The sequence below is a fragment of the Mycobacterium sp. NPDC051804 genome, from assembly GCF_044452905.1.
Lineage (GTDB): Bacteria > Actinomycetota > Actinomycetes > Mycobacteriales > Mycobacteriaceae > Mycobacterium.
In genome coordinates this window covers 1-228,991 of sequence record NZ_JBITCD010000001.1, presented here as the reverse complement: position 1 = coordinate 228,991, position 228,991 = coordinate 1, and the positions used below count along the sequence as shown (strand labels likewise).

General features: G+C 66.2%; 218 protein-coding genes, 4 tRNA genes and 2 pseudogenes (1 of these 224 cut by a window edge). 115 read left to right on the top strand and 109 right to left on the bottom strand.

Annotation, left to right across the window (positions count from 1 at the left end; translation table 11 throughout):
- Together ACIA48_RS01120 and ACIA48_RS01115 are read left to right on the top strand one after the other, a co-directional pair.
- Positions 1–665, top strand: partial view of a hypothetical protein gene (locus tag ACIA48_RS01120; RefSeq protein ID WP_396726819.1) — the 3' portion only. 328 nt of this gene lie to the left of the window's left edge; the window shows 665 of its 993 coding nt (coding positions 329–993); the start codon falls outside the window, past its left edge; its stop codon occupies positions 663–665.
- Positions 666–754: 89 nt separating this feature from the next.
- Positions 755–2,725 (top strand): serine/threonine-protein kinase, encoded by a 1,971-nt coding sequence (locus tag ACIA48_RS01115; RefSeq protein WP_396726816.1) that lies wholly within the window; start codon positions 755–757, stop codon positions 2,723–2,725.
- Positions 2,726–2,733: 8 nt separating this feature from the next.
- On the opposite strand, the gene ACIA48_RS01110 is transcribed toward ACIA48_RS01115, so the two are convergent.
- Positions 2,734–3,708, bottom strand: a complete 975-nt coding sequence (locus ACIA48_RS01110; protein WP_396726813.1) for a sensor domain-containing protein — start codon at positions 3,706–3,708, stop codon at positions 2,734–2,736.
- Positions 3,709–3,909: 201 nt separating this feature from the next.
- On the opposite strand from ACIA48_RS01110, the gene ACIA48_RS01105 reads away from it, so the two are divergent.
- Positions 3,910–4,257 (top strand): hypothetical protein, encoded by a 348-nt coding sequence (locus tag ACIA48_RS01105; protein WP_396726810.1) that lies wholly within the window; start codon positions 3,910–3,912, stop codon positions 4,255–4,257.
- On the opposite strand, the gene glgX is transcribed toward ACIA48_RS01105, so the two are convergent.
- The gene (glgX, locus tag ACIA48_RS01100; RefSeq protein WP_396726807.1) at positions 4,258–6,411 is read right to left on the bottom strand and encodes a glycogen debranching protein GlgX; all 2,154 of its coding nucleotides are present in this window, start codon (positions 6,409–6,411) and stop codon (positions 4,258–4,260) included. It abuts the gene before it with no gap.
- Between the two features lie 49 nt (positions 6,412–6,460).
- Between glgX and ACIA48_RS01095 the strand changes: the two genes are divergently transcribed.
- Positions 6,461–7,297: an enoyl-CoA hydratase/isomerase family protein gene (locus tag ACIA48_RS01095; RefSeq protein ID WP_396726805.1), complete on the top strand. Its 837-nt coding sequence runs from the start codon at positions 6,461–6,463 to the stop codon at positions 7,295–7,297.
- Positions 7,298–7,330: 33 nt separating this feature from the next.
- On the opposite strand, the gene ACIA48_RS01090 is transcribed toward ACIA48_RS01095, so the two are convergent.
- The 8 genes from ACIA48_RS01090 to ACIA48_RS01055 all read right to left on the bottom strand — a co-directional run bounded on the left by ACIA48_RS01090 (position 7,331) and on the right by ACIA48_RS01055 (position 14,791).
- Positions 7,331–7,882 (bottom strand): isochorismatase family protein, encoded by a 552-nt coding sequence (locus ACIA48_RS01090; RefSeq protein WP_396726802.1) that lies wholly within the window; start codon positions 7,880–7,882, stop codon positions 7,331–7,333.
- 9 nt (positions 7,883–7,891) lie between these two features.
- Positions 7,892–9,184: a hypothetical protein gene (locus ACIA48_RS01085; RefSeq protein WP_396726800.1), complete on the bottom strand. Its 1,293-nt coding sequence runs from the start codon at positions 9,182–9,184 to the stop codon at positions 7,892–7,894.
- Complete coding sequence (locus ACIA48_RS01080; protein WP_396726797.1) at positions 9,181–9,597, bottom strand: hypothetical protein; 417 nt, start codon at positions 9,595–9,597, stop codon at positions 9,181–9,183. The genes ACIA48_RS01085 and ACIA48_RS01080 overlap by 4 nt, the downstream gene beginning before the upstream one ends.
- A complete protein-coding gene (locus tag ACIA48_RS01075; protein ID WP_396726794.1) occupies positions 9,594–9,779 on the bottom strand; it encodes a hypothetical protein in 186 nt (61 codons plus the stop codon). Before ACIA48_RS01075 ends, ACIA48_RS01080 begins: the two co-directional genes overlap by 4 nt.
- Positions 9,776–11,608, bottom strand: coding sequence for a hypothetical protein (locus ACIA48_RS01070; RefSeq protein ID WP_396726792.1), 1,833 nt, complete (start codon positions 11,606–11,608; stop codon positions 9,776–9,778). Before ACIA48_RS01070 ends, ACIA48_RS01075 begins: the two co-directional genes overlap by 4 nt.
- Positions 11,609–11,698: 90 nt before the next feature.
- Positions 11,699–12,877: a zinc-dependent alcohol dehydrogenase gene (locus ACIA48_RS01065; protein ID WP_396726789.1), complete on the bottom strand. Its 1,179-nt coding sequence runs from the start codon at positions 12,875–12,877 to the stop codon at positions 11,699–11,701.
- A gap of 97 nt (positions 12,878–12,974) precedes the next feature.
- Positions 12,975–14,369 (bottom strand): acyl-CoA dehydrogenase family protein, encoded by a 1,395-nt coding sequence (locus ACIA48_RS01060; RefSeq protein WP_396726787.1) that lies wholly within the window; start codon positions 14,367–14,369, stop codon positions 12,975–12,977.
- Positions 14,370–14,491: 122 nt separating this feature from the next.
- Complete coding sequence (locus tag ACIA48_RS01055) at positions 14,492–14,791, bottom strand: hypothetical protein (protein WP_396726784.1); 300 nt, start codon at positions 14,789–14,791, stop codon at positions 14,492–14,494.
- 223 nt (positions 14,792–15,014) lie between these two features.
- Here ACIA48_RS01055 and ACIA48_RS01050 point away from each other — a divergent pair, with 223 nt between their 5' ends.
- Both ACIA48_RS01050 and ACIA48_RS01045 read left to right on the top strand, forming a co-directional pair.
- A complete protein-coding gene (locus tag ACIA48_RS01050; protein WP_396726782.1) occupies positions 15,015–15,545 on the top strand; it encodes a hypothetical protein in 531 nt (176 codons plus the stop codon).
- A 7-nt stretch (positions 15,546–15,552) separates the two neighbouring features.
- A complete protein-coding gene (locus tag ACIA48_RS01045) occupies positions 15,553–15,861 on the top strand; it encodes a hypothetical protein (protein WP_396726780.1) in 309 nt (102 codons plus the stop codon).
- A gap of 17 nt (positions 15,862–15,878) precedes the next feature.
- On the opposite strand, the gene ACIA48_RS01040 is transcribed toward ACIA48_RS01045, so the two are convergent.
- Together ACIA48_RS01040 and ACIA48_RS01035 are read right to left on the bottom strand one after the other, a co-directional pair.
- Positions 15,879–16,088: a hypothetical protein gene (locus ACIA48_RS01040; RefSeq protein WP_396726777.1), complete on the bottom strand. Its 210-nt coding sequence runs from the start codon at positions 16,086–16,088 to the stop codon at positions 15,879–15,881.
- A 54-nt stretch (positions 16,089–16,142) separates the two neighbouring features.
- A complete protein-coding gene (locus ACIA48_RS01035; protein ID WP_396726774.1) occupies positions 16,143–16,625 on the bottom strand; it encodes a flavin reductase family protein in 483 nt (160 codons plus the stop codon).
- A gap of 27 nt (positions 16,626–16,652) precedes the next feature.
- On the opposite strand from ACIA48_RS01035, the gene ACIA48_RS01030 reads away from it, so the two are divergent.
- Positions 16,653–17,114 carry a PPOX class F420-dependent oxidoreductase gene (locus tag ACIA48_RS01030; protein WP_396726771.1) on the top strand — a complete coding sequence of 154 codons (462 nt, stop codon included), beginning with the start codon at positions 16,653–16,655 and terminating at the stop codon, positions 17,112–17,114.
- 3 nt (positions 17,115–17,117) lie between these two features.
- On the opposite strand, the gene ACIA48_RS01025 is transcribed toward ACIA48_RS01030, so the two are convergent.
- Positions 17,118–17,501: a DUF3224 domain-containing protein gene (locus ACIA48_RS01025; protein WP_396726769.1), complete on the bottom strand. Its 384-nt coding sequence runs from the start codon at positions 17,499–17,501 to the stop codon at positions 17,118–17,120.
- Positions 17,502–17,734: 233 nt separating this feature from the next.
- On the opposite strand from ACIA48_RS01025, the gene ACIA48_RS01020 reads away from it, so the two are divergent.
- Genes ACIA48_RS01020 through ACIA48_RS01010 form a run of 3 tightly spaced genes read left to right on the top strand, consistent with a single transcriptional unit; the run spans position 17,735 to position 20,750 of the window.
- A complete protein-coding gene (locus ACIA48_RS01020; RefSeq protein WP_396726766.1) occupies positions 17,735–18,970 on the top strand; it encodes a glycosyltransferase family 4 protein in 1,236 nt (411 codons plus the stop codon).
- Positions 18,964–19,680, top strand: a complete 717-nt coding sequence (locus tag ACIA48_RS01015; protein WP_396726763.1) for a class I SAM-dependent methyltransferase — start codon at positions 18,964–18,966, stop codon at positions 19,678–19,680. The genes ACIA48_RS01020 and ACIA48_RS01015 overlap by 7 nt, the downstream gene beginning before the upstream one ends.
- Complete coding sequence (locus ACIA48_RS01010; RefSeq protein WP_396726761.1) at positions 19,677–20,750, top strand: prenyltransferase; 1,074 nt, start codon at positions 19,677–19,679, stop codon at positions 20,748–20,750. Before ACIA48_RS01015 ends, ACIA48_RS01010 begins: the two co-directional genes overlap by 4 nt.
- Positions 20,751–20,753: 3 nt before the next feature.
- Here the strand turns inward: ACIA48_RS01010 and ACIA48_RS01005 are convergent, their stop codons facing one another.
- Positions 20,754–21,449, bottom strand: a complete 696-nt coding sequence (locus ACIA48_RS01005) for a class I SAM-dependent methyltransferase (RefSeq protein WP_396726758.1) — start codon at positions 21,447–21,449, stop codon at positions 20,754–20,756.
- Positions 21,450–21,502: 53 nt separating this feature from the next.
- Here ACIA48_RS01005 and ACIA48_RS01000 point away from each other — a divergent pair, with 53 nt between their 5' ends.
- Positions 21,503–22,072, top strand: coding sequence for a TetR/AcrR family transcriptional regulator (locus ACIA48_RS01000; RefSeq protein WP_396726755.1), 570 nt, complete (start codon positions 21,503–21,505; stop codon positions 22,070–22,072).
- Here ACIA48_RS01000 and ACIA48_RS00995 read toward each other — a convergent pair.
- Positions 22,069–22,689 (bottom strand): TetR/AcrR family transcriptional regulator, encoded by a 621-nt coding sequence (locus tag ACIA48_RS00995; RefSeq protein ID WP_396726752.1) that lies wholly within the window; start codon positions 22,687–22,689, stop codon positions 22,069–22,071. The genes ACIA48_RS01000 and ACIA48_RS00995 overlap by 4 nt on opposite strands.
- A gap of 118 nt (positions 22,690–22,807) precedes the next feature.
- Between ACIA48_RS00995 and ACIA48_RS00990 the strand changes: the two genes are divergently transcribed.
- The 3 genes from ACIA48_RS00990 to ACIA48_RS00980 are packed head-to-tail and all read left to right on the top strand — an operon-like array spanning position 22,808 to position 25,996.
- Entirely contained in the window at positions 22,808–24,181 is a 1,374-nt protein-coding gene (locus ACIA48_RS00990; RefSeq protein ID WP_396726750.1) for a cytochrome P450, read from the top strand.
- Between the two features lie 7 nt (positions 24,182–24,188).
- The gene (locus tag ACIA48_RS00985; protein ID WP_396726748.1) at positions 24,189–25,526 is read left to right on the top strand and encodes a cytochrome P450; all 1,338 of its coding nucleotides are present in this window, start codon (positions 24,189–24,191) and stop codon (positions 25,524–25,526) included.
- Between the two features lie 23 nt (positions 25,527–25,549).
- On the top strand, positions 25,550–25,996 hold the full coding sequence (locus ACIA48_RS00980; protein ID WP_396726745.1) for a DUF4442 domain-containing protein: 447 nt from the start codon (positions 25,550–25,552) through the stop codon (positions 25,994–25,996).
- Between the two features lie 13 nt (positions 25,997–26,009).
- On the opposite strand, the gene msrA is transcribed toward ACIA48_RS00980, so the two are convergent.
- Together msrA and msrB are read right to left on the bottom strand one after the other, a co-directional pair.
- Positions 26,010–26,519 (bottom strand): peptide-methionine (S)-S-oxide reductase MsrA, encoded by a 510-nt coding sequence (gene msrA, locus ACIA48_RS00975; RefSeq protein WP_396726742.1) that lies wholly within the window; start codon positions 26,517–26,519, stop codon positions 26,010–26,012.
- Positions 26,516–26,965: a peptide-methionine (R)-S-oxide reductase MsrB gene (gene msrB, locus ACIA48_RS00970; RefSeq protein ID WP_396726740.1), complete on the bottom strand. Its 450-nt coding sequence runs from the start codon at positions 26,963–26,965 to the stop codon at positions 26,516–26,518. The genes msrA and msrB overlap by 4 nt, the downstream gene beginning before the upstream one ends.
- 56 nt (positions 26,966–27,021) lie before the next feature.
- On the opposite strand from msrB, the gene ACIA48_RS00965 reads away from it, so the two are divergent.
- From ACIA48_RS00965 to ACIA48_RS00940, 6 genes are all read left to right on the top strand, one after another.
- Positions 27,022–27,420, top strand: coding sequence for a hypothetical protein (locus ACIA48_RS00965; RefSeq protein WP_396728426.1), 399 nt, complete (start codon positions 27,022–27,024; stop codon positions 27,418–27,420).
- Positions 27,421–27,459: 39 nt separating this feature from the next.
- On the top strand, positions 27,460–27,978 hold the full coding sequence (locus tag ACIA48_RS00960; protein WP_396726737.1) for a nuclear transport factor 2 family protein: 519 nt from the start codon (positions 27,460–27,462) through the stop codon (positions 27,976–27,978).
- Positions 27,975–28,997 (top strand): NAD-dependent epimerase/dehydratase family protein, encoded by a 1,023-nt coding sequence (locus tag ACIA48_RS00955; RefSeq protein WP_396726735.1) that lies wholly within the window; start codon positions 27,975–27,977, stop codon positions 28,995–28,997. The genes ACIA48_RS00960 and ACIA48_RS00955 overlap by 4 nt, the downstream gene beginning before the upstream one ends.
- A 36-nt stretch (positions 28,998–29,033) precedes the next feature.
- Positions 29,034–31,811 carry an AAA family ATPase gene (locus ACIA48_RS00950; RefSeq protein WP_396726732.1) on the top strand — a complete coding sequence of 926 codons (2,778 nt, stop codon included), beginning with the start codon at positions 29,034–29,036 and terminating at the stop codon, positions 31,809–31,811.
- Positions 31,812–31,897: 86 nt separating this feature from the next.
- Positions 31,898–32,620: an SDR family NAD(P)-dependent oxidoreductase gene (locus ACIA48_RS00945; protein ID WP_396726729.1), complete on the top strand. Its 723-nt coding sequence runs from the start codon at positions 31,898–31,900 to the stop codon at positions 32,618–32,620.
- 17 nt (positions 32,621–32,637) lie between these two features.
- Positions 32,638–33,255, top strand: a complete 618-nt coding sequence (locus ACIA48_RS00940) for a sigma-70 family RNA polymerase sigma factor (RefSeq protein WP_396726726.1) — start codon at positions 32,638–32,640, stop codon at positions 33,253–33,255.
- Here ACIA48_RS00940 and ACIA48_RS00935 read toward each other — a convergent pair.
- Positions 33,252–34,190, bottom strand: a complete 939-nt coding sequence (locus tag ACIA48_RS00935) for an amidohydrolase family protein (RefSeq protein ID WP_396726723.1) — start codon at positions 34,188–34,190, stop codon at positions 33,252–33,254. The genes ACIA48_RS00940 and ACIA48_RS00935 overlap by 4 nt on opposite strands.
- A gap of 131 nt (positions 34,191–34,321) precedes the next feature.
- Here ACIA48_RS00935 and ACIA48_RS00930 point away from each other — a divergent pair, with 131 nt between their 5' ends.
- Positions 34,322–35,095: a class I SAM-dependent methyltransferase gene (locus ACIA48_RS00930; RefSeq protein ID WP_396728424.1), complete on the top strand. Its 774-nt coding sequence runs from the start codon at positions 34,322–34,324 to the stop codon at positions 35,093–35,095.
- Between the two features lies 1 nt (position 35,096).
- Here ACIA48_RS00930 and ACIA48_RS00925 read toward each other — a convergent pair whose 3' ends face one another.
- Complete coding sequence (locus tag ACIA48_RS00925) at positions 35,097–35,309, bottom strand: hypothetical protein (RefSeq protein ID WP_396726720.1); 213 nt, start codon at positions 35,307–35,309, stop codon at positions 35,097–35,099.
- A gap of 127 nt (positions 35,310–35,436) precedes the next feature.
- Positions 35,437–36,093 carry an enoyl-CoA hydratase/isomerase family protein gene (locus ACIA48_RS00920; RefSeq protein WP_396726718.1) on the bottom strand — a complete coding sequence of 219 codons (657 nt, stop codon included), beginning with the start codon at positions 36,091–36,093 and terminating at the stop codon, positions 35,437–35,439.
- 41 nt (positions 36,094–36,134) lie between these two features.
- Here ACIA48_RS00920 and ACIA48_RS00915 point away from each other — a divergent pair, with 41 nt between their 5' ends.
- The 4 genes from ACIA48_RS00915 (at position 36,135) to ACIA48_RS00900 (ending at position 40,895) form a co-directional block, all read left to right on the top strand.
- Positions 36,135–37,262 (top strand): FHA domain-containing protein, encoded by a 1,128-nt coding sequence (locus ACIA48_RS00915; protein WP_396726715.1) that lies wholly within the window; start codon positions 36,135–36,137, stop codon positions 37,260–37,262.
- Positions 37,263–37,389: 127 nt separating this feature from the next.
- Positions 37,390–39,153, top strand: coding sequence for a serine/threonine-protein kinase PknH/PknJ (locus ACIA48_RS00910; protein WP_396726712.1), 1,764 nt, complete (start codon positions 37,390–37,392; stop codon positions 39,151–39,153).
- Positions 39,154–39,192: 39 nt separating this feature from the next.
- Positions 39,193–39,678: a nuclear transport factor 2 family protein gene (locus tag ACIA48_RS00905; RefSeq protein WP_396726709.1), complete on the top strand. Its 486-nt coding sequence runs from the start codon at positions 39,193–39,195 to the stop codon at positions 39,676–39,678.
- Entirely contained in the window at positions 39,678–40,895 is a 1,218-nt protein-coding gene (locus ACIA48_RS00900; RefSeq protein WP_396726706.1) for a hypothetical protein, read from the top strand. Before ACIA48_RS00905 ends, ACIA48_RS00900 begins: the two co-directional genes overlap by 1 nt.
- A 6-nt stretch (positions 40,896–40,901) precedes the next feature.
- Here the strand turns inward: ACIA48_RS00900 and ACIA48_RS00895 are convergent, their stop codons facing one another.
- The gene (locus ACIA48_RS00895; RefSeq protein ID WP_396726704.1) at positions 40,902–41,675 is read right to left on the bottom strand and encodes a sensor domain-containing protein; all 774 of its coding nucleotides are present in this window, start codon (positions 41,673–41,675) and stop codon (positions 40,902–40,904) included.
- 105 nt (positions 41,676–41,780) lie between these two features.
- On the opposite strand from ACIA48_RS00895, the gene ACIA48_RS00890 reads away from it, so the two are divergent.
- Complete coding sequence (locus ACIA48_RS00890; RefSeq protein ID WP_396726701.1) at positions 41,781–43,154, top strand: NAD(P)/FAD-dependent oxidoreductase; 1,374 nt, start codon at positions 41,781–41,783, stop codon at positions 43,152–43,154.
- Positions 43,155–43,174: 20 nt separating this feature from the next.
- Here the strand turns inward: ACIA48_RS00890 and ACIA48_RS00885 are convergent, their stop codons facing one another.
- The gene (locus ACIA48_RS00885) at positions 43,175–43,645 is read right to left on the bottom strand and encodes an SRPBCC family protein (RefSeq protein ID WP_396726698.1); all 471 of its coding nucleotides are present in this window, start codon (positions 43,643–43,645) and stop codon (positions 43,175–43,177) included.
- Positions 43,646–43,705: 60 nt separating this feature from the next.
- Here ACIA48_RS00885 and ACIA48_RS00880 point away from each other — a divergent pair, with 60 nt between their 5' ends.
- The 4 genes from ACIA48_RS00880 to ACIA48_RS00865 all read left to right on the top strand — a co-directional run bounded on the left by ACIA48_RS00880 (position 43,706) and on the right by ACIA48_RS00865 (position 46,844).
- Positions 43,706–44,080 (top strand): DUF427 domain-containing protein, encoded by a 375-nt coding sequence (locus tag ACIA48_RS00880; RefSeq protein WP_396726695.1) that lies wholly within the window; start codon positions 43,706–43,708, stop codon positions 44,078–44,080.
- Positions 44,081–44,089: 9 nt separating this feature from the next.
- Complete coding sequence (locus ACIA48_RS00875) at positions 44,090–45,004, top strand: DNA-3-methyladenine glycosylase family protein (protein ID WP_396726692.1); 915 nt, start codon at positions 44,090–44,092, stop codon at positions 45,002–45,004.
- A gap of 78 nt (positions 45,005–45,082) precedes the next feature.
- Entirely contained in the window at positions 45,083–45,640 is a 558-nt protein-coding gene (locus tag ACIA48_RS00870; RefSeq protein WP_396726690.1) for a Dps family protein, read from the top strand.
- Between the two features lie 208 nt (positions 45,641–45,848).
- Complete coding sequence (locus tag ACIA48_RS00865; protein WP_396726687.1) at positions 45,849–46,844, top strand: alpha/beta hydrolase; 996 nt, start codon at positions 45,849–45,851, stop codon at positions 46,842–46,844.
- 9 nt (positions 46,845–46,853) lie between these two features.
- Here ACIA48_RS00865 and ACIA48_RS00860 read toward each other — a convergent pair whose 3' ends face one another.
- The 3 genes from ACIA48_RS00860 to ACIA48_RS00850 all read right to left on the bottom strand — a co-directional run bounded on the left by ACIA48_RS00860 (position 46,854) and on the right by ACIA48_RS00850 (position 49,482).
- Positions 46,854–47,471: a CDP-alcohol phosphatidyltransferase family protein gene (locus tag ACIA48_RS00860; RefSeq protein ID WP_396726685.1), complete on the bottom strand. Its 618-nt coding sequence runs from the start codon at positions 47,469–47,471 to the stop codon at positions 46,854–46,856.
- Positions 47,472–47,473: 2 nt separating this feature from the next.
- The gene (locus ACIA48_RS00855) at positions 47,474–48,343 is read right to left on the bottom strand and encodes a lysophospholipid acyltransferase family protein (protein ID WP_396726683.1); all 870 of its coding nucleotides are present in this window, start codon (positions 48,341–48,343) and stop codon (positions 47,474–47,476) included.
- A gap of 338 nt (positions 48,344–48,681) precedes the next feature.
- Positions 48,682–49,482, bottom strand: coding sequence for a PaaI family thioesterase (locus tag ACIA48_RS00850; protein WP_396726680.1), 801 nt, complete (start codon positions 49,480–49,482; stop codon positions 48,682–48,684).
- A gap of 62 nt (positions 49,483–49,544) precedes the next feature.
- Here ACIA48_RS00850 and ACIA48_RS00845 point away from each other — a divergent pair, with 62 nt between their 5' ends.
- The 3 genes from ACIA48_RS00845 to ACIA48_RS00835 all read left to right on the top strand — a co-directional run bounded on the left by ACIA48_RS00845 (position 49,545) and on the right by ACIA48_RS00835 (position 58,055).
- Entirely contained in the window at positions 49,545–51,587 is a 2,043-nt protein-coding gene (locus ACIA48_RS00845) for a heavy metal translocating P-type ATPase (protein WP_396726677.1), read from the top strand.
- A 413-nt stretch (positions 51,588–52,000) separates the two neighbouring features.
- Positions 52,001–56,596 (top strand): glutamate synthase large subunit, encoded by a 4,596-nt coding sequence (gene gltB, locus ACIA48_RS00840; protein WP_396726674.1) that lies wholly within the window; start codon positions 52,001–52,003, stop codon positions 56,594–56,596.
- The gene (locus tag ACIA48_RS00835) at positions 56,589–58,055 is read left to right on the top strand and encodes a glutamate synthase subunit beta (RefSeq protein ID WP_396726671.1); all 1,467 of its coding nucleotides are present in this window, start codon (positions 56,589–56,591) and stop codon (positions 58,053–58,055) included. The genes gltB and ACIA48_RS00835 overlap by 8 nt, the downstream gene beginning before the upstream one ends.
- A gap of 391 nt (positions 58,056–58,446) precedes the next feature.
- Here the strand turns inward: ACIA48_RS00835 and ACIA48_RS00830 are convergent, their stop codons facing one another.
- A complete protein-coding gene (locus ACIA48_RS00830) occupies positions 58,447–59,304 on the bottom strand; it encodes an LLM class F420-dependent oxidoreductase (protein ID WP_396726668.1) in 858 nt (285 codons plus the stop codon).
- A 46-nt stretch (positions 59,305–59,350) separates the two neighbouring features.
- Entirely contained in the window at positions 59,351–60,847 is a 1,497-nt protein-coding gene (locus tag ACIA48_RS00825) for a potassium/proton antiporter (RefSeq protein WP_396726666.1), read from the bottom strand.
- Between the two features lie 155 nt (positions 60,848–61,002).
- Here ACIA48_RS00825 and ACIA48_RS00820 point away from each other — a divergent pair, with 155 nt between their 5' ends.
- From ACIA48_RS00820 to ACIA48_RS00810, 3 genes are read left to right on the top strand one after another with little or no spacing between them, the layout of a single operon-like run.
- A complete protein-coding gene (locus ACIA48_RS00820; RefSeq protein ID WP_396728422.1) occupies positions 61,003–61,674 on the top strand; it encodes a potassium channel family protein in 672 nt (223 codons plus the stop codon).
- A gap of 36 nt (positions 61,675–61,710) precedes the next feature.
- A complete protein-coding gene (locus ACIA48_RS00815; protein ID WP_396726663.1) occupies positions 61,711–62,283 on the top strand; it encodes a TIGR03086 family metal-binding protein in 573 nt (190 codons plus the stop codon).
- A 17-nt stretch (positions 62,284–62,300) separates the two neighbouring features.
- On the top strand, positions 62,301–63,305 hold the full coding sequence (locus ACIA48_RS00810; RefSeq protein WP_396726660.1) for a PHP domain-containing protein: 1,005 nt from the start codon (positions 62,301–62,303) through the stop codon (positions 63,303–63,305).
- A gap of 4 nt (positions 63,306–63,309) precedes the next feature.
- On the opposite strand, the gene ACIA48_RS00805 is transcribed toward ACIA48_RS00810, so the two are convergent.
- Genes ACIA48_RS00805 through ACIA48_RS00795 form a run of 3 tightly spaced genes read right to left on the bottom strand, consistent with a single transcriptional unit; the run spans position 63,310 to position 65,553 of the window.
- Positions 63,310–63,597, bottom strand: coding sequence for a YiaA/YiaB family inner membrane protein (locus tag ACIA48_RS00805; RefSeq protein ID WP_396726658.1), 288 nt, complete (start codon positions 63,595–63,597; stop codon positions 63,310–63,312).
- A 55-nt stretch (positions 63,598–63,652) separates the two neighbouring features.
- Positions 63,653–64,888, bottom strand: coding sequence for a DNA polymerase IV (gene dinB, locus ACIA48_RS00800; protein WP_396726655.1), 1,236 nt, complete (start codon positions 64,886–64,888; stop codon positions 63,653–63,655).
- A gap of 20 nt (positions 64,889–64,908) precedes the next feature.
- Complete coding sequence (locus ACIA48_RS00795; protein ID WP_396726653.1) at positions 64,909–65,553, bottom strand: TetR/AcrR family transcriptional regulator; 645 nt, start codon at positions 65,551–65,553, stop codon at positions 64,909–64,911.
- 79 nt (positions 65,554–65,632) lie between these two features.
- Here ACIA48_RS00795 and ACIA48_RS00790 point away from each other — a divergent pair, with 79 nt between their 5' ends.
- Positions 65,633–67,108 carry a flavin-containing monooxygenase gene (locus ACIA48_RS00790; protein WP_396726650.1) on the top strand — a complete coding sequence of 492 codons (1,476 nt, stop codon included), beginning with the start codon at positions 65,633–65,635 and terminating at the stop codon, positions 67,106–67,108.
- Here the strand turns inward: ACIA48_RS00790 and rraA are convergent.
- The 8 genes from rraA to ACIA48_RS00750 form a co-directional block, all read right to left on the bottom strand.
- Positions 67,105–67,593 carry a ribonuclease E activity regulator RraA gene (rraA, locus tag ACIA48_RS00785; protein WP_396726647.1) on the bottom strand — a complete coding sequence of 163 codons (489 nt, stop codon included), beginning with the start codon at positions 67,591–67,593 and terminating at the stop codon, positions 67,105–67,107. The genes ACIA48_RS00790 and rraA overlap by 4 nt on opposite strands.
- Positions 67,590–70,454, bottom strand: coding sequence for an ATP-binding protein (locus ACIA48_RS00780; protein ID WP_396726644.1), 2,865 nt, complete (start codon positions 70,452–70,454; stop codon positions 67,590–67,592). The genes rraA and ACIA48_RS00780 overlap by 4 nt, the downstream gene beginning before the upstream one ends.
- Positions 70,451–73,243 carry an adenylate/guanylate cyclase domain-containing protein gene (locus ACIA48_RS00775; RefSeq protein WP_396726641.1) on the bottom strand — a complete coding sequence of 931 codons (2,793 nt, stop codon included), beginning with the start codon at positions 73,241–73,243 and terminating at the stop codon, positions 70,451–70,453. The genes ACIA48_RS00780 and ACIA48_RS00775 overlap by 4 nt, the downstream gene beginning before the upstream one ends.
- Before the next feature lie 82 nt (positions 73,244–73,325).
- Positions 73,326–74,081, bottom strand: coding sequence for a MerR family transcriptional regulator (locus ACIA48_RS00770; protein WP_396726638.1), 756 nt, complete (start codon positions 74,079–74,081; stop codon positions 73,326–73,328).
- Between the two features lie 49 nt (positions 74,082–74,130).
- Complete coding sequence (locus tag ACIA48_RS00765; RefSeq protein ID WP_396726635.1) at positions 74,131–74,706, bottom strand: hypothetical protein; 576 nt, start codon at positions 74,704–74,706, stop codon at positions 74,131–74,133.
- Between the two features lie 90 nt (positions 74,707–74,796).
- Entirely contained in the window at positions 74,797–75,741 is a 945-nt protein-coding gene (locus ACIA48_RS00760; protein ID WP_396726632.1) for a CopD family protein, read from the bottom strand.
- The gene (locus ACIA48_RS00755; RefSeq protein WP_396726630.1) at positions 75,717–76,259 is read right to left on the bottom strand and encodes a copper resistance protein CopC; all 543 of its coding nucleotides are present in this window, start codon (positions 76,257–76,259) and stop codon (positions 75,717–75,719) included. The genes ACIA48_RS00760 and ACIA48_RS00755 overlap by 25 nt, the downstream gene beginning before the upstream one ends.
- Positions 76,260–76,352: 93 nt before the next feature.
- Entirely contained in the window at positions 76,353–77,006 is a 654-nt protein-coding gene (locus tag ACIA48_RS00750; RefSeq protein WP_396726627.1) for a DUF6474 family protein, read from the bottom strand.
- A 182-nt stretch (positions 77,007–77,188) separates the two neighbouring features.
- Between ACIA48_RS00750 and ACIA48_RS00745 the strand changes: the two genes are divergently transcribed.
- The 3 genes from ACIA48_RS00745 to ACIA48_RS00735 all read left to right on the top strand — a co-directional run bounded on the left by ACIA48_RS00745 (position 77,189) and on the right by ACIA48_RS00735 (position 79,968).
- Positions 77,189–78,238 (top strand): hypothetical protein, encoded by a 1,050-nt coding sequence (locus ACIA48_RS00745; RefSeq protein WP_396726624.1) that lies wholly within the window; start codon positions 77,189–77,191, stop codon positions 78,236–78,238.
- 69 nt (positions 78,239–78,307) lie between these two features.
- Positions 78,308–78,799 carry an ImmA/IrrE family metallo-endopeptidase gene (locus ACIA48_RS00740; protein ID WP_396726621.1) on the top strand — a complete coding sequence of 164 codons (492 nt, stop codon included), beginning with the start codon at positions 78,308–78,310 and terminating at the stop codon, positions 78,797–78,799.
- A complete protein-coding gene (locus ACIA48_RS00735) occupies positions 78,796–79,968 on the top strand; it encodes a hypothetical protein (RefSeq protein ID WP_396726618.1) in 1,173 nt (390 codons plus the stop codon). The genes ACIA48_RS00740 and ACIA48_RS00735 overlap by 4 nt, the downstream gene beginning before the upstream one ends.
- A gap of 70 nt (positions 79,969–80,038) precedes the next feature.
- On the opposite strand, the gene ACIA48_RS00730 is transcribed toward ACIA48_RS00735, so the two are convergent.
- The 4 genes from ACIA48_RS00730 to ACIA48_RS00715 form a co-directional block, all read right to left on the bottom strand.
- Positions 80,039–80,437, bottom strand: a complete 399-nt coding sequence (locus tag ACIA48_RS00730; protein WP_396726616.1) for a transcriptional regulator — start codon at positions 80,435–80,437, stop codon at positions 80,039–80,041.
- Between the two features lie 451 nt (positions 80,438–80,888).
- On the bottom strand, positions 80,889–81,596 hold the full coding sequence (locus tag ACIA48_RS00725) for a TMEM165/GDT1 family protein (RefSeq protein WP_396726613.1): 708 nt from the start codon (positions 81,594–81,596) through the stop codon (positions 80,889–80,891).
- Positions 81,597–81,831: 235 nt separating this feature from the next.
- On the bottom strand, positions 81,832–82,365 hold the full coding sequence (locus ACIA48_RS00720; protein ID WP_396726610.1) for a peptidase: 534 nt from the start codon (positions 82,363–82,365) through the stop codon (positions 81,832–81,834).
- 100 nt (positions 82,366–82,465) lie between these two features.
- Positions 82,466–82,750 carry a S26 family signal peptidase gene (locus tag ACIA48_RS00715; protein WP_396728420.1) on the bottom strand — a complete coding sequence of 95 codons (285 nt, stop codon included), beginning with the start codon at positions 82,748–82,750 and terminating at the stop codon, positions 82,466–82,468.
- A gap of 85 nt (positions 82,751–82,835) precedes the next feature.
- Between ACIA48_RS00715 and sodN the strand changes: the two genes are divergently transcribed.
- Positions 82,836–83,258 carry a superoxide dismutase, Ni gene (sodN, locus tag ACIA48_RS00710; protein WP_396726607.1) on the top strand — a complete coding sequence of 141 codons (423 nt, stop codon included), beginning with the start codon at positions 82,836–82,838 and terminating at the stop codon, positions 83,256–83,258.
- 81 nt (positions 83,259–83,339) lie between these two features.
- Here sodN and ACIA48_RS00705 read toward each other — a convergent pair whose 3' ends face one another.
- A complete protein-coding gene (locus ACIA48_RS00705) occupies positions 83,340–83,552 on the bottom strand; it encodes a hypothetical protein (protein WP_396728546.1) in 213 nt (70 codons plus the stop codon).
- 343 nt (positions 83,553–83,895) lie between these two features.
- On the opposite strand from ACIA48_RS00705, the gene ACIA48_RS00700 reads away from it, so the two are divergent.
- The 3 genes from ACIA48_RS00700 to ACIA48_RS00690 are packed head-to-tail and all read left to right on the top strand — an operon-like array spanning position 83,896 to position 86,104.
- Positions 83,896–84,237: a rhodanese-like domain-containing protein gene (locus tag ACIA48_RS00700; protein WP_396728418.1), complete on the top strand. Its 342-nt coding sequence runs from the start codon at positions 83,896–83,898 to the stop codon at positions 84,235–84,237.
- A 34-nt stretch (positions 84,238–84,271) separates the two neighbouring features.
- On the top strand, positions 84,272–85,273 hold the full coding sequence (locus ACIA48_RS00695; RefSeq protein WP_396726606.1) for a DUF4328 domain-containing protein: 1,002 nt from the start codon (positions 84,272–84,274) through the stop codon (positions 85,271–85,273).
- A gap of 6 nt (positions 85,274–85,279) precedes the next feature.
- A complete protein-coding gene (locus ACIA48_RS00690; protein ID WP_396726603.1) occupies positions 85,280–86,104 on the top strand; it encodes a glycerophosphodiester phosphodiesterase in 825 nt (274 codons plus the stop codon).
- Here the strand turns inward: ACIA48_RS00690 and ACIA48_RS00685 are convergent.
- The 4 genes from ACIA48_RS00685 to ACIA48_RS00670 all read right to left on the bottom strand — a co-directional run bounded on the left by ACIA48_RS00685 (position 86,101) and on the right by ACIA48_RS00670 (position 89,622).
- Positions 86,101–86,646 (bottom strand): ferritin, encoded by a 546-nt coding sequence (locus ACIA48_RS00685; RefSeq protein ID WP_396726601.1) that lies wholly within the window; start codon positions 86,644–86,646, stop codon positions 86,101–86,103. The genes ACIA48_RS00690 and ACIA48_RS00685 overlap by 4 nt on opposite strands.
- Before the next feature lie 130 nt (positions 86,647–86,776).
- Positions 86,777–88,000 (bottom strand): LCP family protein, encoded by a 1,224-nt coding sequence (locus ACIA48_RS00680; RefSeq protein ID WP_396726599.1) that lies wholly within the window; start codon positions 87,998–88,000, stop codon positions 86,777–86,779.
- 25 nt (positions 88,001–88,025) lie between these two features.
- Complete coding sequence (locus ACIA48_RS00675; protein ID WP_396726597.1) at positions 88,026–88,793, bottom strand: CPBP family intramembrane glutamic endopeptidase; 768 nt, start codon at positions 88,791–88,793, stop codon at positions 88,026–88,028.
- A 28-nt stretch (positions 88,794–88,821) separates the two neighbouring features.
- On the bottom strand, positions 88,822–89,622 hold the full coding sequence (locus tag ACIA48_RS00670; protein ID WP_396726594.1) for a DUF2470 domain-containing protein: 801 nt from the start codon (positions 89,620–89,622) through the stop codon (positions 88,822–88,824).
- Between the two features lie 112 nt (positions 89,623–89,734).
- Between ACIA48_RS00670 and pheA the strand changes: the two genes are divergently transcribed.
- Positions 89,735–90,619 carry a prephenate dehydratase gene (gene pheA, locus ACIA48_RS00665; RefSeq protein WP_396726592.1) on the top strand — a complete coding sequence of 295 codons (885 nt, stop codon included), beginning with the start codon at positions 89,735–89,737 and terminating at the stop codon, positions 90,617–90,619.
- Positions 90,616–91,302, top strand: a complete 687-nt coding sequence (locus ACIA48_RS00660) for a histidine phosphatase family protein (RefSeq protein ID WP_396726589.1) — start codon at positions 90,616–90,618, stop codon at positions 91,300–91,302. Before pheA ends, ACIA48_RS00660 begins: the two co-directional genes overlap by 4 nt.
- A gap of 6 nt (positions 91,303–91,308) precedes the next feature.
- Here the strand turns inward: ACIA48_RS00660 and ACIA48_RS00655 are convergent, their stop codons facing one another.
- The 3 genes from ACIA48_RS00655 to ACIA48_RS00645 are packed head-to-tail and all read right to left on the bottom strand — an operon-like array spanning position 91,309 to position 93,345.
- Positions 91,309–91,503 carry a hypothetical protein gene (locus ACIA48_RS00655; RefSeq protein WP_396726587.1) on the bottom strand — a complete coding sequence of 65 codons (195 nt, stop codon included), beginning with the start codon at positions 91,501–91,503 and terminating at the stop codon, positions 91,309–91,311.
- A 59-nt stretch (positions 91,504–91,562) separates the two neighbouring features.
- Positions 91,563–91,916 carry a metallopeptidase family protein gene (locus tag ACIA48_RS00650; RefSeq protein WP_396726585.1) on the bottom strand — a complete coding sequence of 118 codons (354 nt, stop codon included), beginning with the start codon at positions 91,914–91,916 and terminating at the stop codon, positions 91,563–91,565.
- Between the two features lie 4 nt (positions 91,917–91,920).
- On the bottom strand, positions 91,921–93,345 hold the full coding sequence (locus ACIA48_RS00645) for a septum formation family protein (protein WP_396726582.1): 1,425 nt from the start codon (positions 93,343–93,345) through the stop codon (positions 91,921–91,923).
- 115 nt (positions 93,346–93,460) lie between these two features.
- On the opposite strand from ACIA48_RS00645, the gene serS reads away from it, so the two are divergent.
- Positions 93,461–94,720: a serine--tRNA ligase gene (gene serS / locus ACIA48_RS00640; protein ID WP_396726580.1), complete on the top strand. Its 1,260-nt coding sequence runs from the start codon at positions 93,461–93,463 to the stop codon at positions 94,718–94,720.
- Here the strand turns inward: serS and ACIA48_RS00635 are convergent.
- Genes ACIA48_RS00635 through ACIA48_RS00625 form a run of 3 tightly spaced genes read right to left on the bottom strand, consistent with a single transcriptional unit; the run spans position 94,717 to position 97,304 of the window.
- Positions 94,717–95,346, bottom strand: a complete 630-nt coding sequence (locus tag ACIA48_RS00635) for a TetR/AcrR family transcriptional regulator (protein ID WP_396726577.1) — start codon at positions 95,344–95,346, stop codon at positions 94,717–94,719. The genes serS and ACIA48_RS00635 overlap by 4 nt on opposite strands.
- Positions 95,347–95,355: 9 nt before the next feature.
- Complete coding sequence (locus ACIA48_RS00630) at positions 95,356–96,429, bottom strand: dihydrodipicolinate reductase (protein ID WP_396726574.1); 1,074 nt, start codon at positions 96,427–96,429, stop codon at positions 95,356–95,358.
- Positions 96,430–96,440: 11 nt separating this feature from the next.
- A complete protein-coding gene (locus ACIA48_RS00625; protein ID WP_396726571.1) occupies positions 96,441–97,304 on the bottom strand; it encodes an SDR family NAD(P)-dependent oxidoreductase in 864 nt (287 codons plus the stop codon).
- A 91-nt stretch (positions 97,305–97,395) separates the two neighbouring features.
- On the opposite strand from ACIA48_RS00625, the gene ACIA48_RS00620 reads away from it, so the two are divergent.
- Positions 97,396–98,517 carry a dihydrodipicolinate reductase gene (locus tag ACIA48_RS00620; RefSeq protein ID WP_396726568.1) on the top strand — a complete coding sequence of 374 codons (1,122 nt, stop codon included), beginning with the start codon at positions 97,396–97,398 and terminating at the stop codon, positions 98,515–98,517.
- Here the strand turns inward: ACIA48_RS00620 and ACIA48_RS00615 are convergent.
- The 3 genes from ACIA48_RS00615 to ACIA48_RS00605 form a co-directional block, all read right to left on the bottom strand.
- A complete protein-coding gene (locus ACIA48_RS00615) occupies positions 98,514–98,816 on the bottom strand; it encodes a hypothetical protein (RefSeq protein ID WP_396728416.1) in 303 nt (100 codons plus the stop codon). The two genes, ACIA48_RS00620 and ACIA48_RS00615, sit on opposite strands and share 4 nt — an antisense overlap.
- A gap of 29 nt (positions 98,817–98,845) precedes the next feature.
- Positions 98,846–100,408 (bottom strand): Rieske 2Fe-2S domain-containing protein, encoded by a 1,563-nt coding sequence (locus ACIA48_RS00610; protein WP_396726565.1) that lies wholly within the window; start codon positions 100,406–100,408, stop codon positions 98,846–98,848.
- Positions 100,409–100,476: 68 nt separating this feature from the next.
- Positions 100,477–101,145, bottom strand: coding sequence for a phosphotransferase (locus ACIA48_RS00605; protein ID WP_396726563.1), 669 nt, complete (start codon positions 101,143–101,145; stop codon positions 100,477–100,479).
- 18 nt (positions 101,146–101,163) lie between these two features.
- Between ACIA48_RS00605 and ACIA48_RS00600 the strand changes: the two genes are divergently transcribed.
- From ACIA48_RS00600 to ACIA48_RS00590, 3 genes are read left to right on the top strand one after another with little or no spacing between them, the layout of a single operon-like run.
- Positions 101,164–101,937, top strand: coding sequence for a lysophospholipid acyltransferase family protein (locus ACIA48_RS00600; protein ID WP_396726560.1), 774 nt, complete (start codon positions 101,164–101,166; stop codon positions 101,935–101,937).
- A 5-nt stretch (positions 101,938–101,942) separates the two neighbouring features.
- Positions 101,943–102,695 (top strand): lysophospholipid acyltransferase family protein, encoded by a 753-nt coding sequence (locus tag ACIA48_RS00595; RefSeq protein ID WP_396726557.1) that lies wholly within the window; start codon positions 101,943–101,945, stop codon positions 102,693–102,695.
- On the top strand, positions 102,692–103,513 hold the full coding sequence (locus ACIA48_RS00590) for an HAD family hydrolase (protein WP_396726555.1): 822 nt from the start codon (positions 102,692–102,694) through the stop codon (positions 103,511–103,513). The genes ACIA48_RS00595 and ACIA48_RS00590 overlap by 4 nt, the downstream gene beginning before the upstream one ends.
- Position 103,514: 1 nt before the next feature.
- Here the strand turns inward: ACIA48_RS00590 and ACIA48_RS00585 are convergent, their stop codons facing one another.
- A complete protein-coding gene (locus tag ACIA48_RS00585) occupies positions 103,515–105,122 on the bottom strand; it encodes an N-acetylmuramoyl-L-alanine amidase (RefSeq protein ID WP_396726552.1) in 1,608 nt (535 codons plus the stop codon).
- Positions 105,123–105,260: 138 nt separating this feature from the next.
- Positions 105,261–106,202: a hypothetical protein gene (locus ACIA48_RS00580; protein WP_396726550.1), complete on the bottom strand. Its 942-nt coding sequence runs from the start codon at positions 106,200–106,202 to the stop codon at positions 105,261–105,263.
- Between the two features lie 161 nt (positions 106,203–106,363).
- Here ACIA48_RS00580 and glf point away from each other — a divergent pair, with 161 nt between their 5' ends.
- The 15 genes from glf (at position 106,364) to ACIA48_RS00505 (ending at position 129,541) form a co-directional block, all read left to right on the top strand.
- Entirely contained in the window at positions 106,364–107,578 is a 1,215-nt protein-coding gene (gene glf, locus ACIA48_RS00575) for a UDP-galactopyranose mutase (RefSeq protein ID WP_396726548.1), read from the top strand.
- Positions 107,575–109,509, top strand: coding sequence for a glycosyltransferase (locus ACIA48_RS00570; RefSeq protein WP_396726546.1), 1,935 nt, complete (start codon positions 107,575–107,577; stop codon positions 109,507–109,509). Before glf ends, ACIA48_RS00570 begins: the two co-directional genes overlap by 4 nt.
- Positions 109,502–110,023, top strand: coding sequence for a phosphatase PAP2 family protein (locus tag ACIA48_RS00565; protein ID WP_396726543.1), 522 nt, complete (start codon positions 109,502–109,504; stop codon positions 110,021–110,023). Before ACIA48_RS00570 ends, ACIA48_RS00565 begins: the two co-directional genes overlap by 8 nt.
- Positions 110,023–110,982 carry a decaprenyl-phosphate phosphoribosyltransferase gene (locus tag ACIA48_RS00560; protein WP_396726541.1) on the top strand — a complete coding sequence of 320 codons (960 nt, stop codon included), beginning with the start codon at positions 110,023–110,025 and terminating at the stop codon, positions 110,980–110,982. The genes ACIA48_RS00565 and ACIA48_RS00560 overlap by 1 nt, the downstream gene beginning before the upstream one ends.
- Positions 110,983–110,986: 4 nt before the next feature.
- Entirely contained in the window at positions 110,987–113,056 is a 2,070-nt protein-coding gene (gene zomB, locus ACIA48_RS00555) for a flagellar motor control protein ZomB (RefSeq protein ID WP_396726538.1), read from the top strand.
- Positions 113,057–113,176: 120 nt separating this feature from the next.
- The gene (locus tag ACIA48_RS00550) at positions 113,177–114,109 is read left to right on the top strand and encodes an alpha/beta hydrolase (RefSeq protein ID WP_396728414.1); all 933 of its coding nucleotides are present in this window, start codon (positions 113,177–113,179) and stop codon (positions 114,107–114,109) included.
- 130 nt (positions 114,110–114,239) lie between these two features.
- Positions 114,240–115,322, top strand: a complete 1,083-nt coding sequence (locus tag ACIA48_RS00545; protein ID WP_396726535.1) for an esterase family protein — start codon at positions 114,240–114,242, stop codon at positions 115,320–115,322.
- A 145-nt stretch (positions 115,323–115,467) separates the two neighbouring features.
- Positions 115,468–116,352, top strand: a complete 885-nt coding sequence (locus tag ACIA48_RS00540) for an alpha/beta hydrolase-fold protein (RefSeq protein ID WP_396726533.1) — start codon at positions 115,468–115,470, stop codon at positions 116,350–116,352.
- Between the two features lie 82 nt (positions 116,353–116,434).
- Positions 116,435–116,929: a DUF732 domain-containing protein gene (locus ACIA48_RS00535; RefSeq protein WP_396726531.1), complete on the top strand. Its 495-nt coding sequence runs from the start codon at positions 116,435–116,437 to the stop codon at positions 116,927–116,929.
- A gap of 54 nt (positions 116,930–116,983) precedes the next feature.
- The gene (locus tag ACIA48_RS00530; RefSeq protein WP_396726529.1) at positions 116,984–117,994 is read left to right on the top strand and encodes a cutinase family protein; all 1,011 of its coding nucleotides are present in this window, start codon (positions 116,984–116,986) and stop codon (positions 117,992–117,994) included.
- A gap of 160 nt (positions 117,995–118,154) precedes the next feature.
- Entirely contained in the window at positions 118,155–120,044 is a 1,890-nt protein-coding gene (fadD32, locus tag ACIA48_RS00525) for a long-chain-fatty-acid--AMP ligase FadD32 (RefSeq protein ID WP_396726526.1), read from the top strand.
- A gap of 13 nt (positions 120,045–120,057) precedes the next feature.
- A complete protein-coding gene (pks13, locus tag ACIA48_RS00520) occupies positions 120,058–125,466 on the top strand; it encodes a polyketide synthase Pks13 (protein ID WP_396726523.1) in 5,409 nt (1,802 codons plus the stop codon).
- A gap of 4 nt (positions 125,467–125,470) precedes the next feature.
- Complete coding sequence (locus ACIA48_RS00515) at positions 125,471–127,021, top strand: acyl-CoA carboxylase subunit beta (RefSeq protein ID WP_396726520.1); 1,551 nt, start codon at positions 125,471–125,473, stop codon at positions 127,019–127,021.
- 17 nt (positions 127,022–127,038) lie between these two features.
- Entirely contained in the window at positions 127,039–128,049 is a 1,011-nt protein-coding gene (locus ACIA48_RS00510; protein WP_396726517.1) for a DUF4331 family protein, read from the top strand.
- A gap of 28 nt (positions 128,050–128,077) precedes the next feature.
- Positions 128,078–129,541, top strand: a complete 1,464-nt coding sequence (locus ACIA48_RS00505; RefSeq protein ID WP_396726514.1) for a protein kinase — start codon at positions 128,078–128,080, stop codon at positions 129,539–129,541.
- Position 129,542: 1 nt separating this feature from the next.
- On the opposite strand, the gene ACIA48_RS00500 is transcribed toward ACIA48_RS00505, so the two are convergent.
- The 9 genes from ACIA48_RS00500 to ACIA48_RS00460 all read right to left on the bottom strand — a co-directional run bounded on the left by ACIA48_RS00500 (position 129,543) and on the right by ACIA48_RS00460 (position 146,250).
- The gene (locus ACIA48_RS00500) at positions 129,543–130,454 is read right to left on the bottom strand and encodes an MBL fold metallo-hydrolase (RefSeq protein ID WP_396726511.1); all 912 of its coding nucleotides are present in this window, start codon (positions 130,452–130,454) and stop codon (positions 129,543–129,545) included.
- A complete protein-coding gene (locus ACIA48_RS00495; RefSeq protein WP_396726509.1) occupies positions 130,451–133,639 on the bottom strand; it encodes an arabinosyltransferase domain-containing protein in 3,189 nt (1,062 codons plus the stop codon). The genes ACIA48_RS00500 and ACIA48_RS00495 overlap by 4 nt, the downstream gene beginning before the upstream one ends.
- Entirely contained in the window at positions 133,636–136,908 is a 3,273-nt protein-coding gene (locus ACIA48_RS00490; RefSeq protein WP_396726505.1) for an arabinosyltransferase domain-containing protein, read from the bottom strand. Before ACIA48_RS00490 ends, ACIA48_RS00495 begins: the two co-directional genes overlap by 4 nt.
- Before the next feature lie 145 nt (positions 136,909–137,053).
- Positions 137,054–140,269 carry an arabinosyltransferase domain-containing protein gene (locus tag ACIA48_RS00485; RefSeq protein WP_396726502.1) on the bottom strand — a complete coding sequence of 1,072 codons (3,216 nt, stop codon included), beginning with the start codon at positions 140,267–140,269 and terminating at the stop codon, positions 137,054–137,056.
- A gap of 11 nt (positions 140,270–140,280) precedes the next feature.
- Positions 140,281–142,161 (bottom strand): galactan 5-O-arabinofuranosyltransferase, encoded by a 1,881-nt coding sequence (locus ACIA48_RS00480; protein ID WP_396726500.1) that lies wholly within the window; start codon positions 142,159–142,161, stop codon positions 140,281–140,283.
- 2 nt (positions 142,162–142,163) lie between these two features.
- Positions 142,164–142,946 (bottom strand): decaprenylphospho-beta-D-erythro-pentofuranosid-2-ulose 2-reductase, encoded by a 783-nt coding sequence (locus tag ACIA48_RS00475; protein WP_396726497.1) that lies wholly within the window; start codon positions 142,944–142,946, stop codon positions 142,164–142,166.
- Complete coding sequence (locus ACIA48_RS00470) at positions 142,947–144,347, bottom strand: FAD-binding protein (protein WP_396726494.1); 1,401 nt, start codon at positions 144,345–144,347, stop codon at positions 142,947–142,949.
- Positions 144,348–144,393: 46 nt separating this feature from the next.
- Entirely contained in the window at positions 144,394–144,807 is a 414-nt protein-coding gene (locus ACIA48_RS00465; RefSeq protein ID WP_396726491.1) for a GtrA family protein, read from the bottom strand.
- Between the two features lie 24 nt (positions 144,808–144,831).
- Positions 144,832–146,250, bottom strand: coding sequence for a PLP-dependent aminotransferase family protein (locus ACIA48_RS00460; protein WP_396726488.1), 1,419 nt, complete (start codon positions 146,248–146,250; stop codon positions 144,832–144,834).
- Between the two features lie 49 nt (positions 146,251–146,299).
- Here ACIA48_RS00460 and ACIA48_RS00455 point away from each other — a divergent pair, with 49 nt between their 5' ends.
- A complete protein-coding gene (locus ACIA48_RS00455) occupies positions 146,300–146,770 on the top strand; it encodes a carboxymuconolactone decarboxylase family protein (protein WP_396726485.1) in 471 nt (156 codons plus the stop codon).
- A gap of 12 nt (positions 146,771–146,782) precedes the next feature.
- The gene (locus tag ACIA48_RS00450) at positions 146,783–147,541 is read left to right on the top strand and encodes a phosphotransferase family protein (protein ID WP_396726482.1); all 759 of its coding nucleotides are present in this window, start codon (positions 146,783–146,785) and stop codon (positions 147,539–147,541) included.
- On the opposite strand, the gene ACIA48_RS00445 is transcribed toward ACIA48_RS00450, so the two are convergent.
- Together ACIA48_RS00445 and ACIA48_RS00440 are read right to left on the bottom strand one after the other, a co-directional pair.
- On the bottom strand, positions 147,538–147,885 hold the full coding sequence (locus ACIA48_RS00445; RefSeq protein WP_396726479.1) for a zf-TFIIB domain-containing protein: 348 nt from the start codon (positions 147,883–147,885) through the stop codon (positions 147,538–147,540). The genes ACIA48_RS00450 and ACIA48_RS00445 overlap by 4 nt on opposite strands.
- Before the next feature lie 51 nt (positions 147,886–147,936).
- Entirely contained in the window at positions 147,937–148,776 is an 840-nt protein-coding gene (locus tag ACIA48_RS00440) for an alpha/beta hydrolase (RefSeq protein ID WP_396726476.1), read from the bottom strand.
- Between the two features lie 497 nt (positions 148,777–149,273).
- Between ACIA48_RS00440 and ACIA48_RS00435 the strand changes: the two genes are divergently transcribed.
- A complete protein-coding gene (locus tag ACIA48_RS00435; protein ID WP_396726473.1) occupies positions 149,274–150,575 on the top strand; it encodes an adenylate/guanylate cyclase domain-containing protein in 1,302 nt (433 codons plus the stop codon).
- Between the two features lie 9 nt (positions 150,576–150,584).
- On the opposite strand, the gene ACIA48_RS00430 is transcribed toward ACIA48_RS00435, so the two are convergent.
- From ACIA48_RS00430 to ACIA48_RS00410, 5 genes are all read right to left on the bottom strand, one after another.
- Complete coding sequence (locus ACIA48_RS00430) at positions 150,585–152,201, bottom strand: DUF222 domain-containing protein (protein ID WP_396726470.1); 1,617 nt, start codon at positions 152,199–152,201, stop codon at positions 150,585–150,587.
- A gap of 94 nt (positions 152,202–152,295) precedes the next feature.
- Positions 152,296–153,126: an ABC transporter permease gene (locus ACIA48_RS00425; protein ID WP_396726467.1), complete on the bottom strand. Its 831-nt coding sequence runs from the start codon at positions 153,124–153,126 to the stop codon at positions 152,296–152,298.
- Entirely contained in the window at positions 153,123–154,016 is an 894-nt protein-coding gene (locus ACIA48_RS00420) for a glycosyltransferase (protein WP_396728413.1), read from the bottom strand. Before ACIA48_RS00420 ends, ACIA48_RS00425 begins: the two co-directional genes overlap by 4 nt.
- A gap of 8 nt (positions 154,017–154,024) precedes the next feature.
- Positions 154,025–154,822, bottom strand: coding sequence for an ABC transporter ATP-binding protein (locus tag ACIA48_RS00415; protein ID WP_396728411.1), 798 nt, complete (start codon positions 154,820–154,822; stop codon positions 154,025–154,027).
- A 4-nt stretch (positions 154,823–154,826) separates the two neighbouring features.
- Positions 154,827–155,327, bottom strand: coding sequence for a bacterial proteasome activator family protein (locus tag ACIA48_RS00410; protein WP_396726464.1), 501 nt, complete (start codon positions 155,325–155,327; stop codon positions 154,827–154,829).
- Between the two features lie 273 nt (positions 155,328–155,600).
- Here ACIA48_RS00410 and ACIA48_RS00405 point away from each other — a divergent pair, with 273 nt between their 5' ends.
- Complete coding sequence (locus ACIA48_RS00405) at positions 155,601–156,797, top strand: cysteine desulfurase-like protein (RefSeq protein WP_396726461.1); 1,197 nt, start codon at positions 155,601–155,603, stop codon at positions 156,795–156,797.
- 31 nt (positions 156,798–156,828) lie between these two features.
- On the opposite strand, the gene ACIA48_RS00400 is transcribed toward ACIA48_RS00405, so the two are convergent.
- Positions 156,829–157,812 (bottom strand): NAD(P)H-quinone oxidoreductase, encoded by a 984-nt coding sequence (locus tag ACIA48_RS00400; protein WP_396726458.1) that lies wholly within the window; start codon positions 157,810–157,812, stop codon positions 156,829–156,831.
- 79 nt (positions 157,813–157,891) lie between these two features.
- Here ACIA48_RS00400 and ACIA48_RS00395 point away from each other — a divergent pair, with 79 nt between their 5' ends.
- The 4 genes from ACIA48_RS00395 (at position 157,892) to ACIA48_RS00380 (ending at position 159,520) form a co-directional block, all read left to right on the top strand.
- Positions 157,892–158,404, top strand: coding sequence for a MarR family winged helix-turn-helix transcriptional regulator (locus tag ACIA48_RS00395; RefSeq protein WP_396726456.1), 513 nt, complete (start codon positions 157,892–157,894; stop codon positions 158,402–158,404).
- 31 nt (positions 158,405–158,435) lie between these two features.
- Positions 158,436–158,525, top strand: a tRNA-Ser gene (locus ACIA48_RS00390).
- Between the two features lie 41 nt (positions 158,526–158,566).
- Positions 158,567–159,115 carry a dihydrofolate reductase family protein gene (locus tag ACIA48_RS00385; RefSeq protein ID WP_396726453.1) on the top strand — a complete coding sequence of 183 codons (549 nt, stop codon included), beginning with the start codon at positions 158,567–158,569 and terminating at the stop codon, positions 159,113–159,115.
- Positions 159,116–159,172: 57 nt separating this feature from the next.
- A complete protein-coding gene (locus tag ACIA48_RS00380) occupies positions 159,173–159,520 on the top strand; it encodes a hypothetical protein (RefSeq protein ID WP_396726450.1) in 348 nt (115 codons plus the stop codon).
- Here the strand turns inward: ACIA48_RS00380 and ACIA48_RS00375 are convergent.
- Positions 159,517–160,899, bottom strand: a complete 1,383-nt coding sequence (locus ACIA48_RS00375; protein WP_396726447.1) for a PLP-dependent aminotransferase family protein — start codon at positions 160,897–160,899, stop codon at positions 159,517–159,519. The genes ACIA48_RS00380 and ACIA48_RS00375 overlap by 4 nt on opposite strands.
- 46 nt (positions 160,900–160,945) lie before the next feature.
- Here ACIA48_RS00375 and ACIA48_RS00370 point away from each other — a divergent pair, with 46 nt between their 5' ends.
- On the top strand, positions 160,946–161,353 hold the full coding sequence (locus ACIA48_RS00370) for a hypothetical protein (protein WP_396726444.1): 408 nt from the start codon (positions 160,946–160,948) through the stop codon (positions 161,351–161,353).
- Positions 161,353–162,261 carry an NAD-dependent epimerase/dehydratase family protein gene (locus ACIA48_RS00365; RefSeq protein ID WP_396726441.1) on the top strand — a complete coding sequence of 303 codons (909 nt, stop codon included), beginning with the start codon at positions 161,353–161,355 and terminating at the stop codon, positions 162,259–162,261. The genes ACIA48_RS00370 and ACIA48_RS00365 overlap by 1 nt, the downstream gene beginning before the upstream one ends.
- Here the strand turns inward: ACIA48_RS00365 and ACIA48_RS00360 are convergent.
- On the bottom strand, positions 162,248–163,075 hold the full coding sequence (locus tag ACIA48_RS00360; protein ID WP_396726438.1) for a crotonase/enoyl-CoA hydratase family protein: 828 nt from the start codon (positions 163,073–163,075) through the stop codon (positions 162,248–162,250). The two genes, ACIA48_RS00365 and ACIA48_RS00360, sit on opposite strands and share 14 nt — an antisense overlap.
- A gap of 17 nt (positions 163,076–163,092) precedes the next feature.
- Positions 163,093–163,530, bottom strand: coding sequence for a hypothetical protein (locus ACIA48_RS00355; protein ID WP_396726435.1), 438 nt, complete (start codon positions 163,528–163,530; stop codon positions 163,093–163,095).
- Positions 163,531–163,571: 41 nt separating this feature from the next.
- On the opposite strand from ACIA48_RS00355, the gene ACIA48_RS00350 reads away from it, so the two are divergent.
- Positions 163,572–164,150, top strand: coding sequence for a TIGR03086 family metal-binding protein (locus tag ACIA48_RS00350; protein WP_396726432.1), 579 nt, complete (start codon positions 163,572–163,574; stop codon positions 164,148–164,150).
- Here the strand turns inward: ACIA48_RS00350 and ACIA48_RS00345 are convergent.
- Both ACIA48_RS00345 and hisC read right to left on the bottom strand, forming a co-directional pair.
- Positions 164,147–164,617, bottom strand: coding sequence for a DUF4334 domain-containing protein (locus ACIA48_RS00345; protein WP_396726430.1), 471 nt, complete (start codon positions 164,615–164,617; stop codon positions 164,147–164,149). The two genes, ACIA48_RS00350 and ACIA48_RS00345, sit on opposite strands and share 4 nt — an antisense overlap.
- Positions 164,614–165,669 (bottom strand): histidinol-phosphate transaminase, encoded by a 1,056-nt coding sequence (gene hisC / locus ACIA48_RS00340; protein WP_396726427.1) that lies wholly within the window; start codon positions 165,667–165,669, stop codon positions 164,614–164,616. The genes ACIA48_RS00345 and hisC overlap by 4 nt, the downstream gene beginning before the upstream one ends.
- A gap of 84 nt (positions 165,670–165,753) precedes the next feature.
- Here hisC and ACIA48_RS00335 point away from each other — a divergent pair.
- The 5 genes from ACIA48_RS00335 (at position 165,754) to ACIA48_RS00315 (ending at position 167,440) form a co-directional block, all read left to right on the top strand.
- Positions 165,754–165,845 (top strand) — tRNA-Ser (locus ACIA48_RS00335).
- Positions 165,846–165,861: 16 nt separating this feature from the next.
- Positions 165,862–165,934, top strand: a tRNA-Arg gene (locus ACIA48_RS00330).
- Positions 165,935–165,957: 23 nt separating this feature from the next.
- Positions 165,958–166,518 (top strand): DUF664 domain-containing protein, encoded by a 561-nt coding sequence (locus ACIA48_RS00325; protein WP_396726424.1) that lies wholly within the window; start codon positions 165,958–165,960, stop codon positions 166,516–166,518.
- 9 nt (positions 166,519–166,527) lie between these two features.
- Positions 166,528–167,031 carry a metallophosphoesterase family protein gene (locus ACIA48_RS00320; protein WP_396726421.1) on the top strand — a complete coding sequence of 168 codons (504 nt, stop codon included), beginning with the start codon at positions 166,528–166,530 and terminating at the stop codon, positions 167,029–167,031.
- Positions 167,024–167,440, top strand: coding sequence for an MmcQ/YjbR family DNA-binding protein (locus ACIA48_RS00315; RefSeq protein WP_396726419.1), 417 nt, complete (start codon positions 167,024–167,026; stop codon positions 167,438–167,440). Before ACIA48_RS00320 ends, ACIA48_RS00315 begins: the two co-directional genes overlap by 8 nt.
- On the opposite strand, the gene ACIA48_RS00310 is transcribed toward ACIA48_RS00315, so the two are convergent.
- Complete coding sequence (locus ACIA48_RS00310; protein ID WP_396726416.1) at positions 167,437–167,775, bottom strand: winged helix-turn-helix transcriptional regulator; 339 nt, start codon at positions 167,773–167,775, stop codon at positions 167,437–167,439. The genes ACIA48_RS00315 and ACIA48_RS00310 overlap by 4 nt on opposite strands.
- Positions 167,776–167,864: 89 nt before the next feature.
- Here ACIA48_RS00310 and ACIA48_RS00305 point away from each other — a divergent pair, with 89 nt between their 5' ends.
- From ACIA48_RS00305 to ACIA48_RS00285, 5 genes and pseudogenes are all read left to right on the top strand, one after another.
- Positions 167,865–168,731, top strand: a complete 867-nt coding sequence (locus ACIA48_RS00305; RefSeq protein WP_396726413.1) for an NAD(P)-dependent oxidoreductase — start codon at positions 167,865–167,867, stop codon at positions 168,729–168,731.
- On the top strand, positions 168,728–169,585 hold the full coding sequence (locus ACIA48_RS00300; protein WP_396726410.1) for an NAD(P)-dependent oxidoreductase: 858 nt from the start codon (positions 168,728–168,730) through the stop codon (positions 169,583–169,585). The genes ACIA48_RS00305 and ACIA48_RS00300 overlap by 4 nt, the downstream gene beginning before the upstream one ends.
- A 37-nt stretch (positions 169,586–169,622) precedes the next feature.
- Positions 169,623–170,456 (top strand): SDR family oxidoreductase, encoded by an 834-nt coding sequence (locus ACIA48_RS00295; protein ID WP_396726407.1) that lies wholly within the window; start codon positions 169,623–169,625, stop codon positions 170,454–170,456.
- A 21-nt stretch (positions 170,457–170,477) separates the two neighbouring features.
- Positions 170,478–172,355 (top strand): alkyl/aryl-sulfatase, encoded by a 1,878-nt coding sequence (locus ACIA48_RS00290; RefSeq protein ID WP_396726404.1) that lies wholly within the window; start codon positions 170,478–170,480, stop codon positions 172,353–172,355.
- A 142-nt stretch (positions 172,356–172,497) separates the two neighbouring features.
- Positions 172,498–172,858: pseudogene (locus tag ACIA48_RS00285) on the top strand (group 1 truncated hemoglobin).
- On the opposite strand, the gene ACIA48_RS00280 reads toward ACIA48_RS00285, so the two are convergent.
- Positions 172,855–173,628, bottom strand: a complete 774-nt coding sequence (locus tag ACIA48_RS00280) for an SDR family NAD(P)-dependent oxidoreductase (protein WP_396726401.1) — start codon at positions 173,626–173,628, stop codon at positions 172,855–172,857. The pseudogene ACIA48_RS00285 and the gene ACIA48_RS00280 overlap by 4 nt on opposite strands.
- 17 nt (positions 173,629–173,645) lie before the next feature.
- On the opposite strand from ACIA48_RS00280, the gene ACIA48_RS00275 reads away from it, so the two are divergent.
- Together ACIA48_RS00275 and ACIA48_RS00270 are read left to right on the top strand one after the other, a co-directional pair.
- Positions 173,646–174,248, top strand: coding sequence for a histidine phosphatase family protein (locus ACIA48_RS00275; RefSeq protein ID WP_396726398.1), 603 nt, complete (start codon positions 173,646–173,648; stop codon positions 174,246–174,248).
- 9 nt (positions 174,249–174,257) lie between these two features.
- Positions 174,258–175,286, top strand: a complete 1,029-nt coding sequence (locus tag ACIA48_RS00270) for a phosphotransferase family protein (protein ID WP_396726395.1) — start codon at positions 174,258–174,260, stop codon at positions 175,284–175,286.
- Here the strand turns inward: ACIA48_RS00270 and ACIA48_RS00265 are convergent, their stop codons facing one another.
- The gene (locus ACIA48_RS00265; protein ID WP_396726392.1) at positions 175,287–175,664 is read right to left on the bottom strand and encodes a lipopolysaccharide assembly LapA domain-containing protein; all 378 of its coding nucleotides are present in this window, start codon (positions 175,662–175,664) and stop codon (positions 175,287–175,289) included.
- Positions 175,665–175,814: 150 nt separating this feature from the next.
- Between ACIA48_RS00265 and ACIA48_RS00260 the strand changes: the two genes are divergently transcribed.
- The 5 genes from ACIA48_RS00260 to ACIA48_RS00240 are packed head-to-tail and all read left to right on the top strand — an operon-like array spanning position 175,815 to position 179,921.
- Positions 175,815–176,774, top strand: coding sequence for an ABC transporter substrate-binding protein (locus tag ACIA48_RS00260; protein ID WP_396728409.1), 960 nt, complete (start codon positions 175,815–175,817; stop codon positions 176,772–176,774).
- Complete coding sequence (locus ACIA48_RS00255; RefSeq protein ID WP_396726389.1) at positions 176,771–177,877, top strand: ABC transporter ATP-binding protein; 1,107 nt, start codon at positions 176,771–176,773, stop codon at positions 177,875–177,877. The genes ACIA48_RS00260 and ACIA48_RS00255 overlap by 4 nt, the downstream gene beginning before the upstream one ends.
- Positions 177,878–177,880: 3 nt before the next feature.
- Positions 177,881–178,546 carry an ABC transporter permease gene (locus ACIA48_RS00250; RefSeq protein ID WP_396726386.1) on the top strand — a complete coding sequence of 222 codons (666 nt, stop codon included), beginning with the start codon at positions 177,881–177,883 and terminating at the stop codon, positions 178,544–178,546.
- Between the two features lie 5 nt (positions 178,547–178,551).
- A complete protein-coding gene (locus ACIA48_RS00245; protein ID WP_396728407.1) occupies positions 178,552–179,325 on the top strand; it encodes an ABC transporter permease in 774 nt (257 codons plus the stop codon).
- A complete protein-coding gene (locus tag ACIA48_RS00240) occupies positions 179,322–179,921 on the top strand; it encodes a putative glycolipid-binding domain-containing protein (protein ID WP_396726383.1) in 600 nt (199 codons plus the stop codon). Before ACIA48_RS00245 ends, ACIA48_RS00240 begins: the two co-directional genes overlap by 4 nt.
- On the opposite strand, the gene ACIA48_RS00235 is transcribed toward ACIA48_RS00240, so the two are convergent.
- A complete protein-coding gene (locus ACIA48_RS00235; protein WP_396726381.1) occupies positions 179,884–180,843 on the bottom strand; it encodes a prephenate dehydrogenase in 960 nt (319 codons plus the stop codon). The two genes, ACIA48_RS00240 and ACIA48_RS00235, sit on opposite strands and share 38 nt — an antisense overlap.
- 93 nt (positions 180,844–180,936) lie before the next feature.
- Here ACIA48_RS00235 and ACIA48_RS00230 point away from each other — a divergent pair, with 93 nt between their 5' ends.
- On the top strand, positions 180,937–181,458 hold the full coding sequence (locus ACIA48_RS00230; protein WP_396726378.1) for a tRNA adenosine deaminase-associated protein: 522 nt from the start codon (positions 180,937–180,939) through the stop codon (positions 181,456–181,458).
- A 22-nt stretch (positions 181,459–181,480) separates the two neighbouring features.
- Positions 181,481–181,930 carry a nucleoside deaminase gene (locus tag ACIA48_RS00225; protein WP_396726375.1) on the top strand — a complete coding sequence of 150 codons (450 nt, stop codon included), beginning with the start codon at positions 181,481–181,483 and terminating at the stop codon, positions 181,928–181,930.
- A 4-nt stretch (positions 181,931–181,934) separates the two neighbouring features.
- Here ACIA48_RS00225 and ACIA48_RS00220 read toward each other — a convergent pair whose 3' ends face one another.
- Positions 181,935–182,240, bottom strand: a complete 306-nt coding sequence (locus tag ACIA48_RS00220) for a DUF732 domain-containing protein (protein ID WP_396726372.1) — start codon at positions 182,238–182,240, stop codon at positions 181,935–181,937.
- A 124-nt stretch (positions 182,241–182,364) separates the two neighbouring features.
- Here ACIA48_RS00220 and ACIA48_RS00215 point away from each other — a divergent pair.
- Both ACIA48_RS00215 and ACIA48_RS00210 read left to right on the top strand, forming a co-directional pair.
- Positions 182,365–182,455: transfer RNA gene (locus ACIA48_RS00215), tRNA-Ser, on the top strand.
- A gap of 66 nt (positions 182,456–182,521) precedes the next feature.
- Complete coding sequence (locus tag ACIA48_RS00210) at positions 182,522–183,037, top strand: hypothetical protein (RefSeq protein WP_396726369.1); 516 nt, start codon at positions 182,522–182,524, stop codon at positions 183,035–183,037.
- Between the two features lie 11 nt (positions 183,038–183,048).
- Here ACIA48_RS00210 and ACIA48_RS00205 read toward each other — a convergent pair whose 3' ends face one another.
- The 3 genes from ACIA48_RS00205 to ACIA48_RS00195 are packed head-to-tail and all read right to left on the bottom strand — an operon-like array spanning position 183,049 to position 185,320.
- Positions 183,049–183,804 (bottom strand): nuclear transport factor 2 family protein, encoded by a 756-nt coding sequence (locus ACIA48_RS00205; protein ID WP_396726366.1) that lies wholly within the window; start codon positions 183,802–183,804, stop codon positions 183,049–183,051.
- A gap of 17 nt (positions 183,805–183,821) precedes the next feature.
- Complete coding sequence (locus ACIA48_RS00200) at positions 183,822–184,361, bottom strand: GXWXG domain-containing protein (protein WP_396726363.1); 540 nt, start codon at positions 184,359–184,361, stop codon at positions 183,822–183,824.
- A complete protein-coding gene (locus tag ACIA48_RS00195; RefSeq protein WP_396726360.1) occupies positions 184,349–185,320 on the bottom strand; it encodes an oxygenase MpaB family protein in 972 nt (323 codons plus the stop codon). Before ACIA48_RS00195 ends, ACIA48_RS00200 begins: the two co-directional genes overlap by 13 nt.
- 174 nt (positions 185,321–185,494) lie before the next feature.
- Between ACIA48_RS00195 and ACIA48_RS00190 the strand changes: the two genes are divergently transcribed.
- The gene (locus ACIA48_RS00190) at positions 185,495–186,124 is read left to right on the top strand and encodes a TetR/AcrR family transcriptional regulator (protein ID WP_396726357.1); all 630 of its coding nucleotides are present in this window, start codon (positions 185,495–185,497) and stop codon (positions 186,122–186,124) included.
- Here ACIA48_RS00190 and ACIA48_RS00185 read toward each other — a convergent pair.
- Positions 186,034–187,566 carry an FAD-dependent oxidoreductase gene (locus tag ACIA48_RS00185; RefSeq protein WP_396726354.1) on the bottom strand — a complete coding sequence of 511 codons (1,533 nt, stop codon included), beginning with the start codon at positions 187,564–187,566 and terminating at the stop codon, positions 186,034–186,036. The two genes, ACIA48_RS00190 and ACIA48_RS00185, sit on opposite strands and share 91 nt — an antisense overlap.
- A 2-nt stretch (positions 187,567–187,568) precedes the next feature.
- The gene (locus tag ACIA48_RS00180) at positions 187,569–187,982 is read right to left on the bottom strand and encodes a hypothetical protein (protein ID WP_396726351.1); all 414 of its coding nucleotides are present in this window, start codon (positions 187,980–187,982) and stop codon (positions 187,569–187,571) included.
- A 135-nt stretch (positions 187,983–188,117) separates the two neighbouring features.
- On the opposite strand from ACIA48_RS00180, the gene ACIA48_RS00175 reads away from it, so the two are divergent.
- On the top strand, positions 188,118–188,411 hold the full coding sequence (locus tag ACIA48_RS00175; RefSeq protein ID WP_396726348.1) for a helix-turn-helix domain-containing protein: 294 nt from the start codon (positions 188,118–188,120) through the stop codon (positions 188,409–188,411).
- 100 nt (positions 188,412–188,511) lie between these two features.
- Here the strand turns inward: ACIA48_RS00175 and ACIA48_RS00170 are convergent, their stop codons facing one another.
- Positions 188,512–189,486, bottom strand: coding sequence for a sulfotransferase family protein (locus ACIA48_RS00170; protein ID WP_396726345.1), 975 nt, complete (start codon positions 189,484–189,486; stop codon positions 188,512–188,514).
- Positions 189,487–190,039: 553 nt separating this feature from the next.
- On the opposite strand from ACIA48_RS00170, the gene ACIA48_RS00165 reads away from it, so the two are divergent.
- The 7 genes from ACIA48_RS00165 (at position 190,040) to ACIA48_RS00135 (ending at position 199,713) form a co-directional block, all read left to right on the top strand.
- The gene (locus ACIA48_RS00165) at positions 190,040–192,241 is read left to right on the top strand and encodes an acyltransferase family protein (protein ID WP_396726343.1); all 2,202 of its coding nucleotides are present in this window, start codon (positions 190,040–190,042) and stop codon (positions 192,239–192,241) included.
- Between the two features lie 208 nt (positions 192,242–192,449).
- Positions 192,450–193,007, top strand: coding sequence for a TetR family transcriptional regulator (locus ACIA48_RS00160; RefSeq protein ID WP_396726340.1), 558 nt, complete (start codon positions 192,450–192,452; stop codon positions 193,005–193,007).
- A 70-nt stretch (positions 193,008–193,077) separates the two neighbouring features.
- Positions 193,078–195,318 carry a SpoIIE family protein phosphatase gene (locus tag ACIA48_RS00155; RefSeq protein WP_396726337.1) on the top strand — a complete coding sequence of 747 codons (2,241 nt, stop codon included), beginning with the start codon at positions 193,078–193,080 and terminating at the stop codon, positions 195,316–195,318.
- Positions 195,319–195,335: 17 nt separating this feature from the next.
- Positions 195,336–196,412, top strand: a complete 1,077-nt coding sequence (locus ACIA48_RS00150; protein ID WP_396726335.1) for a dihydrodipicolinate reductase — start codon at positions 195,336–195,338, stop codon at positions 196,410–196,412.
- Positions 196,413–196,511: 99 nt separating this feature from the next.
- Positions 196,512–197,699: a PP2C family protein-serine/threonine phosphatase gene (locus ACIA48_RS00145; RefSeq protein WP_396726332.1), complete on the top strand. Its 1,188-nt coding sequence runs from the start codon at positions 196,512–196,514 to the stop codon at positions 197,697–197,699.
- A gap of 5 nt (positions 197,700–197,704) precedes the next feature.
- Positions 197,705–199,276: a CHASE3 domain-containing protein gene (locus ACIA48_RS00140; protein ID WP_396728405.1), complete on the top strand. Its 1,572-nt coding sequence runs from the start codon at positions 197,705–197,707 to the stop codon at positions 199,274–199,276.
- On the top strand, positions 199,273–199,713 hold the full coding sequence (locus ACIA48_RS00135; RefSeq protein WP_396726330.1) for a response regulator: 441 nt from the start codon (positions 199,273–199,275) through the stop codon (positions 199,711–199,713). Before ACIA48_RS00140 ends, ACIA48_RS00135 begins: the two co-directional genes overlap by 4 nt.
- On the opposite strand, the gene ACIA48_RS00130 is transcribed toward ACIA48_RS00135, so the two are convergent.
- Together ACIA48_RS00130 and ACIA48_RS00125 are read right to left on the bottom strand one after the other, a co-directional pair.
- Positions 199,710–200,123 (bottom strand): ATP-binding protein, encoded by a 414-nt coding sequence (locus tag ACIA48_RS00130; RefSeq protein WP_396726327.1) that lies wholly within the window; start codon positions 200,121–200,123, stop codon positions 199,710–199,712. The genes ACIA48_RS00135 and ACIA48_RS00130 overlap by 4 nt on opposite strands.
- 67 nt (positions 200,124–200,190) lie before the next feature.
- Positions 200,191–200,562 (bottom strand): hypothetical protein, encoded by a 372-nt coding sequence (locus ACIA48_RS00125; protein WP_396726325.1) that lies wholly within the window; start codon positions 200,560–200,562, stop codon positions 200,191–200,193.
- Positions 200,563–200,610: 48 nt separating this feature from the next.
- Here ACIA48_RS00125 and ACIA48_RS00120 point away from each other — a divergent pair, with 48 nt between their 5' ends.
- Positions 200,611–200,961, top strand: a complete 351-nt coding sequence (locus ACIA48_RS00120) for a DUF732 domain-containing protein (protein ID WP_396726322.1) — start codon at positions 200,611–200,613, stop codon at positions 200,959–200,961.
- A 70-nt stretch (positions 200,962–201,031) separates the two neighbouring features.
- On the opposite strand, the gene ACIA48_RS00115 is transcribed toward ACIA48_RS00120, so the two are convergent.
- Complete coding sequence (locus ACIA48_RS00115; RefSeq protein WP_396726319.1) at positions 201,032–201,496, bottom strand: lipoprotein LpqH; 465 nt, start codon at positions 201,494–201,496, stop codon at positions 201,032–201,034.
- A 133-nt stretch (positions 201,497–201,629) separates the two neighbouring features.
- The gene (locus ACIA48_RS00110; protein WP_396726316.1) at positions 201,630–202,064 is read right to left on the bottom strand and encodes a lipoprotein LpqH; all 435 of its coding nucleotides are present in this window, start codon (positions 202,062–202,064) and stop codon (positions 201,630–201,632) included.
- Positions 202,065–202,081: 17 nt separating this feature from the next.
- On the opposite strand from ACIA48_RS00110, the gene tgt reads away from it, so the two are divergent.
- Positions 202,082–203,338 carry a tRNA guanosine(34) transglycosylase Tgt gene (tgt, locus tag ACIA48_RS00105; RefSeq protein WP_396726313.1) on the top strand — a complete coding sequence of 419 codons (1,257 nt, stop codon included), beginning with the start codon at positions 202,082–202,084 and terminating at the stop codon, positions 203,336–203,338.
- Between the two features lie 55 nt (positions 203,339–203,393).
- Here the strand turns inward: tgt and ACIA48_RS00100 are convergent, their stop codons facing one another.
- The 3 genes from ACIA48_RS00100 to ACIA48_RS00090 form a co-directional block, all read right to left on the bottom strand.
- A complete protein-coding gene (locus ACIA48_RS00100) occupies positions 203,394–204,764 on the bottom strand; it encodes a flavin monoamine oxidase family protein (protein WP_396726310.1) in 1,371 nt (456 codons plus the stop codon).
- A gap of 115 nt (positions 204,765–204,879) precedes the next feature.
- Positions 204,880–205,647 carry an amino acid ABC transporter ATP-binding protein gene (locus tag ACIA48_RS00095; protein WP_396726307.1) on the bottom strand — a complete coding sequence of 256 codons (768 nt, stop codon included), beginning with the start codon at positions 205,645–205,647 and terminating at the stop codon, positions 204,880–204,882.
- Positions 205,644–207,047 carry an ABC transporter permease subunit gene (locus tag ACIA48_RS00090; protein WP_396728403.1) on the bottom strand — a complete coding sequence of 468 codons (1,404 nt, stop codon included), beginning with the start codon at positions 207,045–207,047 and terminating at the stop codon, positions 205,644–205,646. The genes ACIA48_RS00095 and ACIA48_RS00090 overlap by 4 nt, the downstream gene beginning before the upstream one ends.
- Before the next feature lie 127 nt (positions 207,048–207,174).
- Between ACIA48_RS00090 and ACIA48_RS00085 the strand changes: the two genes are divergently transcribed.
- The gene (locus ACIA48_RS00085; RefSeq protein WP_396726304.1) at positions 207,175–208,497 is read left to right on the top strand and encodes an acetyl-CoA hydrolase/transferase family protein; all 1,323 of its coding nucleotides are present in this window, start codon (positions 207,175–207,177) and stop codon (positions 208,495–208,497) included.
- Between the two features lie 24 nt (positions 208,498–208,521).
- Here ACIA48_RS00085 and gluQRS read toward each other — a convergent pair whose 3' ends face one another.
- From gluQRS to ACIA48_RS00070, 3 genes are read right to left on the bottom strand one after another with little or no spacing between them, the layout of a single operon-like run.
- On the bottom strand, positions 208,522–209,391 hold the full coding sequence (gene gluQRS, locus ACIA48_RS00080) for a tRNA glutamyl-Q(34) synthetase GluQRS (RefSeq protein ID WP_396726301.1): 870 nt from the start codon (positions 209,389–209,391) through the stop codon (positions 208,522–208,524).
- 13 nt (positions 209,392–209,404) lie between these two features.
- The gene (locus ACIA48_RS00075; RefSeq protein ID WP_396726298.1) at positions 209,405–209,773 is read right to left on the bottom strand and encodes a hypothetical protein; all 369 of its coding nucleotides are present in this window, start codon (positions 209,771–209,773) and stop codon (positions 209,405–209,407) included.
- Between the two features lie 3 nt (positions 209,774–209,776).
- Positions 209,777–210,895, bottom strand: a complete 1,119-nt coding sequence (locus ACIA48_RS00070; protein ID WP_396728401.1) for an MFS transporter — start codon at positions 210,893–210,895, stop codon at positions 209,777–209,779.
- A gap of 375 nt (positions 210,896–211,270) precedes the next feature.
- Here ACIA48_RS00070 and ACIA48_RS00065 point away from each other — a divergent pair, with 375 nt between their 5' ends.
- On the top strand, positions 211,271–212,014 hold the full coding sequence (locus tag ACIA48_RS00065; protein WP_396728399.1) for a DUF899 family protein: 744 nt from the start codon (positions 211,271–211,273) through the stop codon (positions 212,012–212,014).
- On the opposite strand, the gene ACIA48_RS00060 is transcribed toward ACIA48_RS00065, so the two are convergent.
- The 3 genes from ACIA48_RS00060 to ACIA48_RS00050 are packed head-to-tail and all read right to left on the bottom strand — an operon-like array spanning position 211,995 to position 214,809.
- Positions 211,995–212,429, bottom strand: a complete 435-nt coding sequence (locus ACIA48_RS00060; RefSeq protein ID WP_396726296.1) for a hypothetical protein — start codon at positions 212,427–212,429, stop codon at positions 211,995–211,997. The two genes, ACIA48_RS00065 and ACIA48_RS00060, sit on opposite strands and share 20 nt — an antisense overlap.
- A 57-nt stretch (positions 212,430–212,486) precedes the next feature.
- Positions 212,487–213,698, bottom strand: coding sequence for an FAD-dependent monooxygenase (locus ACIA48_RS00055; RefSeq protein WP_396726293.1), 1,212 nt, complete (start codon positions 213,696–213,698; stop codon positions 212,487–212,489).
- A 31-nt stretch (positions 213,699–213,729) separates the two neighbouring features.
- Complete coding sequence (locus ACIA48_RS00050; RefSeq protein ID WP_396726290.1) at positions 213,730–214,809, bottom strand: ATP-dependent DNA ligase; 1,080 nt, start codon at positions 214,807–214,809, stop codon at positions 213,730–213,732.
- A 121-nt stretch (positions 214,810–214,930) separates the two neighbouring features.
- Between ACIA48_RS00050 and ACIA48_RS00045 the strand changes: the two genes are divergently transcribed.
- From ACIA48_RS00045 to ACIA48_RS00035, 3 genes are read left to right on the top strand one after another with little or no spacing between them, the layout of a single operon-like run.
- Positions 214,931–215,368: an MmpS family transport accessory protein gene (locus ACIA48_RS00045; protein ID WP_396726287.1), complete on the top strand. Its 438-nt coding sequence runs from the start codon at positions 214,931–214,933 to the stop codon at positions 215,366–215,368.
- Positions 215,365–218,214: an RND family transporter gene (locus tag ACIA48_RS00040; RefSeq protein WP_396726284.1), complete on the top strand. Its 2,850-nt coding sequence runs from the start codon at positions 215,365–215,367 to the stop codon at positions 218,212–218,214. The genes ACIA48_RS00045 and ACIA48_RS00040 overlap by 4 nt, the downstream gene beginning before the upstream one ends.
- Positions 218,214–218,849: a TetR/AcrR family transcriptional regulator gene (locus ACIA48_RS00035; RefSeq protein WP_396726281.1), complete on the top strand. Its 636-nt coding sequence runs from the start codon at positions 218,214–218,216 to the stop codon at positions 218,847–218,849. The genes ACIA48_RS00040 and ACIA48_RS00035 overlap by 1 nt, the downstream gene beginning before the upstream one ends.
- Positions 218,850–218,880: 31 nt before the next feature.
- On the opposite strand, the gene ACIA48_RS00030 is transcribed toward ACIA48_RS00035, so the two are convergent.
- Together ACIA48_RS00030 and ACIA48_RS00025 are read right to left on the bottom strand one after the other, a co-directional pair.
- Complete coding sequence (locus tag ACIA48_RS00030) at positions 218,881–220,980, bottom strand: glycoside hydrolase family 3 protein (RefSeq protein WP_396726279.1); 2,100 nt, start codon at positions 220,978–220,980, stop codon at positions 218,881–218,883.
- Positions 220,977–222,044 carry a threonine aldolase family protein gene (locus ACIA48_RS00025; protein ID WP_396726276.1) on the bottom strand — a complete coding sequence of 356 codons (1,068 nt, stop codon included), beginning with the start codon at positions 222,042–222,044 and terminating at the stop codon, positions 220,977–220,979. The genes ACIA48_RS00030 and ACIA48_RS00025 overlap by 4 nt, the downstream gene beginning before the upstream one ends.
- A gap of 52 nt (positions 222,045–222,096) precedes the next feature.
- Here ACIA48_RS00025 and ACIA48_RS00020 point away from each other — a divergent pair, with 52 nt between their 5' ends.
- On the top strand, positions 222,097–222,840 hold the full coding sequence (locus tag ACIA48_RS00020) for a DUF899 domain-containing protein (RefSeq protein ID WP_396726273.1): 744 nt from the start codon (positions 222,097–222,099) through the stop codon (positions 222,838–222,840).
- Positions 222,841–222,920: 80 nt separating this feature from the next.
- On the opposite strand, the gene ACIA48_RS00015 is transcribed toward ACIA48_RS00020, so the two are convergent.
- From ACIA48_RS00015 to ACIA48_RS00005, 3 genes and pseudogenes are all read right to left on the bottom strand, one after another.
- Positions 222,921–225,542 (bottom strand): LuxR C-terminal-related transcriptional regulator, encoded by a 2,622-nt coding sequence (locus ACIA48_RS00015; RefSeq protein WP_396726270.1) that lies wholly within the window; start codon positions 225,540–225,542, stop codon positions 222,921–222,923.
- A gap of 26 nt (positions 225,543–225,568) precedes the next feature.
- A complete protein-coding gene (locus tag ACIA48_RS00010) occupies positions 225,569–225,766 on the bottom strand; it encodes a hypothetical protein (protein ID WP_396726267.1) in 198 nt (65 codons plus the stop codon).
- 64 nt (positions 225,767–225,830) lie between these two features.
- Positions 225,831–228,991, bottom strand: a pseudogene (locus ACIA48_RS00005) (PE family protein); the annotation flags it as partial.

Genomic DNA, 228,991 nt, shown 5'->3' with positions numbered 1-228,991 from the left:
CCGACACCCACGCCTCCACCTTCGAGTTCACCCCGTCAGGTTCGACGACGCCGCAAACCAGCGTCAGCGCCTACACCGCGCACGGCCCCTACGTACTGCACCAGTACGCCGACACCTTTGACGGGGTCGGTCCCGCCGCCGACAGGGTCGCCAAGACACTGGATCAGCAGATCCCGGCCATCGACAGTTTCGCGCCCACCGCAGTCACAGAGTTGACCGGGCTCGCCGTCGACGAGGGTGGTTTGCTGGCGCGCACGGTCCCACAGATCGGCGACCAGATCCCAGTCGGTACGAACTTGGTTTACGGGCCGCGCGCGACGCTGCATTTCCAGATGTCACCGCAGACTTCAGCGCAGGTGTTCACCGACCTAGGCATGGATCTATGGGCCAGGGGAAAAGCCTTCGTGTATCAGGTTCGCGACAGCGAATCTGCCGAGAAATTGCTCGAGCAGTTCGTGCGCGAGTCCCAAGACTCGGGACTCAAACCGGTCGCGTCGGTGCCAAACCTGCCCGACTCGCGATGCATGCACGTTGAGGATCCGTCGGGCTCCGGTGATGTGTGCTACGCAGTCGCCGACCGGTATGTCATCGAAGGGTCCTCGGCCCAGTTGACCGATGTGCACCAGCAGACCGCCGCGCAGTACGCCATGCTGATGGCCTCATGAGTCGGCCCGTCCACCGTACTCCTGCCATAACCGTTGTGCGACAACCGTTCTGCTTGCCCGCACACACCGGAACGTAACGAGGGAGCACGATGGCACTGGACGTGGGATCGGTGGTGGGCGGCTACCGCATTGAAGCGGTTCTCGGCAGAGGAGGCATGGGCACGGTCTTCCGCGCGGCCCATCCCACGTTGCCGCGCTCCGACGCCCTGAAGGTCTTGTCTTCGGACCTGACAGCCGACGAGCACTTTCGCGAGCGATTCCTTCGCGAGGCCAACCTGGCTGCGACGCTTGATCACCCGCACATCGTGTCGGTCTACAACCGGGGTGAAACTCCGGATGGACACCTCTGGATCGCGATGCAATACGTCGCGGGCAGCGACGCCTACCACGAACTGAAAGCGGGCCGCATGAATCCGGCGCGCGCGCTGCGCATCACCGCGGCGGTCGGCGACGCTCTGGACTACGCGCATCAGCACGGCCTGCTACACCGCGACGTGAAACCCGCGAACTTCCTGCTCGCCGCCAACGATCAGCGGATTTTCTTGGCCGACTTCGGAATAGCCAAGAGAAACGATGACGCCGCCGGCCTGACACAAACCGGGATGGTGCTGGCCTCGATCGCCTACGCCGCACCGGAAACACTGATCGGTGAAGCTGCCGATCATCGCGCCGACATCTACGCACTCGGCTGCAGCCTGTACACAATGCTCACCGGTCAAACCCCGTTCGCGCGCCCCGGAGCCGAAATGGGGGCCACCATCACTGGCCATCTGACAGCGCCACCGCCCAGGGTCACCGAACGGATGCCGGAACTGCCGCCGGCCATCGACGCGGTCATCGCCAAGGCAATGGCCAAGGATCCTGCACACCGCTATCAAAGCGGCGGCGAACTTGCTCACGCCGCCGCCGCGGCGCTCGATGACAGCACCGTGCAACTGAGGGCTACGCCGGCGCCACCCCCTGCGCCCCCGCCACCACCGACCGGGGGCCAGCCGCCGGCGTACTTCAACCCGGCCGGGCCGCCCAACGCTGCCATCACTTACCCGAGCGGGTGGCGTCCCGCCGAGGATCACGGTGGGCAGACTGGCGGCCCGAAACGCCGACGGACCCGCACTCTCATCGCTGCCGGTCTGGCCGCCGTTGTCCTCGTCGCCGCCGTGGTCGGCGTCGTGCTGTGGAATCAAGGGCCCGACGAACCCGCCTACCAGGCCCAGACGTTCACTCATCAACACGGCACCACCGAGCTCACCTCGCGACCGCAAAAGGTGGCGGCGATCGGCCCCGGCGACGGCGACGCCGTGCTGTCGCTGGGAGTTCAGCCCGTCGTGATCGGCTCAGCCACCAGTGCGCTGCCCAGCTGGGAACAATCGGCGGTCACCGGCACGCCGACCGTGCTGACCGGCTTCACGAACACCGCCGCGGTCGCCGACGCCCATCCCGACGTCATCATTGCCACCGGCGACCTTGACGACGCCACCTACCAGAAGCTCGCCGCCATCGCGCCGACGGTGACCAGACCCGCGGATCAAACCGCCGACTCGTGGACGTGGCAGAACCAGCTGCTCTGGGTCGGCGACATTCTCGGCTACGAAGACAAGGCCAAGGAACTCATCGGCAACGTCCGTTCCCAACAAGACGACTTGAAGAACCAGAATCCTTCGTGGAGCGGGAAATCCGTTGTAGCTCTGATCAATTCAGAGACATCCGTATTGCAGGTGCTCACTCCCTCAACCGCCGCCAACTATCTCGAAGCGCTCGGATTGCGCTACAGCCAAGATTTCACCCATATCGCCACCGATACCGGTGACACCCGCCCCATGCCCGACCCTTCCGGGGTCTACAGCCTCGAAACCGACGTCCTGGTGCTCATCCGCACCGACAGCAAGGCCGGCGGAGGCGGATTCGACGGCCTGCCAAGGCCCTTCGCCGGGTATCAGGGAACGATGGTCGTCGTGGATGACCCGAACACCATCGCTGCTCTGACCGGGCCCGGGGGTTACCTCGCAAGCCAATATCTAGACGCCAATTTCGCACCGGCGCTGGCCCGCGAACTTGGGTAGCCGCCTTTCTATGGCGCGGGAGCGATCTTGTCGGCGATCTCCCGCGCGATCGACAATCCCGCGCTGCCAACCGTCGGCGAGCAGGCACGCACATCCACGATCACGTTGGAGCGCACCGTCATGTCGCGTTCACATTGCTGACCGGCGGTCTTCGCCGTGGTAGGAATCAGCATCATCGTCATGACACCTACGGTCACCGACGGCACGCCGAGATCAGCTTCGGTCACCCCGCCGGATTCGTACCTGATGTGGGTGGATTTGCACGCGTTCCAGTCGGCGACCTGCTTGTCATAGAACGCCTTCGCAGATCCAGCGTCGGGAAATGAGACGACAGCCTGCACCATCTGAATCGGGGGCTGGAAAAAGCCCTGGATGGCGAGCCCTGTGTAACCAGACCCTTGGTATGTGGCCTCATAGGCCGGACCCCATGCGCCGGCGCACTGCGGCGGCGTGACGGTGCCGGCCAGCAATTTGGCGAAGGGGGGGTCGGCCGTCATGCCGGTGGTGTTCATGCGCTGATTGATCAGCTCGGCGGGAAGAAGTAATCCCGGCAGCGCGGCAGCATCGACTACGGGAGGCGGTGGGGGGGCAGGCGCAGGCGTGGAGGGGCGCCTGGTGGGCGTGGCGGTCCTCGGACTGGCGGGCACCCTCGTAGAGGTTGTCGCAGTGGCCTCAGACGACGAGCTGTTGTCACCGCCGGTGAACACCACCAGGGCCACGACGACGGCGGTGACCACGGCGACCGCGCCGCCGATGACCCACCACCGCCGGGGACCTGCGAGCAGCCCAGCCCTGCTGGGCGGGGGTTGCTGTTGGTAACCGGCGCCGGGTGGCGGACCAGGCCAGGTCGGCTGACCCGGCGGGGCCGGTGGCTGCTGGGTGTAACCGAACTGCCCCGCGAACTGCGTATCTTCCTCGTGGATACTGCGCGGAGCAAACGGGGTGGTCTCGCCCTCGTCCCGCGGTAGGTCGTCTCTGCTCACGGTTTACGCCCCCTTGCTCTGTGACCAGCGCGCATTTAACGCCAAACGCGAACGGCCCCGCGACAGTCGAGGCCTGAAGGCCATGCTAAGGCACCTCCGAAGCACCAAAGCGCACCAAAAAGCAACGATGGATTGCGGGTATTCGCGGGGAGCCGGGGTAGGCCCGCCTGCGCTGTTTAGGCATTCGCCGGGTCGGGCACCATGGCAGACATGGCACGCGACGTATCCAACGACAATCCGCTCACGCCCGAAGAGCAGCTCGACTCCGACGAGGTGCGAAACGACGACGGCGACGAGGTCGTCGACCCGCCGGAGAAGTGGATCGACGCGAAAGAGGACGAGACGCTGGACGAGCGTCTTGCCGACGAGGTGCCTGACGTCGCACCCGATGACATCGATCCGCGCGACGCCGACGACACCGAACAGGAAACCGTCTCGATGTCAGATGACGAACTCGACCGCATCGACCCCGAACAGCATGGGATCGACCGCGGCCAGATCGACGGCACCCCCGAGGACGGCGAATCGTTCTTCGACGTCGAGAGGTGACTACTCCTCGCTGACTGAACGCAGCACCAACACCGACCTGGCGTCAACGGATACCTTCGCCTCGGCGTCGTGGGTTTGCGCCTCGTCATCAGCGGCCGCCGCGGTGTCGATGACCGGCTCCCACGCGCTGCCGAACCGTTCTTCGGGCAGGACGAACTCGAGCGCCTCGTAGTGGGCGTTGAAGAACAGCACGAACGAATCGTCGGTCACGCGCTGCCCACGCGGATCGAGATCGGGTATGCCATGCCCATTGAGGTACACCGCAATCGATTTGGCGAACCCCGAGTCCCAATCCTCGTCGCTCATCTCGGATCCGTCGGGTGCGAACCACGCGATGTCGGGCAGTCCCTCTCCACCACGCTTGCGCACGGGGCTTCCTGAGAAGAACCGCCGCCGCCGGAACACCGGGTGCGCGGCGCGTAGCGCTGAAACCTTGCGGGTGAACTCGATGAGCTCAGTATCGGCGTTCCCCCAGTCGATCCAGGACAGCTCGTTGTCTTGGCAGTAGACGTTGTTGTTGCCGTTCTGCGTGCGGCCGAGTTCGTCGCCGTGGGCGATCATCGGAACGCCCTGCGACAGCAGCAGTGTCGTCAAGAAGTTGCGTTGCTGACGGGAGCGCAGCGCGTTGATCTCGGCGTCGTCGGTTGGTCCCTCGACGCCGCAATTCCATGACCGGTTGTGACTCTCGCCGTCGTTGTTGTCCTCGCCGTTGGCGTCGTTGTGTTTCTCGTTGTAGGACACCAGATCCCGGAGGGTGAAGCCGTCGTGGGCGATGACGAAGTTGATCGATGCGACCGGTCGGCGCGCGGTGTCCTCGTAGAGGTCGGCGGACCCCGTCAGCCGGTAGGCGAATTCGTCGAGGGTGGCAGGCTCACCGCGCCAATAGTCGCGCACGGTGTCGCGGTACTTGCCGTTCCATTCGGTCCACTGCGGCGGGAAGTTGCCGACCTGGTATCCGCCGGGCCCGACGTCCCACGGCTCGGCGATCAGCTTGACCTGGCTGACGATCGGATCCTGTTGTACGAGTTCGAAAAACGCCGACAGACGGTCCACGTCGTAGAACTCGCGTGCCAGCGTCGACGCCAGGTCGAAGCGGAACCCGTCGACGTGCATCTCGGTCACCCAGTACCGCAGCGAGTCCATGATCAGCTGCAGCGAGTGTGGATGGCCGACGTTGAGGCTGTTGCCCGTGCCGGTGTAGTCCATGTAGTAACGCTTGTCGTCGTCGACGAGGCGGTAATACGCGGCATTGTCGATGCCCCGCATGGACAGCGTCGGCCCGAGGTGGTTGCCCTCGGCGGTGTGGTTGTAGACGACGTCGAGGATCACCTCGATGCCGGCCTCGTGCAGGGCGCGCACCATCGCCTTGAACTCCTGCACATGCCCGCCCGGGTTCGGGCTCGAACTGTACTTCGGGTCCGGCGCCAGGAACCCGATGGTGTTGTAGCCCCAGTAGTTGGACAGTCCCTTGTCGATCAGCGTGGAGTCGTTTGCGAAGTGATGTACGGGCATCAGCTCGATCGCGTTGACACCCAACGCTTTCAGATGATCGATGATCACCGGATGTGCCACTGCGGCGTAAGTGCCGCGAATCTGCTCCGGGATGTCCGGGTGGGTCTGCGTGAGGCCCTTGACATGCGCCTCGTAGATGACGGTGTCGGCGTATTCGTGGCTGGGCGGTCGGTCCACACCCCAGTCGAAGTACGGGTTGATGACGACGCACTTGGGCATGCTGGCCGCTGAGTCGTCGTCATTGCGACTGTCCGGGTCGCCGAAGTCATAGCTGAACAGCGACTGATTCCACTCGAAGGCACCCTCGATGGCCTTGGCGTAGGGATCCAGCAGCAGCTTGTTCGGATTGCATCGATGGCCGGCGGCCGGGTCGTACGGACCGTGCACGCGGTAGCCGTAGCGCTGGCCGGGTTCGATGGTCGGGACGAAGCCGTGCCAGACGAAGCCGTCGACCTCGGGCAGCGTGATGCAGGCCGTCTGCTCGCCGTCAGCGTCGAACAGGCACAGTTCGACGCGCTCGGCGGCCTCGCTGAACAGCGCGAAGTTCGTGCCCGTGCCGTCGTAGGTCGCACCGAGCGGATAGGCCTTGCCGGGCCAGATCTCCAGAGGGGCATTGACCTGCGGATTGGCGGGTTGAGTCAAGTTGTGGCTCCAAAATCTGTACGGATACGAACGAAGGCGACGTTAGGGGATGCCCAATGGGACAGCATTGCAACCAATGAGTCCGTCACGCGAATACCGCACGTTGCTGCTGGCCATCGATAGTGGTGTGGCAACAATCACGCTCAACCGGCCGAAGCAGCGCAACGCCGTCGGTGACGGGATGCGGGAGGAACTCGCCGACGCCTATCGGACCTGCGACCGCGACGACGGCGTCCGCACCATTGTGCTGACGGGCGCACCGCCGGCGTTCTGCGCAGGCGCCGACCTGGCCGCCGGTGAGGACACCTTCGCGAAACCGGGATCGGTGTTCAGCGCGGCCGGTATCGACGTGCCCGCCTTCGCGCTGTCCAAGCCGGTGATCGCCGCGGTCAACGGCCACGCGATCGGATTGGGTTTGACTCTGGCGTTGCAGTGCGACATCCGCTTCTTCGCCGCTGATGCGCGCTACGGCGTCGTCCAGGTGCGGCGCGGCGTCGTCGGCGACGCCTACTCACACTGGGTGCTGCCGCGGCTGGTCGGGATCGCGAACGCTGCCGAAATCCTGTTGACCGGAGCGACATTCGATGGAGACCGGGCCGTCGAACTCGGGTTGGGCAGCCGGGTACTCGACGCCGACGCGGTGCTTCCCGCCGCCCTGGAAGTCGCGCACGACATTGCGACGAACACCGCGCCGATGTCGGTGGCGGCCAGCAAACGTCTGCTCTGGGATTCGTTCGACCTCGACCGCACCGCTGTGGGTCGTCGCGAAACCGAAATCCACGTCGCCGTCATGGCGCACGACGATGCCAAAGAAGGTGTGCGCGCGCACATGGCGGGCCGGCCGCCCGAGTGGTCGGGCCGCCCGGTCGATCCCACGGGCGGTTGAGTTCGGCTGGAAGCCAGAAGAAGCGGCGCCCGACTAGCTGATCTCGACGCCGGCCGCGCGCAGGTCCTCGATGGCTTTGGCTGTCGAGTCGGGTGCGACACCGGCCGTCAGGTCCAGCAGCACGCGGGTGGCGAAGCCCGCCGCCACGGCGTCCGCGGCAGTCGCCCGTACGCAGTAGTCCGTCGCGATACCGACGACGTCGACGGCCTCGACGCCGCGCTGGCGCAGCCAGTCGGCCAGCAGGGTGCCGTCGTCGTCAGCTCCCTCGAAACCGCTGTAGGCGGCCGCGTACTGGCCTTTACGGAAGACGGCCTCGACTGCGCCGATCTCGAGGTGTGGATGGAAATCGGCGCCCGACGTGGACACCACGCAGTGCCGCGGCCAAGACACCGCGTAGTCCGGATCGTCGGAGAAGTGCTCACCGGGATCGATGTGGAAGTCCTTGGTGGCCACCACATGTGCGTAGCCGTGATCACTCGCGAGCAACTCGCTGATGCCGCTGGCGACCTCGGCGCCACGGGTGACCTCCAGCGAACCGCCCTCGCAGAAGTCGTTCTGAACGTCGGTGATGATGAGCGCCCGCATAACCAGAACCTACCCGCCGAACAACAGGTACAACCCGGTGAACGTGTAGCCCACCATCACCAGCATCATCGCCAGCTGACCCGTCAGCGCATGCGCCGTGGGCAGCAGGCGCAGCGCGCGGTCGTGCGCGGCCACCACACCCGCCACGTGACCGGCCACGACGAAGCCGACCTTCAGCGTCGCCAACACCGAAGGGTGAAGCGACAGAAAGTAATTCACGTCCGGATCCATACCCAGCAGCAGGTAGACGGTCTGCTGCCCGCGCTCGATCAGGTAAGTCAGATAGTGGGCGAACACGTAGCCCACGACGATCGGGATCAGCGAATGCGCCATCTGTCCCGGCAGCAGACGACGCTGCTCACGATCGACCCCACCCGTCGCCCTGGCCGCCAGCCAGAACGTGCCCGCGACCACCCCGGCGAAGACCAGCAGACCCGCGGTGTTGATGAGTGTGGCGACCGCGGCGGACCCCGCAGTCTCGTCGATGAACGTGCGCCACTGCGGCCGTGCGGAGAAGCTGTCGAACGCCGTCGACCCCAGCAGCACCGACAGCACCGCGACGATGCCCGGGCGTACCGGCAGCGACGGCAGGTGATCGAACGGGTTGCCGATCGCGATGCGGCCGTCGCGGTTGCGCCGCAGCGCCGATAGCCGCGACACCACGATGCCGTACACCTCGAACGGGTCCGCGCGGGCGCACCACCGCGCACCACATGCAAAAGCTCCGGCGAGGGTGACCGCCAGGTAGATCAGCAGCCAATTGCGGATCGCCGCAAGTGATCCCGGATCGGGACTCGCCAGTTCGAGCCACACGAAGGCAAACAGGCCGAGGGCTGCAGGCCAGTAACCCAGCGCCTCCGGATAGCCGCGCAGCGACTTTCCCCCGAGCAGCCGATGCACCGTGCGCACCGGCGACAGCGCCCGCCACACCGGACCAAAGAGCAGCGACGCCGCCACCAACCCGACCCACATCAACACGTAGAACACGCCGGGCAGCGGATTGTCGGCGTTCTGCGGACCGAGGAACGCTGCGAGGCCCACCCACACCGCGAAAGCGAGACCGACGATGCCGACCACCCAGCGGGTCGCCGGCGCGTCGACCGCCGCGGTCACCCACGGGGGCAGCTCACGGCCGGGCCTATCGGGATCGAATCGCGGCTTCTTCCATGCCAATGCGACGACGGCGAACGTGAAGGTGAGGGCCCACGCCGCGCCAATCAGCGCGTAGGTGAACGGAATTGGAAGGTCGGCAGACCCACCCAGCCCGTGGGCGAGCACGGACACCGAACCGTCCGCGGTCACTGCACGGTGATGGTGGCGATGGTCTTGTTCAGGTCATGCAGCTCGACGTCGACCTTTCCGGGCACGCCGACGGTGAATTGGAACGACTGACCCGGCTTCGCCTCGATCTTGTACGAGTGCTCGGGGTTCGAGTGCACGTGCAGCTCGTCGACGGCGTCGCTGTCGACCTTGAACACGATCGGCTCATTGACCGAGGCCTCCAGCTGGGCGTTGGTGGGGGTCACATTGCCACCCTGGATCTTGACGTCCACAACGAGACGATCGGGCGCTGCCTGATGATCCTGCATGTCCGACGGGTTGACCGTGGTTGCCGACGAAGTGGCCGGGCTGTCGCTTTGGCTTTCGTCGCTTCCGCAGCCGGCTACGAATAGGGCGGTGATGACCAAGATGGCGAGAGCCGTTGTTTTTCTCACGGTGCCTTATCTTCGCTTGCCGCAGCGGATCCGTCGCTGCGAGTGGTGTCACCCCTGCGCCGGTTGCGCACCGCGACGAACACCACGACTCCGGCGACGACGACGGCTGGGGCGAACGCCGGGACCGCCAGCCAGACCGAGTGGTCAGCCAGGATCACGACATCGGGTGAAGAAACGGTCATGCCTGCGCTGAGGGCTCCAGTTTCGTTTCGCTGCCTGATGGCTCACTGTTGTTGATCCGGCCGCCTCCCCAGGACACTCCCGCGATCATGGCCAGCGTGCACACCAGCACCACCAGGCAGCCGATGAGCCAGAGTGATTGCGGGATGTCGGGGCTGCGCTCGCGCTGCAAGATCGTGATCTCGGAGACGAGCGGGCGCTGGAATTGCGGGTCGGCAGGCACTTCCTGCGCCCCGATGCCGGGATCACCGGCAAGGTAGATCGGCACGGCCGCAAGCGTTCTGCCGTCGTGCACGCGCAAGAGGGTCTTCCAATCGCCCGCCACCGGCATCGGCTTGGTGGACACATAGTGGCCGGGCCCGACCTTCTCCAGAGTGTCGATGAACTGCCCGCGCTGGTTCTCCAACAACCCCTGCCATCCGAGGACCGATATCCAGTTGGGGTTGTCGCTGATCACGTTCGGCGGGTTGAACCGCACGTCGGCGGTCACGGAGCGCTGACCGTTGACGGGCGGAGCTTCGGTGAGGGTCGCTGTGACCGTCGCGTCCTGCGGTACGTCGTAGCGCAGGCCGTTGGCGGCGGCGCCGCCGATGACGAGCACGGTCAGCGCGACGATGCCGACGCCGATGGCCCGGCGAGGTAACCGTTGCCCGGCGAGCACCATGCCGAACAACGCTCCGCACGTGCCGGTCATGATGGCCACCGGCACGGCCATGGCGAGGCCCTCTGGCCAGATGCTGGTCGGCCACGGGTAGTCGTAAACCGCGTTGACCCACAACGACTCCAGCCACAGGCCGAGCGTGCCGATGGCCAGACCGCTGACGGCTCCGAACAGGATGGGTCGTTTCAAGAGCGGTGTGAGAGCCAGGATTTCAACCACCAGGGCAGGGCCGAGGTAGAGCGCGAACCAGTTGACCGGGGCGTCGAGCACGGGGGCTACCAGGAACGCGACGATGCCGCGCAATCCGATGGCGATCACGGCGGCGATGAGCGCCGCGCCGCGGCCCATGAAGATCCGCGCGGCCACGAGTGCGAGACCCGCGGCGGCGGCGATGAGCATCGGCTGGAACACCTGGCGGAACTGCGGCACTCCGAAGTCGAACTCGATCTGATAGACCGACGCACCGACCAGCACGCCGGCGAACGCCAGGTATTGCACGAACTTCAAACCGATGCCGTCGCTCTGGGCGTCGTCGGGATGCGCCCTGCGGCCCTCGTGTTCAAGGTAGAGCGCGGAAAGCGTGGAGAAGCCGGCGCCGCCGATCATCATGAGGTGCGTGGGTCCCCACAGCGTCACATCCTGGCCGAAGATCCGGTGCCACATGTCGTCGAGCGGGAAGCCCAGCAGTGCGTAGAACCCGCAACCCGCCATCACGATGCCACCGACGGGGGCATACCAGTCGTCGGTGATGCGGACCGCCGCCGGGCCGGGGCGCTCGGCCTCGCCTCTGGGCAGCACGACCGCGGTGGCGCCGGCCACGAAGATGCCGAACAGACCGATCAGAATGAAGTAGTGCGCGGGGTTGGCCAGCGCGCCGTTGTCTCGGCCATTACCGATGTGCAGGCTGACGTCCCAGATGAAGCCGAATAATGCGCAGATGATCGAGGCGATGAACAGCGCAATCGGCAGCGCCACCCATGACGGCCGCTTGAACCGACGGCCTGACCAGTCGGCGAGCGATGCCAGCCACGTGATCTTGTGTTGACGGTGCATCCAGCCGATCCACACCAACGCCGCGGCGACAACGGCGCCGACCGACGTCAGAATGATGATCTCGCTGATCGCGGTCCCGCCGCCTTCAGTGCCCTGAGCTAGGAACTCCGTCGTCATCCCACCCTCCGAGTGCCGGCCCGAAACTTACCCGCCGGTAATGTTGCCAGAATTACCCAACCTGAAACCAGAGGTATCGGGTAACTCTTTTCATGGTGTCAGGACCACCTTCACCATGCCGTCCTCCTTCTTCTGGAATGTTTCGTATGCCTCGGGCGCGGCCGATAGCGGCAGGCGGTGAGTGGCGAACTTCTCGACGCCCAGCGGATCGCCGTCGGTGAGCAGCGGCATGATGTCCGGGATCCACTTCTTGACATTCGCCTGGCCCATCCGCAGCTGAATTTGCTTGTCGAACAGCGTCATCAGATTGACGGGGTCCGCGGCGCCGCCGTACACGCCGGACAGCGAAATCGTGCCGCCCCGCCGTACGAGATCGATCGCCGTGTTGAACGCGGCGAGGCGGTCCACTCCGGCGTGCTTCATCACGACGCGACCGACCGGCGATGGCAGGAATCCGCTCGCCGTTTGCGCGGCCGTCGCCACCGGCGACCCGTGCGCTTCCATCCCGACGGCGTCGATGACCGCGTCGGCACCGCGGCCCGCGGTGTAACTCTTCACGACCTCATCGGGCTCGACGCTCCGAAGATCGACGACCTCCGAGCAGTACGGCCGCGCGCGATCCAACCGTTCGGTGACCAGGTCGACACCGATGACGGTCGCGCTCTTGCGATGTGCCGCGATGCGACAGGCCATCGATCCAATGGGCCCGAGTCCCAGCACGACGAGCGTGCCGCCGTCGGGCACGTCGGCGTACTCCACCGCCTGCCACGCGGTGGGCAGCACGTCGGAGAGATAGACGTAGCGTTCGTCGGGCCCGTCGTCGGGCACCTTGATATGGGTGTACTGCGCCTGCGGTACGCGGAGGTATTCGGCCTGCCCGCCGGCGACCTCGCCGTAGAGCTGCGAGTAGCCGAACAGCGCGGCGCCGGTGCCCTGATCGCGGTTCTGGGTCGTCTCGCATTGGCTCTGCAGGCCGCGGTCGCACATGAAGCAGGTGCCGCAGCTGATGTTGAACGGGATCACGATGCGATCGCCCACCTCGAGGGTGTCGACTTCGCGGCCGACCTCCTCGACTACGCCCATCGCCTCGTGCCCGAGGATGTCGCCGGGATTCATGAAGGCACCGAGCACCTCATACAGATGGAGGTCGGATCCGCAGATGTTGGTACTCGTGACGCGGATGATGGCGTCGTTGGGTTCCTTGATCGTCGGGTCGGGCACATTGTCGACGGACACCTTCCGCCGCCCCTGCCACGTGACTGCTCGCATCGGGTCCTCCCTGAACGATTGACCGGCCACCTGTCACGTGCCCGCTTGGTGACGACCCAAACCTGCTGGCCAACGGCCGGTCAGGATGACGCGCGCGTCACTTCCGCGGTGGACGTAGCACTTTCATCGCCAGGCGCATGATCGGTTCGGGAATCTGATCCTTGGCCCCCAGTGCGGCGCTCGCGGCCTGGGTCCGCAGCGGTGTGCCGCGACCGAACACACGGTTGAGCGGCCCGCCGGTGGGTTCGAGGTCGAAGTGCAGCGGCGGTTTACCGTCGGCGGCACCGAGTGCGTTGGAGATGACGATGCGCTGGATCTCGCTGGTGCCCTCAAAGATGGTGTACAGCTTGGCATCCCGGTACCACTTCTCGACAGGATGGTCCTTGACGTACCCCCAGCCGCCCATGGTCTGGATGGCTCGTTCGGTGGTCTTCACCGCCACTTCGCTCGCCGCCAGCTTCGACATCGAGCCCTCGCCACGCTCGAACGGGACGCCGCTCGCAGCCATCCAGGAGGCTCGCCAGGTGAGCAGCCGCGCGCCGTCGATCTCGGTGGCAAGATCGGCAAGCGGGAACGCGATGCCCTGGTGGTCGATGATCGGCGCTCCGAAGGCCTCACGGCGGTTGGCATACTCGGTGGCGTATTCCATTGCCGCCCTGGCGATCCCGAGAGCCTGGGCGGCGACCATCGGTCGGGTCTGCTCGAAGGTGCCAAGAGTGGCAGAACCGGAATGCTTGCCACCCTCGATGGCTTCGCGTGCCTTGCCGAGCTTGTACTCGAGCTTCTCCTGGCCGCCGAGCAGGTTTGCGGCGGGCACCCGGACATCGTTGAATTTCAGCTCGGCGGTGTGCGACGCACGGCAACCGAGCTTGTCGAGCTTGCGGACCATCTCCAGGCCGGGAGCGCCGCCGGGCACGATGAACAGCGCCTGCCCTTTGTGGCCGAGCTCTTCGTCGACGACGGCGTTTACGACGTGGACGTTGGCGATACCGCCGTTGCCGATCCACATCTTGTGGCCGTTGATGACCCAGTCCGCATCCGGACCCGAGCCGTCGCGGCGTGCTGTGGTGCGCAGATTGCGGACGTCGCTGCCGCCTTCTGGTTCTGAGATCGCGAGCGCGGCGAGCTTGAGATCGCCTGGCGTACCGAAGCATTCGGGCGCCCACTCGAGCATCTGCTCGGGCGACGCCGCCTGGCCGATGGCCGAGAGCGCGAGCGCGGGCATCACGACGGCCAGACCGATCCCGGCGCAGCCCCAGAACAGTTCCTCCATGAACATCGGCAGGGAGAGTCCGGTGGGATCGCCGATGAGATCGCGGTAGAACAGCGGACTGTAGAAGCCGCGGGTGGCCGCCTCCTCCAGGGCCGGCCAGGGAAACTCCTGGCGCTCGTCGTATTCCGCCGCCACCGGACGGACCACCTGTTCGGCGAACTCGTGGGTGCGGCGAGCCAGGTCGTGCTGGGCTGCGGTCGGAGTGAGGTCGAACGTCACAGGTCCTCGGTTAGCCGCCTGCCGCCATTCCGAAACACTTGTTCACTGAATAGGGACAAGCCCCCGGATGCGTGGGGGATGCATCGCGGGGGCTTGTCAGGGTGAGGGCCTAAGTAACCCGCCTACTTCACGTCGACGTAGACCGTCTTGTTGAGCAACTTGGTGGTCAGGTCGTCACCAGGACCACTATGGTCCGTGCGGCTGTATGTCTGCCCTTCACGCACTGCGACAACGCTGGCTTGTTCGAGCGGTGAGCTGCCGAGGCGGTTGACGATGACTGTGTAGCCCTGTGCCTCTAGCTTGCTTATGGTGTCCTGCGCGTTCCCGGGTCCCGTCGGCGCGGCCAGGGCCGGCGCGGCCAGTCCGAGAAATGCGGCAGTGAGTGCACTCGCAGCGACGGTGGCGAATCCAAACTTCTTCATCTTTTGAGCCCTCTGTCTTTCTTTACGTTTCGTTATTCCGAGCCGTGGCGTGTGTCGCGGTTCGAGCTGCAGCTGATCTTGTAAACCTGGTGGTCAGGGTTTTAATTCCGGTGGCAGCAATTGGTGGCCGAATGGCAGGAATTGTGCTGCGGAAATGGCAAGTGGCCCATGAATATCGGAGGCGATTGGACCGCCAGGGTTTGCGTCAGCACACTGGTAGCCGATGAAGATCGCCGGTCTGCGGCTGCGCCAACGCGACGGGGTGACGTGTGGCCCGTCGGTCGCGGTGATGGCGGGCGCGCTGCTCGATCCGGCCCGTCATGCGGCGTTGGCCGAACCGGAATCCGGGGCTGCGTTGTTCGCGGCCGAACAACTGCGTGTGCACGCCGACGTGAATCGGATCTGGCCGCGACGGCTCGGCACGACGCCGTGGGGGATGGCCCGGGCGATCACGGCCATGGGGGCGACAGCGGGGGTCTGTTACCGGTGGCGACTGTTTCGCGGCCGTCGCGACGATCTCGAGGACGTGCTGGCCGCGGTCGGTCGCGACCGACCGGTGGCGATGCTCGTCGGACGGGGAATTCCGAGGCACTGGGTGTTGATCGTGGCGGTGAACGACGACGCGCTGACCAGCTACGAACCGTCGTCCGGGGAGTTGCGCACAGTCGACGTCGTGGCGGTACGGGAGTCGCGGCTGACGGGGCTTGGGTTCCCGCGACCGTTCGCATTCGTCCTACCTTGTTCGAACGTATGATCGAACAGTGGGTGAGCTCCAGTCGATCGGCTACAACGGGCAGCCCGTGCAGCAGGCGTTCCGACGGGTCGACCCGCCGGTCGCGGTGCTCGTCGATCTGGCGACGGTGTTCCCGCGTGAGCCGCATCGGACCGGCGGCTACAACCCGGCGGGCTTGCAGATGCATGCTGTCGTCGAGGGCAGGCTGTCGTGTTGGGCCATCTGCGAGCAGGGCTACTGGTGGGGGCTGGTCACCTACGAGATCGCCTACGGCGCCAAACGCAAAGCCGTGACGCACTGGATCCCCGCCTGGACGCTCAAGCGGAAGGCGAACTAGGTACCGCGGTCAGGGCCCTACGCCGACACCCGAGGCGCCGTCATGATGAGCCGGCCGTTCACACTCCGCTGCAGCGCGACCAACTTCTGGTCGACCCTGTCGAGGCGTGCGATCAGTGCCTGACCGTCTGTCCGCGACAACGTCTCCAACGGGAACACCCCGACCGCTTTGCAGCCGGCTTCGATGGCATCGAGGGCTGCGATGAGTATCTCTTTATCCGAACGCATGTTCGAATCATAGCGCCGGGTTCTGACACGTGACGAAAACGAACCACCGGCCGGTCAGGCCTCGTGGCCCGGCTCCAAATCGCGCACATCGGCGAAGGTCACGAGTTGTTCGAACTCGTCCGGCGCGTCGCCCGCGACCGGTTTGAGCAGATGCCCCACGTGATCCCCGAGGGCGTGGCGGCCGAGCACCTCGCCCACGAACCAGCCTGCCGCGTCATCGAGGATCGGCATGCCATGTGGACCCTCATGCCACGACGTCTGCGCGAACTTGTCCGTGCGGTCGCCGGTCTCACTGCCGAACAGCCGAGCCAGTTCGCGATGCGTGCGCGGTAACAGATGGACGGCAAGATGCGTCGCGTCCTGCGCGATCCGGTACGTGTCGTTCTTGTCCGACAGTCCGACCAGGAAACGCGGCGGTCCGATGCTGACCTGGCTGGTGAACCCCACCAGGCAGCCCGCCCGCTGATCGTCGGCACGCGTGGTGACGACGTACATCGGATAGTCGAGCATTGAGACCAACTTCTCGAACGCTTCCATTCGCTATCCCGTCGCTAGGGTTGGGGTATGGCCAGAACGTACGCAACCGCTGACGCTGTCGATCTGACCCAGCTGCTGGACTTCGTCCGGCCTCGACATCGCATGGTGCTCACCACATTTCGGTCGGACGGATCTTTGCAGAGTTCGCCGGTGACCGGCGGCGTCGACGACCGGGGCCGCATCGTGATCGCGAGCTATCCGCAGCGCGCCAAGTCGGTCAACGTGAAGCGCACACCGCGCGCGAGCGTCACCGTGCTGTCCGACGAATTCAACGGCGCCTACGTACAGGTCGACGGCGACGCCGAGGTCATCGACCTGCCTGACGCCGTCGAACCGCTCGTCGACTACTTTCGCTCGATCGCCGGTGAGCATTCCGACTGGGACGAGTATCGGCAGGCGATGGTCGACCAGGGCAAGTGCCTGATTCGCGTCACGCCCACGCGGTGGGGTCCGGTGGCGACCGGCGGTTTCCCGCCGGAGAAGGAGTAGCACTCAGCCGTCGAGATCGAGCTGGAGCGAACCGGCCGGGTCGGCGCGGAACTTCCCGGCACCTGTCGCACCTGCTAGCTCACCGGTACCCGACACGGCGCGCACAACCGCGGTCGCCACGCCGTCGGCGAATTCACCGTCGTGCAGCAATACCAGTCCGCCGCGCCGGCCGCCAAAGGTTCCGGTGATGTGTTCGATGCCGACGTACGCCGCGGACTTGTCCGGCGCGTAGCTCATCAGCCACTTGGTGGTCGAGGTGCCCTCGATGTCCCCGGAGTAGCGCTTGGTGACCAGTGCCTCGGTGAGCTTGGTCTCGTCGTCACCGTCCTCGAACGGTGTCTCGTCCCAGCTGCCGATCTCGAAGGTCGCGCTGATTTGTGTGGTCATCACGGGGGAATACCCCCGTGGAACGTCGGGAATCGACCCGCGCTGAACAGGTCGGAGAGCGCCGATGGCGGCGTATGTGGTAGTCAGAGCAGTGGGCACGCGTTGCGTCCGATAGCTAGTCAAACTATAGTCTGGACACATGTCCAGAGAGGTTCGGAGTATTTGAGTGACTCGATTTGTCCTGCTCACCGGACCTGGACGTGTCCGCCTGCGCGCATCGTCGTGAGCTGAATATGCGCATTGCACTGCTGTCCTATCGGAGTAAGACCCATTGCGGCGGGCAAGGGGTCTATGTCCGCCACCTGTCCCGCGGCCTCGTCGAGCTCGGCCATGACGTCGAGGTGTTCTCGGGCCAGCCCTACCCCGGTGGCCTGGATCCACGGGTACGCCTGACCAAGGTGCCAAGCCTCGATCTCTACCGCGAGCCGGATCCGTTCCGCATTCCGTGGCCCAACGAGATCAAGACGACGATCGACCTGCGCGAGCTGCTGACCACGTGGACCGCCGGATTCCCCGAGCCCAAGACATTCAGCCTGCGCGCCGCCCGTGCGCTCGCCGAGCGCCTCACCGACTTCGACGTCGTCCATGACAACCAGTGCCTGGGTTCCGGTCTGCTGAAGATCGCCGATCTCGGGCTGCCGGTGGTGGCGACCGTGCACCACCCGATCACCCGCGACCGCGTGCTGGACGTGTCCGCGGCCTCCTGGTGGCGCAAGCCGCTGGTGCGCCGGTGGTACGGCTTCGCCGAGATGCAGAAGGATGTCGCGCGGCGCATACCCGAGCTGCTGACCGTCTCATCGACGTCGGCCGCCGATATCGCCGAGGACTTCGGGGTGTCGCCGGATCAGCTGCACGTCGTACCGCTCGGCGTGGACACCGAACTGTTCAAGCCGTCCGAGCGACGGGTGCGTAATCGCATCATCGCGATCGCCAGCGCCGACGTGCCGCTCAAGGGTGTCGCGCATCTGCTGAACGCCATCGCGCGACTGCGTGTTGAACGTGACCTCGAACTGCAGCTCGTCGCCAAGCTCGAGCCGAACGGACCGACCGAGAAGCTGATCGCAGAACTCGGCATCTCCGACATCGTGCACAGCTCGAGCGGCGTGACGGATGCCGAACTCGCCGACCTGCTGGCGTCCGCTGAAGTCGCCTGTATCCCTTCGCTTTACGAGGGCTTCTCGCTGCCCGCGGTGGAGGCGATGGCCAGTGGCACGCCGATCGTCGCGAGCCGTGCGGGAGCGCTGCCCGAGGTGGTCGGCGCCGACGGCGAATGCGCCCGGCTGGTCACTCCGGCCGATGTCGACGAGCTGACCAGGGTGCTGGGCGATCTCCTCGACTCGCCGATGGAACTGCGTCGACTCGGTGAGAACGGCCGCCGACGCGCACTCGATGTCTTCAGCTGGGAATCCGTTGCCGCGCAAACGGTTGCGGTATACGAACAAGCACGTGAGCGAGTCGCCAAATGCTGACCGTGGACTACGACCGGCTCGGCGTCGGCGCGGGTACGAAGGTGATCGACGTTGGCTGCGGCGCAGGCAGGCACACCTTCGAGGCTTACCGCCGCGGCGCTGACGTCATCGGCTTCGATCAGAGCGTCACCGATCTCAACGACGTCGACGAGATCCTGCAGGCCATGAAGGACAAGGGCGAGGCACCCGCTTCGGCGACGGCTCAGGCCGTCAAGGGCGATGCGCTCGAACTGCCTTATGCCGACGGCACTTTCGACTGTGTGATCGCCTCGGAGATCCTGGAGCATGTGCCCGAGGACGACCGAGCGATTTCGGAGCTGGTCCGCGTCCTCAAACCCGGTGGCTCGCTGGCGATCACGGTGCCGCGCTGGCTGCCCGAGAAGGTGTGCTGGATCTTGTCAGACGAGTACCACGCCAACGAGGGCGGGCACATCCGGATCTACAAGGCCGACGCGCTGCGCGACAAAGTGCTCGCCTATGGCCTGAAGCTCACCGGCACCCATCACGCTCATGCGCTGCACGCACCGTATTGGTGGCTGAAATGTGCTGTCGGAACCGAGAAGTCGGATCATCCCGCCGTAACGGCGTACCACAAGCTGCTGGTGTGGGACATGATGAGCCGACCGTGGCTGACGCGGACGGCGGAGTCGATGCTGAATCCGTTGATCGGCAAGAGCGTCGCGATGTATTTCGAGAAGCCGGCGGTTTGACGTTGAGTCGTGACATCCCAGCAGTGGCAGGCGTCCTGACGCCCGCCCAGTGCCGTCAAACCGCCCAGTCGATCGCTGACACCCAGGAGTCCTCGGGTGCGATTCCGTGGTTCGAGGGCGGTCACACCGACCCGTGGGACCACGTGGAGAACGCGATGGCGCTGACGGCGGCCGGGCTTCTGGAACCCGCGCGCGGCGCGTTCGAATGGTGCCACAGGACGCAGCGGGCCGATGGCTCATGGCCGATCCAGTTCCGCAACGGCGTCATCGAGGACTCCAACAGCGACAGCAACTTCTGCGCCTACATCGCGACCGGCGTCTGGCACCACGTGTTGATCACCGGCGACCGCCGATTCGCCGAGACCATGTGGCCGGTCGTCACGAAGGCCGTGAACTTTGTCCTCGACATGCAGCTCAGTGGCGGCGAAATCTCTTGGGCCAGAAGCCCATCCGGACTCGAGCCGGAAGCCTTACTCACCGGGTGCGCAAGCATCTACCACAGCCTCCGGTGCGCGCTGGCGCTCGCGGACTACTTCGACGATCCGCAGCCGGAGTGGGAACTCGCGGTCGGCCGCCTCGGCCACGTGATCGCCGAACATCCCGACACCTTCGTGACCAAGGACCGCTGGTCGATGGAGTGGTACTACCCGGTCCTGGGCGGCGCGATGCGCGGAGCCCAGGCGCAGGCGCGCATCAACGAGCGGTGGGACGACTTCGTCGTCGCGGGTCTCGGCATCCGCTGCGTTGACGACAGGCCGTGGGTCACCGGAGCCGAAACCTGTGAGCTGGTCATGGCTTTGGACGCGATCGGCGATACGGCGCGCGCGCATGAGCAGTTCGCGGCGATGCACCACCTGCGCGAGGAGGACGGCTCCTACTGGACCGGCCTCGTCTATGCCGACGGTAAGCGGTGGCCGGTGGAGCGCACCACCTGGACCGGCGGGGCGATGATTCTCGCCGCCGACGCGTTGTCACGCACCACGCCGGCCAACGGCATCTTCCGTGGCGTCGGCCTACCGCGTGGCCTCGAAAACGAGTACGACTGCGAGTGCGCGACCAGCGATCGCTGACCCTTAGAGTGCCTCGCCGGGCACCCCGGACACCCGCTCCAACACCCGCATCGAGCCGGTCGCCGACACCTCACGGAAATCGCCGGTGTCCAGTGCGCGGCGGTACACGTGGTACGGCGCCTGGCCGCCGTCATCGGGATTCGGGAACACGTCGTGGATTACCAGCGCGCCACCGACCTCGACCCAGCGGACCCAGCCGTCGAAGTCGCGCTGCGCGGCCTCCTCGGTGTGGCCACCGTCGATGAACAGGAACCGCAACGGCGTACGCCACCCGCGCGCCACCGTCGTCGACCGGCCGACCACCGCGACGACGTACTCGTCCACCCCGGCGGCGTCGAGGGTGTGGCGCAGCGTCGGCAGCGTGTCGAACAACCCCGTGACCGGGTCCACCATCGACTCGTCGTGATACTCCCAGCCCACCTGGTGCTCTTCGGAACCATGGTGGTGGTCGATTGTGTAGAGGACTCCGCCGCTCTGCTGTGCCGCGGCGCCGAGCATTACCGTCGACTTCCCGCAGTACGTGCCGATCTCGACGCCGACGCCGTCGCCCAGGTAGCGGACGGCGGTGTCGTACAGCGTGCGGCCCTCGTCGGCGGGCATGAATCCGGTCACCCCGTCGGCGAGCGCGAACAGGCGGGCAGCGGCGTCGGGCAGCGCGCTATTAGCGCTGTCGGAGACGGCAGTATCTGTAGTGCTCATGGGGGCCAACCTACCGTTGCTGGTCAATGGCAGTTGTAGTAGCGTCCGGACATGTGTCCGACACGGCCCTGGAGTCGACTCGGCGCCGTCTGACCGCCAAGCAGGCCGACACCGTCGATCGCCTGGGCAGGGCCGCGGTCGAGCTCCTCAACCGTGATGGTTTCACCGGCCTGACCGTGCGCCGCGTGGCCGCCGAAGCCGGCGTCGGAGCGGCCACTGCCTATACCTACTTCTCGTCCAAAGAGCATCTGGTCGCCGAGGTGTTCTGGCGCAGGCTCGTCGCCTCGCCGCCGGCAACCCACGAGTCCGGTGACGCGGCCACACGGGTCACCGAGGTGCTGCGGCACATCGCACTGCTGGTCGCCGACGAACCCGAATTCGCCTGTGCGGTCACCAATGCACTGCTTGGTCGCGATCCCGACGTCGAGGTGCTGCGGCTGCGCATCGGGCGCGATATCCGCGACCGCCTGACCGCCGCGCTGGGACCCGACATCGATCCCGACGTCGTCGACTCGCTCGAAATGTTGTACTCCGGCGCACTGGTGCGCGCCGGGATGGGCTATGCGTCGTACGCAGAGATCGCGCAGCGACTGGAGAAGTCCGCGCGGCTGATGCTGGGCTAACGCGGGCCGAGGATCGCCGTCGACGCGGTGATGGCCGGCTCTACGATGCCGTGGATGTCGTGTCCCGCCTCGACGAACAGCGCAGTCAGCTCGCGCAGACCACCGAGCACGATCAACGCCAGTGGCCGGGAGATCGGTGGGATCTGCGCGCGCTGGAAGCCGGGGCTGTCGCTGAGATCGACCAGCATGTCGGTCAGGTGTTCCATCGCGAGGCGATGTAGTGGCTGAGCCACCGCACCCAGTGCCGGCAGCTCACGGATCCAGCTGAGCGTGATCGCCGGTCGCGCCGCGATGTGGTCGACGTACGCGCCGACGGCTTGGCGGATCTGTTCCTCCCAGTCCGCCTCCGGATCGACGGCACTGACGATGTTGCCGATCAACGTCTCGTTGTTCCGGCGCAGCAGCTCGATCAGGCAGTCTTCCTTGCTCGCGAACTGCGCGTAGAACGTGCGCTTCGAGGTGCGGGCGTGCCGGACGATGTCCGCGACGGTGGTGTCACGGAAGCCGCGCTCGATGATCGACGCGGCCATGCCGTCGAGTAGCCGGTCGCGGAACGGATCTGCGGCAACGTCGGAGCCGCCGGCCTGCGAATCTTGCTCGTTGAGCGCCGTCGTCATGTCGCCTCCCTCCGGACCCTTGCATACAGCTGGTACCAACCGGTACCGTACTACATGAACCTGCGGTACATCGTAGTACCAGGACACTATCGTCCTGATGAGATGACTGGGAGTGCGCATGAGCGACGGACCCACGCGCGGTGGGCTGGGCACCGAAACCCTCGAACACCTCGCCGTCGCGCCTAGCGCGGTCAGAATGCCACCCGGCCCGCGGCTGCCCAAGCTGGTGCAGGGCATCGGCTACGTCCTCTCGCGGAACTGGCTGTACGAGCGCATCTCGCGCCGCCATGGCAGCGTCTTCACGCTGAACCTGCCGATGTTCGGCCACACCGTCATCGTCGCCGACCCGCAGTTGGCCAAGCAGTTGTTCACGGCCAGCACCGACGACGTCGGCAACGTCCAGCCCAACCTGTCGAGGGTGCTCGGCAGCGGTTCGGTGTTCGCGCTCGATGGTGCCGACCACCGCAGGCGGCGCAAGCTGCTCACCCCGCCGTTCCACGGCAAGAGCATCAAGAACTACGAAAAGATCTTCGAAGAGGAGACGCTACGCGAGTCGGCGAATTGGCCGGAGGGCCAAGCATTCCCGACGATCGAACCGATGATGCGGATCACGCTCAATGCGATCCTGCGCGCCGTCTTCGGCGCCGACGGTGAACAGCTCGATGAGTTGCGGCGCATCATTCCGCCGTGGGTCACACTCGGCTCGCAACTCGCGGTGGTGCCGGCACCGACCCGCGACTACGGCCGGTTCAGCCCTTGGGGCAGGCTCGCTGAATACCGGCGCCAGTACGACGACGTCGTCGGCAAGTTGATCGACCGGGTGAAGGCCGACCCGAACTTCGACACCCGTGATGACGTGCTCGCACTACTGCTGCGCAGTACGTACGAGGACGGCTCGGAGATGTCGCGCAGCGATATCGCCGATGAGTTGTTGACTCTGCTGGCCGCCGGGCACGAAACGACCGCGTCCACGCTCGGCTGGGCGTTCGAGCGCGTCACCCGCCATCCGACGGTGCTGGCCAAGCTCGTCGACGAAGCCGCCACCGAGGAGAACGAGTACCGGCAGGCCACCATCCTGGAGGTCCAACGCGCCCGCACCGTCATCGACTTCGCCGGCAGACACGTCCATGCGCCCACGTTCCAGCTCGGCGACTGGGTGATCCCGCGGGGAACGACCATCGTGGTCGCGATCGCGCAACTGCACAAGCGCGCCGAGGAGTTCGCCGCCCCGGATCGGTTCGACCCGCAGCGCTATATCGGGACCAGGCCGCCGACGTTCGCGTTCGTCCCGTTCGGCGGCGGCACCCGGCGGTGCGTCGGCGCGGTGTTCGCCAACGTCGAAATGGATGTGGTGCTGCGAACAGTCATGCGGCACTTCGTGATCGATACGACAACGGCACCCGACGAGAAGATGCACTCGCGCGGTGTGGCCTTCACCCCCAAGCATGGCGGGCGCATCATCGTGCACCGCCGCGAGACCCCGCTGGGTTAGGAGAGCAATGACGGACGCAGCGATCAGCGCGATTGAAGCCCCAGAAGACGCCGCACCGCCGGCCAAGAAGCCGCCGGCGGTGCGGCTGCCGATGCCGGTCCAGGGCGTCCTGCTCGCGGGCTTTCGACGCTGGTTCACACGCACCGCGGCGAAGCGTTACGGACCCGTCTTCGCCATGAATGTCCCGTTTTTCGGCCGCAGCGTGGTGGTCTCCGACCCCGCGCTCGTCCGGCAGGTCTTCCTGGCCAGCACCGACGACCTGGTCAACGTGCGGCCGAACCTGAGCAGGCTCTTCGGACAGGGTTCGGTCTTCGCGCTGGACGGCAAGGAGCACCGGGTCCGGCGCAAGCTACTCGCCCCGCCGTTCCATGGGCAGAGCATCCGGAACTACGAGAAGATCATCGAAGAGGAGACGCTGCGCGAGACCGCGACCTGGCCCGAGGGCCGCGAGTTCGCCACGCTCGAGCCGATGAACCGGATCACGCTGAACGTCATCCTGCGCACCGTATTCGGTGCTGACGGAGCCGAACTCGACTACCTACGCGAGATCATCCCGCCCTGGGCCAAGTTGGGGTCGCGGATGGCGACGCTGCCCGAGCCGTCCTTCAGCACCGGAAGGTACAGCCCGTGGGGCCGGCTGGAGGAGTTCCGTCGTAACTTCGACCGCACGGTGTTCGCGCTCATCGAAAAGGCCGAGGCCGATCAACGACTCGAAGACCGCACCGACATCCTCGCGCTGCTACTGCGCACCACGTACGAGGATGGCACCCCGATGTCGCATCAGCACATCGCCGACGAACTGATCACCCTCCTCGGCGCCGGCCACGAAACGACCGCGTCGACACTGGGCTGGGCCTTCGAGCGGTTACGCCGCCATCCCGAGGTCTTGGCCAAGCTGGTCGAGGAGAACGATGAAGGCGGCAGCGAGTACCGGCAGGCCACGATCGTTGAGCTGCAACGGAACCGGACCGTCATCGACTTCGCGGGACGCCACGTGTTGGCACCGCACTTCGACCTCGGTGACTGGCGGATCCCGCACGGCTACACGATCATGATCGCGATCGCCAACGTACATGCCAACGCCGAGACCTTCCCCGATCCCGAACGCTTCGAGCCGAACCGGTTCCTGGGTACCAGGACGCCGACGGCGTGGGTGCCGTTCGGCGGCGGGACTCGCCGCTGTATCGGGGCCGCGTTCGCGAACACAGAAATGGACGTCGTGCTGCGAACGATTCTGCGGGACTTCGTGATTGAGACCGACGGTGCACCCGAGGAGAAGATCCACTTCCGGGGCATCGCCTTCACGCCGAAAGACGGCGGGCTCGTCACGGTGCACCGCCGCTGACGTCCGTGGGATAGCTTCGTCGTATGAGTCTGGTCGACATGATCAACGGCGGCATGGAAGCGACGATCCCCGCCGCGCACAAACTGGGTATCAAGGCGGTCGAGGCGCGCCCCGGATTTGCAGCGGCGACAGTGCCATTGGAGGGCAACGGCAACCACTTCGGCGTCGTATACGCCGGGGTCGAGTTCGTTGTCGCCGAGATCCTCGGCGGGATCATCGCGATCGCGAGCTTCGATGCGGCCAAGTACTACCCGCTGGTGAAGAAACTCGACATCGAATTCACCGCTGCCGCGCGCAGTGATCTACGCGCCGAGGCGTCCCTCGACGACGACGAACTGCTTCGGGTCGAGAAAGAGGCCGCGGAAAACGGAAAGGCCGACTTCATGCTGGACGCAGTGGTCCGTGATGAAGCCGGCCAGACCGTGGCCGTGACCCGTGGGCTCTATCAGCTGCGAGCCCACGGGAAGTAGTCCCGGGGGCCCACTAGACTTCAGCGCGTTTCGGCAGCTTCCAGCCCGCCCGCGGGAAGTGGCAGGTGTAGCCGCTCGGGTAGCGCTCCAGGTAGTCCTGGTGCTCCGGCTCGGCCTCCCAGAAGTCGCTTGCGGGAGTCACTTCCGTGACGACCTTGCCGGGCCACAGGCCGGAGGCGTCCACGTCCGCGATGGTGTCCAGCGCGACGCGCTTCTGCTCGTCGTCGAGGTAGAAGATCGCCGACCGATAACTCGTGCCGACGTCATTGCCCTGCCGATTCTTGGTGGACGGGTCGTGGATCTGGAAGAAGAACTCCAGCAGCGCGCGGTAGTCGGTCTGCGCGGGGTCGTAGACGATCTCGATGGCCTCGGCATGACCCGGGTGGTTGCGGTACGTCGCGTTGGCGTTCTCACCGCCCGTGTAGCCGACGCGGGTGTCGACGACGCCGGGCTGTTTGCGGATCAGATCCTCCATGCCCCAGAAGCAGCCGCCGGCCAGGATCGCCTTCTTGTTCTCACTCATGCCTGTGCCTCCTTGAAGAGCCTCTTGTAGTCGCCGTAACCCTCGGCCTCTAGATCGTCGAGATGGATGAACTTCAGCGAAGCTGAGTTGATGCAGTAGCGCAAGCCGCCCTCGGATCGCGGACCGTCGTTGAACACGTGCCCGAGATGGCTGTCGCCGTGTGCCGAACGGACCTCGGTGCGGATCATCAGGTGGCTGAAATCGCGCTTCTCCACCACATTGGCCGCGTCGAGTGGCCGAGTGAAGCTGGGCCACCCGCTGCCACTCTCGAACTTGTCGACCGAGGCGAACAACGGCTCACCGGACACCACGTCGACGTAGATGCCGGGTTCATGGTTGTCCCAGTACTCACCGGTGAACGGCCGCTCGGTGCCGTTCTCCTGAGTGACGTGATACTGCTCCGGCGACAATGCGCCGACCGCGTCGGGATTCTTGTTGTATTGCACGCTCGTATAACGACGCGGGTAACAACGCTGTTCCGCGGGGAGATTACCGAAGTGTGATGCGTCCACTGATCGCCCTCGCTGCCGTCGTCCTCGCCCTATCGATCTCACCATCAGCGTCTGCGGAGACGACTGTGCTGCCGGAACGGCAGGGACCCGCGGGGGTCGTCTTCGCCGACAATCCGGCGATCGTCGATGCCCATCGGATGCCAGCCGAGTCGTTCAGCCGCGTCCCCGGTGACCACGCCGTCGCTCTGCACTTCACGACCGGCACGCCGGAGTGCTACGGAGTCCGCGCCACTGTCTCCGAGACTGCGCAGACAGTCGACGTCGAATTGCAGTCGGGCTCGCTGCCAGAGGCGGCCGGCCGCGCCTGCATCATGATCGCGGTATCGGGCACGGTCGAGGTGCCGCTGCAGAGCCCGCTCGGCGACCGTCAGGTTCGCAGCGTCTCGTGACGCTCGACAAAAGTCAGTAGAACGTGTTCTAGTTCTGGTGTGACTGGGAGCACTTTCAGCCGCGACGAGCTGGTCGCGGCGTTCGAAAAATTCGAGGCGACGGTCGATCGCGCGGCGCAGACCCGCGATTGGGATCCCTGGGTTGAGCAGTACACACCCGACGTCCTCTACGTCGAGCACGCGGCCGGAACGATGCGCGGCCGCGAAGAGGTACGGCCCTGGATCTGGTCGACGATGGAGAGCTTCCCCGGCAGCTACATGACGTCGTTCCCGTCGCTGTGGTCGGTGTTCGACGAGGCGACCGGCCGGGTCATCTGCGAGCTCGACAACCCGATGCGCGATCCCGGTGACGGCACGATCATCACTGCCACCAACATCTCGATCATCACGTATGCCGGTGACGGGCTGTGGCGCCGTCAGGAAGACATCTACAACCCGCTGCGGTTCGTGCGCGCGGCCGTCAAGTGGTGCCGCAAGGCCACCGAACTCGGCACACTGCCCGACGAAGCCGCGGAGTGGATGAAGACGTACGGCGGCGCATCCGGCGGGGCACAGTGACCTCTCTGGTCATCGGCGCCAACGGGTATCTCGGTTCGCACGTCACCCGCCAACTCGTCGACAAGGGCGAGGATGTGCGCGTTATGGTGCGCGACGGTGCCAACACGATCGGCATCGACGATCTCGACGTCACGCGGTTCATTGGCGACATCTGGGACAACCAGACCCTGCGCGAGGCGATGGCCGGTGCGCAGGACGTCTACTACTGCGTCGTCGACACCCGCGGCTGGCTGCGCGATCCCTCCCCGCTGTTTCACACCAACGTCGACGGCACGCGCAATGTGCTCGAGATCGCGAAAGACGCTGGGCTGCACCGGTTCGTCTTCACCAGTAGCTACGTGACCGTCGGACGAAAACGCGGCCGCGTCGCCACCGAGGACGACATCGTCAGCCAAAGGGGCCTGACGCCATATGTCCGCTCCCGCGTGCAGGCTGAGGAACTCGTGCTGCAGTACGCGCGTGAGCATGACCTGCCCGCCGTCGCGATGTGTGTGTCGACGACGTACGGCGCGGGGGACTGGGGCATGACGCCGCACGGCCAGCTCATCGCGGGCACCGCGTTTGGCAAGTTGCCGTTCGTCATGGACAAGATCGAGCTCGAAGCCGTCGGCATCGACGACGCGGCGCGCGCACTGCTGCTGGCCGCGGAGAAGGGCAGGGTCGGCGAGCGCTATCTGATCTCGGAGAAGATGATCAGCAACGCTGAAGTGGTCCGCATCGCGGCCGAGGCCGCCGGTGTGCCCGCCCCGACCAAATCGATTCCGCTGCCGATGTCGTATGCGATGGCTGCACTCGGCAGCGCGAAGGCCAAGCTGCGCGGCACCGATGAACAGCTGTCGATGGGTTCACTGCGTCTCATGCGCGCTGAGGCGCCGGTGGCCTGTGACAAGGCCAAACGGGAATTGGGTTGGGAGCCGCGACCTGTCGAGGAGTCGATCAGGGAGGCGGCCCGCTTCTGGGTTGGCCTGCGGGACGCTCGACGCAAGACCAAGTCCGCATCGGATGGCAGCGCAGGCTAACCTTGGAGCCGCCCTTCAAGATCAACGGCGGTGTACATGGCAGGCGGTGCTGAACAGCCCCTGCGCGGCCGACATGACGAGTGCGAAGCGCTGGACCGTCTCGTCGAGGCCGCCGGCAGGGGTGAGAGCCAAGTCGTCGTGCTACGCGGTGAGGCAGGCGTTGGTAAGACCGCGCTGCTGGATTACGTAGCCGAACGCGCTACCGGATTCCACGTCGCGCGTGCCGCCGGTGTCGAAGCCGAAGTCGAACTGGCCTTCGCGGGTCTGCACCAACTGTGCGCCGCGATGCTGGACCGTCTCGACGCGCTGCCCGCGCCGCAACGGGATGCGCTCGCCACCGCTTTCGGCCAGAGCGCGGGACCGCCGCCGGACCGCTTCCTGGTTGGTCTCGCGGTGCTGAGCCTGCTCGCCGAGGTCACCGCGGACCAACCGCTGATCTGTGTCGTCGATGACGCCCAATGGCTGGACCGGGTCTCGGCGCAGACGCTCGCATTTGTCGCGCGCCGACTGCTGGCCGAGCCTGTGGCGCTGGTGTTCGCGGTGCGCAGCACCGTCGCCGACGAGCTGACCGGGCTGCCGGAGCTAGCGATTCGCGGCCTGTCCGACGGCGACTCGCGCGCTTTGTTGGACACCGTGATTCGCGGTCGCCTCGACGAGCGGGTGCGTGAACGGATCATCGCCGAGGCCCGCGGTAATCCCTTGGCGCTGCTGGAATTGCCCCGTGATCCGGCCGCGGCGGAGGGCGGCTACGGCCGACCCGACGCGCGTGCGCCGTCGAGTCACCTCGAGCAGAGCTTCGTGCGACGGGTGAAGTCGCTGCCCATGCCGACGCAGAAGCTGCTGCTGGCCGCCGCGGCGGAACCCGTCGGTGACAAGGCGTTGCTGATTCGGGCGGCGAGGCGGATGGGAATCACCCCCGACGTCGCCGCGCACGCGGAGGCCGAGGGCCTTATCGAGATCGGCGCCCGGGTGCGCTTCCGCCACCCCCTGATGCGCTCCGCCGCGTACCTGGCCGCGGACGTCGACGATCGCCGCCAGGCTCACCGCGCGCTCGCCGAGGAAACCGATCCGAACTCTGATCCGGACCGTCGCGCCTGGCACGGCGCCAACGCCGCGTTCGGCACCGACGACGACGTCGCCGACGAACTCGAGAAGTCCGCGGACCGCGCGGCCGCCAGAGGTGGTGTCGCCGCCGCGGCGGCATTCCTCGAACGTGCCACCGAGCTGACGTTGGACCCGGGACGACGGGGAGCCAGGGCGCTGGCCGCTGCTGAGGCGAAGTTCGCGGCCACATCGTCCGAGGCGGCGTACGGACTGCTGGCGATCGCCGAGATGAGCCCGCTGGACGCACTGCAGCGGGCACGGGCCAAGCGGTTGCGCGCGCGGATCGCCTTCGTCGAAAGTCGTGGCGGAGTGAACGGCGCCGCACCGGTTGCCGACACCGCGCTTGGCCTGCTCGATGCCGCTCGCGGTCTGGAGGGCCTCGACGACGGCCTCGCGCGAGAGACCTATCTGGACGCCCTGGGTGCCGCGATGTACGCCGGCAGGCTGTGCCCGCACGGCGGCCCGATCGTCGTCGCCGAACCGGCGCGCCACGCACCGCCGGGACCGCAGCCGCCGCGCCCGCACGATCTGCTGCTCGACGGCCTCGCCATGCGGTTCACCGACGGCCACGCGGCGAGCCTGCCGACGTTGCGAGCCGCCATGACGCAGGTGCTCGAGACGGCTCAGCACACCGACGGCGACGTGATGCGGTTGTTCTGGCAGGGCTTCCCCATCGCGCAGGAGTGCGCTGCCGGGGAGTTGTGGGACGACGACCTGTGGGATGACGTCGGCGGTACCGCGGTCCGGCTCGCGCGTGAAGCGGGTGCGCTCGCGATGCTCCCGCTTGCACTGTCCACGCGTGCGGGCAACCACGTGTTCGCCGGTGAGTTCGACGCGGCGGCGGCGTTGATCGAAGAGGCCAACACGATCGCCGCCGCGACGGGATACGCGCCGGTGCGCTATCACGCGATCTCGCTCACTGTCTGGCGCGGCGTCGAGGCCGAGTCGGTACGGGTGCTCGAAGCCACGGCGCAACACGCGGCAGCACGCGGCGAAGGCCGAGTCATCGGCTTGGTCGGGTTGTTCACCGCGGTTCTCAACAATGGGCTGGGTCGGTATGAGGAGGCGCTCGCCGGGGCCAAGCAGGCATGCGAACACGAGGACCTCGGCCCGTACCGGATGTCGTTGGCTGAACTCATCGAGGCGGCCGTCCGGTGCGGTGACCAGGAGGAGGCTCTCCGCGGGGTCGCGTTGATGGAATCGCAGGCGGCCGCCGGAACGGATTGGGCGTTGGGCACTTTGGCGCGCTGCCGGGCTCTCGTCGCCGACAACCACACCGCTGAGGCCTACTACCGAGAGGCCATCGAACGGCTCGGGCGCACCAAAATGCGCGTCTATCTCGCGCGCTCGCATCTCGTGTACGGGGAGTGGCTGCGCCGCATGAACCGGCGGGTCGATGCCCGTGAGCAGCTGGGCGCCGCGCACGAGATGTTCGTCCAGATGGGGTCGGAGAGTTTCGCCGAGCGTGCCCGCCGCGAACTGTTGGTCACCGGTGAGAAGACCCAGAAGCGTGCGGCCGGCACAGGCGACGGGCTGACGGCGCAGGAAGCACAGATCGCCCAGCTGGCCGGCACCGGGCTGACCAATCAGGAGATCGGTGCCCAGCTGTTCATCAGCGCGCACACCGTCGAATGGCATCTGCGCAAGGTGTTCGCCAAGCTTGGTATCAAATCGCGCAGGCAGCTCCGGGGACGACCCGAGGTGACCTAGCCGCGCCACTGCTGACCGGCCGGACCATGGGTTGACTACGGACTTTCAAGGGTCCGCTACGGGTTTGCGCTCGACATGCTGAATTCGTGGAACTCGCTGAGAACGTCGCCCTGATCACCGGTGGTACTGCAGGTATCGGCTGGGAATCGGCGCGGCTCATGGCCTGCGAAGGGGCCAAGGTCATCATCTCCGGACGCGACCGCGTGCGCGGTGAGCAGGCCGCGGCGCGGATCGGTGAAAGCGCGCGGTTCGTCCAGGCCGACCTCTCCGATATGGACTCGGTGCGCGCGCTCATCGAGCAGTGCGGGCCCGTGGACATCGTCGTGAACAACGCGGCGAACTTCACCGGCGCCGCGACCGTCGACCAGGAGCTCGCCGCGTTCGAGTCGATCTTCGACACCAACGTCCGCGGTGCCTACTTTCTGATCGCGGGCCTGGTCCCGGGGATGCTCGAGCGCGGCCGCGGCAGCATCGTCAACGTCACTTCCATGGTCGCCTCCAAGGGCGTTCCCGGGGCATCCGGATATAGCGCTTCCAAGGCCGCGCTCGAGTCGTTGACGCGCACCTGGGCCGCGGAGTTCGGCAAGTACGGGGTGCGGGTCAACAGCGTCGCGCCAGGCCCGACCCGCACCGAGGGGGTGGCCGCCGAATGGGGCGAGACCAATGAGGAGCTCGGCCGGGCACTGCCACTGGGCCGGACCGCACATGCGGCCGAAATCGCCGAGGCGGTGCTGTTTCTCGCGTCACCGCGCGCCAGCTTCATCACCGGTTCGACGCTGCACGCCGATGGCGGCGGCGCAGCGGTCTGATGTCGAGGAGAGTGAGCATGTCGTACCAGACGCTCGAACAGGCTGCGGTGACGTTCACCGGATTCCGTGATCGGTTGTTCGGCATAGCCTTTCGGATGCTGAACGACAGCGCCGCCGCGGAGGACATCGTCCAGGAAGCGTGGGTGCGGTGGCAGACCTGCGATCGGAACGTCGTGCTGGATCCGCTCGCGTTCCTGACCACCACCACGAAGCGGCTCTGCATCAACACACTGCAGTCGGCACGCGCGCGTCACGAAACCCGCGCCGGATCGTGGCAGCCCGACCCGACGGACCCCGACGCGGACCCGCAGCGGCGCGTCGAGCAGTGCGAGGCGTTGGAACTCGCCGCACTCACTCTGCTGGAACGGCTGTCACCGCCCGAGCGCGCCGCATATGTATTGCGGGAAGCGTTCGACTACTCGTACGCCGAAATCGCGAGGATCGTCGAGGTGACGCAGCCGAACGCGCGTCAGCTCGTCAGCCGCGCGCGCAAACGCCTTGCCGCGGAACGTCGCGAGGAGCCCACCGGCGCCGAGCAGAAGCGGCTGGTGGTGGCGCTGACGGTGGCCGCGCAATCGGGCGACCTGGCGACACTGGAATCTGTCTTCGCTGAAGACCTCGCCATGGCCGCCTAGCCGAGGTGAAACAGCGCCATGGCGTTCGCATCGAGGATCGCGTGCGCTTCGCCGGGGTCGGCCACATCCACCACGTACTCGACCGCGCGCACGAACGTATCGCCGTCCTCGTAGGGAAAGTCGGTGCCGAGCAGAATCCGGTCAGCCCCGAAAGTCTCTATGGCACAGCGTAATGCGGGCTCATGACAATGGCTGACGGTGTCAAACCACAGCCGGTGCACCGCCTGGCTCGGCGGTTCCGGTGTGCCGGGCGCCTCCCACGCAAGATGGTCGTCGGCTCGGCGCGTGAGCATGGGCAGCGCGCCGCCCAGATGTGAGCAGATGATCTTCACCCCGGGATACCGCTGCAGGTGACCGGAGGTGATCAGCTGCAGCGCGGCGATGGTGTCCTCGAACGGTGCGCCGGCCATCCACGTGATCCGGTGCTCGGTTACGAGCGGGGAACAGGCGCCGTTGCCGGCCGGATGCAGATATAGCACGGCGCCGCGGGCATCGAGTTCGGCGAAGATCGGCTCGAAGTCCGGCTCCGTGATCGCCCGGTCCAGCACACTGGTGTTCATTGCGACACCGACCATCCCCAATTCGTCTAGGGCACGGGTTATTTCGGTGGTCGCGGCGTCGATGTGCGGCATAGGTGTCGACGCGAACGCGCGGAAGCGGTCGGGATGTGCGGAGACGACGGCGGCGTACTCGTCGTTGACATAGCGAGCGGCGGTAACGGCCCGCTCGGCTTCGGCGCCGTAGGGCAACTGCGGGGCCGCCGACAGCACCTGGAGGTCGACACCCGCGCGATCCATCAACCGCAGCCGGGCATCGAGTTCGGCGCCGCCGCCTGCGCCGATGCCGCGCTGGGTCGCGGTGTCAGAACTGCCGAGATCGGTAAGCATGTCGAGATAGTGGTCGGTCCAGTAGTGCGCGTGCACGTCGATCCGCATGCATGTCAACGCTATTCGTTGAACGCCACGCCGTACAGTGTTCAACCGCTAGCGGGTTGGATTGTGCCGTGGTTAGCCTCGAAATCGTGAGCGAGAAACTGCACGTCGACCTGTCGGGTGCACCGCAGACCATGCTGGCCACCTTCTACGCCAAAGCATTGGACGCGGACCTGCCCAAACCGATCCTCGGCGATCGGTGGGCCAAACAGATCGTCGACCGTATCGACTACGACTGGTCGCAGACGTCGATCACCAAAGCCAATTCGCCGTCGGTGACCACTCGCAGCGCACATTTCGACAACTGGGCCAGGCAGTTTCTTGCGGTCCATCCCGAAGCCACCGTCGTACATCTCGGTTGTGGATTGGACGCACGCGTGTTCCGGCTCGACCCCGGCCCCGGCGTCGAGTGGTACGACGTCGACTATCCCGATGTCGTCGATCTACGTCGCCAGCTTTTCCCGGACCGGCACAATTTCCACGTCATCGCCGCGTCGGTGACGGATCCGGCGTGGCTGACCGAGGTGCGCAGCGACCGGCCGACGCTGATGATCGCCGAGGGCCTGACGATGTACCTGACGCAGTCCGACGGCGTCGCACTGCTGCGTCGCTTCGTCGATACGTTTCCGAGCGGAGAGCTGCAGTTCGATGCGTTCAACCGGTTGGGTATCAAATCGCAGTGGACGAACGCGGTCGTGCGCCGATCCGGCTCGACGTTGTACTGGGGGATCAATGGACCCGACGACATCGTCGAGGCGGTCCCCGGGGTGCGGCTGCTCGCGTGGGAATCACCGTTCGATTCCGCGTCGTTCCAGGATGTTGCGTGGCCCTACCTCCTGATGGCGCGCGTGATGTCGCTGGCGCCGTCGCTGCGGTACATGGCGCAGTACCACCGCTACGCCTTCTAGATCAGTAGTGGAGCAGCTGGCGACGCGTGTTGTGGCTGGTGCCCGGGCCGGCGGCAGTCGGCGCCTTCACGGTCGGGGTGGCCACGATGCTCGGATGCCAATCCTGATGCACCGGTGCGGCGTCGGCGTTGGCCGAGGTTCCCAGCGCGAAGGCGCCGATCAGTCCGGCGGGCACGACGATGTAGGTGGCGATGTAGCGCGTGAAGACGTGCATGTGGCTTCTCCGATGTCCGCTATGTCCGTGAATCTGTTGGACACAACGATGCGGCGCACCGGCCCGCGGGTCTGTCGGGTGATCGGGCCGCGGACAGGGTGAATTCGCCGTCCCCCGATCGGAGGACTCAGACCGCCTTCAGCTCGGCGACGACCTCGGCGTAGAGCCGGGCCTTGATCGCGCCGAACACCGCGCCGGCTTTCGGGGCGAGCGCCTCGGCCCGCGCGACCGCGGCATCGAGCACCTCGCCCTCGCCTGCGGTGGCGGTGACGATGCCGGCCGACCGGGCGTCCTCGCCTCCGTAGCGGCGCGCGGTCGTCATCGCCTCGTGGGCGGCCGCGATCGGCAGTCGTGCGCGGATCAGCGCATTCATCCCCGGCGTGAACGGAATCCCGAGATCGACCTCCGGCAGACAGAAGTAACCCCGGTCGGCGCGCATGACGATCTGGTCGTGGGCCAGCGCCAGCATCGCGCCCGCCGCGAACGCGTGGCCCTGGACAGCGGCGACGATCGGCGCGGGAAAGGCCAGGACCCGCGCGAACAACGCGTGGACGTCCACCAGGTTCGTTTCGGACGCCTGCGGGTTGGCCGCCATGAAATCCAGATCCAGCCCGTTGGAGTAGAACTTTCCGGTGCCAGTCGTGACCACCGCTTTGGCGCCTTCGGCGGCCTCGACCTCGTCGAGCGCGGCGTTGATCGCGGACAGCCGATCGGGGTGGAAGCAGTTCTCGTCGTCGCCGAGCGTGAGTACGAAAACCGCACCGTTGCGGTCGAGGCCGGTCATCTGCCGATTACACCACTGGCGCGTCCTGTCAGAATCGGGGGATGCTCCCCTCGCAGTCGCCCCGCGATGAGCTGGGCCTGCCCATCGTGATCGTGCGATTCGGCAGGGTTGATGAGGTGCTGCGCCCGGGTGACGGCCCAGTGTTCATCGGCAGGGAACTGCCCGCTCAGCTTCGCATCGACGACACCCGTATCTCCCGGACGCACGCCAGGATCGAGTCGGTGGGCACGCAGTGGGTGGTTGTCGACGAAGGCAGCACCAACGGCGTCTTCCTCGACGGCGAACGGGTCTCCACCGTGTCTGTGACGGATGGCATGACCCTGTACCTCGGCCACGCCGAGGGCATCGCGGTGCGGTTCTCGTTCATCGACCCCGACGCAGGCACGATGATGGCCACCGGCGTGATGTCGGCACGGACCACTGACGACACCATTCGGCATCCCGATAGCAGCACCGCAGGGGAAGACCCTGAGGATGGCCTCGACACCGCGCGGGCCGGCGAGGCAGTGACCGCGCGCCGCGAAGAGCTCGGCTACTCCGCACGCCGGCTCAGCGATGAGAGCGGCGTCAGCGTAGACGAGTTGGACGACTTAGAGCGCGGACGCAACTGGCCTCCCGCGGCTACCCGCGAAAAGATCGAACGGGCGCTGCGCTGGCCGTCCGGCACCATCCCCCTCGTGGCCCGTGGGGGCGAGGTCCCAGACGACGAAGACACCGGGACGCTGTCGGATTCCGTGCAGCTGGAGGTGATGCTCGACTACGCCAAGATTGCGCTCGACGGGATGGCGGCGCGGATCGCAGCCTTGCCGCCGGCCGGCGACCCGGGCTTCGGCGTACAGGTCGCTGAGCTACTCGCGCAGCTGCGCCGGCTGCACATCACCACGGCCAACGCCGCACGCAGCGCCCCAGCCCTCGAGATCCTGCTGTCGCTGTCCGACGTGCGCCGAACGTACAGCGACCTGATGTGCCGCGCTGCGACCGCCCCGGCCGCCACGCTGGGCCAGCGCCTGTACGCCGCGCGGCACCAAGCCCTGCTCAGCGTGGAGGAAACCGCCGCGGCCACCGGCATCGACGTCGATGCGGTCAATGCGGTCGAGGCCGAACGTGCGGTATCCGCCGAGATATCCGCCGCGGTGGAAAACGTCCTCCTACGACTCACCAACCGCTGAGCAGCTGGACCCAGATGCCGCTCAGTCCCCGCCGGGCGCGAAGACGCCACCGGAGGCCGTACGTGATACTGCTGTGCATGAATGCGGCGGGGGGCATCCATATGGATGCGCATGAAGGTGGCCGCCGGTGCTGAGCAACGGATCGATGGTTGGCGGCTACCGCATCGAGCGGGAACTGGGCGCCGGTGGCATGGGCTCGGTCTATCTGGCCGCCCACCCCACCCTGCCCCGCCGCGACGCACTCAAGGTGCTCTCCCGCGAACTGTCGCGTGACCCTGACTTCCGGACGCGGTTCACCCGCGAGGCCGACGTGGCCGCATCGCTGGATCACCCACAGATCGTGTCGGTGTACGACCGGGGTCAGACCGACGACGGACAGCTGTGGATCGCGATGCAGTTCGTCGATGGCACCGACGCCGACGCGGCGCTGCGCGATGGCACGATGACGCCGCCTCGTGCGGTGCACATCGTCTCCGAGGTCGCGAAGGCACTCGATTTCGCGCACAGCCGCAACGTCGTGCACCGCGACATCAAGCCGGCCAACTTTCTGCTGTCGGGCCCAGCCGACTCCGACGAGCGGGTGCTCCTTGGTGACTTCGGCATCGCCCGCGCGCTCGACGACGTGGGGTTGACTGCCACCGGTTCGGTCATGGCCACCATTGCATACGCTGCCCCAGAGGTGTTGTCGGGCATGCAGTTCGACGGTCGGGCCGATATCTATTCGCTCGGCTGCACCCTGTACCGGCTGCTGACCGGAAAGACTCCTTACTCCGGAGCCAACGGGCCGGCCGCCACGATGATGGCCCACCTGCAGCAACCGCCGCCACGTGTCACCGATGTCGTGCCGACGCTGCCGCCCGCGCTCGATCAGGTGATCGCCATCGCGATGGCCAAGGAGCCCAGGCAGCGGTTCAGTTCGGCCAGCGCGCTGGCGTCGGCCGCCGCAGCGGCGCTGTATGACCCTCGCGCACTGCAGAATCCGACGTTGCTGGCGCCGGTGCCCGGTCCGGAGGTCAGTTCGTACCCTCGGGCGACCGGCGGTACGCCCTGGCAGCCCAGCGGTCCGCCACCGGTGCAGTCGGGACCCGGATACGGTCCGCCCGCTCCGATCACCCCCGTACCGCGGCGCCGACGGCGCGGCGCGGTGATCGGGGCGGCAGCCGCGGTGGCGGTGCTGGTCGCCGGCACCGTGACGGTCGTGGCGTGGCCATCGGACGAACCGTCTTCGTCCGCCAACACCCCGCAGGCCGGATCAACGAACGTCCCGACCACCGTGGAAGGACCGCCCGCCACTGACGTACCTGTCTCGGGATTGCGCTCGATCTTGTTGACCCCCAGCGAGATTCCTGGCAACACCGGCGACAACGCGGTGGTCCTCGAATCTGACGGCACGGAGTTGCTCAACGACTCGGCGACCATCGACAATCAGCAGTGCCTCGGCGCCTGGGCGCCGGCACAGCAACCGGCCTACAGCGCGTCAGAACTCCCCGGGTCCCAGCCTTCCGGCGTCGCGGTGCAGACGCTGCGTGCGCTGTACCGAAAACTCACCCAGGACAGCGTCATTCAGGCGGTCGTGGCGTTTCCCAATGCCGACGGACCGGGTCTTTCGTTGCAACGACAACGGCGTCAGTGGGAGATATGCGCGGGCAAGACCGTGACCATCACCCCCGCCGGAGAGCCGCCGATGCAGTGGACGTTCGGGCAGCCCACCAACAACTCCGGCGCATTCGTGATCGCCGCCACCTCGAGTGCCGGTGACGCGGTGTGTCAGCACGGACTAGCCATCCGCGGCAACGTCTTGGTCGACATCCGTGAATGCCGACCGCCGGGCACCGGCGACGTCGGGGCGTTGATCGCCGCCACTGGTAACAAGGTGCCCCGACAACAATGAACCCATCGAATCCCATTGCATCTAGGAGGTTTGCCGCCCATGGCGTCCCGTAAAGTCCCCGCCGTCATTGGAGCGATGCTGGTCACGGTTGCCCTGGGCGCAGCGTGCTCACGTGGCGAGGTGCCAGTCCGGGAGGAGACCAGCGCCCAGTCGACACAGTCGGAAGCAGAAGCGGCACCGGCCCCAACGACCACTTCGCAGGTCCCCGACGACGATCAGCAGGTGCGCGACGCGGTGATGGCGTTCCAGGATGCCTACAACACGCAGAACTGGGATGCCTACCTGGATGCGATGTGCCCGTCGTGGGCGGCTCAGTACACCGGGCCGGTCATGGATATGACGAAGAAAACCCGCGTCGACCAAGGCTTGACGACAGTCAAGGTCATGACCGTGCGCGTCGTCGGAGACGAGGCAACGGCGACCGTCGATGCCCAGAACGAGATGCTCGGTCGGAGGACCGTTGACCTCCAGCTGGTCCGCGACGACGGTTGGCGAGTGTGCATGCCGAGCGGGGTAGCGCGGTAGTGCGGAACGCGTTGGCGGCGTTGACGATCGCACTGCTGCTGACGGCGTGCGGAAGCACGGTCGACGGTACGGCCACGCAGGCGACTGCACCGACTGTCGACCCGTCGGCGCTCGATCCTGGCTCCTACCCAACGACACCGCGTGCGCCGCTGGGTCAAGCCGGTAACGACCAAGTGGGTCGGCTCATCGAGGGACGGCGGATGGCCAGCTACGTCGTCGGGCCCTGGCAAGCGGATCCAACGATGACCCGGATCGGGTCGGCTCCCGCGAAGGTTCTGGAGCAGCGTAATCAGATTTCGCAAGTGATCTGGCCGTCGATGCTGACAAGGTTCCCGTCGTTGCCGCTGATCGTCGGCTTCGTCAGTGAACGGACGTCTTCGACGCCAGGCGATACAACGTTGGTTCGCAATGCGGTGCTCCAGTACCCGTTCCCGGAGACCGCGGCCTCCGTCGCCAAAGGGTTGGCCGAGGGGGCGCTGAACATCGCGGTGGTCGAACAGGCGGATGGCCCGGTGCCAACCGAACCGGTTCGCGCGGTACAGATTCCGGGTCACCCCGGAATCAGCGGGGCGTTGATGGCGCGCCCGGAAGGCACCAAGATCGTGCACGAGCTGACGGTTGTCAGCGCGCGGGGGCCTCACGTGCTGATCCAGGTGATCCAGTACGGCACGCCCGAAAGAGAGATCGAGCTGGCGGGACGCATCCTCGATCTACAGGTGCCGTTGATCGACACCTTCGTACCCACCGAGCCGGCGCCGTTGGCCTCGCTGCCGCAGGACCCGACCGGCCTGCTGGCCCGCACTGTGCCGCTCAAGTCCGGCCAGGGTGATTCGATGTCGAACGCCGACTACGACCCGGCGGGCGCATTGCAGTTGGAGGACAACCCGATTCAGGCGGCTGCGGCAATGAAGGACGCCGGGGTCGACACCGTGGCCGTCAGCGAGACGACGCTTTATCAAGCCCGCGACGACGGGGCCGCGCAACAGTTCGCGCAGACGCTCGGCGACGACGTCGTCAAGCAGCAGGCGGGGCAGCCCGCCGCCGAGGTTCCGGGCCTTGCGGGCAGCCGGTGTGTGCGCACCGAAGTCGCGGGTTCACGGATCGTGCGGCACTGGTGCATCGGCACCCGGGATCGGTACGCGTTCAAAGCGGTGGCGCGTGATCTGACCAACGCCCATCAGCAGATGGCCGCCCAGTACCTGATGCTGGGCGGCTAGCGGGGCCTAGTTCGGAATCTTCTCCAGGATCCGGTTGGCGATCGTCACGTTCTGCTCGGCCAGGTTGCTGCCCATGAGCTGCACATCGACGAGCACGTTGTTCTTGGCCGCAATGGCACGGGTGACGGTCACCGGTGAGTTGTCGTTGACGTTGCGCAACGAGGTGACGCCGCCGCCGGCGTCGACCGGCTCTCCCAGCGTGAACGCCGCCTGCTGGCCTTGAGCGATCACTTTCCACACGAACTGTGTATTGGCGCAGCGGCGCCACTGCTCGACGTAGTTGGCCAACGCGCGCTGCGCGGCCTCCGCGGTGTCGAAGGTGACCACCGACTCGCCGAGCATGAGGGACGGGGTCGGCGATTGGGCCTGACTGGCTCCGTGGAATTTCCGGTAGCCGGTGCCTTCATAGGCGGGCGGTGCGCCGGCGCTGAAAGAGCTTGCGCAGTCGGCCGGTTCGTAGACCTGCTGGCTGGGATCGGGTACTGCAACACCCGTGGAGTTGGGCCCCTCGATCAGTTGCGGGTTGTCCGTGATGGTCTTGAGCTCATCGAGAGTCGGTAGCAGCCCCGGCAGCTGGGCGGCGGCAACGGGCGCCGGGGTCGGCGGTGGCGGCGGGGTGGTCGACGTCGGCGTCGCCGACGCTTCTGCGGCAGAGGTGTCCGTCGCGGGCTCTGACTCGCCGCCGCATGCAGCGAGGAGTGCGGCCGACGTCAATGCGAGCGCGACTATCGTCCGCCCGTGCACGTTTCCCGAACTCGCCCACCGCTGGTGCTGACGCATCAAGTCGCCCTCTCTCGTTCCATGACCGGTCTTTCAGCATCGCACGGTGGCGGACGTGGTCCGGACACCAATTTGCCCGACGGTGCGTCCTGCCAGAATCAGGGAGTGTCCAAGACAATCAACGGCCGTATCTCCAACTGGTACTCCGAACTCCCGGCCGTGCGTGCGGCGCTGCCGGGGAACCGAGACGCCGATGTGTGCATCGTCGGCGGCGGTTATACCGGGTTGTGGACGGCGTACTACCTGAAGCGTGCCGACCCATCGCTGCGCATCGTCGTGCTCGAGTCGAGGTTCGCTGGCTTTGGCGCCTCGGGCCGTAACGGCGGCTGGCTGTCCGGGCTGGTGCCCGGTGACCGCAACCGGATGGCGAAGCTCTACGGACACGACCGAGTGCTGGCCTGGCAGCAGGCTCTCAACGAGGCGGTTGACGAAGTAATCGACGTGACAGGACGCGAGGGCATCGAAGCCGGCATCGTCAAGGGCGGAACGCTGCACGTCGCACGCAACCGCGCGCAGGCGTCGAGGCTGGCCGCCGAAGTCGAAGAGGAGCTCAACTGGAAGGTCGACGGTATCGCCACGTTGACGAAAGCTGAGTCTGCACAACGCATTCAGATCGACGACGTGGTATCGGCCTACCACAATCCGCACTGCGCGCGCGTCCAGCCGGCCCAACTGGTGCGAAGCCTGGCCGATACCGTCGAGCGACTCGGTGTCGACATCTACGAGCGATCACCGGTCATCGAACTCCGCGCCGGACGGGCGAAGACCGTACTGGGCGCGGTGAGCGCACCCGTCGTACTGCGCGCGACGGAAGGATTCACCTCCTCGCTGCCGGGGCTGAAACGGCGGTGGTTGCCGATGAACAGTTCGATGATCGCGACGGAGCCGATCCCCCAAGATATTTGGGAGACCATCGGCTGGGAGGGCCGCGAGACACTCGGCGACACCGCACACGGCTTCTTCTACGCGCAGCGCACCGTCGACGACCGCATCGCCATCGGCGGCCGCAGCGTGCCCTACCGGTTCGGTTCGCGCACCGACGTCGACGGCAAGGTGCCCGAGCGCACCATCGACCACCTCACCGCGGTGCTGCACTCGGCGCTTCCGCAGACCCGCGGTATTCCCGTCGCACATGCCTGGTGCGGTGTGCTGGCCGTGCCACGGGACTGGGAGGCGTCCGTAACCTTCGACAAGGGAACAGGTTTGGGGGCGGCCGGTGGCTACGTCGGCCACGGCGTTACCGCCACCAACCTGGCTGGGCGCACGCTCACCGACCTGGTGCTCGGACGGCAGACAGACCGCACCGACCTGCCCTGGGTGGGGCACCGATCACGCGACTGGGAACCCGAGCCGTTGCGATGGCTGGGCGTGCGCGGGATGTACACGGCGTACAAGGCCGCCGACTGGCACGAGTCGCGCGGACGCAGGACGACGTCGCCTATCGCCGTCGTCGCCGACAAGATCGCCGGCAGACCCTAGCGGGCTCCAGCCAATGGACCCTAGCGGGACTCGGCGCGCTCTTTGAGCCGCTGCAGGGTCAGCTTGATGTGCTTGGCGTTGGCCGAGTCGCGGTCACGCACGCCCGTCGCGATGCCCGCGGGGGTGCGGAACCATCCGGGTCGCTTGTCCCAGGTGCGTTCCGTGACGGTGCAGCCGCCGTCGGTCGCGGTGATGTCGTAACGCCAGTGCGCGACCGGGATGACGAGGCTCTTCACGTCGAACGCGAACGCGCGGCCGGGCTCGGCGTCGGTGACGGTGCAGGTGGTGGTCCACTTCTTGGTGCCCCGCTGGTTGCGGCCCTTGAACACGGCGCCCGGTGCGACGCAATCGCCCTTCTTCCACTCCATCTCGTTGGCTTCCTCGGCCAGCGCCGCCAGCGTCGGAAGGTCGGTGATCAGCGCGTATACCTCTGCTGGGTCGGCCGCGATGTCTGTCGAGGCCTCTGCGGAGGCGGGACCGTGTGCACTCATGTCGCGAATCGTAGCCAGCGATACAGGAATCCTGAGCGGTACTGCCACGTTGGTCTACTTATGAGCGATCGCCCCGTACTCCAACCTTCTGAGACTCATCCGATCACCGTCGAGCCGACCGGCAAGCACGTCACTGTTCGCGTCAACGGCGAGGTCGTAGCCGACACCGACAATGCGCTGACCCTGCAGGAGTCGACGTATCCCGCCGTCCAGTACATCCCGAAGGGCGACGTCGTGGCGTCCGCGCTGCGGGACAGCGGCACCGAGACGTACTGCCCGTTCAAGGGCGTGGCGAGCTACCACCACGTCGTCACCGGCTCCGGCGAAACCGTCGAGGACGCGATCTGGACCTACCAGGAGCCCTACCCGGCGGTGGCGGCGATCGCCGGTCATGTGGCGTTCTATCCGGACAAGGCTGTCGTCACGGTCACATAGTCTGAGGCGGTGCGAAGCGTCGAGTGCAGTGTCGTTTTCGCTGGGCCGGCGAGTCCGGGTCTGACACTGTCGCCGTTGCGCCGTGGCCGCGCCGACCCGTGCTACCACAACGCCGAGGACGGCGCGATTTGGCGCACCAGCCTGATGGCCAGCGGGCCGGTCACCGCGCGTATCGCCAAATCCGCCCGCGGCACCGTCGACTGCGAGGCATGGGGCCCTGGCGCAACGGAATTCACCGAATCACTGCCCGCTCAGCTCGGCCGTGACGACGACGCGTCGGACTTCGCGCCGGGCGAGCCGACCATCGCCGCCGCGCACCGTCGCGTTCCGCATCTGCGGCTCGGCCGCACCGACCGGGTGCTCGAAGCGCTCATCCCGGCTGTGCTCGAACAACGGGTCTACGGCAAGGACGCCCGTTCGGCGTGGAAGAAGCTCGTCACGAAATACGGTGCGCCCGCGCCCGGGCCCGCTCCCGCGCACATGCGGCTGCCACCACCCGGTGAGGTGTGGCGCCGCATCCCCTCGTGGGAGTTCCATCTCGCCAACGTTGACCCCGGCCGCGCACGCACGATCGTGGGTTGCGCACAGCGGGCCGACTCATTGGAACGGCTGGCCGGCCGCACGCCGGAGCTGGCGCGTACCGCGCTGATGTCGCTGCCCGGTGTCGGGGAGTGGACCGCGGCCGAAACGGCGCAGCGCGCCTTCGGCGATGCCGACGCGTTGTCGGTCGGCGACTACCACCTGGCGAAGGTGGTCGGGTGGAGTCTGCTGGGCCATCCCATCGACGATCCCGCGATGGTCCAGCTGCTCGAGCCGCTGCGCCCACACCGCCACCGCGCGGTCCGTCTGCTGGAAGTCAGTGGTCTTGCGGTGAATCCGCGGTTCGGCCCGCGCATGCCGATTCCAAAGCTTGCCGATATGTGACGTGCCTCTACGCACGGTTTTGTCCCGTAGCGGGCGGGTACACGTCGCGAGACGGTCAATCATGCGAAGGAGCTACTGATGACTACGTTCACCATTCCCGGCCTGTCCGACAAGCAGGGTGCCGAGGTGGCCGAAATTCTGCAGAAGTCGCTGAGTGCGTACAACGACCTGCACCTGACTTTGAAGCACATCCACTGGAACGTCGTCGGCCCGAACTTCATCGGCGTGCACGAGATGATCGACCCTCAGGTCGAACTCGTCCGCGGGTACGCCGACGATGTGGCCGAGCGCATCGCCGCACTCGGCAAGAGCCCGCAGGGTACGCCGGGCGCCATCATCAAGGACCGCACCTGGGACGACTACTCCGTCGGTCGCGACACGGTGCAGGCGCATCTGGCCGCGCTCGACCTCGTCTACACCGGTGTGATCGAGGATCTGCGTAAGGGCATTGACCGCCTCGATGACCTCGACCTGGTGTCGCAGGACTTGTTCATCGGCCAGGCGGGCGAGCTGGAGAAGTTCCAGTGGTTCGTTCGTGCGCACCTGGAGAACTCCGGTGGGCAGTTGGTCAACGAGGGTGCCAAGACCGAGAAGGCAGCCGCCAGCCGGGCTAAGAAGAAAGCCTCGACCAAGTAGCGCGCTGAGCCCCAACCTCGTCGCCGCACAGGCTCGCCCTGTGCGACGGTGAGTTGCTGTATTAGCGACGAGCTCACGATGAACTTGCGGTTAGACGAAATGTCAACGCGGATAGCTGATTAGCAAAGGTAACGGTCTTCTGGACGACACGCGCGGCAAAGGGCCGGTGAGTGTTGCCTAACGAATGCCTCACCCCCATAATCAGCCGGTGATCTTGAAGAGTGGTCTTCGCGCAATGGTCGTCGCGCTGCTGTCCGTGTTGTCGTTGGTGTCTGCTCCGTTGGCTGTTACTCAGCCCGCCGGCACGCCGGGGCAAGGTGCGCATATCACCGGTATCGAGCATGTCAACGAGCGCTGGGACAAGGTCTCGGTGTTCTCGCCGTCGATGAACAAGGTGATCGTCAACGACGTGTTCAAGTCGCCGAGGACGAACTCGCCGACGTTCTATCTGCTGCCCGGCATCGACGGCGGTGACAATCTGGATCCGGGCGGGAACTTTGCACCGGGTGCCAAGAGCTGGTTCGGAATGACCGATGTCCAAGGCTTTTTCGCCGACAAGAACGTCAATGTTGTCTCTCCCCTCGGCGGCGCGTTCAGCTGGTACACCAACTGGGTTGCCGACGCCAGCAAGCAGTACCAGACCTACATGACCTCCGAACTGCCCCTGCTGATCGACGCCGAGTACAACACCAACGGCGTGAACGCCGTCGGCGGCCTGTCCAGCACCGGCGGCACCGCCATCGACTACGCGATCCAGGCGCCGGGTGTCTACCGCGCGGTCGGTTCCTACAGCGGACTGCTGAACCCGGCCGATCAGCCGCAGCAGGTGAGCATGTCGCTCCTCGGCGGTGGCGCCAGTGCCGACGCGATGTGGGGACCGCCGGGTGGTCCGTTGTGGATTGCCCATGATCCGTCGAAGAACGTCGCCAAGCTGCAGGGCGTCGCGGTGTACGCGGCGGCCTCGGCCAGCGGTGGCGTCGGCGCCGTGGACCGGCTACCCGAGGGCTTCGGACCGAACGTCACCGGCGGCCTGATCGAGCGCATAGTCGCTGACAGCACCCGGGTTTTCGCTGATGCTGCTGCGGCAGCGGGTATTCCGATCACGTACGTCGTTCGGCCCGAGGGTTCGCACACCTGGGGTCTGTTCGAATCCGAGATGCAGGAGTCCTGGAACACCACCATCGGACCCGCCCTCGGCGTGTAGTCAGGGGCTTTACGTCCTGGGCTGAGCGAGTTCGCGGTGGGCGGCCGCCAGCCGCAGGCCGGCGGTGAGCACCGATCCGACGACGATCATTGCGCAGACCACTCCGATGGCGGCCGGTGCCGCGGCGGCCACGATGACGGCGAGGCAGCGTTCGGTCTTGCCGAAGGGGCCGCCGTTGCGTCGGGTGGCGCCCGCGCCCGCGGCGGCTAGCGAGGCGAACGTCGGCAGTGTGGCCGCCAGAGCGGCGACGAGGACCCAAATCACCGGCCACGAAAGCCAGTTCATGCCGGAGCCGCCCGGATACGCTGCAGCCCATACTGCGAGTCCGGCGAACATCAGCAAATCCGAGGTGCGATCACCGATTTCGTTGAGCGTGAAACCCCATGGGCGGCAGACATTTCTGGCTCGCGCGACCGCACCGTCAAGGTTGGCCCCGGCCAGCCGGACGCCGAGCCATAGCGCCGCCAACGGCCACCAGCCGATGGCGATGCTGACCGCCGCGGCCGCCGCGCCAAAAATGCCGATCGCCGTGAAGAAGTCCGGTGATGTCCCATGAATCTCAGCGCGCTGCAGAAAGATTCGCAGACGCTGGGTGTACCAGGGCTTCAGTGCGTACAGTCCGTCCACCGCTACGCCGCCTTCGCCAGAGGCGCAAGACCTGCGATGTCCCGTACCAGTCGGAGCGTGCCCGTATTCGTTCGCGTACGACGTCCGTTGCGCAGCCCCAGAACTTCGCGCCGCAAGTCCTGTGCGGCGATGGTGGCCGGATTCACTGGCTCACCGATACGGACCTCCATCGGGTGCGGCGTCAGGCGCCCACCCTTCGGCAGTACGTCGGCAGTGCCGAGCAACGCGACCGGGATGACGGGCACCCCGAATTCCTTGGCCAAATGGATCGCACCGGAACGGAACTCGCCGATGTTGCCGTCAGTGCTGCGAGTCCCCTCCGGGTAGATCACGACGGTGCGGCCCTCAGCGAGCGCGGGCTTGACTGCCGCGACCAGCGCGGCATAGGAGGAGCCGCCCGACCGTCGTACCGGCAATCCGCCTGCGAGGCTTTTCATGACGAACCGGCGCACCGGCACGTCGAACCAGTAGTCGGCGGCCGCGACGAACACCGGCTTGGCGCTGGGCGGCAGCGCCGCGAGAAGCACCGCCGTGTCGGCGTGCGAGCTGTGGTTCGCGACGAGGATGCAGCCACCTTCGTGACGCCAGCGGCCGATCACCGTGAGGCCGCCCGAGCGACCGACGACGATCCGCCACAGGTAATGCCGGAACGCGGCGGAGAACTGACCCGTGCGGACCAACCGGCAGATGGCGACGAGGAGCAGCCCGACGACGAACGTGGCCTCGATCCACGGGACGGCGGCCGGCGCGGCGTTCAGCAGGATGGCGAAGTTGTTGAACAACTCGGGCGTGTGGCCCGCCATCGCCGAACGGTGCAGGAAGTCGCCCAGGCCGGGCATGTACCAGGGGTTCAATGCATGAAGCGTGTTCATCGGGTATCTCCTCTCGTTCTCGTCTGTTGGCCGGGCGATCTGCCTGGTCCTTGGTCGATGGGAGGAGTCTGCGAACGCGCACTTGGAGGTTTCTAAAGGTTTCAAAAAAAGGTCTCGAAAAAGTGTCCCCGAATGTCGAAACCCCGGGGCGACGTCGTCGCACCGGGGTTTCGAGGGGGCTTTAGATCGTGGTTTACGTGGTGGTCGAGTCCTCCAGCGCGTCGTCGCGCACCGGGCGGTCGCGCAGCCCCGTTAGCCCCGTTAGCCCCGTGAAGACCTCGAATCGACGTTTTGCAGGGGTTTTCTCGAACTCTCGCTGCGAAACGTGGATCTTTGCGTCAGGCGTAGGCGGTGAGACGCGCGAGGATGGCCACCTCGCCGTTGGGGCCGACGGCCTGCGCCTCGGCGATGCCGCTGCGGCGTCCCACTCGTAAAGCCGTTCCAACATAACGAGATGCGGGGCTACCGCGAAACTGGCGGATGAAATTCACGCGCAGCGATGCGGTCCGCAGCGGCTCGTCACGTCCGGTGTTGACCGCGGCGGATGCCACCAGCTCGAGCGCCATCGCCGATACACCGCCGTGCACGATGCCGAGGCTGTTGTTCAGCACCGGATCAGCCAGCTGCTGAAGCGCTTTGGTTGTCCCCCCACCCTCAGCGACACGGACCGCCATTCGGTCGGCCAGTGTGCCGGGCGGTAGGGGACCCGTTGGGCCATCGGGGAACTCGGCGATGTGGTCGGGTGCGCTGATGTAGAACGATCGCACGGTTGCGGTGGCCAGCGTGGTGCCCCGATGGGATAGCTCGCACAACCCCAGCGCGACGTCGCTCTTGGCGGCGAACGGCTTCGATGTCGCCGTCACCGGGACGTCCGGGTCTTCGGCGATGACGTCGACCGCGTCCGGGCGGACCTCGAACGACAGCTCACTGGACACCGTCCACTCACCAGGCCCGCGGCGGCGATGGTTGACGAGGCCGCCGACGTGGTCGACCAGCATCGCCAGCGGTGCGATCGTGAGTGCCCCGGTCAACGGATTGACCATCTCGCCCGCGGGGATCGATGCCACGCAGCCGTCAGGGCCGTCCTCGGTCGTGACGATGCCGAAGCGGCCCAACGGGGTGTTCAACGGGTGAGACATCGCGATACAGCGTGACGGGGCACACCTAGCTATATACCCCCTAGGGGTATATAGTCGTCGCCATGACCGAGGTAGACCACACCCAGCATCAGGCCCCAATGAGTCACGAGGGCCATGGCGGTCACGGCGGGCATGGAGACCACGTCGCCGCGTTCCGGCGCCTGTTCTGGGTGATGCTCGTGCTGGCCGTGCCGACGGTCGCGATGTCGGGGATGTTCGCCATGATCCTGGGCTACACCGTGCCGGCGTTCCCCGGCGCGCAGTGGGTGTCTCCGGTACTCGGCACTGTGATGTACGCGTGGGGCGGCAAGCCGTTCCTGACGGGTGCGGTCAGCGAGATCCGTTCGCGCGCACCGGGAATGATGTTGCTCATTGGGCTGGCCATTACGGTGGCCTTCGTCTCGTCCTGGGGTGCCAGCCTGGGTGTGTTGCATCACCAGCTCGACTTCTGGTGGGAACTGGCGCTGCTGATCGTCATCATGCTGCTCGGCCACTGGATCGAGATGCGATCGCTGGCGCAGACCACCTCGGCGCTGGACTCGCTCGCGGCCCTGCTGCCCGATGAGGCGGAACGCGTCGTGGGCGACGCGACGGAGACCGTCGCGCCGTCGCAGCTGCGCGTTGGTGACGTCGTGCTGGTGCGGCCGGGTGGCAGCGTCCCGGCCGACGGAGAGATCGTCGACGGCTCCGCGGACGTCGACGAGTCGATGGTGACCGGCGAATCCCGGCCCGTCCGCCGCCGCGCCGGCGACCACGTGATCGCAGGTACCGTCGCGACCGACTCCGGACTGCGCGTGACCGTGAGCGCCGTCGGCGACGACACCGCGCTGGCCGGCATCCAGCGGCTGGTGACCGAGGCGCAGAACTCGTCGTCGCGGGCCCAGCGCCTGGCGGACAAGGCGGCGGGCTGGCTGTTCTGGTTTGCGCTCGGCGCGGCCATCGTCACCGCCGTCGTCTGGAGCCTGCTCGGCCAACCCGACGAGGCGGTGGTGCGCACCATCACGGTGCTGGTGATTGCGTGCCCGCACGCGCTGGGCCTGGCGATTCCGTTGGTGGTGTCCATCGCTACCGAGCGCGCGGCCCGTGGCGGCGTCCTGATCAAGGATCGGCTGGCGCTCGAGAGCATGCGCACCGTCGGCGCGGTGCTGTTCGACAAGACCGGCACGCTCACCAAGGGTGAGCCGACCGTCACCGCGATCACGACAACCGGCCGATCCGAAGAGGACGTACTGATGCTGGCGGCGGCCGCGGAGGCCGACTCTGAGCACCCGCTGGCCCGCGCGATCGTCGAGGCCGCCCGTAGACGCGGGCTTACGGTGCCGCGGTCGGCGGAGTTCAGCTCGTCGCCCGCGGTCGGAGTTGAGGCGGCGGTGGACGGGCACCGGGTCCGGGTCGGTGGACCCCGACTGCTGGCCGAGGCGGCCCAGGACGAGTTGCCCGCCGTCGCGGCGTGGCACGACGAGGGCGCGATCGTGCTGCACGTACTGGTCGACGGAGATGTGGCCGGTGCGCTCAAGCTGGCCGACGAGGTGCGCCCAGAGTCCCGCCAGGCCGTCGACGCGCTACACAAGCTGGGCATCGAGGTGGTCATGATCACAGGCGACGCCGAGCCGGTAGCGCGGGCGGTGGCCGACGACCTGGGTATCGACCGGGTCTTCGCAGGTGTGCGGCCTGAGGACAAGGCCGCCAAGGTCGGTGAGCTCCAGCACGAGGGGTTGAAGGTGGCGTTCGTCGGGGACGGCGTCAACGACGCCCCGGCGCTGGCACAGGCGGATGTCGGTATCGCGATCGGCGCAGGCACCGACGTGGCGATCGCATCGGCAGGTGTGATCCTGGCGAGCTCGGACCCGCGTTCGGTGCTGTCCGTGATCGTGCTGTCGAAGGCGACCTACCGCAAGATGAAGCAAAACCTTTGGTGGGCAGCGGGTTACAACCTGCTCTCGGTGCCGCTGGCGGCGGGCATCCTGGCGCCGATCGGGTTTGTGCTGCCGATGTCGGTGGGTGCGATCTTGATGTCGGCGTCGACGGTGGTGGTGGCGGCCAATGCTCAATTGCTGCGGAGGCTGGACCTACGGCCGGAGGCCAGCGTGCGGTCGGTTCTCTAAGAATCTGGCTAGTCTTTGCGCAAATATAGAAACCCGGAAATAAGCTGGTTGGCCCGGTGCACATGTATCTCAGCAAACAGAGAAGGGTAGAAGTCAGGAAGGGCTGGTCACTTCGCATTCTGGCTGGCCGACGCAGCTGACCTCGAAATGTCAAGGACAGCAGCATCTTTCGGCCGGATAGGGCGCTGGATTCCGCGGCGTGACGAATGAAGCCGATCAGTCTACTTAGGCGGGCCTAAGTTGGCATGTCACGCCTCGTTTGTCATATCGTTTTGTCCACTTGTGGCGAGTGGGAATTGGGCCGTCGTTCAGTGCTGCACGAAGGAACCGCCCTCGCCGAAACGGCCAGCGGCCGTCATCGAATGGTTGGCCAGCGGAATCTCCGCTAGGCGTTCGGAAAAGGGTAGGTGGGAATGGCGCCCAGCAGTCAAGGGCTGTACAACCCCGCGTTTGAGCATGACGCGTGTGGCGTGGCCATGGTCGCGGATATGCACGGCCGCCGCAGCCGAGCCATTGTCGACGCCGCGATCACCGCCTTGGTGAACCTCGAACACCGCGGCGCCCAGGGCGCCGAACCGCACACCGGTGACGGTGCGGGCATCCTGCTGCAGGTTCCCGACGCGTTCCTTCGTGAGGTCCTGAAGGATCAGGGAGCGTCCTTCGAGCTGCCCGAGTACGGCAGCTACGCCACCGGCATCGCATTCCTCCCGCAGTCGTCCAAGGATGCCGCCACCGCGTGCGAAGCCGTGGAGAAAATCGCCGAGGCCGAGGGGCTCGAGGTGCTGGGCTGGCGTGACCTGCCCACCGACGACTCGTCGCTCGGTGCCCTGGCCCGCGACGCGATGCCGACGTTCCGCCAGGTGTTCATGGCCGGCGCCTCGGGTATGGAGCTCGAGCGTCGCGCGTATGTGGTGCGCAAGCGCGCCGAGCACGAACTCGGTACCAAGGGCCCCGGACAGGACGGACCGGGTCGCGAAACCGTCTATTTCCCAAGCCTTTCCGGCCAGACCTTCGTCTACAAGGGCATGCTGACGACGCCTCAGCTCAAGGCGTTCTACCTGGATCTGCAGGACGACCGGCTCACCAGCGCGCTCGGCATCGTGCACTCGCGGTTCTCGACCAACACGTTCCCGTCGTGGCCGCTGGCCCACCCGTTCCGTCGGATCGCCCACAACGGCGAGATCAACACCGTCACCGGCAACGAGAACTGGATGCGGGCCCGCGAGGCGCTGATCAACACCGACGTGTTCGGTGAGCAGGATCTCGACAAGATCGTCCCCGTCTGCACCCCTGGCGCCTCGGACACAGCCAGGTTCGACGAGGTCCTCGAACTGCTGCACCTCGGCGGCCGCAGCCTCCCGCACGCCGTGCTGATGATGATCCCCGAGGCGTGGGAGCGCAACGAGTCGATGGACCCCGCCCGTCGGGCGTTCTACGAGTACCACGCATCGCTGATGGAACCGTGGGACGGCCCCGCATCGATGACGTTCACCGACGGCACCGTGATCGGCGCCGTGCTGGACCGCAATGGTCTGCGTCCGTCACGCATCGAGGTCACCAAGGACGGCCTCGTCGTGATGGCGTCGGAAGCCGGCGTGCTGAACCTCGACCCGTCGACCGTCGTCAAGAGGATGCGCCTGCAACCCGGCCGCATGTTCCTGGTCGACACCGCGCAGGGCCGAATCGTCGACGACGAAGAGATCAAGGCCGAACTCGCCGCCGAGCACCCGTACCAGGAATGGCTGGACGCGGGCCTCTTCAAGATCGAAGACCTGCCCGCGGGCGACTACGTGCGGATGCCGCACCACCGCGTCGTGTTGCGCCAGCAGGCGTTCGGCTACACCTACGAAGAGCTGAACCTGCTTGTCGCCCCGATGGCCCGCACCGGAGCCGAGCCGCTTGGCTCGATGGGCACCGATACCCCGGTCGCCGTGCTGTCGCAGCGCCCGCGGATGCTCTACGACTACTTCCAGCAGCTGTTCGCCCAGGTCACCAATCCACCGCTGGACGCCATCCGCGAAGAGGTGGTGACCAGCCTGCAGGGCACCGTCGGCCCCGAGGGCGACCTGCTCAACCCGAACGCCGACTCCTGCCGCCAGATCGTGCTGACGCAGCCGATTCTGCGCAACGCCGAGCTGTCGAAGCTGATGTGCGTCGACCCCGACCACGAGATTCGCGGACACAAGCACGGCATGCGCGCAGCCGTCATTCGATGTCTCTACCCGGTGAACCGCGGCGGGCAGGGTCTCAAGGAGGCGCTGGACAACGTCCGGGCCAAGGTATCGGCGGCCATCCGCGACGGCGCACGCATCATCGTGCTGTCCGACCGCGAATCCAACGAGCAGATGGCGCCGATCCCCTCGCTGCTGAGTGTCTCGGCGGTGCACCACCACCTCGTCCGCGACCGGACGCGCACCCAGGTCGGGCTCGTCGTCGAGGCCGGCGACGCCCGCGAGGTCCACCACATGGCGTGCCTGGTCGGGTTCGGTGCCGCGGCGATCAACCCGTACATGGCGTTCGAGTCGATCGAGGACATGGTCGACCGTGGCGTCATCGCCGGCATCTCCAGCGACAAGGCCAAGGCCAACTACGTCAAGGCGGCGGGCAAGGGCGTGCTGAAGGTGATGTCCAAGATGGGCATCTCCACGCTAGCCTCGTACACCGGCGCGCAGCTGTTCCAGGCGATCGGCATCAGCCAGCAGCTGCTCGACGAGTACTTCACCGGGCTCACGTGCCCCGTCGGCGGCATCGATCTCGACGACATCGCCGACGACGTCGCCACTCGGCATGCGCTGGCGTACCTGGATCGCCCCGACGAGTGGGCACACCGTGAGCTCGAGGTCGGCGGCGAGTACCAGTGGCGCCGCGAGGGTGAGTACCACCTGTTCAATCCGGACACGGTGTTCAAGCTGCAGCACTCGACCCGCACCGGCCAGTACTCGATCTTCAAGGAGTACACGCAGCTGATCGACGATCAGAGCGAGCGGATGGCCTCGCTGCGCGGCCTGCTGAAGTTCAAGGACGGCGAGCGTCCGCCCGTGCCGCTCGACGAGGTAGAGCCGGCCAGCGAGATCGTCAAGCGCTTCTCCACCGGCGCGATGAGCTATGGCTCGATCTCCGCCGAGGCCCATGAGACGTTGGCGATCGCGATGAACCGCCTCGGCGGACGGTCGAATTCGGGTGAGGGCGGCGAGGCCGTCAAGCGCTTCGATCGTGACGAGAACGGCGACTGGCGCCGCAGCGCCATCAAGCAGGTGGCGTCCGGCCGGTTCGGTGTCACCAGCCACTACCTGAGCAACTGCACCGACATCCAGATCAAGATGGCCCAGGGCGCCAAACCCGGTGAGGGCGGCCAGCTTCCGGGTAACAAGGTTTATCCGTGGGTGGCCGAGGTGCGGCACTCGACGCCTGGCGTCGGGCTGATCTCCCCGCCGCCGCACCACGACATCTACTCGATCGAGGATCTTGCGCAGCTGATCCACGACCTGAAGAACTCGAACCCGCAGGCGCGTGTCCACGTGAAGCTGGTGAGCGAGAACGGTGTCGGCACGGTCGCCGCGGGTGTATCGAAGGCACACGCCGACGTCGTGCTGATCTCCGGCCACGACGGCGGCACCGGCGCGACACCGCTGACATCGATGAAGCACGCCGGCGCGCCGTGGGAGCTCGGCCTCGCCGAGACCCAGCAGACGTTGCTGCTCAATGGCCTTCGCGACCGCATCGTGGTGCAGGTCGATGGTCAGCTGAAGACGGGCCGCGACGTCGTGGTCGCCGCACTGCTCGGTGCCGAGGAATTCGGTTTCGCCACCGCACCTTTGGTGGTGTCGGGTTGCATCATGATGCGCGTCTGCCACCTCGACACCTGCCCCGTCGGCGTGGCGACTCAGAACCCGGTGCTGCGTGAGCGCTTCACCGGCAAGCCCGAGTTCGTCGAGAACTTCTTCATGTTCATCGCCGAAGAGGTGCGGGAAATGATGGCCCAGTTGGGCTTCCGCACCGTCAACGAGATGGTGGGCCAGGTCGGAATACTGGACACCACGCAGGCCGCGGAGCACTGGAAGGCCCACAAGCTGGACCTGGCGCCCGTGTTGCACGAGCCCGAGTCGGCGTTCATGAACCAGGACCTGTACTGCAGTTCGCGTCAGGACCACGGTCTGGACAAGGCGCTCGATCAGCAGCTCATCGTGATGTGCCGCGAGGCGCTCGATTCGGGTTCGCCGGTCCGTTTCTCGACGACAATCGCCAACGTCAACCGCACCGTCGGCACCATGCTCGGCCACGAGGTCACCAAAGCCTATGGTGGCCAGGGACTCCCGGACGGCACCATCGACATCACGTTCGACGGCTCGGCGGGCAACAGCTTCGGTGCATTCGTACCCAAGGGCATCACGCTGCGGGTGTACGGCCAAGCCAACGACTACGTCGGCAAGGGCCTCTCCGGTGGACGGATCGTGGTGCGTCCGTCCGACGAGGCACCAGCGGACTACGTCGCCGAGAACAACATCATCGCGGGCAACGTGATCCTCTTCGGCGCGACCAGCGGTCAGGCATTCATTCGCGGCCAGGTGGGCGAGCGGTTCGCGGTGCGTAACTCCGGCGCACACGCGGTCGTCGAGGGTGTCGGCGACCACGGATGCGAGTACATGACCGGTGGCAAGATCGCGATCCTCGGACCGACCGGCCGCAACTTCGCGGCGGGCATGTCGGGCGGTATCGCGTATGTCTTCGACCCGGACGGCAAGCTGAACGACAACCTCAACTCCGAGATGGTGGAACTCGAAGGCCTCGACGAGGAGGATCTCGAATGGTTGCAGGGCATGCTCCAAGCGCATGTCGACGCCACCGATTCCGCTGTCGGACAGCGTATTTTGAGCGACTGGAACACAAACGTGAAGCACTTCACCAAGGTCATGCCCCGCGACTTCAAGCGGGTGTTGGAGGCCATCGCCGAGGCCGAACAGACCGGCCAGAATGTCGACGAAGCGATCATGGCGGCCGCCGGTGCCTGATCCACGCGGTTTTCTCAAGTACACCAAGCGCGAGACCCCGCCGCGGCGACCGGTCCCGCTGCGGCTTCGCGACTGGAAAGAGGTCTACGAAGACTTCTCCCATGAAAACCTGCGCGAGCAGGCGACGCGCTGTATGGATTGCGGTATTCCGTTCTGCCACAACGGCTGCCCGCTGGGGAACCTGATTCCCGAGTGGAACGATCTGGTCCGCAACGACCGCTGGCGCGACGCGATCGAGCGGCTGCACGCCACCAACAACTTCCCCGAGTTCACCGGGCGGCTGTGTCCGGCGCCGTGCGAAGGCTCCTGCGTGCTCGGCATCAACCAGGATCCGGTGACCATCAAGCAGGTCGAGGTCGAAATCATCGACAACGCCTTCGACAACGGATGGGTCGTTCCGCTGCCGCCGGACAAGCTCACCGGCAAGAAGGTCGCCGTCGTCGGCTCCGGTCCCGCTGGGCTGGCTGCCGCACAGCAGCTCACCCGCGCGGGTCACACAGTGACGGTGTTCGAGCGCGACGACCGCATCGGCGGCCTGCTGCGCTACGGCATCCCCGAGTTCAAGATGGAAAAGCGTCATATCGATCGCCGTCTCGAGCAGATGGCGGCGGAGGGGACGGTGTTCCGGCCCGGCGTGAACGTCGGCGTCGACATCACCGTCGCGCAGCTGCGGTTGAACTACGACGCCGTGGTGCTGGCCGGCGGGGCGACCGCCTGGCGCGACCTGCCCATCCCGGGCCGCGAGCTCGACGGCATCCATCAGGCGATGGAGTTCCTGCCGTGGGCCAACCGCGTCCAGCAGGGCGACGACGTGCTCGGCGACGACGGCGAGCCCCCGATCACCGCCAAAGGCAAGAAGGTCATCATCATCGGCGGCGGCGACACCGGCGCCGACTGCCTGGGCACCTCACACCGTCAGGGTGCCGAAAGCGTGCACCAGTTCGAGATCATGCCGCGGCCGCCGGAAGAGCGGGCGGACAGCACGCCGTGGCCGGTGTACCCATTGATGTTCCGGGTGAGCTCGGCGCACGAAGAGGGCGGCGAGCGCGTCTACTCCGTCAATACCGAGGAGTTCGGAGGCAGCGACGGCCGCGTCACGCACCTGCGCGGGCACGAGGTCGAGATGAAGGCCGGGAAGTTCGAGAAGGTCGACGGCAGCGACTTTGAGCTGGAGGCCGACCTCGTGCTGCTGGCCATGGGCTTCGTCGGTCCCGAGCGTGAGGGGCTGCTGACCGAGCTCGGCGTCGACTTCACCGATCGCGGAAACGTCACGCGCGACAAGGACTTCGCCACGAAGGTGCCCGGCGTCTTCGTTGCGGGCGACATGGGTCGCGGTCAGTCGCTGATCGTGTGGGCGATAGCCGAAGGCCGCGCCGCGGCCGCCGGGGTGGACCGCTACCTGATGGGCAACACCGCGCTGCCCGCGCCGATCAAGCCGACGGCCGTTCCCCAGCGCTAGGCGCGCGAGCGAGTCACAAAAACAACATAAGTCACATCAGAAACATCAGATGATTCTTCGGCGCGCCTCGCCCGGTTTGCCAACTCGCCGGTATCTAATGACTTCATGAGGGCATTGCGCTAGGGTAAGGCCCCGAGCAGCTATCGGTATCGACGCAGGAGTTATCACTGTGTACCTCAACCCGCTATCTCGGTCACGGGTGAATCGAATCGCCTGGTCACTGTTCCGACATCCTCTGAAGAGCCGCGAGTTCCCGGCCAAAGCCGAGCGGCTGATCACCGCGGACGAACTCCTCCGCTTCGGCGTCTAGCGAATTCCGTTACCGCCGCGGGCGCCGCTGAGCGCCCCGTGATCCACCCTTTGCCGAATCGTTATCTTCCCGTTACCCCCTCTAATCTTTGCTGTCCAGCAGTCCCGACCCCCTGATCTCGTTGGCGAGCGGTTCCAGCACGGCGGGGTCATATGGCGGCGGCAGGTAGATGATCGCCAAGTCCAAGCCCTCCTTGCCGAGGCCGGCGGCTTCCTCGACGACCCGGCTGTAGTCGCGGTCCTCGCCCAGCCGCACATGGGCGGACAGCATGATCTCTTTGGGATCCCGGCCGATGTCTGCGCAGTGTCCGGCGAGTACGTCGCGCTTGCGGGCGAACTCCTCCGGCGGACCGCCGACGAAATTCCAGTGCTGCGCATAGCGGGCGGTGATCTTGAGCGTGCGTTTCTCGCCGCTGCCGCCGATGCAGATGGGCGGGTGCGGTTGTTGCGGGCCTTTGGGCTCGTTGCGAGCGTCCTTGAGCTGATAGAACTTTCCGTCGAACGTCGTCGTCTCTTTCGAGAGCAGACTCGTCAGGACCTCGCACGCTTCCTCGAACCTGTCAAAGCGTTCCCTGATCGAGCCGAGTTCGATGCCGTAGGCGCCGGATTCCTCCTCGTTCCAGCCTGCACCGATACCGAGTTCCAGGCGTCCGTTCGAGACGATGTCCAGTGCCGCAGCCATGTTGGCGAGCACGGCGGGGTGTCGATAGTGAATGCCGGTGACGAGCACACCGACCCGCAGCCGCTGCGTTGCCTGGGCCAGCGCAGTGAGCGTGACCCAGCCCTCAAGGCACGGCCCGGTGGAGTCGGAGAAGATCGGATAGAAGTGATCGAAAGTCCAGCCGGACTCGTAGACCTCGATGTCGTCGGCGGCTTTCCAGACGGCCAGCATGTCGGCCCAGGTGGTGTTCTGCGGGGAAGTCTTGAATGCGAATCTCACGTAGATCCACCGTAGTCCGGATTCCTGTCAGTCCGGCTCCGGTCAGTTATTCGACTTCGCCGAATTCGCCGAACCAGTGCGCCAGCTTGCCCCGTCGGCTCACCGCGCGAAGCCGGCGTTCGGCGGCGGCCCTGGTCTTGGTGGTGGTGACGATAAGCAGCTCATCGCCGACCGCGATACGGGTATCGGGCTGTGGGACGAACGTATGACCGTTGCGAATGATCAACGTGATCACGCTGGGATCGGGTAGTCGCAGCTCCAGAACCGTGACGTTGTGCAGCCGCGAAGGGTCCTGCACCGTCATCGTCAGCAGCTCGGCATCGAGCACGTCGAGCGGCGCCGCCTCGACCTGAAGCTCGCGGGTGGCCTCCTTCGGGATGAGACCCAGGCGGTGCGCGAGGAAGTGCAGGCTGGGCCCCTGAACCAGGGTGTAGACCACCACCAGGATGAAGACGATGTTCAGGATGCGGACGCTGTCCTGCACACCCCCGACGATCGGGAACGTCGCGAGGACGATCGGCACCGCGCCGCGCAGGCCGGCCCACGATATGAACACCTGCTCGCGCCAGGGGATCCGGAACCAGACCAGGGAGACGAACACCGACAGCGGCCTGGCGATCAGGAGCAGGACGAGGCCGATCACGATCCCCGCCGCCAGCTCAGCGCCCAGATCGCTGGGATCGACGAGCAGGCCGAGCAAGACGAACAGGCCGATCTGCGCCAGCCAGCCGAGTCCCTCCGCGAACGACCGCGTCGCGGCACGGTGCGGAAGCCCGGTGTTGGCGAGCACGACGGCCGCCAGATAGCAGGCGAGGAAGCCGCTGGCATGGGCACTACCGCCGGCGGCGAACGCGACCATGCCGAGACCGAACGTCGCCAGTGGATACAGGCCGGACGCGGGAAGTGCGATGTGGCGCAGCGCGATTGAGCCCAGAAATCCGCAGCCCAACCCGATCGCTGCGCCGACCACCAACTCGTAAGCCACTTGGGCGAGCGCGTGTCCCGCGGACAACTCGAGCGGCGTCACGCTGAACATCAGCACGAGGATGACGGCGGGTGCGTCGTTGAAACCGGACTCGGCCTCGAGAAGACCGGCCACTCGGCGAGGCAGCGGGACCACGCGGAGCACCGAGAACACCGCGGCGGCGTCGGTGACGGACACGACGGCGCCGAGTAGTACTGCCAGCTGCCAGTCGATACCGAGCAGCAGGTGGGCGCCCGCCGCGGTGATCGCCGTGCTGAGCGCGACGCCGACGGTGGCCAGCACCCCAGCGGGCGCCAGCACCTTGCGCACGTCGGAGAACCGGGTCGTCAGACCGCCCTCCACAAGGATGATCGCGAGCGCGACCGTCCCAAGGTGGTCGGCGAGCAGATAGTTGTCGAAGTGCAGGCCGAGCCCGTCCTCGCCGACGATGACGCCGACGCCGAGGAACAGCAGCAGGCTGGGCAGCCCCACCCGGCTGGCCGCCCGGGTGGCGACGATGCTGGCCAATAGCACGAGCCCACCGGCCAGCAGCACCAGATACAGCTGCTGCAAGGTCATTTCATTCCCGTTCGGACGCCGGCGGTGTGCTCTTGAGGTGCAGTAAAACACCTACCACGGCCGCCAGCGCGATGGTCAGGTGCGACGATGAAGCGGTGTTCCGATTGAGGCGGCGAACCACCGAGGAGTCGGGCCGTGCCGATGATCGACCGAAGATGCGTATCGGCATCGCCGGCGCCGGGGCGATCGGCCGATCCGTCGCGCAGGAACTGCTGGGCTATGGCCACAAGGTGCTGCTGATCGAACACAACGTCCGCCACTACGAACCGCACACCGTGCCGGAAGCCGATTGGCTGCTGGCCGACGCGTGCGAGCTGACCTCGCTGGAGGATGCGGGGATCCAGACGTGCGATGTGGTGATCGCCGCGACCGGCGACGACAAGGTGAATCTCACGGCATCGCTGCTGGCCAAGACCGAGTTCGGCGTGGATCGGGTGGTGGCGCGCGTCAACGACATGCGCAATGCGTGGCTGTTCACCGAGGCCTGGGGTGTCGACGTCGCCGTCTCGGCTCCCGCCGCCCTGGTCGCGGCCATCGAGGGCGCCATCGACATCGGACACGTCGTGCGGTTGATGGGGCTCCGCCAAGGACAGGTGAGCTTGGCGAAACTGACGCTGCCGGAGGGCGATCCGCTGGTCGGCCAGCGGATGCGGGATCTGCCGCTACCGGAGAACACCGCGCTGGCGATTGTGATCCGGGAGAGCGGGATCGTGTTCCCGAAGCCGGACGACGTGCTCGAGGCCGGTGACGAGATGCTGTTCTTCGCAGGCGGCACCGAGAACCAGGTGTCGGCGTTGGTTCAGGGTGCGACGGAGCCGCGCGGCTAGCGATGAGTTCCGGGCATCAGTGCGGTCAGTACGGACATGATCGATATGACCTCAGCCTGCCAACGCACAGCCCAGGTGTTGGCGAACGTGACTGACGATCAGCTGACCGCATCTACCCCGTGCGAGAAGCTGCCCGTCGATGAACTGGTAGCGCACATCGGTGGCCTGGCTCTGGCCTTCACCGCGGCGGCGCGTAAGGACTTCGGACCGTTGACCGACACACCGCCGACGTTCGACGCAGCGCTCGACGACGACTGGCGCACCGCGTACCCGCAGCGCCTCGATGAGCTGGCGGCGGCATTCGGCGATCCGGCGGCCTGGGAGGGTATGAGCCGCGCCGGTGGTGTCGACTTTCCCGGTGAGGTGGCGGGCATGGTCGCGCTGACGGAAGTGGTGGTGCACGGGTGGGATCTGGCGCGGGCCACCGGCCAGCCCTACGACATCGACACCGCCACGGCCGACGCGGTGGTACCGCACGTTGCGCAGTTCGCCGCGGAGGAGCCGGTCGAGGGCCTGTTCGAGCGTGCCGTGCCGGTCGCCGACGATGCCCCGGTGCTGGATCGTATCGTCGGGATGACGGGTCGAGACCCTGCGTGGCGCGTGCCCTGACCGGGCACACTGACAACATGGATCCGGTCACCGCCCTGCGCCAGATTGCGTACTACAAGGACAGGGCGCGTGAAGATCCCCGCCGGGTGATGGCGTACCGGAACGCCGCGAACGTCGTCGAGGGACTCTCGGAAGCCGAGCGTGAGCGCCACGGTGCGGCGAACAGCTGGCAGTCGCTGTCCGGAGTGGGACCCAAGACCGCCAAGGTGATCGCACAGGCCTGGGCGGGTCGCGAACCCGACGTCCTCGTCGGATTGCGCTCGAATGCAACCGATCTCGGGGGCGGCGATATCCGCTCCGCGTTGCGTGGTGATCTGCACGTGCACTCGAATTGGTCTGACGGTTCAGCGCCGATCGAGGAGATGATGCTGGCGGCAAGGGATTTGGGCCACGAATACTGCGCGCTGACCGACCACTCGCCTCGGTTGCGGATCGCCAACGGTCTTTCGCCTGAGCGGCTGCGCGAGCAGCTCGACGTGATCGACGAGATCCGCGACATGGTCGCGCCGATGCGCATCCTCACCGGTATCGAGGTCGACATCCTCGACGACGGGTCGCTGGATCAGGAGGACGAGCTGCTGGAGCGCCTCGATGTCGTGGTGGCGAGTGTGCATTCCAAGCTGGCCATGGATGCGCCGTCGATGACCCGTCGCATGCTGACTGCAGTGGCGAACCCCCACACCGACGTGCTGGGCCACTGCACCGGTCGACTGGTGACCGGCGGCCGCGGCATGCGTCCCGAATCGAAGTTCGACGCCGAGAAGGTGTTCACGGCGTGCCGCGAGAACGGCACCGCCGTCGAGATCAACTCGCGGCCCGAGCGACGCGATCCGCCGACTCGGCTGCTGAACCTCGCCCTCGAGATCGGCTGTGTGTTCTCCATCGACACCGATTCGCACGCACCGGGGCAACTCGAATTTCTCGGCTACGGCGCACAGCGCGCGCTGGACGCGGGGGTGCCGGCCGAGAGGATCGTCAACACGTGGCCGGCGGAAAAGCTGCTGGCGTGGACGTCGTCCTAGGACGTCAGCTCGTCGTGAACGGATTATGTTCTGCCAGAAGCTTTTCGATTCTCGCTTCGTCGAGCCGCACGCGAATGGTGGCGGCCTCCTCCTGATCACGGATGACCTTCGCCAGGGTGAAGGCGCTGGTTACCAGGAACAGCACGGTCATGGCCAGGAACATCCGTTGCCACATGTCCAATGGCAGGAAGACGATGCCGCCGAGCACCCCGAGGAGGCTGACGCCGAATGCGATGGCGGCCTGCAGAAAGAATGCTGCGGTGTTCTTCGAAGGGGCATTCAAAGGGTTCATGGTGCCAGCCTGTCGCGGCAGGCGTGTCGGCGGCTGAGTGAGATTACTCAATTCGCTAATCCGGCAGGAGCGGCATTTCGAGTCCCGGATCGCGCCCGAGAAGTACGCCGCGCATCACAGCGCCGTTTCCGTAGCGCTGCCGTACCCGGTCGACGGCGTCGTCCAGCGCGATGACGTCATGGGTGGGTGCGGGTGGAAACGGGAGCTCCAGCTGCTGGGCGCCGTCACGGTCGATATTGGAGACCGCGAAGCCCACGAGCGTGAGGCCGCGTTCGGCGATCAGTGGGGCGGCCGCCGCGACGAGTGAGCGTGCGGCGTCGAGAATCATGTCGGTCGACGCCGTCGCCCGCGGCATGGTGTGGGACCGGGTCGCGCGGCCGAAGTCGTCGAAACGCAGGCGCAGCACCACCGTTCGGCCGGTGCGTCCGGCCTTGCGCATCCGGCGCGTGATGCGATCGATGAGGTTGACCACGACAGCGTCGACCTCCGCGGCGGACATGGTGTTGCCGCGCCTGCCCAGGGCGCGCTGCGCGCCGACCGAACGGCGTCGCACGCCCGTCACGACCCGGCGCCGGTCGATGTTGCGGGACAGCGCGAACAACCGGTAGCCCATGGCGCCGCCGACCAACGACGCCAGCGTCGACTCCGATAGTTCGGCGACGTCGGCCACCGTTTCGATTCCGTGGGCGTGCAATTTCTCGGCGGTCTTGGCGCCGACACCCCACAGTCGTCGCACCGGCAGTGGATGCAGGAAGGCGAGTTCGCGGTCGGGCGGAACTAGCAGCAGGCCATCGGGTTTCCCCTCTTGGCTGGCGACCTTGGCCAGGAACTTGGTGCGGGCGATGCCGACGGTGATCGGGAGGCCCACGCGGTCGCGCACCGCGGTGCGCAGTTGGGTGCCGATCTCGACCGGTGTGCCGGAAACCCGCAGCAGGCCGGAGACGTCGATGAACGCCTCGTCGACGCTCAGCGGTTCGACGATAGGCGAGGTGTCATGGAACACCTCGAACACCGCGCGGCTGGCTTCGGAGTACGCCGCCATCCGCGGCGGCACGACGATCGCGTGCGGACACAGCCCGCGGGCCTGGCGTCCGCCCATCGCGGTTCGCACGCCGTAAGCCTTGGCCTCATAGCTGGCGGCCAGCACGACACCACCGCCGACGATCACCGGCCGGCCGCGCAGCGCGGGATCGTCACGCTGCTCGACCGATGCGTAGAACGAGTCGAGGTCAGCGTGCAGGATGCTGGCGGCCGACGGCCGAGCCGTCGATCCAACCCGGGACACGAACATATGTTCGCATCGCGGTGCGACTAGTGCGCGGCCTTGCCGTAGATGCTTGTAACCCAGACGTGCACGAGGGCGTCCAGCGCCGCGTCTTCGGCGATGGACGGACGCTGGCCCGTGTATGAGGCGAACATCGTTCGCTCGTTCATCAGGTTCAGTGCGGTGGCCAGGTCCTGGGCTGGAACGGTGTCCGGCGCAGCGCCGCGGGCACGTTCGGCGGTGATGACGGCGGCGGTGCGGTCAACCCATTTCTGCATGAAGATCGACCAGAGTTCGCGCATCTCTGCGTTGGACGTCGTCGCCGCGACGCCGGCGAGCGTAACGGCAACATGAGCGCGCAGCGGCGCAAAGAACGCATAGATGCCGTCGCGCCAGACGCCGGCGGGGTCAACGGCGTAGTCGTCGGCCCGGCCCTCGAACGTCGCGTCGGCCTCGGCGAGGACCCGCTCGAAGAGCGTCAACAACACCGCGTCCTTCGACGGAAAGTAGAAGTAGAACGTCGGGCGTGACAGTCCAGCGCCTTTGGCCAGGTCGTCGACAGATATCTCGGCCAGTGGACGCTGTTCGAGCAGGCGCTCCAGAGTTGTGAGTATCGCCTGTTCACGGTCGTCGCCCGAGGGTCGGGTCGATCGGCGGGCGCGGGAGACAGAGGCCCGGTTGGCGGTGGTCACGGATAGTGAGTCTACACAATGTCGACTTTTTCAACACACTGTTGACTATCTCGACACGCCGTTGATACGCTCCGGTACCATGAGCGAACACCTCGACGTCGTCATCGTGGGAGCCGGTATCTCCGGCATCAGCGCCGCCTGGCACCTACAGGACCGCTGCCCGACCAAGAGCTACGCGATCCTGGAGCGTCGTGAGAATCTCGGCGGCACCTGGGACCTGTTCAAGTACCCCGGCATCCGCTCGGACTCCGACATGTTCACCCTCGGCTTCCGCTTCAAGCCGTGGACGTCGGAGAAGGCGATCGCCGACGGGCCGTCGATCATGTCCTATCTGAAGGAGACGGTCGCCGAGTACGGCATCGACAAGCACATCCGGTACGGACACCGCGTCCTTGGCGCCGACTGGTCCGACGCCGACAACCACTGGACCGTCCGGGTCGAGACCGACGGCGAGGAGCGCGAGATCACGGCGTCCTTCCTGTTCGCCGCGAGCGGTTACTACAACTACGACGAGGGTTACACCCCGGAGTTCCCCGGCCGCGAAGACTTCGAGGGCACAATCATTCACCCGCAGCACTGGCCCGAGGACCTCGACTACACGGGCAAGAAGATCGTCGTGATCGGCAGCGGCGCCACCGCCGTGACTCTGATTCCGGCGCTTGCTAATTCGGGTGCCGGCCACGTGACCATGCTGCAGCGCTCGCCGACTTACATCGGCTCGCTGCCCGACGTCGACCCGTTCACGGTGCAGACCAACAAGGTGCTGCCCGAGAAGCCGGCGTATGTGCTGAACCGGTGGAAGAGCATCCTGTTCCAGTCGGCGCAGTACCGGATCAGCCGTCGCTTCCCGGATTTCATGCGCAAGCAGCTGATGACCATGGCCAAGCGCCGCTTGCCCGAGGGTTACGACGTGCAGAAGCATTTTGGCCCGAATTACAACCCGTGGGACGAGCGGTTGTGCCTGGCGCCCAACGGCGATCTCTTCAAGACCATCAAGAAGGGCCGGGCCGACGTCGTCACCGACAAGATTGAGCGGTTCACCAAGTCCGGGATCAAGCTGGTCTCTGGCGAGGTGCTGGAAGCTGACATCATCGTCACCGCAACGGGTTTGAACCTGCAGCTCTTCGGCGGCGCACAGATCTCGCGTAACGGCGTGCCGATTGAGCTCAACGACACCATGGCCTACAAGGGCATGATGTTGACCCACATGCCGAACATGGCGTTCACCATCGGGTACACCAACGCGTCGTGGACGCTCAAGGCCGATCTGGTGTCGGAGTTCGTCTGCCGGGTCATCAATTACATGGATGCGAGGGGCCTCGACACCGTGGAACCGCAGCATCCCGGCAACAGCGTCGACGAGCGCCCGCTGATGGAGTTCACGCCTGGCTACGTGCTGCGCGCGCTGGACTATCTCCCCAAGGCAGGACACGTCGCACCGTGGCGGCTCAAGCAGAACTACCTGCTGGATCTACGCCTGATCCGGCGTGGCAAGGTCGATGACGAAGCGCTGAAGTTCTCGAAACACCGTGCGCCGGTGACGGCCTCGGCTTAGGTTTCTTCGCTGGCGACGACGACGATGCCGTCGTCGTCGCTGTAGGCGATCTCGCCGGGGGCGAACGCGACTCCACCGAACTCGACGGTGACGTCGCGCTGGCCGTCGCCGTCCTTGCTGCTCTTGCGTGGGTTGGTGCCCAGCGCTTTGACCCCGATGTCGAGAGTTCGCAGTGTCGCTGCGTCGCGGACGGAACCGTTGATGATGATTCCCGCCCAGCCGTTGTCGACGCCAAGGCCGGCGATGACGTCGCCGACGAGCGCGGCGTGCAACGAGCCGCCGCCGTCGATGACGAGCACGCCGCCGTTACCCGGTTCGGAGAGTATGGATTTCAGCAGCGCGTTGTCCTCGAAGCACTGCACCGTGGTGATCGGCCCGGCGAACTCGGACCGCCCACCGAACTGACGGAACTGCAGATCGCAGCTGCGGACGTCGGGGCCGATGTCGTCGACGAGGTCTGCGGTGGGGCGAGGGTCGATTTTCACACGTCGATGCTAGCGATCGGTCCGGTGACGAGTTTCGGGTCGATGTTGTCGAGGGCGAAGGCCACTGCTTCGTCCAAGCCCATGGCGGAGCCGGCTCTGCGCAGTTCGAGCGCGCGATCACGTCCGAGTGCTGTTTCCACGATTGCACTCGTCTCGCGCAGCGTTTCGGAGATGACGCCGCGGGCAGAACCTCCCGATGCCGTCGGCGGTGCGGTGCCGTCGGAGGGGGCCCAGCGGCGAAAGTTGGTAAACGCGGCGGCAATCAGTACGCCGCCGACGTCGGGCCGGGTTTCGGCCAATGCACGCGCACAAGCAACAAGACAAGGCGCGGTATGTAGCGGGTTCATGATGCCGCGGTACATGAGCATCGCCCGGCCTGTCATGGAGAGGGTGAGGTTCCAGTCGCGGAGTCGTACGGCGGCTAGAGATGCGGTGATGAAGCTCGCGGCGATCTCCTGTCCGGGCGTGGTACTGAGCTCAACGCTTTCCTGTAGACAGGCTCGCGCCTGCTCCGGGTCGCGGTCAGCGAGCGCCATCGCCACGGCGTTTAGTGCGATCACGATCGCGCCCGGAAGAGCGGTTTGACGGGCTAGGGTTATCGCCTCTTGGGCCCTTGCCGTCGCTTGCTCGAGGTCCATGCCACCGATCAATGCTCCGGTCACGCTGTAGGCAAGCACGATGGCGGCGGTCCCCGGAAACCCGGACGTTTGTGCGAGCTCGGCGGCACGTTCATAAGTGGTGACGGCGTCGGTATAGGCGCCCGCTGCGAGTGCTTCCTCGGCCTTGAGAGTGAAGACATCGATCTCGATCGGTTGCCCCTTCAGTGGGGTGGCCCGGTTGCTTGCCGCCTCCAGTGCTTTCCGACAGAGTTCACTGGCCCGTTCCTGGTCGCCAGTGTCGAGAGCTTCGTACGCCGAGACCATCAAAACCCGGGGGTAGTCGGGATGTTCAGCCGCGCCGGGCAGGTCGATGACACGCGAAGCCGGCACCAGCCATATCTGGCCGATCCGGCTCGCGTTGGCTCGGTCGCGGTGGGGATGGTTGGCCACGATCTGGATGGCCCGAGCGACGTCGACCGCCTCGATGGCATTCGCCAGTGCGGACCGGATGTTCTCGCGCTCAACACCGATTTGACCGATAGCATCGGCCAGCCAGAGGCCCGTCTGGGACGGCGCAAGACCAAGCAGTATGTGTGTCCCCGTTGCGGCTTCTGTCAACAGATCGGCATAGAAACCGGTGTGCGCGGCTCGAAGTGCCGCGATCTCGCCGTAACCTGCGAGCCGTTCCTCGCTGTACTGCCGGATAGTTTCCAAGAGCCGGTAGCGCATGCCCGTGGCATGTTCTTCGGCGATTACCAGCGATCGTGAGACGAGGCTGGTGGCCAGATCCAGCGCTTCGCTGCGCTCGACAGGGTCGCCACTGCACACGTCCTCGATTGCCTCGAGTGTGGCGCCACCGGAGAACACCGAGAGGCGAGCCAGCATTCGCTGCTCGGCAGTATCGAGGAGTTCGTACGACCAGTCGATCGCAGCCCTCAGGGTCGCATGACGACCCACCGCTCCCCGACGTCCACCGGCAAGCAACTCGAAACGTCGATCAAGTCGGCGCAGTAGATCGGTGGGACTCAACGCGATGACGCGCGCTGCGGCCAATTCGATGGCGAGTGGCACGCCGTCAAGTCGTTGACAGATCTCGACCACCGAGCGGGAATTGTTGTCGTTCAACGCAAAATCAGCCTTGACCTTTCGGGCCCGCTCGACGAAAAGGCTCACCGCATCGGTGTGTATGAGGTAGTCGATGTCGTCGTCTGGCTGCCCCGCGGCCAGCGGCGGTAGGGCGATCAGTTGTTCGCCGTCGATCGCCATCCCTTCTCGGCTCGTGGCCAGCACGGCGACCTCAGGACACGACTGCTCGATGCGGCTGACGAGATGCGCCACCGGGACAAGCACATGCTCGCAATTGTCCAGCACCAACAAGAGTTGCTTCTGTGAAAGGGTCTCGATGAGGCTGTCCTCGAGCGACTGACCGGACCTACCGAGCGGATGGACGACCTCGGCGACGGCCTCAGCGACACCGGATTGCTCAGTCACGGGCGCGAGCTCGACGAGCCACACTCCCTCCCGATATCGGGGTAGAAGATCCGCGGCGACCTGGATTGCCAAGCGCGTCTTGCCGACTCCGCCGACACCGGTGACGGTCACCGCACGCGAGTCGTCAAGCGCGGCGGCGACGCGAGAAACCTCGGTTTGTCGACCGATAAAGGAGCTGACCTGGGCGGGCAGATTTCCCGGGAACGAATCGACACTCCGAAGAGGGGGAAAATCTTCATATTGGCTTTTTGGCGATAACTGGAAAACCCTTATGGGACTACCCAAATCGCGAAGGCGATGTTCACCGAGGTCAAGTAGCTCAGTCCCAGCGGGTAGGTCGCCCCGCACAAGAGCTTCGGTAGCACCCGAGATGACGATTTGTCCGCCGTGGGCTGCGGCCATCAATCGCGCGCAGCGATTGATCGGTAGGTTGGCGTATCCCGTGTCATCGACGATGACAGCCTCCGCCGTGTGCAGTCCGATGCGGGCCTTCAACGTAGAAGCCGTGGCCCAGTTCTCCGCTGCAAGAGTCTCTTTGATCGCCAAGGCTGCCACGATGGCATCGCCCGCCGTCGCAAACGCGACCGCCATCCCATCCCCCATGCGTGAGAACACGTAGCCGTTGTTAGCGGCAAACGCCTGCTCCAAGAGCTCATCGTGCCGCACCATCGCAGGGCGCATTGCGTTGGGGTCTTGCTCCCATGCCCGGGTGGATCCCTCTAGGTCGGTGAGGAGGAATGTGACTGTGCCCGACGGCGCCTGCGCATTCACATTTCGTTCCTCGACCTTGGGTCAATGTGGTTGAGCGCGAATGTGATCGCCTCGTCCATGCTCATCGTGTTTCCGGTACCGCGAAGTTCGCGTGCACGCTCTGCGCCGAGCGAGGTCGCGACGATATCGCCGACGTCGTGCAGTGCGCTGAGTACGAAGTTGGCGTTGGGGCCGACCGGGGCGGCTGCTTCGCGTTGCCTGCTCCCCGCGTCGGCGGCCGCACGCCGGAACGCGCTGTACGCCGCGCCCTGCAGCACGCCGGCCGCTTCTGGTCGCCGCTCGGCCAGCGCGCGTGCGCACAATGCCAGGCATGGGGCGACCTGTAGCGGAGCCATCACCCAGCGCTCCAATTGCATCGACCGAGCGGCCAATGCGAGTGTCAGGTCCCAGTCGGCGAGCCGGGCAGCCGCCAAGCATGCGGTCAGCACTCCGGTCGGGCTCGACTCAGCCGGCGTGGTACTACGGTCGTTGCTCTCGTTCAGGAGGGCGCGGGAACGTCGCGGATCGTCGTCGACCAGCGCCATGGCGAGTGTGTTGAGGCTGATGACGATCGCCGCGTGCATACCGGACCCTCTGGCCAGCTTGACCGCCTTCTCGGCTGCTTCGGCCGAATTCTCTACGTCGCCGCCGCCGAGCAGTGCGGTGTTCACACCGATGGCGATGTTGATGGCCGCAAGACCCGGAAAGCCGTCGGCCGCGGCGAGTTCGGCACCGCGCTGGTAGGCGACAACGGCAGCGGCATAGTCGCCCGCGGCCAGCGACGCCATGGCCGTCAGATTGTGCCCGTCCACTTCGACGCGGGGGCGGCCCGTGATGTTGGTATGCGGCGTGTCGATTTCGACCGCTTGGCGCCGCAAGCCGTCGGCTTGGTCGTAGTCGCCTCGCAGGTAGGCCTGCCAGGCCGCCGCCATCAGCACGTGAGGATATCCGGGCTCGTCGCGGGCACCCGGCATATCGATGACGGTCCCCCACGCCGGAATCTCGAATACCTCGCCTGTACCGCCGTAGCCATGGTGGTGCGGATGGTTGGCCAACATCCGCACCGCCATGGCCGCGTTCGCGGTATCCACGGCGGTGGCGAGTGCCGCACGGGTGTTGTCGCGCTCGAAGTTGATCCGAGTCGCCCACGCGAGTTGGTCAGGGCCGTAGTAATACTGGGACGCGCGCGCGGATAGGTCCGCGTAGAAGCCGGCATGGGCGATCAGCAATGCCCCGATCTCACCGGATTTGGCGAGCTTCTCTTCGCCGTATTGGCGGATGGTCTCCAGCAGCCGGAATCGGGTGCCTGCAGCGCTGTCTTCGGCCACCACCAGCGACCGCGTGACCAGACCGGTGACCAGATCCAAAATAACTTCGCGATCAACGGAATCGCCGCTGCACACCTCCTCGATCGCTTCGAGGGTGCAGCCACCAGAGAACACCGCCATGCGGATCAGCAGCCACTGTTCGGCGGGGGTCAGCAACTCGTAGGACCAGTCGATCGCGGCGCGTAGCGTCGCGTGGCGCTCGACCGCCCCGCGTCGTCCGCCAGCCAGTACTTGGAAGCGGCGGTCCAGACGCCGGGCGAGCTCAGCAGGACCCAACGCGATCACCCGTGCGGCCGCTAGCTCGATCGCCAGGGGCACACCGTCGAGCCGTTGACAAACTTCCACGACCGCCCGTGCGTTGTCGTGAGTCAACGCGAAATCCGCCTTGACGTGCCGAGCCCGGTCGACAAAAAGGCTGACGGCATCGGTGGCCATCAGACGCTCGAGATCGTCGCTGGGCATGCCGGTTTCCAACGGAGGCAACGCGATCAGTTGCTCTCCATCGACCGCGAGTCCCTCGCGGCTGGTGGCGAGCACCACGATCCCTGGGCACTCCCTCTCGATACGCGTAACGAACTTGGCTGCCGGGCTGATCAGATGCTCGCAGTTGTCCAACACCAGCAGGAGCTGCTTGTTGGCCAACATCTCGAGCAGCGACTCCTCAAGAGACTGTCCCGGCCGCCGCGATAGCCGGAATGCGGCTGCGACCGCCTCGATGACACCTTCGGGATCTCGTATCGGCGCTAGCTCCACCAGCCACGCCCCTTCACGAAATCGCGGCAACAATTCGGCGGCAACTTGAATTGCCATGCGGGTCTTGCCAACACCGCCGACACCCGTGAGTGTGACGACACGGGAGGCCTCCAGCGCGGAGGCTACCCGTCGGGCCTCGGCTTGACGTCCGACGAAAGAGCTGACCTGGGGCGGTAGGTTTCCGGGGAAGGCGTCGAGACTGCGTAGCGGCGGGAACTCCTCGGATAGATCGGCGGAACTGAGCTGATAGACCCGCAGCGGACGGCCGAGGTCGCGCAGGCGATGTTCACCAAGATCCGTCAGCCACCGACCTTGCGGAAGCTCTTCGCGGACAAGAGCTTCCGTTGCTCCGGACAGCACGATCTGCCCACCGTGCGCGGCCGCCATCAACCGTGCAGCGCGGTTGACCGGCTGGCTGACGTAGTTATTGTCGTTGACGACGATGCCCTCATCGGTGTGTAACCCGATGCGAGCCCTCAATGGGCTGGCCGGACCCCACGTCTCGTCGGCCAGCGCACGCTGAAAACTGATCGCCGCCTTGACGGCATCGCCGGCGGTGGCGAACGCGGCCGCCATCCCGTCGCCCATTCGGGCGAACACGTAACCGTCGTGCGCAGCGATGGACTTCTCTAATAGTTCGTCGTGGCGAACCATCGCCGCTCTCATCGCGTCGGGATTCTGTTCCCATAGGCGCGTGGAACCTTCGAGATCGGTGAGGAGAAAGGTCACCGTGCCCGAAGGTAACTGCCCAGCCATGCCCCCTACCCGTCGAACGGGCATACCGGAAACCAAGCGTAGCTGCGGGTCAGCCTCAGCGGTTCAGAGTTGCCAACACAATGTCATGCACGAACTGCGCCAGGCCGGGCTCGACGTCGTCGTAGTAGCGGGTGAATCGTTCGTCGGCGACATACATCTCGACGAGGTTGCGGTGCATGTCGCCGCCAAAGTCGTAGAACCGTCCGACCGCTGCGCGATGCCGGGCGACCAGCTCGTCGGCCTCCGGGGAACCCGCTTCGACGCCGCCACGCTTGGCCTCGGCCAGCGCCTGCAGCAACGCGTCACCTTCGGCCTTGATATCGATCCAGTCCTGCTTGGTGAATGCCGCGGCCCGCTGCTGGGATTGTTTCCATGCGTCGGTCTCACCCCAACGCTGTTCGGCTTCGACGGCGTAATCCTCACCGAACGCGGTGGTGCCGAAGATCTCGATCTGTTCCTCCGCGGTGAGCTGGATACCGCTGCGGTGTGCGCTCATCAGTTCCTCCACTGCCTTGATGGTGTGCTGAAGCCGGTCGGCCTGTTCCAGCAGCAGACGGTGCTGCCGCTGCAGGCTTTCGAGCACATCCGCATCACCGTCGTCCAGCAGTGCGCGGATCTCCTCGAGTTGCAGCCCGACGGAGCGGTACACCAGGACCACGTGCAGCCGTTCGATATCGGCATCGGTGTAGCCGCGGTACCCCGCCGGGGTGCGGACGCTCGGCACCACCAAACCGATGTGGTCGTAGTGGTGCAGGGTGCGTACCGAGACGGCGGTGAGAGCGGCTACCGCGCCGACGGTTTTGGCGTCCATAACGCCACTATCGACCCTGACGTGGCGTGAGGGTCAAGTGGAATTCGGTTCAGCTCTCGTCGGAGCCGCGGCGGACAATCAGCACCACCAGGATGGCGAGTACACCGGCCGCGATGGCCGCCGCGATCGGCAGCCGGGAGGGCTCGGGTCCGATGAACGGCACGGGCGCCGGACCGGACACGGGGTTGCTCGCGGCGGCGACCGTGGCTTTCGCCTTCGCCGCGGCTTCCTTTGCCGCCGCAGTGAGGTCGCCGTTGGTTTCCGCCAGCTTCGGCGGTGCGGACTTGGCGGGAGCCTTCTTGGCGGGGGCTTTCTTGGCCGGAGCCTTCTTCGCGGCCTTCTTCGCGGGGGCCGCCTTCTTCGCAGCCTTGGCGGGATTCTTCTTGGCCGGCGTCTTCTTCGCGGCCTTGGCGGGTGTCTTCTTGACCGGGGCCGGCGCGGGCGGCGGCGTGCTCTTCGCAGGTGGTGGCGTCTCGGCTACAGGCGGCTGGGCTGCGGGAGGCTGGGCGGCCGGCGGCGGGGGCGTGGGCGGCGGCGTCGGCACGGGCGGCGTGGACTCGGGCGGCGGCGTGGACTCGGCCGGCGGGGTGGGTCCTTGGTCTGGTCGGTCCTGCTCGTCTGCCATCGGCTGCTCCTTTGCAGTTTCTGTCTGCGCATGTCCGGCGTCAGCGTGGGTACCGGCAGTGGAACCCATCATGCCAGGTGGGCAATAGCGCTAACCGGTCGCGGCCAGTCCGGCCGCGAGTGCGAGCGCTACGGCCATTACCGCCAATTCGACGAGCGAGCGGGATCGCGACAACACCGCGGTGGTTCGGTGAGCCCGTGCCGCAGGCAGCCAGATCGTGCGATTTCGCCAGCCCATCAGCACCAGCACCGTCGCCACCGCGATCTTGGTGGTCAGCAGCCGACCGTAGCCGGTGGCGTAGAGGTCGGCGGGTGAGCCGAGCCGGTCGAGAGCCGCCACGGCGCCGCCGAGCAGCAGCGCGAGTACACACCACAGCGACAATTGGGAGAACCGCGGCAGCACCCGCGCCCACTGACCGCGATGCTCGACCGTCAACACCAGGGCCACCAGCGCGCCGCACCACAGTGCAGCCGCCAGGGTGTGAGCGGCCACCGCCAGACCGCCGACTGCGCTTTCGAAGAAGTGACCCGTGATCAATCGGCTGATCAAGCCCACCGCGGCAAGACCTGCCACCACCAGGTTGACCGCTGCCGCACGCGGCGCCGCGACCGCGGTGACACACAATGCCGCAGCCGCCGCGACCGCGAGGGTGCCTGCGCGTCCCGCCGCGGTGTCCAACGCGAAATCGACCGTCGTGGGTACGTTCAGGCGCCAGATCGGGACGGCGGCGGCTTGAGCGGCCGCCACGATCAGCCGGCCGAGTTCGGCCACCAGCCAGACCGCACCCGCGGCGGACAACGGCACTGCGGCGCGGCCGATGAGTTCACGCCGGTACCTCTCGTCGTCGAGCATCGGCACCACTGCGAGTCCGAGACAGACAACCGCCGCGCAATCGGCGACCGCCCGCACGAGCGTCACCGGCAGTGAACCCTGGGGGTAGGCCAGCGCCCACGCCACCACCGACGCAGCGGCCACCACCAGCGTCCCGCCGGCCAGCGCCGCGGAAGGTCTCACTTTCGGCGCCGCGCCGCCCACAAGACTCCGGCACCGACGATCAGCACGGCGCCGACGTAGAAGGGCCACACCGGAATTCCGCCGTCGTCCGCGGATGCACCGGAGGCGTCCGCGGCCGGAGGCGTCGCACTTACAGGTGGCCCCGCGGCTCCGGTTCCGGCCACGGTCAGCTGAAACGACCACGAGCCCGAGACGACATGGCCGTCGGCCGAGGTGGCGCGATAGTTCACGGTGTACGTGCCCGACGGGCCCAGAGGACGCACCCCGACGCTGATGATGGCGCCGTCGACCTGGGGTTCGCCGGTTGACCACAGGTTGCCGTCGGGGCCGACCACCGTCATCGCCGCGAACTCGGGTTGCATCTCCTCGTTGAATGTCGCGCTGACCCTGGCCGGGGCCTGTGGGAGTACGGCATTCTCTGCGGGGTCGGACGCGATGCGGGCCGCGTGTGCCGCGGCGACGCCGGCGTTCCCGAGTGTTCCCACCGCGAGTGCGAACATCAGAATCGCAAGGGCGGCAATGTGTTTGGTAGATCTCATTCGATTATGGCTTTCGTGTGTCGTCGGAATCTTTAGTCAGCGGGCGAGGCTGACCGGCGGACCCCGGTGCGACACCGCGCCGACGGGCGCATGTCAGACCAGGCCGAGCCGGGCCATCAAGTCGGCGTCGATACCGTCGAGCTGTTTGGCGATCGCGGCGTGCGCCGAGCGGCGCTGTGCGAGCGGCATGTTCTCCGCCGCGGCGACAGCGGCGGAAAGATCGCCGAGGCGTTCGGTGATGGCCGCGACGAACTGCTTCGTCTCGGCGTCCTTCGGCTTCTTCTCCCCGACCATCCGGAGCGACTGCTCGGCGCCCGCGATGCGCGCCGACAGCTCTGCCCCATGGCCTGAGAACTGACCGAGCTGGCTCAGCGGAACACCCAACCGGGCCGCACGCCGCTCGTCGACGTAACCGCGCGCTGAGATAGAGGCCCGGTACACCAGGGGCACCACGACTGGCGCGAGCAGACGGGTGACGGTGAGGACGCGGCGAATCCTGATGGGGGAGAACAACTTACCCTCGCGCGCCGCTTTCAGCTGCATGTCCGCGATCTTTAGTGCCGCTCGCTCGCTCTCGCGCTGCGCCCGCAATTGGGCATGCAGAGCCCTGGCTTCCGACCGATGCGCCGCCTTGATGCGGCGAGTCTCGTTCTTCGCCTCCAGTTTGGCCTCGAGTTTCGCCTTCGCCTTGATGGCGCGGGCCTCGGCCTTGCGGGTGGCGCGGGTTTTGCGCTTGAACAGGCTCATCCCAGCAGTCTCCCGGTCGCGTTGTCGATGCCGCACAACACTATCGTCCGCTGCGTTTGCCGCGCGGCCCTGGCCCGCGGCGATGTTGTTTCGGCCGCAAGTAATCCCGTCAACCCAGTTGTGCGACAATCGCGTGACAGCAAATTTTGGCATCGGCGGTGCGTGTGAAGGGTGGTGCAGAGGTGGGTTCGCGTGTGCGCATCGCCGCGGCCGGCTTTCTGGTGGCCTCCGGGCTGTTGGTCGGTGGTGCCAACAGCATTTCTGCGCATGCATCCCCCGCGCCCCGCTCCGTCGGCGCCGGCGACGGAAATGACGCCAAAAGCGAATCTGGGCAAAAGGACGGCACGGCGTCGTCGCCCCGGCCGGGCCGCCATGACGACGGATCCCCGGCGTCGTCGCAACGGCCGGGCGGCCGTGACGACGGATCCCCGCGCACCGGATCCCGAGACGACAAGCCGGATGGTCGCAAGCCTCGCGACCGGCAGCCCGGAGCCGGACTGCCCCATCGGAATCCGCGGACGCCCCACGACGAGAAGCCCACCGATGGCGAGTCCGGCGACGGGAAGGAGGGCGAGGACGGCCCGGGTGGTGAGACGCCACCCAAGACGCCGCACTGGCCGCCAAAAGAGGAACCGCCCGGCGAGGAAGACCCAGATGACTGCTGGCCATGGCCACCTGGACCCGACCCCGACCCGTCTCCCCCCGGCAGCGGCGGAGGCGCGGGCCCACCGCATCGGCCGCAGGTGGTCCGCCCCGATCCGCCGCGGATGCAATTGCCGCAGCATCTGCTCCCAGAGCACACGCCCTCGCAGCCGGGTGTGATCGACGCCGAACCCGGCATCGGCATCACATCGCCGGCGGTTCCAGTCGCGCCGATCGATCTGCCGGTCATCGTGGCGCCCCCGGTGGCTCTGCCGGGTGGCGCTGTGCCGCGCGGGCTACCGGCGGAGCCGGTCCCGGCCTCGCCACGCGGAACGGCGGCCGAACCGCCCGTGGGGCGCCAGGCACCGCCTGCCGAGACGGCCAGCAACGTCGATTCCCCACCCGCGTCGTACCGCGCCGGATACCCCGAATACCTGCGCAACGCGGGGATTTCGCAGGTATTCGCAGTGGCGGCACCTGGACTCGTGGGGATGGTGATTCTCACCGGTCTTGGTGGCCTCGTCGGCTACCGCCAGGCAAAGGCGGGGCGTGCTGTACGCACAGGTGGCGCCGCAAGATTTGTGAACTGAACTGGCGAGGAACTGATGCTTTAGCGGGCCGGACAGCGCATAGTGGACTCGTCGAATAGGGGGGAATGTATGCCTGCCAGCCGCAGCGTCACCCGCGCAGTGGGCGCGGTGTTGGACCTCGCTCCGCGCCAGGGGGAGGTGTCGCTCACCCGGCTTGTCGACGCCGTCAGCAGAGACAGAGGGCGTCCGATCGAGCTGAAGACAGCCGATCTGCCGCCAGGTGTGTGCGGGCAGTGGCGTCAGTACGCCGATCGGGATGTGTTCCTTATTCAGAAGGGCCTACCGGCATGGGACCGCACCCTCGCACATGAGCTCGGACACCTGGTTCTCGGGCATGAGGGTATGCCGGTTGTCGAGGCCGCCCTCGAGAACACCGAGATGGCCAGCTCCGACTTGATCGGCTACATGCTGAACCAGCGCACAGGCTGTATGGGACCCAACGGTGAGGATCTGGAGCAGGAAGCCGAGGACTTCGCGGCGCTGCTGCTGTATCGGTTGGGCCGGCTGCCCTCCGATCGTGCCTCCATCGTCCAGGTCCGGCTCGGAGAGGCGTTTGGTTGATCGTCTGGGTGATCGCCGGTCTGCTCGGATTGGCCACCGGTTTACGCATCGGATGGGCACTGGTCAACAAGCAATCGCTGGTGAGCACCGCGATGATCCTTGCGCTCGGCAGCCTCGGGATGATCGCTGCGCTGAACTGGCAGCCCCTGACGCTCCTCGTCGACACCCTGCTGCGCTGGCCCAACGTCTCGATGGGCCTGTCTCAGGTAGCACTGGTGATGTGCGCGGCGGGCAGCTGCGTGATGATCACCACCGTCGCGTCCGGGCGTAAGCCCGCAACGATCCGCAAGATCGCAATCGCTCAGTACGCCGTTGCAGGCGTCATCGCCGCGGTGAGCCTGGTGACATTCTTCTCGGCGGAGCAGCAGTCGGAGATGGCGCCCGAGGAGTACCTGCGGCAGACGCTTGCCGCGGACGGCAACTCGCTGCCGTGGCTGCTGCCGCTGCTCTACGTGCTGGGGGCGCTCACGCTGGTGTCGTGGGCCGGGCTGCGGTACTCCAACCGCAGCCGCCGTGGACGGGCGCTGTTCGTGTTCACGATCGGCATCGTGCTGATCGTGCTGGCGGCCGGCTTCTTCTTCGTGCGGGCGCTTGGCAATACCGGACCCGTCGGGGTTGGCGCCGCAGCCACCCTTCTCGGCTGCGCAATGCTGGTCGTTGCCGCCGGTTCGCTGCTGCCGAGTGTGGAGGACTGGTTCGGTTCGCGCCGTGAGCTCAGGGTGATTGAACCGCTGCTGGACGAATTGGGACGCCGCCATCCCGACGTGGGTATCGGAGTGCGTCCCCGCGGCCCGCTCGCGTTCCGGGTGGCCGAAAGGATGTCGCTGATCTCCGATGCGCTCTTCCTGGAGGCCACCGCCGCAGACGTCACGAGAAAGCGGGTCGGCACCGGGGGTGCGCTCGCCGCCGATCGTGACACCGAGGACGACAGCGACATCGACGGGGAGGACGCCGATATCGAGCCGCCGGCGGTGCCACCCGAGGAGCAGGCGCACGCTATTGCTCAGTGGATCTACGCGGGTCGTGAAAGCGCACGGAAGGAAGGGGATCCGAAGTTTCCCGGTTTGAGGTGGTTGCGCCAACCCGAGGTCTACTCAGACCGTGAGTGGATCCTCGAGATAGCTACGCAATACCGCGCGCTGATCCGCTCTGGTAACGCCAGGGCCTGATCCGGGTGATAGATCCCCAAAGGGGCGCCGTGACGACTTCGCGGGCAAACGCAACGCAGCTTACGGCAAGCTAATCGTCCAGATGCTCCTGGCGGCGCAGCTCATCGACCTTTTGGACGATGTCCTGCTGGGCCTCAACCGATAGACCGACGGTGCGCGCCGCAATGCGACGAACGCCTTCATCCCGCATATTCGCGAGCCAGGTCAGCTCCTTATCGAGCTTCTCGTAGTACTCGTCGTCGGTGAAGTACGCCGGCTTGATACGGAAGAAGTTGGCAAGGGCGGCCATGGTGGCTGCGGACGGGTTGGTGCGGTTGCCGGAGCGTAGCTGCGACAGGTACGGAGCGGACATCGTCACGCCCTCGGACTTGAGTGCGCCGATGACTTCGGCGGAAGTGTGCGGGCCGCGACCGGGCGGGTAGACCGTGTCGAACAGTCTGTTTAGACGGGCGGCGAACGTCTTGCTCATCGGTATTGACCTCCACATGCGTAGACGAGCGGACTATTGGGCGGCGTATTTGCTGATCATCGTAGCGAGAGTTGTGCCCAAACCCAAGTGCAAACTGGGTTCAAGTTAACCCACCTTTCGCATTCCCTGGGCTCCCCCAACCAGTGACGACACCGTCACATTACGCACAAACTGCGGTCACATGGTGCGGTCGGGCAAATAAGATGGACATCGCCTGAAATGCCGTACCTGGGGTTTGGCCGCGATCGCCACACTAATCCCGATTTTCACAACTGGCAACGTTCATAACCACTGTTGATGGCCGGGCGAAAGATTTGCTGTTTGGATGCAAAATCGCTGCGTTGCGGGGTGCGGCGAGCGACCGCACTAAAGGCGCGTGGGTTAGCGAGACGGCGGCACGGTCGTGGAATAACGGCGGTCATGGACAGCCAGCAGATTAGCGGAAACGGCGCTACGGGGAATTGATCGAAGACGGCGCGGGCGAGGCCGCCGAAGGCGCCGAACGTCGCTTCCTGGCGAAGCGAACCAGCGCGACGGAGCCGACGGCCACGACGACCGATCCGGTGACCGCCAGCGCGACCCAGCGGAGCCCGAGTGCGCTGTCGAAGAGCAGCCAGAGGCCGAACACGAGGAACAGCACGCTGGCGAGACTGTGCAGGAAGCCTTCGGGCAGTCGCTTGTGTAGCAAGACGCCTGCCGCGATGGCGACGCCGTCGGCCAGCACCATGCCCACGGTGGCCCCGATCCACACCCCCAGCCAGTTGTGGTCGCTGGCGAGGGTGACCGTGGCCAGCATCGTCTTGTCGCCGAGTTCGGCGAGGACGAAGGAGGAGACGATCGCGAAGATCACGAAGCGTGGCTCTGCGACGCGCACCTCATCGTCGTCGTCGCTGTTGCGACCTTCGCGCCACGTCCAGATCGCGAACAACAGGAATGCGATGGCGCCGGCGAAGGCGATCGGTTGTTCGGGAAGTGTCAGGCCGAGGAAATGACCGATCGCCACCGACAGTCCGTGCACGAGCGTGGCGGCGATCGCGACCCCCGACAGCACGACCCACCAACGATGGCGCAGTGCGTACGTCATGGTGATCAGCTGTGACTTGTCGCCGAGCTCGGCCACGAACACCACGGCGAGGCTGATGAGGATGGCGGTGAGCATGAGAACGACCTTTCGACCAAACTACGGTCGAAGGTCTCGCCCACCACCCCTCGTGATGAGGTGCGGTTCGTCGGCCGGGCTTGCGCCAGTATGTCGACACGACGATTGGGGGCTACTCCCCTTCGCTGATAACCCGACAGTAGCGGCGGAGATGACGACACGCCAGTCGGCCCAACGATTTCGGGTACCCGAATCGAGCATTCAGGGATACGAATTGAGTCAGCTTCGAAAACCCTTACGCGGCAAGAAGCATGGCCAGTATCGCGGTGTCGGGGTGGCTGATCGGGTCGACACCGACCCTGCTCACCATCGACGTGACGGTCCCGTCGGCTTCGGCTTCCACCCAGGCGGCACGGTGTTCCAGGCCGAGATGGGGCAGGCCGGGCAGCAGCACGCAACCCGAGGCTGCACCCGAGCATTCCGGCAGCGTCGGCATGGTCTCCGACGGCGGATGGAGCATCAGCAGGGCCGGTGGCTGATGCTGTGCGAAATATCCTGGCGGAACCGCAGATTCGCCGACAACGGTGCCCTCCGCGACGACCAGGCCGACGGTATTGGGCTCAGGCTCGTCGGGCAACTCCTCGCGCGCGCCGAAAATCGTTGTGGTGGAGAGCAATCCAGGAAGTGACGCCACGCGCACCGCGACCATCAACAGCTGTGCCCACTCTTTGGTCGAATCCGGCCAGCGGCCCGAGATCACAAACCCTTTGAGTGATCCCTGCGAATGAAACGGGGCGATCTCGATCGCCCGACCAGACCCCATCTCCATCTCGCCTCCGCACCATCGTTGTTCGGTGAAGCCCGACACGACTGTGGGTCGATCAGATCAGGATGCGCAGGTTCTCACCGGCGCGCAAGCGGACACGCAATCATTGGCCGCGGTGGCCCGGCGCCCGGACCTTCAAGACGACGCGGTAGGTGCCTGCAGCGGACACCCAGCCCAGCTCGTGAGAGTCAACGGCGCCCGGTGCTGTGGGATTGTCCGACCGGGCTTCGAAGATCGCGTCCGCACCAGTTCCGTACACCTCGCCGACTCGCTTGACGAGCCAGCGCGTGGACCGGCGTGGGTCACGGAACACCCGCAACTCACCGGATCGCGGGACACCACCGCGCCGACCAACCAATCCGTCACCCGGTCTCAGCGCCGGGCGCATAGAGTCCTCGACCACCGTGAACAAACGCAGTGGCCAAAGCGGTGGAGGATGGTTGCGCGCCACCCTCGAAGGGTAGGTTAGGGCCATGCTGCATCGACTCATGAACAACGCCACCCCTGCCCACGCCCACTGCGACCTGTACTGCGGTGTCTACGATCCGGCCCAGGCCAAGATCGAGGCACTCTCGTGCCTCAAGACCCTGCAGAAGTTCCATGACTCAGACGATGAGCACTTCCGCACGCGCGCGATCATCATCAAGGAGCAGCGCGCTGAGGAGGTCAAGCATCACCTCATGGTGCTGTGGGCCGACTTCTTCACCAAGGATCACTTCGAGCAGTTCCCCAACCTGCATCAGCTCTTCTGGGACGGCGTGCACGGCGCCGGCGATGTGAAGAAGTCGACCGACGTCGCGGTCGCCGAGAAGCTGCTGAAGACGATCGACGAGATCTCTGACATCTTCTGGCAGACCGAGAAGGCCAAGGGCATGGGCGTGTACCCGCCCGCATAGCGGACTGAAACGAGGACGGGCCTGCTCATCGCGAGCGGGCCCGTTTTTCATGCCTATAAGGGGTGGATCAGTGCGGGCCGATCAGTACAGGACGATCAGGGCGAGCACGCCCAACAACACGAGGGCGATCACACCGGCTCGCAGACAGGCCATCAGCTGGCTGCGGGTGTAGATGTTCGCGGAGGAATGCCACTCAGAAGGTGGCACCGCGGACCCCGGCCCCATTGGATGCGGCGACGCCATTAACAGCTCCTGACCTGCACGATCGGTACCCTCCCCGGTGAGATCTGTCACAATGCCAAGTTTGTGACCGCGATCATAACCCCTGCGGATCGCCGGAAGAAATCGGGACGCAAAAGGGTTGAGACATGCAGGTAGTGGGTAGAAAACTCCTGACAGCCGTCAAGAAGCGGATGCTTAGCCTAGCGACATATTTCGCTCAGGCTCGCTCCGGCTGTTGATTGCCGCATTGATCGGGTCCCAGTTTATCCACAGTGATCTTGAGCGATTGCACAGATTCAGCGGCTCAGACTCGTTTTGCCCCGATGGTGGGCCTGTGGATGAACCTGTGGAAACTGTGGATAGTCCGGAATTGCTGGCGCTGGGCGGACCGGTTGCGGTGTGCAAGCATTGGCGGATGGACTCCGACGCGGTTGCGCAGGCCGATATCGCCACTGTTCCTCAGACCTTCGACGAATCGGTGATCTTGCTCGACGTTCGCGAGGACGACGAATGGCAGCGCGGCCACGCTCCGGGCGCCCAACACATCCCGATGGGCCAGATCCCGGCCCGTATCGCCGAAATCGACTCCGGGGCCGCGCTGTATGTCGTATGCCAAGGCGGCGGCCGGTCGCAGCGCGTCGCCCAGTACCTGGCGCAGAACGGCTATTCACCGCTCAACGTCAGCGGGGGAATGATGGCGTGGGCCGGTGCCGGCCGACCCGTGATCACCGACGACGGCGGCGCGGGCGTCATCTGAGGATCCTTCGGGCAACCGTCGCTAGGCTGGTCGGATGATCCAGGTCTGTTCCACGTGCGGAACGCGGTGGAACGTACGCGACCGCAAACGGGAATGGTGCCCGCGCTGCAACGGCGCGCTGCTCGCGCCGACGAGCCCAAACCCCAATCAGCTGGGGGCCCCGCCGTCGTCCGGCAGGGGAAGGTTGCCTCAGGGATACCGCTGGATCGCGGTGCGACCGGGCGCCGCTCCACCGCCGCGCAGGACCCGCCGACCCCTCGGCCCCACGCCGCGCTATCCGTTCATTCCGCGCTGGGGGCTCGTCGACCACTTCGAACAAGTCGAGCAGCAGGCGCCGCAGCGCCCGGGCCCGTCCGCACGGATCGTGCGAACGACACTGGTCGCGACGATGGTGGTGCTCGGTGTGGCGGCGCTCGTGCATCTGGTGCGTTACGCGCTGCTCATCGTCAACCGAAGCATGTTGTTGAACCCGTGGGTGGCCGGTGGTGCGACGTGGATCGGCGTGGCTGCCAGCGTCATCGCGATCTTCATGGTCGTCGCCAGCGCGATTGTGCTGACCAACTGGCTCATTGGCCGCAGGGCCGCCGCCTATGCCTACCGCGGACAGCCGGATCCGCGTCCTTTGTGGGAGTTGCGTGCGGGTTGCCTCGTACCCATCGTCAACCTGGCCTGGGCACCGGTGTTCGTCATCGAACTGGCCGGTGTCGAAGAGCGGCTGAGCTGGCTCCGCAGAAGCATCGCCGTGTGGTGGCTGGTGTGGATCGCGAGCACCGCGGTGTCGGTGTTCTCGATCGCGACGAGCTTCGCCACCGAAGCACAGGCCATCGCGGACAACACGGTGACGACCACCGTGGCCTATCTGCTGGCACTGGCCGCCGTGCTGCTCGTGATGAAGGTCTTCGACGGGTTCGAGCGGCAGCCGGTCGAGAAGCCGTCCAGGCGCTGGGTGATCGTGCCGGATGCGCCGGTCAACACCAACACCGAACCCGAGAATGCCGTAGCGGTTGAGACCGGAGGCCAAAACCCGGCAGCATAGGTACTTATGAACTCGGGCGACGGCGCACTTGCCGGCCATCCGTTCGTCGTGGCGCACCGCGGTGCGTCCGGCGAGCGTCCCGAGCACACCTTGGCCGCGTACGAGTTGGCACTGCAGGAAGGCGCCGACGGGGTCGAATGTGACGTGCGGCTGACCCGCGACGGTCACCTGGTCTGCGTACACGACCGCCGGGTGGACCGAACCTCCAACGGGAGCGGACTGGTCAGCGAGATGACGCTGGCACAGCTACGCGAATTAGATTACGGCGCTTGGCATCCCAGTCGGGAAGCCGGCGGCGCGACCGGTGACACCGGACTGCTCACGCTCGACGACCTCGTCAAGCTGGTCCTGGACTGGAACCGCCCCGTGAAGCTCTTCATCGAGACCAAGCACCCCGTCCGCTACGGCGCGCTGGTCGAAAGCAAGGTGCTGGCTCTGCTCCACCGGTATGGCGTGGCTTCACCGCCGTCGGCGGATCTGTCGCGCGCCGTGGTGATGTCGTTCTCGGCCGCCGCGGTGTGGCGGATCAGGCGGGCAGCGCCGATGCTGCCGACCGTGCTGCTCGGCGAGACGTCGCGTGTCCTGGGCGGCAGTGCGGCGACGACGGTCGGCGCCACCGCGGTTGGCCCGTCGATCTCGACCCTGCGTGAGCATCCCGAACTGGTGGATCGCGCCGCCGCACAGGGCCGGGCGCTGTACTGCTGGACCGTCGACCACTACGAGGACGTGAACTACTGCCGGGATGTCGGCGTCGCCTGGGTGGCGACGAATCACCCCGGCCGGACCAAGGACTGGCTGCAGAACGGTCTGACCGGGGTGCAGAGCGACTAGAGGGCGCCGCCGGCCGCCTTGGGTGCGGACGGATCCGCTGTCGGAGCGGCCATTTCGCGCGCGACGAAGTCCTCCAGGTTGAACAGGTTGGTGCCCGCGCGGTCGGCGATCCGCACCAGCGTCGTCATCCGCGCCACTTCCTCGACCTGTTCGGCGAGGAACCACTGCATGAACTGCTCGCCGAGGTAGTCGCCCTCGTCCCGAGCGGCGCCGGCCAACCGGGTGACCTGTTCGGTCACCGTGCGCTCCATGTCGAGCGCCATAGCCAGCGCGTCACGCGCAGAGTCGAACGTGTTGCGCACCGGATCGACACCGGGGATCTCGACGGGCAGGCCGCGATCGAGCAGGTACTGCACCAGCATCATCGCGTGGTTGCGCTCTTCGACGGCCTGGGCGTAGAAACTCTTGGCCAATTGCGGCAATTCATCGGAGGCGAAATAAACAGCCATGGCGACGTATTGCTGAGCGGCACCGAATTCACTGCGAATCTGCTCCTGCAGAAGAGTGTTGAATTTTGTCTCGTGTGCATCGGTGGTCGTCATGCCGCCGAGAATATAGCAGGTCAGAGGGTATTGTCATCGAAGGTGAACCTAACGCAGGCCAGCGTTACCTAAGTAAGGCGGCGCAATTGTGACGGCGCTTACACGAAAAACTAATAATTTGCTGAGCGTGTCACGGTTGGGCGTCGATGACATCCTGTGGTACCGGAGCGTCGGATTTCAGCGCGGCGAATAGTTGGTCGGCGATCTCGCTATTCCACACGACGATCGACCCCGAATCGCCCTCGGTGAACTCGCCAATCGGCACCGTCGTGGTCGTGACGTCGCCGCGCAGCGCCCATCCGAGACGCGCCAGGTCCCAGATGTGATCCTCCTGGCCGACGGTGACGGCGCCCGACGCCGCGTCCGCCATCGGGTACCAGCGCAGCGGGTTCAGCCACACCGCGGGACTGGCGGCGCGGTGCAGCAGAGCGGACATGAACTCGCGCTGATTCACCATCCGGTCGAGATCGGCGCGTGGCGTCGCGCGCGTGCGGACGTAGCCGAGCGCGGTGCGGCCGTCGAGCTTCTGACAACCCGCGGGCAGGTTGATCCCCGCCAGCGGATCGTCGATCGGTTCGGCGGGGCACATCGTCACTCCGCCGACTGCGTCGACCATGACCGCGAACCCGTCGAAACCGATCTCCGCGTAATGGTCCAACCGAAGTCCCGTGGCCTGCTCGACGGTCTGCGCCAGCAGCGGAGCGCCCCCCTCCATGAACGCGGCGTTGATCTTGTCGCTGCCATACCCCGGGATCTCCACATAGGAATCCCGCGGGATCGACACCATGGTGGTCGGCGTGCTCGAACCGATGGCGGGGATGTGCACCAACAGAATCGTGTCGGTGCGGCCGCTGCCGAGGTCGCCGCCCGTGGCCAGTTCGGCCTGTTGTTCGGGCGTCAGCGTCTGCCGGCTGTCCGACCCGACGAGTAGCCATGTCGTACCCGCGCCCGCCGTGGGCCGGTCCGGATAGTCGGTCAGTGCCGGAATGCGGTGCAGTGACGAGTCCATCCAGAGCCCACCGGCGACGACCGCGACCACGGACACGAGCAGCAGCGCCATCAGCATGCGTCCCCAGCGCCGTTTGCGCCGAGGCTTTTTCGGCCGCGGCGGCGGTGGGGGAGCAGTTCGGTGGGGCGGCGCGGGCGGGCGGGCGTGCGGTACCGGGGGCCGCGACTGCGGGGGTGGCGGCCTGCGTGGCGGAGGGGGAGGCGGGGGTCGGTGCTGCGGCGGCGGAGGTGTCGCCGGATTCGGCGGCCAGGGCGGCCGGTAGTTGGGGTCGCGGCGGATCACCTGCGACGGCTCCCGGCGCTGATGCGGGGCACCCCCCGGGGGCGGCTGCCGGTTGTCGTCCACAGCAAGAATGTACGTCGGCCGGGACTTACTGCAGCCAGTTCAGATGGCCTGCCGCCACTGCGTATCCGACGAACGCGACCGCGTCGATCAGGGCATGTGCGACGATCAGCGGCCACAACCGGCCGGTGCGCAGGTATACGTAGCCGAACACCAGGCCCATCGCGACGTTGCCGATCCCGGCGCCGAAGCCCTGATACAGGTGGTACAGACCGCGCAGCAGGCTCGTGATGATCACCGCGGCGAGCGGGCTGAACCGGAGCTGGCGCAGCCGGGTGAGCAGGAACCCGATGACGATGATCTCCTCGGCCCACCCGTTCGCGAAGGACACGAGCAGCAGCACGGGGATGCGCCACCAGGTGTCATAAAGCTCAGCGGGTTCCACAGATGCGTTCATGCCCAGCACCCGGGAAAGCAGATAGAACCCCAGTCCAGGCAGTCCGATCAGCAGCGCCAGGCCGACGCCGCCAAGGAGGTCGGGGCGCCACTGGAGCCGGCCCAGCCCGATCTGAGAAGGCCCAAAACCGCTGCGCCACAACAGGTATAGACCCAGCGCGCCCCACGCCACCAACTGGAACACCCACGCAAGGTTGAGTCCGAGGTCGATCGGATCAAAGGGCGAACGGCGCGGATTGAGCGCCACGACCTGTCCGGAGAGTCCCAGCAGGATGGCTTCGATCAGGTTCAGTAGGGCGGTGTACGCCGAAAGTCCGAAGGTGACCGCCAGCACGACGGCGATCTCGATGCGCAGCCCACGACGCTGCGGATCCGAGAGTTCGTCGGGGCCGCCGGTCACCGGGCCAGGCTAGCGGCCCGGGTGCGTCTCAGAGTCGGCGCGCGCGCAAGCCGTTGAGGAACGGGCAACCCATCAGCACGCGGATCGCCTGGGACAGGCCGCTGATGTCGTCGACCGGCTTCGCGAAGGGCAGCCGAACGTCGTGGTCGCCGTCATCACCCTCGACACGCAGCTGCACGCCATAGCGGTCCAGGCCAAGGGGACGGACACGTCCGCGGCGCAACGAGATGGGAAGGCGGCTGGCCAACCGGTCGACCACCTCGCGGTGGGCGGACTCCATGTGCTGCAGCCAGCACGACTCCATTGCGCAAAAGGGATCGGGTTGCGCACCCAGCAGCGCGCTCAACCCGACGGATTCAGCACCGGTGGAGTCGGCGACGACGACCGAGTCGATCTCGAGCCGCATCAACGCGTAGCGCGTGTCCTTGTCGGAGCCGGCGGGGCCCGAGTTCACTTGGAGCAGGGCCGGATTGGGATCCTCGGCCGCGATGAGGTCGAGTAGCGACGAAATCTCGCGGGCGGGGACGTCATGCAGCCGGCCGCGGATCCACACCAGTGATCGCACCGGCTCGCGCAGCGGCAGCGGGGCGTAATCAGTCATCTCGAGTACCGCCTGGACACCGGCAGCACCCGCCGCGACCACCATTTGAGCGACGGCCCCGTCGACCGGAACGGTGATCGCGAACGAGCCGTCGTCGAGGAGGTGGTGCACCGGAGATTCGGCGGGTTCCAGCCCTTCGACCGCCAGCATCGCGCCGCCGGCCCGCGCAAATGCGCTGCGGATACGCTCGGCCGTCGTCGGTGTGGCTTTGGTCACCAGCTCTGTCATCGCCCAACCTTCCGTAGATAAGGTGAGCCTAACTTAACTACGGGTCCCGCGGTCGCGCAAGGCTTACGTGCAGCGGAACGGGATTACCGCGGTGAACCGATAGGGTTGCACCGTGACCCGCATCGCTTATCTCGGACCTGAAGGGACCTTCACCGAGGCGGCCTTGCGCGGCATGGTCAATGCTCAGCTGGTCCCTCTGGACGAGTTCGAGTGGTTTCCGACGGGCAGCCCCGCGGCGGCGCTGGAAATGCTGCGATCCGCGGAGGCCGCCTTCGCGTGCGTCCCGATCGAGAACTCGATCGACGGAACCGTCCTGCCGACGCTGGACAGTCTGGCGACCGGCTCGCCACTGCAGATCTTCGCCGAGTACACCCTCGACATCGCGTTCACGATCGCGGTGCGAAGCGGTGTGACGAACCCGGCGACGATCGCCGCGTTTCCGGTCGCGCGCGCCCAGGTCGCGAAATGGGTCGCCAAGAACCTTCCCGGCGCCGAATTCCAGACCGCGGACTCCAACGCCGCGGCGGCCGTGGATGTCGCCGAGGGTCGCGCCGATGCCGCCGTCACCACCGCTTTGGCCGCCCACCGCCACGGGCTCGACGTGCTGGCCGACGGCGTCGTCGACGAGCCCAACGCGCGCACCCGCTTCGTGTTGGCGGGACCGGTCGGTCCCCCTCCACCGCGCACCAGCGCCGACCGTACCTCGGTCGTGCTGCGACTCGACAACGTTCCCGGCGCATTGGCGTCGGCCCTCGGAGAGTTCGCGATCCGCGACATCGACCTGACCCGGATCGAATCGCGGCCCACCCGAACCGAACTTGGCACGTACATCTTTTTCCTGGACTGCGTCGGCCACGTCGACGACGAGCCGGTCGCCGAGGCACTCAAGGCGTTGGTCGAACGTTGTGCGGATGTGCGATATCTCGGTTCATGGCCGACGGGATCGGCCGCGCAGACGCAGATGCGGGAAGGCGAAATACGGGAGGGGGACGCGTGAGTGGACGGCTGGTGCTGGTCCGGCATGGACAGTCACACGGCAATGTCGAGCGCCGACTCGACACCAGGCCACCGGGTGCGGAGCTGACCGATCTCGGTCGCGATCAGGCCCGGACCTTCGCGCGTGGGCTCACCGACAAACCCGGACTCATCGCGCACTCGATCGCGGTGCGGGCGTCGCAGACCGCGCGCGAGATCGCTGACGAACTCGGCGCGGACACCCATGAACTGGAAGGCATCCACGAAGTCCAGGTGGGCCACCTCGAAAACCGACATGACGACGCGGCCATCGAGGAGTTCAACAGCATCTATCAGCGATGGCACGAGGGCCATGTCGACCTGTCGCTGCCCGCGGGGGAGACAGCCCGCCAGGTGCTTGACCGCTATCTGCCGGTCGTCACCCAGCTGCGCATGCGCTACCTCGACGACGACTCGTTTTCTGGCGACATCGTGATGGTCAGCCACGGCGCGGCGATCCGGCTGGCGTCGGCGGTGCTGGCGGGTGTTGACGGCAGCTTCGCCCTCGACCACCACCTGGGCAACACCGAGGCGGTGGTGCTGGCGCCGATTACCGACGGCCGGTGGAGCTGTGTGCAGTGGGGGACGATACTGCCGCCGTTCTATCCCGAGCCTGACGTCGATCCGGTCGAGGACGCGCTCGAGTCGGCTGACCCGATGGGCTGAGACGGCTCAGATCACCCGCGCGATCGAGACGTCGCGCGCGCACATGCAGCCGATGGCCTCACAGTCGACCGAGAACGCATGCACGACCTCGGGAGTCCGGCAGTCGGGCTCGGTGCATTCGGTGCGGGCCAGGATGTGGTGAATCACGGTGCCGTGACAGTGTTCGACCCCAGCCACACAGGCACGGCATCGACTACTCATGCGCCAAGTTTCTCGCGCGCGCAGACGCAAGTGCACCAACGACGCGGCGTGTCGGCGGGCTAACCCCAGCCGAGTTCGTGCAGACGGTCGTCGTCGATGCCGAAGTGGTGCGCAAGCTCGTGAATCACCGTGACGGCCACCTCCTCGACGACTTCCGCTTCGGTATCGCAGAACTCCAGCAGCGCGCCGCGGTAGATCGTGATCGTGTCCGGAAGCGATCCCGCCGCATACCAACTGTCGCGCTCGGTCAGCGCGATTCCCTCGTACAGACCCAGCAGGTCGGGTTCGTCGGCGTTGCGGTCGTCGACCAGGACGACGACGTTGTCGATCGCCTGCGCCAGTTCCTTGGGGATCAAGTCGAGTGCGTCGGAGACCAGCTCGTCAAACCGTTGCGGGCTCATCCGAACCGTCACGCGGTTACGGCACCGGTGGTGGCGGAGGTGCGCCCGGCGGTGGCGGTGGCGGCGCAGGTGCGGGCGCGGGCGGTGGCGGCGGCGGAGGTAGACCGGGCGGAGGCGGTGGCGGTGGCGCACCGCCCGGGGGTGGGGGCGGCAGGGGTGCACCCGGCGGCGGGGGCGGCGCATTGAGGATGGTGTTGCCCGGTGCGGCCGGGTCCGGACTCGGAGCCGGCGTTTCGGTGGCCTGCGCGGAGCCCGGCATGTGCTGGGTCTGGTCGCCGTAGTCGGATTCGTCCGACGACGACGACGAAGACGACGACGAAGACGACGAAGACGAGGACGACGACGAGGATTCGGCAGGCGAGTCGGGCATCGGGATCGGCGGGAAACTCAGCCGTTCCTCGGGGATGTCCGGGGGCGGTACCGGCGGCTGACCGTTGATCATCAACGGGCCCTTGGCGCTGTTGAGAAGCGTTGACCAGCCACCGTTTCCGAGGGTCGCGCCGATGCTGCACGACACCTGGCGGCTGCCGGCCGACCACGTCGGCAGCGAGATCGTGCTGTAGATGAGCGTGAGTGTGGTGCTGCGCAGCTCGATGGGCGCCAGGTAGGCGTCCGTCATTCGGGTGCACGCGTCCTTGATGAAGCCGTCCTGCTCGGGCTCCGGCGGCAGGCCGGCGGGGAACTTCTCAGCGAGGTTCACCGCACCGGTGACCTCCATCGCGTGCGGCGCGGCGCAGTCGATCGGAATGTCGGTGGGCTGATTGGTCGACGGGTCGATGCCCAGGCACGTGCCCGCGGGCCACACCTTCGACTGGTCGATGTCGGCGACCTTGCCCTTGAACGCCACCTGCTGGTTGTTGGGGCCGGGCAGTTGCATCCCGCAGAGCATCCGGCGCTCACCGGATTGCTTCCAGGCCTTGTCGCCGGACCACAGCATGCTGATGGTGAAGCGGCTGTTGGGGTCGAAGTCCGTGCCCAGGTATTGCTTGACCGCGGCCGAGCACTGCTCCTGGCTGATCTGCTGGATCCGCGCGGTCGAGGGCGGCGCCGCGTCGGGCCCGTATTCGCTGCCGGGGAACGTGCGCATGTCGACCGACTCGGCGACCTCGAACCGGTGATCGTCCTTGCAGTCGACGATCTCCGCGGCATCGGGTGTGCGGTCGGGCCAGTTCAGGCAGTCGCCGGCCTTCGCGTGCTTGAAGGTGTCGTTGCCGCGGGGCCCGAGCGAGATCGTGCTCGCCGTCAGGCTGCCGGGGCCTTCTTTCTGCGGAATCGCGGTGATCAGACCGGCGATGAGCAGGCCGCCGAGCGCGGTCAGCAGCAGTGCGCGCCGCGTCGAGGCCGCCTGCAGGCTGCGCCACCAAGGCGCCCGCGGCGAGGGCTGCTCGGCCTCGTCATCGTGCGGGTATTCCAGGGTGGGTGCTTCAGACATCTGCTCCATTGTGACAGGCGTGTCGGGTGCTGTGACAACTGATGCAGTTGTAACGTTACGAGGTTGTGGCTGAGGTGCCGACCTCGGCTGTTCCCGGCGGACCGCCAAAAGTAGTGTTGCGCCCGTGATCGACCTCAAACTCTTGCGCGATGACCCGGATGTGGTGCGCGCATCGCAACGCGCCCGTGGCGAAGACCCTGGCCTCGTCGATGCGCTGCTCGACTCCGATTCCGCGCGGCGGGCGGCGGTGTCGTCTGGCGACAATCTGCGCGCCGAGCAGAAGGCCGCAAGTAAGAAGGTGGGCAAGGCATCGCCGGATGAACGACCCGCACTGTTGGCTGCCGCCAAGGAACTCGCCGACAGGGTGAAGGCCGCCGAGGCCGAGCAGAGTCAGGCCGAGACGGCGTTCACCGCCGCGCACATGGCCATCGCGAACGTGATCATCGACGGCGTCCCGGCCGGCGGTGAGGACGACTTCGTGGTGCTCGACACCGTCGGAGAACCCCGCGCGATCGACAACCCGAAGGACCACGTCGAGCTCGGCGAATCGTTGGGGCTCATCGATCTCGAGCGCGGGGCGAAGGTATCGGGCGCGCGCTTCTACTTCCTGACCGGTGCGGGAGCGCTGCTGCAGCTGGGACTGCTGCAGCTTGCCGCGCGGCTGGCCCAGGACAACGGCTTCACGCTGATGGTGCCGCCGGTGCTGGTGCGCCCAGAGGTCATGGCGGGCACCGGTTTTCTCGGTGCGCACGCCGAGGAGGTCTACCACCTCGAGTCCGACGACCTCTACCTGGTCGGCACCTCGGAGGTGGCGCTGGCCGGCTATCACGCCGACGAGATCCTGGATCTCTCGAACGGTCCGCTGCGCTACGCGGGGTGGTCGTCGTGCTTCCGTCGCGAGGCGGGCAGTCACGGCAAGGACACCCGCGGCATCATCCGGGTGCACCAGTTCGACAAGGTCGAGGGTTTCATCTACTGCAAGCCCGACGAAGCGGAGGCCGAGCATCAGCGGCTGCTCGGCTGGGAGCGCGAGATGCTCGCCAAGATCGACGTTCCGTATCGCGTGATCGACATCGCCGCAGGGGATTTGGGTTCTTCGGCCGCGCGCAAGTTCGACTGCGAGGCGTGGGTCCCGACACAACAGACGTATCGAGAGCTGACCTCGACGTCGAACTGCACGACGTTCCAGGCGCGCCGCCTTTCGGTGCGCTATCGCGACGAGAACGGCAAGCCTCAGACCGCGGCCACCCTCAACGGCACGCTCGCCACGACCAGGTGGCTGGTGGCCATCCTGGAGAACCACCAGCAGCCCGACGGAAGCGTGCGGGTGCCAGAAGCATTGGTGCCCTTCGTCGGAACCGAAGTGCTCGAGCCGAAGTCTTAACGTTCGGCACTGTGCGTGAGCACGTAGGCGGTCAATACGTCGACCAGGGCGCGCCGATCCCGTGACGTGTCCAGCGGTTGCGACGAGATGATCTGTGCGACAACGATTCCGCGCAAGCACGCCCAGATGTGGTTGCCGATCTCCTTGGCGTGCTTCGGGTCCAGGCCCCCGCCCAGGTGCCTGCCGAGTTCGGTCAGCTGTCGCATGGTGTCGGCCAGCCGCTTGTTGACCGCATCGTCTCGGCCCGACCGAGTGGCTATCAGGATCTCGATGGCCGCCATCGACGTCGGGCTCGAGAACGCCGACCACGCCGCGTCAACGACGCCCTGAACGCGTTGTTCGATCGGCAGGTCGGCGGTCGTCGCGGGTACCGCGGCGAGAACTTCGGTGAGCTGACGGAAGCCTTCGTCGACGACTGCGATGAGTAGTCCGTTCAGGTCCCCGAAGTGGTACTGCACCACCCCCCAGGTCACCCCGGCGCGCTCGGTGATGCGACGGACGCTGGGTGCGGCGAAACCCTCGTCGAGGATGTAGCGGACGGTTTCGTCGATCACCATCTGCCGGGTTCGCTCGGCACGCAGCTGGTTACCCCCAGGGGGGCGTCGCGGTTGCACTGCACCTGCCATTGACTGACTTCACCACATGACGCCGCGGGTGTGATCCAGCGGCCGTAGGTCGTGCGCGGCGAGAATCCCGGCCGGCGCAAGGCACACGGCTTCGATGGCGTTGATCGGTCGTGCGGCGGTGGCGATGACGCCGCCCTGGTTGTGGTCCGTTCCGCCGAGGCCGACATGGGTGTTGATCTCGATGCCCGGATCACCTTGGACGACGACGCGATGCACGCCCGGGCGACCATCCGGCGGGACGGCCCAGTCCGGAGCGGCGACCTCGGTCAACCGGTTCACATGTTCCATGGTGATGACGACGTTGCCGTCCCGGATGCCCTCGACACCGAAGCGCACCGCGGCGACCTTGCCCACCTCGACGTCCATCATCGTGCACGAGATGGGTTCGGGCGTCACCCATTTCTCGTGACGCTCGCGTACCTCGTCGAGTTCCACACCGAGATCTGCGGCGAGGCTGCGGACCTGGATCCCCCACATCGACGCGAGCACGCCCGGCATGAAGAGGATCGGTTGGTGCTCTGGGTCGGTGCCGAAACCGAAAGTGACACCGGTGAACTCGGCGTCATCGTAGGTGGCGTAGTCGCAGATCTCCTGGACCGTGATCGAGTCGGCGCGACCGGCGAGGCTCAGCGCGGTGTACACCAGCGTGTCCCCAGAGAATCCGGGATCGATCCCATTGATGTAGAGCGTCGAATTCCCTTGGCGGCAGGCCTCTTCGAGGGGTGCGCGCAGCCAGTCGTCGGTGAACTCCGGTGCGACCAGCCAGACGAACGACGACCCGACGACATTGGTTCCGGCGCGCAGGAAACGCGCGATGTCGTCGGCCGCCTCCGACGCGCGGGTCTCGGCCTGCGACGTGTAGACCACGCAATCGGCCTTGAGTGCCAACAGCGCGTCGATGTCGTCGGTGGCGGTCACCCCGGTCGGTTCGGCGAGCCCGCACAGTTCAGCCGCGTCCCGGCCGATCTTGTCAGGGCTGGCCGCGTGCAGGCCGACCAACTCGAGGTCCGGACGCTCGATGATCGTCCGGAGTGCGTGTATGCCGACGTTACCGGTGGAGAACTGGATGATGCGCCGCTTCATTCTCGGTGTCCTTACAGCAGATCGGTGATGGTCTTGAGCCCTGCGTCGTACAGCACACCGGGCAACATGCCGCCGTCGATCTCGATCGTCGTCCCGTTGACGAAATCGGCTGTGCCCGAAGCGAGGAAGACGCAGGTGCGGCCCACCTCGGCCGGCTCGCCGCCGCGCTTCATGGGAACGTTCACGAAGTATTCGCTCCCGGTGGGATCGTCCTTGGGCAGGACGAACGACCGGAAGTTCTCGGTGATCGTCGGACCGAGTGCCACGCAGTTCACCCGAACCGCGGGGCCCCACTCCTGGGCCAGCGAGCGCGTCATCTGGTTCAGCCCCGCCTTCGCGGCGCCGTAGGACACCAGGGTCGGTGAACCCGCGGGATGTCCGGCGCCACTGGAGACGTTGATGATGCAACCCACGCCGTCTTGCGTCTTCATCTGCCGGTACGCCCGAATCGCGAACCAGAGCGGGCTGATCAGATTCATCTGCACCGCGAAGGCGTGAAACAGCGCGCTGCGCTCGTAGTCGTCGTCACTGGCCGGGGCGCCCTGGATACGCGACACCAACGCCGGAACCTCGTCCACCGACGGCGAAGGGACGGTGCCACCCGCGTTGTTCACCAGGATGTCCAGTCGGCCGTATCGATCGACAACGTGTTGCACGAAGGCGTCGATGGCCGTGTAATCGGCTTGGTCACAGACCATCTGGTCGGATCGCGCAGCCCAGTCGGGATTGTCTTCCGTGCCCGGCAGGGCGTCCAGCGCCGACCGTGAGCAACCGACCACCGTGGCCCCGGCGCGCAGCAGTTCGTGCGCGATGCCCACACCGACGCCGCGGCTTGTCCCGGTGACTATGGCCACCTTGCCATCGAGCTCGCCCACCTCAGCGTCTCCATTCCTCGCGGAGTTCGACCACCAAAAGACATTACAGGTGTAATGTTTTTGCGCAAGGGCGAGTTGAGGGAGAATGACCATGGCGCAGCCAATGGACAAGACGTATCGCGTCGCGGTGTGGGCCACCGGCGGGGTCGGGCGCTACGCGATCAGAACGGTCATGGACCGGCCCAACCTCGAGCTCGCCGGCGCGTGGGTGCACTCGGAGGCCAAGGACGGCCAGGACATCGGTGTGCTGGCAGGTATCGACCCGGTGGGCGTCACGGCCACCCGCGACGCGGACGCACTGCTGTCCTCGGGGGTGGATTGCGTGATGTACGCCGCGCCTGCCGGCCCGCGACCGAAGGAGGCGCTCGCCGACTTCTGTCGCATCCTGTCGTCGGGCACCAACATCGTCACCACGTCGCTGCCCGGCCTCGTCTACGAAAAGGGTTCCCTCTCACAGCGTTTCCTCGACCCGATCCGCGAAGCAACGGCCGCGGGCCGCAGCTCCATCTTCTCGTCGGGCATCGAACCGGGATTCGGCTGCGACCTCTTTCCGATCGCGCTGATGACGATGTCGCACAAGGTGTATTCGGTGCGCGGCATCGAGATCACGAACTACTCGGAGTATCCGGTCGAGTGGGACGTCCGCGAACTGTTCGGGTTCGGGCAACCGCTCGACTACCAGGGCGGCTTGAAGCAGCCCGGTGTGCTCAGGTGGGGTTGGGGAGCGGCGATCACCATGGTCGCCGACGCGCTGGGTGTCGAGTTCGACGAGATCCGCGAGACGTGTGAGTTCCTGCCGACGCCGCGTGATCTGCACACCGCCTGTGGACTCATCCCGGCAGGCACGGTCGGCGCCACGTACGCCAAGTGCATCGGTGTGGTCGACGGTGAGGAGGTTGTCAGCCTCGAGCATGTCGACCGGATGGCCGACGATCTGGCGCCGGAATGGCCGACCGGTCGGACCGGAGCCACCGACGGAATCTGGCGGGTGCTCATCGACGGTGAACCGTCGTTCGACGGAGAGTTCGAAGTGGGCCACCGCGACGGTGAAAGCGCAAGCGAGCATGGGCTACTCGCCACCGGCATGCGGGCGGTCAACGCGATTCCCTGGGTGTGCGAGGCCGCGCCGGGGATTGTGGACGCGCTGCACCTGCCCCTCACCTCAGCGATCGGCGCCCTGCATCCACACCGCGACGGTGTACCCGCGTTCTAGCGGTCCAGCAACTGGTCGAGCGTGGCCAGGAACTCCTTCGGCCGCTGCGGGGTGAACGCCGGCGCGGGCTTCACACCGTCGACGTCGAGGATGATGAGCGTCGACTTGATCGGACGCCAGACGTCGAGCGGCATCCAGCGCCGAGGATCGAAACTCCCCCAAACGCGGAATCGCTCGGTGAACATGCCGAGCGGCTCGGCCTTGTAGCCCCGGATCGACTGCAGTGGAATCACTTTCGATGTGCCTGACGGAAAGTGGTAGCGGCGCAGTGTGATCGCCAGCCGGTCGAGCTGGATCATCCCGTCGTCGTAGTGCTGATGCGGGCCGGTCACGCGCGGGTGCTCCGCAACTCGTGTCCCTTCGTCGTCAGGCAGCGGCCGTTCTCGAGATTCCATTGCCAGCCGTGCAGATTGCACGTCAACGTGGATCCCTCCACCACGCCGAACTTCGACAGGTCGGCCTTCAGGTGGGGACAACGTCGCTGAATCTCCCACCCGTCGAGCGTGATCGACGCGGTGTCGTCGTGCGCCTCGGCGAACCAACCGTCCGCATAGGCGATGCGCTCGTCGGTCAGGCACTTGAAGAACGTGTAGAGGTACTCGTTGTAACCGCCGACCCGCCACGCCGTGAACCGGGTGGACAGGAAGATGGTGTTGACCCAGTCGGGCTCGTTGTCGCGGAGAACGGTCCGCACGAGTTCCGGCGGGATGCCGAAGCCGTACCGGAACTTCTCGTCCGGAATGGGTTCGCGGACAGCCCGTTTCGGGAAGTCCAGCACGACGCTTTCGTCGTGGCCCCCACCGCGCAGGCGTAATTCCACCGGATAGCCGATGCCGTCACAGATCTGATCGCTCTGCAGCATGATGGGTTCGAATAGGGCGCGCAGCGGCTCCAGCATGGGTTCGCCCGCCGCGGGCGCCCAGGTCGCCTTCTGCGCGGCCAGCACCGGAGCCATCCGCTCGGCGAAGTCGGCGATGTAGGCCGCCTTGCCGGTGGTGAAGATCGCCTGCACCTCGTCGTCGGGCAGCGGATGATTGAGCGAATTCAACTGTGCACCAGTGAAATCGGCCGTCGTACCGGGCATCATCAGCAGGCCGCCGTCGTGACCGTTGGCCCGCATCTGATCCAGGAACACCGCCTGGTCGGGAAAAATGTTGGCGGGGTCGCCGTGATCGTCGTTGAGGTCGCGCAGCGCTGAATCGAGGAAGCACGGCGGACCTGCGGACGGGATCACCCACGTCGCGCCGACCTGAGCGATGTATTGACGGCACCGGTCCATCTGCCGCTGTCGCTTCTGGGTGCCGAACGCCTCTTTGGCCCGCGCCGGCATGTCGTACACCATCGGGTACCAGATGGCCCCGGAGTACTGCAGCATGTGAACGTCGACGGCGCCGAAGTCGGCGTGCACCACGTCGAGGTCGACCGGTCGGGCGTCGTTCATGTTGAAGCAGACCGTCTCGCCGTCGTCGAGCACCAGACCGGAGTCTCCGATGGGGCCGTCGGCGGGCGCGCGCAGGGAGATGATCATCACATCGAGGTCGCCCTTGGGTCCGCTGACGCGGTGCTTGACCGAGTCGGTGGTCTCGAAAAACCGGTGGAACCCGAGCTTCTCCAGTTCGCGGCGTAGGTCCGGCACCGGGAAGTCGGGCAGCAGCACCATCGCGTTCTTGTTGACGTGGGCGCTCAGGTTCTTCGCGTCGAAATGGTCGGCGTGCAGGTGCGATACGTAGAGGTAGTCACAGTCGCCGAGGGCATCCCAGTCCAGTTCGCTGTTGTCCGGGAACGGAAACCACGACGCGAAGTACGCGGGGTTGACCCATGGATCGCACAAGACGCTTCCGGCGTTCGTATCGATCCGGAAGCCTGCGTGTCCGACGCTGGTGACCTGCACTGATGTTCTCTCCTGCTATTGCGATGCGCGGCACCAAGACTAGCTGGCGGCGAACAGGTGCTGCTGAATCACTCGTCTTCCCACAGCCGCAGATAGTGGTCCATACGGTCCTGATCCGGCGTCACGCCGTAGGCATCGAAGAACTCGTCGCGCCAGTCGCCTCCGTAGTTGTACCGCAGCGACCAGTCCGCGACCGCGAGGTCGGCCCAACGGTCGGCGACACCTAGTTCGCCGAGGTCGACGTGCCCGCAGGGCTGGCCCTCATCGTCGATCAAGGTGTTGGGCGCACACGCGTCGCCGTGGCACACCACGAGTCGATCGACGTCCGGCTGGTCGTTCACCCACGACGGCGGACCGAACGGGCAGTCGTCGACGGGCAGTGTGTCGTGCATCACCCGGAGGCCGGTCCCGATGGCCCGGGCCGCCGTGCGCGGATCGCGTATCCATCGGGGATCGACAGCAGACGAACCCGGCAGCCCTGCGGTATGCAGCCACCCCTCGCGCGCGCCCAGCACCCGCGGCACCGTCAGATACGCGGCGGCCCAACCGAGCCTGCCGATTTCGGCCTCCAGGGTGTGTGCCCAGGGCGGCGGTACGACCTTGACGTACTCGGCTCCGCCGTCGATCGCAAAGGTGACGCCACCCAGCTCATTGACCCAAACCGCGGTCACCGGCCTGCCTGCGGCGATGTCTGTGACCAACGAAGGAGTCGGCACTGGTTCGGCGGGACGCGACACGCGACTAGGCTGCCAAACGTGGAGCCGGTTTACGGAACAGCCATCAAACTCGCCAGACTGCTGTGGCGCGTACAGGGCTTGACGTTCACGGTCACCGGCGTCGAGAACCTGCCCGTCGAGGGCGGGGCCGTCATCGCAATCAACCACACGGGCTACATCGACTTCACCTTCGCCGGTCTGCCCGCCTACAAGCAGAAGCGTGGGCGCAAAGTGCGGTTCATGGCGAAGAAAGAGGTCTTCGACAACAAGATCACCGGCCCGATCATGCGCAGCTTGCGCCATATCGAAGTGGACCGTGACAACGGTGCCGCGTCCTTCGACGAGGCCTGCCGAAAGCTCAAGGAAGGCGAGCTGGTCGGTGTCTACCCGGAGGCGACGATCAGCCGCAGCTTCGAGATCAAAGAGTTCAAATCCGGCGCGGCGCGCATGGCGATCGCCGCCGACGTGCCGATCGTCCCGCACATCGTGTGGGGCGCGCAGCGCGTCTGGACCAAGGGCCACCCCAAGAACATGCGGCGGCCCAAGGTGCCGATCGCTGTGGCGGTCGGGGAGCCGATCTATCCGACGCTGCCGCCGGTCGAACTGACCGCGCTGCTGCACTCGCGAATGCAGCATCTGCTCGAACGGGTGCAGGACGATTACGGACCGTATCCGCCCGGCGAGTTCTGGGTTCCGCACCGGCTCGGTGGCGGAGCGCCGACGCTGGCCGAGGCGAATCGGATGGACGCCGAAGAGGCTGCCGAGAAAGCGGCCCGCCGCGAACAGCGGGGGCCCGCGGGAGCACCGGGGTAGCGCGCATGGAACCGGTCTTCCGCATGTTGGAGATTGCCGTCAGTACGGCGAACAGGGCCATCGGGACCCGGATCACCTATATCGGGCTGGAGCACATTCCGGCACAGGGCGGCGCGGTCGTCGCGATCAACCACACCAGCTACCTCGACTGGTATCCCTCGGCGCTGGCGGCCTATCAGGTCCGGCGCAGGCTGCGGTTCATGATCAAGTCCGAGATGCAACAGGTGAAGGTCGTCAACTTCCTGATCAAGCATTCCAAGACGATTCCGGTGAACCGCGAAGCCGGGGGCGAGGCGTATGCCGTCGCCATCGAGCAACTGCGACAAGGAGAACTCGTCGCCGTGTATCCGGAGGCCACGATCAGTCGCAGTTTTGAGCTCAAGGAGTTCAAGTCCGGGGCCGCTCGGATGGCGCGCGACGCGCAGGTGCCGATCATCCCGATGATCGTGTGGGGCACACAGCGCATGTGGACCAAGGATCATCCGCGAAACATGGGCCGCAAGAAGATTCCGGTCACCGTAGCGGTCGGTCCCCCGGTCCAGGCGGCTGCGACATTCGAGGAGACCAGCGCGGCGATGCGGGAGGCGATGTACGACCTGCTGCGCATGGTCCAGGAGCAATACCCGCATCCCGCGGGTGCGTATTGGGTGCCGCACCGGCTGGGCGGCAGCGCGCCGACGATGGACGAGGCCAAGGCCCTCGAGGATGTCGAGTCTGCGGAGCGCGCGCGCAAACGGGCGGAGCGGCAGACTCGGTGACCCTGCCCCTGCTCGTTGCCTCCGATGTGGACGGCACGCTGCTCACCGACGATGACGACGACGCCATCACACCGCGCACCCGCGCCGCGGTCAGGGCCGCCGTGGACTCCGGAACCCACTTCGTCCTCGCTACCGGTAGGCCGCCGCGCTGGATTTCGCCGGTCGTCGACGCCCTGGGTTTCGCGCCGATGGCGGTGTGCGCCAACGGCGCTGTGATCTACGACCCGTCGACCGACCGCATCGTATCGGCTCGCACGCTGTCCGCCGACCTGCTCGGTGAACTCGCCGAGATCGCGACCAGGGTCATTCCCGACGCGGGCCTGGCCGTCGAACGGGTGGGGCGTAGTGCGCACGACGCGGCCACTCCGCAGTTCGTCAGCTCGCCCGGCTACGAACATGCTTGGCTGAACCCGGATAACACCGAGGTGTCGATCAAAGACCTACTGAGTGCGCCTGCCATCAAGTTGTTGATCCGCAAGGCGGGCGCACAGAGCGCGGACATGGCTGACGCATTGGCCAAATACATTGGTACACAAGGCGATATCACTTATTCGACCAACAACGGTCTGATCGAGATCATGCCGCTGGGCATCAGCAAGGCCACCGGCATCGCTGAAGTGGCCGAGCCGCTGGGGATCACCGCGGAAGACGTCGTGACGTTCGGTGACATGCCCAACGACGTGCCGATGCTGGGATGGGCCGGGCTCGGCGTCGCGATGGGCAACGCACATCCGGATGCGGTGGCGGCTGCCGATGAGGTCACCGCGACGAATGCCGACGATGGGGTGGCGCGGGTTCTCGAGCGCTGGTGGCTGTAGATCAAGCGGGGCTGATGGGCTTGATCCGCTCCAGCTGGATCGGGGTGTGATCGGAATCCGATTTGGGCAGGTCGGTGGGAACGCCGTCGATGACCCGGGTGACTGTGCCGTTCTCGCGGTCGAAGTTCAGCGTTCCGTGTTGGAAGTTCTGCACGATCCACTGAGGCTCTTGGATCTCGCCGCTGGTCGGCAGACCCAGCGCGCCGCGTTCGAAGCCCAGCGATCCCCACGCGTTGTAGATCGCGCCGGTGACCGGCTCGGCTCCGCTGGTGGGCGACCAGTAGATCGCGCCGCGCTCGAAGTTCGCATATCGGGCCGGTCCCTCACCCGAGGCCTCGGGTGATCGCGGTGCGCCGAGGGGTCCGTTCGGGCCGCCCATCGACTCCCAGCGCATGAAGATCGCGCCACCGCGCAACGTGTCCGCCAGATCGGCCGGGCCGGGGGGCCGGTTGAATCGTGCTGCGATGTCGCGGATCTGGCCCATCGCCGCATACGCCGCGTTGCCCGGGCACTCGGTGATACCGACGTCGCGGTGGGTGAAGATGGTCGGCAACGTCGGCGTGGCGCCGAACGGGAACTTCGAGAACGAGCCACCGGCCGAGGCGAGGATCACCGTCCCCTTGGGGTCGATGTGGTCAAGGCCCAGGCGCCACCCGAGCAGCCGTCCCGTGTTCTCCAGCTGGATCTGGGTCGGCGCGGCCTGGTCGAAGTTGCCCAACATCGCCACACCCCAGGTGTCGCGGTTGAAGCCCCCGGTGTGGGCGCCCTCGACGGGCTTGTCCATTCCACCCGCGCGGCCCTCGAATACCTGGCCGTACTTGTCGACCATTGCGTTGTACGCGATGTCGCACCAGCCCAGCGTGCGGGTGTGGTACTCGTAAATCGAGCGGATGATCCCGGCCGAATCCTCGGGCGCGTACTCGTTGCTACCGGCGGTGTGATGGACGATCCCGGCCCGAACCGCCCTGTCGTACAGCGGGTTTCCGCATCGCATCCCCTCGTCGGCACCCCACCCCGCGCGGTTGATGATCTGGGGCGGCGATCCCGGCGCTGTGACGGCTGAGGGCAGCGGCAACGAATCGACCGGCGCCTCCGGCGGACTGATCAACACAGCGTTGATGTTTTGGGGCAACGGCTGCTCGACATTGGCGGGCACATACCCGAGATCCGGGCGCGTGTCAGGCTTCTTCGGTGGTTGGGCAGGCCGGGTGACCGCGATCTGCACGGTGGTGGTGCGGCCCACGAAGACAGGTTCGGTGCCATCCGGGGCGTCGGCCGCCGGGGTATCTGGTCCGAGGCCCTCCATGGCTTCCGCCTCGTACCAGGGGCCCCAGCTGCCGTCGGGCTTCTTGGCCCGGACCCGGGCCGACGTGCCGCTGAGGTCTTCGGCAGTGAGCGCGACCAACGAAAACGGCGTGTCCTGATGGATCTCGCGAATCGTCTCGCCGCCGCCGAGGCCGGTCAGCGGCTGCTGGGCGAGCTGAGGAGCCTTCGGCTGCTGGTCGCGGTCGTCGACGCGGGGGATTCCGTAGATCGCCATCGGCAGGACGACTGCCGTCGCCGCAACCGCGGTGAACAGCATCGACGGCAACGGGCGGCGATACAGCACGGACTGATGTTACGTATGTGTCAGTTGTTACTAATGTTTCGACACGGCGCTAGCACCGACCAATCTGGCACTGGTCCACACGCAACGGCACCGCAGAGCCCAGGGGGCGGCTTCTGCGGTGCCGTTCGGTGACAGGTCTTAAGCGCCGGCGCCTGTCGAGGCTCCTGCGGCTGCAGCCGGGGCCGCTGCCGCTGCCGGTGCGGCTGCTGCCGGGGCGGCACCCGCGACCGCGGGTGCGCCCGGAGGCTTGGCCGCCGACATGATCGCGGGCATCACCATGCCCTTGAGCAGGTCGATCGCCTGCCCGGCGCCCAGCTGGTTGGCCATGCTGGACAGATCTCCGATGATGCCGCCGGTGCCCGTGCTGGCCGCCGGCATGGTCGCCAGCGACGGGTCGCCCATGATCGGGTACATGCCCGCGCCGGGATCCAGCCCGATCGGTGCGGAAATCGGGATCTCGCCGGGTGCGGGAAGCGCCCCGGTGGCACTCAGCGCCGGATCGGTGAGCGACGTGGCTGGGGTCGTCAGGCCGGTGGCGGGGGTGAGTGGGCTCGTCAGTGCCGGGTTGGTGTTCGCCGCACTGTTCAGCGCGTCGGGAACCAGCGGGCTGACTGCGGTGCCGTCCAGCGAAGCGCCGGGTGCGGTCGTCGACGGTGTGGTCAGTCCGAGGCCGGGTGTCGTCAGATCCGTGGCGCCGAGCCCGGGCGTCGTCAACGTGCTCGGGGTCAACCCCGGAGTCGTCAGGTTGGTCGCGCCGAGGCCGGGCGAGGTCAGCGGCGACGTTGCCAGGCCTGGCGAGGTCAGCGTCGTAGGAGTGCTGGCACCGCTACCCGTCAGCACGCCGGTGGGCATCGGCGGCAGATTGATGCCGAATTGCGAGAGGCCCTGCGACAGCGCTGACATCAGTTCGTTCGGCAGGTCGGTGATCGTGGCGGCCTGGACGAACTCGCGCTTCTGGGGCTGCGGATCGATGCTTGCAGACAATTCGGATACGGCGACTACTGCGGCTGGACTCGCGACGGCCAGGGCGGCGACTGCGCTCATGGCTGTCGAGAGCCTGCGTCGACGTCGGTTCGGCACGGAAGTCTCCTCAATATATGGACTACGTCTGGCTTTGTACTCGTACGCGTTCGACGGTACTGATGTGACTGCTGTGACTAAAGTGACGATGCGGAATTGTGAGCCAATCTTGACCTGAGCACTTTGTCGCAATTCGGGTGGGCGGCGGCCGTCGGATACCCTTGCTGCCGATGACAGCTCGTTTCGATCTCCTTGTCGTCGGTTCCGGATTCTTCGGTCTGACGGTTGCCGAGCGTGTGGCGTCGCAGCTGGACAAGCGTGTTCTGGTGCTCGACCGGCGGCCGCACATCGGCGGTAACGCCTACTCCGAAGCCGAACCGAAAACCGGTATCGAGATCCACAAATACGGCGCGCACCTCTTCCACACCTCCAACCAACGGGTGTGGGACTACGTGCGCCAGTTCACCGACTTCACCGGCTACCAGCACCGCGTCTTCGCGATGCACAACGGCCAGGCCTATCAGTTCCCGATGGGGCTCGGCCTGGTGTCGCAGTTCTTCGGCAAGTACTTCACGCCGGATCAGGCCCGTCAGCTGATCGCCGAGCAGGCCGCCGAGATCGACAGCGGGGACGCCACGAACCTCGAGGAGAAGGCCATCTCGCTGATCGGCCGCCCGCTGTACGAGGCGTTCGTCAAGGGTTACACCGCCAAGCAGTGGCAGACCGACCCAACGGAACTGCCCGCGGCCAACATCACGCGGCTGCCGGTGCGCTACACGTTCGACAACCGCTACTTCAACGACACCTACGAGGGCCTGCCGGTCGACGGATATACCGCGTGGCTGGAGAACATGGCCGCCGATGACCGCATCGAGGTGCGGTTGGACACCGACTGGTTCGACGTGCGCGACGACCTGCGCGCCGCGAACCCCGATGCGCCGGTCGTCTACACCGGACCGCTGGACCGGTACTTCGACTACGTGGAAGGCCGGCTGGGCTGGCGCACACTGGATTTCGAACTCGAGGTGCTCGAGACCGGTGATTTCCAGGGCACTCCCGTCATGAACTACAACGACCTCGACGTGCCCTACACCCGGATCCACGAGTTCCGGCACTTCCACCCCGAGCGGAAGTATCCGGACGACAAGACGGTGATCATGAGGGAGTTCTCGCGCTTTGCCGCCGACGACGACGAGCCGTACTACCCCATCAACACCGAGACCGATCGGTCGCTGCTGGCGGCCTATCGGGCACGAGCCAAGGCCGAGACGGCGTCGGCCAAGGTGCTGTTCGGTGGACGGCTCGGCACCTATCAGTACCTCGACATGCACATGGCGATCGCCAGCGCATTGAATATGTATGACAACACGCTCGCGCCCCACCTGCGTGACGGCGCGCCCCTTGCCGAAAATGGCACAGAAAGCAGCAGCGCATGAGTGACATCCCGTCCGGCGCGCTCGACGCCGGAGACACCAGGGCGGTCAGCCTGCTGGCGCGCGTGATCTTGCCGCGCCCAGGCGAACCGCTCGACGTCCGAAAGCTCTACATCGAGGAATCGGAGACCAACGCGCGCCGTGCCCACGCGCAGACGCGCACCACGCTGGAGATAGGCGCGGAGTCGGAGGTGTCGTTCGCGACGTACTTCAACGCGTTCCCGGCCAGCTACTGGCGCCGCTGGTCGACGTTGGAGTCGGTCGTGTTGCGAGTCGAACTCACCGGCAGCGCCCGCGTCGACGTCTACCGCTCCAAGGCGACCGGCGCCAGGATCACCGTCGGCGGCGAACCGATCTCCAGCGGAGAGTCCGATATCCCCGCCGTCGTGGAGTTCGAGATCGACCTGTCTCCCTTCGAGGACGGCGGATGGATCTGGTTCGACATCACGACCAACACCAAGTCCACCGTGCACAGCGCGGGCTGGTACGCGACGAAGCCCGCGCCAGGGCGCGCCAACGTCGCCGTCGGCATCCCGACTTTCAACCGCCCGTCGGATTGCGTCAGCGCACTGGCGGCCCTCACGTCAGATCCCCTGGTGGACAGGGTGATCAGCGCGGTCATTGTGTCCGACCAAGGCAACAACAAGGCCAAGGATCATCCGGGGTTCGAGGCAGCTGCCGCCGCGCTCGGCAGCCGGCTGTCGGTGCACAATCAGCCCAACCTCGGTGGTTCCGGCGGGTACAGCCGGGTGATGTACGAGGCGCTGAAAAACACGGACTGCGAACAGATTCTGTTCATGGACGACGACATCCGCGTCGAGCCGGACTCGATCCTGCGGGCGCTCGCGCTGAACCGGTTTGCCAAGGTGCCCACGCTCGTCGGCGGCCAGATGCTCAACCTGCAGGAGCCCAGCCACCTGCATGTGATGGGGGAGATGGTCGACTCCGAAAACTTCATGTGGACCGGGGCGGTCAACACGGAGTACGACCACAACTTCGCCAAGTACCCACTCAGCGACGAAGAGGAGCCGCGCAGCCGGCTGCTGCACCGCCGCATCGACGTCGACTACAACGGCTGGTGGATGTGCATGATCCCCCGGCAGGTCGCCGAGGAGCTCGGCCAGCCGCTGCCACTGTTCATCAAGTGGGACGACGCCGACTACGGCCTGCGCGCAGGCGAGCATGGCTATCCGACCGTCACCCTGCCCGGGGCCGCGATCTGGCACATGGCGTGGAGCGATAAGGACGACGCCATCGACTGGCAGGCGTACTTCCACCTGCGCAACCGGTTGGTGGTCGCGGCCATGCACTGGGACGGCAAGATCTCCGGCCTGCTGGCAAGTCATATGAAGGCGACGTTCAAACACCTTCTCTGCCTTGAGTATTCGACGGTCGCCATTCAGAACAAGGCGATGGACGACTTCCTGGCCGGACCCGAGCACATCTTCTCGATCCTGGAGTCGGCACTGCCGGACGTGCGTGCGATGCGTCAGGAGTTCCCCGACGCCGTCGTGCTGGAGAGTGCGACCGCACTCCCCACGCCTTCGGACAAGAAGTGGCGCAAAAAGGTCAACATCCCGACCAACCCGCTGTCGATCTCGATGCGGCTAACCCGCGGGGTGTTCCACCAACTCAAACAGCACGACCCCGAGCATCACCGGCGCCCGCAGATCAACGTCGCCACGCAGGACGCCCGCTGGTTCTCGCTGTGCAAGGTCGACGGCGTCACTGTCACCACCGCGGACGGTCGCGGTGTCGTGTACCGCCAGCGTGATCGCGCGAAAATGTTTGAGCTGCTTCGTGAGTCGGCCAAACGGCAGGTGGAGCTCGCGCGCAAGTTCAACCGCATGCGCAAGGTTTACCGCGACGCGCTGCCGGTGCTCACGAGCAAGCAGAAGTGGGAGACCGTCCTGCTCCCGTCCGCCGATGGCTGAGACTCCGCATGGCGAGGACGCCGTGCTGGTGACCGTTCAGTCCGCCCTCGCCGATCGGCCCGGCGTACTGGCGGGCGCACGGACCCTGTCGCATTTCGGCGAGCACAGCCTCGGCTGGCTCGTCGTCGCTGCGCTCGGCGCCCTGCTGCAGCCCGCGAAGCGCAGGGAGTTCCTGACCGCGGGGACGGGCGCGTTCCTGGCCCACGCGGCCGCCGTGGTGATCAAACGCGTGGTGCGGCGCGAACGCCCGGACCATCCGGCGATCGCGGTCAACGTCGGCACGCCCAGCCGGCTGAGTTTCCCTTCGGCGCACGCGACATCGACCACCGCGGCGTCGATCCTGTTGGGCCGGGCCACCGGCCTTCCGTTGCCTGCGATCCTGGTGCCGCCAATGGCGTTGTCGCGGTTGGTGCTCGGTGTGCATTACCCGAGTGACGTGCTGACCGGCGTGGCGGTCGGTGCGGCCGTCGCCAAGGCGGTCACCATGGTCTCAGAGCGGGCCGAAGGAGTCTGATGAGCGTCTCGAGCGAGAGCAGTGCAGAGAGCACCCCGCAGGTGAATCACGAGCCAGTGCCCGAGAAGGGCCCGCCCCGCAACCTCGCCACCGGGATCGTCAAGGCGCTCCGGCCGCGCCAATGGGTCAAGAACGTCCTGGTGTTTCTGGCCCCGGTCGCCGCGCTCGGCGATGACCGCTATACCTACGACTACCGCGAAGTGCTTGTCCACGTCCTGCTGGCGTTCGTGGTGTTCAGCCTCGCCGCATCGTGTGTGTACCTCGTGAACGACGCCCGGGATGTCGAGGCGGACCGCGCGCACCCGACGAAGCGGTTCCGCCCGATCGCCGCCGGTGTGGTTCCCGAGTGGCTGGCCTACTCGCTGGCGGTGGCGCTCGGCGTCGCGGCGTTGGTGGGCTCCTGGCTGGTGACCCCCGATCTGGCCGTGGTGATCGCGGTGTACATCGCGATCCAGCTGGCGTACTGCTTCGGACTCAAGCACCAGCCCGTCATCGACATCTGCATCGTCTCGTCCGGTTTCCTGATCCGTGCCATCGCGGGTGGCGTCGCGGCCGACGTCCGGCTGTCGCAGTGGTTCCTGCTGGTGATGGCGTTCGGCTCGCTGTTCATGGCGGCGGGTAAGCGCTACGCCGAGCTTCAGCTCGCCGAACGCACCGGCGCCAAGATCCGCAAATCCCTTGAGAGCTACACGAGTTCGTACCTGCGCTTTGTGTGGACGTTGTCGGCGACGGCAATGGTGGTGTGCTACAGCCTGTGGGCCTTCGAACGAGACGGCGCCGACGCCGGCTGGTTCGCCGTGACCATCATCCCGATCACGGTGGCGATCCTCAGGTACGCCGTCGACGTCGACGGCGGCATGGCCGGGGAACCCGAGGAGATCGCGTTGAAGGACCGGGTACTGCAGCTTCTTCTGCTGGCGTGGATCGGAACCATCGGTGCCGCCGTCTTCTTCAGTTGACAGGATGAGTTCCTCGGTCGCCGGCCAGAGCCGTTTCTTGGACGGCCTTGGCGATCGTATTGCGCGGCTACCGGCATTTCCCTACGACATCACAGTACGAATCAGCCTGTGGGTGAGCGTGGTGGTCGTCGCGGCCCTGTTCGGCTGGGGTGCATGGGAGCGGCGGTGGATTGCCGACGACGGCCTCATCGTCCTGCGGACCGTGCGAAACCTGCTGGCGGGCAACGGTCCTGTGTTCAACGCTGGCGAACGCGTCGAGGCGAACACGTCGACGGTATGGACCTATCTGATCTATCTGGGAGCGTGGGTCGGCGGTTCGGTCCAGATGGAATACGTGGCGCTGTTCCTCGCGCTGACGCTCAGCGTGCTCGGTGTCGTCTTCGTGATGCTGGGCACCGCCCGCCTGTACGCCCCGAGCCTGCGGGGGCGACGGGCGCTGATGCTGCCCGCGGGCGCGCTGGTGTACATCGCGGTGCCGCCCGCCCGTGACTTCGCCACCTCCGGTCTCGAAAACGGTTTGGTGCTGGCATATCTCGGCCTGCTGTGGTGGATGATGGTCTGCTGGTCGCAGGCGCTGCGCACACCCGGTCCAGGCCCTGCGATACCGGCGTTCCGCGGCGGGCCGCCGGCCATTCGCAGGCAACCCGTCAGCCCGGCACCCGCGACGGCCAGGGTCAGCGGGTTCTTCGACGGCGCACTGGCTTTCGTCGCCGGCATGAGCGTGCTGATTCGGCCCGAGTTGGCGTTGATCGGTGTGCTCGCGTTGGTGATGATGCTGATCGCGGCGCGCGACTGGCGGCGGCGAGGGCTCATCGTGCTCGCGGGCGGCCTGGTGCCCGTCGCGTACGAGATTTTCCGAATGGGCTACTACGGCTTGTTGTTTCCCGGTACGGCGCTGGCCAAGGACGCGTCCGGTTCGAAGTGGTCGCAGGGGTTTGTGTACCTCGCCAACTTCAACAACCCCTATCTGTTGTGGGCACCGGCTGTTCTGCTGGTCGGGCTGGCCGCAGTGGTGATGGTGACCAGGGGCCGCCCCTGGGGCATCCGCCACCCGGTCGCGCCCGGTCACGGGTGGATTGCGCGCACGGTCCAGAGCCCGCAGGCGGTAGTGGGTTTCATGCTCGTCAGCGGTTTTCTGCAGGCGGTCTACTGGATCCGTCAGGGTGGCGACTTCATGCACGGCCGTGTCCTGTTGACGCCGCTCTTCTGTCTGCTCGCACCGATAGCGGTGATTCCGTTGGTACTGCCCGACGGAACCCGAATGGCCCGTGGCGCAGGCTATTTGTTCGTCGGAGCTACGAGCCTGCTGTGGGTTTCGATCGCCGGCTGGTCGTTATGGGTCGCCAATTCGAGCGGTATGGGATCGGACGCCACCCGCGTGACCTACAGCGGCATCGTCGACGAGCGACGGTTCTATGCCCAGGCCACTGGTAACGCGCACCCGCTGACCGCCGCCGACTACCTCGATTACCCCCGCATGCGGGCGGTGATGACCGCGATCGACAACACGCCCGACGGTGCCCTGCTGCTGCCGTCTGGCAACTACGACCAGTGGGACGTCGTGCCGGCCATCCCGCCGCCGCCCGACGCACCGCAGGACGTCAAGGACCGAACTGGTCCGCACACAGTGTTTTTCACCAATCTCGGCATGCTGGGGATGAACGTCGGACTGGACGTTCGAGTGATCGACCAGATCGGTTTGGCCAACCCGCTTGCCGCGCATACCGCGCGTCTGGACGACGGCCGCATCGGCCACGACAAGAACCTGTTCCCGGACTGGGCGGTGGCCGAGGGCCCGTTCCTCAAGACCCGGCCGTTCATTCCGTCCTACCTTGACGAGGAGTGGATCCGACAGGCCGAGGCGGCACTGGAGTGCCCGGCCACCGACGCGATGCTCAACGCGATCCGCGGCGAGATGGGGCCGCGCCGGTTCCTGTCGAATTTCCTGCACGCGTATTCGTTGACGCAGTACCGGATTGATCGGGTTCCGCTCTACGAGCTCAAGCGCTGCGGGCTCGAGGTGCCCGAGCCGAAGGACGCGCCCTACACCGGCATGCCCGCGGCCGGGCCGTAACGCGGCTACGAAGGCTTCAACCCGTAACGCGGCCAGCGACTCTGGCGATACACAGGCGTGGTACGACCTGTGCGAACCTGGCTTCGCCGCGCGATCGCGGCGGGCGCCGCGGTCTTGGCGATGCCGATGATCGCTGTTGTGTCCAATGTCACACCGACCGCGGGCGCGTTCTCCCGCGAGGGCCTGCCCGTCGAGTACCTCGACGTGTACTCGACGTCGATGGGGCGCAACGTCCGTGTGCAATTCCAACCGGCCGCGGGGGCTCCGACGGACGGCACCGCTAAAGCCGTCTATCTCCTCGACGGCTTGCGTGCGCGCGACGACTACAACGGCTGGGACATCGAAACCCCTGCGTTCGAATGGTTTTTGGACTCCGGCGTAGCGACCGTCATGCCGGTCGGCGGACAGTCGAGCTTCTACACCGACTGGTATTCACCGTCGAGCTTCAACAACCAGCCCTATACCTATAAATGGGAGACCTTTCTCACCAGTGAGTTGCCGTCCTGGCTGGCGGCCAACAAACAGGTCTCCACAACCGGCAACGCCGTCGTCGGCCTGTCGATGTCCGGCGGGCCGGCGCTGATCCTGTCGGCGTACCACCCGGCCCAGTTCCGCTACGCCGCATCGCTTTCGGGCTTTCTCAACCCGTCGGCCCTGTTCATGCAGCAGGCGATCCGCGTCGCGATGCTCGACGCGGGCGGCTTCAACGTCGACAACATGTGGGGCGCGCCATGGGACGGCGCATGGAAACGCAACGACCCGATCAGGCAGGTTTCGCGCATCGTCGCCAACGGCACACGGCTGTGGATCTACTGCGCACCCGGCGGTACGACGCCGCTTGACGTGAACGCGGATCCGAATCAGTCGTTCAACGCGAACAGCCTTGAATCAATGGCTCTGAAGAGCAATTTGGACTTTCAAAAGGCCTACGTAGAGGCCGGAGGCGCTAACGCCACTTTCCAGTTTCCGCCTGCGGGAAATCACGCGTGGCCGTACTGGGGAGCGCAGCTGCAAGCCCTGAAACCAGACCTGATCGCAACCCTCAAAGGCTGAGGAGCGACCAGGGACGATACACCTTGAATTGGAGGGACCACAGCAAGTTGTGGTTGACTGCACGAGCAACGCGGCTGGGTCCGTCGGACAAGTTCCGCGTGCGGCATACGACAGATGGGATAGATGAAGCATGAAGTTCGTTGGCAAGATCCGTGGCGCGTGGGTGCGCCGGCTCGCGGCTGGGGCCATGGCCGCAGCAGTGTTGCCCGCCCTCGTCAGCGCCGTCGGAGGCTCGGCGACTGCGGGCGCTTTCTCTCGTCCGGGTCTGCCGGTCGAGTACTTGATGGTTCCGTCCGCTGGAATGGGACGCGACATCAAGGTTCAGTTCCAAAACGGTGGGCCTAACGCGCCTGGCGTCTACCTGCTAGACGGCTTGCGTGCCCGCGATGACTTCAATGGTTGGGACATCGAGACCGCGGCGTTCGAGTGGTACGTCGATTCGGGTCTCGCGGCGATCATGCCGGTCGGCGGCCAGTCGAGCTTCTACTCCGACTGGTACAGCCCCGCATGCGGTAAGGCAGGCTGCTCCACCTACAAGTGGGAGACCTTCCTCACCCAGGAACTGCCCGCCTACCTGGCCGCGAACAAGGGTGTCAACCCGAACCGCAACGCGGCGGTGGGTCTGTCGATGGCCGGTTCGGCCGCGCTGACGCTGGCGATCTACTACCCGCAGCAGTTCCAGTACGCCGCTTCGCTCTCGGGCTTCCTGAACCTGTCCGAGGGCTGGTGGCCGATGCTGGTCGGCATGTCGATGGGTGACGCCGGCGGCTACGACCCCGACGACATGTGGGGCAAGACGGAAGATCCCAACAGTGCGTGGAAGCGCAACGACCCGATGGTCAACATTGGCCAGCTGGTCGCGAACGGCACCCGCATCTGGGTGTTCTGCGGTAACGGCAAGCCCGCCGACATCACCGGCACCGGTGTCGCGGCAGGCGACAACTTCAACGCGGAATTCCTCGAGAAGTTCACGCTGCGGACGAACAAGACCTTCCAGGAGGAGTATATCGCCGCGGGCGGTAAGAACGGCGTGTTCAACTTCCCGGAGTCCGGCACTCACAGCTGGGAGTACTGGGGTCAGCAGCTGCAGCAGATGAAGCCGGATATCCAGCGCGTGCTGGGTGCCACCCCGCAGCCGAGCACTCCCGTCGGCGGCGCGCCGGCCGAGGGTGCGGTTGAGGCTCAGCCGGCATCGGCTGAATCCGGCGGGTAATTGACCCGTTCGTCGGAAACGACATGACTGGCGGCGGCGATCCTTCGGGGTCGCCGCCGTCGGCCATTTCGGGAGCGCCCCGTCGTGCCGGTGTGATTGACTTCTCGCGCGGGGACCGCTGGACGAGCGTGAAATGGGGCAGTTGATGCGTGGCGTGATTCGGATGTTCCTGACCGTGGTGTTGGCTGCCGGCCTCTGGGGTGCCGGTACGTCCATGGCACCTACCGCCAAGGCGGACGTGGAGATGCTGATGGTGCCGTCGGCGGCCATGGGCCGCGACATCCCGGTCGCATTCTCCGGCGGGGGTCCGCACGCCGTCGTCCTGCTCGATGCGTTCAACGCCGCGCCTGACGTCAGCAATTGGGTGACGGCGGGCAACGCGATGGGCGCGCTCGGCGGGCAGGGCATCTCGATCGCCGCTCCCGCCGGCGGCGCGTGGAGCATGTACACCAACTGGGAGCAGGACGGCAGCAAGCAGTGGGAGACGTTCCTCGCCACCGAGCTGCCGAACTGGCTGGCCGCCAACAAGGGGCTCGCGCCGGGCGGCCACGGCATCGTCGGCGCCTCACAGGGCGGTTACGGCGCGATGGCGATGGCGACCTTCCACCCGGACCGGTATCGCTTCGCGGGATCGCTGTCGGGCTTCCTGGCTCCTGAGCGGACGGGCGTCGACGGCGCCATCACCGCCGGCCTGCAGCAGTTCGGCGGCGTCGACACTCGTAACATGTGGGGCTTGCCACAGCTGGGCCGGTGGAAGTGGCATTCGCCGAACGTCCACGTACAGCTGCTCTCGGACAACAACACCCGGCTGTGGGTGTACAGCCCGACGACCGGTGGGTGCGACGTGCCCGCGATGATCGGCTACTGCGATATCGCCGCAGGCACGAACAAGGAGTTCTACCAGCACTACCGCTCCGTCGGCGGCAAGAATGGCCACTTCGACTTCCCGGCCGCCGGCGGCAACGACTGGGGCGCCTGGAGTGGGCAGCTCGCGGCGATGTCGGGCGAACTTGTCGCCACCATCAAATAGGTAGCCAGCAACCAGGATCAACTCGGCGCGGCACGGCCTGCGCTCTCAGTTTCTTCTGTGTATCAGCCGGTACCTTGGAATCGTGCAGCTCTCGGTACGGCGACGGGTCGGTTCGACCCCGCTCTGCGGATGGTTGGCAACCTCAGCAACAACGCTGGTGGTGGCGTCAGTTCCGGCGTTGGTGACCGGATGTTCCGGTAACGACGTGATGGCCACCATCGGCATGCCTACCTCCGAAACGGAATCCGCGCACGGCGACGCCGGTGCGGCGCCGCCGGGACCCGTGCAAGGACAGTCGAACGCCCTGGTCGTGACGGCGCAGCAACGCCAGTACCTCGACGCACTGACCGCCGCTGGCGTGACGCCGTCGAGCAATCTGGCTGCCCTGTCGATCGGCTCCTACGTGTGTCAGGCCCGCGCGGCCAAACAGGACGATCACGAGGTCTGGGATTTCGTACTGCCGCTGGTGCGCAGTGACGCCGACGGTGACGGCCTGTCCACCGCCGCGCCGTCATCGGCCGACATCAACAAGGCGACCGCCGAGTACATTCGCATCGCGACCGAACGACTCTGCTAGCAGTCGCGGACGACGAGCACCAGACCACAGCACGCAAGGAGTACCAGGAAACCGATGTCCAAGACCACTGCGCGGAAACGTCACCGCATTCTGGGGCTCGTCGCGGCGGTGGCGGTTTCGCTCGTGGTGGTGCTGGTCGTGGTGCTGGTCTGGGTTTGGCAGCGATCACCGGAAACCCCGCCCGGTGCGCAGCCGCCCGGGTCGTCGGTGCCCGGCGGCATCCCGCCGACGGGGAAGAAGCCGCGGCCCGAGTTCCAGGACGCCAGCTGCCCGGACGTGCAGATGATTTCGATTCCCGGCACCTGGGAGTCGTCGCCGCAGCTCGACCCGTTCAACCCGACGCAGTTCCCGATCGCACTGCTGCTCAACGTGACCAACCCGCTTCGTCAGCAGTTCGACGCGGGCCGGCTGGAGATCTACACGGTTCCCTACACCGCGCAGTTCCACAATCCGTTCGCCGCAGACAAGCAGATGTCCTACAACCAGAGTCGCGCCGAAGGGTTCGACGCGGCGGTACGGGCGATGACGGACATGAACAACCGATGCCCGCTGACCAGCTATGTGCTGATCGGTTTTTCGCAGGGCGCGGTGATCGCCGGTGACATCGCCAGCGACGTCGGCAACGGCCGCGGCCCGGTCGACGAGGACCTGGTTCTCGGGAGCGTGTTGATCGCCGACGGTCGCCGCCAGCCCGGTGTCGGCCAGGACGTCGGTCCCAACGCACCCGGACAGGGCGCGGAGATCACCCTGGACGAGGTGCCGATGCTCAACGAGTTCGGTCTGGACATGACAGGTCCGCGGCCGGGCGGCTTCGGCATGCTGAACAACCGCGTCTATGAGATCTGCGCCTCGGGCGATTTGATCTGTTCGGCGCCGGAGTCGGCGTTCAACATCACCCAGCTGCCCAGGACGCTAGAGGTGCTCAGCGGGGGTGCCGGCCAGCCGATCCACGCGATGTACAACACGCCGCAGTTCTGGAATCTCGATGGTGCTGCGGCCCCGCAGTGGACACTTGGTTGGGCGCAGAGTGTGATCGATAACGCTCCGCACCCGAAACATGGCTGACCTGTAATCGCAGAGATTTGGACTGCGTCCGCCGGTCGCCTAACATTAAGAAAAAACTAAGAGCGATTTTCGACCGGCACGACCCCGGTTTCACGTTTGGGCCGGACGGATCATGTGCGATACGGCATCAAGACATGTGTGCCTTTGAAGGAGAGTGAGAATGGGGTTTCACAACCCGTTCCTGAAAGACGGATTGATCAAGTTCCCGGATAACGGCAGCGTGGTCAAGCACGTCGAAAAGTGGGCGAAGGTCCGTGGCGACAAGCTCGCCTACCGATTCCTCGACTTCTCGGTCGAACGCGACGGTGTGGCGCGCGAGCTGAACTGGGCCGACTTTGCGGCCCGCAACCGCGCCGTCGCCGCGCGCCTGCAGCAGGTCACCGAACCCGGCGACCGCGTCGCGGTGCTGTGCCCCCAGAACCTCAACTACGTCGTCGCGATGTACGGCACGCTCTACTCGGGCCGCGTCGCGGTGCCCCTGTTCGACCCGTCTGAGCCTGGCCACGTCGGACGGCTGCACGCCGTGCTCGACGACTGCAAGCCGTCGGCGATCCTGACGACCACGGATTCGGCCGAGGGCGTTCGTAAATTCTTCCGCAGCAGGCCCGCCAAGGACCGGCCGCGCGTCATCGCCATCGATGCTGTGCCCGACGAGGTCGGCGCCACCTGGGTACCGGTCGACGTGGAACATGACACCGTCGCCTACCTGCAGTACACGTCCGGGTCGACGCGCATCCCGACCGGTGTGCAGATCACCCACCTCAATCTGGCGACCAACATCGTGCAGATCATCGAGGCGCTCGACGGTCAGGAAGGCGACCGCGGTCTGTCGTGGCTGCCGTTCTTCCATGACATGGGTCTGATCACCGCCATGCTGGCGCCGATGATCGGGCACTACTTCACCTTCATGACCCCGGCGGCGTTCGTCCGCAGGCCCGGCCGATGGATCCGCGAGATGTCGCGCAAGCCCGACGACACCGGCGGCGTGATCTCGGTGGCGCCGAACTTCGCGTTCGATCATGCGGCCGCCCGTGCAGTGCCCAAGGACGACGAGCCGCCGCTGGACCTATCGGTCGTCAAATGCATCCTCAACGGCAGCGAGCCGATCTCGGCCGCCACCGTGCGGCGTTTCAACGAGGCGTTCGAGCCGCACGGCTTCAAGCCGCAGGCGATCAAGCCGTCTTACGGTCTGGCCGAGGCGACGTTGTTCGTGTCGACCACCCCGATGGGTGATCACCCGAGGATCGTCTCGGTCGATCGCGACAAGCTCAACACCGGAACCTTCGTCGAGGTCGATCCCGATTCGCCGAGCGCTGTCGCGCAGGCGGGTGCCGGCAAGGTCGGCGTCGCCGAATGGGCCGTGATCGTCGATGCGGAGTCGGCCACCGAGCTGCCCGACGGACAGATCGGTGAGGTATGGATCAGCGGCCAGAACATGGGCACCGGTTACTGGGGCAAGGAACAGGAGACCCGCGAGACGTTCCAAAACATCCTCAAGTCACGCACGAGCCCGTCGCACGCCGAAGGCGCGACCGACGACGCGACGTGGGTGCGCACGGGTGACCTCGGCGCGTTCTACGACGGCGAGCTGTTCATCACCGGCCGCGTGAAGGATCTGGTGATCGTCGACGGTCGCAACCACTATCCGCAGGATCTCGAGTACTCCGCGCAGGAAGCCACCAAGGCGCTGCGGGTGGGGTACGTGGCGGCGTTCTCGGTGCCGGCCAACCAGCTGCCCGACGAGGTGTTCGAGAACGCGCACGCGGGTCTCAAGCGTGATCCCTCCGACTCGTCCGAGCAGTTGGTGATCGTCGGCGAGCGCGCCCCCGGGGCGCACAAGCTGGACATGGCCCCGATCATCGACGACATCCGCACCGCCATCGCCGTGCGTCACGGTGTCACCGTGCGCGACGTGGTGCTCACCGCGGCCGGTGCGATTCCCCGCACCTCAAGCGGCAAGATCGGCCGGCGGGCCTGCCGCGCCGCGTATCTGGACGGCAGTCTGCGCGCGGGCAAGATCGCCAACGATTTCCCTGACGAAAAAGACTGACCAACTCCTCAATATGGCTGACACACAAGACGATTCGCAGCAACCCGAGACCCCGGCCGCTGGGGCGGAGCCCCGCACCGACATCTCCGTGCCCGAACTGCGCGAGTGGATGCGCAACTGGGTCGCCAACGCGACGAACACGTCGCCGGACTCCGTCAACGAGTCCGCACCGCTGATCGAGTTGGGCATGGCGTCGCGCGACGCGGTCGCGATGGCCAGCGATATCGAGGACTACACCGGCGTCGTCGTCACCGCGACCATGGCGTTCCGGCATCCCACCATCGAGTCGCTCGCGACGGTCATCGTCGAGGGCGAGCCCGAGCCGGAGTTCGCCGGCGACGAGGATTGGTCGCGCACGGTCGACGAGGGCCGCGCCAACATCGCGATCATCGGTGTCGGCACGCGCTTCCCCGGCGATATGAACACTCCGGACGAGATGTGGCAGGCGCTGCTCGAGGGCCGCGACGCCATCACCGATCTGCCCGAGGGCCGGTGGTCGGAGTTCACCAGCGAGCCACGCGTCGCCGAGCGGGTCAACAAGGCCCGCACCCGCGGCGGCTACCTGTCGGACATCAAGGGTTTCGATGCCGAGTTCTTCGCACTGTCGAAGATGGAGGCCGACAACATCGATCCGCAGCAGCGGATGGCCCTCGAGCTCACGTGGGAGGCGTTGGAGCACGCAAGGATTCCCGCCTCGAGTCTGCGCGGTGAGAGCGTCGGTGTCTTCATCGGCAGCTCGGTCAACGATTACATGTTCATGTCGGTCGCCGACCCCTCGGTGGCCCACCCGTACGCCATCACCGGCAACTCGAGCGCGGTGATCGCGAACCGCGTCTCGTACTTCTATGACTTCCGCGGACCGTCTATGTCGATCGACACCGCGTGTTCGTCGTCGCTCGTTGCTGTGAACGAGGGCATCAAGGCGCTGCGTGCCGGAGACGCCGATGTGGTGCTCGCCGGTGGTGTCAACGCGCTCATCACCCCGTTGGTGACGCTTGGCTTCGACGAGGTCGGCGGCGTGCTCGCACCCGACGGCCGGATCAAATCCTTCTCGCAGGACGCCGACGGCTACGCCCGTTCCGAGGGCGGCGGCATGATCGTGCTCAAGCGTCTCGAGGACGCGCGCCGGGACGGCGACGACATTCTCGCCGTCATCGCCGGTGGCGCCGTCAACCACGACGGCCGCTCCAATGGCATGCTCGCGCCGAATCCCGATGCGCAGGAAGCGGTTCTGCGCAAGGCGTACAAGGACGCCGGTATCGACCCGCGGACCGTCGACTACATCGAGGCCCACGGCACCGGCACCATCCTCGGCGACCCGATCGAGGCCGACGCGCTGGGCCGCGTCGTCGGTCGGGGCCGTGCCGCGGACAAGCCCGCCCTGCTGGGTGCGGTGAAATCCAATGTGGGCCATCTGGAATCGGCCGCGGGCGCGGCGAGCCTGGCCAAGATGGCGCTGGCCCTGAAGTACGACAAGCTGCCGCCGTCGATCAACTACACCGGGCCCAACCCGTACATCGACTTCGAGCGCGAAGGCCTCAAGGTCAACGACGTCGTCTCCGACTGGCCGCGCTACAGCGGCATCGCCATCGCCGGTGTCTCGGGCTTCGGCTTCGGCGGTGCCAACGCCCACCTGGTGCTGCGCCAGGTGCTGCCCACCGATCTCATCGAGCCCGAGCCCGAAGAGGCGCCGATCGTCGTCACCGCGGCTCCGGAGAAGGCTCCTGTGTACGTCGGCGGGGTCCTGGTCGAGGACGACGACGAGGACGACGATTTCGGCGATGCCGGTCATGATCCCGAGTTCTACGGTGGGGCGACCGAAGCCGAGCCTGAACTGCCGGGTCTGACCGACGAGGCTCTGCGTCTGCTGGCGGTCGCCCGTGAGGAACTCGAAGCCGAGCAGGCTGAGAATCCCGTCAAACCGATGGTGCCGCTGGCGGTTTCGGGATTCCTGACATCACGCAAGAAGACGACGGCCGCTGAACTGGCCGACTGGATCGAGAGCCCGCAGGGCCAGGGCACATCGCTGGAGGCCATCGGCCGTTCGCTGTCGCGGCGTAACCACGGACGTTCACGCGCAGTGATTTTCGCGCACGACCACGAAGAGGCCGTCAAGGGTCTGCGGGCCATCGCCGACGGCAAGCCCAGCCCTCTGGTGATCAGCTCGGACGGGCCCGTCACCAACGGCCCGGTGTGGGTGCTCGCCGGTTTCGGCGCGCAGCACCGCAAGATGGGCAAGAGCCTGTACCTGCGCAACGAGACGTTCGCCGAGTGGATCAACAAGGTCGACGCCCACGTGCAGGACGAGCGCGGCTACTCCGTCGTCGAGCTGATCCTCGACGACTCACAGGACTACGGCATCGAAACCACGCAGACGGTGATCTTCGCGATCCAGGTCGCGCTCGGTGAGCTGCTGAAGGCGCACGGCGCGACACCCGGTGCGCTGGTTGGCCAGTCGCTCGGCGAGGCTGCGGCGGCGTATTTCTCCGGCGGCCTATCGCTCGAGGACGCGACGCGCACCATCTGCTCGCGCGCTCACCTGATGGGTGAGGGCGAGGCCATGCTGTTCGGCGAGTACATCCGCCTCATGGCGCTCGTCGAGTACTCGACCGACGAGATCAAGACTGTCTTCTCCGACTTCCCGGATCTCGAAGTCTGCGTGTACGCGGCCCCGACCCAGACCGTCATCGGCGGTCCGCCGGAGCAGGTCGACGCAATCATCGCGCGCGCCGAGTCCGAGGGCCGGTTCGCACGAAAGTTCCAGACCAAGGGCGCCAGCCACACCCAGCAGATGGATCCGCTGCTCGGGGAGCTCGCCGCCGAGATCCAGGGCATCGAGGCGCACCCGCTGCAAACCGCGTACTACTCGACGGTGCACGAGGGTCAGCTGATCCGCGCGGGCGCCGACCCGATCCACGACGTCGACTACTGGAAGAAGGGCCTGCGGCACAGCGTGTACTTCACGCACGGCATCCGCAACGCCGTCGACAACGGGCATACGACGTTCCTGGAACTGGCTCCGAATCCCGTGGCGCTCATGCAAGTTGGGCTCACGACGGCGAGCGCCGGGCTGCACGACGCCCAGCTCATCGCGACCTTGGCCCGCAAGCAGGACGAGATCGATTCGATGACCACGGCCATGGCGAACCTGTTCGTGTACGGCCACGATCTCGATTTCCGCACCCTCTTCTCCAGGGGCGACTACGCCAGCATCCCGCCCACCCGCTTCAAGCGGAAGCCGCACTGGCTCGACGTGCACTTCGCCGGTGACAGCGCCGCGGTTCTGCCCGGTGGCCACGTCGCGACGCCGGACGGCAGGCATGTCTGGGAGTACGCGCCGCGCGGTGCCACCGATCTGGCGGCACTGGTGAGAACCGCTGCGGCACAAGTGCTTCCGGATGCCAAGATCACGGCGTTCGAGCAGCGCGCGGTACCCGCCGACGATGCGCGTCTGGTCACCACGCTGACCCGGCATCCGGGTGGCGCGACCGTGCAGGTGCATGCGCGAATCGACGAGTCCTTCACGCTGGTGTACGACGCTGTCGTCACCCGCGGAGGAGCGGCGAGCGCTCTCCCGTCCACAGCCGCCGCCGGAAGCGCGGTCGACGTGGCCGTCGCCGAGGAGACGCCCGTTGAAGCGCCAGCGCAAGATGATGCGGCGATCCTCCAGGACAACCTCACTGCCGGTGCAGGTCTCGCCGCAGGCTTCGCGAAGTGGTCGGCGGACACCGGTGAGACCATCGGTCAGCGGTTGGGCGCGATCGTCGGCGGCGCAATGGGTTACGAGCCCGAGGACCTTCCCTGGGAGGTGCCGCTGATCGAGCTCGGCCTGGACTCGCTGATGGCCGTGCGGATCAAGAACCGGGTCGAGTACGACTTCGACCTGCCGCCGATCCAGTTGACCGCGGTGCGTGACGCCAACCTGTATGCGGTGGAGAAACTGATCCAGTACGCGATCGAGCACCGCGACGAGGTCGACCAGCTCGCGGAATCGCAGAAGGGGCAGTCGGCCGAGGACATCGCCGCCGCGCAGGCGGAGTTGATGGGCGGCGCGACGACGGTCGCCGAACTCGAGGCCAAGCTGGCCGAGGCGGGGCACCCCATCGCCACGGAAGCGGCCGAAGCCCCGGAAGCCCCGGAGGCCATCGCTACGGATGCGGTGGAAGCCCAAGCGGCACCGGCCATTCCGCCGCCGCCCACCGACCCGCGTGGGCCGCAGCAGAATGTCGCGGCCGGGGCCGCTCCGTCTGCGGCCGGACCATCGCAGTCTACGGTGGCCGCCGCGTCCAAGGTGTTGACACAGGAGGCGGTGACCGAAGCACTCGGCTCGGACGTGCCCCCGCGCGACGCCGCCGAGCGCGTGACGTTCGCGACGTGGGCCATCGTCACCGGTAAGTCGCCGGGCGGGATCTTCAACGAGCTTCCCGCCGTCGACGACGACACCGCGGCCAAGATCGCCGAACGCCTCACCGAACGCGTCGACGAGGGCACCGTCACCGCCGACGACGTACGCGGCGCGAAGACGATCGAGGCGCTGTCCACCACGGTCAGGGACTATCTCGAGGGCGGCAAGGTCGACGGCTTCGTGCGGACCCTGCGAGCCCCGCAGGAGGGCTCCAACGACATCCCGGTGTTCGTGTTCCACGCCGCAGGCGGGTCGACCGTGGTGTACGAGCCGCTGCTGAAGCGCTTGCCGGCGAGCACTCCGATGTACGGCATCGAGCGCGTGGAGGGCTCGATCGAGGAGCGCGCCAGCGTGTACGTGCCCAAGCTGTTGGAAATCAACGGCTGGGTCGAAGGAAAAAGGGGAAGCCCCTTCATCCTGGCCGGGTGGTCGTTGGGCGGTGTGCTGGCCTACGCCTGCGCGATCGGGCTCAAGAAGGCGGGCGCCGACGTGCGCTTCGTCGGCCTTATCGACGCGGTGCGGCCCGGGGAACCGATCCTGCAGACCAAGGAGGAGACCCGCAAGCGCTGGGACCGCTACGCGCGGTTCGCCGAGCGCACCTTCAACGTCGAGGTGCCCGAGATCCCCTACGAGGAACTCGAAGCGCTCGATGACGAGGGCCAGGTGAAGTTCGTGCTGGACGTCGTGAGCCAGGCCGGGGTGCAGATCCCGGGCGGCATCATCGAGCACCAGCGCACGTCGTATCTGGACCAGCGGGCCATCGATCTCGCGGAGATCCAGCCCTACGACGGCAACGTGACGCTTTACATGGCTGACCGCTACCACGACGACGCGATCTACTTCGAGCCGGCGTACGGCACCCGAAAGGCGGACGGCGGCTGGGGTGAGTTCGTCTCGGAGCTGGAAGTGGTGCCCATCGGGGGTGAGCACATCCAGGCCATCGACGAGCCGTACATTGCCAAAGTCGGGGCACACATGAGCGAGGCGCTCAACCGCATCGAATCTCAGGAGAAGTAGGCGAGTGACCAACAAAACCACTGCGGAGCTGCTGGCCGATCTTCACGAGAAGCTGGAGTTGGCGAAGGAACCCGGTGGTGAGAAGGCCATCGCCAAGCGTGAGCGCAAGGGCATCCCGAGCGCCCGCGCCCGCATCCACTCGCTGGTGGACCCGGGCAGCTTCATGGAGATCGGCGCGCTGGCCAAGACGCCGGGCGATCCCGATGCGCTCTACGGCGACGGTGTCGTCACCGGGCACGCGACCATCAACGGCAGGCCGGTCGGCGTCTTCAGCCACGACCAGACCGTGTTCCAGGGTTCGGTCGGCGAGATGTTCGGCCGCAAGGTCGCCAAGCTCATGGAGTGGGTGGCGATGGTCGGTTGCCCGATCATCGGCATCAACGACTCCGCGGGCGCGCGCATCCAGGACGCGGTGACGTCACTGGCGTGGTACGCCGAGCTCGGCCGCAGGCACGAGATGCTGCGCGGCCTGGTGCCCGAGATCTCGCTGATCTTCGGCGCCTGCGCGGGCGGTGCGGTGTACTCGCCGATCCAGACAGACCTCGTGGTCGCGGTGCGCGATCAGGGCTACATGTTCATCACCGGACCCGACGTGATCAAGGACGTCACCGGTGAGGACGTGTCCATGGACGAACTCGGTGGCGCCGACGCGCAGGCGCGCTACGGCAACATCCACCAGGTGGTCGACTCGGAGGAGGCGGCGTTCCAGTACGTCCGCGACTATCTGAGCTTCCTGCCCGCCAACACTTTTGAGGACGCGCCGATCGTCAACCCGGGTATGGAGCCCGAGCTGACCCCGCACGACTACGAGCTCGATGCGATCGTGCCGGATGCGGACAACCAGGCGTACGACATGATGGAGATCCTGCTGCGGATCTTCGACGACGGCGACGTGTTCGAGGTGGGACAGCAACGCGGGCAGGCGATGATCACGGCGTTCGCGCGGGTCGACGGCCGTCCCGTCGGCGTCATCGCGAACCAGCCCATGTATCTGTCCGGCTCGATCGACACCGAAGCCTCGGACAAGGCGACGGCCTTCATCCGGTTCTGCGACTCGTACAACACGCCTTTGGTCTTCGTGGTCGACACCCCGGGCGCGCTGCCCGGCGTCGAGCAGGAGAAGGGCGGCATCATCAAGCGCGGTGGCCGGTTCTTCAACGCGCTCGTGGAGGCCGATGTCCCGAAGGTGACGGTCATCATCCGCAAGGCCTACGGCGGCGGATACGCGGTGATGGGGTCCAAGCAGCTGGCGGCGGACCTCAACTTCGCATGGCCGACCGCACGCATCGCGGTGATCGGCGCCGAGGGCGCCGCGCAACTGCTGGTGAAGCGCTTCCCGGATCCCACCGCGCCCGAGGTGCAGAAGATCCGCGCCGACTTCATCGAGGGCTACAACCTCAACATGGCCACGCCGTGGATCGCCGCCGAGCGTGGCTATATCGACGCGGTGATCCAGCCGCACGAAACGCGGCTACTGCTGCGTAAGTCGCTGCGCTTGCTGCGCCAGAAGCAGATCACCCGGGTGCAGCGAAAGCACGGCCTCACGCCGATCTAGTCGCGATAATCTCCGGTGTGTCGAACCACTTCACCGGCCTCAGCCTCGGCCCACCCCTTGGTGACCAGCGTCTCGATCTGTGCGATCTGTACGCGTTCCAATCGCCCGCCGACCCGGGGCGCACCGTTCTGATCCTGAACGCGAATCCGAACGCCGACGCGCTGCACCCCGACGCCGTCTACCGGCTCGCCATCGACAACGACGGCGATCTGCAGAACGACATCGCGTTCAGCTACGTCTTCTCGACGCCGCAGGACGGCAGGCAGACCGTCGACGTCTATCTGGCGCACGGGGAGGAGGCGGAGGAACCAGAAGCCGTCGGCGAAAAGATCTTTGACGCGGTCGAGGTGTCGTTCGGAAAGAGCCCCAGCATTCACCAGTCGGGCGGATTCACGTTCTTCGCCGGTGCGCGCAGCGACGCGTTCTTCTTCGACTTCGACGGCATCAAGAACCTGTTCGACATTTCAGGCAAGCGCAATTTCACCTCACCGCACCTCGCCGAGCTCGGCGGCCAGTCGCCGTGGACGGGTCAGGACTCCAACACGACCGCCAACGTCTTCTCCACGGTGCTCGAACTACCCACCGAATACCTCGGCGCCAAACCCGACATCCGCATCTGGGGCCGCTGCAGCCTGCGGCAGGACGGCAAGCTCAACCACGTCGACCGGGCCGGCCACCCGTCGGTCAGCAGTTTCTTCAACACCGACGACACCAAGCTGGAGTACAACGCCAGTGAACCGGTGCGCGACCGCGAACGTTGGATCGAACAGTTCATTCACCTGATGGGCCACACGGGCGACTACTCGCGCGAGCAGGCCATCGCCGCAATCGACCGCGAGGGCACGCTGCCCGACATGCTGACGTTCAACCCGGCCAAACCCGCCAAGTACCCGAATGGCCGCACGTTCACCGACGACGTCATCGACTATCGGCTGGCCTTCCTGACCAAGGGTGAGTGCCCGCCGAGCGGGTTGAGCCCGCATTCGGACACCCTGTCGGAGTTTCCCTACCTCGGCACACCTCACTGACGGGCCCGCAGGGAATTACTATTCGCCCATGCCGCTCGCCGACGGACAGGAGATCGCCGGGTACACCATCGTGCGCTCACTCGGCTCCGGTGGCATGGGCGAAGTGTATTTGGCCCAGCACCCCCGGCTGCCGCGCTACGACGCGCTGAAGGTGCTCTCGGCCACCGTCTGCGCCGACAGCGAGTACCGAGAGCGGTTCAATCGCGAGGCCGACATCGCGGCCACGCTGTGGCACCAGCACATCGTGGAGGTGCACGACCGCGGCGACGTCGACGGTCAGCTCTGGATCTCGATGGACTACGTCGAAGGCACCGACGCACACCGTCTGCTCGCGGAGAGCTATCCGGACGGTATGCCACCGGAGGATGTCGTGCGGATCATCACCGCTGTCGCGGACGCACTCGACTATGCCCATGACCGTGGGCTGCTGCACCGCGACGTGAAGCCGGCGAACATCCTGCTGGCCAACCACGGAACCACCAATGAGCGAATCATGTTGGCGGATTTCGGGGTCGCCAGACGCATAGGGGATGGGGCGACCACCAACCTGACCGCGACGAACATGACCGTGGGCACCGTCGCGTACGCGGCGCCGGAACAGCTCATGGGCGAGGGTATCGACGGCCGGGCTGATCAATATGCGTTGGCGGCGACGGCTTTTCAGCTGCTGACGGGAACGCCGCCGTTCAAGCACGAGAATCCCGCGGTCGTCATCAGCCAGCATCTGACGGGTGATATACCTGCGATCGGCGCCCGCAGGCCCGAATTGTCCAATCTCGGACCGGCTTTCGAGAAGGCACTGGCGAAGTCGCCGAAGAACCGGTTCGACAAGTGCGTCGACTTCGCCCGCGCGCTCGCACATCGGACCGACGCCACCGTCTCCGGTCCTGGCCCGGCCCGGCATACCGGACCGGGAGCCAAGATCCCGCAGTCGGAGCCGACGATGTCCGCGCAGTCCGCGCCGACGGGCGCATCGGGTCCGCGGCATGCCACGCCGGAGGCCCCGTCGCGGCGGCGTTGGGTGCTGTCTGCGGCCGTGGCGGTGGTGCTGATCGCCCTCGCGGCAGGCGCTTTCGTGCTGTTCGACCGCGGCCGTGATGGTCCTGCCGAAGCCAAGGCGCCGACCACGACGTCAGCGCAGGCCCCCGCCCCGGCCGCGCCGCCGGGAGGCGTCGCTCTGCCGGTGGTGGTTGTCGGTGCGGAGTGCGGAACGCTCGGTGAGGCCGGGCTCACCGAAACCGGCGCGCCCGCCTACTGTGCACATCTGCCGACGACGGGCGCGACGATCTGGTCGATGATTCCCGGTCAGATCTCTGCTCCCACAGTCACTCCCGGACCCAACGACCAGGTGCTGCCCTCGGAGCACCAGCAGCCGGTGTTGGTCTGTATGGAGCAGACCGGACAGTCGCACATCGAGTGCCACAGTGACATTCTCGAGGTCAACGACTCCACGACTACTGACGCGACCACGACGTCGGAGGGGTCGCCCTAACTCAGATCGGCGGCAGTTCAAGCCAGTCGTCGACCATGAACGCATCCCCGCGCGCGACGATAGTGGCACCGCCGCGTCCGGGATAGTGCGCGGGAATGACTGCGGCGCGGCGCCGCGACGCCTCGGTCAGCACGCGCTTACGGGTCACCGCCGCGGCGTCGAAGTCCTCGTCCCACATGCACGGATCGTTGGGCCGGTGTAGCTGCACCGGACAGTGCGTCAGGTCGCCGACAAAGACAGCGAGCTTACCGGCATCCAGCCACACCACCGACGCCCCAGGCGTATGACCCGGTGCGGGACGCAACCACAGCGACTCACTGAGCTGGTGGTCACCAGCCCACAGCTCGATCTGTTCCTGGACGGGAGAAACGCTGTCCGCGAACACCGTTCGGACATGCTGCAGCGTGGCTTCCTCTTCCGGCGACTGCGGCGTCGTCGTCTGAGCCGGGCCGTCGGGACAGAAGTGCCGGTAGTCGGCTTCCGACATCAGGTAGCGCGCGTTGGGGAACGTCGGCGTCCATACCTCGCCGTCGAGTTTGGCGTTCCAGCCGACGTGGTCGAAGTGCAGGTGGGTGTTCACGACGACGTCGATGTCGGCGGGCTCGAAGCCCGCGCGTCCAAGTACGGCGAGGAAATCGGTTTGCAGATGATCCAGCACCGACATCAGCGGGCGGGCCTTGTCGTTGCCCGCACCGGTGTCGATCAGCACCGTCAAGCCATCCACCTGAATGACCCAGATCTGCATGGCGATTCGCCAGCCGCCGCCATTCCAGTAGGTCGGCTGGAACTCGGTGTCCTCACGCCAGACCTCGGGCGGCGTGAACGGGAACACCTCTGTCGGCAGGTCGTCGACCTGGGTCTCGATGACGCGCGTGAGCGTGGCGTTGCCGAGGCGGATCCGGTCCGATGTCATGGCTTGATCCTGATGTGTCCGGGTGAGTACAGCCCGCTGTGGGTGGCGGTGCCGAAATCAAGTGTCGCGGGCTGCGCATCGACGATGGTGTCGAACTTGCGCAGCGAGCCCCAGTCGCGACCCCAGTCGTTGGACAGGTACGTCGCCATCACGTGCGCGCGCAGCAGCAGATCGCTGATGCCGAGTAGCCCGCCGTTGAGGCCGTCCTGCCAGGTGTCGGTGTCCTTGCGTTTCGCGTTGTAATCCGGCGTGATCCGGAACTTGGGGATCTCGGTGACGCCGTTGGCGTGCAGCATCGGCTCCTGGCACGGGAACGCCAACCCGACCGCCCAGTCCATCAGCACCGGCTGATCGGAGCCGACGTACTCCTGCACCGACCGCAACTCAGGCACCCGGGGTGGTGTTACCGCGATCCAATCGCCACGGGTGAGCGAAACATCCTCGGCCACAACGCGTACCGCGATGGCGTCGGCGGGAATCTGCTCGCGGGGGAAGCGCAAGTTGCGCCATGACGGGACGGGTCCCAGGTCATAGGGCACCAGGCGGCCACCGGGCACCGGCGCACCGTCGGGCCCCGGCAGCGCGTATTCCAGTTCGACCGTTTGCCCGTCGGTGCGCCCGTTGAACACGCTGTCGCCGGTGATCGTGCCCGCCGCGGTGATCACCACCAGCGGGTGGGCGTCTTCGCGCGGCGGCAGCTGGTACCAGGCCGACGTCAGCTTGCTCTCCTGCTGGCCCCCCTCGGCGTAGCTGCCCGCCAGCGGGACCCGGGTGGGGTCGAGGCCGTAGGGCAGCGGCACCGTCGAGCCGTTGACGCCCGGCGTCTTACGCTTCGTCGGCTGATCCCAGTCGTAGTCGGTACCGGGCATCGGCAGGTTCATCCGGATCGTCTCGGCGACAATCTTTTCCGGCACACCGTTGGGGGTGAAGCCGGTCGAACCGACGCCGGCCAGCGGGCCCAACGGACCGAAGTCGCCCGGCAGCGGAGTAAGGAACCCGTCGTTCGGATCGGGTTCCACCAGCACGTCGTCGGCCAGACCGCAGCCGCCGGTGAAGGCACGCAGGTTCGCCCATGCGTTGGAGTAGGTCGGGTATTGGCGCACCACACCCGCAAGCATCGAGCCGACGAACACCAGCACCATGAATCCCGCCGCGACGGGAATGGGCGCGGCGGTGATGGCGCGCGTGACGCGGTCTTCACCCCATCGCCGGTCGGCGAAGTGCAGGAAGGCTGCCCATATCGCGGCGAGGGCGAACAGCGCGAAGAAGATCGTGCTGACGGTGACCGGGCCGATCTTCGGCATCGCGTTGTTGAACGGAACGCCATAACTCGACACGTACCACCACCCGTTGGTGGTCGCGAAACACAATGCGAGCAAGAACAATACGGCCGCGACTACCGCCATCCGGTTACGGGACCAGCGCAGCACGGTTCTCGAGACCAAAACGGTCGCCAACGCCGCCATCGCGGCGCCCACCGCGGCGAACAGGCCGAAGTGGTGCACCCATTTGGTCGGCGCGAACTGCAGGAAGAAGATCGTGCCGAAGATCGTGCCGATCAACCGCCACGCGGGACCGCGGGCCACACCGGGAATCCGCTTGCGCCGCAACAGGATGAACAGCGAGGCGAACAGTGCCAGCGCGGTGATCAGGAACCCGAACCGTCGTGACAGCGAGCCGTCGACCGTCGGCAGGATCAGGTAGTAGTAGCGCAGGTTCTCGGTCCACCACTCTTGCGCTGGCCCGACGGACGTGCGGATTCTGGTGGCCTCCAACACGGTTGCAATCGTCTGGTCGGCGAAGACGACCGTCAGGATCACGGTGCCCGCGGCCAGCATCGGCAACACCAACGGCCAGGTGCCGACGAGGCGATGCCGGCGCACCAGGATCCGCAGGATCGGCCTACCGCCTGCGAGCAGCGCGGCGACGGCGATGAGCCCGGTCGGTTGGATACCCAAGGTGAAGGCGGCCGTCAGCGTGGCCAGTGCCGCCGGTGTCATCCGTCCCGAGGCGATGGCCCGCTCGATCAGCACGTAGGTGATGAGGGCGCCGGTGGCGATCTGCCCCTCGGGCCGCAGGCCGTTGTTGAACGGCATCCAAGCGCCCAGCAGGACCAGGCCCGCCGCCCACACCGCGGCCCGGCTCGACGCGACCGCGGGCCCCAACCTCGGCAGCACCTCGCGAGACAGCAAGAGCCAGCACACGATTCCGCACACAAGGTCGGGCAGCCGGATCCAGATACTCGAATCGCTGACGCTGGTCATCAACGCGAGCAGGTTGTAGTACCAGCCGAACGGATCCTCGGGACTGCCGAACCACCGGAAGTAGTTCGACATGTAGCCGGCATGGCCCGCGATGCGCGCCATCTGAAGCTGGTAGCCGTCGTCGGACGAGTTCGCGCCGATGATGTGCCACAGCATGAAGCCACCGACCACCACCACGTCGGTGGCGCTGAACGTCCGCCACCGCGACGGGATGACCCTTCGCATCCGCCGACCGTCGACCTGGTCCAGCTTCCACAGGGCGACCAGCGAGATGATCGCGGCGACCATCGCCAGCACCATCGCGGAGAGCTTCAAAGCTGTTGGGTGCGTGGTAAACCGGGTATCGATCACCGCCGATACCGAGAGTCCCGGCGGTGCCGGGCCGGTCAGGTCGGTGAAGACGCCGACGATCTGGGGCCGCAGGTTCGGGTCGACGAAACCGGTGTACTGCTCCGTGCCGTCGGCTTTCTTCAGCCCGACGAACGTCGCGAACGTGCCCGACTCCGACGACGTGATCTCGATGCGCTGACATTCGGGGGATTGCACGCGCGCGCGAGGCACGCTGGCGACCACGACGTTGCGGTCGGTGACGTCGACCCGCTGCGCCGAGACCGTGACGAACAGGCCCTGCAATGCGGCCTGCTTGCCGTCCTTGGGCGCGGTGCCGAGCACCATCCCGCCGCGCGGCGGCATAGAACGAATGACCTCACATGGCACCGTCGCCGTCATCGAGACCGGGGTCAGCGAGATCAGCGGCGCTGTCACGTTGTTCATCTGCCCGGCCTGCGGCCAGTTCAGCGTCGCGGTGGTCTGCACCACCGGCAGCAGCGGGGTCGCGACGGACAGGACGAAGCCGATGAGCCCGGCGATCATCGCCACCCAGCGCGCGGTCTTGATGTCTTTGGTCATGGCCCCCGTCATGGCAGTGCCCTGATCGGTCCGTTGCGGCTCCACCCGAACACGCGCTGTGTGCCCTGTTCGACGTCGGCGTTCGGCGCCCGCGACTCCGGTACCACCCGCTCGTAGCGTTCGATGGAACCCCAGTCGCGATACCAGTCGTCACGCAGGTAGCTCGGGACGGCCGTGGTGCGCAGCAGCGCCTGGATGAACAGGAACGGTCCGCCGTCCTGCGCGGACTGCCACATGTTCGACGACGACACGATCTGCTTGAAGTTGGGCTGGATGCGGTACTCCGGAAGCTCTGCGACGCCGAGGTGTTCGGCGAACGGGCGCTGGCAGGGGAAGTTCGCGGCCGTCGCGATGTCCAGCATCACCGGCGTCTCGGACCCGAGTAGCTGTTGCGCTGTCTCGAGCACGGGCACCCGTGGCGGGGTGAAGGCGAACCACTGGTCGTCGGACAGGTTCGGGTCGTCGGCGACGATGCGCGCGACGTTGGCCTCCGGCGGCGCCCACGCCAGTGGGAAACGCAAATTGCGCCAAGCCTTCTGGGGGAAGATGTCGATGGGCTGCACGTCGCCGAGTGCCTGATAACTGCCGTCGGGCCGGTGCACACCCCACTCCAACTTCAGCGACTGCCCGTAGTTGAACGAGCCGTCCTCCTCGTAGTACCAGATGGCACCTGCGGCGGCGACGGTCACGAGCGGCCGGTCGGGAGTGCGGGGCGGCAACTGGTACCACGCCGAAGTCACCTTCGCCGCGACGGTGTTTTCGTCGTAACTGCCCATCACCGGCGTGCGCTTCGGGTCAAGCCCGAACGGCAGGAACGCGTTCGATCCGTTGACGCCGACCGGTCCGTAGCCGCCTCCGGTGCCCGCCGCGTAGCCAACGCCGACGTTCGGTTCGTTGGGGGAGCCGTCGGAGTTCACCAGACCCGGGTTGGCGGTGACGGGCTCGGCGGGCTCGAGGGTGTCGCTGACACCGTTAGGCGTGAAGCCCACCGGATCCTCGCCGCCGAGCGGACCGTACTCACCGACCTTCTGCCCCGGAACCGGTTGCAGCATCCCGGCATTCGTATCGGGCTCGACGAGGACGTCGTCGGCCATTGCACAACTGGCCGAGGACAATCCCGACGTCAGCGCGGCGGCGTTCGCCTTCGCGGTGGTGTACACGGGATAGCGCTGTGCCGCGCCCTTGGCCAGCGAGCCGACCTCGAGCACCACCATGATGACAGCGACCACCAGCAGCGGCGTCGACGCCAGCGCTCGGTTGCGGCCAGTGCTGGCGACCTCGGTGTGACCCGCGTAGTCCATACGGAAGTGCAGCCAGCCGGCGAGCAGGCCCGTCAGGATCGCCAGCACCAGGAAGATGGTCAGCACCGGGAACCCGGCGATCACCGGCTGCTTGTCGAACCACGGCACCCCGTAGTTGCCGACGTAGAACCAGCCGTTGATACCTGAGGTCGCCCAAGCCAATACGAACAGCAGCGCGGTCACATACAGCGCGAGGTTGCGTCGGCTGTGCAGCCCGACCCTGGCGAACGAGAACGCGGTGACCGCGCCGAGCGCACCGGCCAGCGCGGCGAACGCCCCGAACTGCACCGCCCACTTGGTCGGCGTGAACGTCAGCAGGAGCAGGCCGATCGCCGTCGTCCCGATCAGGCGCCACACGGGTCCGCGCGCCATGCCCGGCACCACGCTGCGGCGCAGCAGGACCGTCAGCATGCCGAACAGACACAACAACAGCACGAGCACCGCGAAGCGACGCGTCAGCGACGAGTCGACGCTGTCCTCGACGGTGAGGAAGTAGTAGCGCAGGAAGTCCTGATACCAAGCGATGGTCGGGCCGACGACGTACTTGATGCGCGCCGACTCGGCGACGGTGGCCAGCGTCTGGTCCCGGAACACGATGACGAAGAGCAGCGCCGCCGAGGACAGCAGGGTGGCCAGTGGTGCGAGGACGCCGTCGACCGCGCGCCGGCTGCGGATGATGCGGGCCACGGCGCGGGCACCGACGAGCAGCGGCGCGACCGCGATCAGGCCCTGCGGCGCCAGCGTCACCGAGAAGGCGGCCACGACGATGGCGACCGCGTACGGCAGCAGCCGTCGGGTGCCGATCGCGTACTCGACCAGAGCCCACGCGGCGATGACGCCGAACGCGATCAGCGGCTCGGGCCGCAGACCGTTGTTGAACGGCAGCCAGGCCGCCAGGAACACCGCTCCCGCGGTCCACACCGCGACGCGGTTCATCGCGAGCCGCCGGCCCAGCCGGGGCAGCACCCAGCGGCTCAGGATCAGCCAGGCGCCGATTCCGGCCAGCGTGGCGGGGATGCGCATCCACACGCTGGCGGTGCTGATCGCCGCGAGATGGGCGAGCACGGACTGATACCAGTCGAAGGGCGCCTCGCTGGCGCCGAAGAAGCGGTAGTAGTTCGCGGTGTAACCGGCGTCGGCGGAGACCCTGGCGATGGTCAGGTTGTAGCCGTCGTCCGACGACAGCGCGCCGATGATGTGCCACAGCAGCAGCGTCCCGACGACACCGACATCGGCGAGCCACGTCCCCCACCCCACTCGCCAGAACCGCCGCCACGCATGGGCGACGCGACGCGCGCTCCGGCGGTCCAACACGGCCATCGCCACCATCGAGGCGATCACGCAGACCACCCCGAGCACCATCACGGCCAGCTTCAGCGTCGTCGGTGAGGTGATGAACCGGGTGTCGATGTCAATGCGACCGGACAGACCTGCCTGCGCCGCCACCTTCAGATCGGTGAAGACGCCCGCCACCTGAGGCTTCTTCTCGGCCGACAGGGTGCCTGCCGAGCCGGGGATACCGATGAAGTCGGCTCCGACCTCGCCCGGGTTGGCCCAGAGATGCAGCGTGCTGCACGCACCGGACTCCACGGCGGGCCGGGGCGCGACGGCGGCGACGGAGTCACGCACCGCGACCACCACGATGTCGTCGGTGGCGCGGACGAACAGACCGTTACGGCTGGCGTCGATGCCGGCAGGTGGCACGGTCGACACCACCAACCCCCCGTCTTCCGGCAGCGTGGCGATGGCCTGGCAGGGGATGGAGATGTCGAGGGCCAGCGGGGCGCCTGACACCAGCGGTGCGGTGATGTCGGTGATCAGCCCGTCGGGGCCGGACGCCTGGGGCCACAGGATCGTGGCGGTGGTCTGCTTGACCGGCAGCAGCGGAACCAGCCCGCACAGCAGCAGCCCCGCGATGCCTGCGACGACCGCGATCAGGCGTGCGAACCGGTAGGTCCGCTCTTGTTCGTCGCGTGGCACGAGGCTCGATGGTAGGCGACGTGGCTGGCCGCGCCGACCATGCGGGGCCGTGCGGAGGTCGATGAGTGAATGGCGGCTACTGCGCTGTTGTAACCACATGGCGTGATCCGGGCCGGATTTTCGCCGTGCGGTTACGACAGCGCTGTCAGGACAGTCGCAGCGGTGCCGGGCTCCACAGCCCGCTGCGCGTGGCCGTTCCCAGCTCCAACCTCGCCGGCTCGGCATTCGGGTACCACGGTGTCAGCTGCTGCAGTGCACCCCAGTCGCGGAACCAGTCGTCCTTCAGATAACTGGGCACAGTGGTGGCCCGCACCAGTAGTTCGGTGATCCCCAGCGGACCACCGCCGAGGTAGTCCATCACCGGTGAGTTCGCCTCGGCGCCGAACCGGTCGGGCAGGATCCGCCACTTCGGCACCTCGGTGACGCCGTACTGGTGGGCGAACGGGCGCTGACACGGGAACGCGAGGCCAACCAGCCAGTCCAGCAGCACCGGATCCTGGGTGCCCACGACGTCCTGCAGCGTGCGCAGTTGCGGAATGCGCGGCGGGGTCAGTGCGATCCAGTGCTGCGAGTTGAGATCGTCGTCCTTCGCGACCAGCCGTACCTGGGTGGCGTCGTCGGGGATGGCGGCCATCGGAGCGCGCAGGTTGCGCCAGGCCGGCACCGCGCCGACGTCGGCGAAGCCGATCCCGCCGCCCGGCTCGTCCGCCTCTGCCTGTGCGTCGTTCGCCCACTGCAGCGTGACCTCGCCTGGATCGAAGCGGCCGGCGGCGGCGACGACGAGCAAGGGACCGGCGTCGTCCCGAGACGGCAGTCGGTACCACGCCGAACGTAGTTCTGCGGGCTGCTGGGTGCCGCTGCGCCAGCTGCCCAGCACCGGGGTGGTGGCCGGGTCGAGGCCGTAGGGCAGGCGGGCGCGTGAGCCGTTGACGCCCGCGGCGGCGGTGGTGCCACCCTCGGTGCCCGCCTCGCCGGCGGTCTCCTCGGCTTCGGGGGTATCGGCGAAATTGGACGCCGTGCCCGGACCGGAATTCACCTCGTCAGCCGACACGTCAGATGGAATTCCGTTGGGGCCGAAGCCTTCCGCGGTCACCGCACCCAGCGCGTCACCGACAGGCGTGTCGACCGGCCGCAGCATGGCGGTGTTCGGATCCTGCTCGACGAGCACGTCCTCGGCCATCCCGCAGGTCTTACCCGCTACCGCTTCGAGGTTGGATCGGCCGACACTCCAGGCCGGATACTGGTCGACCATCGCCAGCGTCAGCGACGCCACCTCGAACACGACCAGCACCCACGTCGCAATCGCCAACGGCGACTGGATGATCCGCTGCCAGCGGGTCGGTGGACCCGGCGGCGACACATCTCGTCCCGAGAAGTGGAACCATGCCGCCAGCAGCAGCGCGACGACCGAGAGTCCGAGCAAGAAGGTGGTGAAACCGAACTTCCACTCCGGGAACTCATTGCTCCACGGCACCCCGAAGTTGGAGACGTACCACCACCCGTTGACAGTCGCGAACGACAGGGCCATCACGAACAGCACCGCGGCGGCGAACACCGAACGGTTGCGCCGAGAGCGCATTGCGGCCGCGGTGACGGCCACCGCCGCCAGCGCGCCAAGGGATCCGGCCAACCCGGCGAACACCCCGAAGTGATGCGTCCACTTGGTCGGGGTGAACATCAGCGCCAGGAACGAGATCACCGTGATGCCGATGATGCGACGGCTGGGGCCGAGCGCGGTCCCCGGAATCCGGTACTTGCGCAACGACATCGCGACCGACACCGCAAGCGTCAGCAACAGGGTGAGCACCGCGAATCGGCGAGCGACGGAACCGTCCGGGCTGGTGGTGAACAGGCGCTCGTAGCGGATGTGTTCGTCGAACCAGCTCAGACTCGGGCCCACCGCCGACTTGAACGTGCTGGCCTGCAGCTCGCTGACCAGCGTCTGGTCGCGGAAGATCAGGAAGATCGTCACCGTGCACGCCGCGAGGATCGGGGCGAGCAGCGCCAGATATCCGAAACGCGAAGTATGCGCGGCCACAATGGTTTTCAGCGGGCCGACCGCGACGAGCAGGGCACCGACCGCGGCGATACCCGTGGGCCCCGAGAACAACGTGAGCGCACCGATGATGATCGCGATGGCCACTGGAAGCAGCCTGCTGGTGGCCACCCCCCGTTCCACCGAGCACCACGTGAGCAGGATGCCGAGCGCGATGATGGGTTCGGGACGTAAGCCGTTGTTCAGCGGCAACCAGAACGCCAGGAACAAGCCCGCCGCCGTCCACGCCGCAGCCTGGCTGGTCTTGACGGCCTGGCCCAGTCGCGGCAGTACTTCCCGACTGATCACCCACCAGCACGCCAGCGCCATCGCCAAAGTGGGCAGCCGCATCCAGACGCTGTTGGTGCTGACGTGGGCCCACAGGGCCAAGAGGTCGTAGTACCAGCCGAACGGTGCCTCGGGGGTGCCGAACCACCGGTAATAGTTCGCCATGTAGCCGGCGTGCTCAGACACCCGCGCCATCGTGAGGATGTAGCCGTCGTCGGCGGTGTTGGCGCCGACGAAGTGCCACCACACCAGCACCGCGGTGACCACGCCGTCCAACGGTTTGACCGACCACCATCGCGGCGGCAGGAATCGTTTGACCGATCGGCCGTCGGCGGTGTCCAGCACGTGCAGGGCGCCGAGCGAGACGAGCGTCATCGCCACCCCGACGATCATCGCCAGCAGCTTCAGCAGCGTCGGGGAGCTGCTGTAACGGGTGTCCAGCGTCGCCGAGAACTGCAGTCCGGGCGGCGCCGGACCGGACAGGTCGGTGAAGACGCCGACGATCTGCGGGCGGAAGTCGTAGCCACCGCGCTCACCGCGCAAGGGTGCACCGGGATCGTCAGAATTGGGCGCTTTCTCCAGACCGACGAATTCGCCCGTCACCTTGTCAGCCTGGGCGGTGAACGTCAGCTCCTGGCACGCAGGGCTGAGCACCTGGTTCAGCGGTGCGCTCACCACCGGGGTGTTGCGGACGATGACGAGCAGGTCGTTGTTGACCCGCTCGATGAGCAGACCGCGGTCGATCGCCTTGGGCGCCTGCTTGGGCACCGTCGACAACAGCACGGTGCGGCCGCGGTTCTGCGGTCCGGCAAGGCCCGCCGCGGCGCTGCAGGGCACGGTGATCGTCAGGTCGGTCGCGACGTATCCGATCAGCGGTGCGTCGACGCTTTGCAGCACCCCGTTCTGCGGCCAGTTGAGCTGCGCGGTGGTCTGTGTCACCGGTAGCAGGGGGGTGGCGATCGCGAGCGCCGCTCCGACCAAACCGGCGACAACGGCGATGAGCCGTGCAGCCCGGTGGTTACTCCCGGCGGCGGTCACGGGGAGTGATCTTAATTGGGCAGCCGAATGGCCAGCACGAACGGCCCGATCTCGGACACGTCGAAGCGCGGATCGTCGAACAGTGCCTCGTCGAGTGCGACGTGGTAGCGCCGCACGTTGGGCTGGTTGGGATAGACGTCCGACGCCAGCCGCAAGGTGTAGGTGTCGTCGGCGCCGCGGCGCATCAGGAAGACGTCAGGCGCCTTCCACGGCAGCGCGTCGAGGCTCTCGATGAACTGGTCGGCGTCGGTCAGCGTGGCCCAGCCCTCGATGGCGTCGGCACGCTTCTCGAATTGGGCGAGCGGGTTGGCGTAGTGCGACGTCAGCCCCTGGAAACCGTAGTAGGGGTAATAGGACAGGAAGCTGTAGTCCGCGGTGAGTACGACGGTCTCGTCGCGTGGGCGGCCCGTCACCTCGCCGATCCTGGCGTCGATCTCGCGGTAATAGCGCTCGGCGCCCGGGGGGCGTCGGTCGGCCCGCTGGCCGTAGCCGTCGGTGTCGGTGTAGGCGACGACGATGTCGGACCGTAGGACGTCGGGAATGTCCTGGGCGAAGGTCAGCGCGCCGACGGTGCCGAGCGCTGCTGCGGCGGCGACGACGCGCTTGGCCGTTTCGGGCTGGTATCGGTGGGCGATCGCGAGACTGACTTCGATGAAGCCGAAGGCGCCCGCCGCGGCCAGCAGCACGGTCAGCGGCGGCTGCAAGCGGAACGACAACAGGGTGGTGCCGACGAGCGTGGTGAGCATCGACAGCAGGGACCACGCGTAGACGGCGAGCACCCCGACGGTCAGTGCGCCCGCGCGGGTCGACGAACGGGCCCGCCACACCAGCCACAGCGTGCCGAGCATGCACAGCGCACCGAGCAGGGTGAAGCGCAGCATCGGGAACTCGAGATTCGCACCCGCTTCCGGCAGGTAGTGCATCGCGGTGCCGGACTCGGCGGGCGTGCCCTTGCTTGCGGCCAGCAGCCATGGGCCGAGACCGATCAGCCACATGGCGGCCGAGATCACCGCGATGACAAGCAATCTGAGCAGCGGATTGAAAGAGCGGCGCGCGGCGGCGAGGACGAACGCCATGATCGCCAGCGTGAACGCGGCATAGCCGAGCAGCAACGAGTAGAACAGCGCCGCGACGCCGAGGAACACACCGGTCGCGATGACGGCCGCCCAGCCGCTCCGCGTTCTCCCGCCCGCCTCCCGATCACGTGTCCCGCCGCGCAGCCCCGACCACGCCAGCACGAAGACCGGCGGCAGCAGCACGGTGATGACGGCGGCGTACGGCTCGGCGGGTGAGTACGCCAGCGTGGCCGCGGCGGTCGCGGTCGTCACGACGAGCGCGTACTCGAAGCGAATCATCGCGGCCCACAACACGAATGCCAACGCGATCGCGACGGTGATCGAGATGATCGCCCAGGGTTTGAACATCTCCCACGCCGGCGTCCCGCTCAGCGCGGCCATGCGGCCGCCGATCCAGAACCAGCCGGGCGGGTAGAACGGCGGCAGACCCTGGTAGGTCATGTCGTGCAGCGCGGGGCTGTCGGCCAGCCGGGTGAGGTACTCGGTGCGGAACTGTTGGTCAACGGAGATGCCGAACAGGTAGAGCTTCGTCGCGCCCAGCGGCATCGCGAGCGTCACCACCGAGAACGCGGACAGGAACAGCACCGTCCCGAGCCGGGCCAGCACGCGTCGACCCCGCCGCCAGAGAAGCCCACACGCGAACAGTCCAGCCAGACAGACGAATTGGCCGACTGTCGTCAGCGCGTGCAGCTGGTTCGACGAGTTGTAGGCGGGCCACTCCACCCGCGCGATCGCGACGAGGGACACCGCGGTAACGGTCACGGCAATGATGACCGCCACGGCCATCTGGCCCAGGGTGGCCAGCGCGCCCCGCATGTCTAGATCGGCAACTTGCGCATGATGTTGCGCGGGATGTGCCGGATCACCATCATCACGTACCTGAATGCTCCTGGCGCCCAGATCAGTTCCTTGCCCTTGGCCGACGCCGCGACCGCCAGTTCGGCGACATCTTCCTTGTCGACGGTGAACGGGGCTTCCTTGGCACCGGTGGCCTTCCAGTGCGCGATCGTGGTGCCCGTGCGCACCTGGCCAGGCCTGATCACCAGCACGCGAACACCGAACTCGCGCAGCGCTTCTCCTAGTCCAAGGTAGAAGCCGTCGAGACCGGCCTTGGTCGATCCGTAGACGAAGTTCGAGCGCCGCACCCGCTCACCGGCGGCCGAGCTCATCGCGATGATCCGGCCGAAGCCCTGCGCGCGCATCTTCTCGCCGAGGAGCACGCCGACGGAAACCGCGGCGGTGTAGTTGATCTCGGCGATCTGCACTGCCTTGCGCTGGTTCTGCCACAGTTCCTCGGCGTCGCCCAGCAAGCCGAACGCCACGATGGCCACGTCGACATCCCCACCCGCGAAGGCCGCGTCTATCACCTTGGGGTGGCTCTCGGTGTCGACACCGTCGAAGTCGATCCACTCGACGGACTTCGCTCCGGCGGCCTCCATCTGGGTGATGGCGTCGTCGCGCTTCGGGTGTCCGGCGAGGTCGGCCAGGATGATGCGGGCCTTGGCGTTGCGCAGGTAGCGCTCACAGATCGCCAGCCCGATCTCGGAGGTACCTCCGAACAGCAGGATGGTCTGGGGATTACCGGTGGCATCAAGAACCATTTACAGCAGCTCCAAGCGTCGGGCCATATCGGATGCGAACACGCCGTTCGGATCGGCCTTGCGGCGCAACGCGATCCACTCGTCGATGCGCGGATACATCTTGTGGAACCTCTCCGCGGTGACACGGGAGTCTTTCGCGGTGTAGACGCGCCCGCCGAACTCCATCACACGGTCGTCGAGTTCGTTGAGGAATTCGTTGACTCCGGCCTTGTTGGGGAAGTCCATGGCGACGTTCCAGCCTGCCATCGGGAAGCTCAGCGGTGCACGGTTTCCCGGGCCGAACAGCTTGAACACGTTCAGCGCCGAGTACTGCCCTCGGGTCTGGATCCAGCGGATGATCGCCTTGAATTCCTCGAGCGCATCGGGCGGCACCAGGAACTGATGCTGAGCGAAACCCGCTGGGCCGTAAGCGTTATTCCATCCGCCGACCAGGTCGAGCATGTGGTAGAACTGCGACAAGTTCATGATCTTGCCGCTGTAGGTGCCGCCGAGACGGTAGTAGACCTCCCCGATCGCCATGAACGACAGTTTGTTCATCGCGCTGATCGGGAAGACGTTGGGCACCGTGAGCAGTTGCGGTGCATCGAATTTCAGCGGATTCTTTGCCAGCTTGGGCGGCAACTGGTCCAGGGTCGCGAGGCTGCCCCGGCTGACCGCGGCGCGGCCGAGTTTGGGCGGCGGGCTGATGAGGTCGAACCAGGCGCTGGAGTAGGTGTAGTTGTCCTCGCTGCCGTCTTGGTGGACGGCGATGGTCTCGTCGAGGTCCTTGGTGGCTACGCCGTCGGCGATGAAGTAGGCGGTTTCGGTGCGCGTCATGGCGATTCGGGCACGCACCACAATGCCGGTCAGACCATTGCCACCGACAGTGCCCCAGAACAACTCGCTTTCCGGTCCGTCTGGCGTGAGGGTGCGAACTTCGCCGTCGGCCATCAGCAGGTCCATCGACTGCACGTGGTTGCCGAAGCTGCCCGCGCTGTGGTGGTTCTTGCCGTGGATGTCGGAGGCGATGGCGCCGCCGACGGTGACCTGCCGGGTGCCGGGCAGCACCGGTACCCACAGCCCGAACGGCAGTGCCGCCTTCATCAGCTGGTCGAGGCTGACCCCGGCATCGACGTCGGCGACCGCGGTTTCCGCGCTGATCGAATGGATGCGGTTCAGCGCGGTCATGTCGATCACCAGGCCGCCGCCGTTGCACGCCTGGTCGCCGTAGGACCGGCCGAGGCCGCGCGCGAGCACGCCGCGACGCAGGAATGCCGGGCTCGACGCACTCGGATCGTTGGCCTCACGGACCGCAGTGGCGATCAGTTCGACGTCGGGGGTGGACAGCACCTGAGCGACCGACGGTGCGGTGCGCCCGAACCCGGTCAGGGCGCGCGAGGTCGTCGGAAGGTTGTCGAACATCGTGACGAGGGTACCGTGCGGGTCGTTTCGGCCCGGCGCCTGAAACTCAGCGCAACCTGAAGATGACGGCCCGCTGTACGACGAAGTTGATGACCGTCGCGGTGCCCTGCGCGATGACGAACGCGACCACGACCGCGGTCGGCGTGTAGTCCAGCAGCTCAAGGAACAGGTGGTTCAGCCCCACCTGGACGACGAAGGTCGTGATGTACAGCGCCCACACCGCGGCCAGTCGTGCTGTGCTGGGCGGCGCCTGGAAGGTCCACCGCCGGTTGAGCAGGTATGCCGTCGTGGTGCCCGCGATCCAGCCGATGACCTTGGCCAGGTCGGGCTGCAAACCGGCGCCCTTGTAGAGGAGGACGTAGAGGCCGAAATCGACGATTGCGCTGAAGCCACCGGTGACGATGAAGCGCCAGATCTGCGTACCGAGACTCAGGTCGGGTCGCAACGGGGGCTCGGTCACCCGGGCAGCTTAGCCACCAACCGCTCAGCCACCGACTCCGCTGGCGTTCAGCACGGCGCGCAACGCGTCGAGGGCAGCGGGGAACGCGTGGTCGGCCGGAGTGCCGAACCCGACGACGAGCCCGTCGGGACGCGGGACGTCGGGCCCGGCTTGCGGGTGACGCATGATCGCGAGCCCCTGCAGCCCGATGCCGGCCTCCCCTGCGCGTTGCAGCACTTCGTGTTCGGTGCCGTCGGGCAGCGTGAGGGTCAGGTTCAGTCCGGCGTCGAGCCCGCGGATCTCGATGTCGGCGTGCGACAGCGCCTGCACGACGAGATCGCGGCGCCGCCGGTAGCGCATACGCATGCGGCGGATGTGCTTGTCGTAGCCGCCGCTGGTGATGAACTCGGCCATCGTCAGCTGGGCGATGCCATCCACGTAGAACTGGGACCCGCCCTCGGCTTCGACGACGGCGTCCACGAGGTCGGTCGGCAGCACCATCCAGCCCAGCCGGAGCACGGGCGACAGACTCTTGCTGGCGGACCCCAGATAGACGACGCGTTCGGGACTCAGCGCCTGCAGCGCGCCGACCGGCTGGCGGTCGTAGCGGAACTCGCCGTCGTAGTCGTCGTCCATGACGTAGCCGTCGGTGCGTTGGGCCCACTCGACGACGGCGGTGCGCCGCGACGGATGCAGCGGCATCCCGTAGGGATTGTGATGGGCCGGGGTGAGGAGCACCGCAGGCACGTCGAGCTGGTCGAGCTCGGCGACCATCGCGCCGCGTTCGTCGAGACCTATTGGGACGGTTGAGATTCCCATCGCTTGCAGTGCATCTCTGAATACGAAGAGCCCGTAGGCCTCGACCGCGATGGGGCGTTGGGTCCCGAAGACGCGGCCCATGAGTTCCACGGCATGCCGCACGCCGGCACAGATGACGATCGACTCCGGTGAGGTCCGAACGCCGCGCACGCGCGCGAGATAGTCGGCGAGCGCGTCGCGCAGTTCGGGCCTGCCGCGCGGATCGCCCATGCGCAGCGACTCGGTGGGGGCGTTGGTGAGTGCACGTCGGGTGGCGGCCGCCCACTCGCTGCGCGGGAACTCCGCGACGTCGGGGTTGCCGGGCATCAGGTTGTGTGTGGGCGTGACCCTGATGCCTCGCGGACGGGCGGGACGTTGGGCGCCACCGGTGTTGACGACCCAGGTGCCCGCGCCTTGTCGCGACGCGAGCCAACCTTCGGCGACCAGTTCGGCGTACGCCTCGGCGACGGTGTTGCGGGCCAATCCGAGGTCGGTGGCCAAGGACCGGGACGGTGGGAGCATGGTTCCGGCGGCCAGTCGGCCGGACCGAACGGCGTCGCGCAGTGCGGTGAGCAGCAGTTCCCTGGCGCCTCGCGCGCCGGGGGTGATGGTTTCGCGCAGGTCCAGATGGAGGTCACGTCTGCCGGGATTGGCCCACGAAATCATGGATGAAGTTAACCATGTACATGGGATTTTCGGCACTAGCGTTGATGCCATGACAACGACATTGGAAACCTCAGAATCCGTACAACGAATCAAGATCTACAACACATCGCCGGAGCTCTACGACGCGATGATGGCGCTGAGCACTGCGGCGGCCAAGGACCTCGATGTCGAGCTCGGAGAGCTCATCAAGATCCGGGCGTCGCAGATCAACCATTGCGCGTTCTGCCTCGACATGCACACGCGGGATGCGCGCAAGCATGGCGTGAGCACGCAGAAGCTCGATGTTCTGGCGGCGTGGCAAGAGGCGGATTCCCTGTTCTCCGAACGCGAGCGCGCGGCGTTGGCGCTGACCGAGGCGATCACCGAACTCGGCGACGGCCATGTCCCCGACGACGTCTACCAGCGGGCGGCGGAGGTGTTCTCCGACCGCGAGCTCGGACAGGTGATCGCGATGGCGGTGACCATCAATGCGTGGAACCGCATCAACGTCGCCGTCCGCATTCAGCCGCCCACTCGGTAATACGGTCGAGGGGTGCTGACCCGGTCCGGTGCGGAGATCCTCGTCGATCGCTCTGGCGACGACGCGGTGGTGTACAAGCTGCACCGGCCGGGCACCGATCCGCGTCAGCTGGCCACACGGTTGCGGGTCGCCGCGGCCTCGCCAGCGCTGCTGTCACCGCTGTCGACGCAACCCCTCGAGGTCGGTGACCGCTGGCGCACCGCGTGGCCATACGTGGAAACCGTTGTGCAGCAACCTGAATGCCTGCCGTGGGCCGAGGCTGGTGGATTGCTGGCCCGTCTGCACCGGGAGGAGCCGGCCGGGCGGGTGCCGCAGCATGGTTGGCCGCAGCGGCTTCGGCGTGCGATGGAAGTGTTGCGGGAGAGCCCCGACGCTACGGTCCGGCGGGCGGCCGCGGCCCTGCCCCAGGCGGCGTGGCGCGCGGGCTCCGCGGGACGGCCTTTGGCGGTGGTGCATGGCGATTTCCACCTGGGTCAGCTCGGTCGTCGGGATGCCGAGCCGCCGTGGCTGTTGATCGATGTCGACGATCTCGGCGTGGGCGACCCGGCGTGGGACTTGGCCCGGCCGGCCGGTTTTTGGGCGGCGGGCTTGATCCCCGACGACGACTGGACGGCGTTCGTCGACGCGTATCGCGATGGCGACGGTCCGGCACTGCCCGCTGGTGATCCGTGGCCGGTGCTCGAACCGTTCGCGAGGGCCGCGGTGGTGCAGGCCGCCGCACACCATCGCGACGACGAGCTGTTGATGGCGGCCTGCGCGCGGATGGCCTAGCTGGAGAAGAACAGTCGGCCGAAGCCCTGCTTGCGGTAGTGCTTGTTGCCGCGGTGTCCCCAGCCGGGACCGTAGTCGTAGCCGCCGTAGCCCTGCTGCCCGCCGTAACCCTGTTGCTGCGGCGGGGGAGGCGGCGCGGACTGGACGAACCGGTTCTCCATCTGGGTCAGCGACTCGAGCTCGCCGAAATCGAGGAAAATGCCGCGGCAGGTGTCGCATTGCTCCAGGTGGATGCCGTTGCGCTCGTACGTCTTCATGATTCCGGCGCACTTGGGACACGACAGCGTGTTCCCTGCACCGGCGGACGGAGGAGGCGGCGGGGGTTCATATGGCGGGATGCTCATATCGCGATAACGCTAGAGCAACCTGGGAAGTGCCTGGGAGCCTCTGGGCAATTAGGCGGTGTGCCTGCCACGCGGCTTGGTATCGGCGTAGGCCAGGGCCCAGTCGAGCGCGTGGTCGGCGACCGCTTCCCAGCCGGGGGCCGCACAGGTCCAGTGGTCGCGGCCTGCGAACTCGAAGTACTCGGTGACGGCGGGCGACTTTTCGTAGTGCTTGGCGTTGGATTTGTTCACCGCGGGCGGCATGATGTGGTCCTTCTCGCCGCCGATGAAGAGCAGCGGTGCCCGGTCGGCGGTGTAGTCGACCCACGTCTCCTGGTGGCCCGGCTTGAAGTTGGCGATCAAGCCGTAGACCCACACCCAGTTGCCCGGCGCTGGGATGGCGTAGCGCTCCCATACCTTGTCGGACTCTTCGCGGCTGAGGGTGTTCGTGAAGGCGTAGTGGAATTCCTCTTGGGTGAATCCCACGGCCCGATGGATATTCGCCGGATTCTTCAATGCCGGGAACAACGACTTCACCTGTGACAGTGGATTGACCCGAACGCCCTCGGTGGGCGCGGAGTCGACGACGACGGCCGCGGCACCGAGCCCGCGCGCGAGCAGCAGCTGGGTCAGCGTGCCGCCGAAGGAGTGGCCGATGATGATCGGCGGTACGTCGACGGATTCGATGACACTGGCGAGATGGTCGACGGTCTCCGGAACGGTCAGGTTCGCGATGATGTCCGGATTCTTGCGGAGTTCCTCGACCTCGATCTCGAAGCCGGGGTAAGCCGGCGTCAGGACCCGGTATCCCTTCTCCTCGTAGTGCGCCTTCCATCCTTCCCAGCTACGCGGCGTCATCCAGAGGCCGTGCACGAGAACGATGGTGTCGCAGGGAGCTTGGGAGTCGGGCATAGAGAACTCTCTTCTGTAGCAGGTCCGCCCCCGCGCGCAGCATAGCCGGGCTAAAGGTTGTTCGCGCGACTTGAAATCGACGGGACTCGATCGCGCTGCCGCTAGAACGGTGGTGGGTCGTCGTCGTCACTTGGGGGCGGCCGGGAGGGGAAATATTAGTTCCCCCAATCAGTTCCGGGATCCTGCTGTTGGCGTTCGCGTGCGCGTTGCTCGGCTTCGGCTCGGAGGGCGGCCTGGTTATATGCGGGCGGCGGGGCGGTGCGGCGGCACAGGGTCGGGAACAGCAGTCGGCTGCCGGGATGGGTGGTGTAGGTCTGCCCTTGTGGGCAGGACCACACGACAGTGCCGTCCGGGAGCTGTTGATCCTGCCAGCCTCAGAACGTCTTGAGTAAGTAATGGCTCTGACTGGCTGAAGTACGCTTCAAGGAACACTTGTGAGCAGCATAAACGCTGCCGATACGCACCGCTTGACCTGCTGCGCGGCTTACACTTCCGCCGTGTTCTCCGAGACGCGTTACGCGATGAACGGGGACTTGCGCGTCGCCTACCGGGCCTCGCCCGAGGGTGAGCGCGACATCGTGTTCGTCCCGCACTGGTTCACGTGCTGCGAACTCTTCCCTGAGCTGCCGTCAACTCAGGGGTGGGTCGAGGCTATGACGTCTCTTGGACGGCTTATCTTTTTCGACCAGCCGGGCTCGGGAGCGTCTGATCCCGTCGAGCCGGGCGCGCTACCGACGTTGGAGCAATGGGCCGACAGCATCACAGCAGTGTTGGACGACCTTGGGAGTTCGCAGGCGGTTCTTCTCGCGAGCGTCGGCTCGTTGTCTACATCGGCGCTGTTCGCCGCGACGCATCCGTCCCGCACAGCCGCGCTGGTCGTGCTTGAAGGCAGTGCAAATCCGTCGGAGAATGCCGATCTCGAAGACGTGCTCGCTGCCTGGGTCGCCTTGTGGGGGACGGGGGAGATCCAGCATGTCTTGAATCCGGACATGCCGTGGAACGAGGAGATTCGGGCAGCGTGGGCCCGACACGAACGCCTGGCGGCGAGCCCACGGGCCCTCGCTGTGATGGTGCCTCTCGCTCGACAGGACGTGCGGCCGGTCCTGCCGACAGTCCGAGTGCCCACCCTGGTCGTCCAGCACGCCGACAACCCGTTCATCCCGCCCGCGCACGTCAAGTACGTCGCAGACCACATTCCGGACGCAAAGTACGTTGAGCTGCCGGGTCGCAACATGTGGCACTGCGTCGAGCCGTGGCGGGCTTCGTTTCAGGAGATCGCCCAATTTCTCACCGGCGAGCAGGCCGACGTGGCCGATGATCGGGTCCTCGCCACGGTGCTGTTCACCGACATCGTGGACTCAACCCGACGCGCCGCAGCGATGGGTGACCGCGACTGGCACGCCTTGCTCGACGCGCACGACGCCATCGTCCGGTCGCAACTCATCCGCTTCCGGGGCCGTGAAGTGAACAGCACGGGCGACGGCTTTTTGGCGATGTTCGATGGCCCGCAGCGAGCGATCCGCTGCGCGATGGCGATTCGTGACGCGGTGCAGTCGCTGGGTATTGAGGTGCGTGCCGGTTTGCACACCGGCGAATGCGAGGTCCGCGGTGAGGACATCGGTGGGATCGGCGTGCACATCGGCGCACGCGTCAGCGCACTGGCCGGACCGAGCGAGGTACTGGTCTCACGCACGTTGCACGACTTGGTGATTGGGTCAGGTCTGCAGTTCGAGGACCGCGGCGTACACGGGCTCAAGGGAGTGCCCGGCGAGTGGCACCTCTTCGCGACGTCTGCATAGAAGCGGGTTTCAGAACGGCGGCGGGTCGTCCCCGGGCGGTGGTGGCCGCGTTGGGAAATAGGCGCTCTCACAGTCGGTTCTGGGTTTTTGTGACTGTTCCTGTTCGCGGGCTCGTTGTTCGGCTTGGGTTTGGAGGAGGGTTTGGTTGAATTGTCGTTCGTCTTTGATGGCTTGGGCGCGGTTCTGCGCGCGGGTGGTCGTGCGTCGGGGCATGGCCAAGCCGCGGGCGGCGGTGTGTGGTGTGTCGGAGTGCACGACGGTGACGGGTGCGGTGGGCCGGCATAGGGTCGGGAACAGGAGTCGGCTGCCCGGATGGGTGGTGTAGGTCTGCCCTTGGGGGCAGGTCCATATGACTGTGCCGTCGGGGAGCTGTTGATCCTGCCAGCCCCAGAATGTCTTGAGTAAGTGATGTTTTCGGCATAGAACCTTCAGGTTCGACGCCTGGGTCGGGCCGTTGGGGTAGGCGAGGGTGTGGTCGATATCGCAACGGTGGGCGGGTTCATCACAGCCCGGGAACCGACACGTCATATCCCGACACCGCACAAACGTCGCCAACACCGCTGAGGGAATGTAGCGCGGTTCCGGTGGCGCATCGCCGGGATGCACGATGGGCACGATCTTCGCGATACCCGCCACTTTCGCGGCCAGCAGGGGGGCGGGCAGCATCCCGCCGCTCAGTAGCGCCGCCGGTGGGGTGTGGGCGATGACCGTGGGTTGCGGTGGTTGCGGGGAGAAGGCTTCTTTGATGGTGATCTCGCTGAGCGGCTTGCCGTTGATTTCAGGTGTTGCGGTGCCGTCCAACTGGACGGGGGTGTCATCGGTCAGGGACTCTTCGCGAGCGATGACGTGCACGACGACGGTGCTCGGCGTGGCGTCTTTGGCGTCGCAGTCGGGGTTCTCACACAGACAAGCCAGCCGATCGGCGCGGTGGCCCAAGGCGCCCAGGGCCGCGGAGCGGCGCTGATCCAGGGTGCGGGGATCGTTGTCGCACACCGTGGCCGCGATCGCATCCAGTCGTTGATCGAGCGCGTCGCCGTCAGAGGCCAGCAGGACGGCGTCCAGTGAGGCAGTGCCCGTGCCGTCCTGAGGTTTGTGGACATCGGCGTGACACCCGCGGGCGGCGTATTCGGTGCGCCGCACCGCGGCGGGGTCATAGCGGTCGACCCAGACGTCGATCGCGGCGTCGGTCTTCTCTGCCGACAACACGCCCCATTCGTGGATGCGGGCGGCGATCTCGATGTCGACTTTGGCCATCGCCTCGGGATCGGAGACAAGCCGGGTGCGCGCCACGATCGCCGAGATCAACCGGTAGTTGATGGTGCCGGCGGCGAACACCTCGGCCACCCGGGGCAAGCGTTCGCGTAACTCGGTGGCGATCAGGAGTTGATGCGACGCCACGCCCAACGACACGTTCTGGGCGGCGGCCACCGACGCCGCGACGGCAGCCCAGTTGTCCAGACACCACTGCTCACGTTCCTCAGACCCGTCAGCGGCCCACATCCGTTCCAACTCGTCAGCGGTGGCGAACAGCCGTCGCGCACACGAGGCGTTCTCCACCCGTGCCCACGCCCCCACCGCCGCCACACCGCGGTTACCGAGGGCTGCTGCCACCAACGAATCGAACATAGTTTCGACACTAGTTGCCCGGCCGACACCAAACCAGCAGTTCAACCCCAACCTGTGGATAAAACAGCGATTGGGGATAACTCCCGAAGAAGGGTTAGACCCAGTACGCCACGCGCGACCGGTACTGCCTCATCGCGAACGCAGCGAACGCCCAGCCGACGATCGTCAGCACGATGACCACGACCCAGTGGTGCACCTCCTGGTCGGCACCGAGCAGCGGTGCCCGCACGATGTCCAGGTAGTGCAGTAGCGGATTCAGTTCGACGATCCGGGCGTAGTCTCCGGCTCCCTGCTGCTGCAGTGTCGACTCGTTCCAGATGATCGGCGTCATGAAGAAGAGCAACTGAACCAGGCTGACCAGCAGCGGGCTGATGTCGCGGTACCGCGTCGCCAGGATGCCGAAGCACAGCGACACCCACACGCAGTTCAAGATGATCAGGAACAGCGCCGGAACGACCGCCAGGTCGGGCCACGTCCACGGCTTCGGATAGATGAACGCGATGACCACGAAGATGATCATGTTGTGGCCGAACAGGATGATCTGCCGCCACACCAGTCGATACACGTGAACAGACAAAGGTGTCGGAAGCTGTTTGATGAGGCCCTCATTCGCGATGAAGACCTCCGCGCCCTCGAGGATCGAGGCGTTGATGAGGTTCCAGACGATCAGACCGAGCGTGACGTAAGGCAGGTGCTCCTCGAGCGGCAGCTTGAACAGCTTCGAGTACAACAAGCCCATGGCGACCGCGGTGGCACCGGTTGCGATTGTGATCCAGAACGGCCCAAGCACCGACCGGCGGTAGCGCTGCTTGATGTCCTGCCAGCCCAGGTGAAACCACAGCTCGCGCTTGCCGAAACCCGCGACCAGGTCGCCCCAGGCCCGGTTGAACGTCTTCGACTGCGCGGCAGCGTCGGTGAACGTCACGGTGCAGGCCTCCCGAACCTCTCCTTACGGCCCATGCGCCGCAACCGAATCCACTCCATCAGCCCTGCGGGATCGCGACGTGACACCAGGAAGTACCAGCCGAACCGTACCCACTCCTGGAACACCAGCTTCCGCATGCCCGGTTGCGACTGGAGGTATCCGCGGTTGCGATAGGTGAAGAACCGCTTGACCGTATCGTCCGGGTACTGCGTGTGCATCCGTCCGCCCAAAATCGGCTTGAACTCGTCGCCGCCCTGCGGATGCAGATACACCGCGTCCAGGCACGTGCCGAACGGCAGTCCGGTCCTCACCAGGCGGCGATGCAGTTCCGTCTCGTCGCCGCGCACGAACAGCCGAAGGTCGGGCACGCCGGTGACTTCCAGCGTCGACGCACGGAACAGGGCGCCGTTGAAGAATGACGCGATACCGGGAAGCAGATCGGTGGACGCCTCGGTCCGCAGTTCCTCGACCCGACGCCGCCACACCAGGCCGCGGCGCAGCGGAAACGCCAGTCGCCCAGGGTCGTTCATATCGCACACCATCGGCGACACCGCGGCCAGCTCATGCTTCCCCGCGCACGCAAGAAGCGTGCCGAGCACTTCGGAGTCGGCGGGCCGTCCGTCGTCATCCGCCAGCCACACCCAGTCACTGCCGAGCGAAAGTGCGTGCAGCATCCCGAGCGCGAAACCCCCTGCACCGCCGAGATTTCGGTGGGAGCCGAGATAAGTGGTCGGAAGCGGTTGGCCGGCAACGAGTTCGGCCACGCGTGGGTCGTTGTCGTTGTCGACCACGATCAAATGGTCGGGCACTCGCGTCTGGGCCGCCACCGCCTCCAGCGACTTGGCGAGTTCGTCGGGGCGCCGGTGGGTGACCACCACCGCGCACACGATGGGGCCGGTCACGCCGACCGCGTCTCCTCGAGGACCTCGCGCACGTGACGGGCGGCGTCCTCGCCCTCGTACGCGCGCACCACGTCCTCGATGCCGCCGGTCATCTTGATGGTGCCGTGGTCGATCCACATCGCGGTTTTGCACAGCCGCGCCAGGAATTCATTGGAGTGACTGGCGAATACCAGGATGCCGGAGCGCTCGACGAGGCTCTGCAGCCGCGACTGTGCCTTCTTCAGGAAGTCGGCGTCCACCGCACCGATGCCCTCGTCGAGCAGCAGGATCTCAGGGTCGATGCTGGTGACCACGCCCATCGCCAGACGCACCCGCATGCCGGTCGAATACGTGCGCAGCGGCATGGACAGGTAGTCACCCAGTTCGGTGAACTCCGCGATCTCGTCGACCTTGGCCAGCATCTGCTTACGCGTCTGTCCGAGGAACAGTCCTCGGATGATGATGTTCTCGAACCCGGTGATCTCGGGATCCATGCCGACTCCGAGGTCGAACACCGGCGCCACCCGGCCCGTCACCGTCGCGACGCCCCGGGTGGGTTCGTAGATGCCGGACAGCAACCGCAGCAGCGTCGACTTCCCCGCGCCGTTGTGCCCGACGAGACCGACGCGGTCGCCCAGTTCCAGCGACATCGTGATGTCGCGCAGCGCCTCGATGACGACGACGTTGGACTCGTTGCGACCGATCGCGCCGCCGGCCTTCCCGAGGAACGCCTTCTTCAACGACCGCGACTTGGCGTCAAAGATGGGAAATTCCACCCAGGCGTCGCGCGTCTCGATGTGGGGGGCCACGAACAGGCTCCTAGAGGTACTGACCGGTCCCGGCGCCGCCGCGGGGTCCGGCCATTCCCGGGGGAAGCGCACCCTGGCCCCGCATCTGCTCGAGCTGCTGGCGCGCGGCCATCTGCTGGGCGAACAGCGCCGTCTGGATGCCGTGGAACAGTCCCTCGAGCCAGCCCACGAGCTGCGCCTGTGCGATGCGGAGCTCGGCGTCCGAGGGAACGCCGTCCTCGGTGAACGGAAGGGTCAGGCGCTCCAGCTCGTCGCGCAGTTCGGGCGCCAGGCCGTCCTCGAGCTCGGCGATGCTGGTCCGGTGGATCTCACGCAGCCGGTTGCGGCTCGCGTCGTCGAGCGGTGCTGCGCGCACCTCCTCGAGCAGCTGCTTGATCATCGTCCCGATCCGCATCACCTTCGCGGGCTGCTCGACCAGGTCGGTCAGCGATTTACCGTCGGCCTCCTCCTGCGTCGCCATGCGCGGGTCGCCGATGATCTCGATGCCGTCGTCGTCGTTGTTGGCTGTCATGTCCCTCTCCGCGCCAATGGGCGATGCAGTAGCGACACTAGCCCGTCGGCCTTGGCGAACTCGCAGTCCGGGGCCTGTGAATGCATTCATCTACAGCTCCGGCACCATCAGCCACAAAGTGCTATGAGCACTCCGAACCCGGAAGCCGCTGCACTAGTATGGCTCGCCAGGTGACCCGTTTCGGGCCCGGCTGCGTAACAACGGGTGGAAGCCGGGCATCGTCCGAGATCGTGTCCGGTAGTGCAATTCAAGGACGCTTTAAGGTGGGCTGGCATGGCATACGACGTCGCCCGGGTGCGTGGCCTGCACCCGTCTTTGGGCGACGGTTGGGTGCACTTCGACGCCCAGAACGGCATGCTGCTGCCCGACGCCGTCGCGAGGGCCGTATCGACCGCCTTTCGAGGTTCGATGCCCACGTCCACTGGACCACATCCGTCGGCTCAGCGCAGTGCGGCGGTGCTCACAGCCGCCCGCCAGGCGGTGGCCGACCTCGTGGGTGCGGACCCCGAGGGTGTCGTGCTCGGCTCGGACCGGGCGGTGCTGCTCACCTCTCTTGCTGACGCCTCCGCTGCTCGCGTCGGTCTCGGATACGAGACTGTGGTCACCCGGCTGGATGACGAAGCGAATATCGCCCCGTGGCTGCGGGCCGCCAACCGCTATGGCGCCAAGGTCAAGTGGGGCGAGGTCGACATCGAGACCGGCGAGCTGCCCAGCTGGCAGTGGGAAGGCCTCATCACGGCGCCCACCCGACTCGTCGCCATCACCTCGGCATCGTCGACGCTGGGCACCGTCACGGATCTGCGGCCGGTGACCAAGCTGGTGCACGACAACGGCGGCCTGGTGGTGGTGGATCATTCCGCTGCCGCGCCCTACCGGTTGATCGACATCGACGAGATCGACGCGGACGTGGTCGCGGTGAACGCGCTCGCGTGGGGTGGTCCGCCGATCGGCGCGCTGGTGTTCCGCGATCCCTCGATCATCGACTCGTTCAGCTCGGTGTCGCTGAACCCGTATGCCCGTGGCCCTGCCCGGCTGGAAGTCGGGTCGCATCAGTTCGGCCTGCTCGCCGGGGTCGTCGCCAGTGTCGAATATTTGGCCTCACTCGACGAGGCGGCGCAGGGCACTCGTCGCGAAAGACTCGCCACGTCAATGCAATCGGCGTCGTCCTATATGAATCGACTGTTCGACTACCTGCAGATGTCGCTGCGGTCACTGCCCGCGGTCATGGTGATCGGGCGACCCGAAATCCGGATACCCGTACTCAGTTTCGCGGTCAGCGACGTGCCCGCCGAGCGGGTGGTGCAGCGGCTGGCTGACAACGGCGTCCTCGCGATCGCGAATGCGAGTTCGCGCGTGCTCGACGTCATCGGTGTCAACGACATCGGCGGCGCCGTCACCGTCGGGCTGGCCCACTACACGACGACCGCCGAAGTGGACCAGCTCGTGCGCGCGCTAGCGTCGCTCGGCTGAATTGTCGGCTCGGCCGACGTGGGCTAAGACGTCAATCTGCTACGCGCAGAAGGATTTTCCCGGATACCTCGCCGGACTCCAGCAGTTCATGCGCGGCGGCGGCCTGCTCTATTCCGAACTCGGCGCCGATGATCGGACGCACTTCACCGCCGGCGATCAGCGGCCAGACGTTGGCGACCACCTCGCTGACGATCTCACCCTTGCTCGAGAGTCCCGTCACCGGGCGCGACCGTAGCGCGGTTGCGATCACCCCGGCTCGCTTGCCGAGGAGCTTGGCGATGTTCAGCTCGCCCTTGACTCCGCCCTGCATGCCGATGATCACCAGGCGGCCGTCGGGTGCGAGTGCGTCGACATTGCGGTCGAGATAGGACGCTCCCATGATGTCGAGAATCACGTTAGCGCCGGCACCGTCGGTTTCCGCGCGCACGCGCTCGACGAAGTCCTCGTCGCGGTATCCGATGGTGATCTCGGCGCCGAGCTCCGCGCATAGATCGAGTTTGTTCTTAGCTCCGGCCGTCACCGCAACGCGGCATCCGAGCGCCCGGGCGACTTGGATTGCGTGCGTGCCGATACCGCTGGCGCCGCCGTGGACAAGCAGGAGTTGGCCCGCTTCCAGGCCCGCTGTCATCACCAGGTTCGACCAGACCGTGCACGCGACTTCGGGCAGGGCGGCGGCGTGATGCAGCGACACCGATTCCGGGACCGGCATCACCTGCGCGGCGGGCACGGCGACGTACTCGGCGTAACCCCCGCCCGCCAGCAATGCGCAAACCTCTTGCCCGACGTCCCAGCCGGTGACCCCGTCGCCAAGCCCGGCGATGGTCCCCGACACCTCGAGCCCGAGTGTTTCGCTGGCGCCTGGAGGCGGCGGATAATTGCCCGCGGCTTGCAAAAGGTCGGCGCGGTTGACCCCGGCGGCGCTGATCTTGATCAGGACTTCACCCGGGCCCGGCTCGGTGTCAGTAGTTTCTTGCCAGGTCAATACGCCTTTGCTGGCCACCACGATCGAATGCATTCAAATAAGGGTACTAGCCTGCGGAAACACGTCTGTATGTTCCTGCCCCAGCAACGACTTTGAGATTTACCATTGCCGAATGGAGCGGATCATCGGGGGGCGCACAGCCAGTGATATGCCCGGATTGGATATCGCCGAACAGAGGTCGTGGCAAAACTTCCTCGACTCGGCTCTGCGAATGTACGCGACTCTCAATCGGTCGCTGTTGGACGAACATCATCTGACTCTCAACGATGTGCGTCTGCTCGACATTTTGGACAAGTCCGCGACGGGGTCATCGCGGATGGGGGATTTGGCCGACGGTCTGATGTCGCTGCCAAGCCGCGTGACGCGCCAGATCCGTCGCTTGGAACTACAGGGTCTGGTGCGGCGCGGTGCGAGCCCCGACGACGGCCGCGGCGTGCTCGCCACCATCACCGACGAGGGCAGGACCGCGGTCCGAGAAGCGATGGCGACGTACGGCGAAGGCGTGCGAGCGCACTTCCTCGGCCGGCTATCGCGTCCGCAGATCGCGGCGATGGGAGAGAACTGCAGGCGCATCAGCGTCGCGCTCAAGACTGCGGCACCGCCCGCGAAGCTCGGCCGCGTCTGAGCCGCCCGCGACCACCAGTACGCTTGTCGACGGTGGCGTGGCAGAGCGGCCTAATGCACTCGCCTTGAAAGCGAGAGACGGCTAAAACCGTCCGGGGGTTCAAATCCCTCCGCCACCGCCACATCGCGATGACTTCAGGGCGATCCGCTGGTCAGCACTCCCATGGCGAACTTCATGTATTCGGCGGCGATGTCGCTCGACGGCTTCATCGCGGGACCTGACGGCGACATGTCATGGATGGCCGCTTATCTCGGGCCCAATCCCGTCGTCGATGACTTGATCGCGCAGACCGGTGCCCTGCTGGTCGGCAACCGCACGTTCGGCGGCGACGACCCGATGAAAGGTCGTGACGGGGAGGGTGAGGCGTTCGGTGGCGGATGGGACGGTCCGCAGTTCGTGTTGACGCATCGACGGCCTACCGCACCGGTACCGGGAGTGACGTTCGTGGCCGACATCGATTCGGCCATCGCGCAATCCGCTGCCGCGGCGGGCGACAAATACGTCAACATCCTGGGTGCCAGCGTCGCCGCGCAATGCCTGGCCGCGGGTGTGCTCGACGAGGTGATCGTCAGCGTGCTGCCCGTATTACTGGGCGACGGCACCCGACTCTTCGACCACCCGGGCGGTGACCTGGTGCGTCTAAAGCGACTAGACGTTACGTATGCGACACAAGTGACAAATCTGCGGTATCGGGTCGAGCCGAAACCTTAACAATCCCATAGCGATTCCACACTAGGCCGGTGACGGAACCGGCATTAGTCTTCGTCCATGAGTGCAGCGGTGGGGGCCGCGATCGGTCTCTCGGGGTTGGTCCTGTTTTCACTGGTGCTGGTGGGGTGGCTGCTGTGGAGTAGCCGCCTCGACAGAAAGGGCGAATCAGCCGAAGAGCGTTATCGCCGAAGCCATATGGAATTGCACAGTCCACGTAATCGTCGGGCAATGAAGGCTCAACAGCGTCGCAACAGGTGGGCCGCCGGGTCGGGCGGTGCCGCGGGCGCGGGCTACATCGGCTTCGGTGGTTCCGACAGTGGCGGTGGGTGCGGCAGCGGAGGTTGTGGCGGCGGCGGATGTGGCGGCGGATGCGGTGGCGGTGGCGGTGGATGCGGCGGAAGCTAACCCAACCCCCGGGCCAACTCCCGTACTCCCCGTTCGATCTGCGACTCGGTGAGGTTGGCGTATCCGAGCAGTAATCCCGGTGGTGCCGTGGCGGGTTCGGCATAGCACCGATTTACTGGCTCGACCCGGATCCGCATCTTCTCGGCGTGCGCGACAAGATCATCAAGGGGAAAGCCGTCGGGGAATCGGACGGTGAGATGGACTCCCGCCGCGGCGCCCAGCACGGTCGCATCGGGCAGATGTCGTGCCAGCGCGTTCAACAGCGCCGTCCGTCGGATCTGGTAACGCCTGCGCATTTGCCGTAGATGCCGGTCGTATTCGCCCGACGACAGGAACTGCGCAAAGGCCACCTGATCCATCACCGAACCTCCGGTGTCGGCAAGCCATTTCGACGACACCACCGTCTTGGCGAGGTGCGGGGGTAACACCATCCAGCCGATGCGCAAGCCGGGGGCCAACGTCTTGCTCGTCGACCCCACGTAGACCACGCGGTCGGGTGCGATGCCCTGCAGCGAGCCGACAGGCGCACGGTCGTAACGGTATTCGGCGTCGTAGTCGTCCTCGATGACCAGATGTCCGGCGCGGGCCCACTCCATGAGCGCGGTTCGCCGCGGGGCGGAGAGGACGACGCCCGTCGGTGACTGGTGCGCAGGAGTGGTCAGCACCGCTGTTGCACCGCTGCTCACGAGGGCGTCGACGTCGATGCCGTCGTCGTCGACGGGAACGGCGATGGGCTCGATACCGTTGTGACGGAATATCTTTCGGTGTTGCCAGAATCCCGGATCCTCCATCGCCAGCGGCGTGCCGCGCAGCGTCTGCCCGAGCAGCGCGATGGCCTGTGTCGCGCCGGAACACATGACGATGTACCGCGGATCGGCCAGCACACCACGGGTGCGACGCAGGTAGTCCGCGATCGCGACGCGGGTCTCCAGCAGGCCCTGGGGAGTGACGTATCCGAACGCGTCTGACTCGAGGCCCGCGAGCCCCTGTCGAAGCGCCCGCAGCCACGAGTGCCGCGGAAAGCTGGACAGGTCCGGCGATCCGGGGAAGAAGTCGACATCCAAGCGTGCCGGTTCGGCGGATCGGCGAACGGGCGTGGCCGCCACGTCGACGGTCGCGACGCGGGTTCCCGAACCGTGCCTGCTGAGCAGAAATCCTTCCGCGATCAGTTGGCTGTAGGCGTCGACGACGAGTCTGCGCGAAACCCCGAGGTCGGCGGCGAGGACGCGGCTCGACGGCAACCGGGCGTGCGGCATCAGGCGGCCGGTGCGGATCGCGTCACGCAGGCCGTTGGCGAGTTGGTGATGCAGTGGGGCCGACGCTGTCCGATCGAGTTCGACCAACAGCTCCGGACCAGAAGTGGTACCCGAAGTAGTCATCAAAGTGGCACCCATCTTGAGACCAGTCTCGTACTAGCGTGACCGTATGACGACGACTCCCACCCGCACAAGAGGCGGTTTCGTAGAGGTGACGCTGATCGTCTTCGGGATCTATGCCCTGGGAATCGGGCTGTTCATGCTGTTCTTCCCCGGCACGTTCTTCGACACGCTCGGGACCTTCGGCGTGCGCAACGATCACTACATCTTCGACAACGCGACGTTCGAGATCCCGCAGGGCCTGCTGCTGCTCGCCGCGGTGCGCCGGGTGTCGTGGCGGGTGCCCGCGCTGGCCTTCGCGACGCTGCACTGGGCGCTGCACTCGATCAGCCACATCATCGATCCGCACCACGGCGCCGGCGATCTGATCGGCTGGATGGAGGCCGGCGGCCTGGTGTTCACGACGGTGATCCTCGCGATCGCGTTGCGCGCCACCATTTCCAAGGAGCGTCACTGATGCGCGTGTTGGTCGCAGGCGCGACGAGTGTGCCGGGGATACCGCTGTTGCGGGAGTTGAGCTCTCGCGGGCACGAGGTGATCGGAATTACCCGGTCGGCGTCGAAGACGTTGCAGATCCAGGCGGCGGGTGCCACGCCGCTGGTGGCCGACGTGCTCGACGCAGACGAAATCAACAAGGTTGTCGCGGACATCGGACCCGAGGTGGTGATCTCGCTGCTCACCACCCTCCCGAAGTGGGGACCCAAGCGCCCCAAGGACTTCGAACCCGCACGCGAACTGTGGGGCGTGGGCGCGCCGAACCTGGTGCGCGCCGCGCAGCGGGCCGGGGTACGCCGCGTCGTCGCCGAATCGGTGGTGTTCGCCTACGGGTATCCGACGACCGGGCCTCCGATGGTGGACGAAACCGATCTCTATCCGGGGCCGCCGCCCCCGGGTGGTGACGCCATGCTGGCCGCGTTGCGCGGTATGGAGCAGACCGTGCTGTCGTCCGGCGAGCACAGCGACACCGAGGGAATCGTGTTGCGCTACGGCATCTTCTACGGTCCGGACGTGCCGCATGACGCGCTGTTCACGCGACTGGCCAAATGGTGGGCGCTGCCGGCGTTGAACGGTGACGGCATCGCGTCGTGGATACACATCGACGACGTCGCGAAGGCCACCGCCGACGCCGTCACGAAAGGCCGCGGCGGCGAGGTGTACAACATCGTCGACGACCGGCCGCAGTCGTTCGGTGACTACGTGCGCGAGCTGTCCGCAAAGCTGGGCAGGCCGAAGCCGCTGCCAATCTCGCACAAGCTGGTGGGACTCGTCGCGTCATATCCGGCGACGGCATTCGGCACGACGTGGCTGCCGCTGTCCAACGCCAAGGCGAAGGCCGAGTTGGGCTGGACCCCTATTCCCCGGTGAAGTTCGGGGGGCGCTTCTCTATCGTCGCCGTGATCCCCTCGCCCAGATCCTTGGATGCCAGGAACGCCGAGTTCCACACCGCCACATAGCGCAGGCTCTCCGAGACCCTCGCGATGCGCTGCTGATCGAGCACGTCCTTGACACCACTGACTACCAGCGGCGGGTTGGCGGCGATCTCAGCGGCGGTCGCATGCGCGGCGGAAAGCGAAGCTTCGGCGTCGGCGTACACGTCATTGACGAGGCCGATCTTCTCGGCGCGCGCCGCATCGATGTCCTTGCCCGTCAGCGCGAGCTCGCGCAGATGACCATCGGACAGGATGAGCGGCAGGCGTGCCAGGCTGCCAACGTCGGCGACGATGGCGATCTTCACCTCACGCACCGAGAATTTGGCGTCAGCGCTGGCGTAGCGCATGTCGACGGCCGAGATCAGGTCGACGCCGCCGCCGATGCACCAGCCATGCACCGAGGCGATGGTCGGGGTGCGGCAGTCGGCGACGGCGTTGATGGCGCCCTGCATGCGCAGGATCGTGGCGTGAAGTTCCGAGCGCGGACGAGCCGTCGCTCCTTCGGCGGACATCACGCCCGACAGCGTGCCGCCCATCGCCATCAGGTCGAGCCCGTAGCTGAAATTCCTGCCGGAGCCGGTCAGCACGATCGCCCGCACATCGCGGTCGGCGTCCAGCGAAGCGAACACCTCGGGCATCTCGGCCCAGAACGCCGGGCCCATGGCGTTGCCCTTGCCGGGACCGATCAGCGTCACCTGTGCGACGTGGTCGGAGATGTCGACGGTGACGGATTCGTAGCTATCGCCCATGCGTGCAGGCTAACGACTCACGGCGGCGAGCCCGACACCACCTCGCTGACCGTCATGTCCGGCATGAACTGGCACATGGCGCCGGCCATGAGCATCGCCGTCAGCTCCGCCGTTTCGTCGGTCACGCCGTCCTCGGTGAGTATCGCGCGGACGACGGCCTTCTGGGTGGCCTCGTCGAGACCGGTGTACTCCTCACACGTCATCGTCTGCGCATTCGCCGGTGCCGGCACGTCGGGCACATCGTCGCCGGGGAACCCAGGCAGGCCCGGTATGTCGGGGAGCTCGATGTCCGGCAGGCCTGGAATCGTCGGCGATCCTGTCTCGGTGTCCTCTGATGAGATCGGGGGACCCGGCTCGGTCGTCATGGCGACGGTGCCCTCGGTGGTGCGTGAGCAGCCGGCGGCCAGGCCCACCACGATCAGGGCCGTTGCGCCCACCCGCACGTACGTCTTCATCTGGGCAACGATAGGCGCAAGCGCGACGTAGCGTGGCACCCATGGCAGACCTGCGTGCCGGACCTGATTCACCACCGGCGGACGAACTCGAATGCGCTGAGGCCACCTTCGCGGTGCTGGAGCATGTGCTGCACGGAATCGCCACCGACGATCTCGGGAAGCAGACACCGTGCCGCGAGTTCGACGTGGCGGGTCTCACGGATCACCTGATGAACTCGATCACCGTGCTCGGCGGTGCGGCCGGTGCCGAACTTCCCGAGCGGGACCGGACGGACTCGGTGGAGCGGCAGGTCGTCCTCGCTGGACGGCCCGCACTGGACGCGTGGAAACGGCGCGGCCTGGACGGCACCGTGGCTTTCGGGGACAACCAGGCGCCCGCGACCGTGATGGCGGGCATCCTGTCGCTCGAATTCCTGGTTCACGCTTGGGATTACGCGGCGGCGATCGGTCGCGAGGTGAACGCGCCCGATTCGCTGTCCGACTACGTCTTGGGGATGGCGCGCAACATCATCACCCCGCAGGGCCGGACGCGCGCCGGCTTCGACGATCCGATCGACCTGCCCGACGACGCGGGGTCGCTGGAGAGGCTGCTGGCGTTCACCGGCCGCCGGCCGAGCTAGCCGCGTTCCAGGTAGAAGTACAGGTGCCGCTCACCGTCGAGGGCACCCTTGCCGTTCATGATGCCCATGACTGCGTTGTCGTCGATGACCTTGAAGTGGTCGTGCACGGGCCTGCCGTCGTAGACCATCGAGGCGACGACCTCGCCGCGGAATTCCTCCATCCAGAGGCTGGCCTCGCCGCTCATCGCCTCGGTGTTGGAGAACTTGTTACCGGCAGCGTCCAGGCACACCAGCGGCTTGGCATCGGTCGCGGACACGAACGTCTTGCCGAACCAGTTGAGGCGCTTCATGAACCCGTTGGCGCGGTGGCCGGTGTCGAATTCGCCGCCCGCCCACTCGCCGATCATGAAGTCGACGGTTGCCGGTGCCAGCGTGGCCCAGAACTCGTCGAGCTCGGCATCGGAGATCCGATCCGTGCGTTCGGTGAACTCGGTGAACGTCTTACGTGCCTCGGACGTTGAAGTCATGCGTCTCCGATCCAGCTGCGGGCGAATTCCAGGAACATGTCGTTCTCGTGCTGTGCGGCGATGGTGACGCGTACGCCGTCGTCGCCGTAGGGCCGCACGATGATCCGGCTGTCGGCGGCGGCGCGGGCATACTCCTGCGCGCGTCCGGGCAGCGGCAGCCAGACGAAGTTGGCTTGCGACGGAGGCACCGTGTAGCCAGCGTCGAGCAGGGCTTCAGTGACACGGGCGCGTTCGGCGACGACGGCGTCGGTGCGCGCCAGCAGCTCGTCGGCGGCGTCCAGGCAGGCGATCGCGGCGGCTTGCGAAAGGCTGGTCGCGGTGAACGGTACAAAGACCTTGCCAAGCGCGGTGATGATGTCCGGGTCGCCGACGGCGTAACCGATGCGCAATCCCGCCAGTCCGTACGCCTTCGAGAATGTCCGCAGCACAACGACATTGGGGTGGCCACGCACCAGCCCGAGGCTGTCTGGCACCAGTCCATCGCGGATGTATTCGACGTAGGCCTCGTCGATGGCGATGAGAATGTCCGACGGGACAGCCTCGATGAACCGGGCCAGTTTCTCGGGGTCGACGACGGTGCTGGTCGGGTTGTTCGGGTTGCACACGAAGATCAGGCGGGTGCGATCGGTGATGGAGGCGAGCATCGCGTCGAGGTCGTGCGTGTGGTCGGTCAGCGGCACTTGCACGGGGGTGGCGCCGGCGGTGCGGACCTGCAGCGGGTAGATCTCGAAGCTGCGCCAGGCGAAGAGCACCTCGTCGCCCACGGAGGAGGTGATCTGGATCAACTGCTGGCACAGGCTCACGGAGCCGCAGCCGACGGAGATGTGCTCCGGGGTGAAGTCGACATGCTTGGCCAGGTGCTCCCGAAGCTCGACGTAGCCGTTATCGGGATATCGGTTGATGTTGTCGGTGGCCTTCTCGATCGCCGCCCGCACGCTGGGCAGGGGCCCGTGCACCGTCTCGTTGCTCGCGATCTTGATCGCGCCCGGAACGGTCTTGCCGGGGGTATAGGCCGGTATGTCGGCAAGCTCGGGTCGTAGGCGGGCGGTCACAGGACCTAGTTTATGGGGCGCTGAAGTGCGCTTTGCTTGGTGCCGTCGGGCCTGTGTACTCTGTCGGATCGGCGGTAAACGTCGGGAGGCGTGCCAGAGCGGCCGAATGGGACTCACTGCTAATGAGTTGCCCGGCTTAAACCGGGCCGGAGGTTCAAATCCTCTCGCCTCCGCCAACAACTGAATATGCATGCGCCCGTAGCTCAACGGATAGAGCATCTGACTACGGATCAGAAGGTTAGGGGTTCGAATCCCTTCGGGCGCGCTCACTGCACTTACCGTGGCGGTATGACCGACACTCCGTGGGAACCGCCGCTGGCGGGCACCGAGGCCGAGCAACTGATCGGTGCGCTGGAACGGCAGCGGGCGACGTTTCGCTGGAAGACCGACAACCTCGACGCGGCGGGGCTGCAAGCGCGGATCGGGGCGTCGGCGATGACGCTCGGCGGTCTGGTCAAGCACATGGCAATCAACGAGGACTACATCTTCGCCCAGAAGATGACCGGCGATCCGGTCGGTGAACCGTGGGAGTCGCTGTGGGACGGCACCGACGACTGGGAGTTCACGTCGGCCGCGGCCGACGCGCCGGAGACGCTGTACGCGCTGTGGGAGGACGCGGTGACGCGGTCGCGCACCCGACTCGACGCCGCGCTGGCCCGCGGTGGACTTGACCAGCTTGTGCACGTCTCCGACGGCGACGGCAACCATGCGAACCTGCGCCGCTTGCTGTGCGACTTCATCGAGGAATACGGCAGGCACACCGGGCATGCGGATCTGCTGCGCGAGGCTGTCGACGGCCGGGTGGGCGAGGACCCGCCGCCGGGATGGCAGCCGCGGTCTGGCCGCTAGATTGGGGCAGTGCGGCTGCTGCTCATCGCCGATACCCACGTGCCCAAGCGCGCCCGCGACCTCCCCGCACGGGTGTGGGACGAGGTCGCGGCGGCCGACGTGGTGATCCACGCGGGTGACTGGGTGGAGCCGGCGCTGCTCGACGCTCTCGAAGCCCGCGCAAAGCGATTGGTCGCCTGCTGGGGCAACAACGACGGCGACGAGTTGCGCGAGCGGCTTCCCGAACGGACGGACGTCACGCTAGAAGGGGTGCGCTTCACCGTCACGCACGAGACCGGCGCGTCGGGCGGCCGTGACGCGCGAATGGCCAAGCTGTACCCCGACACCGACGTGCTCGTGTTCGGGCACAGTCACATCCCATGGGATACGACCGCGAAAACCGGCCTGCGACTACTCAATCCGGGCTCGCCGACCGACCGCAGACGCCAGGAGTTCTGCACGTACATGACCGCGACCGTGCAGGACGGCGCGCTTACCGACGTCGTGCTGCACCGCCTGGAACGCCATGCGTGACCGGCCGGCCCGTGTCGCCGACGTGCACGCCATTGCCGCCGCGATGCCCCACACCACCCGGATCGAAGGCCCCAAGGGCAACGCGATCTACCAGGTGGGTGGCAAGTCGTTCGTGTTCTTCCGCACGCCTCAGCCCGACGCCGAAGATCCCGAGACCGGCGAGCGCTACACCGATGTCGTCATGATCTGGGTCGAATCGGAGCCCGACAAGCTGGCGCTGATTCAGGATCCGGAGTCGCCGTTCTTCACCACGGAACGGTTCGACGGCCACCTGTCAGTTCTGGTGCGCGCCAGCCGGTTATCGGAGATCGGCAAGGTCGAGCTCACCGAGCTGATTCAGGATGCGTGGCTGTCGCGCGCATCGAAACGCCGCGCCGAACGGTGGTTGGCCGCACAGGAACAGGGCTAGCCCGCTTCGGCGGCGCAGATCAGCTTGATGTGTTTGGTGGCCCAATCACCAAGCGGGTTAAGCGCTTCCAGCAATTCCTCGCCGGCCGGGGTCATCGAGTACTCCACGCGGGGCGGCACTTCGTGATAGCTCTCGCGGTGCACGACGCCGTGGCGCTGCAATTCCTTGAGGTGTTGGGTCAGCATTTTCTGGGAGATGCCGGGGAGATCTCGATGCAACGCATTGAACCGCTTAGGCCCCGCCTGGAGCTCCCACAGGATCAGCGGCTTCCACTTGCCGTCGACGACGGCCATCGCGGCATCCAGGCCGCACGTGTACTTGCCTAGCGAAGCCACAGTTCACCCCCAATAGTTTCAAAAAGGTAAGTATCCCACTTTTTAGTGGGTACTTGTCGAAAACTCCGCGTCACCCCAACGATGGTGCCATGACAACCGTGAGCTTTCTCGGCCTTGGTGAGATGGGGTCGGCGCTGGCCGGCCACACAATCCGCGCGGGCCATCCGACGATCGTGTGGAACCGCAGCGCCGCCAAGGCCGCGCCGCTCGTCGACGCGGGCGCCGTCTCCGCGACCACGCCGGGCGACGCTGCCGAAGCCGACCTGATCGTCGTGTGCCTGTTCGACCACGCGTCGGTGCACGACGTGCTCGACCCGCTGGCCGATCGACTGGCAGGCAAGAGCGTCCTCAACCTGACCACCACGTCGCCCGACGGCGCCCGCGAACTCGCCCGCTGGGCCGCCGCGATCGGCGCCGACTACCTCGACGGCGGCATCATGGCCACCCCGGAGATGATCGGAACCCCGGCGGCCGGAGTCCTCTACAGCGGTTCGCGACGGCTCTACGAAGAGCACCGCGCCGTGTTCGAATTCTGGGGAACCACAGAGTATTTCGGTGACGACGCGGGTATGGCGTCGCTGTACGACCTGGCCCTGCTGTCGTCGATGTACGTGATGTTCGCGGGGTTCTTCCACGGGGCGGCAATGGTCGGCGCGGCGGGTGTGCCCGCCAAGGACTTCGCCGCCTCCGCCGTCGACTGGCTGCGCGCGGTGGTCCCCGCAATTGCCGAGTACGCCGGCGTCATCGATGGTGGCGACTACTCGGTGCCCGGTCAGCAGAGCCTCGCGTTCTCCGATATCAGCGACATCGTGGACGCCAGTCGCGCGCAGGGCATCAGCACCGAGGTGGTCGACGTCGTGCAGCGGCTGATCCAGCGGCAGATTGCTTTGGGCCACGGCGGAGACGGCTGCGCACGTTTCATCGAGAGCATCAAGAATCCGGAGGTGGCGGCATGACGACTGTGACCGTGTTGGGTCTCGGCCCAATGGGACAGGCGCTTTCGGGCGCCCTGCTCGACGCGAACTATCGCACGACAGTGTGGAATCGCACCGAATCGAAGGCCGACGCTGTCCGTGCCCGCGGCGCTGTGTGGGCGGCGACGCCCGCTGCGGCCGTCCTCGCCAGCGAAGTCACGCTGATCAACGTCGTCGACCATGACGCGCTCGACGACCTGGTGGAGCAGGCTGGCGAGGCGGTCGGCGGTCGGGTCATCGTCGGCCTGAGCTCCGACACGCCAGACCGGGCTCGCCACACCGCGAAACGTGTCGCCGACCTCGGCGGTCGCTACCTCGACGGCGCCATCATGACGCCGACCCCGACGATCGGAACACCAAGCGGCAGCGTTCTTTTCGCGGGTCCCGAGCAGGTGTTCGCCACCTATCGGGAGGTGTTCGTCGCGTTGGGGACGCCGACCTGGCTGGGGGAGGACTTCGGGCGCGCGGCGGCATTCGACATGTCGCTGCTGGACGTGTTCTGGACGTCGGTCAGTGGTTTCCTGCACGCGTTGTCGGTGGCCAGGATCAACGGAATCGCGCCGGACGAATTTCTGCCACACGCGCTCGGCATCGTCGGCATCCTCGGACCGATCTTCGACGAGGTCGCCGAACGCATCGCCGACGATCGCCACGACGACAGCAGCGCACCGGTGTCGTCGGTGGCGGCGTCGTTGCGCCACCTGATTGGTGCCTCCCACGACGCGGGCGTCGACGCCGGTGCGCTCGAGGTGTTCCGGCGCTACGTCGATGCCACCGTGGCCGACGGACATGGCGCGGACGAGGTCAGCAGAGTCGCCTCGGCGATGATGCGGTGAGCGTTAGTCTGCGCTTCTCGGCGGGAGAGGGGCAGCTATGGCGCGAGCATCCAGGATCAACGGGAAAGTCGTCGTCGTCACCGGCGGAGCACGCGGTATCGGCCTGGCTACCGCGACGATGCTGCATCGACTCGGTGCGAAAGTGGCGATCGGCGACGTCGACGAGGCGACGGTCAAAGAGGCCGGCGCGGATATCGATCTCGGGTTCTACGCCCGGCTCGACGTCACCGACCGCCAGTCGTTCACCACGTTCCTCGACGACGTCGAGCGTGAGCTGGGGCCCGTCGACGTCCTGGTGAACAACGCGGGGATCTGCCCGGCCGGCAAGTTCCTCGACGAACCCGACGAGGTCACCGCGCGCACCATCGACATCAACCTGTTCGGCGTCATCCTCGGCACCAAGCTTGCCGCTGAGCGAATGGTGAAGCGGCGCAAGGGACACATCATCAACATCGCATCGGTCGGCGCAGTGACACCGGTACCGGGCATTGCGACCTACTGCGCCACCAAGTTCGCGGTACTCGGCTACACCGACACCGCACGGCAGGAGTTGCGTGGCACCGGGGTGACCGCGTCCGTGGTGATGCCGATCCTGACGAATACGTCGATGATCGACGGCGTCGCCAGCGCGTCCGGACTCAAGAACGCGGAACCGGAGGACATCGCGAAGGGAATCGTCGCACTGATCGAAAAACCGAAGCCGCACTTGACGGTGACGCGCGCCGCGGCGGTGTTGATCGGTGTGACTCGGCGCCTACCGCTGCGGGTCTACGAAGCCATGAACCGCGCGATGAACGCCGACCGAATTTTCGCCGACGCCGCCGACAAGCCGGAGCGTCGTGACTACGAAGATCGCGCCCGCCACTCCTGACGGGTGCCTATCGTGGCGGGCATGGACCTCAAGCCGCCGACCGCCGTCATCGAGTCTGCCCACGCCGAGCATCTGAGCACGCTGCCATTCGACGACACCGCCGACTTCGATGCCGCCGACCGCGGCTTCATCGCCGCGCTGGAGCCTTGCGTGATAAAAGCTGCCGACGGCCGCGTCGTGTGGGACAACGACATCTACGCCTTCCTGGACGGCGACGCTCCGACGTCCGTTCATCCCAGCCTGTGGCGGCAGAGCCAACTGGTGGCCAAACAGGGTCTGTACGAGGTCGTCGAGGGCATCTATCAGGTGCGCGGGCTGGACCTCTCGAACATCAGCTTCATCGAAGGCGACAGCGGGATCATCGTCATCGACCCACTGGTCAGCACCGAGACCGCGGCGGCCGCGCTCGCGCTGTACCGAACCCACCGCGGCGACCGCCCGGTGGTCGCGGTGATTTACACCCACAGCCACGTCGACCATTTCGGCGGCGTGCTCGGCGTGACATCGCAGGCCGACGTGGATGCGGGCAAGGTTGCCGTGCTGGCGCCGGAAGGTTTCACCGAACACGCGGTGCAGGAGAACGTCTACGCGGGCACCGCGATGGCGCGCCGCGCCGGATACATGTACGGCGCCGCTTTGGACCGGGGTCCGCAAGGGCAGGTCGGCTGCGGTCTGGGGCAGACGCCCTCGACCGGCGAGGTGGCCATCATCGTGCCTACCATCGACATCACCACCACCGGTGAGACCCATACGATTGACGGCGTCGAGATCGAGTTCCAGATGGCGCCCGGCACCGAGGCGCCGGCCGAAATGCATTTCTATTTCCCGAAATATCGCGCGTTGTGCATGGCCGAGAACGCCACCCACAATTTGCACAACCTGCTGACGCTGCGCGGCGCGCTGGTGCGCGACCCGCACGGCTGGGCGGGGTATCTGACCGAGGCGATCGACACGTTCTCCGACCGCACCGACGTGGTGTTCGCGTCGCATCACTGGCCGACGTGGGGTCACGACGAGATCGTCGAATTTCTTTCCGTGCAAAGGGATCTGTACGCGTATCTGCACGACCAGACGTTGCGTCAGCTCAATCAGGGCTTCACCGGCATCGAGATCGCCGAAGGCTTCCAGATGCCGCCCGCCCTGCAGAACGCGTGGAACACCCACGGCTACTACGGGTCGGTCAGCCACAACGTCAAGGCGGTCTACCAGCGTTATATGGGCTGGTTCGACGGCAACCCGGCACGGTTGTGGGCGCATCCGCCGGAAGCCATCGGACCGAAATATGTCGAAGCGATGGGTGGCTTGGACAATGTCGTCAAGGTCGCGCAGAAGGCGTTCGACGACGGCGATTTCCGCTGGGCAGCAACCTTGTTGGATCATGCGATGTTCACCGACGAGACGCATGCCGCGGCGCGCCAGCTGTACATCGAGACCCTGCAGCAGCTGGCGTACGGATCCGAGAACGGTCCGTGGCGCAACTTCTTCCTCGCCGGCGCCACCGAGTTGGCCGACGGCAACTTCGGCACTCCGACGCAGGTCGCGCCGACAACGTTGATGGCACAGCTGTCACCCGAGCAGATTTTCGATGCCCTCGCCATCAGCGTCAACGGTCCCAAGGCGTGGGACCTTGACCTTGCGCTCGACGTGACGTTTCTCGATTCGAGCACCAACTACCGGCTGACGCTTCGCAACGGAGTGCTGGTGTACCGCAAGGCGAACGCGGACGAAGCCAGTGCGGGTGCCACGGTCAAGGTGGCCAACAAGGTTCGGTTGCTAGCGTTGGCCAACGGCGACCTGACGTCGCCAGGATTTGAGCTCGTCGGCGATGCGCAAGCGCTACAGCAGCTCACCGAATCCCTGGATCGGCCGGACCCGGGCTTCAACATCGTCACGCCATAGCGTTTCCCGCCGAGTGGCCAGTTATCCGACACTTTTCGGGGTTTTGCGTCAGACAAGTGGCCACTCGGCGTGTGAGGTCGATTTTGCCGGCGCGCAATCCACGGAAAACGGCTGTGCAACGGTGAGTTGGTCTACTCGCGCAATGTCAACGATTTACAGCCAGATCGGTGGACACGAAGCACTCGAAGTCGTTGTCGCCGACTTCTATGACCGCGTCCTCGCCGACGACGAGCTCGCCCACTTTTTCACCGGCACCAATATGGCCAGCCTCAAAGGCAAGCAGATCGAGTTCTTCGCCGCAGCACTCGGCGGGCCCGATCCCTACACCGGAGCGCCGATGCGGCAGGTACCAGGGCCGCGGAATCACGATGCACCACTTTGGTCTGGTGGCTGGGCATCTGGCGGACAGCCTCGCCGCGGCGGGAGTGCCCGCCGAGACGGTGGACCAGATCCTCGGAACCATCGCTCCGTTGAGTACCGACATCGCGACGGCGGTCGCTTAGGGAATGCCGCCGTCGACCCGGAGGATCGAGCCGCTCGTGTAACTCGACGCGTCGGACGCGAGAAACAGTGCGGCGCCGATGATCTCGGCCGGCTGCCCGAGCCGTTTCAAAGCAAACCGTTGCGCACCAGCCGTCGTCGCTTCGATGTCCCACGCCTTGCTGACATCGGTGAGGAACGGACCGGGCATCAGCGTGTTGACCCGCACGGTCGGCCCGTAGGCCAGCGCCAGCCCCTGCGTCAATGCGTTGAGTCCGGCCTTGGCTGCTGCGTACGGTAGTTCGTGCGGCCCGGGACGCACAGATCCCGTCGAGCTGACGTTGATGATGGACCCGCCGCCGTCGGCGACCATGCGCTCACCAACGAGCGCCGACAGCCGGAACGGGCCTTTCAAGTTCAGGTTGACGACCGCATCGAACAACTTCTCGGTCACCGAGGCCAGCGAGTCGTACAGCGGTGACATGCCCGCGTTGTTGATCAACACATCGACCTTGCCGAAGCGGTCGTACGCAGCGTCGACCAGGCCATCGAGCTCATCCCAGCGGCCTACATGCACCTGATAGGGAAGTGCGGCGCGGCCCGTCGCGGCGGTGATCTCCTCGGCGGTAGCCACGCACGCGTCGTACTTGCGGCTCGCGATGATCACGTCGGCACCGCAGTGCGCGGCCGCGAAGGCCATCTCCCGGCCCAGCCCCCGGCTGCCGCCAGTGACCAATACCACCCGGTCAGTGAGGTCGAATAGTTCGGCTACATAGTTCCGGTCGGAGCTCATGCACTTATGGTGACACGGTGCAGTTGCTACTCATCCGGCACGCGTTGCCGCACCGCAGCGAGCCCGGACAAGGCTCCGACCCCGAACTGTCCGAAGAGGGCATCGAGCAGGCCAAGCGGCTGCCCGACGCGCTGGGGCGCTTCCCGATCAGCCGCATCGTCAGCAGCCCGCAGATCCGGGCCAGGCAGACCGCGCAGCCCGTCGCTGACGCCCTGGGACTCGGAATCGACATCGACGACCGGCTCGCCGAATACGACCGCGACCTCTCGCACTACACCCCCGTTGAGCAGATCTCCGAAGAGGACATGAAGCGGCTCGCCAGCGGTGACCTGCCCAGCGGGGTGGACCAGCCGGCGTTCATCGCCCGGGTCCAGGCAGGCGTTGGCGACATCGTCGAGGCCGCCGACCACGAGGACACCGTCGCGGTGTTCACCCACGGCGGGGTCATCAACGCCCTGGCCCACACGGTGATGAAGACCCAGCGGCTGCTGTGTGTCCAGGTCGACTATGCGGGCGTCACCCGCCTCCTCTGGTCCTCGCGGCAGAAGTCGTTCTTCGTCGCGGGCCTCAACTCGACCGAGCACGTATGGGACCTGCTGCCCCGAAACCAGCAGTGGTAGACAAGTCCGGTGACCATATCGCTGGAAGGCCTTGACCTCGACGCTCTGGACCGCCACCTGCGCTCGGAAGGCATCCCCCGCGACGGCGAACTGCGCGGCGAGTTCATCTCGGGCGGCCGGTCCAACCTGACCTTCCTGGTGTACGACGACGCGTCCAAGTGGGTGCTGCGTCGCCCGCCGCTGCACGGGCTGACGCCGTCGGCCCACGACATGGCCCGCGAATACAGGGTGGTGGCCGCGCTGGCCGACACCCCGGTCCCGGTAGCCCGCGCCGTCACTATGCGCAACGACGACTCGGTGCTGGGCGCGCCGTTCCAGATGGTCGAGTACGTCGACGGCCGCGTCGTGCGGCACACCAAACAACTCGCGGCGCTCGGCGATGAGAACACCATCAACGGTTGCGTCGACGCACTGATCAAGGTCCTCGCCGATCTCCATGCTGTCGACCCCGAGTCCGTCGGCCTCGGCGATTTCGGCAAGGCAAGCGGCTATCTCGAGCGTCAGGTGCGCCGCTGGGGTGGGCAGTGGGATCTGGTGCGCACCGAGAACGATCCGTGCGACGCCGACGTCAAGCGCTTGTATTCGGCTCTGGCAGAAGCGATTCCGGCGCAGAGCCGCAGTGCGATCGTGCACGGTGATTACCGCATCGATAACACGATGCTCGACGCCCACGACGCCACGAAGGTGCTCGCGGTGCTCGACTGGGAGATGTCGACGCTCGGCGATCCGATCAGCGACGCCGCGCTGATGTGCGTGTACCGCCACCCGATGTTCAACCTGGTGCACGCGGATGCGGCGTGGTCGTCGCCGCTGATCCCTTCGGGCGACGAACTCGCGCAGCGCTACTCCGTCGCGGCCGGCGTCGACCTGGACCACTGGGAGTTCTACATGGCGCTGGCTTACTTCAAGCTGGCGATCATCTCCGCGGGAATCGCATACCGCGGTCGCGAAGGTGGCGGCGTCGCCGACGACACCGACCAGGTGGCCGAGGCCGTCGGCCCGCTGATCAGCGCGGGCCTGGAGACGCTGACGCGCTAGTCAGAAGCTCTGCGACTTGAAGTTTTTCTTCGCCGCGCGGCGCAGCTGAACGATTCTGGCGGTGCCGACGGCGACCGTCAGCAGACCGCCGCACACCGCGGCCAACAGAATCGCCACGCCCACAGGCAGATTCCACTCCCAGCCGAAGAAGTTGATCGACGTGGAGTTGGTGTTCTGCATGATGAACACCAACAGCACGATGAGAATCACGAAGCCGGTGATCAGCGCCGACCAGAGTGCTGCCGCACGCGTGAATTTCACCGCGGATTCCGGTTTCACCAGGTATTCGCCCGGGGTTCCAACCGGATCCGGCGGCAGTCCTTTCCCGGACGCCGGCGGTTCCGGCAGATCGGGCGAAACAGACGGATCGGTGGTCATGGGTTCCATCTTGCCCTTTTCGGAGTCGAATGAAACCACATTGGGTACTCGCGGGGTGCTCGCAGCATGATCACACTGAGCTAAAGCGCGGCGTTGCCGTGTGCATGTCGATAATGTCCGAGGATGCCTAAGGGCCGAGAGGGCTGGGAAATGTCGAGTCCGCGTAGATGGAATCTGGCAATTCTGGCGGCGTTGCTCGCGTTGATCGCAGCCATGTCTTCGGCCTGCGGCAGCTCCAATCCGCTGGGCGGCGGACAGATATCGGGCGATCTGAAGTCGATCGCCGTCGGTTCGGCCGACTTCACCGAAAGCAAGATCATCGCCGAGATCTACGCCCAGGCGCTGGAAGCCAACGGCTTCAACATCCGCCGCCAGTTCGGCATCGGCAGTCGCGAAACCTATATCCCTGCGGTACAAGACCATTCCATCGATCTGATCCCCGAGTACACCGGAAACCTGTTGCAGTATTTCGACGCCGAAGCCACCGCGACGACGCCCGACGCGGTGCTGCTGGCGCTACTCAAGGCGCTGCCGGGCGACCTGTCGATCCTGTATCCGTCACCGGCGGAAGACAAGGACACGCTCGCGGTCACCGAGGCGACGGCGCAGAAATGGAATCTCAAGACCATCGCCGATCTCGCGAAGCACTCACCGGAGGTGAAAGTCGGCGCACCGTCGGAGTTTCAGACCCGCGTCACCGGACTGGTCGGGCTGAAGGACAAATACGGCTTGGAAATCGCGCCCGCCAATTTCGTCGCGATCAGTGACGGCGGCGGTCCGGCGACGGTGAAGGCTCTGAGTAGCGGCGCCGTCACCGCGGCCAACATCTTCAGCACCTCGCCGTCGATCGAGCAGAACAAGCTGGTGGTCCTCGAGGACCCGGAGAACGTGTTCTTGGCCGCGAACGTCGTTCCGCTGGTGGCATCGCAGAAGATGTCGAACGAACTCAAGACCGTGCTGGACGCGGTGAGCGCCAAATTGACCACTGAGGCGCTGATCGAGCTCAACACGTCGGTGGAGGGCAACCAGGGCGTCGACCCCGATGAGGCGGCAGAGAAGTGGATCAAGGACAACGGCTTCGATCAGCCAGTGCAGAAGGCCGCCAAATGATCACATTCGAGAACGTCACCAAGAAGTATCCCGACGGCACCGTCGCGGTCGACGATCTGACGCTGGAGGTGCCCGAGGGCACACTCACGGTCTTCGTCGGTCCCTCGGGCTGCGGCAAGACCACCTCGATGCGGATGATCAATCGGATGATCGACCCGACGTCGGGCACACTGACTGTCGACGGCAAGGACGTCACCAAGGTCGATCCGGTGCAGCTGAGGCTCGGCATCGGCTACGTCATCCAAAGCGCCGGTCTGATGCCGCACCTTCGCGTCGTCGACAACGTCGCCACCGTGCCCGTGCTGCGGGGCGAATCACGGCGCAGCGCACGGAAATCCGCGTTGCAGGTGATGGAGCGCGTCGGGCTGGATCCCAAGCTGGCGAGCCGGTATCCGGCGCAGCTGTCGGGTGGTCAGCAGCAGCGTGTCGGGGTCGCCAGAGCGCTGGCCGCCGACCCGCCGATCCTGTTGATGGACGAGCCGTTCAGTGCCGTCGACCCGGTGGTTCGCGAAGATTTGCAAACCGAAATCCTGCGGCTGCAAAGCGAATTGCGCAAAACCATCGTGTTCGTCACCCACGACATCGACGAGGCGGTGAAGCTCGGCGACAAGGTCGCGGTGTTCGGACGCGGCGGTGTGCTGCTGCAGTACGCGGCCCCCGCATTCGTGTTGTCCAACCCTGCGAACGAACATGTTTCGGCATTTGTCGGAGCCGACCGTGGGTATCGGGGTCTGCAGTTCTTCCATGCGACGGGGCTGCCACTGCACGAGATCACGCACGTCGCCGAAACCGACATCGACAGCGCGTCGTTGAGTCAGGGCGAGTGGGCGCTGGTGATCAAGGACGGAAAGCCGTACGCGTGGATCAACGCCGAGGGCGTCGAATTGCACCGCGGCGGTCGAGAGCTCTACGACAGCACCGTCGGCGGCGGATCGTTCTTCCGGCCGGACAACACCCTGCGGCAGGCGCTCGACGCCGCGCTGTCCTCTCCGAGTGGGTTGGGCGTCGCGGTCGACGAGGACGGCAAGCTGATCGGCGGCGTGCGTGCCGATGACGTGCTCGACGCGCTCAAGGAGCAGCGCCGGGTTCCGGAGTTGGGCTAGCAGATGCGCTATCTGTTCACCCACCTCGACGATCTGTGGACGCTGACGGTGATTCACCTGCGGTTGTCGTTGGTTCCGATCCTGCTGGGGCTGATCATCGCGGTGCCGCTGGGTGCCCTGGTGCAACGGACCACCGCGTTGCGACGGATCACAACGTTGACCGCCAGCATCATCTTCACGATCCCGTCGCTGGCGTTGTTCGTTGTGTTGCCGCTGATCATCCCGACACGAATTCTCGACGAGGCGAACGTCATCGTCGCGCTGACGCTCTACACCGTCGCGCTGTTGGTGCGCGCGGTACCCGAGGCGTTGGATGCGGTGTCACCCGCGGTGCTCGACGCCGCCACGGCCGTCGGCTACAAGCCGCTGGTCCGCATGTTGAAAGTTGAGCTGCCACTCGCCATTCCGGTGCTCATCGCCAGTTTGCGCGTGGTCGCGGTCACGAACATCTCGATGGTGTCTGTCGGTTCGGTGATCGGCATCGGCGGTCTCGGTACCTGGTTCACCGAGGGGTATCAAGCCAACAAGAGTGACCAGATCGTCGCGGGCATCATCGCGATTTTCGTGTTGGCGGTCGTCATCGACACCCTGATCATGTTGGCCGGAAAAGCCTTGACGCCCTGGACCAGAGCGGGGCGGCCGAGCCGGGTCAAGGCGGTGACCGGATGAGCCCGATGACGTTCCTGCAAGAGGCGCTGGCTTACATCTTCACCGCGGCCAACTGGGGCGGTCCCGCCGGGCTGACCGCCCGCATCCTCGAGCATCTGCAGTACACGTTCGTCGCCGTCGTCTTCTCGGCGATCATCGCCGTCCCGCTCGGCATGCTCATCGGGCACACCGGCAAAGGCACCTTCCTCGTCGTCACGGGAGTCAATGCGCTACGCGCGCTGCCGACGCTCGGTGTGCTGCTGCTCGGAGTTCTGCTCTGGGGCCTGGGACTGATTCCGCCCACCGTCGCGCTGATGCTGCTTGGAATCCCGCCGCTACTTGCCGGCACCTACTCGGGCATCGCCAACGTCGACCCTCAGGTGGTCGACGCTGCCCGATCAATGGGCATGACCGAGAAGCGAATTCTGCTGCGGGTCGAAACGCCCAATGCGTTGCCGCTCATCCTCAGCGGGCTGCGGACGGCGACACTGCAGATCGTCGCGACCGCGACCGTGGCGGCATACGCCAGCCTGGGTGGCCTCGGCCGGTATCTGATCGACGGCATCAAGGTGCGCGAGTTCTATCTCGCTCTGGTGGGCGCGCTACTGGTGACGGCGCTGGCACTGATTCTCGATGCCCTGCTGGCTTTCTCGGTATGGGTTTCGGTGCCGGGTGCGGGCCGACTCCGCCGCATGCCGCAGCCGCTCATCAGCGACGAGGTGGCGCTGGAGTCGCGGTCTCCGGTCAAACCCGCAACCGCTGTTCGTGCGAAACGGGAGTCGATTACGGTAGATGAGTGAGTGATGCAGTCCGCTCAGAGCAGCAAGGTGCTTGGCCCGCCATTCTGACCTGGCGTGCGCACGACGTTCCGCGAATGGAGTCGGTGCGAGTGCAGCTCACCGGCAATCGCATCAAGGCATACGGTCGGATCGTCGCCGCCGCCACCAATTCGCACCCGGCGTTCTCCGCCTCCTATGACTTGGTGACCGACGAATCGGGCGCCACGAAACGGCTCTCACTGACGGTCACCCTCGCCGAGCGGGAGCGACAGTTGTCCATCGCGCGCGACGAGGAGAACATGTGGCTCGTCCAGCATCACACCGGTGAAACGATTCGCGCCGCGTATGACGGTGCGCTGGATGTCGACGTGATCTTCAGCCCGTTTTTCAACGCCCTGCCGATCCGGCGCACCGGGTTGTATGAGCGCAGCGAGTCCGTGACGGTGCCGGTCGTCTACGTCAGGCTGCCCGAGATGTCGGTGGACGCGGCGACGATCAGCTACAGCAGCGCGGCAGGGGACGGCATCAAGCTGCATTCGCCGGTCGCGGAGACCACGGTCACCGTCGACTCCGAGGGTTTCATCCTCGACTATCCAGGACTGGCAGAGCGGATCTGATCACCCCGCCGGCGCGGCCCTGGGCAGCCAGGTCCTCCCGCCAGCGTTCGGCACCGATGACGATGGTGAAGATCTCGGGGCGACCGAAGTTGTCGTAGCGCACGCGCGCGGAATGGCCGGCCTCGACGAACTCGGTGAGGGGCTTGTGCGCGGCCAGTGTGTCGCGAGCCTGGTTGAGCAACTCGAGTGCGCGGTCCAAGGCCGGGAGCAGCTGGTCGGCGTTGGCCTCGCACATGGCGCGAACGAGATCGGGTGCTGTCGCCGCCACGCGGGTGCCGTCGCGGAACGAGCCGGCGGCCAGCGCGAAGGCCAGCGGCACTTCGCCAGCCGTCGTCGCCAGTGCCTCGGACAGGAGGTGCGGCAGGTGCGAGATCGTCGCGGCTGCGGCGTCGTGCTCGTCGGACCGGGCAGGCACCACGACGGCGCCGCAATCGAGGGCCAGGTCCATCACCATGGTCCAAATGCCAGGGTCGACGTGATCGTCGACGCTGACGACCCAGGGAGCCCCGACGAACAGCCGCGCATCGCCGGCACCCCAACCGGAGTGCGCCGTGCCCGTCATCGGATGTCCGCCGACGAAACGGTCGAGCAGTCCGACGGCCCGGACCTCGTCCAGGACGCACGACTTGACGCTGGTGACGTCGGTGAGGGGGCATTCCGGCGCGACGTCGCGGATGCGGCCCAGCATCTGCGACAGAGCGGGCACGGGAACGGCGAGCACGATGAGGGCATTACGGTCCGCGGCGCGGGTCAGCGCCTCGTCGAGGTCCTCGGTCGCGTCGAAGCCGTCGGCGGTCGCAGCTTGGACGGCCTCGATGGAGCGGTTGTAGCCGAAAACCTCGCGCCCAGTGGCCGCGGCGGCACGCATCACGGAGCCGCCGATCAGGCCCATACCCACCACGCAAACCGGCGTTTTCGTCACCCCACCAGCCTGGCATATACCAGGTGTCAGCGGTCGTCGGCCTTGCTGCCGGTTCCTGGTCAAGTCCCTGGTCGGGGACTACCGTATGCCCCCATGGGAGCACAGCGCGCCGCGTCACCGAAGCAGGCCGCCGATCGGCCGGACGGCTTCGGCGTCGCTGTGATTCGCGAGGACGGCAAATGGCGCTGCGCCGCGATGCGCTCGGCGGCGCTGAACAGCCTCTCCGCGGCGGAAACCGAGCTGCGTGAAATTCGCAGCGCAGGGGCCGTTTTCGGGCTGCTCGACGTCGACGACGAGTTCTTCGTGATCGTGCGTCCCGCGCCGGCCGGCACGCGGTTGCTGCTCTCGGATGCGACCGCGGCGCTGGACTACGACATCGCCGCTGAGGTGCTCGAAAAGCTGGACAACGACATCAGCGAGGACGACCTCGACCCCGAGGAGCCGTTCGAGGAGGGCGACCTCGGGTTGCTCGCCGACGTGGGCCTGCCCGAGGCCGTTCTGGGTGTGATTCTCGACGAGTCCGACCTGTACGCCGATGAGCAGTTGGGCCGGATCGCGCGCGAGATGGGCTTTGCCGACGAACTGTCGGCGGTGCTCGAGCGTCTCGATCGGTGAATTGATCATCGGGCAGAAGCCGGTGACCGACGAAGACCTCATCCGGGCGGCGATGGAGGCGGCGGCTGCCGCAGGACCCCGGGATGTTCCGATCGGCGCGGTCATTTTCGCGGCCGACGGCACGGAGTTGGCGCGGGCGGCCAATGCGCGTGAGGCGACCGGTGATCCGACCGCACACGCCGAAATCCTGGCTCTTCGTGCGGCCACTGAGGTGCTGGGAGACGGCTGGCGCCTAGAGGGGACGACGCTGGCGGTGACGGTCGAACCGTGCACGATGTGCGCGGGTGCGCTGGTGATGGCGAGGGTGTCGCGGCTGGTGTTCGGGGCGTGGGAGCCCAAGACGGGGGCGGTCGGCTCGCTGTGGGATGTGGTGCGCGACCGGCGGCTGACGCATCGGCCCGACGTTCGCGGCGGTGTGCTGGCCTCCGAGTGCGCGACGCCGTTGGAGGAGTTTTTCGCGCGGCAGCGATGAAGCGCTAGTTCTGGGAGGCGTACTTCGGGCAGAAGTACAGCGGCGCACCGGCCATGATGTAGTTCGACAGGCCTTCATTCTTGGTGATGGCGTCGAGTCGCTGCACGATGGTCAGCTGATCGAGGCCGCGATCGTATTGAGCGCACACATCCTTTGCGAGGCTGGTCAAGGTGGCGCAATCGCCGGGAACTCCCGCTCTGGCCATGCTTGCGCAGTAGTCGGATTCGGGGGCGGCGATGGCACTCGGCGCGTGAACGAGTGACGCGATCGCCCCGGAAATCGCCAGGGCTGCGAGCGCAACGGTCTTCATCGCCACCTTTCTAGTGCTTGCCTACCCGATTGGGCGGTGGGCCACGCGCAGCCGCCGCGCGTCGATTCGGTCTCGAAAGCTCGCGATTTCAGAGACCTGGCGTGCTCCCGGTAAGCTGCCACGCGGTGGCGTGTCCGAGCGGCCTAAGGAGCACGCCTCGAAAGCGTGTGACGGGTAACCCCCGTCCGAGGGTTCAAATCCCTCCGCCACCGCCATAAGCTCGTCCTTTGCCATCGCGACCGTTGGGAACGATCGCGTTTGGCCGCTGATACCTTGCGTGCATGTCGGACTTGGTGGTCGCCATCGGAGCGATCGCGCTCGCCGTAGTGCTCGTTTTGGTGATCGGCGGGGCCATTGCTATGGCTTTTCGTCGACACAATCCGAAGCGGGCCGCTGCGAGTGTGGCGGTAGCGGCGAGTGTGCCATTCGAGCTGCAACTGCCGGGGAGCGCAGGCAAGCTGTTCTTTCGTTTCCAGATCGATGAGCACATCGGTACGCGGACCATCGGCAAGCTCGGAATGATCGTGGACCGCGGCAAGGACTTGCTGGTTTCCGGAGAGATCGTCGACGCCCATGGTGGCACCCGCGCATTCGCCGTCAAGACCGCGGAGCAAAGCAAGATCAAGGGTGCGCATAGCGCCCGATGGGCCGGCACCGAAGTTGCCACAAGCGATTCCAGCGGATCGATTTCACTTGCAGCCGTACACGCCGGCGATCGCGTCGTGCGCGGCGTGGTGCGCGAGCACCCAAAAGAGAAGCTACTCAAAGGGTGGGTGTACGTTCCCCGCCGTTGGTGAACCGTGGCTGATCAGCGGCCGGAAAGCGCCTTGAGTCGCTGTCCCAGCTTGTCTGCCAATACGGGCACCTTGCTCGCCGCGAAGAGGCCACGTAACTGCCAACTGTCGCCCGCCGGCAGGATGCTGACGCGCTGCAGGCCGTCGATCATGTCGTAGAGCGTCTCGCCCTCTTGCATGAGCCCGTCGGCGTTGAAGTGATAGCGGTCCACGGCAGGGCACTGGATGAAGCGGCCGTTGCCGTAGACCCGTGGGGCGGACTCGTCGAATGGGTGGAGTTTGAGCGCACCGGTCCAGTGGCCGCTGCCGATGTAGCGGATCATGGTGCGCACCGTGCCTTCCGGTGTGACGTCGATGTAGACCTGATCGGGCAGCGGGTCGTAGCGCCAGTCGGGAATCGCCTCGAAGAACGCGAAGTTGTACTTCACAAATTCGTCGATGCCCACGATCGTATGGCCGAACGTGCTGACGTCGTTGTACGTGAGGTCGTGTGCGTACAACTCGTGGTTGAGGTCCATGTCGCGGACCAGAAAGCTCCACCAATACTTCTTCGCCCACGTCATCACCCACGACAGGTCCATGTCGAAGTGCTTGCTGTAATGCTCGAGCTTGCGGTCGAATTCGACGAACCACTGCTTGGTCATCGCCTGTAGTTCGGGCTCCTGGTAGACCCGGATGGGTTCGGCCCGGGTGGAGTTCAAGTACTGCGGCACATCCCCCTGCAGTCGAGGCTGGTCCAGTGCCTTCTGAAACATCTCTTCATCGAACATGGCGATCTCCTTCGATATCAGTGGGATTCACATCGCGAACGAGCCGTATCGCGTTCCAGCACGAAGAAATGAGGACGCGGCATGCCCGGGTAGGCCATCAGGCCGAGCGTGGTGTCGTCGTCTATCTGACGAAACACATCGATGATGGGTCTGCTGTTGTACACCATCGCCGCGGTCCGCACGCCGCGATACGTGAGCAACTCCAGATGGGCGCCGTAGGTGCGAGCGCGGACCACGGGCCGCAGTAGCGACATCAGCTGGGGTGCAATTGTTTTGACGAACGCAGGTGTCCACACCGGCGACGTGATGAGCCGCATCGGTACGACCTCGGGATCGAGCGGGAACGGCGAGCCTGCGGCGTCCATGACCACCAGCGGGTGCACCCGGTCATTGTCATCGAATCGCTTGCCGTACCAGGACACGTTCGCCAGCGCACCGTCCAGCGGATGTCCGGTGTGCACCTCGCGCCCCGACCAACAGCCCCGCAGCATGTCCTTCGGACACGGAGGGAGGGCGTCGAACAGATCGATGGCCGCCCGCCCGGTCATTGTGCGCATGCCGTGAGAACCGTGTCGTGGCTTGGGGTTCGGCACATCGACGAAGCGCGTTCCAGCTCGGCTGCCTCGTCGGCACCGACGTACCAGGACAGCGCGGTCCGCCGCACCGTCCGCACACGCAGCAGAGCGAACAGCGGAAGTGACGACAGACGTATCGCCGCGAACAGCGGATCGGTCCCAGCACCCAGGCCGTGCAGGCGACGCGATGGCTTCGGCAGCACCGCGTAGCCGAGGATTCCGGAGAGGACCAGGAGGATGTCGGCTGCAGTGGCCGCAACATCCGCCCAGCCATCGGGGCGCAAAAGCGCCAGCGCGGTCTTACGTTGCGCCGCAGTGAATCCGGGGATGGTGACGAACTCGCTCGATATCGAACGGTAGTAGCTGTCCACGTCGGCGGTTGTCGAGGGAACTTTGTCCAACGGAACACCCATGAGGACGGCGATTCGAGTCATCTCGGCGAAGTATTGATCGCGATCGGTATCCGACAGCCGGCCCGGGAACCGCCGACCGTCGAATGCGAACTTTTCGTAGGCGATGAGACCGGCGTGGGTGATCGTGATGGCGGCGAACAGCATCGTTTCGGGATTGGTTGCCGCGTATCTCGTCTCGCCGTCGGCCTCGACGCCGTGCATCGGCCGGTGATAGTTGAACAGCCGGCGCGCGCAGGCAATCGCCGTCTGCTTGTCGCCGAAGATCATCGGCAGCGGAATCGTGACGGTGCGCTTGAGCCGGTCGTGGAAATGCCCGCTCTTGGTGTTGGGGTCCGAACCCGACGCGCGCTGCCGTTTCCGGTTCGTTGGAAACAGCGGGTCGTGGTTGGCGAGCACCGCCTGGAAGTCGCGGTGCGGAACCTCGAGAAGGTTGGTGACCTGGGCGATCATCAGCGCTGTCGCCGGTGCGCTGAGAACTCGCCAGGCGACGGAATCGGGCGCGAAGAAGCCTTGCTCGGCAGTAGTCATAGGAATCAAGTGTTTCCTATGACTCGACGCGTGTCAATTGGCTTGAAGGGCAGCTAAGGAGCATTCACGGTCGCTAGCCTGGGGAAATGCCGACTAATAGGAATCATGCGATTCACATCTCTTGTCACGGCGGGTGCGCGCAAGAAACATCAGCCCGAGTGAGAAGATCAGGCCGTGGCGGCAACGAACGTGTGGCGGGGGCAGACGCAGCGTGACCGTTCGGCGGAACGACGCGCACAACTACTGGAAGTCGGCGAGCGTCTGCTCGGATCGGACGGTTCGGCGGCGTTCACCATGCGGGCTGTCTGCCGAGAGGCCCATCTGAGCCCTCGCTACTTCTACGAGAGCTTCGATGCGCGCGAAGACCTCCTCGTGGCGGTGTACAACCGGGTCGAGGAAAAGTTGATCGCTTTCATCGTCGGTCAGATGTCGAACGGACCCGCGACTACTCGCGACGTTCTGGAGAGTTGCGCGAACTTCTTCGAGCAAGATCCGCGTCGGGCCCGGATACTGCTGCGCGAACCGCTGGCCGACGACACCCTGCGCATGCACAGCGCGAGCCGGACGCCGTCGTTCATCAAAGCGTTGATACCGGTGCTCGGCCCAGAGGTGCGTGACCTCATGTCGCGAGAGCCCGAGCGGATCGAGCTCATCTCGACGGTCCTGGGCGGCGCGCTGGTCGCCCTCTATCTCGACTGGGCGGACGGCCGGCTTCACCTACCGCGGGAGGCAATCGCCGATGCGGCCGTCGCCGTCGTCGAGGCGCTGATCGGCGCGCTGATGACCGAGCGCACCGGCGAATAACGTCGCAGCACCGTCATCCAGCTCGGATGGTCGGACGAGTCGCCAACCCACGCGATGTAGCCGTCCGGCCGGACGAGTACCGCAGGCCCCCCGTCGGACCGTTCGACTTCGGCGAGGCCCGCGACGTTGACTGGCCGTGCCTGCCGTTCACGGATGAGCACGAACCCCGCCGAGCGTTGAAGGTGCGCCAACTTCGCTTGCTGCAGCGGAATTTCCGTCGCGCGTGTTCCGACGAGCGGAGACTGTCCGCGCTCATGGGCGTACCGCAGCGCGGTGCCTGCGAAACTGCCCGCCACCGCGTCGCGCACACGCGGCACCCGAAGCAATCTCGGCGCCAACAGGTTCCGCATGGTACGCGCCATCCGGGGGCGTAGCGTGACTCCGCGCGCCATCAGACCCGACTGCCTCAACACCCGCTTACCGATCGGATGTCGCTCGCTGTGATAGGTGTCGAGCACCTCGTCGTCGGCACCCGAGAGCACCGCGTCGATCTTCCACGCGAGATTCGCGGCGTCCTGAATACCGGTGTTCATGCCTTGCCCGCCCATCGGCGAATGGACATGTGCGGCATCGCCGGCGAGAAAGACACGGCCGCAGCGATATTGGGCGAGCTGGCGCACGTCGCAGTGGAACCGCGACAACCAGCCGACCTCGCGGACCCCCAGATCGCGGCCCATCGCCCGGCTCAACACATCGATGACCTCTTGCGGGTCGACGGGGTCGGTATCGGGCACTTGATGGTCCCGTTCCCACAACATCGTCCGATACCACGCGCCGTCGGCATCGGCGAGCCCGTACGGCGCCAGGAAGGCGAACCGCTCACGGCTGCTGCCCAGTGTGAGCCCACCGCCATCCGGCCCGTTGGCGAGCTTGACATCAGCCAACACGATCGACGACAGCACGGTCTTGCCGGGGAAGTCGTAACCAATCAACTCGCGCACCGTGCTGTGTGCGCCGTCCGCGCCGATCACGTAATCCGCGCGCCACGTCGACCGGCGCCCTGGATTCTCATCATCCTTCGGTCGTGCCGTGACGGTGACGCCTTCCGGATCCTGTTCCAGAGCAACAACTTCAAACCCGCGCAGAATCTCTGCTCCGTGCGAGGCGGCGTAGCCGGCGAGCGCGTCGTCGACGTTGGTCTGCGGCGTGACCGCCACGAATTGGTATTCGGATTGCAGGTGTGTCAGATCGATTTGTGCACCGGCGAAGATGGAGACCCCGGGCGCCCGGTGAGCCTTCGCGAGGACGTCGTCGGCCAGACCCCGCGCGTCGAGCACCTCCAGCGTCCGGGCCATCGTCGCGAAGGCGCGGCTGGACGGGTTCATTTCCGGCCAGCGTTCGAGTACGACGACCGATCGACCGCACCGGGCCAGGTCGCCAGCGGCGGTCAGCCCCGTGGGGCCGGCGCCGATCACGAGCACGTCCGCATGCAGAGTCGTCATGATCAGCGCGCCGGGGTCGCGTCGGCCGGGTTCGGGTACCACCGGCGGATGTCGTCGGGTGTCGACGTAGGCGAGTAGTTGAACACGAACCGGCAGCCGGGGTTGGCGCTGTGCGCCGCATTGACGATCGCCTCGAACAACAGCGTGTTGTTGGCCACTAGGCGCACGCCCGCCCCAATGAGCACGGCGTCGTAGCGCTTGTTGGTCAGCCAGTTGCGGGCTTTCTCGACCCCTGCGTCACCGAAATCGATGAGGCAGTTGTCGACGTCGTAGCCGGCGGCCTGCAGACCCGCCACATTCTCACTGTTCGCCTTGGCCAACCGTTCCCTGGTCAAGCCGCTGAACTGGGCGAAGTCTGGAGATTCCACGTCGATGACGTCAGGGTGAAGCCCGATCTGAATCGCGGTGACGGCCATGGCACTCCCTTTCAGTTCAACGCTTGTTGAACTGACGGTAGGACCGTTTGCGAATTTTGTCAACAGTTGTTGAATACACTGACGGCATGACGCGATGCGGCGGCAACAAAGGCCGCGATCCTGGCCGCCGCACGGATGCAGTTCGGACAGAACGGGCTCGAGCGCACGACGATCCGGTCGGTGGCAAAGGCGGCGAAGGTCGATCCGGCGCTGGTCATGCATTACTTCGGCAACAAGGACAAACTTTTCGCCGAGGCGTCGCGGCTCGACATATCACCACCCGACTTGTCGGGTGTTGCGCCCGACTTCTACCCGCGATCAGCTGCAGTCGGGGGTGACCTTTTCGAAGTGAGCTCAGCGATGACGGGGGACGACGTCAAGGAATCGTTCGAAGTCGTTGTGGCTGTGGGGAAAATCGTAGGGCCGTAGATCACGCATGATCGTCGAGGCAACAGCCGTTATGCGTTTTGGGCCTCTGTTTCGCGAAACGTAGTCAGACGCTGAAGGTCTCTTGTTACGTACCCGCAGCCTAGGCCCATGTCCCTCTGTGCCTGTGAGCCGTCGCGAGAACCTCGATGGCCAGCTTCTCGATGGACGGCGGAGTCAGCCGGGAAAACTTCCGGAAGCGATGAAAGTCATCGACCACTTCTCGGAAACCATGTTCGCCCGCCCGATACGCGTCGAAGACGCGATCCAGCGCAGACTCATCGGCGGGCTCGCCCCTCGACGCGGCGCTCAGTTCTTCGTAAACGGTGGAAAACCACTCCGTGCCGAACTGCTCGGTTATCGGCCCTCGATGTTGGTGATGGTGAAAATCTCTTTCGAGAAACGTATCGATCGCGCGCTCATCCCGAGTGTCGAGATCGATCTCAAGCGCCGCGGAAATCCGCTTCGTTTCCCGGCGCCAGTCATCGAGGAAGTTGGAGTATTCGACGAACACACGCGGCAGGCCACGTGTGGTCCTCTCGGACAGCAGGTTGTATTTGAGCCATAGGGCACCCGAGAACTCCGGCGAGGCGCGGAGGAATCTCGCCATCGACGCAGTGACCTCCTCTGGGTGGCGTACGGCGATCACGGTCATGACTTTGAATTCCGACTGACGTGCCGCCTCAAACCACATCTCAGACAGCACCGTTATTTGCGGATCCTTGATGACCACCAACGGCGCGGCCGGAAGCGTAGTGAGATACCCCCTGATCTTGCCGATGCAGGCGGCCTCCGCCTCGGCGTCGATCGGAGCTTCCTGCAGCCGCAACGACGGGTCGATGCCCGTTCTGCCGAGGCTGCGCAGGATTGCCTTGTTCATAATCACGGCTGCGCGCGGCTCCCAATAGCCACGCGGATTGGACCGATTGGCGCCCAGCATCCCGGCTGGGAGCGTGCCACCACATAATGAGACAACGCGCGTAAGCGCCGCCGTTCCTGACCGAGCCATGCCCAGCACGAATAGAATCGCGCGGTCCTCCGTTTTAATTTCCACTCCGGTGGTGGTCCCCCGCCCCATAGCGGCCAACAATAGAGGACGGCCCAGCCAATGACCGGCTTATTCGCGGCTGTAATCGCTAGGCGGACTTCGCACTATTCGACTAGGGCAAAGGCTCCGGCTAGGCGGCATCGCAGGTGGACCGGTGGCAGCCGGTTGCATTCATCAGCGCACACCCGCGAATAACGTTTTATGCGGTTTGGCCCGGCAGGATTGCTGCTGGGCTCCGTCCGGTCGCATGCCTGGTTAAGTTCATGGCCGCCTTCGCATTTGAGGGCTCGGGTACGACTTCGGCGGACAACGACGCATTCGCACGCGCGGACTGCGAAGTGCCTATCGCGAGGATGTGTGCCGCCGAACGGGATTCTACGACCGCCCCTGCTGCACATACATATTGAGCAGTTACGTCGCGTGTTGGCGCGATTCTTCGGGGCCAGACAAGATGGCGTCTTGTCGGTGCCTGGAACCCGCCGGCCGTAGTCCGGGACAAAATGCCCAATATCCTGAGATGTTCGCTGCCGAGCTGTGATACTGCCGGTGTCCGAGGGTGCCTTTCGTAGCAAGGACCTAGGCGGTGGCCTTGAGCGAGACCCGAAGCGTCGGCGCCGTCGGCGGCGTGCACGGCCGGCAGTCGGCACGGACGTGGTTTCGCCCGGACATTGAAGGGCTGCGCGCTGTCGCAGTGTTGGCGGTCGTCCTCTTTCACGCCAACGTGCCTGGTGTGGGTGGTGGGTACGTCGGCGTGGACGTGTTTTTCGTTATCTCGGGCTTCCTGATCACCGGGCTGCTTTGGCGCGAAGTGAGTACCACCGGCACCGTTCGTCTGCGCCGCTTCTACGGGGCGAGGGCTCGTCGACTGCTCCCGGCCTCGGCGGCGGTAGGTGTCGCGACCGCGATCGGTTCGGCTGTCCTGTTACCCCCGTTGCAGGTCCAAGGCACAATGACCGATGGCATTGCGAGCGCGCTTTATGTCAGCAACTACTGGTTCGCTCTCAAGCTGCAAAACTATTTCGATGCCCAGCTTCCGGCGTCCCCGTTCATGCATTACTGGTCTTTGGGCGTAGAGGAACAGTTCTACCTGGTATGGCCGGTCTTGATGCTCGGTACGGCGTGGCTGATTCGGCGTGCGCGTCGGCGGATTCGGGGTGATGGCCTCTCGTCGCGGACCCCCGTCTTAGTAGTCCTTGCGCTGGTCGCGGCGGTGTCGTTTGCTATGGCGCTGGTGGTCACTTACGTGATGCCGACCGTGGCGTTCTTTTCGCTGCCCACACGCGCATGGCAGCTGGCCGTCGGTGGCCTGGTGGCTCTCACTGCCGGTTATTGGCGGCAACTTCCAGCAACACTTGCTGCGATCGCCGGATGGGCAGGGCTGGCGTTGACGCTGCTGGCCTGCACCCTGTTGAGCACGTCGACGCCCTACCCGGGTACTGCCGCGCTGTTGCCCGTGTTGGGCACGGTGCTGGTGATCGGCGCTGGCTGTGCCGCACCCTCTCAGGGATGCGGGCGCGTTCTGTCAATCGCGCCGATGCGCGCGATCGGCCGGGTGTCGTACTCGTGGTATCTGTGGCACTGGCCAGTGATGGTGCTAGCACCGCAATTGGTGGGCCACCCGCTAGGGCTGACCGGAAGGTTGGCCGCCGTCCTGATCTCTGGCGTGCTCGCGGTGCTCACCCTGCATTTCGTCGAAAACCCATTGCGATTCTCCGCTTCCCTGCGCCAGTCTCCCGGCCGCAGTCTCACGCTCGGCGGTGTCGCCACTGCGGTAGCGGTCATTGTGTGCGTGGCGCTGCTGCTATCGGCGCCCTTCCCGGTCGGCCGCGGAACACCGGCTCCGTCGCTAACCGTCTCTGCGACAATTCCTGCCGCGGGCAGCAACATCAGCGCATACGACGCCGCGGTGCAGGACGTGTTCGCGCAAGTACAGGCCGCTGTGACGGCATCTGCAGAGCGAACAGCCGTACCGTCGAACCTCAGCCCGGCACTTGCCGATGCACCAGCGGACCTTAAAGCCATGACACTCAACGGCTGCATGCGTACGCCAACACAAAGCGGACAGCCCGAGTGCGCAATGGGTGACACCGCCTCCGCGACGACGGTCGCGCTAGTGGGCGACTCGCATGCCGCAATGTGGACTCCGGCGTTCCAACAGGTCGCCGAGCAGCGACACTGGCGGCTGGAGATGCTGAGCAAGGGTGCCTGCCCACTGATGGACTTGCCCATCACCAAAATCCTCCACGGCCTAGCTGAATACTTTGGACACTGCGAGCAGTGGCGTCGTGAGGTCCTCGCCCGGCTACAGGCCGAGCGCCCGCAGTTGATCGTCGTAGGCCTGTGGCGGCAGTACGGGACCGCTAGCAGCAGCAATTGGGTGTCAGGCTTCACGTCATACGATCCGGTGTGGGTCGCGAGCCTGACCCGGTTAGTTCAGCAGCTACGCAGCATTGGTGCGAGGGTGCTGGTGCTCGGACCGACCCCGGACCCGCACTCCTATGTACCCATTTGTCTGTCCGGGCACCTCGATGACGTGACGGCCTGCACACCGCAAAGGTCGACCGCGGTTAACGAAGCCGGCATTGCGGCTGAGGCGGCCGCCACGGCAGCCGGTGGCGGACACTACGCTGATCTCACCGAGTTGTTCTGCAACGCTGACCGTTGCCCGGTGATCGTCGGCAACACTCTTGTCTACTGCGACGACGCTCATTTGACAGCTGAGTACTCCCGGCTGATGGCACCGGCAATTGCGGCATTGACTGATCGCACGCTCGCCGGCAGTTGACGTGCAGCAGATTAATGGCGACGCCCAGCACCGAATAAGGTCACGGTCCGAGCGCTAGCAGCGTTTGGTTGCCCGAGCCCTGTGACGGCTGGGTTGCCCCAGCCTGCGCCCGACACGTCGACGACGTCGGGCTGCAGCACGATTTGAATCGCGGTGACGGTCATCGATCACCCCTTTCAGGTCAACAATTGTTGAATACACTGACGGCATGGCTGCACGAACACGCGATGCGGCGGCAACAAAGGCCGCGATCCTGGCCGCCGCACGGATGCAGTTCGGACAGAACGGGCTCGAGCGCACGACGATCCGGTCGGTGGCAAAGGCGGCGAAGGTCGATCCGGCGCTGGTCATGCATTACTTCGGCAACAAGGACAAACTTTTCGCCGAGGCGTCGCGGCTCGACATATCACCACCCGACTTGTCGGGTGTTGCGCCCGAGGACGTGGCGGGCGTCATGCTGCCGTTGTTCGTCGAGGTGTGGGGACCCCACGGACCGTTCTTACCGCTGCTGCGCGCCGCGTCGTCGAGTCCAGCGGCGGCTGACGCACTCCTCGACGTTTTCGCCCGGCAGGTCGCGCCGGCACTGGCCAAGGTCGCGATCGACAGACCGACCGAGCGCGCCGCGCTCATCGGTTCGCAGCTGCTCGGCATCGCCGTCGGGCGCTACATTCTCGGCATCCCTCCTCTCGTCGCGATGGATGACAAGACGCTGGCCCGATGGCTCAAACCCGTACTCACCCACTACCTCACCGACCCGGCGCCGTGAGTCGGCAGGCATACTGCAGTGAGATGGTCCAGCAGCGGGCTCAGCTCTCGATGATGTGGAGGCGCGCCCGTTGACCAGCGATGACTTCGTGCCGGTCGGTACCCCCGTCGATCTCGACAACTGCGCACGAGAGCCGATCCATATCCCCGGTAGCGTCCAGCCGCGCGGTGTCCTGGCCATCGTGCGTGAAGCCGACTTCGAGGTGCGCCAGGTCAGTGCCAACGTCGCGGAATTGCTCGGCCGCTCCGTCGACGACGTTGTCGGTCGGCACTTGTCATGTCTGATCGGCGCCGACGAGGCAGCCCGGGTCGAGCAGGCGACCTCGACCCTCGGCGATCTCCGTCAACGCAACCCGCTCGAATGCGTGATCGACGTTGCCGGCGAGAAACGTGCGTTCGACGCGATTCTGCGCCGCGAGCCCGACGGTGTGTTATTGGTCGAAGTCGAAATCGCCTACGGCGCAAGGCCGTTTTCATTCCCGAACACATACCAGGCGGTGCGCGGTTCGGTCGACGAACTCAACCGTGCCGCCACGCTGACCGATCTCTACGATGCCACCGCGCGCGCGGTCCGCGAGCTCACCGGATTCGACCGGGTCATGGTGTACCGCTATGACGAGGACTACAACGGCGAGGTCGTCGCCGAAGCCAAACGCGATGAGCTCAACTCGTTCCTCGGACTGCACTACCCGTCCACCGACATTCCGGCACAGGCGCGGGCGCTCTACGAGAAGAACTGGCTGCGGCTCATCGACGACGTGGGCTACACCCCGTCGCAGTTGGTTCCGACGTTCGATCCGGAACGGGGCGTACCCACCGACCTGACGCATGCAACGCTGCGCAGCGTCTCGCCGATTCATATCGAGTATCTACAGAACATGGGCGTGCAGGCGTCGATGTCGATCTCGCTGCTGCGGCACGGGCGGCTCTGGGGGTTGATCGCCTGCCACCATTACGCCGGACCGCATCTACCGCCGTTCGGAACCAGGGCGGCGGCCGAATTCCTCGGGTCGACATTGTCGCTGCGGCTCGTCGACCAATTCGAAGACGAACAGTTGCACAAACGGTTGGCCGCGCAGGCCGTCCTGGGCAAGCTCACCGCCGCGACTCTGGACGACAGCGAGTCACTGCCCGCGCTGCTGCTGGGGGCTCCAGGCCTGCTCGATCTCGTGCCTGCCGACGGCGTCGTCGTCAACATCGGTGGCGAGTATCGCGTGCTGGGGTCGGTGCCGCCGCCCGCCGCCGTAGCCGCGGTCGCCGAATGGGCCCTCGACGAGGGTGACGAAATCGCAAGCAGCGAGTCGCTGTTCCGAGAGCTGCCGGATGTCGACCTCGATCCGGACGTGGCCTCGGGCGCGCTGGCGATCAACCTGCCCGATGGGCAGTACGCGATCTGGTTTCGCAGCGAGGTGGTGCGATCGGTCGATTGGGGCGGCGACCCGCACAACAAGGCGATCGCCGTGAGCGAAGGCGACGGGGTGCGGCTGAGCCCGCGCAAGTCGTTCGACCGCTGGCGCGAAATCGTGAACCGATGCTGCGAACCGTGGGCGATCACCGAGGTGGAGTCCGCTGAGGCGCTGCGGCGCCACCTTGTGGAGTCGCTCTATCGCCGAACCCGGGGCGCACTGCGCGTTGCCGAGACCTTGCAGCGCAGCCTGTTGCCCACATCGATCCCGACACTCGAAGGCTGGCAGCTGTCGGCACACTATGAACCCGCCGTCGGAGGGCGTGTCGGCGGTGACTGGTACGACGCCTTCGAGATCCGCGACGGCCGGCTGATCGTCCTGATCGGAGACGTCGCAGGGCACGGTATGGCCGCGGCGGGGACCATGGCACAGGTGCGAAACACCTTGCGCGCCTATCTGTTCACCGGCGTCGCACCGGCCGAGGCGCTCAACATGCTGAACGACTTCTGCGTGCACATGGTGTCCCGTGCGTTCGTCACCGTGATCGTTGCTCGTGTCGATCTGAAGTCCGGGGACGTCGAAGCCGCGTGCGCGGGTCACCTGATCCCGTTCCTGACCCGACGCGAGGGCGGGGCGGTGCCGGCGCCGATCACGCTTTCACCGCCGATCGGCGCGATCGGCATGACGTATGCACCGAGCGCATTCACCATCGAGGCCGGGCAGGGGTTGGTCATGTTCTCCGACGGCCTCGTCGAACGCCGTGTCGAGCCGATCGACGACGGTATTGCGCGCCTCGCCGAAATGCTGGGTGGCACAGTCGATTCGACGGCTACCGAGATCGCAACGGCAATGGCGACGGCGGAAACCGACGACGATGTCACAATCGTCACCCTCCGACGCCCCTAGGCTGTTACCGTCCGACCGTGCATCGGGTAATTCAATGGGGAACCGGCACGGTGGGCAGCGAGATGATCGCCGCCATACTCGACCATCGAGACGATCTCGAACTCGTGGGTGCGCTGGTCTACTCCGAGCAGAAGGACGGCGCCGATATCGGCACGCTCGTCGGCCGCGATCCGATCGGCGTGACCGCGACGACCGACGTCGAACAGATCCTGAAGCTGGACGCCGACTGCGTCCTCTACACCCCGCGCACCGCGCACCTCGATGATGTCTGCCGGGTGCTGGAGAGCGGGAAAAACGTTGTGACAACCGCATTTCTGTTCCATCCGGCGCGGATCGCCGCCGCGGATCGGGACCGCGTCCTTGCGGCCTGCGAGAAGGGCGGCAGCTCCGTCCACGGCAGCGGTATCAACCCCGGCAACCTCTCCGGCGTGCTGCCGCTGGCGCTTTCGGGCATGAGCCGGACGATCGACAAGATCACGCTGCAGGAACGTGCTGACTGGTCGGTCTACGAAAGCACCGGAATCACATTCGACAACATGGCATTTGGTCAGCCTGTCGAGTCGATCAGCCCGAGCGCCACCGACTTCCTGGCTTTCAACAGCTCGATCTTCACCGAACAGGTCTGGTTTCTGGCCGACGCGCTGAACGCCGACATCGACGACGTCTCGGCCACCGTGGAGGCCATCCCCGCCGAGCAGGACCACCAGATCTTCGACCACCTGCTCGCCGCGGGTACGACGGCCGGTCAGCGCTGGAACTGGTCTGGACATCGCGCCGGCGAAACGCTCATCGAGATCGAAACGCTGTGGACCGTCGGCGGCGAATATCCGGGACACTGGCCCAAACCGCAGCACGGCTGGACGCTGACCATCGAAGGCGACCCGTCGATGCGCGCTCACTTCATGTCGCTGGCCAGTTTCACCCGCAACGTCGGTATCGAAGAGCACGTAAGGTCGGCCAGCGTCGCCACCGGCATGCAGGTCCTCAACGCGGTTGCCGCCGTGTGCCAGGCCCCGCCCGGCTTCGCCACGTCGGCGACGCTGCCGCTCATCCGCAGCCAAACCGGGTTCAGGCGCGGACCCCGGACCGGGTAGCGACTATTGTCACCCATGTCACTAAAGAAGCGGTCACAGCGGCCACGGTGACGCGCGTGAGAAACGTGGTTGCCAGTGAGTCCGATATACAACCCTGTGATGAGTATGTCTCCTGATCAGTCCGCCACCCGGCGGCCGTTCACGGTGCTGCTCGTCGAGGACGACCGCGCAGACGCTGTGCTGGTCGAGGAACTGATCGCCGATTCGGGCGCCGATATCGAGGTGGCGTGGGCACCCTCGATCGTCGAAGCTGAACGCCAGCTGGCGGCCTCCCGGCCGGACTGCGTGCTGCTGGACCTCAACCTCCCCGATGCGAACGGGATCAAGGCGCTGGACCAGGTCGCCAAACACGACGTGACGATGCCGATCGTCGTGCTCACCGGTCTGCACGACGAACACTTCGGAGTCTCGGCCGTTGCAGCGGGAGCGCAGGACTATCTGGTCAAGGGCCGAGTTGAGCCCGACACCCTGCACCGCGCGCTGTTGTACGCGGTCGAACGTAAACGCGCCGAGCTGACCGCCCACGAACTGCACGCCAGCGAACTGCGTGCCACCGAGAACGCCCGCCTGGAACGCGGGCTCTTGCCGTCACCGCTGTTACTCGACGACCCGGGTGTGGACATCGTGGCGCAGTACCGGCCCAGCAGGCAGTTCGCGCTGCTCGGCGGCGACTTCTACGACTTCGTCCAGACCCCCGACCGCACCGTGCACGTCATGGTCGGCGACGTGGCCGGGCACGGTCCGAACGAAGCCGCGCTCGGGGTTGCGCTGCGCATCGGGTGGCGCGCACTGACATTCGCGGGTCTGCGCGGTAACGAGCGAATGCGTCAGCTGGAACGCATCCTGAGCACCGAGCGCCCGGGCACCAGCATCTTCGCCACGGTTCAATCTGTCGCGATCTCCCCCCACGATCTGAGCTTCAACGTGGTGTCGGCCGGCCATCCCGGCATGCTGTTGCACGGGCCCGATTCGGTGGAGTGGCTGGAGCCTTCGGTGGGCCCGGCTCTCGGCCTGAACGGGTTCGAATGGCCGCTCAACGTCATGGAACTACCGCCGGGGCACGGCCTCGTGCTGCTGACCGACGGCCTGTTCGAGGGGCGCTCCGGTAAGGGTGCCGAACGTCTCATGGAGTCGGGTCTGCTGGAAGTGGCGCGCTCCTACGCACACCTTTCGGGCGCCGAGTTCGTCAACGCGTTGATCGACGATGTCGAGCGTCGCGCGCAGTCCGTCGGTGGGACCAGCGACGACATCGCGGTCGTGCGCGTCGAGCGGACAGCGACTGAATGAGCCGGATGAAGTGGCAGCCGACAGTCCAGGGCTGGCAGAACCTGGTGCTTGCGGTCATGGGCGTCGTCGTGCTCGTCGGTTCCATCGCCGCGGCACTGTTGCTCAGTCGGACTGACGACGTGACCAATGAGATCACCGCTGAGATCGGACCGATGCGCCTAGGCGCCTACCAGCTGCAGGCCGCGCTGCGCGATCAGGAGACGTCGTTGCGCGGGTATGCGATCTCCGCGAACCCGCAGTTCCTGGAGCCGTATGTGGCCGGGCAAAAGGCGGCGACGGCCGCCGCGCAACAGATCCGAGATCACGCACAGAACCGCCCGAAGGTGCTCGACGACCTCGACGCGATCGAGAGCACGGCTGCGGCATGGCGAACCGCTTACGCCGAACCCTTGATCGCCGACGTCAAACCAGGTGTGCCGTCGGTCGTCGACAGCGCCATCGCCGCGCGCGGCAAGACCTCATTCGACACCCTTCGACAACTCTTCACCACGCAGCTCCAACGCCTGCAGCAGGAGCGCGACGCGGCGGACGATGAGCTTGCGACGGTGAAGAACTGGCGTAACGCCGTGCTGGCCGCCGTCGTCATTGCGATCGTCATCGCCGCGGTCCTCTCGGCACTCGTGATCCGCACAGCGGTCACCCGTCCTCTCACCGCACTGGCCGCGGCCTGCCGGAGAATCACCCAGGGCGACTTCAGTCAACAGATCGTGCCGGAAGGTCCCAGCGACATCCGGGCCATCGCGGCCGACGTCGAGGACATGCGTCAGCGGATCGTCGAGGAATTGGAAGCCGCCACCGAGGCGCGAACCCAGCTCGCCGAGCAGGCGCTCGAACTGCAGCGGTCCAATGCCGAACTCGAACAGTTCGCTTACGTGGCGTCGCACGACCTGCAGGAGCCACTGCGCAAGGTGGCGTCGTTCTGCCAGCTCATCGAGAAGCGCTACGGGGACAAGCTCGACGAACGCGGCACGGAGTACATCGCGTTCGCCGTCGACGGCGCCAAGCGCATGCAGATTCTGATCAACGACCTGCTCACCTTCTCCCGGGTCGGGCGGCTCAACCCGACGCGCGCCGATGTCGACCTCGGCGCCACGCTGGACGACGCGATCGGCAACCTCGAGACCGCGATCACCGAATCCGGAGCCGAGATCGTCCGCGAGGGAGCGCCCCTGCCGCGAATCGTCGGCGATCCCACGCTACTGACGATGGTGTGGCAGAACCTCATCGGCAATGCGGTGAAGTTCCGGCGTGAAGGCGTCGCTCCACGCATCTTCGTCCACTGTGAAGGCAGCGCGAACGAGCCGGGCGCTCCGTGGAGGTTGACCGTGACGGACAACGGCATCGGCATCCCCGAGGAGTTCTCCGACAAAGTTTTCGTGATCTTCCAGCGCCTGCACGGACGCGACGTCTACACCGGCACCGGCATCGGGCTCGCGCTGTGCAAAAAGATCATCGAACACCACGGCGGCACCATCTGGATCGACAACTCCTTCACCGGGGGAACCAGATTCCGCTTCACCATTCCCGTCGCTGTTGACACTCAGGTCGCGGCCAATCTGGAAGGATCACCGTCATGACACCGGCCGAGCGCGCTATCGATGTCCTGCTCATCGAGGACGATCCCGGCGACGAGCTAATCACTCGGGAAGCCTTCGAGCACAACAAGATCAAAAACAACCTCCATGTCGCCCACGACGGCGAGGAGGGCCTGGACTTCCTGTATCAGCGCGGCCAGTACGAGAACGCCCCCCGACCCGACCTGGTGCTGCTCGATCTGAACCTGCCCAAGTACGACGGCCGCCAACTGCTCGAGCAGATCAAGAACGACCCCGAACTCAGCCACATCCCCGTGGTGGTGTTGACGACGTCCTCGGCAGAGGAGGACATCCTGCGTAGCTACAAGCTGCACGCCAACGCCTACGTGACCAAGCCGGTGGATCTCGATCAGTTCATGAACGCGGTGCGCCAGATCGACGAGTTCTTCGTCCAGGTTGTCCGGCTGCCGCAGTTCTAGTTCTGGGGCGCGTCGAACGTGATCCGCACGGTCGTGCCCTCGGACGAGGACATGACATTGACGCCCGAGCTCACCGCACGCATGATCGGCAGCCCGTGCCCGCGGGTGCTCGGCTGCGTGGGCGGCGGCTTCCAGACTCCATGATCGGCGACGTCGATGACGATCTGACCGCAGTCGTGATTCGCGTCGACCAGGATCGGCCCCGCATCGACGCCGCGGTAGGCGTGCTCGATGCAGTTCGTACAGGCCTCATTGACCACGAGGACGATGTCCGCGATATCGGTGGCGGACACCCCTATCGGCTCGAGCCAGCCGGCCAGCCGACGACGAATATGGGCTAGCTCTTCCGCGACTGCAGGTACCTCGATGCGGAGCGAACCAACCGGCCGCGAACACGCATCGATTGCCACGCACGTCGTTGTACCCCGAAAGGGCTCAGATCTCACGTACGCGATCGGCGCGTTATCAGTGTGTGACCTAGCGGTAGAAGGTCCAGCTGTAGTCGGCGCTCCAGGCACCGCCCGTACAGCTGAGCGGGACTCCGTCGGGCGATTGCGCGACACCCGTCTGGTCGCCGCAGGGCAGCCGTAGCGTACGGACCCCCACCAGCGGCGGAGCCGAGATCCAGACGCTCTTGGAACTGCACGCCAATGTGTTACCCGAGGCGTCGACGCCAAAGTTGTAACGGGTGTTCTGGGTGCAGTGCTCGCCGGCGACCGCGGAGCGGTCCAGATACGGCACGCAGTCCGCGCCGTCGCAATATCCGGGGGAGGCCGATGCGGTCGACGCCATCACCATAGGAGCTGCCGCGAACCCACACGCCAGCGCAACTGCAGCCAGGATCTTCATGAGCCTCAGCGTAGGTTTTCCTGTGTACCGCGCGTAGGGTTTCCGGTCATGAAGCTGGTTACGGCCGCTGTGGCCGCTGCACTCGCGACCGCCGCGGCCACGGTGTCGCTGGCGCCACCGGCCGGGGCCGACACCGTCGCCTACCTCGTCAACGTGCATGTGCGGCCGGGCTACAACTTCCCGAACGCCGACGCCGCGATCGGCTACGGCAACACCATCTGCGACCGGGTCGCGGCAAAGATGGGCTACTCGCAGCTCGTCGAGCAGGTGAAAGCCGACTTCCGTACGACCGACTACTACCAGGGCGCCTACCTGATCAACCAGGCGGTCAACGAATTGTGTCCTGCGCAGATCTGGCAGCTGCGGCAGTCCGCGGGTGGCTACACCCTTCCTGCCTGAGGACACCCGATATGACAACGGCGGCGCCCCTTTCGGGACGCCGCCGCTGAACGCTCTCGATGTGCCCTGACTAGGGGCAGCTGACCTCGATCTCGAATGGCTTGTTCACCGGCTGCAGCGGGTTGGCCATATCCACACCCGTCGCGGTACCGGAGATCTTGTAGGTGCTGCCGTCCTTCTCCGCCTTGGCCTCGCCCTGCCCGGTGCCGCTCTGGTAACCGAGCGTCACTCCGTTGACGTTGCCCAGACCCACCGACTGGACCGTGGGCTCGTCGCCCTCGCTGACCACCGCTGCGATGCCAGTGGCGGCGTCGCCGATCGCGATGTTCATGTTGCCGCCCATCGAGGTGCAGACGACCGTGCCCGTGACCTGCTGGTCCTGTCCGTCAATCGTGACGGTGGACTTACCCTCCGCGGAAGCGGCGGACGAGGTCTCGCCGGTCGTCTCGGACTTCTTGTCGTCCGATGAACACCCGGACAGACCGGCGACGAGGATAGCCATGCCGCCCACGGCGACCACGAACCCACGCTTCACCACTGTTCTCCTTTGTGTCGTCGTGATCCGTCAAGATCGGCGGATCATCCCGGACAGTATGGTGCGCGGCACCCGTGAGGTCACCGAATTGCGAGAAAACGTGTGCTGATTGAAATGTGCAGCGTCGGGGCAGCTAACAGGACACTTTGACGCTGAAAGTGCCGGATTTACGGAAGCTGGGATTGTCGGTGAGGAAGCCATCGGCGGTGCCGGAGATGTCGTAGGTGCGGCCGGTCATCGTGACCTTCGCGGTGTCGCCGAACCCGGAGTTGTAGCTTCCGGTGAACCCGCCGAGGTCGCGGATGGCGACCGATTCGGCGGTGAGCTGGTCTTTGTTGGAGACCATCGCGGTGACGCCGCTGGTGTCGTCGCCGGTCGTGATCGTGGTGAGCGTGCCGGTGGAGGCGCACTGCACGGTATCTGTGGTGCCCGCGTCCTCGCCGTTGACGGTCACCTGGGCGGTGCCGGCGACGAGCATGCCGGGCCCGGGCTGGAACTCCGGCGGACCCGACGAGCAACCCGCCAGCGCGAGTGCGATGGCGGCGGCAACCAGCAGGCGAGTCCTCACAGTGCAGAATCTACGGCGTGACCGCGCCGAATACTCGTCCTCCGAGAGACTCGTCGGCGCCGTTCTTCAGCGTCGATGCCGAACTGCCTGGCCGGGCAGGCCGTGCGGGCGTGATCCGAACTCCGCACGGAGACATTCACACTCCGGCGTTCATTCCCGTCGGCACCCAAGCCACCGTCAAGGCGGTGCTGCCTGAGACCATGAGAAGTCTTGGTGCACAAGCTATTCTGGCCAACGCCTACCACCTGTACCTGCAGCCGGGGCCCGACATCGTCGCAGAGGCGGGCGGTCTTAGTCGATTCATGAACTGGCCGGGCCCGACGTTCACCGACAGCGGCGGGTTCCAGGTGCTGTCGCTGGGCGCAGGATTCCGCAAGGTACTGGCGATGGACACCGAGCGCGTTCAGGCTGACGACATCATCGCCGAAGGCAAGGAGCGGCTCGCCAACGTCGACGACGACGGGGTCACGTTCCGATCGCATCTGGACGGATCCACCCACCGCTTCACGCCGGAGGTGTCGATCGGGATCCAGCACCAGCTCGGCGCCGACATCATCTTCGCCTTCGACGAGCTGACGACGCTGGTCAACACTCGCGGCTACCAGGAACAGTCGGTGCAGCGCACCCATCAGTGGGCCATCCGGTGCGTGGTCGAACACCGCAGGCTGGTCAATGCGAATCCGGACAAGCCGCCGCAGGCTCTGTTCGGCGTCGTGCAGGGTGCGCAATACGAGGACCTGCGGCGCCATGCGACGCGCGGGCTCACGCGGATCGTCGGCGACGACGGCGTGGGCTTCGACGGCTACGGCATCGGCGGGGCACTGGAGAAGCAGAACCTGGCCACCATCGTCGGTTGGGTCACCAGCGAGCTGCCCGACGACAAACCCCGTCACCTGCTCGGGATCAGTGAGCCTGACGATCTGTTCGACGCCGTCGCCGCGGGCGCGGACACCTTCGACTGCGTGTCACCGTCCCGCGTGGCCCGCAACGCCGCCGTCTACTCGAGTGGTGGGCGGTTCAACATCACCAATGCGCGATACCGTCGCGACTTCACCCCGATCGACGCCGAATGTGACTGCTACACCTGCGCTCATTACACGCGCGCGTACCTGCATCACCTGTTCAAGGCCAAGGAGATCCTTTCCGCCACGCTGTGCACCATCCACAACGAACGGTTCGTGGTGCGGATGGTCGACCAGATCCGTGCGGCGATCAGAGCGGGTGAGTTCGACGAGCTGCGAGCCGACGTCCTGGGCCGCTACTACTCGACTTAAGTTGCGATTTGTGTGCGTTTAAGAGCGGTGAGCGCTCGGGAACGCACACAAATCGCTAAGAGAGTTCGGCGATGACGGCCGCTGCCGCGCGCTCGCCGGCGTCGACCGCGCCTTCCATGTAGGCACTCCAATATGTGGCGGTATCGGTTGACGCCCAATGGATCACGCCGACCGGGCTCGTCAGCGCCGGACCGTAGGTGGTCCACACGTGCGGTCCGTGGTTGGCGTTGTAGCAGCCGCGGGTCCACTGCCGCTCCGACCATTCGCCGTCGACGTAGAACTCGGGTTTGGCGGCCCTACTGCCGTAGTGGCGCACGAGTTCCGCGGTCAGCGCTTCGCGACGCTCGGTCTCGGGAAGAGCGCCGTAGGTTCGGGCCTGGGTGCCCTCCAGGAACAGCAGGATCACGCCGTGATCGTCGCCGGGGATGCACGTGTCGTTGGACATGCGGGCCGGACCGATATCGGAGATGAGCTGACCGTTGAAACCGTCGTTGCGCCAGAACGGTTCGTCGTAGATGAAGAACGCCTTCATCGCCGAGCCGTTGGGCAGCCGCTGCGTCAGCTGGTCCCGGATGCCCGGCAGCGGTGGGTCGTACATGATGCGCCCCGCCAGTGTCGGCGAGATCGCGACGATCGCCCGTCGGCCCCGCGCGATGAGCCCGCCCCGGCAGTGCACGGTCACGCTGTCGGCACTGTGCTCGATCGTCTGCACGGGGACTTCGAGCACGATGCGATCGGAGATCAGCGCCGCCAGCCGGTTCGGGATCTCACTGGTGCCACCGACGAACCGGGTTGTCTGGGCGCCGCCCTCGGATTCGGCGAACAGCTCTGACGTCACACCACAGGTCTTGATCGTGAACAGCAGATGGAGGAACGACACCTCGGCGGTCGGAACGGCAAGGATTCCGACGGTGCAGATCTCCAGGAGAGTGCGGGCCACCGGCGAAAGCCCTTGCGCGTCATACCAGGAGCCCGCGGTGAACGCGTCCCACTCGAGCGCCCGCGGCGCCGTCCACGGCGCTTCGACGGGGACCTCCGCGGCGAGCACGTCGAGCCGCTTCAATACCAGTGCGAGTTCCTGTAGCTCCGACTCGAAGCGGGCGTGAAACTCGTTCTCGCGCAACACCCCGGACCCGACGAGCTCGTAGGACGTCTGGCCCTGGTCGTATTGGGGGTAGGTCTCGATCCCCAGCTCCGCGGCCAGGCGGAACATCCGTTCGTGCGTATCGCCGATCCACTGTGCGCCGAGTTCGACCGGCACCCCGGGCATGACTTCTTGGGTGAGGATCCGCCCACCGACGCGTTCGTCGGCCTCCAGGATCAGCGGCGTGAGGCCCGCCGCGAGCACTTTTCGTGCCGCGATCATCCCGGAGAGTCCCGCGCCGACGATGATGACGTCCGCTTCCATGGTCGATGGCTGCGCCATCGGGCCACCTTCTCACAGCCCTGCGCTTTGAGTTGCCGGTTGGCGCCGCGAGCGACCGTGTTTGTACACCGACACGCCGCAAATGGCTGTACAAAAGGGGTCGCTCGCCGTTGGGTTACAGAGGGTTGAGGATGCGGTCCAGGAACTGGCGGGTGCGTTCTTCCTTCGGATTGCCGATCACCTCTGACGGCGGGCCCTTCTCGAGGATCACGCCGCGATCGGTGAACAACACCTGATCGGAAACCTGCCTGGCGAACTGGATTTCATGGGTGACGATCACCAGTGTCCAGCCTTCGACAGCCAGGTCCTTGATCACCGACAGCACCTCGCCGACGAGTTCGGGATCGAGTGCCGACGTCGGTTCGTCGAACAACACGACCTTCGGTTTGAGCGCCAACGCGCGCGCGATACCGACGCGCTGCTGTTGTCCGCCGGACAGCTGAAACGGGTACTGGTCCTTCTTCTCGGCGAGCCCCACTTGAGCGAGCAGCTCCGTGGCCTCGGCCTCCGCCTCGTCCTTCGGCCGTTTCTGCACGACGACCGGGCCCTCCGTGATGTTCTGCAGCACCGTCTTGTGCGGAAACAGGTTGTGAGACTGGAACACAAACCCGCTCTGCGCCCGGTACCGCCGCAGCTGGTCCTTGGCCACCGGTTTGGAGAAGTCGATCTCGATCTCGCCCACACGAATCACGCCCGCGTCGGGCACATCGAGGGCGTTGAGTGCCCGCAGCAGCGTGGTCTTCCCGGAACCGGACGGGCCGATGATCGCGGTGACCGAGCCCTGGGCCACGTCGAACGACACGTCGGTGAGAACTTTGTTGTCCCCGAAGGCTTTCTGCACGCCCTCGGCCTTCACGCGGTATTCCGTCTTGGAGTTTGTCACTGGGCCACATACCTTTCCAGCCGGCGCTCGTATCTGTTCTGCGCAAAGGAGAGCACCAGGCAGATGATCCAGTAGTACAACGCCGCGGTGCCATACAGCGCGAAGAACTCAAACGTGGGTGCGGCGACGTTCTGCGCGGTCCTGAACAGTTCGGTCACCAGGATCGTCGATGCCAACGACGTGTCCTTCACCAGTGAGATCAAGGTGTTCGACAGCGGTGGGACAGCAACGCGGGTGGCCTGCGGCAGGATTATTCGCCGAAGCGCCCCAACGTAATCCAGGCCGATGGTCTCGGCGGCCTCCCACTGCCCCTTCGGAATGCTCAGGATCGCCGACCGGATGATCTCGGCCGCGTAGCCACCGACGTTGAGCGAGAACGCGATGACCGCCGCGAGGAACGGGTCGATCTTCACCCCGATCTGTGGCAGCGCATAGAACACGATGAACAGCTGTACGAGCAGCGGCGTGCCGCGGATGATCGAGATGTAGAACCGGGCCAGTCCCGAGACGGCGATGTTCGACGACAGTCGCGCCAGCGCGACGACGAGGGCGATCGCCAGCCCGATGACGAAGCTGATGATCGTCAGCGGAATGGTCTTCTCGATGGCGGCGCGCGCGAGCGGCCAGAGGTTGTCGAGGATGAGCTGCCAGGTACTGGTCGGCCCGGCCTTCGACAGATCCGTGTCGAGGTACTTCTCCGAGATCTTCGTCAAGGTGCCGTCGGCGCGGAGCTCGTCGAGTGCCGTGTTCAGTTCGGGAAGCAGTCCGCTGTTCTTGCGAGCCGCGAACGCCTGGTCGCTGCGCTCGTCGGGAATATTGATGACCTTGATCGGTGCGTCGGGATGTTCGGCCTGATACGCCAGCACAGAGAGGCTGTCGTTGACGACGGCGTCCACCCGGCCGTCGTTGAGCACGGTCATCGCCTGAGAGAAACCGTCGACGGATTCGACCTGGGCGCCGTTGTTGCGTGCGAGATCGGCCCAGTTGCTGGTGGGGTTCTGCGCGGTTCGCTTGCCCTTCAGGTCCGCCAGCGAGGTGATCGAGTCGTCGTCCTTGCGGATGACGATCACGCCCTGGGAGATCGAGTACGGCTCCGAGAGGTCGTACTTCTGCTTGCGTTCCTCGGTGATCGTGACCTCGTTGGCGACGATGTCGAAGCGGTCGGCCTCCAATGCGGCGAAAATGGCGTCCCACGGCGTTTCGACGAATTCGATATCTACGCCTAGCTTTTCGGCGACAGCCTTCGCAACGTCGACGTCGTAGCCGGCCAGTTGCCCGCCCTGGCTCGGGTCGTGGAACGAGTACGGGGGATAGACACCTTCGGTGCCGACCCGCAGTACGCCGGCCGATTTGATGGGGTCTCCGGTGTCGGTGCCCGACGAACCACATGCCGCCAGCATCAACGTCGACAGCAGGAGTACCGCGAGGACCGATCTTGATAGACGGTGCACTTTCGGACGTTAACAACCGTGTGCCCGTCGACCAATAGTTCGGCTCAGGCTGAGGCCGGTGTGATTGGCTAGCGCCATGCCCACCGAGCTCACCGCCGAGCAGGCCGCTGCGCGCGTTCAGACCACCGACACACTGGGGATACCGCTGGGCCCCGGTCAGCCGCCAGCGTTCCTGCGCGCGCTGGGCGAGCGCGACGACTGGACCGATCTGCGGGTCTACGGCGCATTGATCGCGGTGCTCACCGAACTGTTCTCGCGCAATGGCGTTCACTACCTGTCCGGTTTCTTCGGCCCGCTCGAGCGGGCGCTGCGCGACGGCGGCGCCGACATCGGGTTCACACCGGCTGACTTCCGCCGGTTCGGGCCGCTGCTGGAGCGTCAGAGTCCACGCGTGATGACGACGGTCGCGGCGCCGCCCGACGCCGACGGCTGGTGTTCGCTGTCGCTGCACGCCGGCGGGACGATCGGCGAATTGCACCGCGCCGGAGCCGATCCCGACCGGCTGCTCATCGTCGAGGTGTCCGATTCCTACCCACGCACGTTCGGGCTCGGTGACGAGCATCGGCATGCGATACACGTCGACGAGATCGACGTCCTCGTGAGTTCGACCGACGCGCCGCTCGAGCTGCCCGGCGGCGACGTGCCGCCCACCGACGCCGACAAGGCGATCGCCCGGTACGCCGTCGAGTTCGTCCCGTCGGGGGCGACGCTGCAGACGGGTATCGGCTCGATCCCGAACCAGATCGCCACGCTGCTAGCCGAGGGCGACGGCGGCGACTATGGGCTGCACAGCGAGATGTTCACCGACGGCTGCATGCATCTGCACCAGGCGGGCAAGATCTCCAACGCGCGCAAAGGCCTGTACGACGGGGTGAGCGTAACGACGTTCGCGTTCGGCTCCGCGGAGCTCTACAACTGGCTGAACGACAACTCCGATGTCGCGTTCCTGCCGGTCGAGATCGTCAATTCGCCGGAGGTCATCTCCGCCAACAACAACATGATCTCGGTCAACGGGGCGCTGGCCGTCGACATCCAGGGTCAGGTCGTCGCGGACACGATCAACGGCGACCAGTTCAGCGGGATCGGCGGCGCCGAGGATTTCGTGGCGGGCGCCGGTCTGGAATTGTCGGACCGCTCGCTGATCTGTCTGCGCTCGACGTACGAGAAGGACGGTGAGCTGCAGTCGCGGATCGTGCCGTGGTTCGGACCCGGCGCGGTGATCACGACCCCGCGGCATCAGGTCGACGTGATCATCACCGAGTACGGCGCCGCCGAGTTGGAGGGCAAGACGGTCGCGGAGCGTGGTGAAGCACTTGCCGCGATCGCCCATCCGCAGTTCCGCGACGAGTTGCTTGCCGCCGCGAAGCGGGCGGCGAACGGTCGCTCACCCGTCGAGTGATCTTGAAACACCCACGTTCGGCGGCTAGGGGCGGTAGATCCAGGGCGAGCGGGGCAGGTGCGACGGGTCGAACTGCGGCAGCATTTCGTCGACGGTGCTCGCTTGGTAGCCAAGGGATTCCGCGATCTGTCCCAGCGCGCGTTCCACGCCGATCTCGGCGAGGGTGATGGCGCCGTCGCGTTTGGCCAGCCGCGCTCCGTCCTCGTTGAGCACCAGGGCGACGTGCGCATACGTCGGCTCCGGATGACCGAGCAGCCGGGCCAGATACGCCTGTCGCGGTGACGACGGCAGCAGATCGTCGCCGCGCACCACCTGGTCGATGTCCTGTGCCGCGTCGTCGACCACGACAGCGAGGTTGTAGGCCGGAACGCCGTCGCCACGACGCACCACGAAGTCGTCGACGATGCCGGTGTAGTCGCCATGCAGCAGATCGTGGACGGTGTAAGCGCACGAGTCGGTGCGCAGCCGCAACGCCGGCGGACGCCCGAGGTGCGAGCGCCTATCAGAGCGTTCGGTGTCGGTGAGATAGCGACATGTCCCCGGATACGCTCCCTCTGGAGCGTGCGGGGCGCGCGGTGCCTGCGCGATATCCTTACGGCTGCAATAGCATTCGTACAGCAGTCCGCGGTCGGCAAGCTCAGTAACAGCCGCGTCGTAACGGTCTGTGTGCTGGGTCTGCCATTCGGCCGGCTCGTCCCATGTGAGTCCTATCGCGGCAAGATCGTCGAGCTGGCGGTTTGCGATGTCGGTGAACGTGCGGTCATCGAGATCGTCGACGCGCATGAGGAATCGGCGCCCAGTCGAGCGTGCGAACAGCCACGCGAGCACCGCGGTGCGCAGATTGCCGATGTGCAGGTCGGCAGACGGGCTAGGGGCGAACCTGCCTGCACTCACCCCCGCAATCTAGCTAGTCCCGCTCCCAGGGCGGCTCCTCGCCCATCTTCTTGTAGTACTTGGCGAGGTGGCTCTTGACACGGTCGACGTCGTCCTCGGGCAGGTCGACGCCGCCGCGGGCGCCGTTCATGATGCCGCCGGCCGCCATGACACCGCGCGGCACGACCTCCAACTTGCCGCTCACGACGTCGGCGATCAACAGCTTGTACGCGGTGAAATTGTCCTTGTTCTCGCTGTCGTACCAGACGTGTGCGTCGCGATACTTCCGGTTCGGCTCGTCCTCGGCGTCCGCCCACTTGCGCACGCGTTTCTCTGCCGCGGCACCGTCCCACTCCCGATCACGGTCGGCCAGCGGGAGGTCCTGAAAACTCGTCACAGACATGGGTTATGCGTGCCCTGGTCGCGCCGGTTCAAACCGTCTCAGGCGTAACCACAAGGCGATTGCCAGGTACGGAACCATCAAGAGTGCGAAGGCGCCGGAGTGGCCGCTGAGATCGACCAACGCGGCGTAGCTGCCGTATACGGCGAGCGTCGCGATGTCTGCCGACATCCCCGCAAGCGACGTGACGGTCGCTCTGGCGGGCCCGGTGATGCTGTTCTGCAGGCGGGCATCGGCGACGACGGTGGCGCACTGGAACACGCCGAACGCGGCGGCCAGCGCGAGCACGCCGAGAGGGTGTGCCGACAGCGCACCGGCGGCCATCAACACCGCGCCGGTGCAGACAAACGCCGCGAAGGCCGTCGACCCCCAGCGCGCGACATGTCCCGCGGCGAGGCCCCCGGCTGAAGCGCCGGCCCAGATAACCACCATCAGCAGCGAGACGTCGGCCGCCGTGACGCCACCGCTCTCGATCAGCAGCGGCGTGTACTCGTCGAGGGCACCCCACACGGATCCAATGACCGCGACCAGGATCACCGCCGCCCGCACGGATTTTGACCGCCGGGTCTCCGTCAGACCAGCCGTCAGCGTGTCGGCCCAGCCGAGGTCGGGCTCGTCGTGCGGTCGAATCTGATTCTCCGGGAACAACATCGCAACGACGGACGCCAGCAGACATGCGGCGACGCTGGCCGCGCCGACCACGACGAAACCACCGGCCGAGATCACTGGCGCCGCGACCGCACCCGAACACATCGCGGCCACCACGCCCGCAACCTGACCGCGGCCCATCATCGTCGCGTACCTATCGGATGCGTCGATCCGCTGCAGTTCCTCGTAGACGAGGGCCTCCAGCGCACCCGACGTCAGGGCCGACTTGAGGCCCCACAGCACGAAACCGACTGCGAACACCCAGTAACCGGGCGCCACCACCCACAACGCAAATGCGACCGCCGTCAACAGCGGACCGGCGATCAAGAGTCTTCGGCGCGACGTCGCATCCGCCCAGGCGCCCGACGGCACCTCGAGCACAAGGCTGGACACCGACCAGATGACGAACAGCGATGAGATCTGCCAGACCGACAGTCCGGTGTCGCTGAACAGCAGCGTGTACACGGGGTACAGCAGTACGAAGTCGTCGAGAAACAGGTACCCGTACAGGACGCCCGCCAGGCGGCGGTGACGTTCGGGGCCCGCTAGCGGTCTAGATCAACATCGTCGGGTCATGAAATGAGACTAGGGGAGTACCGACGCACAAGCCAAGAATCGACGGCATGGTTAATTTGCCCGACAGCGGGTAGACCACGGAAGACTGCACACCGGAGGAGGTTGGAATGCGAACTCTGCGAGGGGTACTCGACGCGCTGTTCTGGTTCGTGACGGCCTTAGCCGCGTTCCTCGGCGTGCTGCTGTGCGTAACCGTTGTCTCCCTCGTCGGCTTCTGACGCGCGATTACTTTTCGCGGCCCGGAGGGTCTACCCATCGAGCCGATGGAGGGAAACGATCGTGACTGAAACCAGATCAGTGGCAACACCGAAAGTCGTCGACCGCGCCGCTTGGCAGGCCGAACTCGACGAGTTGCTGGTGCGGGAGAAGGCGCACACGCGTGAGGGTGACGCGATCGCGGCGGCGCGACGGCGGCTGCCGATGGTTGAAGTGGACGCGCAGGCGCCGCTCGTCGGAGCGACGGGCACAGTGCCGTTGATCGACGTGTTCGAGGGCCGCACACAGCTGCTCACCTACTTCCACATGTGGCACGACGGCAAGCCCGCGGCCGAGCAGTGCGAAGGCTGCACGTTCTTCACCGGGCATGCGCAGGAGCTGTCCTATCTGCACAGCCGAGACGTCACTTACGCGACGTTCTGCGAAGGCGCGTACGCCGAGAGTGTGCGGTACCGGGATTTCATGGGGTGGGATATGCCGTGGTACTCGGCGCGCAACTCCGATGCGCTTCTACAGGGCCGCCATTTCGGCATGTACGTGTCCTATCTGCGCGACGGCGACCGCGTCTTCGAGACGTACTGGAACACCGGCCGCGGCACTGAGGCCGGAGCCAACAGCTACCACCTGATGGATCTCACGGTGTACGGCCGACAGGAGCAGTGGGAAGAGTCGCCGCAAGGGTGGCCGCAGCCTTACGACCCCTTGGCGGGGGCGCAGTTCCGCAATGGTGAACGGCCGACGTCACAGTGGTCGCGGATCGAGGCGGGCCGATCCGACGATCTGACTACACCTTCACGAGGCTGATCGGGTTCTGCCCGCTGGTCCAGTCCGGATCGCCGCAGACGCCAGGCTTCGACCGGAAGCTGACGGCCCCCACCAGGGTCGCGGGGTCGAACGAATACATCAGATCGGCGGGTCCGGTGCTGCCGTTGGGACATATCCGGCCATTCGGGACGTCTGTGCGTTCGATCGTCCACGGACCGCCTGCCACCCGGAGGATCTGCTCGACCAACCCGGTGGACGACGAAATCGTCCCGCCGCACGTGACTTCCGCATTGCACTGCGTGGTGATGTTCCACGTGTTCGACACCGGACCGTTTATGAAGGTGTAGTCGCCGTCGAGCCGGTCATCGGCCGACGCGGGACTCGCCAGCCCCACAGCGGCGGCGGCCAGGGCTGCGACCCACACGCCGGACGCCGCAATCGCTCGAATCGTCACCACGCGAGCATCACACGGTTCAGCTGTCCAGGTCCCCAAAAGAGGCAATCTTCCAGGTCAACCGGCCGCGGGTAGTCGGGCTGCGGGATAGTCCGGCAATCGCGCTGCGTCGCCGCCGATGTTGGCCACGCCCGTCAACCGGGAGAGTGTCCTGCCGACCGGACTCGCGGCCAGACCCGCGCCCGCATGCAGGACGCGAATACCGTTGCGCGTCCGTGGATTTGCCAGCCGGAGCACACCTTCGCGCACCCTCGGAGCAGTGCCGACGAACGGCTTCATCAGATCCTGATATCGAGCCAGGGCCACGTCCGTGTCGGTGGCTTCGGAAAGCTCACCGGCGAGAATGTAGGCGCCGATGAGCGCCAAGCTGGTTCCGGCGCCGCCGAACGTCGCATTGCAGAACGCGGCGTCCCCCAGCAGTGCGATTCGGCCCTTGCTCCAGCGTTCTGGTTGCACCCGGCCGACCGCGGAGAAGTACATCGGTGCCCCCTCATGCAGGGCTGCGAGCACACGCGGAGCAGCGCCACCGACATCGCCGAAGGTGCGATGGAGGATGGTGAGCTGCCCTTCACGATCGAGGTCTTCGAAACCGCGAACGTCGGAAATGAAGGTGAGGATGGCACGAGTGGTGCCGAGGTTGTCGGGCCGCAGATGCACGGCGCGGTGGCCGGTCGCGTGCTGCCAGTTCCACCATTGATCGTCGTCGTCGGTCCGGGGGATCGTCGCGTAGGCGAAGTGCATGCCGAGGTCGGTGACGTCGGCGGACGTGACGAACCGGCGGGACCGGGAGCGTAGCCCCTCGGCGATCACGAGCACGTCGGCATCAAGGTGCGTGCCGTCCTCGAGCGTGACGACGACGTGGTCGCCGTGCTCGGTGGCGTCGGCGATGCGAGCGTCGAATCGATAGTCCGTCAGGTCTTTCGTGGATTCGATGAGGATGCGCGAGAGCTCTCCGCGCAGGATCTCGAATTCTGCTGTGGGACCGTCTGGTTCGCCCGCAGACGCCACCGGAAACGATGCCGCCGTCGAGCCGTCCGCTCTGACGAACCGGGTACCCACCTCGGTCGTGTTGGCGGCGCGGATCTCGTCTTCGAGACCGAAGCGGCGGACGACCTCGCGGGCGGCCCCGCGGATGTCGACGTTTTGCCCCTCGTCCCGCCGCTGTGGGAAGCGTTCGATCACGGTGGTCCGCCATCCGCGGGCGGACAGTTGATGGGCCAGAGCGGGTCCGGCGATGCCGGCACCGGAGATGACGGCGTGGGGAGTCATGACCTAGCTATCTGCCCAACGGCGGTTGTGCCTAAACGCCGGGAGTCGCGCCCAGCCCGGGGACGATGTCGCCGAGGCTGAAGGTGACGGGCTGTTCGAGTTGTTCATACGTGCATGAGCGTGGGTCGCGGTCGGGTCGCCAGCGATTGAACTGCGCGGTGTGGCGAAACCGCTCGCCTTCCATGTGGTCGTAGCGGACCTCGACGACCCGCTCAGGCCGCAGCGGGACGAACGAGAGGTCCTTACCTGCGTTCCACCGCGATCCCTCGTTGCGGCGCGGGGTGCGTTCGCCCGACATGTGGGCGGCCCAGTTCCATGGATGCTCGTCGAATGTCGTTACCAGCTCCTGTAATTCGGTGAACAGCTCGCGCCGCCTGGCCATCGGGAACGCGCCGATCACGCCGACCGACGCCAGTGTGTCGTCGTCTTTGTACAGGCCGAGCAGCAGCGAGCCGATCGCTTCATCGCTCGACTTGTGCACCCGGTAGCCGGCGACGACGCAGTCCGCGGTGCGCTCGGGCTTGATCTTGAACATGACGCGCTTGTCCGGCTGATAGGTGACGGTCAACGGTTTGGCGATGAGGCCGTCGAGGCCGGCGCCCTCGAACTCGGTGAACCACCGTTGGGCGGTGGGTAGGTCGGTTGTCGCGGGCGTGACGTGAATGGATGGGCCCGTGTCCGCCAATGCGTCGACCAGCGCGGCGCGGCGTTCGCTGAACGGCCTGGACGTGTAGTCCTCGTCGTCGAGTGCGAGCAGGTCGAAGGCGATGAACGACGCGGGCGTCTTCTTGGCCAGCATCTGTACGCGGGAGTCGGCGGGGTGGATGCGCTGCTGCAACGCCTCGAAATCCAGGCCGTCGCCGGTGGCGATCACGATCTCGCCGTCGACGACGCAGCGCATCGGGAGTTCCGCGCGGACGGCCGCGACGAGCTCCGGGAAATACCTGGTGAGTGGGCGCTCGTTGCGGCTGCCGAGCTCGACGTCGAAGTCGTCTCGGAAGCAGATCGACCGGAACCCGTCCCACTTGGGCTCATACGAAGCGTCCGGCGGGATCGCCTTGACGGCTTTGGCCAGCATCGGTGACACCGGCGGCATCACGGGCAGGTCCATCAGTTCATTTCAGCACCCCGAGGAAGGGACGCAGTGCCCATCCCCAGGTTCGTGGAGTACAGTCCACCCGTCGCGTAGACGGAACTCAAGTTCCGTCACACGGTTGGGGTGAGGAGGTCGGGTGTTTCGAATGCTGACGAAGGCGTGGATGCCGCTGCTTCTGGTGGTCGTCGTCGCGCTAGGGGCGTATGCGGTGCTCCGTATCCGCGGCGACATCGGCGGCCATGAACTGACGACGGGCGCCGACTCTGGTGGCGGGTTCACCGATCCTTTCAACCCGAAGAACATCACCTACGAAATCTCGAGTACGTCGTCCGGTGGCCCGGTCAGCGTCGATTATCTCGACGAGAACGGCCAGCCGCATCACGTGGACGGCACGCTGCCGTGGTCGTTCACCATCGTCACCACTCTGCCGTCGATGTCGGCCAACATCGTCGCCCAGGCCGACACCAGCGTCGACAATCTGCGCTGCCGCGTCGTCGTCGACGGTCAAGTGCGCGATGACCGCAGCACCGACGAATACAAGCCCTTCATCTACTGCTTGGTGAAATCAGTATGACGGCAACACATTTGAAGAATCGGCGTCCGAGAGTCGCCCACCTGATCCGCATCCTGTCTGTGCCCATCATCATCGGCTGGATACTGCTTGCGGTCATACTTGGCGCTGTCTCGCCGTCACTCGATACCGTCGCCGATGAACATTCTGTGTCGATGAGCCCGAAGGACTCAGCGGCATTTCAAGGAATGATGAACATCGGCAAGGTCTTTCACGAATTCGACTCTGACTCAACGGCCATGGTGGTCATCGAGGGACAGGACAAACTGGGCGACAGCGCCCACGAGTACTACAACCAGATTCTGGAGAAACTCCGCGCCGACCACGAGCACGTGCAGTTCGCTCAGGACTTCTGGGGCGACCCGCTGACCGCCGCGGGTGTGCAGAGCCCGGACGCCAAAGCCGCCTACGTTCAGGTGTTCCTGACCGGTGCGCAGGGCACCACGCCCAGCCATGAGTCGGTGGCGGCGGTGCGCGACATCGTGAATTCGGTGCCGGCGCCCCCTGGCGTACAGGCCCACGTCGCGGGCAATGCCGTTCTCGTCGCCGACACGTCGATCGCCGGCCACAAGAGTCTGGCGGTGATGGCGCTGGTCTCCATCGGCGTGATCCTGGTCATGCTGCTCATCGTCTACCGCTCGGTCATCACCGCGATCATCGCGTTGTTGATCGTCGGCATCGAACTCTTTGCCGCACAGGGTGTTACCGCGACGGCAGGCAACCTGAACATCATCGGGCTCACCCCGTACGCGGTGAGCATGGTCACGATGCTCGTCATCGCCGCCGGCACCGACTACGTCATCTTCCTACTCGGCCGATATCAGGAAGCCAGGGCCAGGGGACTCGACCGCGAAGATGCCTATTACGAGGCGTACGAGGGTGTGTGGCACGTGATCCTCGGTTCGGGACTGACCATCGCCGGTGCGTGCATGTGCCTGATGTTCACCACGCTGCCGTACTTCACCAGCATGGCCCTGCCCTGCGCGATCTCGTTGTTGGTCGTGGTGGCGGCCGCGCTTACGCTGGCGCCTGCAGTTCTGGTCGTCGGGTCCAGATTCGGGTTCCTCGATCCCAAACGTGAACTGTCGACCCGCGGTTGGCGCAAGGTCGGAACGGTCGTGGTCCGGTGGCCCAAGCCGATGATCGTTGCCACGTCGGTCGTCGCGGTCGTCGGGTTCGTCGCCCTGCTGACCTATGTGCCGCAGTACAACGACGACAAGTTCACACCGGCCGAGCTACCGTCCAACGTGGCCATGGGGGTCGCCGAGCAGCACTTCTCGAAAGCCCGGATGAACCCCGAACTGTTGATGTTGGAAGCCGATCACGACCTGCGCAATCCGGCGGACATGCTCATCATCGACCGAGTCGCGAAGAGCGTCTTCCACCTTCGCGGTATCGAACGGGTGCAAACCATCACGCGACCCCTGGGCGCGCCGATCGAGCACAGTTCCATTCCCTTTCAGATCGCGATGCAGAACTCGGCCACCCTGCAGACCGCCAAGTACAACAACGACAACACCGCGCAGATGCTCGAACAGGCCGACGAGCTGAGCAAGACGATCGCCAACATGCAGCGCATGTACGAGATCACCCAGCAGATCGTCGGGGTCACCCACGACATGACGGCGCGGACGCACGACATGGTGGCCACTACCAACGAATTGCGCGACCACATCGCCAACTTCGACGATTTCTTCCGGCCGATGCGCAACTACTTCTACTGGGAACCGCACTGCTACGACATCCCCGTCTGCTTCTCGATTCGCTCCCTTTTCGACTCACTCGACGGCATCGACGCACTCGCAGGTAAGCTGGAAGGGCTCAGCGGGGACATCGACCAGCTCGACGTCCTGATGCCGCAGATGCTCGAAGTGCTTCCTCCGACAATCGATTCCATGAAGACCATGCGTGACTTCATGCTCTCGACACACAGCACCATGGCCGGCATCCAGCAGCAGATGCAAGAGGCCGCCCAGGGGTCGACGATGATGGGCAACTACTTCGATCAGGCCAAGAACGACGATTCGTTCTATCTTCCGCCGGAGGTGTTCACCAACCCCGACTTCGAACGCGGTCTGAAGATGTTCGTGTCACCGGACGGCAAGGCAGTACGGATGATCATCACCCACCAAGGCGATCCCGCCTCAGTCGACGGCATCCAGCACGTCGCAGGAATCAGGGACGCCGTTGCCGATGCCATCAAGGGCACCCCGATGGAAAACGCCAAGGTATCGCTGGCGGGTACGGCATCCCTGTATGCCGACATGCAGAACGGTGTGAAGACCGACCTGCTCATCGCCTGTATCGCGTCGATGATCCTGATCTTCGGGATCATGCTGCTGATAACCCGCAGTGTCGTCGCCGCGTTGGTCATCGTCGGAACGGTCGCGGCGTCGCTTGGCACGGCGTGCGGTCTGTCGGTTCTGCTGTGGCAGGACATTCTGGGCCTCGGCGTCCAGTGGATCGTGATACCGCTGTCGGTCGTGATCCTGCTGGCGGTCGGCTCTGACTACAACCTGTTGGTGGTGTCGCGACTCCGAGAGGAGATCCACGCCGGGCTGAACACCGGCATCATCCGCGGCATGGGCGCCACCGGACGCGTGGTCACCGCGGCCGGTCTGGTGTTCGCATTCACGATGATGTCGATGATCGTCAGCGATCTGCGGGTGGTCGGCCAGCTGGGTATGACGATCGGTATCGGTCTGCTGGTCGACACGCTCATCGTGCGGTCGTTCATGACGCCCTCGATCGCCGCGGCGCTCGGACGCTGGTTCTGGTGGCCGCTGAACACGTTCGAGATCGTCGACCGGACGAGCCGGCGGCAGGCGGAGTACCTAGGCTCGAGGTGATGACGGAGGCGGAGTCGAATTCATGCTCTTCGCGTGAGCGCTCATCGGCGCTGCGGCAGCGGACCGATGGTCGGCTGGACCGCACGCGCGACCCCGCGATCCTCGACGCCGCATTGGCCTGCCTGTCCGAGAACGGTTACGACGCGACGAACATGAACGACATCGCGGTTCGGGCCGGCGTCGGCAAGGCCGCCATCTACCGACGCTGGTCGTCGAAGGCGGCCCTGATGGCCGACGCGCTGGTCTACTGGCGGCCCGACCTTCTCGACAACGACGCCCCGGACACCGGGAGCCTGCGCGGTGACTTCGACGAGTTGGTCGAAAGGGTTAAACGCAACGACGAATCCTTGGTGTCGACGGACCTGATCCTGCGCGTCGCGGTGGAGGCGGCCAACGACCCCGAGCTCGCCGCGGCACTGGACGACCTCATGCTGCTGAGGGGCAGGCGCGTCATCGGGGCGATCCTCGAACAGGCGGCCGCTCGCGGAGAAATCCCCCCCGACCGTGATCGGTCGCTGGTCGCCGACGTCGCCACCGGAATGAGCCTGCTGCGGGTGATCCGCGGCCAGCGCGTCGACGCCGCGTTCGTGCGCGAGGTGATCGACACCCTGGTGATGCCCGCCGCCGAACGCTGAGCCGCCCCGGCGGCGACATCCGGCGCTGAGTTCAGCGCTTCAACGGCGTGTGGCATGCGTCCGGATCGCCGCAGTAGGCGCCGGCTTCGACGGTGACGTCGTCATCGTCGAACACGAAGCCGTCGGCGGTCCAGCGCTGTAGGGGCCGTGTCGAGCATTCGACCGTGACGGACGTGCTCGCACCGGCCGCCACGGCGACCGCGGCGAACCCGGTGAGATGACGCACCGGGCGACCGTCGACAGTACGTACCGCGTAGATCTGGACGACGTGGCGGCCGTCGCGGTCGCTCGTGTTGGTCACCGTCACGGTGGCATCGAAGCGTTCTTCACGAACGGGGCTGAGCTCCAGATCCGTGGTGGTGAACGTTGTGTACCCGAGTCCGAAGCCAAGCGGGTACGCCGCCGGCACGCCATCGTGATCGAGCCTGCGCTGACCCCACCACCGGTCGTACGTCACAGTGCGTGCACGCCAATCCACTTGCGGCAGTTGTGATTGCTGTGTGGGGGTGGTGACGGGCATCCGGCCTGTCGGCTCGGCATCTCCCAGCAGCACGTCGGCAAGTGCCCGGCCACCCTCCATGCCGGGATACCACGCCATGAGGAGGGCGGCGACGTCCTTGTCCCACGGGTGGACGACGACGGTGCCTCCTGAAATGACGATCACCACGGTGCGCGGATTCGCTTGGGCGACAGCACGGATGAGTGCCACGTCCTCGTCGTGCAGCCGCAGATCGGAGCGATCGCCGCCAAACGTCCACCAGCGTTGCGAAAAATTGAACAGCGCGCTGACCAGTTTGGCGACGCGTGGCCGACGCATGACCCCGCCGAACAACTGCATGGTGTCGGGGCCGAGGGCGATCAGCGCCTCACCCTCGTCCTTGGGCGTCAGGCCGACGACGACCACCGCGACATCCGCGTCGCGTGGATCTGCCGTGACGCGGTGACTGCCGAGACGTTCCCGCAGCCCCTGCAGCACCGAAACGGTGTTGCGCGGATGCACATTCGACGATCCGGTATCACCCAGGTTCGGGCGATCGGCAAGGCGGCCCAACACCGCGACACGTCGAAGCTTCTGCTCGTCGAGCGGTAAGAGCCGACCTTCGTTGCGCAGCAGGACCGTCGCACGGTGGGCGACCTCGCGAGCCAGCGCACGATGTTCCGCGCCGCCCACCACGGAGCGGGGCGGTGTGGGCAGGGCCCGCGCGGCGTACTCGATCTGGGTGCGCAGGATGCGGGCGCCGGCACGCGCGACGTCGTCGCGCTTCAACTCGCCGGAGCGCAGTGCTGCCGGTAGCGCATGGGCGCGCTGCTGCCGGAAAGGCATCTCGACGTCCTGGCCGGCCGCCACCGATTCCACCGGATGGCGCAGACCCCAGACCCAGTCGGTGTGCACGAAACCATTGAAACCCCATTGATCGCGCAGGATTTCGGTCAGCAGGTGACGATTCTCGCCTGCCCACTGGCCATTGACCGAGTTGTAGGCGGACATCACGGAGTCCACGCCGGCCTCGACAGTCCGACGAAAATGCGGCAAGTATCGCTCGTGGATTACGTCCTCGGGAACGCGGACGTCGACCTGGAACCGCGCCTCTTCCATGGAGTTGAGGGCGAAGTGCTTCACGCTCGTGATCACCCAATCGCGGGCGCCTTCGGTTGCCGCCGAACCCATTTCGCCGAGCAGCAGCGGATCTTCGCCGTAGGACTCCTGGGCGCGACCCCAACCGGGGAACGGAGCGACATTGATGCAGAGACCACCCCAGAAGTTGGCGCCGTGAACGCGCGCTTCGGCGCCGATCGCAGCGCCGACCCGCCGTTCGATGTCGACGTCCCAGGTCGCTCCGCGTGCGATGGCGACCGGGAAGCTGGTGGACGGCGCGATGCCGACACCGCGTGGGCCGTCGGTGAATCGGAGCCCGGGGATTCCGATGCGGTCGATGCGGCCTGCCGTCACGGCGAGGAAGTTCGTTCGCGTGCGGACACCGTCGACGACGGACTCCAGCAGCGCCTTGTCGCCGTCGAGCAGCCAGAGCAGCTCCTTGTCCGTGAGCATGTGCAGCAGTTCGGCTGCGGCGTCATCGGAGGTTTTGTCGCCACGACGGACCGCGCTCACCGCCTCGTCGAATGCGGTCATCGGCGCGCGAACTCGTCGGCGACGATCGCGACGAAGCGGTCGACATCCTCGGGTGTGGTGTCCCATGCGGTCATCCACCGGACCTCGCCGCGCGCGCGATCCCAGTCGTAGAACCGCGCCCGCTCGCGGATCCGGTCGGCGACGTCGTTCGGCACGGTGGCGAAGATCGCGTTGGCCTGGGTGTCCTGGGTGAACGTCAGATCACCCAGGGTGCCGTCGGCCTCGAGCGCGGTGCGCAGACGCTGCGCCATCGCGTTCGCGTGGGCCGCGCTGCGCAGGCCCAGATCGTCGTCGAAGAGCGCGAGCAGCTGTGCGGAGGGGAACCGCATCTTGCTTGACAGCTGCATCGTGAGCTTGCGCAGATAGATCAGCCCGGTGGTTCGGTCCGGGTCGAGCACGACGATCGCCTCCGCGCCGAGCAGTCCGTTCTTGGTTCCGCCGAGGCTGAGAATGTCGACGCCGGCGTCTGTGGTGAACTCTCGGAACGGCACGTCGAGTGCGGCCGCGGCATTCCACAGTCGGGCACCGTCCATGTGGACTGCCATGCCGCGCTGATGAGCGAAGTCGCAGATCGCGCGCACCTCGTCCGGGGTGTAGACGGTGCCCAGTTCGGTGGCCTGCGTGATGCTGACTGCAAGCGGTTGGGCCCGGTGTTCGTCGCCCCAGCCCCACGCCTCGCGCGCGATGAGTTCGGGCGTCAGCTTGCCGTCCGGGGTGGGGACCGTGAGCAATTTGAGACCGGTGACCCGCTCTGGGGCGCCGGCCTCGTCGGTGTGGATGTGCGCGTTGGTGGCGGTCACGACGGCGCCCCAGCGCGGCAACATGCTGGTGAGGGCGACGACGTTGGCGCCGGTGCCGTTGAACACGGGGAACGTCTCGGCACGCTCACCGAAGTGCGCGCGGATCACGTCGGCCAGCCTCGCGGTGTACTGGTCTTCGCCGTAGGCGACCTGGTGTCCACCGTTGGCCGCCGCGATGGCGGCGAGCACCTCGGGATGGGCCCCTGCGTAGTTGTCGCTCGCGAACGCGCGCCAATCGGGATCGTGGAGCGGGTATATCGGCACACGTCGATCCTGCACCCGATGACTATGACGCCGCTGGGAGGTCTATCTACGTATGGACGACATGACGAAGCAGGAAGGTCCAGCAATCCCGTCACCCTCGCTGCAGCAGGAGGAGATCGCGCTGCCGGACATCGTCTCGCGGGACGCATGGCAGGCGGCCCGTAACGACCTCCTGGTTGAAGAGAAGGCGCTGATGAAGGCGCGGGACGCGCTCGCCGCCAAGCGTCGGCGACTGCCGATGACCCCTGTGCGCACCGACTACCGGTTTCTGGGTCCTGACGGCGAGGTGGACCTCCTCGACCTGTTCGCGGGAAGGCGTCAGTTGATTGTCTATCGCTTCTTCTACGCGCCTGATGTCGAGAACTGGCCGGATGGGTCCTGCTCGGGCTGTGCGTTTTTCGCAGACACGGTGACACATCCTGCACACCTGGCGGCCCGCGACACGACTCTCGCATTCGTGACGGCGGCCCCACAGGAGAATGTCGCGCAGTTCAAGGGACGGATGGGGTGGGAGCACCTGTCGTTTTTCACCCTCGTCGGTGACGATTTTTCGAAGGACTTCGGCGTCGAAGAGATGTTCGGTGTCATCGTCTTCATTCGTGACGGCGATCGCGTCTTTCAGACGTATTTCCTCAACGGACGCGGCATCGAGGAGATCGGCCCGGCGTGGTCGTTCCTCGATATGACGCCCATGGGCCGGCAGGAGGATTGGCAGGACGTTCCCGAAGGACGGCCGCAGGGCGCGCCCTACGAATGGTGGCGCCTGCACGACAACTACGGCGAGATCGCCCGATAGGTCAGGATCGAAACCGTGGATCTCCTCAGGATTTGCGCCGCCTACTTGGTTTTCTGCCGAAAGCATCCTGCGGTCGGTCGTCAGCTGGTCGCCGCGGCGGCGCGTTCATTGAATTGCTGGATCAACGTAGACAGTTCCGACCGTGAGGTGACGCCGGCCTTGGCACTGGCCTGATAGATGTGGCCCTCGACGGTGCGCACCGACAACGACATCGCTTCCGCGATCGCCTTGTTGGACAGACCGTCCGACACCAGCTTGGCGATCTCGTGCTCGCGCCGGGTGAACGGGAGCCGCACGCGGGACGCGCCAAGCGCTGCGCTGACGGCACCGCCGCAGTCTCGGGCGAGCTGATCAGCGCGGCCACCCGCGGTGAGCGCACTCCCACGTCGTCCGGCGCGGCGGTACACCGTGCTCGCCTGAGCTGACGCGTCGGCCGCTGCCAATGAATCGCCCATAGCCTCGAAATCGCGAGACACCGCATCGAGGCCGGCGCCGTCGTCTGCTGCCAGAGCATGCGCGTATCGGGCCGCCAATGCTGCGCGCGGCCCTTCCACCAGTGTCGCGAGTTCAGTCAACCGGGCGGCACCGCTCGCGTCGCCGAACTGTACCGACGTCTGCAACGACAGCACCTCCCGCGCCAATTGTCCGTGACTCCGGGCGAATTCGGCTGCGTGACGGCTGAAGTCACGTGACTCTGTGATGCGGCCGGCGCCAGCCGCCACCCACGCAATGGCGAGGAGGTAGCCGGATTCAACGTATTCGTATGCGGGATGGCGACTGGCACGGGTGGCCTCCAGCGACCGCGCCGCCCCATCGCCATCGCCTGATCTGGCCAATACCTCGGTGTGCAGGATCCGGAATCGGTAGAACAGACCAGAGACCTCGCCGTACCCGCCGAAACTCGCTTGCGCCCCGCCCAAATGGCGCAGCGCGGCCGTCAGGTCACCGCGCCCAAGGGCGGTCATGCCAAGGGCCGCGAGCGCCATCGAACGAGACATGCCCGGCACGTCCGCGTACTGCCGGTGCCACCGCTCGGCGATCGAATGCGCTTCTCCGACGTACCCGGCGGCCAGCAATGCGTAGGCGTGGAACTCGGCGAGCCCCGAACCGTGGAAGGACTCCTGTGGTGATTCGACAAGTTCGCGATAACCCGCCGATGCCCGCTCGCCGGCGTCCTCGGCGCGTCCGAGGTCACCGAGCGCGATCGACTCCGCAGCGTAGCCGAGGATCCGGCCGTGGCTATCGAGTTGGTCGTAAGCGACTGCCGACATGGTTTCAACCGCTTTGGCGGGTCGTGCTCCCATCGCCTCCCCGACCGCGCGGAGTGTGTACAGCGAATGGTTGCGGTCGGCATCGCCGAGTTGCACGGCATCGTCGATGACGGCATTTGCCCGCTCGGGATTTCGCAACGGCAGCAACAGATTTGCCGCCCGAAGGATGACGCCGTCGATGAAGCCGGGGGCCGCGAGCTCGCGAGGGTCAAGCGTGTCAAGGAGCGCCTCGGCCGCCTGACCCTTCTCCTGCAAGTACAGGATGTAGGCCAATTGCAGCGTCGTGGCCGGGTTGTTCTGCGCGTCGTGAGCTCCCCGGGCCAGCCGCTCGGCTAGCGGGAGGTCGAGCCGCGACGAGGCGATGTTGGCGGCCTGGGAAAGTATCTCGGCGTCGGGCGGCAGGTCGGACTCCATCCAGAGCAGCCCGAGCCGAAGCGGGTCTGCCCCGACCGACTGCGCCATGGCCGCAGCGACGCGTCCGCGCAATCCGCGCAGCCGCAGCGAACCGCATTGGCCGAGGCGGATCTCGCCGTACAGCGGGTGGCCCACATACACGGCGCTGGTCACGGAAGCCGCAGCGATAAGCCCGCGTTGTTCGGCGGCCTGGATCGCCATCGGTTCGGCCAACGTGGTCAAAATTTCTTGTTGGACGGGCTCGGCGATGGCGACGAGATCGACCACGTCGCGCACGTCTTCGGGCACTGCGCCGATTTGAAGTTCGACCAGTTCGACCAGGGATGGTGACACCGATGTTTTCCCATCCCAATGCCATTCGCCGGCAATGCTTTTGAGACGACCGGTTTCCCGTTCGTGCTCGACGAGGTGGTGAAGAAACAGGACGTTGCCTCGGCTCAATTTCCACATCCGTGTCGCGCAGTCTGCACTGACCGGGCCGTTGAGGACGGACTGGAGGAGGTCGTCGGATTCGTTGCGGGCCAACGGCTGTAGGTCCATGCGGCGCAGCAGGCCGTCTTTCCAGAGCGAGGTCACCGCGTCGGGGGCGCGCTCGCCGGTGCGTACGGTGGCGACGACGCTCGCCGTACCCTCCAACACCAGTTGATGCACGATCAGCGCCGACATGTCGTCGAGCAGGTGGGCGTCGTCGACGAGCACCAGCAGGTTGGCGCCGTCAGTCTCAGCGGCGAGTCCCGTGACGACTTTCTGCGCGAGCGCCAGAGGCGAGGCATCTGCCGCATCCGCCCAGCGGGCGAACGCACCCAAAGTGACCTGCCGCCCGGTGGTGGTACCGGCGACACGTCGCACCGTCCAGCCCGCCTGCGCAGCCGCATCGGCGGCGGCGCGCGCCAATCGTGTCTTGCCGACACCGGCTGGACCGGCGACGACCACGCCGCTGTGGGGGTTAGCGGCGAGCGCGTCGCTGATGACGCGAAGCTCCTCCGTGCGGCCAGTGAGAGGCCACAGGTCCACCATGGCGCGATCCTAGCGACTCGATTAGGTCATTTCAGTGGTTTGCTGAGTGCTGCGTCCAATTTTCGTCGGGCCAGGTCGAGCGTAGTCGCCAGGCCTTCTGGTTCTATTTGCAGATAGCCGCAGATGACATCGTCGGCTACTCCGGCATCGCACAGGCGCAAAGCCAGCGAATGCGCTTCGGGCAAGGTACGAAGCGCCGTCTCGTACTCATCTGGAGTCGTCATCAGTCGTCGTCAAATGACAACGGTGAACACCACGGTGTACTCGACGCCAGCCGGGAGGCCAGGCCTAGACACCGCCGGCTCCGCCAGCCCCACCGGTGCCGGGTTCGCCGCCGATGACGCCGAAGGCCCCCTGCGGGTCGCCACCGGGAGTGCCCGGCGTGCCGGGCTGCCCCTGCACCACGATGTCGTCGTCGATGTCGACCCGTTGACCGCCCTCGCCGCCCTTGCCGCCAGCCCCGCCGTCACCGCCGGGCTGAGAGGATCCACCTGGCGAGAACGAGCCCATGCCTCCTCGGCCGCCGTCTCCACCGTCCCCACCTCGGCCGCCCGCCACCTTGCCGCGGCCGCCGTGGCCGCCGTCTCCACCTTGTTCACCGGGGTTGCCGAATCCAAGGAAGGTGGATCCGCCGTCACCGCCGATGCCGCCGTCACCGCCGAGGCCTCCTATTCCGGAGAAACCGAAACCGCCGTTGCCGCCGCGGCCACCACGTCCGGGAGGGGCGGCGCTGATGTCGTCGCCGCCATTGCCACCCCAGCCGCCGTTGCCGCCGTTCGCTCCATCGCCAGCGTCGCCGCCGGTGCCGCCGTTACCGGCGGCGAGAATGATGCCCACGGTGTCGAAGCCGTTCCCGCCGTGGCCGCCGTCACCGCCGTCACCTTCGACGCCGGCAACCCCTGATGCGCCGACAGTGGAGCCCTGGCCCCCGACTCCCGCCGCGCCGCCGTCGGCGCCGAAACCGCCCCTACCGCCTCGACCCCCATCGCGTTCGCTCGGGACGAACGACTCGCCGCCATCCCCGCCGCGGCCGCCGTCGCCGCCGTCGCCGCCATCCCCGCCGTTGCCGCCAGCCCCGCCGACGCCTTGCGCACCGTCACTACCAGCGCCGAGTGCGGTGCCACCGGCCCCACCTTGGCCGCCGGTTCCGCCTGCCCCGCCGAGCCCTCCGCCGGAGCCACGGCCGCCTTCGCCGCCCTTCGGGCTTCCGACATTGCCGTCGGCGCCGGTGCGTCCATCGCCGCCCGTTCCGCCCACGCCACCCGTGCCGCCTTGGCCGCCGTCACCGGAGATGGTGCCGCCCTTGCCGCCGGTGCCGCCGACTCCGCCGGTGCCGCCGTTGCCGCCGTTCGCGCCGGGGGTGGCCGGGGTGGTGGTGCCGACGCCGCCCTTGCCGCCTTGGCCGCCAGTACCACCGTTGCCGACCGCTCCGCCGTCACCGCCGGTGCCGCCGGCCCGGCCGTTGCCGCCTGGGCCGAGCCCGTCAGCGCCCGCGCCTCCGGTGCCGCCGTTACCCCCGCTGGTCGCAGTGCTACCGGTGCCCCCGGTGTCTCCGGTGGTGGAGCCGGTGCCTCCGGTGCCGCCAGCACCGCCTTGTCCCGGGTTGCCGCCGTTGCCGCCCTTGCCGCCGGTCCCGCTGTTATGGGTCACCGTTCCGGTGGCGCCAGCGCCGCCGGTGCCACCTTGGCCGCTAGTGCCGCCCTTGCCGCCGGCCCCGCCTGCACCCTTGCTGCCGGCTTGGCCCGCCGCGGCGGTGCCTCCGTCGCCGCCGTCGCCGCCCTGTCCGCCAGTACCGCCCTGTCCGCCGGCACCGCCGTCGGTGCCGTCGGCACCCGAGATGGCGCCCGTCGCACCGTTGGCGCCCGTTCCGCCGGTGCCGCCCTGTCCGCCGGTGCCCCCTTGGCCGCCGTCGCCGCCGTTGCCGGCCAAGGCGCCGCCCGCGCCGCCCTGTCCTCCGGCGCCAGCCAGACCGCCGTCGCCGCCCGTTCCGCCAGTGGCCCCCGGCGTCGCCCCGGTGAGACCGGTGAGGCCGATGACTCCGTCACCGCCGGTGCCGCCGTTGCCGCCGTCGCCGACCAGGCCGCCGTTGCCGCCGTCACCGCCTTTGCCGCCCGGCAAGACGGTGCCATCGAATGAGTAGCCCATGCCGCCGTTGCCGCCGTTGCCGCCGTTCCCGCCGGTGGTCGCGGTGCCGCCGTCGGCGCCGTCGAGGCCGGTGATCGATCCTGACCCGCCCTTGCCGCCGAGACCTTGGGCGCCGGGATCGCCGCCGTCGCCGCCCTTGCCGCCGGCTCCGCCGAAGGAGCCCGTGTTGTCGCCGCCGTTGCCGCCGTCCCCGCCGGCGGCTCCCGTGCCGCCGGCCCCACCGGTCCCGCCGTTGCCTTGTTGGCCGGCCTGACCGACCGGTGCGGCGCCGCCGGCTCCGCCCTTTCCGCCGTCGCCACCGTTGCCGCCGGCCCCGCCGTCGGTCCCGTCCTCGCCGGTACCGCCGCCGTTGCTGCCGTTGCCGCCGTTGGTGCCCGCGGTGCCGTTCTGGCCGAAGCCGCCGTTGCCGCCCCTGCCGCCGACTCCACCGTCTCCGGCTTCGGTGCCGCCCTTGCCGCCCGCGCCGCCGTCGCCGCCGGTGCCACCGGAGCCGCCGGCTTCTCCGGCGCCGGTGGGAACAACGCCGTGGGCGCCGAAGCCGCCGTTGCCGCCGGTCCCGCCGTTGCCGACCAGGCCGCCGTCACCGCCCTTGCCGCCGGCCCCGCCCGCTTGACCGGTGTAGAGGAAACCGTGACCGCCGTTGCCGCCGTTGCCGCCGTTGCCGCCACTTGTGGGCGTGCTCCCAGCTGCACCGTCGGCCCCCGCGGTCGAACCGGCCCCGCCGTTGCCGCCGAGCCCGCCGGCGCCCGGGTTGCCGCCGTTGCCGCCGTCAGCACCTTGGCCGCCGGAGATGGCCGTTGAGGCTCCATTGCCGCCGTCACCCGCAGCTCCACCCGAGCCGCCGGCTCCGCCGGCCCCGCCAACACCCTGGAGGCCGAACACGCCTCCCTTGCCGCCGTGCCCGCCGGACCCGCCCTGACCGGCGGTACCGCCGTTGCCGCCCTCACCGCCAACAACACCGCTGAGCACCCCGCTGGTGCCGCTTGCGCCGGCCCCACCGGTTCCACCGGTCCCTCCGGCGCCGCCGGCTCCGCCGCTGCCGAAGAGCAGCGCGCCTGCTCCGCCTGCGCCGCCGGCGCCGCCTGTGCCGCCAGCCTGGCCGTTGCCGCCGTCGACGACACCCGAAAGTCCGTGCACGCCGACGGCGCCGTTGCCGCCGTTGCCGCCGGCTCCGCCGTTGCCGTAGAGGAGGCCTGCGGCGCCGCCGGCCCCGCCGGCTCCGCCGGCAGCGCCGTTGGTGAGGGCATGTGCGCCGTCGCCGCCTCTGCCGCCGTTGCCCATCAGCATTCCGCCGGCGCCGCCTG

Excerpts from the sequence above, each read along its gene's own strand:
- ACIA48_RS01115 (WP_396726816.1), top strand. The coding sequence starts at position 755 with ATGGCACTGGACGTGGGATCGGTGGTGGGCGGCTACCGCATTGAAGCG.
- ACIA48_RS01105 (WP_396726810.1), top strand. The coding sequence starts at position 3,910 with ATGGCAGACATGGCACGCGACGTATCCAACGACAATCCGCTCACGCCC.
- ACIA48_RS01095 (WP_396726805.1), top strand. The coding sequence starts at position 6,461 with ATGCCCAATGGGACAGCATTGCAACCAATGAGTCCGTCACGCGAATAC.
- ACIA48_RS01090 (WP_396726802.1), bottom strand. The coding sequence starts at position 7,882 with ATGCGGGCGCTCATCATCACCGACGTTCAGAACGACTTCTGCGAGGGC.
- ACIA48_RS01075 (WP_396726794.1), bottom strand. The coding sequence starts at position 9,779 with ATGACCGTTTCTTCACCCGATGTCGTGATCCTGGCTGACCACTCGGTC.
- ACIA48_RS01070 (WP_396726792.1), bottom strand. The coding sequence starts at position 11,608 with ATGACGACGGAGTTCCTAGCTCAGGGCACTGAAGGCGGCGGGACCGCG.
- ACIA48_RS01065 (WP_396726789.1), bottom strand. The coding sequence starts at position 12,877 with ATGCGAGCAGTCACGTGGCAGGGGCGGCGGAAGGTGTCCGTCGACAAT.
- ACIA48_RS01055 (WP_396726784.1), bottom strand. The coding sequence starts at position 14,791 with ATGAAGAAGTTTGGATTCGCCACCGTCGCTGCGAGTGCACTCACTGCC.
- ACIA48_RS01050 (WP_396726782.1), top strand. The coding sequence starts at position 15,015 with ATGAAGATCGCCGGTCTGCGGCTGCGCCAACGCGACGGGGTGACGTGT.
- ACIA48_RS01040 (WP_396726777.1), bottom strand. The coding sequence starts at position 16,088 with ATGCGTTCGGATAAAGAGATACTCATCGCAGCCCTCGATGCCATCGAA.
- ACIA48_RS01035 (WP_396726774.1), bottom strand. The coding sequence starts at position 16,625 with ATGGAAGCGTTCGAGAAGTTGGTCTCAATGCTCGACTATCCGATGTAC.
- ACIA48_RS01030 (WP_396726771.1), top strand. The coding sequence starts at position 16,653 with ATGGCCAGAACGTACGCAACCGCTGACGCTGTCGATCTGACCCAGCTG.
- ACIA48_RS01025 (WP_396726769.1), bottom strand. The coding sequence starts at position 17,501 with ATGACCACACAAATCAGCGCGACCTTCGAGATCGGCAGCTGGGACGAG.
- ACIA48_RS01020 (WP_396726766.1), top strand. The coding sequence starts at position 17,735 with ATGCGCATTGCACTGCTGTCCTATCGGAGTAAGACCCATTGCGGCGGG.
- ACIA48_RS01015 (WP_396726763.1), top strand. The coding sequence starts at position 18,964 with ATGCTGACCGTGGACTACGACCGGCTCGGCGTCGGCGCGGGTACGAAG.
- ACIA48_RS01005 (WP_396726758.1), bottom strand. The coding sequence starts at position 21,449 with ATGAGCACTACAGATACTGCCGTCTCCGACAGCGCTAATAGCGCGCTG.
- ACIA48_RS00995 (WP_396726752.1), bottom strand. The coding sequence starts at position 22,689 with ATGACGACGGCGCTCAACGAGCAAGATTCGCAGGCCGGCGGCTCCGAC.
- ACIA48_RS00990 (WP_396726750.1), top strand. The coding sequence starts at position 22,808 with ATGAGCGACGGACCCACGCGCGGTGGGCTGGGCACCGAAACCCTCGAA.
- ACIA48_RS00985 (WP_396726748.1), top strand. The coding sequence starts at position 24,189 with ATGACGGACGCAGCGATCAGCGCGATTGAAGCCCCAGAAGACGCCGCA.
- ACIA48_RS00980 (WP_396726745.1), top strand. The coding sequence starts at position 25,550 with ATGAGTCTGGTCGACATGATCAACGGCGGCATGGAAGCGACGATCCCC.
- msrA (WP_396726742.1), bottom strand. The coding sequence starts at position 26,519 with ATGAGTGAGAACAAGAAGGCGATCCTGGCCGGCGGCTGCTTCTGGGGC.
- ACIA48_RS00965 (WP_396728426.1), top strand. The coding sequence starts at position 27,022 with ATGCGTCCACTGATCGCCCTCGCTGCCGTCGTCCTCGCCCTATCGATC.
- ACIA48_RS00950 (WP_396726732.1), top strand. The coding sequence starts at position 29,034 with ATGGCAGGCGGTGCTGAACAGCCCCTGCGCGGCCGACATGACGAGTGC.
- ACIA48_RS00940 (WP_396726726.1), top strand. The coding sequence starts at position 32,638 with ATGTCGTACCAGACGCTCGAACAGGCTGCGGTGACGTTCACCGGATTC.
- ACIA48_RS00935 (WP_396726723.1), bottom strand. The coding sequence starts at position 34,190 with ATGCGGATCGACGTGCACGCGCACTACTGGACCGACCACTATCTCGAC.
- ACIA48_RS00930 (WP_396728424.1), top strand. The coding sequence starts at position 34,322 with ATGCTGGCCACCTTCTACGCCAAAGCATTGGACGCGGACCTGCCCAAA.
- ACIA48_RS00925 (WP_396726720.1), bottom strand. The coding sequence starts at position 35,309 with ATGCACGTCTTCACGCGCTACATCGCCACCTACATCGTCGTGCCCGCC.
- ACIA48_RS00920 (WP_396726718.1), bottom strand. The coding sequence starts at position 36,093 with ATGACCGGCCTCGACCGCAACGGTGCGGTTTTCGTACTCACGCTCGGC.
- ACIA48_RS00915 (WP_396726715.1), top strand. The coding sequence starts at position 36,135 with ATGCTCCCCTCGCAGTCGCCCCGCGATGAGCTGGGCCTGCCCATCGTG.
- ACIA48_RS00905 (WP_396726709.1), top strand. The coding sequence starts at position 39,193 with ATGGCGTCCCGTAAAGTCCCCGCCGTCATTGGAGCGATGCTGGTCACG.
- ACIA48_RS00895 (WP_396726704.1), bottom strand. The coding sequence starts at position 41,675 with ATGCGTCAGCACCAGCGGTGGGCGAGTTCGGGAAACGTGCACGGGCGG.
- ACIA48_RS00885 (WP_396726698.1), bottom strand. The coding sequence starts at position 43,645 with ATGAGTGCACACGGTCCCGCCTCCGCAGAGGCCTCGACAGACATCGCG.
- ACIA48_RS00880 (WP_396726695.1), top strand. The coding sequence starts at position 43,706 with ATGAGCGATCGCCCCGTACTCCAACCTTCTGAGACTCATCCGATCACC.
- ACIA48_RS00870 (WP_396726690.1), top strand. The coding sequence starts at position 45,083 with ATGACTACGTTCACCATTCCCGGCCTGTCCGACAAGCAGGGTGCCGAG.
- ACIA48_RS00855 (WP_396726683.1), bottom strand. The coding sequence starts at position 48,343 with ATGAACACGCTTCATGCATTGAACCCCTGGTACATGCCCGGCCTGGGC.
- ACIA48_RS00850 (WP_396726680.1), bottom strand. The coding sequence starts at position 49,482 with ATGTCTCACCCGTTGAACACCCCGTTGGGCCGCTTCGGCATCGTCACG.
- ACIA48_RS00845 (WP_396726677.1), top strand. The coding sequence starts at position 49,545 with ATGACCGAGGTAGACCACACCCAGCATCAGGCCCCAATGAGTCACGAG.
- gltB (WP_396726674.1), top strand. The coding sequence starts at position 52,001 with ATGGCGCCCAGCAGTCAAGGGCTGTACAACCCCGCGTTTGAGCATGAC.
- ACIA48_RS00825 (WP_396726666.1), bottom strand. The coding sequence starts at position 60,847 with ATGACCTTGCAGCAGCTGTATCTGGTGCTGCTGGCCGGTGGGCTCGTG.
- ACIA48_RS00820 (WP_396728422.1), top strand. The coding sequence starts at position 61,003 with ATGCGTATCGGCATCGCCGGCGCCGGGGCGATCGGCCGATCCGTCGCG.
- ACIA48_RS00815 (WP_396726663.1), top strand. The coding sequence starts at position 61,711 with ATGATCGATATGACCTCAGCCTGCCAACGCACAGCCCAGGTGTTGGCG.
- ACIA48_RS00810 (WP_396726660.1), top strand. The coding sequence starts at position 62,301 with ATGGATCCGGTCACCGCCCTGCGCCAGATTGCGTACTACAAGGACAGG.
- ACIA48_RS00805 (WP_396726658.1), bottom strand. The coding sequence starts at position 63,597 with ATGAACCCTTTGAATGCCCCTTCGAAGAACACCGCAGCATTCTTTCTG.
- dinB (WP_396726655.1), bottom strand. The coding sequence starts at position 64,888 with ATGTTCGTGTCCCGGGTTGGATCGACGGCTCGGCCGTCGGCCGCCAGC.
- ACIA48_RS00790 (WP_396726650.1), top strand. The coding sequence starts at position 65,633 with ATGAGCGAACACCTCGACGTCGTCATCGTGGGAGCCGGTATCTCCGGC.
- ACIA48_RS00770 (WP_396726638.1), bottom strand. The coding sequence starts at position 74,081 with ATGGACGCCAAAACCGTCGGCGCGGTAGCCGCTCTCACCGCCGTCTCG.
- ACIA48_RS00765 (WP_396726635.1), bottom strand. The coding sequence starts at position 74,706 with ATGGCAGACGAGCAGGACCGACCAGACCAAGGACCCACCCCGCCGGCC.
- ACIA48_RS00755 (WP_396726630.1), bottom strand. The coding sequence starts at position 76,259 with ATGAGATCTACCAAACACATTGCCGCCCTTGCGATTCTGATGTTCGCA.
- ACIA48_RS00750 (WP_396726627.1), bottom strand. The coding sequence starts at position 77,006 with ATGAGCCTGTTCAAGCGCAAAACCCGCGCCACCCGCAAGGCCGAGGCC.
- ACIA48_RS00740 (WP_396726621.1), top strand. The coding sequence starts at position 78,308 with ATGCCTGCCAGCCGCAGCGTCACCCGCGCAGTGGGCGCGGTGTTGGAC.
- ACIA48_RS00730 (WP_396726616.1), bottom strand. The coding sequence starts at position 80,437 with ATGAGCAAGACGTTCGCCGCCCGTCTAAACAGACTGTTCGACACGGTC.
- ACIA48_RS00725 (WP_396726613.1), bottom strand. The coding sequence starts at position 81,596 with ATGCTCACCGCCATCCTCATCAGCCTCGCCGTGGTGTTCGTGGCCGAG.
- ACIA48_RS00720 (WP_396726610.1), bottom strand. The coding sequence starts at position 82,365 with ATGGAGATGGGGTCTGGTCGGGCGATCGAGATCGCCCCGTTTCATTCG.
- ACIA48_RS00715 (WP_396728420.1), bottom strand. The coding sequence starts at position 82,750 with ATGCGCCCGGCGCTGAGACCGGGTGACGGATTGGTTGGTCGGCGCGGT.
- sodN (WP_396726607.1), top strand. The coding sequence starts at position 82,836 with ATGCTGCATCGACTCATGAACAACGCCACCCCTGCCCACGCCCACTGC.
- ACIA48_RS00700 (WP_396728418.1), top strand. The coding sequence starts at position 83,896 with ATGGACTCCGACGCGGTTGCGCAGGCCGATATCGCCACTGTTCCTCAG.
- ACIA48_RS00695 (WP_396726606.1), top strand. The coding sequence starts at position 84,272 with ATGATCCAGGTCTGTTCCACGTGCGGAACGCGGTGGAACGTACGCGAC.
- ACIA48_RS00690 (WP_396726603.1), top strand. The coding sequence starts at position 85,280 with ATGAACTCGGGCGACGGCGCACTTGCCGGCCATCCGTTCGTCGTGGCG.
- ACIA48_RS00685 (WP_396726601.1), bottom strand. The coding sequence starts at position 86,646 with ATGACGACCACCGATGCACACGAGACAAAATTCAACACTCTTCTGCAG.
- ACIA48_RS00670 (WP_396726594.1), bottom strand. The coding sequence starts at position 89,622 with ATGACAGAGCTGGTGACCAAAGCCACACCGACGACGGCCGAGCGTATC.
- ACIA48_RS00655 (WP_396726587.1), bottom strand. The coding sequence starts at position 91,503 with ATGAGTAGTCGATGCCGTGCCTGTGTGGCTGGGGTCGAACACTGTCAC.
- ACIA48_RS00645 (WP_396726582.1), bottom strand. The coding sequence starts at position 93,345 with ATGGAGCAGATGTCTGAAGCACCCACCCTGGAATACCCGCACGATGAC.
- ACIA48_RS00635 (WP_396726577.1), bottom strand. The coding sequence starts at position 95,346 with ATGGCAGGTGCAGTGCAACCGCGACGCCCCCCTGGGGGTAACCAGCTG.
- ACIA48_RS00630 (WP_396726574.1), bottom strand. The coding sequence starts at position 96,429 with ATGAAGCGGCGCATCATCCAGTTCTCCACCGGTAACGTCGGCATACAC.
- ACIA48_RS00620 (WP_396726568.1), top strand. The coding sequence starts at position 97,396 with ATGGCGCAGCCAATGGACAAGACGTATCGCGTCGCGGTGTGGGCCACC.
- ACIA48_RS00615 (WP_396728416.1), bottom strand. The coding sequence starts at position 98,816 with ATGATCCAGCTCGACCGGCTGGCGATCACACTGCGCCGCTACCACTTT.
- ACIA48_RS00595 (WP_396726557.1), top strand. The coding sequence starts at position 101,943 with ATGGAACCGGTCTTCCGCATGTTGGAGATTGCCGTCAGTACGGCGAAC.
- ACIA48_RS00570 (WP_396726546.1), top strand. The coding sequence starts at position 107,575 with ATGAGTGACATCCCGTCCGGCGCGCTCGACGCCGGAGACACCAGGGCG.
- ACIA48_RS00565 (WP_396726543.1), top strand. The coding sequence starts at position 109,502 with ATGGCTGAGACTCCGCATGGCGAGGACGCCGTGCTGGTGACCGTTCAG.
- ACIA48_RS00560 (WP_396726541.1), top strand. The coding sequence starts at position 110,023 with ATGAGCGTCTCGAGCGAGAGCAGTGCAGAGAGCACCCCGCAGGTGAAT.
- zomB (WP_396726538.1), top strand. The coding sequence starts at position 110,987 with ATGAGTTCCTCGGTCGCCGGCCAGAGCCGTTTCTTGGACGGCCTTGGC.
- ACIA48_RS00550 (WP_396728414.1), top strand. The coding sequence starts at position 113,177 with ATGCCGATGATCGCTGTTGTGTCCAATGTCACACCGACCGCGGGCGCG.
- ACIA48_RS00545 (WP_396726535.1), top strand. The coding sequence starts at position 114,240 with ATGAAGTTCGTTGGCAAGATCCGTGGCGCGTGGGTGCGCCGGCTCGCG.
- ACIA48_RS00540 (WP_396726533.1), top strand. The coding sequence starts at position 115,468 with ATGCGTGGCGTGATTCGGATGTTCCTGACCGTGGTGTTGGCTGCCGGC.
- ACIA48_RS00530 (WP_396726529.1), top strand. The coding sequence starts at position 116,984 with ATGTCCAAGACCACTGCGCGGAAACGTCACCGCATTCTGGGGCTCGTC.
- fadD32 (WP_396726526.1), top strand. The coding sequence starts at position 118,155 with ATGGGGTTTCACAACCCGTTCCTGAAAGACGGATTGATCAAGTTCCCG.
- pks13 (WP_396726523.1), top strand. The coding sequence starts at position 120,058 with ATGGCTGACACACAAGACGATTCGCAGCAACCCGAGACCCCGGCCGCT.
- ACIA48_RS00505 (WP_396726514.1), top strand. The coding sequence starts at position 128,078 with ATGCCGCTCGCCGACGGACAGGAGATCGCCGGGTACACCATCGTGCGC.
- ACIA48_RS00500 (WP_396726511.1), bottom strand. The coding sequence starts at position 130,454 with ATGACATCGGACCGGATCCGCCTCGGCAACGCCACGCTCACGCGCGTC.
- ACIA48_RS00495 (WP_396726509.1), bottom strand. The coding sequence starts at position 133,639 with ATGACGGGGGCCATGACCAAAGACATCAAGACCGCGCGCTGGGTGGCG.
- ACIA48_RS00480 (WP_396726500.1), bottom strand. The coding sequence starts at position 142,161 with ATGCGGGGCGCGCTGGCCACCCTGGGCCAGATGGCCGTGGCGGTCATC.
- ACIA48_RS00475 (WP_396726497.1), bottom strand. The coding sequence starts at position 142,946 with ATGGTTCTTGATGCCACCGGTAATCCCCAGACCATCCTGCTGTTCGGA.
- ACIA48_RS00470 (WP_396726494.1), bottom strand. The coding sequence starts at position 144,347 with ATGTTCGACAACCTTCCGACGACCTCGCGCGCCCTGACCGGGTTCGGG.
- ACIA48_RS00460 (WP_396726488.1), bottom strand. The coding sequence starts at position 146,250 with ATGATTTCGTGGGCCAATCCCGGCAGACGTGACCTCCATCTGGACCTG.
- ACIA48_RS00455 (WP_396726485.1), top strand. The coding sequence starts at position 146,300 with ATGACAACGACATTGGAAACCTCAGAATCCGTACAACGAATCAAGATC.
- ACIA48_RS00445 (WP_396726479.1), bottom strand. The coding sequence starts at position 147,885 with ATGAGCATCCCGCCATATGAACCCCCGCCGCCTCCTCCGTCCGCCGGT.
- ACIA48_RS00440 (WP_396726476.1), bottom strand. The coding sequence starts at position 148,776 with ATGCCCGACTCCCAAGCTCCCTGCGACACCATCGTTCTCGTGCACGGC.
- ACIA48_RS00430 (WP_396726470.1), bottom strand. The coding sequence starts at position 152,201 with ATGTTCGATTCGTTGGTGGCAGCAGCCCTCGGTAACCGCGGTGTGGCG.
- ACIA48_RS00410 (WP_396726464.1), bottom strand. The coding sequence starts at position 155,327 with ATGACAGCCAACAACGACGACGACGGCATCGAGATCATCGGCGACCCG.
- ACIA48_RS00405 (WP_396726461.1), top strand. The coding sequence starts at position 155,601 with ATGGCATACGACGTCGCCCGGGTGCGTGGCCTGCACCCGTCTTTGGGC.
- ACIA48_RS00400 (WP_396726458.1), bottom strand. The coding sequence starts at position 157,812 with ATGCATTCGATCGTGGTGGCCAGCAAAGGCGTATTGACCTGGCAAGAA.
- ACIA48_RS00395 (WP_396726456.1), top strand. The coding sequence starts at position 157,892 with ATGGAGCGGATCATCGGGGGGCGCACAGCCAGTGATATGCCCGGATTG.
- ACIA48_RS00385 (WP_396726453.1), top strand. The coding sequence starts at position 158,567 with ATGGCGAACTTCATGTATTCGGCGGCGATGTCGCTCGACGGCTTCATC.
- ACIA48_RS00380 (WP_396726450.1), top strand. The coding sequence starts at position 159,173 with ATGAGTGCAGCGGTGGGGGCCGCGATCGGTCTCTCGGGGTTGGTCCTG.
- ACIA48_RS00375 (WP_396726447.1), bottom strand. The coding sequence starts at position 160,899 with ATGACTACTTCGGGTACCACTTCTGGTCCGGAGCTGTTGGTCGAACTC.
- ACIA48_RS00370 (WP_396726444.1), top strand. The coding sequence starts at position 160,946 with ATGACGACGACTCCCACCCGCACAAGAGGCGGTTTCGTAGAGGTGACG.
- ACIA48_RS00365 (WP_396726441.1), top strand. The coding sequence starts at position 161,353 with ATGCGCGTGTTGGTCGCAGGCGCGACGAGTGTGCCGGGGATACCGCTG.
- ACIA48_RS00360 (WP_396726438.1), bottom strand. The coding sequence starts at position 163,075 with ATGGGCGATAGCTACGAATCCGTCACCGTCGACATCTCCGACCACGTC.
- ACIA48_RS00355 (WP_396726435.1), bottom strand. The coding sequence starts at position 163,530 with ATGAAGACGTACGTGCGGGTGGGCGCAACGGCCCTGATCGTGGTGGGC.
- ACIA48_RS00350 (WP_396726432.1), top strand. The coding sequence starts at position 163,572 with ATGGCAGACCTGCGTGCCGGACCTGATTCACCACCGGCGGACGAACTC.
- ACIA48_RS00345 (WP_396726430.1), bottom strand. The coding sequence starts at position 164,617 with ATGACTTCAACGTCCGAGGCACGTAAGACGTTCACCGAGTTCACCGAA.
- ACIA48_RS00325 (WP_396726424.1), top strand. The coding sequence starts at position 165,958 with ATGACCGACACTCCGTGGGAACCGCCGCTGGCGGGCACCGAGGCCGAG.
- ACIA48_RS00315 (WP_396726419.1), top strand. The coding sequence starts at position 167,024 with ATGCGTGACCGGCCGGCCCGTGTCGCCGACGTGCACGCCATTGCCGCC.
- ACIA48_RS00305 (WP_396726413.1), top strand. The coding sequence starts at position 167,865 with ATGACAACCGTGAGCTTTCTCGGCCTTGGTGAGATGGGGTCGGCGCTG.
- ACIA48_RS00300 (WP_396726410.1), top strand. The coding sequence starts at position 168,728 with ATGACGACTGTGACCGTGTTGGGTCTCGGCCCAATGGGACAGGCGCTT.
- ACIA48_RS00295 (WP_396726407.1), top strand. The coding sequence starts at position 169,623 with ATGGCGCGAGCATCCAGGATCAACGGGAAAGTCGTCGTCGTCACCGGC.
- ACIA48_RS00290 (WP_396726404.1), top strand. The coding sequence starts at position 170,478 with ATGGACCTCAAGCCGCCGACCGCCGTCATCGAGTCTGCCCACGCCGAG.
- ACIA48_RS00280 (WP_396726401.1), bottom strand. The coding sequence starts at position 173,628 with ATGAGCTCCGACCGGAACTATGTAGCCGAACTATTCGACCTCACTGAC.
- ACIA48_RS00265 (WP_396726392.1), bottom strand. The coding sequence starts at position 175,664 with ATGACCACCGATCCGTCTGTTTCGCCCGATCTGCCGGAACCGCCGGCG.
- ACIA48_RS00260 (WP_396728409.1), top strand. The coding sequence starts at position 175,815 with ATGTCGAGTCCGCGTAGATGGAATCTGGCAATTCTGGCGGCGTTGCTC.
- ACIA48_RS00255 (WP_396726389.1), top strand. The coding sequence starts at position 176,771 with ATGATCACATTCGAGAACGTCACCAAGAAGTATCCCGACGGCACCGTC.
- ACIA48_RS00250 (WP_396726386.1), top strand. The coding sequence starts at position 177,881 with ATGCGCTATCTGTTCACCCACCTCGACGATCTGTGGACGCTGACGGTG.
- ACIA48_RS00245 (WP_396728407.1), top strand. The coding sequence starts at position 178,552 with ATGACGTTCCTGCAAGAGGCGCTGGCTTACATCTTCACCGCGGCCAAC.
- ACIA48_RS00230 (WP_396726378.1), top strand. The coding sequence starts at position 180,937 with ATGGGAGCACAGCGCGCCGCGTCACCGAAGCAGGCCGCCGATCGGCCG.
- ACIA48_RS00220 (WP_396726372.1), bottom strand. The coding sequence starts at position 182,240 with ATGAAGACCGTTGCGCTCGCAGCCCTGGCGATTTCCGGGGCGATCGCG.
- ACIA48_RS00210 (WP_396726369.1), top strand. The coding sequence starts at position 182,522 with ATGTCGGACTTGGTGGTCGCCATCGGAGCGATCGCGCTCGCCGTAGTG.
- ACIA48_RS00205 (WP_396726366.1), bottom strand. The coding sequence starts at position 183,804 with ATGTTCGATGAAGAGATGTTTCAGAAGGCACTGGACCAGCCTCGACTG.
- ACIA48_RS00200 (WP_396726363.1), bottom strand. The coding sequence starts at position 184,361 with ATGCGCACAATGACCGGGCGGGCGGCCATCGATCTGTTCGACGCCCTC.
- ACIA48_RS00195 (WP_396726360.1), bottom strand. The coding sequence starts at position 185,320 with ATGACTACTGCCGAGCAAGGCTTCTTCGCGCCCGATTCCGTCGCCTGG.
- ACIA48_RS00185 (WP_396726354.1), bottom strand. The coding sequence starts at position 187,566 with ATGACGACTCTGCATGCGGACGTGCTCGTGATCGGCGCCGGCCCCACG.
- ACIA48_RS00180 (WP_396726351.1), bottom strand. The coding sequence starts at position 187,982 with ATGGCCGTCACCGCGATTCAGATCGGGCTTCACCCTGACGTCATCGAC.
- ACIA48_RS00175 (WP_396726348.1), top strand. The coding sequence starts at position 188,118 with ATGCAGTTCGGACAGAACGGGCTCGAGCGCACGACGATCCGGTCGGTG.
- ACIA48_RS00170 (WP_396726345.1), bottom strand. The coding sequence starts at position 189,486 with ATGGGGCGGGGGACCACCACCGGAGTGGAAATTAAAACGGAGGACCGC.
- ACIA48_RS00160 (WP_396726340.1), top strand. The coding sequence starts at position 192,450 with ATGGCTGCACGAACACGCGATGCGGCGGCAACAAAGGCCGCGATCCTG.
- ACIA48_RS00145 (WP_396726332.1), top strand. The coding sequence starts at position 196,512 with ATGAGTATGTCTCCTGATCAGTCCGCCACCCGGCGGCCGTTCACGGTG.
- ACIA48_RS00140 (WP_396728405.1), top strand. The coding sequence starts at position 197,705 with ATGAAGTGGCAGCCGACAGTCCAGGGCTGGCAGAACCTGGTGCTTGCG.
- ACIA48_RS00135 (WP_396726330.1), top strand. The coding sequence starts at position 199,273 with ATGACACCGGCCGAGCGCGCTATCGATGTCCTGCTCATCGAGGACGAT.
- ACIA48_RS00125 (WP_396726325.1), bottom strand. The coding sequence starts at position 200,562 with ATGAAGATCCTGGCTGCAGTTGCGCTGGCGTGTGGGTTCGCGGCAGCT.
- ACIA48_RS00120 (WP_396726322.1), top strand. The coding sequence starts at position 200,611 with ATGAAGCTGGTTACGGCCGCTGTGGCCGCTGCACTCGCGACCGCCGCG.
- ACIA48_RS00100 (WP_396726310.1), bottom strand. The coding sequence starts at position 204,764 with ATGGCGCAGCCATCGACCATGGAAGCGGACGTCATCATCGTCGGCGCG.
- ACIA48_RS00090 (WP_396728403.1), bottom strand. The coding sequence starts at position 207,047 with ATGCTGGCGGCATGTGGTTCGTCGGGCACCGACACCGGAGACCCCATC.
- ACIA48_RS00085 (WP_396726304.1), top strand. The coding sequence starts at position 207,175 with ATGCCCACCGAGCTCACCGCCGAGCAGGCCGCTGCGCGCGTTCAGACC.
- ACIA48_RS00075 (WP_396726298.1), bottom strand. The coding sequence starts at position 209,773 with ATGTCTGTGACGAGTTTTCAGGACCTCCCGCTGGCCGACCGTGATCGG.
- ACIA48_RS00055 (WP_396726293.1), bottom strand. The coding sequence starts at position 213,698 with ATGACTCCCCACGCCGTCATCTCCGGTGCCGGCATCGCCGGACCCGCT.
- ACIA48_RS00050 (WP_396726290.1), bottom strand. The coding sequence starts at position 214,809 with ATGGACCTGCCCGTGATGCCGCCGGTGTCACCGATGCTGGCCAAAGCC.
- ACIA48_RS00040 (WP_396726284.1), top strand. The coding sequence starts at position 215,365 with ATGACGGCAACACATTTGAAGAATCGGCGTCCGAGAGTCGCCCACCTG.
- ACIA48_RS00035 (WP_396726281.1), top strand. The coding sequence starts at position 218,214 with ATGACGGAGGCGGAGTCGAATTCATGCTCTTCGCGTGAGCGCTCATCG.
- ACIA48_RS00030 (WP_396726279.1), bottom strand. The coding sequence starts at position 220,980 with ATGACCGCATTCGACGAGGCGGTGAGCGCGGTCCGTCGTGGCGACAAA.
- ACIA48_RS00020 (WP_396726273.1), top strand. The coding sequence starts at position 222,097 with ATGGACGACATGACGAAGCAGGAAGGTCCAGCAATCCCGTCACCCTCG.
- ACIA48_RS00015 (WP_396726270.1), bottom strand. The coding sequence starts at position 225,542 with ATGGTGGACCTGTGGCCTCTCACTGGCCGCACGGAGGAGCTTCGCGTC.
- ACIA48_RS00010 (WP_396726267.1), bottom strand. The coding sequence starts at position 225,766 with ATGACGACTCCAGATGAGTACGAGACGGCGCTTCGTACCTTGCCCGAA.